Here is a 180,349-nt window from a genome sequence, read left to right as displayed (position 1 = left end):
TTGTGTTTACTTGGCTTTCAAACTATTATTTTTTCTAGGTTCGGTGCGCTTCGGTGTCGCTTCACTTTCGCTTGCTCTCCCGACCGCTTTATTAATGTAGCAACCACGAACCGTTTCTGTCAACTGTTTTGAAAAACTTTTTTGGAAAACTCTCAAAAGCTCCAAGGGCGCAGCTTTTGGGCTAAGTTGGTTGGGCAAGCTTTTAGAAAAATTAGGGGAAAACTGAAGTGGTGAGTCCCAGGGCTGTTCTACCTCCCTCGATCGTATTAGACCCACTCCTGCACTCCTGGTTGTTGGAAGATGTCGGTCGCGGCGATCGCTCGAGTCAAGGTTTGTTAGGCAACAAGGTACGTGTGGGGCAAGCTGAGTGGACTGCTAAGGAGGCAGGAGTCATTACCGGATTGCCGATAGCTAGTCGGATATTCCAACTGTTGAACGATAGAGTCAGTTTTGTTGCTGTTGTCGCTGAGGGGGAACAGTGCCAGCGAGGACAGTTGGTTGCTCGCGTTGATGGCTCGCTAGAGGCGCTGCTGCTCGGAGAACGAGTTGCTTTAAACCTAGCTATGCGTTTGAGTGGGATTGCTACACTCACCCGTAAGTATGTTGAGCAAATTGCGGATTTGCCAGCTCAATTGGTGGATACTCGCAAAACGACTCCGGGGCTGAGAATTTTAGAAAAGTACGCGACACAGGTGGGGGGAGCGATGAACCACCGAATGGGGTTAGATGATGCTGTGATGATTAAGGATAATCACATTGCTGTGGCTGGAGGGATTGGCAAGGCGATCGCTCGTATCCGCTCCCAAATGCCCTATCCATTGACTATAGAAGTAGAAACCGAAACCCTGGCTCAAGTGAAAGAAGCCTTACAGCACGGTGCTGATATCATCATGCTGGACAATATGCCGCTGGAGATGATGCGGCAGGCAGTGCAGATAATTCGCCATAGCAATAACCGGATCAAAATTGAAGCATCGGGCAACGTTACTCTAGAAACTATTCGTGCTGTGGCTGAAACTGGCGTAGACTACATCTCCAGTAGCGCCCCGATTACGCGCTCAACATGGCTCGATTTGAGTATGAACATAGACGTTAGTACGATAAAGGAAAGAAGTACGCTTCCTAAAGTTTCGGCAAAACCCAATGAACTCTACCCTTGAACAACTTAAAAATAGATTCGAGCAGGCTTTAGTTGCCGCTTTTGGCAGTGACTATGCTGGGGTAGACCCAATGCTAGTGCCTGCTAGCAATCCCAAATTTGGTGATTATCAGTCCAATGGGGCAATGTCCTTAACTAAAAAGTTGGGTCAGCCGCCACGAGCGATCGCCCAAAAAATCGTTGAGTATATAGATGTCACCGATTTCTGTCGTCCGCCAGAAATTGCGGGTCCTGGTTTTATCAATTTCACCCTGAAACCAGAATATTTGGAAGCGCAGCTAAGTGCTATTCAGGCAGACTCCCGATTGGGTACCAGCAAGGCAAAACATCCCCAGCGGGTAGTGGTGGATTTTTCTAGCCCTAATATTGCTAAAGAGATGCACGTTGGGCACTTGCGTTCAACGATCATTGGAGATTGCATTGCCCGAACTTTGGAATTTCAAAATCACGATGTTTTGCGCCTGAATCATGTAGGCGACTGGGGAACCCAGTTTGGAATGCTAATTGCCTACTTGAGAGAAGTTTGTCCAGAAGCTTTGACAACTGCTAATGCGATAGATTTGGGCGACTTAGTGGCTTTCTACCGCAAAGCAAAACAGCGGTTTGATGAGGATGAGAAGTTTCAAGAAACTGCCCGACAACAAGTCGTCAAGTTACAAGCGGGTGACGAAGAATCCCGCCGGGCATGGCAGCTGCTGTGCGAACAGTCTCGGCAGGAGTTCCAGATTATCTACGATCGGCTTGATGTCCATCTGACAGAACGAGGGGAATCTTTCTATAACCCCTTGCTAGCCGGAGTAGTGGAAGACCTCGCTCAGTTGGGCTTGCTCGTGGAAGACAATGGGGCTAAATGCGTATTTCTGGAAGGGTTTACCAACAAAGAAGGTGAACCTTTGCCCATGATTGTCCAAAAGTCTGATGGAGGCTATAACTACGCCACTACTGATTTGGCAGCCTTACGCTACCGGATTGAACAAGATCGAGCCGATCGGATTATCTACGTTACGGATGCTGGACAAGCCAATCACTTTACTCAAGTGTTTCAGGTAGCGCAACGGGCTGGCTGGATTCCAGATAATTTAGAGTTGGTACATATCCCCTTTGGTTTGGTGCTGGGGGAAGATGGAAAGAAGCTGAAAACTCGCTCCGGAGAAACGGTGCGGTTAAGAGATTTGCTGGATGAAGCGATCGCGCGTGCCCGTGCTGATTTAGAAACCAGACTGAAAGAAGAAGGTCGCGAGGAAACAGAAGAGTTCATCACCCATGTTGCTAAAGTGATTGGCATGAGTGCGGTTAAGTACGCCGACCTCAGCCAAAACCGCACTAGCAACTACGTCTTTAGCTATGACAAGATGTTGTCTCTCCAAGGCAATACCGCACCTTACCTGCTTTATGCCTATGTACGAGTACAGGGAATTAGCCGCAAAGGCGATATTGACTTTGAGCAGTTGGGAATGAATGCCAAAATTCTGTTGCAGGAAGAAACCGAATTAGTGTTAGCAAAGCATCTACTACAACTCAGCGAAGTTCTCAGTGACGTTGAGCAAGATTTACTACCCAATCGCCTTTGTCAATATCTATTTGAACTGAGCCAAAAGTTTAATCAGTTCTATGACCAGTGTCAGGTGCTTAAAGCTGAGGAACCCGTGCGGACATCTCGGTTGGTTTTGTGCAATCTAACAGCGCGAACTTTGAAGTTAGGATTATCCCTACTTGGCATTTCCGTGCTAGAGCGTATGTAGGTAGGGTGGAAGCGATCGCTCACGCTTCTAATTAGTCAAACCAAACAATCGTCAACAATCTAGGATATCAGTGCTGCTGTTGAACAATTCGTTGCTGATATTCCTGTTCGGTCATCATCTCTTGCGTGCTTTGTAAACGATCTACAAACACGATGCCATCCAGGTGATCGGATTCGTGTTGAAAAATTCGGGCGACAAAATCTGTGAACTGTTGACGATGCAATTTACCATCCCGACTGGTGTATTCCACATCAATCGCCTGATATCTGGGAACCAACCCTCGAATTCCTGGAATGCTGAGGCACCCTTCCCAGCCTTTCACCACCTCATCAGAGTGGGCAATGATGCGAGGATTTATTATGGCGGTTGGTTCCATCTCAGGAGCGGTGGGATACCGAGGATTCGGACGAGATGCGACGATGAACAAGCGATAAGATTGAGCTACCTGGGGTGCTGCAATGCCAACACCGCTTGCTTGAGCAACGGTTGTAATTAGGTCATCAATCAGCTTTTGGATTTGTCCAAAGTGGACATTTTCGATAATTTGAGCTGGTTGGCGCAGGATGGGATTTCCCAGTTGAGTAATTGGCAGGATTTCAGCCATAGTTGAGACTGGTTTAAAAGAGCGATCGCTCTTCACAAGAATGGATAATACTATTCTGCACAAAGCCGTAGAGGTGAGGCGTGGATATTTCTCTTGAACAGCTCTGGAGCCAAGTGCTAGAGCGTCTACAGCTACAACTGAGCCGTCCTACCTTTGAAACGTGGATCAAAACTGCCAGCGCTCAAGAGCTGGAAAATAACTGCTTGGTGATTTGCACGCCTAACCCGTTTGCCCGGAATTGGTTGCAGAAATATTACATCAAAACAATTGCTGATGTCGTACAAGATATTCTGGGACAGCCGGTGGAAATTCACATCACGGTTGCCAAAGGAAATGAAATCTCTAGCGCTGATGATGCCGAAATTTCCTGGTCGCTGCCTATAGAAACCAGTGTCCCCGAAATTTCTCCTAACCAGCGACCCAGACCGACCGAATTAAATCCTAAATACGTTTTTTCACGCTTTGTTGTCGGCTCTAATAATCGGATGGCTCATGCAGCTTCTTTAGCTGTGGCAGAATCTCCAGGACGTGAGTTTAATCCATTATTTTTGTGTGGGGGTGTTGGGCTAGGAAAAACTCACTTAATGCAAGCAATTGGGCATTACCGTTTGGAAATTCACCCAGATTCAAAAATATTTTATGTTTCTACTGAGCAGTTTACAAACGACTTGATTGCAGCAATTCGTAAAGATAGTATGCAACGGTTTCGAGAACATTATCGAGCTGCCGATGTACTGTTGGTGGATGATATTCAATTTTTAGAAGGAAAGGAATATACTCAAGAAGAATTCTTTCATACTTTTAATACTTTACATGAAGCTGGAAAGCAAGTAGTAATCGCTTCTGACCGCCCTCCTAATCAGATTCCTCGCCTGCAAGAACGTCTTTGCTCCCGCTTTTCTATGGGATTAATTGCCGATATTCAGCGCCCAGACTTAGAAACACGGATGGCAATTTTACAAAAAAAGGCAGAATATGAAAATATGCGATTACCGCGAGATGTTATTGAATATATAGCGACTAACTATACTTCAAATATTCGGGAATTGGAGGGCGCTTTAATTCGGGCTGTGGCTTATATTTCAATTTCCGGTTTGTCGATGACTGTCGAAAATATTGCTCCAGTTTTGAATCCACCTGCGGAAAAAGTAGCGGTTTCTCCAGAAGCGGTAATGATAGCGATCGCAGAAACTTTTGATCTTCGTATTGAAGATTTAAAAAGTAATTCTCGCCGTCGAGAAATTAGCTGGGCGCGACAAATTGGTATGTATTTAATGCGTCAGCACACAGATTTGAGTTTACCCAGGATTGGTGAGGAATTTGGGGGTAAAGATCACACCACAGTAATGTATAGCTGCGAGAAAATTACTCAATTAAAGGATAGCGATCCTGATGTAGCTAGAACGCTACGCCAACTTAGCGATCGCATCAATTTTGCTAGCAGAAGCCAAAATAAATCCTGATACTCCTCTCACAGCTAGTCAGCAGCCGTTGATTTAAGTTTTTGGAAACTACTTATAAAGAATGATTCACCTCCAGAAGGGTTGTGGAAAACTCCTAGTTTTCTGTGGAAAAGCTTGTGGTAAAGCCGTGAAAAACTTTGTGTCATTAGTGAAAAACAATGACAAGTATAAATACCTTGTGGAAAAAAGAGTCACTTTTCCACAAGGTTCCCACAATTCATTAGAGCTGCTAAAACATTCACGGGAAATTCATTTGACAACATTTTCCACATTTTCCACAGCTTCAGCAGTTTTGCCTAAAGCAGGTAAGCAGGGTAATCTGGATTGCTGAGGACAAGGGTGCTACGATCTCCTTCTGTGCCAAAAGTACCGCGCTATGAGCGTCGTTTGGCTGAACAACTCCAAGGTTGAACATCTATGAAACTGGTTTGCACCCAAAACGATCTCAGTACCAACCTTTCTCTCGTCAGCCGAGCAGTGCCATCGCGCCCGACACATCCTGTCCTCGCAAATGTCAAGCTGGAAGCTAACAAAAAAACTCAGCTCGTCAGTTTGACGGCATTCGATCTCAGCCTTGGCATTCAGACCAGCTTTCCCGCACAAGTGGAAGAGGAAGGTTATCTCACTTTACCCGCTAAGCTGTTAAACGATATTGTTTCCCGTCTAGCAGAGGGAGAAATTACTTTAGAGGATAAAGGGGAGGAAGGGACAAGTGAAGGGATTATTGCCACACTGACTTCTGCCTCTGGGCGTTATAAAGTCCGGGGTATGACCGCAGAAGAATTTCCAGAACTGCCAGTAATAGAAAATGGCGAAGCTGCTCAATTGCCTGCCGCTGCATTAATTGATGGCTTGCGGGGTTCCTTATTTGCCACCAGTCCAGACGAAACGAAGCAGGTTCTCACGGGCATCCATTTAACAGTCAAATCAGAGTATCTTGAATTTGCCGCGACAGATGGTCATCGTTTATCGGTTGTTGAAACGACTAACCAAGGTCAAACGGATGAAGAAGCCTCTGAGACGATTAGTCAGACAGCTCCGTTAGAAGTCACAATTCCAGCACGGGCACTGCGAGAACTGGAACGAATTTTAGGAATGCGCCAGTCAGCGGAAGCTATCGCTCTCCATCTGGACCAAGGGCAGGTCGTATTTGAGTTAGCCGATCAACGTTTGACTAGCCGCACCCTAGAAGGTCAATATCCCGCCTATCGTCAGTTGATTCCGCAACAATTTGAGCGGCAGGTGACAATCGATCGGCGTCAGTTGCTCAATGCATTAGAACGAATTGCTGTACTAGCCGACCAAAAAAATAATATTGTCAAATTCACGATAGATAGTACCAACCAGCAGATTGCCTTATCAGTGGAAGCACAAGATGTTGGTAGCGGGTGTGAATCTCTACCTGCACAGATATCGGGAAAGGATCTAGAGATTGCCTTCAACATCACCTATCTCAGAGATGGACTGAAGGCGCTACAATCCTCCGAGATTCAAATGCAGATGAATACAGGGAATAGTCCGGTGATTCTGACACCGCTTGGAGGTCTAAAAATGACTTACTTAGTGATGCCGGTGCAGATTCGTGCTTAACGAATTGTCAAGAGATAGCGACCTCGACCGCGCGGATTTGAGGCGGTGGCGATCGCTCGATAAACGCCTGTTCGGGGTAAAGTCACACTCATCTGAGAATTGGGATTGCTGCGGCTGATGTTATCATTCTCAGCAATCTTCCGGCCATTCTGATCGACCAAAATCAGATAGGTATCAAAATCAGGACTGGCAAGTGCGATCGTCAGAGGCTGCCCGGCACGACCTTGAAAGGAATATTCCTGAAACAAACTGCCATCAGAAAGCACCTTGGCACCCCGACCCAGAATACCCGCTTGCCGCATCAGCAAACGACTTTGGGAAGTTTGATAGCGATCGCCTCCGGCAGCCGCCATTGCTCGAAGACGGTAAGCACCTACTTGTCTTCCCTCAGAGGAATTGGCAATGATTAGATAAGTGCCACTTGCAGGCAGTGTCGCCACAAGGCTAGCGTTTCCCCTACCGCCCCTATCATCGTCTTGTGCAACTTCATTGCCATTGGGGCCAAGCAGAATTAAGTAGGAATCAATCTGCTGACTCGCCATATCAATTCTGACTTGCTGACCGGCTCTCCCCTGAAAGGTGTAAAGGTCAAAATAGCTATTATCCGCTCGGAGAACATTATCACCACTGCTAAGAGTGGCATTAATCACCGTACCATTCAAAGCAATGGGCTGAGGCGGTTGTCTTCCAGAAGCGGGTTGTTGCCGTTGAGCAGTGGTAGGGGCGCGTCCTTGGCGCACAGCGGTCAAGAACGGCTGTACTCTGTCTACAGAAATCGCAAATCCAATGCCAATGTTTCCCGCAGTCTGACCGCTGGTAAAAATAGCAGTATTGACGCCAATCAATTCTCCTTGGCTATTGAGAAGAGGACCACCGGAATTGCCTGGGTTGATGGCTGCATCGGTTTGGATTAAACCGCGCTGTTGGTCAATCCGGCTAACAATACCAACGGTGAAGGTTCCTTGAAATCGACCAAAAGGATTCCCAATCGCAAACGCCCGCTGACCGACTTGTACAGAGTTTGGAGGAGCGATCGCAACAGTGGGCAAATTGTTCTGTCCGCGAATTTTAAGGACAGCTAAATCTAGACTGTTGTTAGCAAAAGCAATAATATCAGCTGGGAGTTTTCTGCCATCTGAGAGAATAACAGTGACAGTTTGGCGACCGTTTGCCACAACGTGAGCGTTGGTCAATACTAGACCGTCTTGGCTAATGATGCTACCGCTGCCGCTACCGTCACCAGCCTGGATGGATACCACTCCTGGACTAGCGCGTCTATAAACCTGAATATTTGTTTGTTCTTCAGCATCTTGGGCAACAGCGATATTTGACTGTTGCCAGTTAAAGGGAACGATTGCGTCGATTGCATTAGCACCAATGGCAGCGGCGGCTGCGATGATGCCAGAAGTGGCAATACGCAGAACTTTGGTACTCATTATGTTAACTTTTTAAGCTTTTTTGACTGTTCTAGCATATTTAGCAGCGATCGCTTTTAGCGAAGCTCTTTCTATAGAAGAAGCGCATACCGTAACAATGCGGTATCTCGCTCATTTCATTTATCTTCTACTCTTGTAAAGAGCCAGAACTTGTCGCTGAAGTTCCTCTTTCTACAGTTGCAATATGCCATTGCCCTAGCTGGCTAGTTTCAAACGCGACGTAGCGACCATCACCGGAAATAGTGGGATGGCGTACCGAGCCTCGGATGCTGCTAGTGAGCAATTCGGAGCGTTGAGTTTGACGGTCGTAGACAAAGATATCCGTCTTGCCTCGTTCGCTAGAAACATAAGCAATAAATCGACCATCAGCATTCAAAGCGGGTTGATCCTGTCTGGAGTCGCGACGATTGATATTGGGAAGATCGACGAGACGGCGTTGCTGCAAGTCGTAAAGGAAAATGTCTCGATTATTATTGCGGTCAGAAGCAAAGGCGAGATAGCGACCGTCACTGCTGTAGGCGGGATATTCGTCAGGGGTCTGGCTGTTGATACCGCCAGTCAATATTTGCGGCGGGTTGAAGAGCTGGGTATCAAGACAACCAGTTATCCCCATTGTGAATAAAATCGTTAGCCAGCGCCAGTTAATTAGCCATTTCATATCACTTGCGCCTAAATACCTGATGACTGTAGCTGTGAAGTGCGACTACACGAATCAAGCCTGCCTTTATAGGCTAAAAAAATCCCCTGATTCGCTAAAGCTGTGTATTCAGATAAGCGGGTATTTACTTTTTCCAACCATTCCTTCCCAAATACTCAGCACTTTTATCCTCAAGGAGGTGCTGGAAGATTCAGCGTTTGTCCATAGCGATCGCTAACTACAATATCCCACTGACCATTTTCACTAGATTCAAAGGCAATCGTACTGCCATCAGCGCTAATCGTTGGATTTCGCACTTCTGCTTGCACGTTTTCCGCGAGATTCCTTAACTGGCGAGTTTCCCGGTCATAGAGGTAGATTCCCGACCGACCCTGACGACTTGCAGCAAAGACAATGTAACGACCATCAGCGGAAACAGCAGGGTTAGATGCGATCGCATCCAGGGAATTTAATCCAGGCAAATCAATCAAACGCCGATCCACCGTGTCGAAAAGGTAAACATCCTGACTGCTGCGCCGGTCAGAAATTAGCACAATGTACCGACTGGCGATTTGAGGATTAATGTCAGAAGCTGGGCTATTTAAACTTCGCCCTGCTGAATCAAAGGGAAAACTCATAAGACGACCTGAGCCAGTACAACTACTCAATAAACTGGCTAAGGTAACAAATACTGATAGAAAAAGGTTACGTTTCACGCTCAGGGAGAGGCAGACGGGCTGCCATCAGGGATATCTAACTCAATATTAGGCCCCCGGTCTAGCACCTCTATATCCCACTGACCGCGACTGCTGCTTTCAAAGGCAATATAGCGACCATCTGGACTAATGCTAGGATTTCGCACCCAACCGCGATAGCCCATCGTGAGAATTTGTGAGGATTTGGTGCTGCGATCGTAAAGTTCAACTTCCGGACGTCCTTGGTCGCTGGCAATGTAGACAATGTAACGACCATTCTGGCTGAGACTGGGATTTTCTGCGATCGCGTCTTGTCGGTTCAAGCGCGGTACATCTACAAACTGCCGCTGCTGCAAGTCGTACAGCCAAATCTGTCGGCTGCCATTGCGGTTAGAAACAAAGGCGAGCAACCGACCATTGCCGCTCAAAGCCGGTTGCTCATCTGTATAACGACTGTTAAGAGCAACTGGCCCTGTTGAGCGATTGACTGGGGTACAGGCGACGACTAACCCAGCCATACTAAACCAGATTCCCCATTTGACCCAGGTATGGATTCCCAGACCGCACGCCAATCTTTTCACGTCAAAGCTGCATTGTTGCTTGCAAAAATAACCTGACCCAATGAACCAGCCGCGTCTCATAAAACGTCGGACGGACACGAAGGAACCGCCCTTTCCTGACTCATTCTTGGTCAAAATTGCTTGAGTTGTCCCCTTCTTCCGGGTAGTCTATCGGTTTGTAGTCCACATAGTCGGTTGGGGTTGCTTCTACGTCCTCCCGACTCTCCCGATTGGGCGATCGCTCTGACGATTCTCCTCTAGGTGGACGACTTCTTCTTGGCTTGGCAGCAGTCTCTGGATCTCGGCTGGGTGGACGAGTCGAGCTGGGACGGCTACTGCGAGACGGTTTTTCCTCCCATGTGTCTGAGACTTCCCAATCGTCCGGTTGTTCGGTTGGGCGAGTTTCTGTTGGACGGGGACGACGCTTGCGAGGACGGTCTCCTTGTCCCAGCCTTTCAGAACTACTATTGCTATTACTCCGACTGGATGGACGGCGGCGCGGTTCATCCTCGTAAGTTTCTACCGTCCGGCTATTGCGAGATTCTTGCGTTCCCCGAATCCGCCGTCTCGGTGGTTCCTCATCCATCGGTTCGAGTTGATCCAACTCGGCTCGATACACGCGGCTTACGGGGCGATCGTCATCCACAATTTGCGTATTTCGCTTTGCAACCTCCGTCGCCACTCCACGCATCCGAATACTTTCAAATGCAAAAAAGATAGCAGAGCCGGTCAACAGAAATTGACCGAATTGCAAAATCGGATCGAGTCGCCATCCTTGAAATAAAAGAATAAAGCCGCACAAGAGACCAACTGCGGCAAAAAAGATATCGTGATCTCGCGCTAGCTCTGGACGCACGGTACGCAGAAAGTACAGTGCTGCCCCTGCCACTGCCAGAAAAATACCCAGAAGACTGGCTGAGTTAAGCCCGAAGTTTACCATTGCTGTTTTCCCAAGACAAATCTATGTTAACGAGTTAACCGCAGAAATTGGTACGCAGGTTGGGAATTTTAATTCTAAGTATCCTGGGTCAGCAGGAGAACGAGCGGGCAGAAACTGGCTTGCTGCATCGCATCAGCTCTTCTCCCTTTAACATATAAAACCTCAGTTTTTTTAGAGGGAGCAACTAATTTAATAATTACTCTCTCGACAAACTGAGGTTTCCGGCTATTCCGACAATCTAGGAACGTTGGATTTTATCCTTCTGACTAATAAAAATCAGCGCCACCGTGGCTGGGATGACAACAATTACAGCACCCCAGAGCAGACTATAGAGAAAATTCGCTAATGAAGGCGTCATTTTTTTTCGCTCGCTTTGACAACGATTTCTTTTGATCAATTTTAACGATATGTTATGAACTTGAGAAGCCTATTTGTCGCTTCATTTTGTTTTTACGTCTCTTATACCCCTGTACCAGTCTGGCTGAATAGGATTGAGTGCCACGCTGCGTTAGAATAATGAGAGATTTGGTTACAAAACTTTAACTATAATGCCTTGCCGCGTCAGTTGCATGACAAATACGCGACACGGCTAAAGTTTTGACACCCGGAAATATTCTTGATTAAGAACCAATGGACGCTGTTTCGCTGGCTAGCTGGATTCTTGGCCCGCTTGTGGGCTTGATGACTTTGCTGTTTATCTTTCGGATCGTCCTTACCTGGTATCCCCAGATAGACTTAAATCGGCTTCCCTTTAACTTGATTGCTTGGCCTACAGAACCTTTTTTAGTGCCATTGCGGAAAATTGTGCCCCCTATCGGTGGTGTGGACATTACCCCGATCGTTTGGGTGGGGATCTTTAGCCTAGTGCGAGAGATTCTCTTGGGTCAGCAAGGACTGCTGACGATGTTTGCTCATACTCATTAAGGCGCTTCGGAGGTTAGTAAAAGTGGGTAACGGAAAAATTACCGATTACCCACTCCTTACTTACTGCTGGGACTGCATTAACTTCTCAACAAAATTGGTATAAACCTCGCCTTGTAAAAACTCCGGTGTCTCCATAATTTTTTGATGGAAGCCAATGGTTGTGGGCAAACCCGTGATGGCACACTCCCGCAATGCCCGTTTCATCCGCTTAATTGCAGTAGGGCGATCGCTACCCCAAACAATTAACTTACCAATCAGGGAGTCATAGTAAGCAGGGATTTCGTAGTCCGTGTAGACATGAGAATCCATCCGAACACCAAAGCCACCAGGAGGCAGATAGCCGCTGATCCGCCCCGGATGAGGACGGAAGTTGTGCTCGGGGTCTTCCGCATTGATTCGACATTCAATGGCATGGCCTCGGAGAACGATTCGATCTTGAGTCAGCGACAATTTCTCCCCTTGAGCAATGCGGATTTGCTCGGCAATCAAGTCCAACCCAGTGATCATTTCTGTCACCGGGTGTTCGACTTGAATCCGAGTATTCATTTCCATAAAATAAAATTCCCCAGAGGGTGCAAGCAGAAACTCCACAGTCCCGGCACCCGTGTAGTTGATAGACTTAGCAGCCATAACAGCGGCAGTGCCCATTTTTTGGCGCAGTTCTGAACTGAGAACTGGACTAGGGGCTTCTTCTAGTAACTTTTGATGACGCCGTTGGATAGAGCAATCGCGTTCACCCAGGTGAATTACGTTGCCGTAGCTATCGGCTAAGATTTGAAATTCGATGTGACGGGGACGTTCAATAAATTTTTCCAGATAGACGCCTGGATTGCCAAATGCAGCTTCTGCTTCTCCCTGTGCAGCTTGGAAGAGCTTGACGAGTTCGCTTTCTTCCCGCACCAAACGCATTCCTCGCCCTCCACCTCCGGCGGTGGCTTTGATCATGACAGGATAGCCGATTTCATCCGCGATCGCTAATGCTTCCCGATCGGACATTAATATCCCATCACTTCCCGGCACTGTAGGCACACCCGCCCGTTGCATCGTTTCTTTCGCAGTGGATTTGTCTCCCATTGCCCGAATCGCTTCCGGCGTTGGGCCAATGAAAGAAATCTGGTGATCCGCGCAGATTTCCGCAAATCGGGCATTTTCTGCTAAAAAACCATAGCCCGGATGAATAGCGATCGCATTGCGCGTCAAAGCTGCCGCAATAATATTGGGAATATTCAGATAACTTTTGATACTGGGGGGTTCACCAATGCAAACGGCTTCGTCAGCCAGTTGCACATGAAGGGCGTGTCGATCGATCGTCGAGTGAACTGCAACAGTCGCAATCCCCATTTCTTCGCAGGTACGGAGAATGCGGAGAGCAATTTCCCCTCGGTTAGCAATTAAAATCTTTGAAAAACGCATCTTCTAGTTTTTAGAGAAATGGGGTAGCGCAAGGAACAATCATTATTATTTCAGGATGTTGCCTTCAGCATCAGTACAATATATAGATCGCATCACCTCGCATTAGAACAGTTATTGATACTGATTGAAAGTCTTGTTTCTTCCAAAGAGAACGAAATTGCCTCAAAGATGATACAATTGGTATATATGCAAGCGGATGTGGCGGAATTGGTATACGCGCACGTTTGAGGGGCGTGTGGCTTTGCCTTGCGAGTTCGAGTCTCGCCATCCGCATTACTTTTTCAGTTCTCAGTGCTGCAAGCGCATCAACGCATAGTATGCACTGAGAACTGAAATTGCAAAAGAACTAAACTCACCACTCAATTTTTTTTGCGGGAATAGGTTTCCGGCAAGAAATTGTTTATGATTTTATATAAGAAAATGAAGTTTTGTAAAGAGCTTTGACTTCAACTGTTATACCCACAAACAGCATTAGCTTACCAAGAGATTGGTATGCTCTCAGTCCGCTTTGGCAGGGAGGCGAAGAAGTGGTGCAGCAAGGACTGCCTCACACACAGCTAGCACCAGCATGGCAGATGCTTTTACTGGGAGATGGCTCCCCGACCCGTCACCTGCAACTTTTGACGGGTGAACCAACGGAAGTAGATGTCATTGATATGTCGCCTGTTGGCATGGATGCTGATGCGGCACCCAATCAAATCCAGGCTGTACCAGGACCTAGGTTGCGAAGACAGGTATGGCTGCGTACCACCTCCGGTCAGCGGCTCGCTTACGCGACTTCCTGGTGGGAAGCCAGCCATGTAGATGAGTATTTACAAAACCGTTCCTTGCCAATTTGGGCAAGTTTGGCTCGCCTGCGTACCGAGTTATATCGGGATGTCCAGGGAATTTACTACGGTCAGTCTGATGCTTTAGAATCTGCCTTTGGACAAACAGGACCATTCTGGGGGCGTCACTACCTATTTTGGCATCATGGGCGTCCGCTGACGCTGATTTATGAAGTTTTTTCACCCTATTTGACAAACTACTTGGGGCCAATGCAGCCGGTGAAGCCAGGGGATTAATTAGAGAGACTTCATTAATTTGTAGGATGGGTAGAGCAGGATCGAAACCATCGAACCTTTGTCAATGTTGGTTTGACAATGTTGGGTGGACAATCGCCCAAACTTCAAAATGACAGAGTTTTATTCAGTTCTCCCATCTTCTTGACACTCTCCGGCATAAATACGCGAAACAAACATAAAGTGAAAAACTTACACGGGAATGAAGTTTTGACCTCTTTCCTGTGTAAGTTTTTCAAACTTATTTAACCACTGACAAAAAGCTAACAGCTAGCTGCTTTTTCCAACATCAGCTTAGAACGCTTAACTTGCTCTGGAATTGAGATGGGATAGTCACCCGTAAAACAAGCAGAACAAAAATTGTTGGGATCTTCGCCGGTAGTTTTCAACATTCCCTCGCGGCTGAGATACGCTAGCGAGTCTACACCTATTTGTTCGGCAATTTCTTCGACTGACTTTGTTGCCGCAATCAACTGATCTTGGCTATCCGTGTCAATGCCATAAAAGCAGGGATGAGTTACGGGTGGAGAGGAAATTCGCATATGAACCTCGGTGGCACCAGCATCTCTGAGGGCTTTGACAAGTTTGCGGCTAGTCGTTCCTCGCACGATAGAGTCGTCAACAATAACGACTCGTTTCCCACTCAGCACATCTTTAAGAGGATTGAGTTTCATCTTGATGCCACACTCTCGCATTGCCTGAGTCGGCTGGATGAAAGTGCGACCAACATAGCGATTTTTAATCAATCCCTCGGCGTAAGGAATACCGGATGCTTGGGAAAACCCAATCGCGGCGGGAATGCCGGAATCGGGTACGCCAATAATGATATCGGTATCCGCTGGAGATTCCTGAGCGAGTTGCCGTCCTAAGCGCAGCCGGTAGCTATAGAGACTCTCGTCATGCATGACGCTATCCGGACGAGCAAAGTAAATCATTTCAAAGATGCATAGTTTCCGCTTGGGTTGTTCTGCCCAGAAGAAGGAAGCCATACCTTCTTCGGTAATCCAAACTAACTCGCCCGGTTCAACATCCCGCAGGTACTCAGCCCCAATAATATCTAAGCCACAAGTTTCTGATGCGAGGACATAGCGCTGAGGATTCGTGTTTAAAATGCCAATCACTAAGGGACGAATACCGTTGGAGTCGCGGGCACCCATCAAGCCGTCTGGCGTTCCGATTGCCAGACTAAAGGCTCCTTCGCATTGCCGAAAGGCTCGGATCGCTCCTTCTAACCAGTCTTTGCCTGCGTTAATTTCTTCTGCGATCGCAAAGGCAATCATCTCAGAATCCGTCGTCGTGACTAAGTTACAGTCGCGTCGCAACAACTCTTCCCGCAGTTTCCCAGTATTGACTAAATTCCCATTATGTGTTAACGCAAGGGTTCCTAACCGAGTCTCTACAACTGCTGGCTGAGCATTAACAACGCGGCTGGAACCCGTCGTGGAGTAACGGGTATGACCAACTGCCAAGTTCCCTGGTAGCTGGTTCAAAATGGATTCGTTAAAGACTTGGGAAACCAAGCCCATCTCTTTGTGTAAATGAACCTGCTTACCGTCAAAAGCGGCAATACCAGCAGATTCCTGACCCCGGTGCTGTAACGCATACAAACCAAAATAGGTCAGTTTGGCGACATCTTCACTTGGTGCATAAACCCCAAAAACGCCACAGGCTTCCTCTGGCTTATCAGGTCGCTGATCGTTCAAGTGGTTAGACTCAGCTGGAGACTCATCACTTGCAAAGGGATGGTTGGGAATCATTTGAGAACTTGGCTCCTACTTGTTGAGGCAGAGAAAAACTAACCAGGCTTAGTAATTCTTAATAATCTCATAACAAAGCGTTAATGTCGCTAGCCGAAGACATAGACCAGGAATTTAGCTCTGTCTGGGTCAGCGATTTCTGGAAGTAAATTGGGGAAGGTTGGCTAAACGGTTAAACGGCGTTGGATAGCATTGTGATAAGCATCGCCCATTTTCTTAATGCTAACGTCTATCAAAGTTTGGCTTTGAGTCGTAAAAACCCGTAACTCGCTGTCCGGTTTTCCGACACGACCCATTTGTTCCCAGCAATCTTCCAGTTGCTCCTTTAAATAGGATTCCCAAATTTCTTGATGTTCTTGCACGACAGAAACTAAAATTCGCGCTCCCCCTTCACCAAAAAGGATAGAATCCCAGCGTACAGAGGGTTCTGGAGGAAGTTTCCAGTGAATTTCGGCTCCCAAATTGCTAGCGATGCAAGCTTCCGAGAGAGCGATCGCAACTCCTCCCTCAGCACAATCGTGAGCTGAGCGAATCCAACCTTGACGAATTCCCTCGCGGCAAGCAGCTTGTACCCGGCGTTCCAAATCAAAATCTACGGTGGGCGGTTTACCAGCGACAATGTCATGAATGGCTGACAAATACTCGGAAGCACCTAACGTGACTCCCTCTGGTGAATCCAAACGTTTTCCCAGTAAATAAATTAAATCTCCCTCGGCTTGCCAAGCTTGGCTGCAAACTCGTGTAATGTCAGGAATTAACCCCACCATCCCCACCACGGGCGTCGGATAAATTGGCTGGGGATTCCCATCAGCGTCCAGGGTTTCATTGTAGAGAGACACGTTGCCGCCAGTCACTGGCGTTCCCAATTCCCGACAAGCTTCCGCGATTCCCCGACAAGCATTTGCCAGTTGCCAATAACCTATCGGCTTTTCTGGACTCCCAAAATTTAGGTTATCCGTGACTGCTAAAGGTTCGGCTCCTACACAACTAAGATTACGAGCCGCTTCTGCGACGACTGCCTTGGCTCCTTCATAGGGGTCAAGATAGACGTAACGAGCATTGCAATCGACAGTGGCAGCCACCCCTTTATTGTCCCCCTGGTTAATCGAGTAATTTGGGGAAGGTTCTAGCGGACGCACCCGCACCACGGCTGCATCTGCACCACCTGGAACAATCACAGTATTGTTTTGCACCTGATGGTCGTACTGACGATAAACCCAACGCTTAGAGGCAATTGTCGGAGTATCTAACAAAGTCAAGAGAATCTCATTCCAGGTGAGAGAACGACCTTGAATTTCAATGCCTGCGCTGGTACAAGTCGGAAGGCGATCGCTTGTCCACTCCCAAGCTAGACGAGCATACTCAGGAGGTTCTGCTAACAATTCTCGGTGATAGATTGGCGTATTATCTGCTAAAGCCGTTGCTGGAATTTCTGCCGCCACGCCGCCTTGGAACAAAATTCGCACAATCGGCTGCTCAATCACAGTGCCTGCAACGACAGCTTGTAGACCCCAGCGGTGGAAAATATCAATTAACTCCTGTTCGCGCCCCTTGTAAGCAACAAACAGCATCCGTTCCTGAGATTCAGAGAGTAAATATTCATAAGGCACCATTCCCGTTTCCCGCACGGGAATTTTGTCTAGATCCAGTTCAATCCCAACGCCACCTTTAGCTGCCATTTCTGACGTGGAACAGGTAATGCCTGCTGCACCCATATCCTGCGCGGCGGCAACAGCACCCGTTTTAAAGGCTTCTAAGCAAGCTTCAATGAGGGATTTTTCTAGGAAAGGGTCGCCCACTTGTACCGCTGGACGGTCATCCATCGACTCATCACTGAGTTCTGCACTAGCAAAACTCGCCCCGCCCATGCCATCTCGCCCAGTCGTAGAACCCACATACAGCACTGGATTTCCAATCCCTACGGCTCCAGAGGTAACAATTTCCGGAGTTTCCATCAATCCCAGGGCCATGACATTCACAAGTGGATTGCCAGAATAAGCTGGATCAAAATAAACTTCACCGCCCACCGTGGGGACTCCCACACAATTGCCATAATGGGAGATTCCCGACACCACACCATTGAACAGTCGCCGTGTCTTGGCATCTTCCAGAGAACCAAAGCGGAGGGAGTTTAACAAGGCAATGGGACGCGCACCCATTGTAAAAATATCCCGGAGAATCCCGCCGACTCCCGTCGCCGCCCCTTGAAACGGTTCAACTGCTGAGGGGTGATTGTGAGATTCAATTTTAAATGCGAGTTGCAGTCCGTCGCCCAAGTCTACAACACCAGCATTTTCTCCTGGCCCGACAAGAATGCGATCGCCCTCAGTCGGAAACTGCTTCAGTAGCGGTCGCGAGTTCTTGTAGCAGCAATGCTCCGACCACATGACGCCGAACATCCCTAACTCAGCTTTATTCGGATGACGCCCTAGCCGTTGGACAATGTCTTCGTATTCTTCTGGTTTTATACCTTCTGCGGCAATTTCTTCGGGGGTAAACGGAGCGGATGAGATTGTAGACATGGAACCCTTGCACGAACGGCACAGGGTTATTGTATCGATATTTCCCCGCTACTTATGCGGTAAATGTGCTTGTAACTTTAACGGATATAAAATTGTGTCAATTTTAAGGAGTTTTAAAGCGCATCTAAAAAAATAGAGTAGGCATTGCCTACCCTATATTTGACTACCGTTATTAACGCTAACTGTTAATCATCCCCGGCAAAAATATAACGGTACAGTTCGCTAGGATCGGGTTCTGGGCTTTCCTCGGCAAACTGCACCGCATCGTCGATGACGGCTTGGATTTTCCGGTCAATTTCCTTGAGTTCTTCTTGGTCTACCAGATTGTGTTCTACAAGATGAGCAGCCAACTTTTTGATTGGATCGCGGGCGAACCAATATTCCTTCTCATTTTTAGAACGAAGTTCGTCAGGGTCAGCGAGAGAGTGACCTCGGAAGCGATAGGTTAGGGCTTCAATCAAGGTTGGCCCTTCACCCGCACGGGCACGCGCGATCGCTTCCTGGGCGACTGCACGAACTGCTAACACGTCCATCCCATCAACCTCAACACCTGCCATACCAAAGGCATGGGCTTTCTTGAAAATTTCTGGTACAGAAGTTGCCCGTTCGTGCGCCATACCAATTGCCCACTTGTTGTTTTCCACAACATACAAAATTGGCAGTTTCCACAGCGCCGCCATATTCAAGCATTCAAAAAATTGACCGTTATTCGCTGCACCGTCGCCAAAAAAGCAGGCGGTTACTTGATCGGAACCGGCATCTCCCAAGGCTTCGCGGCGGTACTTACTGGCAAAAGCCGCACCCGTAGCAACAGGAATCCCTTCAGCCACAAAAGCATAACCTCCCAGCAGTTTATGCTCCGAGGAAAACATATGCATCGAGCCGCCGCGCCCTTTACTACAGCCGGTTGCCTTACCAAACAACTCAGCCATTACCTCTTTTGCAGGCACCCCAGCACTCAGAGCATGAACGTGGTCGCGGTAGGTGCTGGAAACATAATCCTCATCTTGGCGCATTGCCTTGATGACGCCAGTTGACACAGCCTCTTGACCGTTATATAGGTGGACAAAACCAAACATTTTGCCCCGGTAGTACATCTCGGCGCACTTATCTTCAAAAAACCGCCCCAAGACCATGTCCTCGTAAAGGATCAATCCTTCTTCTTTGGTGATTTGGGTTTGATCGGCGTGAAAGACGGGTAAAATGCGTTCCTGAACCATTGATTTAAGGGATAAACTTGACGTGATTGGTTGAACGGCGGTTTTTATCTACCAAGATAAGCTTCTACTATAGAAGCTAGGGGGTATAATTATCGCACCTATTCTATCGTTTATGTTCGCTCGTACAGATACAGATTAATTTAGTTGCCTGGGGCTGAGGAAGTAGACTGTGAGAATTCCGCTCGATTACTACCGGATTCTGGGCCTGCCGATTCAGGCTACGGCTGAGCAGTTGCAGCAAGCGTATCGCGATCGCGCTCTGCAACTTCCTCGACGAGAGTATTCAGAAATCACGATCGCCGCCCGAAAACAACTGCTAGACGAAGCTTACGCGATTCTGTGCGATCCAGAACAGCGTTCCGCTTACGACGCTACATTTCTGACAAAAACATACGATCTGGATTCAGAATCAGGAACAGCAACTCGTCAGGAAGGAAACGGTACAGCAGACGCCGACCTTGACCCTTATACGCCCAGCATCGAAATTCAAGATGAGCAATTCGTTGGGGCATTGCTGATCTTACAGGAGCTAGGAGAATACGAACTGGTGCTGAAGCTGGGACGTCCCTTCCTCAGCCGTGCTAGCACCAGTATCGAAAAGGGTCGTTTGGGCAACCCTCAGCTAGTGCAACCAGATATTGTGTTGACGCTGGCATTGGCGTGTCTGGAACTAGGCCGAGAGCAATGGCAGCAAGGTCAATATGAAAACGCCGCCACCTCCCTAGAGACGGGTCAAGAATTACTATTGCGAGAAGGGATATTTGCCAGCCTGCGGGGTGAAATTCAGGCGGATCTTTACAAGCTTCGCCCGTACCGAATTTTGGAATTACTCGCAAGTAGTGAAGACAAAGTAACCGAACGCCGTAAAGGATTGCAGCATTTGCAAGAAATGTTGCAAGAACGCGGCGGCATCGATGGCACCGGAGACGATCAATCGGGACTGAACATTGATGACTTTCTCCGCTTCATTCAGCAGCTGCGGAGCTACTTGACCTCCGCCGAACAGCAGAATCTCTTTGAAGCAGAAGCGCGTCGTCCCTCGGCAGTGGCTACCTATTTAGCGGTTTATGCTTTACTAGGTCGGGGGTTTGCCCAACGACAGCCGGGTCTAATTAGACAAGCTAAGCAGATGCTGATGCGCTTAGGCAAGCGTCAGGATGTGCATTTGGAACAGGCGGTGTGCGCCCTTCTTCTCGGTCAGACGGAAGAAGCCAGTCGCGCCTTGGAACTCAGCCAAGAGTACGAACCCCTCGCCTTCATTCGAGAACATTCTCAGGGTGCCCCAGACTTGTTACCTGGGTTGTGTTTGTACGGGGAGCGTTGGTTGCAAGCAGAAGTGTTTCCCCACTTCCGAGATTTGGCATCGGTGCGAGCTTCTTTAAAAGATTACTTTGCCGATGACCAGGTTCAGGGGTACTTAGAAGAATTGCCAGTAGAGGAAGATACAACCAATGAGTGGGCGGTATTGCCAACTCAGCAAGTATCTTATGCTGCGACTCCCGTCTCGCGAGGGACAAGTGACTCCCCAGGATTTCGCAGGCCGGAGAGTGTGGTATCTCGCTCCAGTGGGCGGAACGGCAGTGGAGAGAATGGGGGCAGGATGAGCGATGCGGCATCAAGCAATGCGCCCTTGCGTCCCAATGCTGAAGACAGTTCCTCGCGCGATCGCCTTCAACAATTGGTGGAACAGCAATCTGGTGCGGCTCATCGAACGGCGACAATGACCGCTACAATCGATCGCCCGCAAACAGGGGGAGGATCGAATTTACCGGCGGCAGAACGAGTTTCTCGGTCTCCAGAACCAGAAGGAAACGATCCGGGCTTGGCTGGGGATGCTGCCTCGAAGCGTCAGCGCCGCCGAGGGAATTCACCGGAACAAAATGAACAACCACGGGCAACAATCGCGAGTCGGTTGCGGAGACCAGATTCTGTGTCCAAGGCATCCCCCACAGGAGGAGATGTATCAGCTCGTCGTTCAGGCGGTCGTCTTCAACGTTCTACAGCTTCCTTGCGCTCGGCAAAAACCGGACGGCTTCTTTTACTGGGACTTGCCGGGATTCTCAGTTTGGGAGTCTTGCTGATGCTAGCGACCGCTGCTTTCAGTTGGCTCCAGAGAAGTTTCTCAGGCCCGCTCTTAGAAGGAGAGCAACCAATGGTACAGCTAGCTGCTCCTCCAGTACCCATTCCCGAACCAGGCAGTAAACTACTGAGTCCATCTGGCCCTCTAACCCAGGAGACGGCTCGACAATTGGTTCAGATTTGGCTTGCTAGTAAAGCCGATGCCTTGGGTGAAGAGCATACCGTCGAAAAATTACAGCAAATCCTTGCCGATCCCGCTTTATCTCGTTGGCAAAAACGTTCTCAAAGCACAAAGAACAGTAACTCGTACTGGAAGTACAGGCACAAGGTCGAGGTAAAATCTGTTGAAATGAGCGATCGCAATCCCGATCGCGCCAAAGTGGATGCACAGGTGAATGAAGCCGCAGATTTCTATAAAGCAGGTAAGCTCAATCAAGCTTCTTCCTATGATGAAAGCCTGCGCGTGCGTTATGACCTGGTACGCAAAGATGGTCAGTGGCTGATCCAGGACATGAAGGTTCTGAGGTAGTCATTGGGGATTAGTCATGAGTCGGCTCGTCATTAGGCGACCGATTGTTAACGCTTGACCGTGGCTGATAACCAGTGGCTAATAACGAATGACCGAAACCTTATTTCATGCCTATACCCCCATCATCCTGTGGACGGTACTCGGTTTCATACTCTTTAGGTTTATCCCCAGTTCCTTACCCAGGTTGCTGGGTCGCGGTCTTTATTGGGTTGGGGTGCCGCTACAAATTCTGACGCTGGCTCGTCAGGCAAACTTATCGGAAAATGCTGGAGTGGTGCCGCTAATCGCCATAGGAGCTTTGGCGGTCGGTTTTACTTTTGCATGGCTAAGTTTGCAGGTCTGGAAACGCTTCAGCCGTGAAAATGGCGAAAGTAAAAAGTCTTCTTTTCTGCCTTTTTTAGACCGCCCTCGCTACGGAAGTTTCATCCTGTCTGCCATGCTGGGCAATACAGGTTTTGTGGGGTTAGCGATCGCTCCTTCTTTGATTAGCGCTCAAGCTGTGGGTCTAGCCGTCTTCTACAGCGTCACGAATAACATCATTGGTACCTATGGAATTGGTGTCTTTATCGCCAGCTACTTTGGGCGACCCGCAAAGCGAAATCATTGGTGGATTCAACTTCGAGATATCTTGACCGTTCCTGCCTTGTGGACATTTAGTTTCGGATACCTCACTCGCTCGGTTGAACTGCCGACTCTACTAGAATCAGGACTGCAAGCTTCTGTAGGGTTTGTCATTGCTAGCTCCTTTGTGCTAATGGGGATACGGCTCGCTCAGCTGCAAGGATGGAAGAGTTTTCGGGTTGCCTTACTCCCTGCCCTGGTGAAAGTTGTGGTGATGCCAGGACTGGTGGGTATTGCAGCCACCCTAATTGGTTTATCGGGCGATGCCCGCTTGGCAATGGTTCTCATGGCAGGTGTGCCCACTGCCTTTGCAAGTTTGATCCTGGCGGAGGAGTACGATCTCGACCCAGATTTAGCCGCCAGCAGTATTGTCCTAAGTATCGGACTGCTACTGTTGATGATTCCGGTTTGGCTGCTTGTATATGGTTAATCCGAAAACGCCAATACAGGAGTTCTCGTTTCTGCCTCATTAATCTAGCTTTCTTGCCGATTACCAAAAGTTGAGCCTCTGAAGAAAACGTTCCCAAGGCAGGGGAGCTTAAGAATGAGACCAATCTCTCTTTGCCTCTAATGATTGGGGAAGGATTGGGGCAAGGACAGATTTCAACGATTGCCCCAAAAACGATTGCCCCAAAAAAGTGACTGGGTTTCGCTTCTTTTGTCATAATTCTCTGACATTGTAGATTTGCATGGGAACGTTTCCGACAAATTGACAAGTTACGGCGATCCCAATCCATTTGTAATGTCAAAATATCATGACAATTCGATCCCCAAGTCCCTTATAACTTCGTAGATATACCTATAATTGGCTGAAACACCTCTTGACCTAACCCGGTATTTTTCTGCAACATGAAATTAACAAAGCGATCCCGCGATCCCAAAGAAATGCTCTAATCAGCAAATTTCTAAAATCCTGGGCGCTCAGTTAGATTCTCAATCCAGCCAAGAAAGCCAGTCAGTCTTCTTGGCGTCACAAAAGCAGCCCCTATTCAAGACTGACACCGGCTCATTCAAGACCGCAGCTAACCATTGAGACGTTACGGATTTCAGAAAAGGGATAACATGGCACAACTTTCCGAAGTTGAAGAGATGCGAAATAGCATTTTGTGCTGCTTTGCTAGTCAGTCTCTAGAGAAGTAACCTAACTGCCGCCCAAACTACCGGAGACTATTTGTTATGGCAAAAGAACGCCCACCATTGGAAGAGATGACATTAAGGCAACTCCGTAAAGTTGCTAGCGAATGCAGCATCTCTCGATACAGCAGAATGCGTAAAGAGCAACTGCTAACAGCAATTAAAGAAGTTCAACGCACCAAGATTTCTCTCGGTTCAACTCGTATAGTGGAGGCGCAAGAAGAAGTGGAAGCAGCAAAATTTGAACTGGGTCAGGAAGATCGCACAGGTGGAACCCTGGCATCCGTAGATGAAGGTCTAGGGGATCTTCCGGGTGGCTACGGTGAAAGCCGGGTTGTCCTGATGCCTCGCGACCCCCAATGGGCATACACCTACTGGGATATCCCCAACGATCATAAAGAAGATTTGCGCCGTCAGGGAGGACAACAACTCGCGCTGCGACTCTATGATGTCACCGACGTGAATCTGGAATATCAAAGCCCTCACAGCATTCAGGAATATCCTTGCGATGAGCTAGCGCGGGAATGGTATTTGCCAATGCCCGTGAGCGATCGCGACTATGCTGTAGACATCGGCTACCGTTGTGCTGATGGTCGCTGGCTCGTCTTAGCTCGTTCCGCTCCCGTCCGCGTTCCTCCCGTTTATCCCTCAGATTGGATTGAAGACCAATTCATCACCGTTTCTTGGGAAGAAGACCTGCGCGGCAAGACTTTCCTCGAACTGGTTCCCCCTGCCAAGAAAATGGCAATGGCTGGCTACGGTAGTGTAGCCACAGGTGGCAATCCTATTTACGACGAAATCTTCGGCATGGCTCAGACCGTCGAAGCTCAACGGGTAGCCGGTTCGTTGTTTGGCTCCATGCAGCAAGTACCTGGTTCGATGCAGTCAGTGTCCCTTGCCGAACAAGCTCTCAGTTCCTACGTCTTCCCCTCTGGCGTTGGGATGTGGGCAGTTCCTACCGTATCTGGTCTTACCATGTCTGGTGTAGGAATGTCCGGCGCTGGCTTCTCAGGTTCCGGCATCCCGATGCGTCCTCGCCAGTTCTGGTTGGTTGCCGATGCTGAACTCATTGTTTACGGTGCTACCGAGCCAGATGCTACAGTCACAATTGGCGGTCGTCCCATCAAGCTGAATCCAGATGGCACCTTCCGCTTCCAGATGTCCTTCCAAGATGGTCTGATTGACTACCCGATTATGGCAGTGGCGGCTGATGGCGAGCAAACTCGCTCGATTCACATGAAGTTTAACCGCGAAACGCCATCGCGCAATACCAACACCAAAGAAGACGCTGTTGAGGAATGGCTCTCTTGAAAAGATGAAGGATAAGGAATAAATTCCTCCTTCTGTCCTCAATCTTCTGTCTTTTGAAGTTTCCCCCGGCTAAGGCTGGGGGTTTATTATTTGGAAATTATGAAACCTGAAGACATTACCAAAACCCTTACAGAACTATTTGATGCCGCAGCGATTGAAGCAACTGCCCCCGGCTTGTGGCAAGTAGAAACGACTCAGATGCGTCTGTTGGCGCTGCTTTCCGATGACAGTTCTTGGCTGCGAGTTCTCTTACCGATTGCACCCGCTCAAGAAGCGCAACCGTTTGTAGAACAGCTGCTGGAAGCCAACTTTGATGACACTCAGGAGACTCGTTACGCCCTGAATCAGGGAGTGCTATGGGGTGTATTTCAGCACAATCTTGAGACTTTAAATGTAGAGGATTTTTCAGGAGCGATCGCGCGACTCATTTCTCTGCATCAGACAGGTTTATCTGACTGCTTTAATCAGCTCGTTGAAAGTCGAATTAGTCAAATTATCCTTGCTGCCAAGCAGCAAGGACAATCCCTCGAAGCCACACTCCAAACCCTCGATCGATTCTACGAAGAAGGTCTCATGGGCGATTTGGATCTGCCTCCAGAGGCTCGTGAAGAAGTGCTGGCAGCATGGCGGCGTCAGTTAGAACGCCTCTGGACTGAAATCGAACCGTAGCTTCTTGTCACCCTCTAAGTCTTATGGACATCATTCAAATCCTCAAAGACGACTACCAAAGATTTCCAGAAAACCAAACCTACAGCATCTATGCAGAAGACGTTTTTTTCAAAGATCCGCTGAACAAATTTAATGGTCTTGAGCGTTACAAACTCATGATTGGCTTTATCAAAACCTGGTTTATGAACGTCAAGATGGATTTACATGACATTCGCAAATCCGGAGATACAATCCAACTTGAGTGGACTTTGAGCTGGAATACCCCTCTGCCGTGGAAACCTCGTATCACCATCCCAGGCTGGAGTGAGTTGAAACTCAACACTGATGGAATGATTGCTTCCCATATCGACTACTGGAAATGTTCGCGTTTTGATGTGTTGAAACAACATTTGTTACCCTTAAAACAGGGAAAAAATAATAAGTAACGTAAACAATTCTCAGATAGGAAAAAAGCATTCATGCGCGTAATTTTGATGACCGGCAAGGGTGGCGTTGGCAAAACTTCTGTAGCCGCCGCTACTGGCTTGCGTTGTGCCGAACTCGGTTACAAAACCCTTGTTTTAAGTACCGATCCCGCTCACTCTCTCGCCGACAGTTTTGATTTGGAACTAGGGCACGATCCGCGACAGGTTCGCCCAAACTTGTGGGGGGCTGAATTAGATGCTCTGATGGAATTAGAAGGCAACTGGGGCGCAGTTAAGCGTTATATTACCCAAGTTTTGCAGGCAAGAGGCTTGGAAGGCGTACAAGCGGAAGAATTAGCAATTCTTCCCGGCATGGATGAAATTTTCGGTTTGGTACGCATGAAGCGCCACTACGATGAAGGCGAGTTTGACGTTTTAATTATTGACTCAGCTCCTACTGGTACGGCTCTAAGATTGCTCAGTCTACCGGAAGTCGGCGGCTGGTATATGAGACGTTTTTACAAGCCGTTACAGGGGATATCAGTAGCGCTCAGACCTCTAGTTGAACCGATCTTCAGACCAATTGCCGGTTTTTCCTTGCCCGATAAAGAGGTAATGGACGCTCCCTTTGAATTCTACGAGCAGATTGAAGCTTTAGAAAAAGTATTGAGTGACAATACTCAGACTTCGGTGCGCCTCGTCACCAATCCCGAAAAAATGGTGATTAAAGAGTCTCTCCGAGCCCATGCTTATTTAAGTTTATACAATGTTGCTACGGATTTAGTGGTGGCAAATCGGATTATCCCCGATCAAGTGACCGACCCTTTCTTTCAACGTTGGAAAGAAAGCCAGCAGCAATATCGGCAGGAAATTCACGAAAACTTCCATCCCTTACCAGTCAAGGAAGTTCCGCTTTACTCAGAAGAAATGTGTGGGTTAGAGGCTTTAGAACGGTTAAAGGAAACGCTCTATAAAGATGAAGATCCCACTCAGGTGTATTACAAGGAAACCACTCTGAGGGTTGTGCAAGACCAAAATAACTACAGCTTAGAACTTTACTTGCCCGGTATTGCCAAAGATAATATCCAACTAAGTAAAACCGGCGATGAATTAAACATTACGATAGGCAATCACCGCCGCAATTTGGTGTTACCGCAAGCCTTGGCAGCCCTGCAACCGGCTGGAGCAAAGATGGAGGATGATTATCTTAAAATCCGGTTTAGCACTCCGGTTCAGGTGTAGCCAGTTAATTTGGGTAGATATTAAGGCAGAATCTAGATGCGTAGGGGCGTGTTTATACCATGCCCCTACGGATGGAATTAGCAACTCACAAATCCACGCCCCTACGGATGGAATTGGCGGTTAACCAATCCATGTCTTTAAGTGCGGATTAGCGCAAACCCAGCCAGGTAAAAAAATCCTGATGGGTGAAAAATTCCAGCACCAATAAAGCAACAAACCCTACCATTGCGAATCGTCCGTTGATTTGCTCGGAGTAGAGCGTCCAGCCGAAAGCAGGCTCTGGTTGGTTGTAATTTTCTGCGGGTGTTTCTATGGGTGATTGTTCTGGGGAAGTTGTTTCAGGATTCATTGTTTTTACTTCAATCGTGATTCAATATGATTAAGACTCAAGGCTTTGGACAGATTCAATGAGCGATCGCACTACCTCAGCCCCAGCAGACGGCTCAAACCCCAAAGGAAACTTACCGCGAGCCAGCATTCTTAATCCGAGTGGCCCCAGGCTAATCATCCCCTTGATGTCTCTAAAAGAATTTCCCACGACTTGTAAACCAAACCGACGTTCATCAATCCAACCACCTTCCTTCACTAGATCAATTAATACTTTCCGGTGACGGATTGAACGACTGGCTTGATCGTCCTTGCGGTCGAGAATTTGCTGTTTAATTTTGCCGATTTGATCCATTGGTGCCACATCCATCGGACAAACCGTATTACACATAAAACAGCGGGTACAACCCCAGACGCCTTTGGTGCCTTCGTTGTAATTTTCCAAACGGGATTCTATTTCGGCGTCACGAGAATCCGCTACCATTCGATAAGCCTTTGCAAGGGCGTGAGGTCCTACAAAATCCGAATTGACCTCACGGGCGTTGCATTCAGAATAGCAGGCACCACACAATATACAATTGCCTGTTTGATTAAGGCGATCGCGTTCTTCGGGTGTTTGTAAAAACTCTCGTTCCGGTATAGGATTTGCCCCCGTACTCACATAGGGTTCAACTACTTCAAGATGATCCCAAAAACTACGCATATCCACCACCAAATCTTTAATGACCGGCATATTGCCCATTGGTGCAATAGTAATTTCTGGGATGGCATCTAAAGGTTTTTGCGGGGCATCTGAAAGGGTAGCACTCGCTGCTATCTGTTGCAGCCTTTGCACTTCACTGCCAATATTTTCCTTACACGCCAAAGCGGAACGACCGTTGATTCGCATTCCACAACTGCCGCAAATTGTGTTGCGACAATTCTTGCGAAAAGCTAAACTTCCATCCTGCTCCCACTTAATAAGATTTAGGCAGTCCAGAATTGTGTTACCAGGATCGACATCCAACGTATAAGTCTGTACTACAGGAGAGGAATTTTGCTCCTGCCGGATGACCTTAAAAAGGACTTGCATGCTTCAAAGCTCTTCATTGCTCTTAACTTCTAGTCTAAAGCTGAATTTACGATCTGTAGACAAATAGGAGCTTTGTTTGGCATGACTTGACTTGGGGGTGTAGCTGATTTTTAGATGCTGAAGGCTTGAAGGATAAAACAGACAGCTCTCCTGTCTTCCCTTCCAAAAGATAGATTTTCAGAAGTAAATACTTTACACTTTATACTTTAAACTTTACAAAATCTCTAGTCTCTAGTCTCTAGTCTGTCCTTTAACGATCTGCTATCTGGTAGTAAGAACCTCAACTTTTACCCAATTACGCAATTTTGCTGCAATCTAAGAATTTGGAGGATGCTCTTGTAAATATCCTTGTGAAAGTTGAGTGATTTAACGATATATTTTTTTAGTCAGCCAAATATTGGCATTAGACACTCTTTACTATACTGTAGATTGAAGTGTATTTTGCATATAGCGATGAGTGAAACCGCAACAGCTCCATTGACAGGGAAAGCACTGCTTCAAAAAGTAAAAGAGCTTTCACACTTACCACGGCGAGAAACAGCAAAACGCTGTGGCTATTACACCGTAACAAAGAACAACCAGACTCGCGTCAACTTAACAGACTTTTATGACGCAGTTTTAGGCGCGAAAGGTGTTCCCCTCGATCCAGAAGGAACAAAAGATGGTCGGGGTCGCGAACCAACCTATCGTGTAAGCGTACACAAAAATGGTCAAATTGTTATTGGTGCAACTTACACTGAGGCAATGGGATTAAAGCCTGGTGATGAGTTTGAAATTAAGCTGGGTTACAAGCATATTCACCTAATTCAGGTGGATGGCGGAAGTAAGACTGGAGACGATACCAGTGATGAAAGCGAAAGTGAGGAGGCGACTGCATGATCAGCGGTAATGCTTTCTGATATGGCGTTGCTTCTAACAAATTTATCGGGAAATTTGAAAGAACCAACTGCCTCTCCTTTCAAGGGAGCATCTTAGGGAAAGCAAATACATCTTTTGTGGACTAGACATAAAAGCTGCGGGGGTTCATGCTTACCCCCAGCGGTAAATAAGGCAGTTTTTTCCCAAACTTGAGGTGTTACGCTTGAGCCAATGAAAGCTGTCTTTAACAATGCCTATTTTTGAACGAGCCGATTGGTGGCTGGTATCACTTCCACAAACTCCTGCTGTGTTGAAGGCGATCGCTTTCTTCATTGTCTGGCTAGTTCTTTGGTTGCCAGTTGCGATTCCTTTGGCAGCAGTGCTAAAATGGCGACCCTTTCACCCCTTGGCTGTAGAGCAAAAGCTCCCTTTATTAGCTTCGCTCTATTTAATTGCCCCTGCGATCGTCTGGGGTGCCGCTTGGGTGGAGGGGGCTTTTTTTGCGGATTATGGGTTGGGCTGGAAAGCTTCAATATTCATTTCACTAGGACAAGGCTTTGCTTTAGGGGTGCTAAGTCTGGTAGTGGTGTTTGGCATCCAAAAAGCGTTGGGCTGGGTCGAGTGGCGATCTCAAGAGAATCCTCTCTATGAAGATACACAGAACCCCCCGCAAAATCTGTGGTCGGTAGTCGGATCTGTCTTACTACCAACATTGTTATTAGGATTATTGATTAGTGGAATTGAAGAGTTAATTTTTCGGGGATTTCTGCTTACGGAACTCCAGCAAGATTATTCAACTTGGGTAGCGGCGGCAGTTTCTAGCTTAATTTTTGCGCTGCTTCATTTGGTTTGGGAACAGCAGGAAACATTGCCTCAGCTACCGGGATTATGGCTGATGGGAATGGTATTAGTGCTGGCTCGTGTCTGTGATGATGGGAATTTAGGCTTGGCGTGGGGACTTCACGCCGGATGGATTTGGGCGATCGCAAGTTTGGATACGACGAGAGTGATTCGCTACACTGGCATGGTTCCGGCTTGGGTAACTGGTTTGGGAGAAAAGCCTCTGGCGGGTGGTGCGGGAATTTTTTGTCTGCTGGGAACTGGGATTTTAATCTGGCAAATTTATCTTTAAAATGAGCATCTTTAAAATGAGCGATTTGCTGCCAGAATCGTGACCGGATTCAGCGGGGAAAACCGAGTCAGCGATCCCACGGGCACAGAACGCGATAGCTGTACTTGCAACAAGTGATAATCCCATTGCTGACGCGATAACCAACTCAAAGCCTCATTCAGGTGTTCCAGCGTGGCGAGTGCCAGTACCAAGCGCCCTGAAGCCGTTAAATGCGAATTGCAGGTATCGAGAATTTCAGTTAAATTGCCGCCGCTACCGCCAATAAAGATGCGGTTAGGTGCCGGGAGGCTGTACAAAGCTTCTGGGGCGCTGCCATGAATAGAAATCACATTTTCTACTTGGAAGCGATCGCAGTTCTGCTGAATTAACATCGTGCCAGCAGCCGTTTTCTCAATCGCATACACGCGAGAAGTGGGGAATAAACGGGCAATCTCAATCGAAACTGAGCCAGTACCTGCCCCAATATCCCAAATAATTTGTCCCGGCTGTAGCGCCAGTTCTCCCAGTACAAGAACCCGCACTTCCCGCTTCGTCATCAAGCCAGGGCGATCGCTAAAACTCAAGAAACTCCCATCCGGGACTCCCAGCATCGGCAGGGCATCCAGATTCGGTAGGAATGCGTCCCCACTCTTACTCGCTGAATCAGACGGACGTAGCAAGACAACGACATTCAAAGAAGCAAAATCTTGCTCTTGTAGAGACGCCATTAATTGTCTTCCGACACAGGGAAAAGACCGAACTCGCTCATCGGCACCGCCTAAATTTTCACAAACCCAGAACTGATAAGTGCTGGGTAAATCTAAAGCGAGTAACAGACGAGCGATCGCTTCCGGCGTATTTTGAGTATCGGTTAATACAGCAATCTTCTCAATGCCCTGTTGCAGCGCTTGGGTTAACTCATCCAGCGATCGCCCGTGGGCGCTGATGACACGCGCATCCTGCCAGGGAACCTTAATCCGGTTAAAAGCCAGTTGAACCGAACTCAGATGCGGATGAAACGTTAATTCTGCTGAGGGTAGTTGTGCCACCAACAGCCGTCCTAGTCCAAAAAAGAGGGGATCGCCACTCACCAATACGACAATGCCGCCAGAACCCGCAGACAGGCGATCGCGAATTTCCTCAACTACCTTTGTCAAGTCACCCAGAATCAGACGTTGGGCTGAGGAATTGGGAAAGTAAGAGAGATGGCGATCGCTCCCAATTAACAGCATCGCTTGCTCTACAATCTCCCGCACACTATGACTCAGCCCATCTGCACCATCCAAGCCAATTCCAACAACGTGTACCAGTGTCATGAATAGCGGCTGAATGCACGGGACGACGGGAAGTCGCTGCGATACCGACTCAACGCAAATCGATTTTTCGTGACCCTAAATAGGCAGCGAATCCCTAACATTCCTCTGCCTCCCAAGCCAATAGGAGTAAAGCATTCACAATCGCAGCGGTAATCGGTGAACCGCCCTTGCGCCCCTCAATCCGAATTTGGGGTACGGGCGTCTTTTCTAGTACCGCTTTAGACTCTACGACGGAGATAAATCCAACGGGTGCGCCAATCACTAAAGCCGGTTGAATGGGTGCCGAGGGTAACTCTGCACACAAAGCCAGCAGAGCAGTGGGAGCATTACCAATCGCATAAATTGCCTCTGGAAATTCTTGCCAACATTTTAGTAAGCCGGTTTCCGTGCGCGTCTTGCCAGGGAGAGCAACGCTTGCTTGTTCCACAGCGGCAACCAGGGGATTGTTAAAGGTTTGCGCCACCATTCCCGCCACTCCCTGTTTGACCATGCCAACGTCTGTAACAATCGGCACGCGACGCCGCAAGGCAGCGATCGCGCTTTCAATCGCCCCCTCACTAAATCGAATTAATTGGGCAAATTCAAAATCAGCGGTGCTGTGGATGGCTCGACGTACAATTGCGTACTCGGAGGGGCTAAAGCGGTGTTCGCCAATTTCTCGATCGATGAGAGCAAAACTTTGCTGGAGGATGGGATGAATGGGTAAGCTCATAAATCAGGAGTCAGCTAATAGCGATTTGTAAGCCGCTATTAGCCGATTGTTTTTAAAAAGTTAAAACGGGCCAATCAGGTTCCCGATAATACCGGGTCATATCGTCGAATTTTCGCAATTGCGCTTGGTGTGTCCAAATTTCTGGAGAATTTTCCAACCATTGGTTGTTAATTTGAGAAAGTTTTTCACACAAGCGAGTGCGGTTCAAATCTGGTGAAATATCGCCAAAATAGCCCAGCGTCACATGGGCAGTAAAACGATATTGCTGTTCAATCCCCAACTCTATCAAACTCCGACTTTGATAGATAAACCGGCGAAACTTCAACATTCGCTCGTAAGTGCCTTCGTCCTTGGGGACTAAACAAACCGCGACTGCACGGGGCATTACCATCAACCCCAGCAACTGCCAAAGCATCGGATTGCCGCCAGTGAGAGATGGCTGGGACTGCTCGAAAATTTGAGCAATGCGATCGCGCAGTTGTTCTTCAAACTCCGGATTCTCACTCGTGGTGTGCCGATAAGCACTGTCCCAAATCAAATCTGCTAAGGTCACATGAAAACTCTCAGCAGGGACTGGCACAATAAAACCAGGATCTAGCTGCTGTAGGAGTTGCTCTTGGCACGCTTTCAAGCTTTCGTAAAACGTCGCATTCTCGGATTCTTCTCCCGCAGGTGGCGTGATCGCCGAATAGCCAGGGAAAGGCACGGCTTGTCTTGTCCCTGACGGGGAGGGCTTAAACTTCGGAGACTCCTGTATATGCTGTACTTGGGACTCGTAGGTTGCAGGTAGTGTTAGCCGTGCTACCCGATTTAAATAAGTGTGATAAGTCTCGTCCAATCTTAATAGCCTCGTACTTTTCAGAGATGCTTTAATGCCAATTTACCTCTACTGGGGTGAGGATGATTTTGCCCTGGAAAAAGCTGTTGACTCCCTGCGCGATCGCATTCTCGACCCCCAATGGGCTAACTTTAACTATGACAAAATTTCTCAAGCGCTACCCGATGCGGTCATCACTGCTTTAAACCAAGCAATGACACCACCCTTTGGCAGCGCCTACCGTTTGGTATGGTTGGTTGATACTACTATATGCCTGCACTGTTCGGAAGATCTGCTGGCTGAACTGGAGCGTACGATACCGGCGATTCCTGAGTCTTCAGTATTTTTGCTGACGACTCGCTCTAAACCCGATGGGCGTCTCCGGTCTACAAAGCTGCTGCAAAACCATGCTGATATTCGAGAATTTTCGCTCATCCCGCCCTGGAAAACTGAAGAACTGCTAAAAAAGGTGCGTCAGGTTGCCCAGCAAGTCGGTGTAAAACTAACCCCCGCAGCTGCCGAACTGTTAGCCCAATCTGTGGGAAATGATACCAGACAACTTTGGAACGAACTGGAAAAGTTGCAGGTTTACGCCGGTATCCCGAAGCCTCTTCCCACCGCTTCTGACCAAGCAGGCGTATCCCAAGACGCGATCGCCCTTGAAGTCGTTGCTGCCCTAGTAACCTCTAACACCCAAAACAGCTTGCAGCTCGCATCGGCAATCGCCAAGGGGAATACCGCCCACGCCTGTTCGCTGGTTGCCGACTTAATCGGTCATAACGAACCCGCTTTGCGGATTGTCGCCACCCTCATCGGTCAATTTCGTACCTGGTTGTGGGTGAAACTGATGGTAGAGAGCGGTGAGCGAGATGAACGGGCGATCGCCACTGCGGCAGAAATCGGCAACCCCAAACGAATTTACTTTCTGCGCCAAGAAGTCAAAGACTTCTCTGTGCGTCAACTCACCTTAACCTTACCCTTACTCCTGGAATTGGAAGTCGCCCTCAAGCGAGGAGCTGACCCCATTTCAACGTTACAAATGAAAGTTATCGAACTGTGTCAATTGTATCAATGAAGGCATAAACACGTAGGAAGACTTCTTTCCTCCCTGCCTTTACACCTAGAGGTAGGGAGGAAAGCGCTACCTATACCACCCAATCGTTACAGCTTTGGTAACACCCCGCTTTTTATGCGAAAGTGTGGTAAAATCCTCACACTCATAATATCCGTAGTTACTTGTAGATTACTACTCGATCCTTACTCCGTAGGGAGAAGGCTTCTGTTTTCTGAGGTACCAACACGAGATGTAAATCTACGAATGCCCATCTCTAGCTGGAACTTCTCACCCTTAAAACAGTTCAGAAAAAGTAATCCGTGTGTGTTTTGATTTTCTATTTGTTGGTCGCACTAGATCATGATGACTTTATACAGTTCACGTCGCTCTCTGAATCGAGTCTTATCTCAATGCCTGAGTGTTGGTACTCTCACTGCTCTAAGTCTGTTGTTAGGTTTTGCACCCGGTCTATCCGAGCGCTCTCATAGCATTGACTTTAGTTCTCAGGCATACGCTCAATCACCCTTCAGCTCTAAGGACTTAAGCAACTTCGCCAGGGCTGTTTTGGCAATGGAACCGGGTCGCCAAGCTGCCTATAACGAGATCAAAAGAATCGTGGGCAGTCCTCCAAATATTGCTTGCAGCCAGCCGAATAGCCTGCGATCGCTTCCAGGAAATGCACAGGCCATTGCCATCAATTACTGCAAACAGTCTCAAAAGATTGTTGAGAGCAACGGTTTGTCCATTGGATTATTTAATCAAATTACGGTGGAGGCGCAAAAAAATTCGGAGGTAGCAGCACAGATAAAAAATGAAATGATCCGTCTGCAAGCTCAGTAAAAAATAAACTTTTGCTGACCCTGCTTGACTCGGATATTGATGTCATCTGTGCTGATGTTAGTAGCATCACCATAACTTGCTGACTAAAGATTCCAGTGATGCTAACGATAACGCAACGCTTTCCCGCCAATTTGGATGCATCGGTCAACTTTACTCTTTTTCTGACTGCCGAGGAGCGCACGCGCAGCCGCTATCGCTTTGAAACTGCTGAGGGGCAAGCTTTGTATCTGCGCTTACCCAGAGGAACCGTGTTGCGCGATCGCGATCTCCTTCAATCTGAAATCGGTGATATCGTCGTGAGAATCGTGGCTAAACCGGAACCCGTTCTCACTGCGACTGCCCAGAAACCCCTCGATTTGCTGCGGGCGGCTTATCATCTAGGCAATCGCCATGTACCGATAGAAATTGCTGCCACTCATTTGCGGTTGTCTCCCGACCCCGTTTTAAAGTCAATGCTAGAACATCTGGGGATGGAGGTACGAGAGGAAATCTCGCCTTTTTATCCAGAAATGGGTGCCTATGGACACCATCATCACGCTTAGTTAATTGGGTAATCGGTAATGGGGGAGTTTTGAGTTTTGAGTTTTGATTTCTAGAAACGCGATAATCGCGTCTGAGTTTTAACGAGAACCGATACAAAACTCTAGGCTTCATCCTAAAACTCTTCCCCACTCCCTACGTACCAACAATGACCAACGAGCAATTACCGATTCCCCATTCTCCAGTTAACCTGCTGTGTCTTATGCAACTGGTGAGTCCCGCGTTGCCGGTAGGTGCTTATAGCTATTCCGAAGGGCTGGAAACCCTCGTCGATGCTGGTGTAATTGAGAACCTGCAACATCTGGGACACTGGCTCAAACAGGAACTGGGTTATGGGGCAATTCGGTTGGAAGCAGCGGTGATGATTCGGGGATATCGGGGGGCAATTGCCGGGGATTTAGAGGCTTTAAATTACTGGAATGTCTGGTTATCTGCTGCTAAGGAAACACAGGAGTTGCAAGCACAAAGTTGGCAGATGGGGCGATCGCTAATTCGATTGCTTTTGGAATTACAGCCGCAGGTTCGGTCAATGGTGGATGCAATTGGGAGTCCTTGTAATTATGCGATCGCTTTCGGCATTGCCGCCGCCCATTGGCAAATCGACGCTGCATCTACCCTCTTGGGCTACTTACACAGCTGGGCAACCAATTTGATCGCTGCCGGAGTCAAATTGATTCCCCTCGGACAAACGGCTGGGCAACAGCTACTCCTAGAACTACAACCCATCTTGATTCAGGCTGCCAAGGAAATTTTAGGGTTAGAAGATGACGCCCTGAGTAGTTGCGGCTGGGGATTAGCATTGGCGAGTATCGCTCACGAAACACAGTACACGCGCTTATTTCGGAGTTAAAAGAAATCGGCACAAAAACATATCGCTGGTAAAACCTGGGAATAGATTATCGTTAATTGCCTTGCTACGATGAGCAATTAGCCATTCGCTTTCAGAAAATTTTATGAATGCTTTTCGGGTTGGAGTTGCTGGCCCAGTGGGTTCGGGAAAAACTGCCTTGGTTGAAGCCTTATGTAAGGCGATGCGGCAAAAATATCAAATTGCTGTGGTCACGAATGATATTTATACCCAGGAAGATGCCCAGTTTTTAGTGCGGAGTCACGCCTTGGAAAGCGATCGCATCCTGGGTGTCGAAACTGGCGGCTGTCCCCATACCGCCATCCGTGAAGACGCTTCCATGAACATCGCCGCCATTGAACAAATGGAACAGCGATTTCCCGATTTAGACTTAGTGTTTTTAGAAAGTGGCGGCGATAACTTAGCGGCTACCTTCAGCCCAGAACTGGTAGACTTGACAATTTACGTCATTGATGTTGCAGCCGGTGACAAAATTCCGCGCAAAGGTGGTCCCGGAATTACTAAATCCGATCTTTTAGCAATCAACAAAATTGATCTTGCTCCTCAAGTCGGAGCAGATTTAGGGGTTATGGAACGCGATGCGCGGAGCATGCGTGGAGAAAAACCCTTTATCTTTACGAATTTGAAGACTCAGCAAGGATTAACCGCTGTGGTGGACTTTATCCGCCTAAATCTGGGCGAAATTTCAAAAACAGCAAGCTGAGCTTTCCTAGATAAAGATACAAAAATTCGATTCTTTGTATCTTTGATAACAATTTTTTCCCAGAACATCGCTCTAATATCACTGCTTAACTGTGTATGTTCTCTACCATTAGGCTGATTCAGCCAGGAGTACGGTGACGGTATGGCAAGGCGATTAGGGCGACGTAAATTTCTTCTATACGGTTCTGCTACTCTGGGAACCAGTATTCTTCTCAAAGCTTGTAGCAGCACTCCCACTTCTACCTCTGAGACTGCCAGCCCAACAGCGGCGTCTCCCTCTCCCAGCGCAACAACCGTTGCGGCTGCCGGTGCAGGAAACACCATCAAAGTCGGGATTCTGCACTCTCGCAGCGGCACGATGGCGATTAGCGAAAACAGCGTTGTAGATGCTGAACTGTTGGCAATTGAGGAGATTAATAAAGCCGGTGGCGTCCTCGGCAAGCAAATTCAAGCAATTGAGGAAGATGGTCAATCCGACTGGCCTACTTTTGCAGAGAAAGCGAGAAAGCTAATCGATCAGGATAAAGTTGTCACCGTTTTCGGCTGCTGGACTTCCGCCAGCCGCAAAGCAGTGCTGCCAGTATTTGAAGAAAAAGGTCATATGCTCTGGTATCCCGTGCAATACGAGGGTCAAGAGTGTTCCAAAAATATTTTCTATACGGGTGCTGCCCCCAACCAACAAATCGAGCCAGCAGTCGATTGGCTGTTGCAGAATAAAGGTAAAAAATTCTTCCTAGTTGGCTCAGATTACGTTTTTCCGCGTACCGCGAATACGATTATTAAAGAGCAGTTAAAGGCAAAAGGCGGCGAAACCGTCGGGGAAGATTACTTACCCCTAGGCAATACAGAAGTTACGCCCATCATCACTAAAATTAAAGCGGCTCTGCCTGATGGAGGCGTCATTTTTAATACCCTGAATGGGGATAGTAATGTGGCTTTCTTCAAGCAGATGCAAGGTGCAGGGTTGGGACCAGATAAATATCCCGTAATGTCTGTCAGTATTGCCGAAGAAGAAGTCAAAGCAATTGGCACAGAATATCTCAAAGGTCAATATGCCGCATGGAATTACTTCCAAACGGTGGATACTCCAACAAATAAAAAATTTGTCGAAGCTTTTAAGGCAAAATACGGTCAAGATCGGGTAACAAACGACCCGATGGAAGCAGCTTACATTGCCGTTTATCTTTGGAAACAAGCTGTCGAGAAAGCAAAAACCGCTGACGATTTAGAGGCAGTCCGAAAGGCTGCGGTTGGTCAGAAGTTTGAGGCTCCAGAAGGCACTGTAACGATGGAAAGTAACCATCACATTTCTAAGTTTGTACGGCTAGGTGAAGTCGCAGATGATGGTCTCTTTAAGATTGTCTATGAGACGAAATCAGCAGTGAAGCCAGTTCCTTGGAACCAATTCGTTGCTGCAACTAAGGGTTTGGGATGCGACTGGTCAGATTCCAAAAAAGGTGGTCAGTACAAAATTTAAGCGGTTAAAAATTAGTCCTTAGTTATTAGTCGTCAATCTTGAGAAGATTGGTTGGGTTTCGTTACCTGATGGTGTTGGCTAATTAAGAACCTAACCCCCATCCCCCTTCCCTATGAGGGAAGGGGGAGTCTGGAAGCCTCTACCCTTGTAGGGAAGGGTTTGGGGAGAGGTCAAAAATTAATGCCAACAGCATCCGTTACCTCAACCCAACCTAGGGGATTTGAAAGCTAATAACTAATGACTCACGATCCATGACTAATGACCCATGATTAATGGCTGAGGAAGCGGTGTGATAGCAGGATTGCTGGATGGGATTTTTAATGGAATTAGCATCGGCGCGGTTTTGTTAATTTCAGCGCTGGGACTAGCCATTGTCTTTGGACTCATGGGTGTCATTAACTTAGCTCACGGTGAGTTGATGATGCTAGGAGCCTACACAACGTTTGTTGTACAAAATGGCTTCAAAATATTGGGTAAGCCTTGGTCTGAAACCTATATTGTTTTTGCGCTAATTTTGGCTTTCCTGGTGACAGCAGGTGTGGGATTAGTTCTGGAACGGGGAGTGATTCGTTATCTTTACGGACGCCCGCTAGAAACACTGCTCGCAACTTGGGGCGTTAGTCTGATTTTGCAGCAATTCGCTCGCAGTGTTAGCTGGGTGTTAGTCATTGGCATTGGGATATTTTGCCTTTTGTTTTTTGGCGCTTTTTGGATTCTGTCCCGCCGCTCAGATTTTGAGCGTATTCGTAACTGGGTAATTGCAATCATGTTGCCGATATCTCTAGGCGTTGCAAGTGCCACAAGTGCAGTTTTGGGACAAACTTATAAACTGGCTGTCACCAAGCCTTGGTTTGGCGCTCAAAATGTAGACGTGACGGCACCCAACTGGTTACGAGGAGGATTGCGGCTGGGTACGTTGCAGATGCCCTATACGCGGCTATTTATTATTGCGCTAACCATTGTTTGTGTTGCTGGAATTTATGTATTTTTGCAACGGTCTTCATGGGGCTTAAGAATTCGCTCGGTCATGCAGAATCGTAGTATGAGTGCTTGTTTAGGAATTCCTACTGCCAAAGTTGATGCCATTACATTTGCTTTGGGTTCTGGATTGGCTGGAATTGCCGGTTGTGCGATTAGTTTGCTGGGTTCTGTGGGACCCAATACAGGCCAGAACTACATCGTTGATACATTTATGGTGGTTGTTGTCGGTGGCGTCGGTAAGCTGGTGGGCAGTATTGTGGCAGCGATGGGAATTGGCACGATTAACTACTTAATCAGTTCTAAAGTCTTGGTTCCGATGGTGGCACCAATAAAGCCTTTAGTGGATTTCTTTGAGTTTTTCGGCACAACCAGTATGGCGAAGGTGATGGTATTCGCCTTAATTATTGCGTTCCTTCAGGTGCGTCCAGGAGGGATTTTTCCACAGAAGGGACGTAGCGTTGATGCTTAAACAAAGACAATCGAGTAGAGGCTCAAGGCGATGATTTTGGATGCGGTTCTTGAAGTTAAGGGCATGAAGCAGCAACGCAGACGAGCGGTGCTGATGGAAGTGGGGATAACGATTGCGATCGCTTTGCTGCTCATTTTCGTAATGCCAGCAGTTCTCACAGGCTTTCGTCTCAACTTGCTAGCGCGATTCTTGGCATTAGCGATCGCTGCCCTCGGCATTGATTTAATTTGGGGCTATACGGGTATGCTCAGTTTGGGGCATGGTGTATTTTTTGCGCTCGGTGGCTATGCCTTGGCAATGCACTTGCAATTAGCTCCTCTCAAGAACGGTTTACCAGAATTTATGAGCCTCTTCGGCATCACAGAATTGCCTTGGTTCTGGCAGCCGTTTTATTCATTTGGATTTGCCGCCGCAGCCGTTGTGATAATTCCGGCTGTATTAGCCGCAATATTGGGTTATTTAGTATTTCGCAACCGGATTCGGGGCGTTTACTTCTCAATTTTGACCCAAGCAGCGACGATTGTATTTTTTAATTTCTTCAACGGGCAGCAGGGATTTTTTAACGGTACCAATGGTTTAACCAATTTCAAAACATTATTAGGGGCAACAGTCAGTAATAGTCAGACACAATTTGTTTTCTACGCCCTAACAGTCTTATTTTTGGCAGGTGCTTATGCTTTGTGCCGGTGGCTGACTAGCGATCGCTTTGGACGAGTTCTGGTTGCGATTCGGGATGATGAGAGCCGGATGCGCTTTTCTGGCTATAATCCCACTGGATTTAAAGTTGTGGTGTTTGCGATTTCCGCTGCTTTGGCTGGCATTGGGGGTGCTTTATTCACCCTTCAATCGGGTTTGATTTCACCAAAAGCAATGGATATTGCTTTTTCTATTGAAATGGTAATTTGGGTAGCAGTGGGAGGTCGTGCCAGCTTAATCGGAGCCATATTTGGAGCGCTATTAGTCAACTTTGCCAAAAGTCTTTTGAGCGAACAATTTCCGGGCATTTGGGTATTTTTCCAGGGAGCATTATTCCTAATTGTGGTAACAGTTCTTCCCGATGGTGTAGTCGGCTGGCTGCGCTATCAGGGTTTCCAGCACCTGCTGACACTTCTAGGACGGAAGCAGGTAGCAACCTATCCCAGCCTTGAAGAAGACCCAGAGGTACAGCATGAACGCGAAAATATTAGAAACTGAAAATTTAACGGTTAATTTTGATGGTTTTAAAGCACTGAACCATCTGAATTTCAGCATGGATGTCGGAGAATTACGGGTCGTAATTGGTCCAAACGGTGCCGGGAAAACAACCTTTTTGGATGTCATTACTGGCAAAGTACAACCAACTGAGGGACGGGTATTATTTAAGGGGAGAAACGTGAAAGCACTCTCCGAACATCAAATCGCCCGATTGGGAATTGGGCGAAAGTTCCAAACCCCCCGCATTTACCTCAACCTGACGCCCCGCGAAAACCTAGAACTTAGCTGCAATCGTAATAAAAATGTCTTAGCAACACTGTTTGGGCGTCCTGCTACTGGCGAACGTAGTAAAGTAATGAGTTTGCTAGAAACGATTGGTTTAAGTGCAAAAGCAGATATCCGCGCTGGTTTACTTTCTCACGGGGAGAAACAACGCTTAGAAATTGGAATGTTAGTTGCTCAGTCGCCCGATTTATTGTTGGTTGATGAACCCGTTGCGGGGCTAACTGATGAAGAAACTGACAATATTGGAGAACTCCTAATCGCGTTAGCGCACAGTCATTCTATTTTGGTGATTGAGCATGACATGGAATTTGTGCGCCAAATTGCTCGTAAAGTAACGGTGTTACATGAGGGTTCAGTTCTGTGTGAAGGCACAATTGAGGAAGTGCAGAGCAATCCTCGTGTCATCGAAGTTTATTTGGGGCAGCCAATAGAAAGTAATTCTTTAGGGTAGCTTTAAATCAACCAAGCTTTAAAATAATCGCATCCTTTAATTATCCAATAGCCTTAATAGCATTGCTTTCTTGGAACTTCACCCAGAAAATTAAGCTGTTGACAGAGAAAAAATTACAAAAATACGGTTAGTTTGACAGAAGCATAATGACTCAAGTAAATGATGCGATCGCTCATCCGAGCAGCCAATCCCCAACCCAACTGATGCTGCAAGTCTCCGGATTGAATGTCTACTACGGTGAAAGTCACATTCTCCGCAATGTTGATCTGAGCGTACCAACTGGACAAATGGTGTGCTTGATTGGGCGCAATGGCGTCGGCAAAACTACTCTACTCAAGACAATTATGGGGTTACTGAAACCTCATAACGGCATGATTACATTTGCTGGGGAACCGATAACTAACAAAACGCCAGATAAACGGGCACGAATAGGGATTGGCTACGTTCCTCAAGGACGGGAAATTATCTCGCGATTGACAGTGAAAGAAAATTTGTTGCTGGGTTTGGAGGCGCGACGTGAGGGCAGAAGTGGTAAGGAAGAAATCCCAGAAGAAATATTTTCCCTCTTTCCTGTTTTAAAAACAATGCTGTCTCGGATGGGCGGCGATTTAAGCGGAGGACAACAACAGCAACTCGCGATCGCTCGCGCTTTGATGGGGAAGCCGCAGTTACTTGTACTGGATGAACCCACAGAAGGCATTCAACCCTCGATTATTTTAGAAATAGAAGCAGCAGTGCGCCGCATTATTGAATCTACCGGCATTTCTGTTTTATTGGTCGAGCAACACTTGCATTTTGTCCGACAAGCAGATCGGTACTACGCGATGCAAAAAGGCGGTATCGTCGCGTCTGGCTCGACTAGCGAACTCAGTCAGGATGTAATTCAACGGTTTCTGGCTGTCTGATGCAGATCGCTAACAATCTTTGCGAGGAACCCGTAGAACTTACAGTTCTCAAGATAGGCGCTTTTACGCCTCCGAAAATAGAGCGGTCAGTTTACTCTCACAGCCGCTAAACTGTGGAGAGCCTTGTGACAGATTATCTGTCTGGAGGACGAAACACCGCATCTATATTAACTCAGAGATGTTCAAGCGGCTGCAACAGCTTCAACCCAAGCTGCTAATTTTTACCTTTGGGGCATCTTTGCTACCCGTGATGTTCCTGAGTGCTGTAGCGTGGCGGTTTGTGCAGCAGCCGCTCATCGACTTAGAAAAGACTCGGCTCGACGATCAAGTTTTAGCCTTTCGGGGATACACTGCGGCTACTGAGAAAGGATTGCAAAATTTATCCTCTAGCTATGCAATCTGGACAGATTTATACAACGCAATTGGGAAGCGAGATGAGGCTTGGATAAAAAAGGAAGTCTCCGAGCAACTTGTTCTTTCTACCGATGTCGATCATGTGAAAGTGGTGGATCGTAGGGGAGAGATTTTGGGAGAGCGGGGTGACGCTTTGCGAATTCCGAATGTAGCTGAGCGGATAACAGATGCGATCGCTACCAACAAGCCAACGACGATGTTGATTGATAGCGGCTTGCCTCAGATATTGCTCTTTTCAACAGCGCCTGTTTACAACAGCGATGGTACGGGGAAGTCACCCGGAACTTTGATTTTAGGGCAAAATTTAGATGAAACTTGGTTGCGTAACTTTCTTAATTTCTCTCAACCTACCACTAAACTGCAAGTTATTTCTCTAGATGGCAAATCAATCATTTCTATCAATGCCAAATCCAGCATTGAGCCTTGGGAACAAGTAAATTTAAAGTCGCAGGTGTTACGCAGGATTCAAAAAGGTAAAACAGTTTATCGGATCGAACCAAAATCTGGTTTGAATACGATATATGCTCCGATTACTTCCCGCAATCAGCCTATTGCCATTGCCAAAATTCAAATTGTCTCAAAGTATTTTAATCAAGCTTCCATCAACCTAAACCGTGTGATTTGGCTAGGACTGGGATTGGCTACCTTGTTATCGATTGCGATCGCACATTTGCTAGCCAAACAAATCGGCAACCCGATTATCCAGCTCTCCGAACGCAGTAAAACCTTAGCCGCAGGCGATTTGACTACCCCCATTCCCGGTATCGGCGCGGGTGGTGAAATCGGTCAACTTGCTCATGCTTATCAAGAAATGGCTCAGGCGCTAAAAGCCCTCATCGGAAACCTAGAGCAACGAGTTGCAAGGCGTACTGAGGAACTAGAACAGGCGCGTCAGACTCTTGAAGAACGGGTGCAACAGCGTACTGAAGAGCTTTCGCAAAAAAACCAGCAATTACAGCAAGCCCACGACCAACTACAGCAACTGAATACTGAACTAACTACCAACGCTCAACAGCTCAGTCAAGCATTACGCAATTTGGGAAGGGCGCAGGCGCAACTCATTCAAACTGAAAAAATGTCTAGTTTGGGTCAACTTGTTGCTGGCATTGCCCACGAAATTAACAATCCGATTAATTTTATTTATGGTAATCTTCCCCATATCAGTGACTACACAAAAAATCTACTGAACCTCGTACAACGCTATCAAAAAAGTTATCCTGATGCTGAAATACAGCAATATATTGAGGACATCGATCTCGATTTTTTGACGGGCGATCTGCCTAAAATTATTACTTCAATGAGGGCTGGCAGCGATCGCATTCGTCAAATTATTCTATTACTGCGAAACTTTTCCCGACTCGATGAAGCTGAAAGGAAGCGCGTCAACATTCATGAAGGAATTGATAGCAGTTTGCTAATTGTGCAGCATCGCTTGCAATCAGGCGGAGACTGGAAGGCGGAGGGAAATCCAGAGATTCAGGTAGTTAAGCAGTACGGCGTTCTGCCACCCGTTGAATGCTATCCGGCGCAGCTTAACCAGGTATTTATGAATATTTTCAGCAATGCAATTGATGCTCTGGAAACTTTCAAAGAGCAACCCGAAAAACGGATTTACATTAAAACTGAATTTAGTGCAGCTAAGCAAATAATTATCAAAATTAAAGATAACGGTTCCGGGATTGCAACAGCGATTAAATCAAAAATATTTGACCCTTTTTTTACAACCAAGCCTGTCGGAAAAGGCATAGGTTTAGGACTAACTGTATGTTATCAAATATTAGAACATCATCAAGGACGTATTGCTATTATCTCCGAACCGGGGCAGGGAACAGAAGTTATCATTGAATTACCCATTAAGTTAAACAATCCAATTGGTAATCCCTAAAAGGTTCTGATTGCCTTTTTCTTAGCAATCAACAAGCTAGTAAGTTTTAATTTATCGGATTTTTTGCACTTGATAAGCAATACTTACCAATTAGGAAATTACTATTTTATTGGCTATTTAAAATTAATTTTTATTTCTAGGATCTCCAAAGAGATAGTAACCAGTAACTTTTTTAAAAGCCTCGGAAGTTTTATCACCAAGGCAACCATCTACACTTAAATAAATTCCTGAAAATTGATTTAAAAACTGTTGCAGTTCTTTGCCGTTATCAATCTTAGAATCTGGTGAATAATATACCAAAGGTTGCTTTTCGCCAGGTTGGATATCTACATCTTTTTCTCCAACCTCACTGGTTTCTGGATTATCCCAAGTAATTGTTCCTCGATCGATCATTCGGCGCAGAAGTACGGCGGCACCGTATTGCTGCGATACGGCTGTATTTGACCAGGTGCCATCGTCAACGTATTTTCCTTTAGTATAGTGGTTTGAAGCACTCCACAAATAAGGTGAAAGAACATCAGAATGGTAGAGGCGATAACCCCAACCGTTGTAGCCTTCTAACTTAAAAAGAATGTTTGGAAGGCTCCAATCTTTCCATTGGTCAAATTTATCAAAAGTTAAAGCATCAATGGCACTTTCTTCCCATGTAAAGGGAGGATTGCCATTAGAGGGGCGATTTTTTGGTTCGTGTACGGTTCTTTTTGTCAGCGGATCTCCATTATGCAGGTGAGTATTGAAATTTAAGGAAGATTCCATGTTGTGAATAATGGCTATCACATACCAGGGAATCGCCAGTCTTTTCCCTACCGCATCATATCTAGCCCGATTTGTATCAATGGTATCTAAAATATTATCTACTTGCTCAATTTTATTTTTAGTGATTTTGCAGCTATCAAAGAGTTGCTGGTATTCGTTTTTTAAGCTTTCAAAGCTGATAGCCGCCATAAGAATCTCCAGTATAAAGACTTAAGAATATTCGGTTGAATCGAGTTTAATGGTATTTTTGTTTAAGATGATTTTCCGGAGTAAAAAATTAACAATTTATACACCAAATTTAATGAAAGACCTCGATCCGGCAGTAGCAAATCCCTCATCCTCTGGATGGCACGGCATTCTTAACTTGGAGTTTTCTAAAACCCAAAGCAAAACCCAGGTGATTAGCGATCGCGTAAAAGCACCGCTGAAGGTACAGCGCCCATTTTATCCAGAAGGGTCGGAGATTTGTCATAGTGTAATTTTGCATACAGCGGGGGGTGTTGTGGGGGGCGATCGCTTATCGCTTAATTTCCACCTCCAACCCAACGCCCAAGCCTTAATCACTACCGCTGCCGCCGGTAAGGTTTATCGCAGCAATGGATTGCCAGCGAGTCAAACGATTGAAATCGAGGTGAACGCGGGTGCTACTTTGGAGTGGCTACCGCAGGAAACAATTATTTTTGACGGTGCGATGTATCGACAAGACTTGCGGGTAGAATTAGCTCCAGAAGCAAGTTGGCTGGGTTGGGAAATTACACGCTTTGGACGCAGTGCCAGAGGGGAGAGATTCTTACACGGAGAGTGGCGATCGCATACTGAAATCTGGCAGCAAGGACGCCCTCTGTGGATTGACAGGCAATGGTTACCCGGCGGGACAGAAATCCTCGACAGTCCTCACGGTTTAGCTGGGCAATCCGTTGTAGCGAGTTTAGTCTGGATTGGGCAAGCGGTGTCACCAGAGATTGTAGAAAAAGCACGAAATCTAGGGAATCATTCACCCTTTTTTAAGAAAGGGACAGGGGAAAATCTTCACCAAGCAGGCATTACTCGTCTTCCTGCTGGGCTATTGTGTCGCTATCGCGGTTCTTCTACTTCCCAGGTGCGAAACTGGTTTATAGATATTTGGAATTTGCTGCGATTGCACTTTTTAGAACGCCCTGCTTGTCCACCGAGAGTTTGGCAAATTTGAGCGAATCGTAGTAGACATAGAGAACACGAAAGAATGTAAGAGGTTATCAATGCAACTGACGCCACAGGAAAAAGATAAGCTGTTGATTTTTACGGCGGCACTATTAGCGGAACGCCGCAAGGGAAGAGGTTTAAAACTGAATTACCCAGAAGCGATCGCTTATATTTCCGCTGCTATTCTGGAAGGCGCTAGAGATGGACGTACCGTTGCCGATTTAATGAGTTATGGGACAACCCTACTGTCACGGGAAGAAGTCATGGAAGGTGTGCCAGAGATGGTGCATGAAGTGCAGGTAGAAGCTACATTCCCCGATGGTACAAAACTGGTTACAGTTCACAACCCAATTCGTTAGATAATCCCGTAGCTTGAAGGATTGTTTATGAAAGTTGCATTCATCATTTACACGGGAATGACCGCTTTAGATTTTATTGGAGTTTACGATCCCGTTACTCGTCTCAAGACAATGAATTTTATATCCGATTTGGAATGGGATATTTGTGCCTATTCTCAAGAAGTCAGCGATAACGCTGGACTTCGTTTTACTCCGAACAAAGTAGGTGAATCTCTCCAACCCTACGACATGATTATCGTACCCGGTGGAATTGGCACCCGAAACTTAGTTGACGATCCTGAGTTAATGACATGGCTGAAAACCTCAGCAACTTGCAAGTTCAAAGTTTCTGTGTGTACGGGTTCTTTACTACTCGGCGTAGCGGGATTTTTACAAGGGAAAACAGCAACAACCCATCCCAATGCTTTCCAAGACCTTCAAAAATATTGTAATTCTGTCGTAAACAAAAGAGTTGTCGATGAAGGTGACGTAATTACCGCCAGAGGAGTTACTTCGGCAATTGATTTAGGTTTATATCTTTGTGAAAAGTTCGCCGGATACGAGATTAAAGAGAAAATCCGTCAGCAAATGGATTATCAGACATGATCTTACAAAAATAAGGTAACTATGAGCAATTTACGGAGCGAATTATACTCAGCTTTTTACGACACCGATCCGGTTCCTATGGTTGAATTTATACAGTAGTTAGCCATTTTTATAAAAACCTAAAAGAGGAAGTTGAAATGATTCCTGGAGAAATGATTGTACAAGGAGGGGAAATAGAACTCAATGTGGGTCGTCCTAGTATAAAAGTGCAAGTAGCAAATACAGGCGATCGCCCGATTCAAGTTGGTTCTCATTTCCACTTCTATGAGGTGAACGAATCTTTAGATTTTGATAGAGAACAAGCAAAGGGAATGCGCCTGAATATTCCAGCAGGCACGGCGGTACGTTTTGAACCTGGAGATGAAAAGGAAGTCGAATTAGTGCCTTTTGTTGGTAGCCGTCAAGTGTATGGATTCAATGGCAAAATAAATAGTTCGCTATAGCAATCAATGAGGATAATTAAATGACTTTACCAATACAAGAAATCGTACTAGCGCCAGGAGAAGGCAAGCACCTTACTATTGGTAACAGCGAAGCTACATTTAAAGCGGTTGGTGCCGATACTTACGGAAACTTAGGGCTGTTTGAGTTTAGCCTAGAACCAGATGGGACGGGGGCGCAACCACATATCCATCGTCAGATGGAGGAGATGTTTTATGTCCTAGAAGGAGAAGTGGAAATCCTCGTCGGGGATAGAACAGTACAAGGACAACCAGGGGCATTTGTACTTGTCCCTCGCGGTACACCTCACGGGTTCGCTAACCGCAGCACAAAGCCAGCAAAGCTGTTAATAATGTTTTGTCCGGGAGGGGAACGCGAAAAGTATTTTGAGGGACTGGCTGAACTGATGAAAGACGGGCAAAAACCAGATCGGGAAGCTTTGCTTGAGTTAATGCGGAGATTTGACCAGGAACCAGTGGAAATTTAGAAAAAGATGGCGATGGAATGGTATAACGAACCGCCGATTTGGAACGTCCAAGGCAATACAATTACTATCACATCCGCTGGAAAAACTGATTTTTGGCGAGAGACTCACTACGGCTTCATTCGAGATAACGGTCACTTTTTTTATCAACCAGCGAACAGAGACTTCATGGTTGAGGTGAAAGTTAGCGGTGAGTATCGAGATCTGTACGATCAAGCCGGATTGATGCTGCGTTTGGATGAGGCGAATTGGTTAAAATGTGGCATTGAATTTGTCGAAGGTGTACAACAAGTCAGCGCTGTGGTAACAAGAGATTACTCGGATTGGTCTGTTGTCCCACTGCCAGATAACCCGGCTTCACTTTGGATGCGCGTACATCGACGCGGCACCGCTGTAGAGGTTCAATACTCTCTAGATGGCATTCAGTACACAATGCTTCGCCTTGGCTATCTCACCCCGGCTGAGACAGTAAATGTGGGGGTGATGTGCGCTTCTCCAGAGGGAAATGGCTTCTCAATGAAATTTGAGGGATTCAAAATTAATCGCTTGTAGCCCAAAAAACGCCAAGAATAACCCGAAACTCTGCGTACCTTTGCGCTAATCTTTGCGTACCTTTGCGTTAAAAATACACCACTCTAGAGGAGTCAAGGATGAGTTACAGAATGGATCGTCGCGCTTACGCCGAAACCTATGGCCCGACAGTCGGCGATCGCGTTCGTCTTGCTGACACCGAATTATTCATCGAAGTCGAACAAGACTTCACGACCTACGGCGATGAAGTGAAATTCGGTGGTGGCAAAGTCATCCGGGATGGTATGGGACAATCCCCCATTTCTAATGCCGACGGTGCTGTCGATCTGGTGATTACCAACGCCTTAATCCTCGACTGGTGGGGGATTGTCAAAGCCGATATTGGCATTAAAGATGGCAAAATTTTCAAAATTGGTAAAGCGGGAAATCCCTACATTCAAGACAAGGTAGAGATTATTATTGGCCCTGGAACCGAGGTCGTTGCCGGAGAAGGGATGATTCTCACCGCAGGCGGGATTGACAGCCACATTCACTTTATTTGTCCGCAACAGATAGAAGTCGCGATCGCATCCGGCATCACCACCATGATCGGCGGTGGTACTGGCCCTGCTACGGGTACAAATGCGACCACTTGCACTCCTGGCCCGTGGAATATGTACCGGATGCTGCAAGCCGCTGACGCCTTCCCGGTAAATCTAGGCTTCTTGGGGAAAGGGAATAGCAGCCAACCCCAAGGACTAATCGAACAAGTCTTAGCCGGGGCGATAGGTTTAAAACTGCACGAAGACTGGGGCACCACACCCGCGACGATTGATACTTGCTTGAACGTTGCGGATAATTATGATGTGCAGGTAGCCATTCATACCGATACCTTGAACGAAGCCGGTTTTGTAGAAACTACCATCGCCGCCTTTAAGAATCGCGTTATTCACACTTACCACACCGAGGGAGCCGGTGGAGGTCACGCGCCGGACATTATCAAAGTATGCGGCGAAGCGAACGTCCTGCCCTCTTCCACCAACCCGACGCGCCCTTATACCGTCAATACCCTAGACGAACACCTGGATATGCTGATGGTGTGTCATCACCTCGACCCCAGTATTGCCGAAGATGTCGCCTTTGCCGAGTCGCGAATTCGCCGGGAAACCATTGCCGCTGAAGATATCCTGCACGACTTGGGCGCATTCAGCATGATTTCCTCTGATTCTCAGGCAATGGGGCGGGTAGGCGAGGTAATCATTCGCACCTGGCAAACGGCACACAAAATGAAAGTGCAGCGGGGAAACCTCTCCCCATTGCTACCAGGAGAGGGGCAAGAAAGGGCAGATAATTTCCGGGCAAAGCGCTACGTTGCAAAATATACAATCAATCCAGCCATTACCCACGGTATTTCTCAGTATGTTGGTTCCGTAGAAGTGGGGAAATTGGCAGATTTGTGCCTCTGGCGTCCGGCATTTTTTGGCGTCAAGCCAGAGATAGTCATCAAAGGAGGTGCGATCGCTTACGCTCAAATGGGCGATGCCAACGCTAGTATCCCCACACCGCAACCAGTGCATATGCGCCCAATGTTCGGCAGTTTTGGAGGCGCGATCGCTGCCACTTCTCTAGCTTTTATTTCCCAAGCGGCACTCGAACAAGAGATTCCCAGCCAGCTTAAGCTACAAAAGCCAGCAGTTGCCGTCAGCGGTACGCGGCAGCTCAGTAAGCGAGACATGAAATTAAACGATGCCCTGCCTCACATGGAAGTAAATCCGGAAACTTACGAAGTGCGAGCCGATGGGGAATTGCTGACTTGCGAACCGGCAACCGTTCTCCCATTAGCACAACGCTACTTTTTATTCTGATTAAATTGGTAGTAGAGAAGCGATTAACTTGCTAGAGATGCAACTAATCGCTTCTCTACTTATCTATTTTTCAAAACTAATACCCCTTCCGGATTCACCTCGTATTGTGCCCCCACATAACCAGTGCGGTCATACAGAATTTGGTGAATGTGTTGGTCTAGTTTTGCTTCATCAGAAATTTGAGGTCGATAATATTCTTTGATTTGCTCCTCGATGCCCATCACCTCAAGACGGTCGTGAAGTGCTGCGGGTTCTCCTGCTAAATAAGCATTTCGTGCCGCATCATCGCTCAAGAAGCTCATCAAGATTGGCAACGGAACCCCGCCAATCGTCATCCTGCCACTGCTCAGCAGTAGCACCCCTAGAAAGATAGATAAAAGTATAGAAAAGTAGATGCCCGCGATCAGTTTTACAGGAACTTTAGGCGAAGGACGATAATCAGGGCGTTGTTGTTTGCGAATGGTTCGACTAGATTCAGGTGCTAAGCGACCCATACTTTCCAACTTTGAATCTGCTCTTCATTGATGACTGAAATTGGGGGGGTTGGTCAATCTATCCTGAGGCGTAAAAATTTAAACAGAGGGAAACAACGCAGTCAACATAGAACGCAGACCGCCAAGTAGCGGAGAGTTTAAAGCGATCGCTTCCACGTCCATCCTGTAGATAAAGCTGTCTCATTACCAACCACTCAAATTTCTATCTTGAGCGCGATCGCCCAAAAGACCTCTTTTACCTATCCATCCGCACGAGGAAATTGACTTCGCTACTGCTTATCTTTCCCGTTTTGCTTAATTTATAGATGTAAATAAACTAGATATCTGCGATTTTTTCTTTCCAGCAATGAGCAGCCAGATGTATCAGATGACAGAAAAGTATGACCGTCATCCTAAAGGTTTATAATTAATTTTCTGTTGCTAAGGTCGTTTAGCTAGTCCAGACACTGGATAGAAGCCAAAGAAGCAAAGATTCGGTAAAGATCCCCAACAATCCTTCTGTAGAATGAGGCAAAATGATACCTTAGGCGTAAAGAATGTTACGTGATGCACGATTAATTTACAAAAATTAATTTCAATAAACTTGAGTTGTTAACCTATCGCTTCCATGAAGAATCATTCGAGTCTCAATCAACCTTCTAAAACTGACCGCATTCTCGTTGTGGATGATTCTCCCGATAACTTGTTTTTGGTTCAAACCATTTTAGAAGAAGAGGGATATCAAATTACCTTGGCGGAAAATGGTCGTTCTGCCTTAAACGAGATTGAACAATCTCCACCAGACTTGGTCTTGTTGGATGTGATGATGCCGGGGATGGATGGATATGAAGTCACGAGGCGAGTCCGTGATAATACTAAGTTGCCATTTATCCCGATTTTACTGATCACAGCCCACGATCACGCCAGCGTGGTAGAGGGATTAGATACCGGAGCAGATGATTTTATTCGCAAGCCAGTGCAAGTTGACGAATTGCTGGCGCGGGTGCGATCGCTTCTGCGGCTCAAGCATAGTGTGGACGAACGCGATCAAATTGCCCGTCAGCGAGAAGATTTCGTTTCCTGGCTCACCCACGACTTGCGGACGCCGATCGTCGCCGCAGAGCGGATGCTGGCTTTATTTAGGCAAGGAGCCTTAGGAGAACTCTCGCCAGGAATGCAAGAAGCGATCGCTACAATGGATCGCAGCAACCGCAACTTGCTAGCGATGGTGAATACTTTATTAGAAGTCTATCGCTATGAAGCCGGTCGTAAAACCCTGAGCTTCTCACCAATTGACCTGCGGAAACTACTTCAGGAAGTAGTTCAAGAACTTTCTCCCTTAGCAGAGGAAAAGAATCTCACCCTGAAGCTGGATTTAGGGGACAGCGCCGACAATCATCCGCTTGATTTCAAAGTAGTCGGCGATCGCATGGAAATACATCGGGTTCTAACGAACTTAATCGGAAATGCTATCAAATTTACAGATAACGGTTCAGTTGCTGTCCATGCGTCGGTAGGCTCCCATACAAGTAACTCCGCGAATCCTGCCATCGTTATTGACGTTAACGACACAGGTCCTGGTATCACCCTAGAAGACCAGAAAGTTTTATTTGAGCGATTTCGCCAAGGGAACCACAAGCGTTCTGGCAGCGGTTTAGGGCTGCATCTATCGCGTAGAATTGTGGAAGCTCATCAAGGTGAAATAGAAGTCAAATCCGAGTTGGGTAAAGGTAGTTTATTTAGAGTTCGCTTGCCTGCTCAAATATGAAATTTTACTGTTGGATTTTAAATTTTGGATTTCAAAGGGTATAGAGTCTAAAATTTAAAATCCAACATTGGAGAAAAAATGCTAGTACCACCAAAAGTTAGTAACATCGTATCTCAGCAAAAAACGTTTTTTGCAACCGGAAAAACTAAAGACATATCGTTTAGAATTCAACATTTAAAGCTTTTAAAAAGAGCATTATTAGAGAATGAAGCCGCTATTTTTAAGGCTTTGCAAACCGACCTAAACAAATCAGTGTTTGAAGCTGCTTTATCAGAAATAGGAGTTTGCTTAGAGGAGATTAATTATGCTTTAAAAAATATTAATATTTGGACAAAACCGAAAAAAATAAAGGCACCGATTACCCAATTTTTAGGCTCAGCTCAGCTTTATTCGGAACCATTGGGTGTAGTTCTTATTGTCGGAGCTTGGAACTATCCCTTGCAGCTACTAATTTCGCCTCTCGTGGGTGCGATCGCAGCCGGTAACTGTGCGATTTTAAAACCTTCAGAAATAGCTGCAAATACATCCCATCTGTTAGCTGAGATTATCCCTAAATACTTTAATCCTGAAGTAGTGGCTGTTGTAGAAGGCGGTATTGAAACTAGCCAACAGTTACTCGAAGAAAAGTTTGACTATATCTTTTTTACAGGCGGCAGCGAAGTTGGAAAAATTGTTATGGCGGCAGCAGCCAAACATCTGACGCCCGTTACCCTGGAATTGGGCGGCAAAAGTCCTTGTATTGTAGATGCCGATACTCATCTGGAATACACTGCGAAAAGGATTGTTTGGGGTAAATTCATGAATGCAGGTCAAACTTGTATTGCCCCAGATTATCTTTTAGTAGATAAAAGAATTAAAAGAGATTTGCTCGCACAAATCAAAAATTGTATTCACGATTTTTATGGGGATGAACCGGAAAAAAGCCCTGATTATGGCAGAATTATTAATCAAAAACACTTTAACCGTCTTTGTAAATATCTAGATGGGGATGTTTTGATTGGTGGAGAGACTAATCCATCTGAGCGATACATTGCTCCTACCGTCATCGATCGCGTGGGCTGGGAAGATCCAGTCATGCAAGAAGAAATCTTTGGTCCAATTCTGCCAGTCCTAGAATATACAGAGTTGAACGAAGCGATCGCGCTTGTCAACGCCAAACCGAAACCCTTAGCCCTCTACTTCTTCTCGAAAGACAAACAAAAGCAACAAACCGTCTTGCAACAAACCTCTTCAGGCGGTGTTTGCATCAACGATACCGTTATGCAGGTTGGTGTCCTAGATTTACCCTTCGGTGGCGTCGGAGAGAGCGGCATCGGTCGTTATCACGGCAAGGCAAGTTTTGAGACATTTTCCCATCAAAAAAGCGTACTCAACAAATCTTTTCTCGTTGATATGAAGTTGAGATACGCTCCCTATAAAGACAAGCTCAAGATCCTGAAGTGGCTGATGAAATAATTAGTTAAGAGGAAAAAGTTTTAAATTGTAGAGGCGCGATTTATTGCGTCTGAGTTTTGAATTAAAGAATTCTTTTATAACTCAAAACTCAAAACTCTCTTTTCCTACTCCTTTAATAGCTATATCGCTCTTCTGCCCACGGTTCTCCCCGCCGGTGGTAGCCATTGCGCTCCCAAAAACCCGATTCCTCTTGCGGGAGAAATTCTAAGCCGTTAATCCATTTGGCGCTTTTCCAGGCATAAAGGTGAGGGACAACTAGCCGCATCGGCCCGCCATGTTCCGCTGGTAGGGGTTCCCCAAATAGAGTGTGAGCAAAAAAGTTTTCTTCTCGCAGAAAGTCTTCTAAAGGAATATTCGTGGTGTAGTCGCCGTAGCAGTGTTCCATAACATGAACGGCTTTCGGGTCAACTTCCACCAGCTTCATAAAGTCTGTCACCTTAACGCCAGTCCACTGCACGTCGAGTTTAGACCAGCGGGTGACGCAATGGAAATCGGCAGTAAAGTTATGTTGGGGCAGAGCCATAAAATCTGCCAAGCTGAAAGTCTTTTCGGTTGCCAAACCCCAGACGCGAAATTGCCAGTTGTCAGTATCGATCTGCGGAGTGTTGCCGTAGGTCAGCACCGGGAAGCCTTTCGTCAGATATTGACCGGGAGGAACCCGTTCGCTCTGCTCCGATTCTGGTTTTTTGAAAAATTTTCCTAGCATGAGTCTAGTAGAGATGGCGTTTTGTGTACTCTAATTCTTAATATGCACTTATATCCAAAAAAATAGCGCCCAAAGGCGCTCGGAAATTCTAGGAGGCTGAGACGAAAAGCAACCTCTAGGATAATTATTCTTCTTCGGCTTCTTCTTCCTGGGTTGGATACACAAACTTAGAACGCCCAGTCAGAATCGATTTGCCCAAAGACAGAGCTTTCTGAGCTTGAATTGTCGCCTTGTGCTTCCAGGTGGCTTTGCGCTTATCGCGCTTGGATTTTGATGTTTTCTTCTTAGGAACCGCCATGATCGTAACTCCAGCAATCGTTTACAGCCTTCCTATTCTAAGAGATCCCTTGACCAGTTCAATCTAGTCGGGCGAATTTCTCGACTGTCTCACCCTTGTTCGTTCCCGATGAGGCACTGAGCAGAGAGGTGTGCGCGGTGGTTCACACGCTGATTTGGGCGGTTTTTATCGCCCCTGTCCGGTGGTTCCCGTTCCAGTGGTTGGCGTAGTGGGATTGGGAATGTTCTCTGTTGGATTGGGAATGTTTTCTGTTGGATTGGGAATCGTTTCCGTGGGATTTACATTACCGCCAGGAAATGCTGGTGAAGAGGGAATCGTTGGCGAGGTGGGAGCAGTTGGTGCATTTGGTGCAGTTGGGGCTGCGGTTCCGGGTGCCTGGTTCTGAGGAGTACCGGGGGCTGCGGGAGCGGCTGTTCCCGGTGTCTGGTTCTGAGGAGTCCCTGTAGGCGCTCCGGGCGCGACATCCCTAATGTTACCGGGCACTGCGGTTGGTGGGGGAGGTGTAGCAGGTGCCCCCTGTGCTGGTGCTGGGGGGGGTTCGGCAGTAGCGGGGACGGGCTGATCGGAAGGCATCACGTCATCGACAAAACCGAGTAAAGACTTGGTATTGGGGAAGTAGGTTGCCCAGCGGGGGGTATCGGGGCGGCTTCTCCAGGCTCCGCGAGTTACTTTTAAAGAAAGAATCGGCGCGATCGCTCCCTGATTTTGCCCCAGAATCATCACCGCAACGTCAGTCACTAAAATGTCGCGATCGAAGCTGCGCTGCGCCGCCGCCCTAGCCACTACCTCGGCTCTGCGGACAAAACCTTCGTAAGTTTCTGCTGGCTGACGAACCAAGGCAACTTCAGAGCGAGCAGTGTAAGCTTGGGCAATCTGCGGTATAAAAGCAGCCGTTGCCAGCCAAGTTGCTCCCCCACAACCAAGCAATGTCACTAAACTAATGGGTGCAATTCGCTTGTGAGCAAAAGACTTCATCAAATTAGCAGTCCTCTGACTCCACCCTCTCCCTTGAAACTCGATTGCTGATAAAACCTTCAAACCATCAGAACCCGATTCGTGCATAGTTGCCACCCGGTTTTTGCCCCGCCCTAGAATCACCGATTTTAGCCTTCCTACTTTAAAGATAATGCCCAACAAAAATGTAGTTCATCTACATCATGGCTGAGAATTACCTCCCACTGTAGAGGGATTTTGCCATAGATCACGACAAAATTAAATTCAAAATAGTTCCGAGTAAATGAATCTTTTCTTGTCTTTGGTACTTGGCTATGCGTTCTTTTTTAGTTTTCAGCTCAACCCTAGCGGTAATAGCTAGCATTTGGGGAGTCTTGAGTCCTTCATCTAGGGCGATTCAGCTAGCAGATGGAACTGTTTCCTTTGAAAAACCGCCTCGCTTAATAGATGCTACGGCTACCTTTGACCGGATTAATGTCTGGGGAGCTACCTATTATTTCACCGTCAGTCTGCCAGAAAATGCTGGTGAACCGCTTGGGCAAGTGACGATTACCCAAAACGAGGGATTAGAGATAATTCGATTTAAACTTAACGACAGCGAAGCATTTGTAGGGAAGCCTGGAAACAAAGGCAAGAAGTTAGGGCTGGGAAAAGTCATAAGAGATAGCCAGACAAACACCATTTCAGTCATGTTTGATCCTCCCGTACCTCCAGGTAAAACCGTTACGATTGGTCTCGATCCGGTACGTAACCCCTTCAGTAGCGGCGTATATCTGTTCCGAATCAAAGCTTTTCCAGCCGGAGAGAAAGCTTACGGTTTAGATTTGGGAGTAGGACGCCTGCACTTCTATTCGCCCTTTTAAAAGCTTGTCTTTCTCTTAACCATCATTGCCGAATTTTCCGGATAGGCTCTTATAGGGGATGTAGCCGTCTGAATTGCTTGCATAAAACAAGTAAATTTGCAAGCGATCGCTACTCTGGTTGCAGATTTTTGTTGCCACACCTCCGAATTACTCTGTTTCAATATCACTATGGCTCAAACTTTTTTTATCAATCCAACGACCGGAAATGATAGCGCTGCTGGCAGCCAGTCAGCGCCGTTTAAAACGATTACCAAAGCTCTCCAACAAGCACAATCTAATACGACCATTCAACTGGCAGTCGGGAACTACAATGCAGCCAGCGGTGAAGTCTTTCCCCTCAAGGTGCCGGCTGGGGTCAAGGTTGTGGGGAATGAAGCCAATAAAGGCAGTGGCATCTTGATTGAAGGAAGTGGAACCTACAGTAGCCCCAACTCTTCTGGCGGTCAAAATGTGACGGTCAGTTTAGCCAATAATGCTCAACTCCGGGGCGTAACTGCGACCAACCTGGCTACACGCGGAACTGCTGTCTGGATAGAATCGAATGGCTCCACGGTTGCCAATTGTACCTTTACTAATAGCAAGCGCGAGGGAGTCTTTGTGACGGGTGATGGCAACCCGGTCATCACCAATAATGTATTTACTAAAAATCTGGGCAATGGCATCTCGCTAGCAGGAAATGCCAAAGGCGAAATTCGAGGCAATACTTGCCAAAATACGGGTTATGGCATGAGCATTGCGGATAGTGCCTCTCCATTGGTGGTAGATAACCAAATTTCAGGCAACCGATCTGGGATTGTCATCTCTGGAAATGCACGTCCCAAGCTGCGGAATAATCTGAGCGAACGAAACTCTGATGATGGTGTGACGGTGATTGGAAATGCCTTACCGGATCTGGGCAGTGCCACCGAAGCAGGAAAAAATATCCTGCGCTACAACACTAAATTTGATTTACAAAATAGCAGCTCAAACCAGCTGGTTGTGGCGGGAAATCAAATGAATCCCGACAAAGTAAAGGGAAGCGTAAACTTGCTCGACAATCAGCTTCCTCCTACTGATACGGCTGGCGGTGGCGGTGGTAGTGGCGGTGGTAGTGGCGGTGGTAGTGGCGGTGGTAGTGGCGGTGGTAGTGGCGGTGGCGGTGGCGGTGGTAGTGGCGGTGGCAGTGGCAGTGGCGGTGGCGGTGGCAGTGGTGGTGGCGGTGGCTCTCCAGTCCTTGAGCTAACCGATATTAAAGGTCATTGGGCTGAGACTTTTATTCAGGAATTAGTGAAGCAAGAGATTATCAGCGGTTTTCCTGACAAAACCTTCAGACCCGATGCCAGTCTGACGCGAGCGCAATATGCTGCCTTATTGACAAAAGCCTTTACCCCACCTGCCAAACGAGAAGCGATCGCTTTCAAAGATGTGGCAAACAGTTTCTGGGGTTACGCTGCGATTCAACAAGCCTATCGCGGTGAATTTCTCTCTGGGTTCCCCGATAAAACCTTCAAACCGAACGACAATGTCCAGCGCGTCCAAGTGATTGTCTCCTTGGTGAATGGACTAAAGTTAACCGGGGGCGCTGTCACCGCGTTAAACTTCTTCGATGACCGCACGGGCATTCCTGACTATGCCAAGGACGAGGTCGCAACAGCCGCCCAAAAGCAGCTGGTTGTCAATCATCCAACGCTCAAAAAACTTAACCCCACCCGCGATGCAACGCGGGCGGAAGTAGCGGCAATCGTTTATCAAGCCTTGGTGAATGCTAACCGAGTCTCAGCTATCAACTCACCCTATATCGTGACGGCTTGATCAAGGCTGGAACTGCTTCACCTTGATTAAATGTTTCGACCGCCTTTAGGGGCGAACAGTTGTTCGCCTCTACTTCTCAAATCTACACTGGAGAAACCACGAGATTTACGAGGGTAGACCCGATCTCGTGGAGGGGGAGAACGAAATTTACACTTCCCGTCTCAATGGCGGCGCGAGGCATCTCAAAAAATTCCGATGTACTTTCATCTTGGGCGATCGCTAATCCACCCATCTTATGAATTGCCTGCACCCCGGTTGCACCATCGCTGCCAATTCCAGAGAGAATAACCGCGATCGCCCGTTCTTTAAAACTCGCCGCCAGTGACTGCAATAGCAAGTCAGCAGAGGGGCGTGCAAAGTCCACGAGTACCGCCCCAGACAGGCAAAAAGTTCCCTCCGGGGTGACGAGTAGATGCTGATTTGGAGGAGCCACGTAGACCATCCCCGGTTTTAATAGCTCTCCTTCTTGTGCCTGCTTGAGTGGCAAGGTCGTAGGGCGATTTAAAGCGTCGGTTATCAAACTGGAGGCAGACTGAATGTCGGGTTTTTGCACCACAATAATCGCTGCCGGAAAGTCCGGGGGGAAGGCAGGCAGGATGTGGCTTAAGGCTCTCAGCCCCCCCTCAGATGCCGCCAGCACCACTACTTTGAAAGGGGAGTCCGGATTTCCATTTCCGTCTGCACTCTCGCCTGATTCCTCACTCTCGGCTAGCCGTACTGTCGCAGGCAATTGACCTTGGAAAAGCCCCTGCCGGATGAAATCAGAGCGTTGTTCCGCTTCTTTAGCTTTTGCTTCATAACGCTGTGCTGACAAGGTTTTGTTGCGATCGCGCGAATACTTCGCCATCTTATACATCAGCTCCGCACGCTCTTCTAGAGAACGGATTGCGGCCCACAGCGCCTCCTCCTGAGCCTGAGACTGCCCCGCTACCAGAGTCTCTGCTGAATAAGCGTGCCCCACGCGACAGCGGTACTGGAGCAATCCTCTCTCATTCAGTTGGAACAAACTCCCGCCACAATCTGGACAAGTAAAGCTTGAGTGGGTTCCAGGCTTTCCCCGTTCCCGTAAAGCGGCTCCATCCACTTCCACAATATCGGTATCCGTATCAAATTCGCTTTCGCTAGACACAGTGCTGGCTCCTTCCTCTGCCACAGTTTCATGGGCTAGACGCACTAAAGCAGGGGCGATTGACGACAGCGGCAGGATAAAATCAACATCTGCGTGTTCGATGGCGCTCTTTGGCATCCCTGAGAAAAAAGCGTCCGTTGGGTCTTGAACGACTGCCACGCCCCCTTGCCGCTTTAAATCGATCAGTCCCGCCGTGCCATCGTCGAGGGTACCCGACAATACCACCCCGACTACCCGGCGTTTATACGCCCTCCCTGCGGTGCGAAACAGGGGATCGACTGCCGGACGAGCGTTGTTCTCTTTTGGCCCCTGCACCAAGCGGATATATCCGCGCTTCACCAGCAGGTGATAATCTGGCGGTGCTACATAGATTCGCCCATACTCAATCTTCTCATTGTTTTTAGCATGGTCTGCGTGCAAGGAACCATTCAAAAGCTGCGGCAGAATACTCTTACCCCACGCTGGAAAGTGAACGACGACGAAAATCGCAGCCGGAAGATCCGACGGCAAATCAGCGACCAATTGAGTCAAGGCTTCTACCCCCCCGGCGGAAGCTCCAATAACGATAATGTCGTGACCAGGCATTTGCCTCTCCTGATGGAACACTGCGGAAAAATCCATCCGATTGATGGAATGGGGTGAAAACTCTGCTCAATTAGTGATGATTGTACTTACGGCGGTTTTAGCTGAATTTCTACAAGGAAAATGTGCTTGGCGAGAAGCTCTATCCTTCTCTCGCCAAGCATCTTCTTAAGAGAACCACTATTTTCTGCCTTTCCTGTAAAGCTTGCAAGGCAGTGGAATTTTTAAAGCTTTGGCTTACTTATAACTAATGTAACTACTCGTGTTGCACCCATCTTCTAGCTGGAGAATGAGTCCAGTATGAACTTCATAAGTGACCATAAATACAAAAAGCCTTGATGATTTACAGCACTAGAAGCTTGGTACTAGCGGCTGCTTTTTATTAAATTGCGTCTTGAATCAGCCAGCAGACGTTGCTGCGGATTCAAAATAAATAATTTATAAGTTTTTGCACAAGCGATCGCCTTCTGTTTCTTTCTCTTTGATGAGATCGGGAAAGTTCCATTACCCTAGAAGAGGCTTTCTCATCCAGTCTGAGTCGCAATCAACGCTCTACCCCCGATTTCTGAAATGGTGGAACAACTGAAACCCCGCTATTCTGTTGCTTGGATTAATAAAATCGCTGAAGTGCCCCAAGCCGAGTGGGACGCGATCGCTCTGCCGTTGAAAACGCCTTTCCTAGAATGGGATTGGCTCAACAATATGGAAACTTCTGGTAGCGTCGGCGCTAAAACGGGTTGGCTACCCACTCACCTAACGATATGGCGAGACAGGCAGCTAATTGGGGCTGCACCGCTTTATCTGAAAGGGCATAGTTATGGTGAATTTGTATTTGACCATCAGTGGGCAGATTTAGCTCAACGCTTAGGGGTGCAATACTATCCAAAATTGCTGGGAATGTCTCCGATGACCCCAGCGGAAGGCTATCGCTTCTTAATTGCCCCTGGCGAAGATGAGGATGAGCTAACCGAGCTAATGGTGGAGGCGATTGACCATTTTTGTCAAAAAAATCGGATTAGTGGCTGTCATTTCCTCTATGTAGACCCCGAATGGCGACCGATTCTGGAACGACACGGTTTTACGCCGTGGCTGCACCATAGTTTCATTTGGCAAAATACGGGCTTTAATACGTTTGATGACTACCTGGGCGCGTTTAACGCGAATCAGCGCCGTAACATCAAACGGGAACGCAAGGCGGTAGAAAAAGCCGGTTTGCAAATCAGAACCCTCACGGGTGATGAGATTCCAAAGCCGCTGTTTTCGTTAATGTATGACTTCTACGCCGATACGTGCGACAAGTTTGGCTGGTGGGGAAGTAAGTATTTAACTCGGCGATTTTTTGAACAGTTGTATCCCCAGTATCGTCATCGAGTGTTATTTGTTGCCGCCTACGACGAGGAGAATGACCTGCACCCCATCGGAATGTCTTTTTGCCTTACCAAGGGCGAGCAACTATATGGGCGTTATTGGGGTAGCTACCAGGACATTGACTGTCTGCATTTTAATGCCTGCTACTACGCACCAATTGAGTGGGCGATCGCGCATGGCATCCAAAGCTTCGACCCCGGTGCAGGTGGGCGTCATAAAAAACGTCGCGGTTTCCCAGCTACTTCCAACTACAGTATGCATCGATTCTATAATCCGCGTTTGGGTCAAGTTCTGCGGACTCACATCCATCAAATCAACGAAATGGAGCAACTGGAAATTGATGCAATTAACCAAGAGTTACCTTTTGCCCAGCGCGATGAATAAAACAACCTTAAGAGGCACGAAAGCTCTGGAGAAATAGAGGAACGAACTAAACTTGAGATAGGCTGTAAGCCTGTTTACAGTGTCGATTGTTTAGAAATCTCTTGATTTTTATGCCTCAAACTGCTCAAGATTTAGCTGCCATTGATGACCAGCTTTCCAAACGTTATATTCACCTCGATCCGGCTGGATATTTCATCATTTACCTGGATCGGGAAGCGGGGCTAATTTGCGCTAAACATTTCACGAATATCATTAACGAACGCGGTTTAGCAGTCGATCCCGAAACTGGCAAACCCATCCCGGTGCGAGGCAAGGTAGAACGTACCCACACCGCTGTCTATAGTGGCAGAACAGCTAAAGAGCTTTGCATAAAAATTTTTGAGCAAACTCAGTCCGCCCCACTCACCATGCTGGATCATGCCGCTTATTTGGGGCGCGAATTTGTCAGGGCTGAGTTTGCTCTAATTAACGGGCAGGAGTACGTTCAAGACTAGCCGGAGAAGCCTTGATAGAAAAAGTAAGTCACCATTGGAATGACAGTGGCAGCGAGCAGTAAGCCAACCACCCAGATAGTCGCGTTGCCAGTGTCGGTTTCTTCTGCCTTTTTAAAGGTTCTTTCGACGTTAACCGTATCTTTGACTTCCGGCGGACCTGGGTCTGGCTCACCTGTTAGTACGGCAATTAAGCGATCGCCTGCATCCGAAAAAGCTTGATTGTATTTGTCGCCTTCCCGCAGTGGCACCAGCACGGTTTCTTCGGCAATGCTCTTGGCGATATCATTGCTCAAGATAGACTTTACCTTTTCACCTGTGCGAATCGCAGTGTTGTTCGTAACGCTATCAATCACCAGTAAAATTTGATTCGCTTGCGCTTCTGGCGTGGGAAACCATTTTTCAAACAACTGATTGGTAAAACTTTCCACTGTTTCGCCATAATCGAGGTGGCGGATGGTCACAAATCGGACTTGATTGCCTGTGTCGTTGGCTAATTTATCCAACTCGGTGTTAATTTGACCTTCAGTAAGGCGACTGAGAATTTCAGCTTTATCGAGAATCCAGTTGCGATCGCCTGCTGCTAAATTGGGAATTTGATAAACGCCTGTAGCATTTACTGGCGCTGCGATTAGCTGAGTAGCCAGAACCATCAGGGCAATGGCTACTATCAAGCGCGTCTGGAATTTTATTCGGCGAAAGACTTGAGTGAGGAATTGTCTCATTGGATGAAATGACAAAAATGAATTTTTTCAAAAAATACTACACAAACTCCCCGAAAACTCACTTTCGGTGAAGCGAACGTGTTAGTTTTTAAAAATAGCCTTTTTTCGGTTATATCGAAAGTGAGCGCGATAGGTTAGCAAAATAATCAATAAAATCGCTCTGGGTGGTATCAGCTATGAGTTCACCAGAAATTTACAGGGGTTGGCTAATTGAAGCACGACCAGTATTCTGCGTTCAGGTTTGGAGTGCTGGTGGAGAATGCCTGATTCCCGTCCATAATGCCAAAACCGAGGCAGAAGCACTGGAGTTGGCGAAGCGTTGGATCGACCTGCAAACAGCACCAGAAAATCCTCAGCCCAACTCGTTCGATCCATTTTCCAATGAGATTGACTACGACGATGATATTCCGTTTTGAGCGATCGCATCCTTTGAGTAATCTCATCGCACTGACGCGAGCCTAGAAATAAATTTCGACGAGAAGCTAAAGTAAGCTTTAGCTTACTGGTAAGCGGTTGAACCCGTTTCAACGGATGTTAGCTTTTAGCCCATTTAGTTCGGGGCTGTAGTCCGCGACTTGCTCTTGGCAATGGAAAGAGAGCGATCGCATCTAGAGTGGCAAAACTCGGTTCGCTTCAGTAAAGAGAATTGAGCCACTAACAATGCGATCGCATTGTCTTAATTTTTATGTAAAAAAATTCATAAAATTTAAACTACTTAAATCAAAAAATGATCCAAAAGTTAATGCATTTTTGGCGATATATTTGGGAACTCTAAAAATAGACAAGTTATCTGTAAGCGAATCTGGAGAAACCCTATGGATTCACAAGAACTGAAACAGCGCTATGAAGAAGGACAAAGAGATTTTAGCGGCGAAAATCTTATAGGGATAAACCTGGAAAGAGCCAATCTATCCGGGTCAGACTTTTCAGGAGCCTATCTATCAGCGGCAAACCTTAGTCGCGCAGTCCTAATCGGAGCAAACTTCAGTGGAGCCTGCCTGCATCGAGCCGATTTGAGTTTTGCCAAAGTCAACGAAGCACGATTCATCGAGACAGACTTGACAAAAGCCAACTTAAGAGGAGCTGTCCTCGTTAAGTCGGTGCTGGTCGGAGCAAAACTAAGTGGTGCAATCCTAACATCAGTAAATCTGCGTTTGTCAAACTTGCGCGGAGTTAACCTGTGCGGTTCGGACCTGCGGGGGATAAACTTGCGGTCGGCTAACTTGGTGGATGCTAACCTAAGTTGGGCAAATCTGAGTGGAGCCAGATTGAGCGGCGCATTGCTGCGAGGAACGATACTCAACGGCGTACACCTGAGAGGAGCTTACTTAAATGGCGTCGATCTCAATGGCATAGACTTGGATGGCGTCAACCTCAGCGAGACCAAACTGAATGGAGCGAATCTGAGTGGTGCCAACCTAGCAGCCACAAATCTGTCTGAAGCCCAGATGCGTGTAACGATTCTATCTAGAGCAAATTTGCACGCATCCAATCTAAATCACTCCTCACTTGCCAAAGCAGACTTATGTGAAGCCAACTTAAGTAAGGCAGACTTGAGTCAAGCCAATTTGAGTGAAGCTGACATGACGGGAGCAAACCTAAATATGGCAAGCTTGCGTGAAGCCAACCTAAGTGAAGCAAGTTTGCGGGGAGCCTATTTGTGGGGAGCTAACTTGAATGTGGCAGAAATGCGTGGAGCCGACTTGACTGGTGCTAGCCTACGGGGAGCCTACCTGGAAGACTCTGATTGGCAACAAGCAATCTTAACGGGTGCAATCCTCCCTGATGGCACAGTCCACGAATAAGTTATCTGGCGGGCATCCTGGGCGATACTTCTACCATTTGTATCTGTGGCTACAACATGAACTAAAGGGTAATTGGTAATTGTTTTCTCGTTACAGCTCATGAGCATTTATTTGTAGCAGGCATTTATAGAAAAAATGGTTTTAACACTCGAAGCGATACGCGCTAAGCGTATCGCTGCAATTCTATGTCGGTGCTGTTAATTGTAGGTTCTCGTTTCCAGGCGTAAGAAACGAGAAATTTTTTTGGGAAATTGGAGAGAGTTTTTGCAATTTCTTGGTAAAACTACAGTTACTTGAGCGGATCGTGACCCCAATTCATCAGTGAGTAGCGCCAGCGCGTGTGTTCTATATCGCCTGACGGCTGCTGTGCGCTGTGGCGGTGGACGTAACTAATCACTTTCTTAAGGTGCGATATATCATCTTCGCTGTACTCATCCTTCTTCTTGTGCAACAGCTCGATGATACGCTTACCAGATTTGTGACCTGTTGATTCTTCCTCTCCATCCTTCTGCCCAACAGCTTTAGAATCTTCAGTTTTAAGCCAGGACTCAAGTTCCTGCGGAGTCATGTTAACAACGCTGTGAAACTCGTCGATGGCTGATTTCACATCATTATTCATAATTCAGCATTACTCCTCTTTCTTGAGGGATTCAGGCTTGTGAGCAGCTTCTTTCCCAGTTTTTTCGCTTTCAACTAGATATTCAGGATTATCTTTGGATGCGGCGACGTGGTGTCCTTTGATATCTGTGGGTGAAGTGAGTTTTTTCTTCACAGTGCCGCTGGTTTCACCTTGTGAGGTCTTCCATGTAACCTTGTCGCCTTTCTTCAATTGATCGCTCAAAGTTTGACTCCTGCTTAATATTTCTTTATCTACTAACTGTCACATTATGGTGGCTGATTTCCAGGGAGTAATCAGTCTGGTTGCAGATTAGCCGCCCGAAGTTTGCTACCACAAATATGCCTTTTGTAAGTGGTTGATTACTAGGAAACTGATTAGTTAATTGCAGAGTAAATTGAGCGATCGCAAGTGCGCCTAGAGGCAAGTACAGCTCAATACATTAGTTCGTACTTAAATTTACCTGGTAGCGATCGCGCCCAATTGCTTGATTTTGCTAGCACAATATTAAAAATTTTTCAAGTCGCCCAATCGACTGACACCCAACTGAGTTACCAAAAATAAGCTACTGGCAAGAAACTTTCAGCAAAGGTTATATCTGTAAAGCAAAGAGATTTGGCTGGCAACCTGAAAATTAGTATCGGCTGCGAGCAGTACCATCTTCTTTTACGATTGCCGATTTAAATTGCCGAAATTAATTACTGTCTAATTTTTCACAATCTGCAATTTTAAATCGTCTAACTAGATACCAGTTTCATAAATCCCCTTTTTTTAAATTACTGATAAGTAGGGTAAATTCCAAATTTATTTTGAGGAATCCGAATTTTGCGACCTCTTCCTAAATCGATAATCAGAGCGAGATTTTTCAAAAAACTTAGGCGATTAGAAACACTGAAAATTCAATTTTGTGGAATCTGGACGCAAGAAAAACAGAAATTTCGATCGAGGTAGAGGTCAAAACCAGCGCCACATAAAACGGTAATCAACAAGGAGGAAACATAATGACTAGACACGGACAACTCTATCTAAGAGACCAAGTTCCACCTCGTTCCACTGCTTACGATCAAGGAAAATTTGGTCGGCTATTCCCGTCCTTACCTCCCTTTGCTAGCGACTCCAAATCAGTGCGCCAGAGGCTGATGGAGCTTGGGAAACCAGGCGGTTTGATGGATGCAAAAGACGATTTAAACGCAACAGACCCCGTACCTGGAAGTCCTAGCAACACCGATAACCCCAATATGACCGCAGGGTTCACTTTTTTGGGGCAGTTTCTAGATCATGATATGACCTTCGATTCCACCTCTAGCCTTGAGCGACAAAATGACCCGGAATCTATTGAAAATTTCCGAACGCCTTTCTTAGAGCTAGATAACGTTTATGGTTCGGGTCGTGCAGCCAGTCCTCACTTGTATGACAAAACAACGGGAGGCATCAAGTTCCTGATTGAGAAATTGGGTGGGGAAGGGTCGAAGGACGATCTCCCTCGAAATAGCCAAAATATAGCGCTCATCGGCGACCCAAGGAATGATGAGAACACGATTATTTCTCAGATGCAATTGGCATTTCTGAAATTCCACAATCATGTTGTGGATTACGTCATCGATAGTGGAATCAAAGATCCGAATGATGCATTCACCGAGGCACAGAAGCTAGTTCGCTGGCACTACCAGTGGATTATCGTGCATGAGTTCCTGCCCACAACCGTAGGACAGGATTTGGTGGATGACATTCTGAAAAAAGGTCGGCGGTTCTACAACTGGCGCAACCAGCCATTTATCCCAGTTGAGTTCTCGGTCGCTGCCTATCGCTTCGGTCACAGCCAAGTCAGACCGGGATACATCGCCAATCATGGCACTCAGGATATGCCAGAGTTTAGGGCACCAATTTTCAATTTCAGTTTAGACCCTAATCTTTGTGACCCGGATGACCTGCGCGGTGGGAAACGCGCACCCCGACGATTTGTTGACTGGGATACCTTCTTTGATTTCAAAAACGGAAAAGTCAAGCCCAACAAAAAGATCGATCCTAAACTCTCAAGTGCATTATTCACGCTGCCTTTTCCAGCACCCGGTTTGCCAGGACAAGAAGAGCCAATCCGGTCGCTGGCGCAGCGCAATCTGCTGCGTCACCTCACCTTCAGCTTGCCGTCTGGTCAGGATGTAGCCAGAGCGATGGAAATCGAGCCTCTGAGTCCATCCGATCTGCGCGACCTCAAAGATTTGGGATTCGACAAGCGAACACCCTTGTGGTTCTATATTTTGAAGGAAGCGGAGCTGAGAGCGCAAGGCAAGACACTGGGGCCTGTCGGCGGACGCATTGTTGCGGAGGTGTTCATCGGTCTGCTACAAGGCGATCGCAAATCCTATCTTCGGCAAGACCCCAAGTGGAAGCCAGTTTTAGGGCAAAAGCACGACTTCAAGATGGTTGACTTGTTAAAGTTTGCGGGACTTGCTCCATAAGGAACGACTGAGTGCGGAACGGCTAATTTTTGGGTACGCGATCGCGCTTGTGCGTGCTGCCAATCTCTCACAAGCTACGCACGCAAGCAAAATCTATTCTCCACTAAGAGATAAGCGGTTGGATGAAAATCTGCCCGCTTTTTTCTGTAGCAAGGTTTAGCGATTCGCGTCCGGCTTGTTCCCTAAGTGGGTGTTGTTCAAATGAATCTATCGACTGCTAGATTTTTTTTAGTTGTTTATAGTATTTCTAGGTCATCTTCATCTGCTCAAAGAGATTGAGCCTTCGTTGGGACGGAAACTCAGTCGCTCCCTATTCCCAGCGTTGCCAATTGCACTAGTCAATCGCTCGAAAGAAAAAACAGGCATGAAAGAACCATCAGAAAAAATGGTTAGCGGTGGATTTACTCTGGCGCTGCTTTTGTTGTTTGGCGTCGGTGTCACTTTCTCCTGGAGCGTCCAAAGGCTGTTGAATAACTCTAGATGGGTAGATCACACTTATCAAGTCCGGGAAGAGATCGAGCATACCCTTTCGGGAATCAACAGTGCCGAAAAAGCAAGGCGAGGCTACATCATCACGGGACAAGACACTTACCTGATCAATTACCGGCAGGGCATTCAAGAAAGTAACCGGGGCTTCACAACCCTTCGGACATTAACGGCTGATAACCCTCTCCAACAGCAGAGGCTCGCTCTCCTCGAACCTCTGATTGCCGAAAAACTGAAGGGGCTGCAAGAATCCATTGAGCTGCGACAGCGGAATTTAGGAGAAGACAGGAACGCTCAAATTGCCTTTACAGATAGGAACTCAGCGATATACGAGAAAATTAAAGAGCTACTGGCTGCAATGCAAAAAGAAGAGCAAATGTTATTGCAGCGTCGCGCAGCGGCAACAAATAGAAGCGTTCGTTATACCATTCTGGTTGTTTGTATTGGCGGTTTGTTGAGTTTCAGCCTACTGATTGCGATTTACTTTCTGTTGCGAAAGCAAATTCGCGATCGCATCCTAGCAACCGAAAAACTTGCTCAGACAAACGCTGCTTTAGAAACTGAGATTGCGGAACGGTTAGAAGCAGAGCGGAAATTAGAGCAACTCACAACCAACTTGCAGCGCTCCAATCGAGAACTAGAGCAGTTTGCTTATGTAGCTTCCCATGATTTGCAAGAGCCATTACGGGCAGTGTCAGGTTATACCCAACTGTTAGTGCAGGAGTATCAAAACAGTCTGGATGAGTCTGCACAGGAATATATGGCTTATGTAATAGACGGTGCAACGCGGATGCAGCAGTTGATTCAAGACTTGCTCGCCTATTCCCGCGTCAGCACTCGAACTCAAGCGTTTGTCTCCATTGATGGGGAGAAGGTGTTGCTTCAGGCGATAAACAATTTGCAAGTCGCGATCGCAGAAAGTAACGCCACCATCACCCACGACCCTCTGCCCCAAGTAAACGGTGACAAAACCCAATGGCTCCAGTTATTTCAAAATTTAATCGCCAACGCCATTAAGTTCCGCCGTGAGGAACCGCCCCAAGTTCACATTACAGCGGAGTTAAAAGATCGGGAATGGCTTTTTTCGGTACGTGATAATGGAATTGGTATCAAGCCACAGTATCTCGATCGCATTTTTGAGATATTCAAGCGTCTTCATACCCGTCGAGAGTTTCCTGGTACTGGCATTGGTCTGGCTATGTGCAAAAAAATTGTCGAGCGTCACGGTGGAAGCATCTGGGCCGAATCGCAACCAGGAGTAGGAACGACATTTTACTTTACCATTCCCCTCACGCCTGACCCTTCACTCTTAGAAGCCACGAACTCGCATGAATAGCCGCTATACCTTCCGATCCGTGGAAATTTTGCTGATTGAAGACTCTCCCAGCGATGCGAATTTAACCATCCGAGAATTTAAAAAAGCTAAGATTGCTAACAACCTGCACTGGGTTGAATATGGCGAGGCGGGAATGGAATTTCTGCGACAGGAAGGTGAATATGCCAATGCTCCACGTCCAGACCTGATTTTACTCGATCTCAATTTACCAGGGATGGATGGGCGAGAAGTCCTCATGGAAGTCAAATCAGACCCCGATCTTAAACGTATCCCAGTTGTCGTTCTCACCACCTCAGCCGATGAAGAGGATGTACTTAAGTCTTATAACCTCAGTGCCAACTGCTACGTAACGAAGCCGGTTGATATGCAGCAATTTATTCGGATTGTGCAATTGATCAATGATTTCTGGCTGGCAGCAGTAAGACTCCCACTAGAGTAACCCCAGTTATGTACAAAACGCCGATTCAAGTCCTCCTAGTGGAAGATAGCCCCAGCGATGCCAACTTGCTACGCCAACTGTTCTCGCGCTCAAATCAGGAGGGATGGCAATTAGTACACGTTGAGCGGCTGGGCGACGCAATTGATGCTTGTAGCGCTGATTCCTGGGATGTTGCTTTATTGGATCTTTCTCTTCCTGACTCGGATGGATTGGACACAGTAGCACAATTCCGGATAGCTGCACCAGATATCCCCATTGTGGTGCTGACCGGGTTTGATGATGAGGAACTTGCCCTACAAGCGGTGGCAACAGGGGCACAGGATTATCTCGTCAAAAATCAAATTACAATGCAATTGCTAGTGCGGACGATCCGCTACGCCATTGAACGCGGACAAATTCTCAAGCAGCTGCACGAAAGCGAACGACGCTTCCGAGGGATTTTTGAACAGACATTTCAATTAATGGGGTTGTTGACACCAGAAGGAAAGATCCTGGAAGTTAACCAAACAGTTCTTAACTTCAGCGGTCTTCAATTAGAAGATTATGTTGGTCACTTGATCTGGCAGACAAAATGTTGGAGTTATTGCCAGGAAAGCCAGGATTGGTTGAAAAATGCGATCGCCTACGCCGCGAACGGTCATTTTGTCCGCCATGAGATCCAGGTACAGGGCGAATTGAATGTGATGCTGTGGATTGATTTTTCCTTAAAGCCCTTGACGGACGAAACGGGGAAAGTGGTGTTGCTGATTGTGGAAGGCAGAGATATTAGCGATCGCAAACTCGCAATGACAGAAATCCTCAAAGCCCTGGAACAGGAACGAGAACTCAACCAACTCAAATCAAACTTCGTTTCCATCGTTTCCCATGAGTTCCGCACTCCCATGACGACAATTCGGATGTCTGCGGAGTTACTTCGAGCCTACAATCAGAGCTTAACCGAACAGAAGAGAAATGAATACTTCGAGCGGATTGAAGGTGCCATCGGCAATATGCTCCACCTATTAGATGAGGTATTGATCTTGGGTCAAACTCAGGCAGGTGGACTTCAGTTTAAACCCGCACGACTCGATTTAGAAAAATTTTGCTGGGATCTCACAGCAACTTTACAAGCTTGTGCTACTAGACAGCACAACATTATCTTTACCTGTCAAGGGAAACCCCCCCAAGTTGAAATGGATGAAGTCTTGCTGCGGCATATCTTCACTAATTTACTTTCCAACGCGATTAAGTATTCTCCCCAAGGTGGCAATATCTACTTTGATTTAGTTTTCCAAAATGGAGAAGCTACTTTCCGCTTAAAAGATGAAGGAATTGGTATTCCTTTAAAAGATCAACAACGTCTGTTTGAAACCTTCCATCGCTGTAGCAATGTGGGACCAATTCAAGGAACCGGATTAGGTCTTTCCATTGCCAAAATGTGTGTAGATTTACATCGGGGAGAGATTCAAGTAGAAAGTGAAGTCGGTATTGGAACAACATTTATCGTCACGTTGCCATTCAATCACTCACCGGGACGGGTTCCTCCACAGGAACGCCATTTACATCACCAATCTTAGGGAATTTGAAAAAATTTTGCTTGACATTTCGAGCCTCCACCCGAAGATAAATTGGAGACTAAAAAAGTTGCGCGTAGCGTCTCTTCCGCTTTCGGCTTCGTTTAAGCCTATGTGGTCTTAACAAGATGTACTGGAATTTCAATCGTAAACTCTGCACCCTGTCCGGGGAATGAATGACACGTCAGTTGACCTTTATGCTTTTCTACTATAATCTCATAAGTCGTCAATAACCCTAACCCGCTGCCTTGACCTATAGGCTTTGTCGTAAAAAATGGGTCGAATAAACGCGATCGCATTTCTTCAGCAATGCCAATTCCATTGTCTTTAATTCGGACAATTATCGTTTCCCAAGCACTAAACTCTGTACTAATCCAAATTGTTGGGCTGGAAGATTCAGAAAAGTCTTGCCCAATCCTCAATTCTAGAGCATCTATAGCATTATTCAAAAGATTAAGAAATGCCTGATTAAGCTGGCTAGCATAACAATTAACTAAGGGTAAATCTTCATATTTTTTGAGCACCTGAATCTCCGGGCGTTTCCCTTCTCCTCTAAGTCGATGCTGCAACAATAATAAAGTGCTATTCAACCCTTCATGGATGTCTACAGCTTTAATATCTGATTCATTAAGGCGGGAGAAAATGCGTAAAGCCAGGAGCATTGTGCAGATTCGCTCTACACCCGTTTGCATTGAGCCTACAAGGTTTTGAATATCTGAATTCAGAAAATCTAGATCGATTTCTTGAATCGCTTTCTGAATGGGAAGAGTAGGCTTTGGGTACTCTTGTTGATAGATACGAACCAGATTTAGCAAGTCTTGAATATATTTGCGTGCTGGCTCGAGATTGCCAGAAATAAAGCCAATAGAATTATTGATTTCGTGAGCCATTCCTGCGGCTAATTGACCCAACCCAAGCATTTTTTCTTTTTGAACCAGTTGTGCTTGAGCCTTCTTGAGATCGCCTAAGGCTTGTTGAAGTTGTGAGTTCTGATTTTTCAACTGAGTTTGAAGGCTTTGAATTGTTAGTTGATTTTGAATCCTCGCCAAAACCTCCTCAATTTGAAAAGGCTTAGTAATATAGTCTACGCCCCCAACTTGAAAAGCTTTCACTTTATCTAAAACATCATCCAAAGCACTTAAAAAAATTACAGGTACAGAGGAAGTTTCAGTATCTTCCTTTAACTTTTCGCAAACTTCATAACCATTCATGCCCGACATATTAATATCTAACAAGATTAGATCCGGCTGAAGTGTCTTAACTGCGGTTAAAGCCATTTGACCATTAATCGATTTACGAACGTTATATCCTTTATCTAACAGCAGGGAAGATAAAAATCGAATATTGTCTGGTGTATCATCAACTATCAGAATATCGGCTTTGAAGGTATTTGCTAAATTGGAATCCATTGGGCTTTGAATTAAAAGAGTATCAAAATTGTCAACCTGCTGATTATCGCTGCATCCCAAATAGTTAATCTTTGTAAAAAAATAGGTGCTATTTCAATTTAATTAACTATTTTTATTTAGTTTAAACTTATATCTAGTAACATAGACTACACGTTTAGCTTAAATATTATTGCTGTGTATCCGATACGATTAAGTTTGTTGCTTTTTTTCCCTCTACGGGTTTGGAAAATAGATATCCCTGTCCAAATTCACAATTTAAGTTTCTTAGCTGAGATAGCTGTTCGCCCGTTTCAATTCCTTCTGCAATTACACTCATATTTAGAGTTTGAGCAATCTTCATAATCGCCGGAATCAGTCCTAAACTATCTGTTTTTTCATCTAAATAACTAATAAAAGAACGGTCGATTTTGAGAGTATCAACAGGAAAATTATATAAATAACTCAGAGAAGAATACCCGGTACCAAAGTCATCAATACATAACTGAATTTTACGTTCTCGAAGTTGCTGCATAATCGCTTTTACAGATTGAGTATTATTCATCAGAACACTTTCTGTGATTTCTAATTTTAAGTTTTGAGGATTCAGTTGGGTTTCCGCAAGGATTTGGTCAATTTGCTCAATTAAATCTGGCTGAGCAAATTGCCGCGCTGAAAGATTGACACTCATAAATAGGGAATGATCGAGCAATTTTTCCTGATACCATTGCTGAAGTTGATGGCAAGCTTCCCGCAAAACCCAATTGCCAAGTTGGTTAATCAAACCTGTTTCTTCTGCTACAGGAATAAACAATCCAGGCGATACCATTCCTCGTTGAGAATGATCCCAGCGAACTAATGCTTCAAACCCAACAATTTTGCTGGTATCAAGAGCAATAATTGGCTGATAGTGGACAATGAATTCTTGTCGTTCGATGGCTCTACGCAAGTCATTTTCAAGCTGTAAAACTTGAATCACAGCATCGTGCATCTTTGGGTCAAAAATTTGGTATTGACCTTTTCCTAAGGTTTTGGCACGATACATTGCGATGTCTGCATCTCGCAATATATGTTCTGCTCGCTCGTAATTAGGATTGCTCATAGCAATTCCAACACTAGCGTTGATGAAAATTTCCTGTTTATTTAATTGAAACGGAGAAGCAAAAGATTGAAGGATTTGATCTGCGATAAGGAGTACACTGCTGATATTTCCAACGTCTGTCAAGATAATCGCAAATTCATCACCGCCCAACCGAGCCAAAGTATGATGTTGACTAAGTAATTTTTCTAAGCGGCGAGCTAAATTAATTAACAGTTCGTTCCCAGCAAGATGACCGAGAGAATCATTGACTACTTTAAAGCGATCGCAATCAAGAAACAACACGGCAAACGCCTCTCCTGAATGCTCCTTGGTGCATTTGAGAGCTTGTTCTAGACGCTCCATGAATAAAGCTCGATTGGGCAATCCTGTAAGATCGTCATAAAGTGCCATTTTTATGAGTTGTTCTTGAAGGAGCATCCGTTCGTTGATTTCTCGCCTCAGTTCTTGATTTGCTACTTCTAGCTGAAAAGTCCGCTCTTTAACTCGTTCTTCAAGTTGAGCATTTAGTTGTTGGTTTTGGATTTTCGCGGCTCTTAACTCTAGTTGATTCTGAACACGAGCTAAAACTTCTTCAAATTGAAAAGGTTTGGCAACATAATCTGCTCCGCCAACCGAAAAAGCTTTTACTTTATCAAAAGCCTCGCTGAGAGCGCTTAAGAAAATTACAGGAATTGCAGCAGTTTTGGGATCGGCTTTCAGTTTTTCACAAACTTCATAACCATCCATGCTAGGCATCATAATATCAAGCAAAATTAGATCGGGGATAACAGTTTGTATCGCTGTCAGTGCCATTTGCCCGCTTAATGCCTTGCGAATGGTATAGCCTTGCTTCATTAGCAGACCAGACAGAAAACGCAAGTTTTCTGGGGTGTCATCAACGATGAGAATATCTTCTTTTGCCATAACGAGGGAGAAATTATTTATTTCAATTCTTTCATCATCGATTTTGGAAAATTCGTTAGTTTAGAATATTATTTAAAAGTCATCTTTCTTCTATTTCCTGTTTGCAGTTAATGATAAAGGTTTAAAAAGTTTTGAACTAATTGATTGCAGCGTTAAATATTATTTAACCACTTATCTTAGACATTCTGCAATAATCTTCCACAGGTGTGAGAGTAGAGGAAGGCAATGGGAAAAAACCTATTTGCCATCCTGCAACAAAATTTTTCGATATCCTACTCTTGCTGGGAATGTGATAGAAGAGGCGAAAAATTGAGGGAGGTTTGCTGTGAGTTTTTACCAGTAAGCTGTGTTTCAGTTGATTGAATTAATTCCATAATTTGCTCAAACTGAAAATTTTCGACCAAATTGGTCAAAGCATTTATAACAAACGAATTTTCTGGGGGAATTTCCTGAAGGAGCTGAAGGAGCAAGAAATCGCTGCCTTGGGAAGCTGCATAGTGTAGCTGTTGTATCCATTCAGAGGGCATAGTGGAAATCTGAAGGGGGATGTCAGAATCGGAAGTCTCTGGTAAATTTTCCTTCCTGCTTTCGGTGGGTAATGCTTCCTCCTCATAGAGATACTGCACCCCTAGATATTTATTCATTTTAAAGAGTAGTTCCTCTTCTCGAAAAGGTTTACGCACGAAGTCATCGCATCCCGCTGACAAGATAATTTGTCTGTCTTCTTCAAAAACGCTGGCAGTTAGGGCAATAATTATGGTTGCCTCACCTTTTAAGGAAGCTCTAATTTTTTTGGTAGCTTCATAGCCGTTCATCACAGGCATCCGCATATCCATCCAGATTAGATGGGGTTCCCAACTCTCCCAAATTGCCACAGCTTCTTGACCATTTTCAGCTTCTTGCACCTCAAAGCCCAAGTAAGTAAGAAGCTTAACTAGGAGGAGACGATTTGTGGGCTTATCCTCCACAACTAGAACACGATAGATGGGTTGGTCAGGAGCTAAACCAATAACTTTTTTATAGATAGATTGGGATGTTTCAATCTCCATCTGCTCAACCAAACCTGCCTGAATGTCAAAGGTAAATTTGGCTCCCTGACCTGGATGACTACTGACTGCGATCGCTCCTCCCCCCATCAGTTGGACAAACTTTTGACTGATCGGTAAACCCAAACCCGTGCCTTGACAGGACTTCAGCCCAACTGAGGTTTGTCCAAAAGCTTCAAATAACCGATCGAATTCATTTGGGTCAATACCGGGGCCAGTATCTTCCACTTCAAAGAGCAGGCGGATAAAAGGCACAGGTGAGGAGTCTGCTTGTTCCCCGACACTCCTGCTTTCCGCCTCTCCTTCCTCCCCTGTAACGCGCAGGGTTACGCTCCCTTTGTCAGTAAATTTGATGGCATTACCGAGAAGGTTAATCAAGACCTGACGCAGCTTACTTTCGTCGGTTTTGACGTACTGGGGGACAGCAGCCGTGCATTCAAAGTTAAGCAAGAGTCCCTTGCTTGTGGCTTTGAGTTGTAGCATCTGTTCGAGACTATTGAGCAGACAATACAGGTCAAAGTCATTTTCATGTAGCGTGACTCGCCCTGCCTCGATTTTAGCCATCTCTAAAACATCGTTAATCAATGCCAGCAGATGATCGCCACTGCGACTGATGATCTCCAGGTATTTCTGATGTTCGGCAGATAGGGAGGTATCAAGGCTCATCAATTGGGTAAAACCAAGGATGGCATTGAGGGGTGTCCTTAGTTCGTGGCTCATATTGGCAAGAAATTCGCTTTTAGCACTGTTGGCAGCATCAGCGGCTTCCTTGGCGATCATCAATTCAATTGACTGCTGTTGAGTTCGCGCTAGCAATTCTGCCTGTTGGATCGCAACGCCTAACTGTGCCCCAATTTGAACAACCATCTTGATTTCTGCCTCTTGCCATTGGCGAGAACCGGAATTTTGGTATGTTGCTAGCAAGCCCCACAGTTGATTGCTATGGAAAATCGGAACAATGATATAAGCTCGTGCTTGAAAGCGCTCCAACAGTTCTAGGTAACAAGCGTCAAATCCAGCCTGGTAGATGTCTGGGACACAACGATAACTGGTTCCTTGGCGATAAGTCCCGCCTTGATTTGCTTGCAAATAAGTATCTTGGATTGGCTCCTCTGCACTTCCCAAAGTTTTGCCAGCACAACCCACCTGGTTAACAGCAACCTTGGTTAGCTGAGATTGATGAATTTGTTCGGGTACTAGCAAATTCCAGCCGTCTGCTACCGACTCCGATACAAATTCCCCACTCCAGTCGGGATGGAAACGATAGAGACCAACGCGATCGCAATTAATCGCATGGCGTAATTCTTCAGTCGTAGCGCTAAAAATTTTGTCAATTTCTAAGGTTTGGCGCATTCGCTGAATCACGAAAGCGATCGCTTTTTCCCGTTCTGCACTCTCCCGTAATGCGGCTTGTGCTGCTTGACGTGCCTGAGTCACTGCAATGAATTCGTTGACTAATTTAAGCCAATTAATTTCTTCTTGACTCCAGACTTTGGAAGAGCTTATGGCATCCAAACCCATAAAACCGACAACCGTACCAGCGTAAAGCGTCGGAACGGCAAGCCGGGACTGGATACACTGGAGTTTCGTCAAGGTTGGTTCGGCGGCGACAGGTGGGCGTTCGGCAGGAAATTGAACCGTTTTGCCACTCAAAAGTTGGTTGTGAACCCAGTGATGATTTTCAACAGGTAAACCTTGAAACCGATCCATCGCTGGCTGAATGCCAAAGCCGCACCACTCGTGGGTCATATTCCAGCCGTTTTGGCGATCGGAGTAATCAAACAGGTAAGTGCGATCGCACCCCAAAAACTCGCCAACGGCTTGCAGCGTGAAAGCGATCGCAGTATCTAAGTTTTCGTCAATCAGCATCCCAGAAATCTGGCTCAAGCAACTGTCCATCGCTGCTCGTTTTGTCAGCAATTCCTCCGCTAACTTCCGCTCCAGCTCGGCTCCCGCTCTGGCAACAAAAATTTTCAAAATCATTTCTTTGCCAGGAGCGTGAACCATTGGCTGCACGTCCAACACCACGAAATTGCCAATTGTATTGCCAGCCGAGTCTACTAACGGAATTCCCCAGTAACTTTGTGCCCCTAACTTCTCTAACGTTGGGAAGTCAGGAAAAAGTTCTTGTACCTCGGATGGATAAAAACCGCTCGTTCCTTTCAACACGTTTTCGCAAGGACTACCCGCTAAGTCGTACTCGAAATTTTCGCCAAAATCCTCACCCGTCCAGAATGCCAAAGTCCGCATTCTAGTTTCAGTATTATCTGCAAACTTACAGACTACAGCGTAGCGGACTCCCAAAACTTGGGCGAGATATCGGACACAAGAGCGAAAGAACTCATTGCCAGTTGCAGAAGCTGTTCCCTCAACCATTAAGTGCAGTGCTTCTTCCCTCTGTTTGCGCTCGGTAATATCAGTATGGGAACCTGCCACGCGATAGGCTGTGCCGGTTTCATCCCACAATGCAACTCCACGGGTCAGAATCCAGCGCCAGCTGCCATCTTTATGTAATGCTCGGAACTCTATCTCGTAGTTGGGAATTTTCTTCGCTAAATAGGCAAGCAGCACCGCTAACACTCGCTCTGAATCTTCTGGGTGCAGGATTTGTTTGAAAGAATCGATGCTATTCGAAATTTCTAAGTCTTCATAGCCCAACATACTTTTCCAGCGAGGTGAGAGATAGGCATAACTGGTTTGAATATTCCAATCCCAAATCCCGTCATTGGCTCCTTCTACCGCTAAAACAAATCGTTCTTCACTTTGGCGGAGTGCGGCTTCCGCTTGCTTTTGGTTCGTAATATTGCTGAGGGTACAAACAATTCGCTCTACACTCCCGTCCTCTGCTAGCTGCGGGTCGGCATTGGCTAGCATCCAGCGTTGATTATGGCTCTCAGGATGGTCGATTCTGACGACAATATTATGAATTGGTTGGCGCTGGGCAATGCTGGACTGCACGGGTAGCTCTGGCGTTGGGAAGGGTGTACCATCTTCTTGCTGCAACAGCCAATTTGCACCAAATACCTGATGCGATAAATCCTCTGAGTTGAGATTGAGGAGATTAATCGCAGCTTGATTGTAGGTAAGAATTTCGGCATTAGCATTGAGCAGTAATACTCCTACCTGCATTTCTCGGATCAGCATCCGAAAGCGGTTCTCACTCTCCTGTAACGCTTGCTCTCGAACTAACTGCGCTGTTAAACGCCGATCGAATAGAGAGGTTAATAGGGCTAGGCTCAAAATGAACAAGGTAGCAATCCCGATAGCGATCGCTAACCAAGACTGAGTGATGGGGGGAGACGGCTCTAGTAGAAAGACTTTGTGAGCAGTAAAGTGAGTCGCCCACATTCCCGTGTAGTGCATCCCACTGATGGCAATTCCCATCAGGAGAGCGCTGCCGAATTTCTGCCACAGCAGACCTTTTAAGGATTGCTCTTGTAGCCGAAATGCCAGCCAAAGCGCGGCAAAAGAAGCGATGATGGCGATCGCTACCGATAGGCTCACCAATCTCCAGTCATACTCAATCGTCGCCTGGACTTGCATGGCTGCCATCCCTGTGTAGTGCATCCATGCAATGGCAATTCCCATACAAACCCCGCCGCCGATGACCAGCGGGATTGAAACAGCGCGACTCAGCAGCCACAAAGCAATGCTTGAGGCAAGAATCGCGCACATCAAGGAGAACAGGGTGATCCACACATCATAATTGACAGACTGTGGCAGTTGGAAAGCCAGCATGGCAATGAAGTGCATTGACCAAATTCCAGTTCCCATTGCCCCTGCTCCACCCAGAAGCCAGCGCCATCGTCCCCGTTCCACAGCAGACCGCACTCGTCCGGCTAAGTCTAGGGCTGTATAAGAGGCAATTACCGCGATCGCAAAAGAAAGGATTACTAAACCTAGGTTATAAGTGCCAGCCATTGCGCTATGCATATCTTTTTCAATGTCGCGGATTTCTAAAAATCAATCGATATAAAAAAGTTTTTCAGCGAAAGGAATGCATTTGTGAATGGGTTCCTTAATCTCGCCCCACGAGTTTTTTGGACTTACAAGTCCCGTTTCGATTCCTACCAACCCCCGCATAACGGCACACATCGCTGAGCGTATTCGTGCCGCTATCAAACGGTAGAAAAGAGGGGGAAATATAGTCAAAGCCCATCTTAAAAAAGGAGATTTAGGGGAACCTCCGCGTAAGTCCTATCGGATCAGCCCGCCTAAAGAAAGAACTTCCTCTGTGTTTAGACGAATCAGTAAACGTTCCCCGCATTGGAAATTAATTTTTTTTGGGAATTTGCTTTAAAGTCTATAATTTTGTACTTGATTTTTTTGATTTCATAAGATACTAATTCAACTAAAGCGTTGGATGGAGACAGTATAAAGTTCTGTCAACTACCTAAACTAGCATTTTTTAATTAAATATGCCTTATTAAGAATCACTTACGGATTGCCGCTGAACTTATTGCTTTAAGCGATTCATTTACAAGCCTTGCAAACAAAGGAGTTCAGCAGTTTTCCCAGTTCAAGCAAATAAATTACTAAGTATAATTCCCTACTTTTCCTACTTTTCCTACTTGCTGTTTGGGTCGAATATAATCATCTATCAAAGGTCAAGGGTTGCGATCGCGCTTTTATCATGTATCAATTAGAGGTTATAGATTTTTGACAATTCCATAACCTCCACCTCCTGGTGTTTCGATAACAAATACATCGTCACGCTGCATTTCTACAACCCCTGTACTGCCCAATTCCTCTATCGTTTCATCAGTACGCTGCACATAATTTTTCCCGACTGCACCCGCTTCACCACCATGCAAACCAAAGGGAGAAATGACACGACGACTTGATAAAATTCCAGCAGTCATGGGTTCAAGAAAACGCAGGCGACGGATAACACCATTCCCTCCATGATGATGTCCATTCCCGCCAGTATTGGGACGAATCGCAAAACTTTCTAAAAGGATAGGAAATCGCCATTCCAATACTTCTGGGTCGGTAAGACGGGAGTTTGTCATGTGAGTTTGTACGGCGTCGGTGCCGTCGAAGTCAGCGCCAGCGCCGGAACCGCCACAGATGGTTTCGTAATATTGATAGCGATCGCTTCCAAAGGTGAAATTATTCATCGTTCCTTGGGAAGCTGCCATCACCCCCAGCGCCCCATACAAAGCATCGGTAATGTTTTGCGAAGTCTCTACATTTCCCGCCACCACAGCAGCAGGATAACGCGGATTTAACATACAGCCTTCGGGAATAATAATTTCCAAAGGTTTGAGACAACCCGCATTGAGGGGAATATTGTCATTCACTAAAGTGCGGAAGACATACAATACTGCTGCCTTGCACACGGCTGCTGGTGCGTTTAAATTACTCGGTTGCTGAGGAGAAGTGCCGGTAAAATCTATTTTGGCGCTGCGAGTCGATTTGTTGATGGTGATGGTAACTGCGATCGCGCTGCCATTATCCAGAGGACAAGTAAAACTGCCATCTTTGAGAACTTCGATAACCCGACGTACCGACTCTTCCGCATTGTCTTGTACAAAGCCCATATAAGCTTGCACAGTCTCTAAACCATAATGCTCCATCATCTTGTGGAGTTCTTGCACGCCGCGTTCGTTGGCGGCAATTTGTGCTTGCAAATCTGCAATATTTTTACGGGGATTTCGGGCTGGATAAGCGCTGGATGCCAGCAGTTCCAGCAATTCTTTTTCTCGAAAATGTCCTCCCTCTCCTAGTTGGAAATTATCAAGTAGCACTCCTTCTTGTTCTACCGTGGTGCTGTTTGGAGGCATGGAACCTGGAGTAATCCCACCAATATCTGCATGATGTCCCCGCGAGGCAACGTAGAAGAGGGGAAGCGTAGGAGGGGAGATTGTAACGCGATTTATCGCGTCTGGAGAGGAAGCAAATACAGGGGTAATTACGGTGATATCGGGTAGGTGCGTGCCGCCGTTGTAGGGATTATTTGAGGCAAAGACATCTCCAGGTTGAATCGTGTCGCCACAAGCGTCAATTAAACTTTTGACGCTTTCACTCATAGAACCCAGATGCACGGGAATATGGGGGGCGTTGGCGACTAACTGCCCGTGTTGGTCAAAAATTGCACAGGAGAAATCTAAGCGTTCTTTGATGTTGACTGAGGAACTGGTATTTTGCAGAGTGATACCCATTTGTTCGGCGATCGCGCGAAACAAATTATTGAAAATCTCCAGCATCACCGGATCGGGACGATTGAGGATTCTAGATTCTGGATTTTGGATCGAGAATTGTAAATTTGCCGAACGCTGCAAAATCAGATGATTGCGATCGCTTAGCTGTGCTTGCCAACCGGGTTCAATGACATTCGTACCCGTCGCATCGGCAATAATCGCAGGGCTAGAAATGCAGTCTCCGGGTTGCAAATCCTCTCGCTTATACACTGGCGTCTCGTGCCACCGATCCGCCGCATACATCTGTACAGTTGCCACCGGTGAGGGAAGTTCAGCGCTGCGACGCTGAATGACTGCTTCCTCTACTCTCTCCGTCTTCGCCACCACCTCAACCGAAACCGCCTCTACAATCAGCCTTTTATCTTCCACGACAAAGCCGTAACGCTGCCGGTGCAACTCCTCAAACCGCCCCCTCATCGCCGCCGTATCCCCAAAATCCACAATCAGCGCCGAATCAGTCCCCTCATACCGTAAATGCACCTTCCGAAAAACCTCAATCTCAACATCCTCCCTTCTCTCTTCTTCCTGTCTTTCCTCTGCGTCCTTGGCGTCGTGGCGGTTCGTTTCCTCCTCCCCCTGCCTTGCCAACTGGCTTAACATCCCCTCCAAACTCAGCACTAACTCCTCACTCAGATGCGCCTCCACCGCCCGTTCTCGCAGCACCCGCATATCTGCCAAACCCATACCATAAGCCGATAACACACCAGCGTAAGGATGCAGAAACACCTGCTTCATCCCCAACGCATCGGCAATCAGACAAGCGTGTTGTCCCCCCGCGCCCCCAAAGCAGCACAAAGTATATTCCGAAACGTCATAACCGCGCTGGAGAGAGATTTTTTTAATTGCACTCGCCATTGTTTCAACTGCGATCGCGAGAAATCCAGCCGCCACTTGTTCCGGCGTCCGATTGTCCCCAATTTCTGCCGCCAGTTCATTAAACTTTTGCCGCACTACTTCTGCATCTAGCGGCAAATCTCCGTTCGATCCAAACAATTTCGGGAAAAACTCCGGTTGCAACTTGCCCACCATCACATTGCAATCCGTCACCGTTAGCGAACCGCCTTTCCCATAGGCAGCGGGGCCTGGATTCGCCCCCGCTGATTCCGGTCCCACGCGATACCTCGCCCCATCAAAAAAGAGAATCGAACCGCCACCAGCAGCAACTGTATGAATTGCCATCATCGGCGTCCGCAGCCGCACCCCAGCAACTTCCGTTTCAAAAGTGCGTTCGTATTCGCCGTTATAGTGGGCGACATCCGTAGAAGTGCCGCCCATATCAAAGCTGATAATTTTGTCGAATCCCGCCATCAAGCTTGTCTGTACCGCGCCGACGATGCCCCCAGCAGGGCCAGATAAAATACTGTCTTTCCCTTGAAACTGTTGGGCATCAGTAAGTCCACCGTTGGACTGCATGAACATCAACTGGGGAGAGTTTTGAGTTGAAAATTCCGATTCCAAACTGGCTAGCTGACTAGCAACTCGATCTACATAACGTCGCAAAATAGGCGATAAATAAGCATCAACAACGGTAGTATCGCCGCGACTCACCAACTTCATCAACGGGCTAACTTCGTGCGATACCGAGACTTGGGTAAATCCAATTTTCCGCGCTGCATCTGCTATTTGTTTCTCGTGTTCGGGATAGCGATAGCCGTGCATGAAGACAATGGCACAGGAGCGAATCCCGTCGTTGTACGCTTCTTGTAGAGATGCGATATATCCTGTTTCTACGGGGATTAATTCTTCGCCTTGGGCGCTGTAGCGTTCCTCGACCTCAATCACTCGCTCGTAGAGCATCTCTGGCAATACAATGTGACGGGCGAAGATATCGGGGCGATTTTGGTAGCCGATGCGAAGGGCATCTCGAAATCCCTGAGTAATGACCAGAAGAGTGCGATCGCCCTTGCGTTCCAGAAGCGCATTTGTCGCCACAGTGGTTCCCATCTTGACAACTGCAATCTGTTCCGATGGAATAGGTGCATCTGCCGCAACTCCCAAAATGTCTCGAATTCCCTGTATTGGCGCGTCAGTATACCGTTCGGGATTCTCCGACAGCAGCTTATGAATCACCAGTTGTCCATCCGGACGCCGCGCCACAATATCAGTAAACGTACCACCCCGATCGATCCAGAATTGCCAGCGGTTATTTACGTCGGAAGGTAGATTGGAATGCATAATAAAAAATAATTGCGCGATGTTGATGATAAAATCTTTCTAATTAATTCTTATTATAAATACCGTTGCTAGTTTGTCCGGTTTTAGTTTGAAAACATCCAACCTATTTTAATAAACATATTTTTTGATATAAAAATAGCTTTTGTAGAAGGAATATTTATCAATATTAATTGCTGTAACTTCTAAAAGTAAAATAAATAATCTAACCTTTTATTTAACTTTTATTTACAAAAAGGATGTTTTAGAGAATGCTTTACTTCACAGAAACAGAGAAAGCTAAAGTTCTAATTGATGAATCTTCAAAACGCCAGCTTTTGTACTTAGATACGGAAGTTGCCGATTATAATACTCGCAAGCCTAAACTCTCTTTAATTCAAATATTAGATGACTTTACCGATGTAAGCGGAGATAGCGTTTGCATTTTAGATGTTTTAGATAATCCTGAAATTGCAGAAATCTTTATTAAAGAAATCATGGTTAATCCTGCAATTGAAAAGGTCTTCCACAATTCCAGCTACGATCTGAAGTTATTAGGTAAAACCAAAGCTAAAAATGTAAGTTGCACCTTAGAGATTGCCAAATCAATCCCTTACTATTTATTGCCAGTACCAAATTTACAATTGAGAACTCTGGCAGAAAAACTGTGCTATTTTCCCAATATAGACAAAACCGAACAAAGCAGCGATTGGGGACAGCGACCGCTGACAGAAAGTCAGCTACAGTATGCAAAAATGGACCCGATTTATCTGGCTCACGTGCATCAGCGGCTGTTGGAATTAACTCAATTGAGTAGTCCAGATCCAGAACAGGAAGATGTAACAGCTCTAGCCCAACGCTATCGAGAAATTGAGCAGGAATGGAAGTTGCTAGATACCGAAATTGACCACATCCAAAATAGGCTCAAAGCCGCGATGCAAGCACAAGAACTATCAGAAACGAAATATTTCCAATTATCCAGTTATGAGCGAACTACAAAAAAAATTCCGTTTAACCAGTTGGCAAGAATGGCGGAAATTCATGGAATTGATTTAGAGTTTCCGGTGACACTAACCCAAAATCTTCAGAAAGACTTGGGAGAATTGATCGCGGAACTTCCAGTGGAAGAAGAGAAAACTACTATCTGGCGGTTGAATCCCAAAGAGCAGGAAGATGAAGAGGATGATGGGATTCCATTTTAAGGAATATTCTGTTAATTCAAGTAACTATCTCTTTCTTCCCGTCTTGAGATTCACCTTTTATCTGGAATAACAGTCTGTTCTCGTGTGTAAAAGCTCGTAGCTAACCTTCGTATCCAAGGGGTTTCTGTAATGCTTCCTGATTTATTGCATCGCAAACAGACACATTTCGTTTTGTGGCGTCCAGGAGAGATTCAACCCCCTCCAACCCTTTACATCGGCAACTTCGCTGGAGATAATCCAAGCTCATTTGAAAATTTTCAAGAATTCGACTTAATCCAATCAACAGATTTTCCAGAACTTTGGGAAATACCAGCGGAAAACTGCAATTTAACAGACGGAGAGGTTTATTTTTACTGGTTTAAAGTCCGCGACACTGACGCCTACACCAACACCCATCGAATTCTCTACTGCACCGATCCTACCGCTTACACGGTGGATCGGCGTTTCTCTGCACCGAAAATCCTTTCAGAAGAGGGAATGTCCGACCTAGATCCAGCTAGCGTCATCCTCTACCGAGATAAAATGCTGGTTCCGTGCGATCCGAAGGGGCAAACAGCGGACTGGGAAGGAGATACGATAGAAAACCTACAACCGAATAATCGGCTAGTGATTTACGAGTTGCCCACTCGCTGGACTCGAATTCGTTCAACTGGGGGAATTCAAGAAGGAAACGGGACTTTTCGAGACGTAGTTTCTCTATTTGTGGAAGAAGCGATCGCGCCTACTTTCTCTACAGTCCGCGCTTTACAAAACCGTGCTCATCTAGTGGAATTAGGTGTCAATGCTTTAGAACTTTTACCGCCATCTGATAGCGATCAAACAGATAATTGGGGCTACGGTACGGCTAATTATTTCGCAGCCGATTATGACTTAGGTCGCCCGGACAGCCAAGAAGCGCCCACGGCTTCCACCGATTTAATCAATCTCATCAAAGTTTGCCATCAACACGGCGTGCGCTTTTTTGTTGATGCGGTAATGGCTTTCTCTTACAACAATCCTTACCGCAACGTTAATTATGTAGAATTTTATATCAAGTTTAATAGTGGCGATCCAGAACAAGGAAATCGGGACGGATTTGGCGGTGATTTGTTTAAGTACAACTATTGGGTAGAAGGGTATCATCCGCTTGCAGGTACGCGATCGCGTTTTGTTCCTGCCCGCGAATATATGAAAGCCTACATCGTCCACTGGATGGATTACTATCGGGTAGATGGTTTGCGCCTCGATAGCGTTAACAATATCGGCAATTATGACTTTTTACAGGAATTCAAAGATTATGCGCGATCGCTTTGGCAGGAACGGGAAGGAAGCGGCGATAAATTTCTCGTAGTCGGTGAAGAATTAAGCGTACCGCTAGCTTTAATTTCACAGAATCGTCTCGATGGGTTGTGGAACGAAAAGTTTAAGCATATTATCCGTAGCGTCATTCTAGGACAAAATTCGTCTGATGAGCCTAGCTTTGAATGGAGCGTCCGCAAACTCATTGACTGTCGTAATTTAGGGTTTGCAGATGGTTCTCAAGCAGTTAATTATCTGACTTCCCATGATGTAGGAGGCTTTGGCAACGAACGCTTCTACAGCTACCTAAATAATAATCAAGTTTTTGATACAGAAAAGCGCATCAAGCTAGCATTTGTTTGTTTGCTCACTGCTGTCGGGATTCCGATGATTTTGGCAGGAGATGAATTCGCCGATCAAAATGACTTGCCAACTTCAGATGACCATAAAAAACAGGTTGATCCGGTCAACTACAGCCGTCTGACAGATGATTGGCGACAGCGTATTTTCAATTATGTTTGTAGATTAGTGAAGTTTCGGACTACTTCTGATGCTTTAGCCGTAAATGACACTCATTTTATCCATTCTGACTTCAATGAAGGCAAGCGAGTTATCGTTTGGCAGCGAGGCAAAGACGATCGATTAGTGATTGTGGTGGCGAATTTCTCTGAGTACGGGACTCCTCCAGGTTCTGAGTATAAAATACCTAATTGGCCTGCAACTCCGGCAGGTAAACAGTGGAAAGAGATCGCGCAAGATCGTATGGTTCCTGCTGAATGGGTAGGCAGAGAAGGCATCTTCCCGTGGGAAGCGAAGGTTTACGCGCTGGTTTAAACCTATTCACCCTCAGAGGTAGGGACACGGCACTGCCGTGTCCCTACTCACCCGATAGCACTGGCAAACGCCAATACACCCCATTTTCCCGCTGCATCAGCTTAGAGGCTATCAACTCTCGTCGCAGAGTGGCGCAGTCAGGATGGTGGCGCTTGATGATTTCATTCACCTGAAGTTCTGGGTAATTAATCCCGATTTCAAATTGGTTTGCCAACCACTTGAGAATCACTTGGCGTTTTTTGCGACTGGCAGGAATTTCTTTCAGGCGATTGCCTTCAAAAAAGTTTTTCAATACCTTGCTCTCCCATGCTTCCCCTTCTACATCTTTGACGAGAGAAGCCATGTTATCTGGGGTGAAAATCTCTTTGCTAAAGTTTTGCAGCGCCTCGCTATTGAGTCGATACAAATGAGTATTGCCGTCAGGGCGCATATTCACCAAATTGAGTTCTTTCAGTTTACCCAAATGATGGGAGACAGTCGGCTCCTTCAGTTTCACAATCGCGGCTAATTCTTCGACGCTGCATTCCCGATTCGCCAGAATCCCCAAAATCTTCAATCGGCTTTCGTCAGCGAGAACCTTGAAGAAGCGTAGCAGGGTTTGAAATTCCGCTTTTTCCATCGTTTTACTTCTAATTAGATACATATCTAATTAGAAGTTTATCTAATTAATTGTGCGGTATGCAAGTCATCTTTCACAGATGGCTAATGCCGGAAGCCAAACCGCGACAGACGCCGGTCAGAAAGTTTAAATCCAGGGTTTCTATGGTGTCGCTCGGTTGATGGTAATGGGGATTTCGCATAAATGCTGTATCTGTCACCATCATTGCTTTATAGCCTAAATCCCAGAAGGGCGAATGATCGCTCAGTCGCGTTGAGCTGACGATTAAACCTTTATTCGGCACCGGCAACCATTCGCTTGGAACCCCAACTTTACGAATGTTGCGACTCAGGTGGATTAAATCGGGAATGGTCGGCAAATTGCCAATTAAAGCAATGTAATCACCCCGATTCGGGTAAAAGCGTTCTAATCCAGCGGGATAGCGTTGCGAACCAGGGGCGGAGTTGCAATATCCCAGCATCTCTAAGGAAAGCATTAAGCGAAGGGATTGTCCTTGTTGCTTCAAATCAGCGGCATATTGCTGACTCCCTAGCATCCCGTATTCTTCCATATCAAAAGCAACCAATCGCACCGGGTATTTTATCGGTTCTGCTGCGAAAATTCTCGCCAATTCCAATAGCGCGGCGACACCCGTTGCATTATCATCTGCGCCTGGGTTTCCGGGTGCAGCGTCATAATGTGCGCCAATAAGAATTGGTGGCTTCTGATTATTTGTCGCCGCCGGTAGATTCAGGATAAGATTCTGATGATTTTGACCTCGAATGCTGAACTCATGGGTTTCTACGGTTCCCCATTGTTGCAGTTGTTCGCGGATGTAGTGCTGTACGTAGAAATGCCCCGAACTGGCGAGATAAGGGTCGCGATCGCGTACTATCTGGGTGAGATGCGATCGCAAGTTTTCTTTTAAATCCAATTGTCTATTGCTCCTAAGTTTCTAACCAAGCGCTCAAATCATTTACAGAGGAGAAATCCAACAGCGCCTCGCCCAAATCTTCTTACTGGGGGAATGGATAATTGCTGAATTTTAGTTTGTAGTTCGGGAGCAATCGCGCCAAACCGACGGGTAAGCTGATGCATAATCAATGCTACCCTTTCTCCTTGGTGTCACTTTTAGAAGATATTTTGATAACTTACCGATCCTTGCATAATCTCCTCTCTAAACAGTTAGGTAATCAAATCTTTTTCAAAGCCTGATACTGTTTATAGTATCTACCGCCAATCCTGAGCATGGAGATTCATCTCATGACGACTTCCGCTCACCGCTCATCGAACGCTGTTTGGCTCCCTTTGTCACTCTCAGCTTGGCAAGATACCTATCAAACGCTGCATTTGTGGACACAAATTATTGGTAAAATCCGGTTAGCATTAGCCCCAAAAATAAACCATTGGTGGCACTCGACGCTGTATGTCACCACCCCTGGACTTACCACTGGCCCAATTCCTAACGGAACACGCAGCTTTCAAATCACCTTTGATTTTCTCGCTCACCAACTCAAAATCGAGACAAGCGAAGGTACAACCAAAAGTCTGGCACTTGCTCCTCGCTCGGTGGCTGATTTTTATCAGGAAGTGATGAACACCCTGAAGGATCTCGGCATTGAAGTGCAAATCTGGACAATGCCCCAAGAAATTGCCGATGCGATTCCCTTTGAGCAAGACCATCAACATCATGCTTACAATCCGGAATCTGCTCAACGCTTCTGGCAAATTCTGGTACAAGCCAATCGCATCATGACGGTGTTTCGCTCCCACTATATTGGAAAGTGCAGTCCTGTCCATTTTTTCTGGGGCAGTTTCGATCTGGCTGTGACTCGCTTTTCGGGACGAAGGGCACCCGAACATCCAGGAGGTGTACCCAACATGGCAGATTGGGTAACGCGAGAGGCTTATTCCCATGAAGTCAGCAGTTGTGGTTTTTGGTTTGGGGGTGGTTCAACAGAAGCCTTATTTTATGCCTACGCCTACCCAACACCAAGAGGATTCAAGGATTATCCAATTCAACCACAGTCCGCATTCTATAGCCCGGAGCTGCAAGAATTTGTCCTGCCCTATGAGGCGGTGCGACAAGCAGACGATCCAGATACAGCCGTGCTGCAATTCCTACAAAGCACTTATGAGGCAGGGGCGAATTTGGGAGATTGGGAGCGAGCTGCGTTGGAAGATATTCCAGTAGCAAGTGAATAAAGTGAGTCTGCGATCGCTTCTATTGGTATATGGGATGACACTATCTGTGCTTTTTTCCGCGTCACTTCATAGAGAATTGGTATCACCAGGCGATCTAATTATTGACAAGAGAAGAAATCCAACAGCGCCTCGCCCCAATCTTCTCACTGGAGAGCAGACCGACGTGATTGATAAAAAAAGGGATACGGTAATGCCGTCCCCCTTTTTAAGCCTAAAAAAATTGAATTTCAAACGCCAGAATTGAGAATAAATTACCTCAGCTTAGGGGCAATTTTAAACAGACAAGGCGGAGGAAAAAGCCTTGGACTGAGTGGGGTGGAGTAGATACTCAGAGTCAACTTTTTCAGCAGTCAAGGGCACCAGTTGCACCGCACAAGCTTTCAGTTCCGGTTGCAGTGATTCGGGACAAGATTCGGCATGGGTGAGGGCGTTCGCTTCGGCACCATCTGCCCAAAGAGCGCCCCAGTGCATGGGGACAAAGGTAACACCGGGAGCGATCGCCTTGGTGACTCTGGCAGGGAATCGCGCCGTGCCTCGACGGGTTCGCACTTCCACCCAATCATTCTCCTGAATCTTCAGAGAAGCCGCATCGCGGGGATGAATTTCAATGAATGGCTGCGGGTGCATCTGCCGAATTTTATCAATTCGTCCGGTACGGGTTTGGGTGTGCCAGTGTCCGTAAAGTCTGCCCGTCGTCAGAACAAAAGGATAATTGGGATCGGGCGGTTCTGCCAGCCCCCGCGAATGATAGGCTCCAAACCGCGCCCGTCCATCCGGCGTCGGAAAGCGAAAATCAGTGTAAAGCCGTTTTGAGTTTTGAGTTTTGTTAGCGTAGCGGTGCGTAGCACATTTTGAGTTTTGAGTTGAAGAGTTTAAGGGAGAACTCAAACTTGGGGTATCAAAACTACGATCGGGACAGGGCCACTGAAGCGGACCTTCTTGCGCCAGTCGTTCGTGACTGAGACCGCTCATATCGCAGACGCGATCGCGTGTCAACTTCACATATTCGGCATAGATGGAGGCTGGCGTCTCGTAGGGAAATTTTTCAGCAAAACCTAAGCGCCGTGCGACTTCTGTAAATATTTGCCAATCGGGTTTGGCTTCTCCTGGGGGAGTGCGAAATGCCTGACACAGCGTGACCACTCGCTCGGAGTTAGTCATCGTGCCAGTTTTCTCGCTCCACTGCGCCGCCGGGAGCAAAACGTGAGCAAAGGCGGCAGTTTCAGTGGGGTAGTAGGCGTCTTGATAGACCGTAAAAGGCGATCGCTGCAATGCAGCTTTCGCACGTTCCAAGTCAGGTAAACTGACAGCCGGGTTCGTAGCGGCAATCCAGAGAACGCCCACATCTCCGTTTTCCAAACCCGTAATAATGTCCCACGCCGTGCGACCCGGATAGGGCGAAATTTGTCCGGCGGGGAGTTGCCAAAACGCTTCAAGTTCCGCTCGATGTTGGGGATTTTTGACCACTCGATATCCGGGCAGAATGTGGCAAAGACCGCCGGTTTCCCGACCGCCCATCGCATTCGGTTGACCCGTCAGCGAAAACGGCCCTGCACCGGGTTTGCCAATCTGAGCCGTCATCAGGTGCAGATTCACGATCGTTCGCACCTTGGCAGTGCCTTCAGAAGACTGATTCACGCCCATCGACCACAGAGACAGCACGCGCTTCGACTGTGACCAGTATCGAGCTGCTGTTTCCAGGTCAGAGATGGAAATACCGCATCGTTCGGCGACCACTTCCGGTGGATAGTGCTGGATGACTTCTGCAAAAGCTGGAAAATTCGTCGTGCAGTCCTCTATGAAATAAGTATCAATCGCGCCCCAACGCATCAGCAGGTGAGCGATGCCATTGAGTAGATCCATATCGGTGCCTGAGCGAATCGCTAAGTGCAAATCTGCTGCCTCAGCCGTGTTCGTCCGGCGCGGATCGACCACAATCATTTTGACGTGGGAATTTTTCTTGTGGTGTTTCCGCAGGCGGTTAAAAACGATCGGGTGGCAATCGGCGGTGTTGCTGCCGATGATAAAAGCACAGTCGGTTAAGTCTAAATCTTCGTAGCAGCAAGGGGGGCCATCTGAACCAAAGCTTTGCATATAACCCGCAACGGCGGAGGACATACACAAGCGCGAGTTGGAATCAAAATTATTCGTGCCCAGACACCCTTTGAGCAGTTTCTGAGCAACGTAGTAATCTTCAGTTTGCAGTTGCCCGGAGCCGTACATACACACGGCGTCCGATCCTTGAGTTGCCAGAACGTTTTGAATCTTGCTCGCGACGAGATCCAAGGCTTCCTCCCAGGTGGCGCGGCGGAAAGGTTCATCCAGGGAGTCGCGGATCATCGGATGGAGAAGGCGGTCTTTGGAAAGGGACTCGGCAACGGTAGCACCTTTGACACACACCATCCCGTGACTGGAAGGGTGCGCGCGATCGCCCTGCACTTTCCAGATGGGATTCCCTTGAGCATCCCGATGCGTTGGCTTACCGGCTTGCGCTGGAGGTGTCACCTCCAATCCACAGCCGACGCCGCAGTAAGGGCAAAGGGTTTTTGTACTGTCAGTTGTCATTCGTCAGTCGTCCGTTGCTAATTGCTAATTGCTAATTGCGATTAGCCATACTTTCATCGCTTGTTGGGGATTACCCATTGGATAATACCTAACAAGCGATGACTAATCATCATCATGAGCAAATCGGTTGAACAGGAAGTCGAGGGCGTAGTTTCGCAGGTTGTAATATTCCGGGTCTTCCATAATCCGGGCGCGATTCCGGGGGCGGGCGAAGGGAATTTTCAAAACTTCACCGATGTTTGCCGATGGCCCGTTGGTCATCATCACCAGCCGATCTGCTAGGAAGAGTGCTTCGTCGATGTCGTGGGTAATCATCAAGACAGTAACTTGATGTTCGCGCCAGATGGTCAGCAGTTCCTCTTGTAATTCTTCCTTGGTGATGGCATCTAAAGCGCCGAATGGCTCATCCAGGATTAATACTTTAGGGCGAATTGAGAGGGCACGCGCGATCGCGACTCGCTGTTTCATCCCTCCAGACAGCTGAGATGGTTTTTTATCTGCTGCTTCAGTCAGCCCCACCATTGCGAGGTGATCCCGAACGATGGTGACTTTTTCCGACCGGGGTTTACCGGGATAGACAGAATCCACTGCCAGGTAAACGTTCTCGAAGGCAGTCAGCCAGGGAAGCAGGCAATAGTTCTGGAACACCATCATCCGGTCTGGGCCAGGTTCGCGGATTTTCAGGGTTTCCAGGCGCACTTCACCGTCAGTTGGCTTGTTGAAACCTGACACCATGTTTAACAGGGTGGATTTACCGCAACCAGAGTGACCAATCAGGCAGATAAATTCGCCTTCATAGACGGTGAGATTTACCCCATCCAGAACGGTATACGGCCCGGTAGGAGTGGGATAAACCTTGGAAACATCTTCAATGACCAAAAACGGGTCGCGGTTGACGGTTTCTTGGGTTAGTTGGGTGACGACGCCAGTGTTGTTCAAAGTGTGCATGGGGAGGTGAAGGTTGTTAATAGCTAATCGCGAATTGTTCTTGCCATAGTTCCATTAGCGAATGGCTAATGACTGATTACTAACGACTCGCAACTAAGGGGTCGATGTTAATCTCTTCGATACGAATTGGACGCTTAATTTCCAAGCTATTGAGGTACTTAATGGGATCGTCGGGATTGAAAATGGTGCCATCAAACATTTGCATGGGTGCGCGATCGCGTCCGATATCCATTAAGCCGAGTTCCCGCGCCGCTTCCCTAAATACATCGATGCGCCGCACTCGTTCTTGAATTTCTAGCCAGTTTTTGGGGAACGGAACAATTCCCCATCGTGCTAGCTGAGTCATCACCCACAGTCCTTCCTCCGGTTCTGGAAAGTTCGCTTTATCGACAAAGAACTGGTTATAACGCAACATCTGTTCGGGTGCTGCGCCCGTCCCGCGAATGTAGGGATCGATAAAGCCGGGACGGGTGTATTCTGGGGCGGAGCCGATGTATTGCGGCTGACACAGTAAGTTGACAATTTCTTCCCGATTGCGTCGGTCATCGCAGTATTCGCAAGCTTCCAAAAGCGCTTTTATCAATGCGATATGAGTTTGCGGGTACTTATTTGCCCATTCTTCCTGGCATCCGAGTACCTTCTCCGGATGTCCCGCCCACAACTCCATATCGGTGGCGATGACAAAACCGAGTTTTTCATGAACGGCGCGAGAGTTCCAAGGTTCGCCGACACAGTAGCCATCAATACTTCCAGATTTCAGATTGGCGACCATCTGGGCGGGTGGAATCACCGTCAAACTGACATCTCGGTCGGGATCGATGCCGCCACTTGCCAGCCAGTAGCGCAGCATCATGTTGTGCATAGAGGCAGGATGCACCACGCCTAACGTATGAATTTTGTCCGGAGTTTGCGCGATCGCTTCCTTGAAATCTGCCAAGGTGCGAACGCCGCGATCGTACAAATCCTTACTGAAGGTAATCGCATTGCCATTGCGCGATAAAGTCATCGCCGTACACACAGGCAGTGGCGGGCCATCGGCTCCCAAGGTCATTGCCATCGGCATTCCGGCAACCATCTGGGCAGCGTCTAGGCGTCCCGTCGCCACCCCTTGCGCGATCGCTTTCCAACTGGGTTCGCGATTCAGCGTCACATCTTCTAACCCGTGCTTGGCGAAGAAACCTTTTTCCTTTGCCACCACCAAAGGCGCACAATCAGTTAGGGGAATAAAGCCAATTTCTAGATTGACTTTCTCCAACCCATTCCGGGCAACCACCGCCGGTTGCGTTGCTTTGCGCTGCTTGGCTTTTTTCTGCTGGTTGAGGAAGTAAATCATCTCATTCCGCAAACCGTAGTAGCTAGGATGATTGACAACCTCCATGCGCTTGCGTGGGCGAGGGATGGAGACTTCCAGAATTTGCCCGATATGGGCATCTGGGCCGTTAGTCAGCATCACAATTCGGTCAGATAGTAGCAGCGCTTCGTCCACATCGTGCGTCACCATGATTGCGGTGACTTTGCTTTCCTGACAGATTTGCATCAACTTTTCTTGCAAGCCGCCTCGTGTCAAAGCATCCAGCGCGCCGAACGGTTCATCGAGTAGCAGCAACTTAGGACGAAGGGCGAGGGCACGCGCGATCGCTACCCGCTGTCTCATTCCTCCCGATAGCTGACCGGGTCGTTTATCCGCAGCGTGCCGCAATCCCACCAAATCGATGTGATGCTCCACAATCCCCTTGCGCTCACCTCTGGGCCGGTCCTGTAATACTTCATCTACCCCCAGAGCGATGTTTTCCCGCACGGTGAGCCAGGGAAGCAGCGAATAATTTTGGAACACGACCATTCGGTCTGGTCCCGGCGAAGTCACCTGTCGCCCTTCTAAAATCACACCCCCACTCGTCGGTCTATCTAGACCAGCCACCATATTTAGTAGGGTTGATTTGCCGCATCCAGAATGTCCAATTAAAGAAACAAATTCACCTTGTTTGATTTTCAGGTCAATATTCTTGAGTGCCACATAAGTACCGCCATTGGCAAGCGAGTACACCCGGTCAACATGGTCAATTTCTACAAAGACAGACATAGCAATAGGGCTGAGGTATGAGGACTGAGAGAAGTGAGGACTGAGGTATGAGGGCTGAGGACTGAGAGAAGGAACTAAAAGAGGAGTCAGGGATAAGGATTGAGGATGAGTTGAGAAGTTAAGGGCGAAGAGTTTATTTAATACTTCCTAGTCAGCCCTCAGTCCTGAGTCTTCAGTTCTTACTTCTGTTCCTCTGGTACAACTTTGGAGGCGACGAAGCCTACTAGCCTATCTAGCAGCAAACCAACAACACCGACATACACAAGTGCGAGAATAATTTGGCTCAGTAAAGAGTTGTTGTAAGCGTCCCAGATGAAGAAACCAATTCCCACGCCGCCGACTAGCATTTCAGCCGCAACAATTGCCAGCCAAGACAAACCAATACCAATCCTAAGTCCAGTAAAGATATAAGGAACCGCTGCGGGAAAGAGAATCTTAAAGAAATACTTCTGCTTAGAAAGCCGCAACACTCTGGCAACGTTTCGGTAATCTTGAGGAATCTGCTGCACTCCCACCGTGGTGTTAATAATAATGGGCCATATCGACGTGATAAAAATTACGAAAATAGCTGAAGGATTGCTTTGTTGAAATGCTGCCAGAGAAATCGGTAGCCATGCCAGAGGGGGAATGGTACGCAGAACCTGAAAGAGGGGGTCTAAAGCACGGTAAGTAAACTGATTGGTGCCAATCAAAATCCCCAACCCAATTCCAACTAAGGTAGACAAAGAGAAGCCAATCGCTACCCGCTGTAAACTGGCGAAAATTTGCAACGCCAAGCCTTTATCCGTACCGCCATTATCAAAAAATGGATTAATAATATAGGGGTTCCAAGTTTCTCTTAGTACTTGGATTGGCCCTGGCAAACCTTTAGAACCCGGAGGGCAGAGGATTTGCCAAAGGATCATAAAAGCTGCAAGTGCTAGCAGCGGTGGCACAATATGTTTAAGTTTCTTCTGAAAGAAGGTTCCGATTAATTTCTGGGGATTATTACTTGAAAGGCGATTCTCAGTTCTAGCGGTCATTCTCGCTCCTAATTGTTAATCATATTGATTCGTCATTGGCTAGCGAACAGCGAATAGCCGATTCCTCTTGAACTATTCGCTATTCGTGATTTATGCCTTCTTAATCTTGAGACTCTTCAAGTATTCCTCTGGCTTTTCGGGGTCAAATTTGACACCATCAAAGAATGTTTCAACACCGCGAGAACTGCTAGTCGGAATTTCTGAAGCAGGAACTCCTAGTGCTTTGGCTGCCTCTTTCCAGAGGTCTTCCCGGTTCACTTTGTCAACAAGTTCTTTAATGTTGGTGTCAGCAGGAATATTCCCCCAACGGATGTTTTCAGTTAGGAACCAGGTGTCGTGACTCTTGTAGGGATAAGAAGCGTTATCTGACCAGAACTTCATCAGTAGCGGACTATTTTGCACGACCGGGCGACCATCGCCGTAGTCAATGTTGCCTTTGGAGCGTTCGATAATATCTTTGGCTGGGACTTTAAACCATTTTGCTTGGGAGACAATTTGGCACATCTCTTCTTTGTTTTCTGCCTTGTCGCACCACTGCTGGGCTTCTTGGATTGCCATTAGCAGCGCTTTGGCAGAATTGGGATTTTTATCTACCCAATCAGCCCGCATCGCAAAAGCTTTTTCGGGATGGTCTTTCCACAGTTCTCCCGTTACCAAGGCGGTGTAACCCTGCCCTTGGTTCACCAGCTGGGCGTTCCACGGTTCGCCTACACAGAAGGCTTCCATGTTGCCCGTTTTCATATTCGCCACCATCTGAGGCGGTGGTACGGGGACTGTAGAAATATCCTTGTTTGGATCGATGCCGCCTGCGGCTAACCAGTAGCGCATCCAGAGGTCGTGGGTGCCACCAGGATAGGTAATAGCTGCCTTGAAGTCATTTTTGCCCCCAGCTTTGGTAAAGGCTTCTTTAAGTCCTTTGCTGTCTAAGCCGACTTTGGATTCTTTGTAAGTATTGGCAACAGAAATTGCTTGACCATTGGTATTTAACCGCGCCAGGATGTACATCGGCACTGGCTGCTTGTTCTTGGTTTGTCCCAAGCTCATAAAGTAAGGCATGGGGGATAAAATATGCGCCCCATCAATGCCACCGGCGTTACCGGCTGTGCCTAGCTCCAAGTTATCGCGGGTGACGGGCCAGGAAGCTTGCTTGACAACCTCAACCTCTGTCATGCCGTATTTGGCAAACAACCCTTTTTCCTGGGCTACAACTAGGGGCGCGGAATCCGTTAGAGCAATAAATCCTAGCTTGGCGGTGGTTGTTTCTACTTTCGGCGCGTTGGCTGCCGTGCTGGTGGCAACGGGGGAGGATTTTGAAGCGGACTTGGCGCTATCGGTCGGGCCGGAACTACAGCCATGAGCTAGCAAGCTTCCGGCTGTGGCTGCGCCTGCTGTAATGATAAATTGCCGTCTAGAAACTCTGCTCATATTTCTCTTGGAAGTGGTAACTCGGTGGTACGTAGTCGGGAATTAGTGGTAGGGAGTCGCTAAAAGCTTCTTTGCAACTCCTAGAAGCGAGGAGTCGCCCCAAACTGTTCGATCAATAAATTCCGCAATACAGGTTTGAGGTCTTCGCAGGGAATGCTTTTCTGGACGCAGGTACCCAAATGGGCTTCTTTACCAACTGTGCCTCCCATGTAAAGATCGACACCTTCTAAGGTTTTGCCGTTTTTGCGAACTTTTGTCCCCATCAAACCGATGTCGGCTACTTGAGGCTGACCGCAGGAGTTGGGGCAACCAGTCCAGTGAATCCGCACGGGTTTGGTTAGAGATAATTCTGCTCCCAGTTCTTCAATCGTTGCCAGGGCACGGTTTTTAGTTTCAATTAAGGCAAAGTTGCAGAACTGCGATCCGGTGCAGGAGACTAGCGATCGCGCTAAAGGATCGGGATTGATCGAGAATCGTTCTAGCAGGGGTTCGGCTAAGCAGGCGTCTAAGCGCGAGTCGGGAATATTCGGGATGATGACATTTTGCTCAACGGTGAACCGCATTTCGCCGTTGCCGTAAACTTCAGCCATCCGAGCCAGGTCAAACATATCCTGGGCATAGAGACGCCCCACGGGAACGTGTAAGCCGACGTAGTTTAAGCCGGGTTGCTTTTGGGGGTACACGCCGATGTGGTCGCGCTTTTCCCAGTCAATTTCGTCCTTTTCGGCGGCTGGTTGGAGGGGCTTCTCCAGATATTCTTCTACCAAGGCTCGGAATTGTCCTAACCCCAATTCATCGATCAGCCACATCAGCCGTGCTTTGTGCCGATTCGATCGGGGACCGCGATCGCGAAAAACTTCTAAAACGGCTCGGCATACCTCTACAACATCGTCAGGATGCACCCAAGCATTGAGGGGAATGGCAGCATCACACCGCTTGGCAGAGAACAAACCACCGACGAGGACATTAAACCCAAAGATGCCCTCTTTGTAGGCGGGGACGAAGGCAAGGTCGTTGATTTCGGCGTGAACCGAGTTGTCGCGGCAACCCGCGATCGCAATATTGAATTTCCGGGGCAGATTGCTGAAAGCTTTGTTGCCTTCCCCATGATTCGTAATCATGTCCTGGACTTGCTGCACCAGACTTCGCGTATCAAACAATTCATCCGCATCAATCCCCGCAACTGGCGAACCTGTGATGTTGCGGACGTTATCCATTCCCGACTGAATGCTGGTCATCCCGACTCGCTCTAACCGTCGGAAAATTTCTGGCACATCCTCGATTCGGACTCCCCGCAGTTGGATATTTTGCCGGGTGGTGATATCGCCGCTGCCATCTTCGCCGTAACGCTGCACAATCTCGGCGAGCATTCGCATTTGATCGCTGGTGAGGAGACCGCTGGGCATCCGCATCCGCATCATAAATTTTCCGGGCGTAACGGGTCTGAAGAAAATCCCTACCCACTTGAGTCGGTGGTCGCGGTCTGTTTCGTCCATCGCCTCCCAGCCAACCTGGGCAAAATGTTCAATTTCTGCCTTTACCGCCAGACCATCTTTCTCTGCTTTGAATTTTTCAAATTTATTAAGACTTGCTGTGGGCGTGGCTGTGCTTGTCATGGGTGTGTCCTCATTACGTGGCGCTCGAATGCCCGCAAACGGATAATCTTGTGTTTGTCAATTGCTCGTTGATGATAAGTTATGCAAACTCAACTGTGAAATTCGTATAAGAAATTACAAAATGTTAATACGAATGAAGTTTTTGCATCGATCGGATGCCATTTAGTCATGACATCCCCCTTAAGGAGGATTAATGATTTACATAAGAAATTCTTGTGGCGAGGGGTTTTGGGGAAGCGATCGCTTCCCCAAAACCCCTATCAATGCAATCATTGAGTTTCCCTCAACTCACGCCCATCAAATAACAAAACTCACACAAGTGTGATTTAGCTGCCCTTGAACGTGGAGTTAAGCAATTTTGTGAGAATTTACAATCGTTAAAACCGGATTACAAGGAAATATTCAAACCGTTAGTAGGGAACGCTCTTTTGTACGATAGGCATAGAACGGGTACGAAACTCGGCAAATTACTAAATGATCATCCCGACTTCTGTGCTGGCAGATTTGCTGCAAGTCCTGCCCCAGCTGCGACCTCAAATGTATTTCAAGTCTTCCTTAATCGCCTTATCTCATGCGATGGAAGACCAGGTTCTGGCATCTTTAGACCAGCATCTGGTGATTGCCAGTTTCCAGCGAGAGCGCTTCTATCGTCAGGAAGCTCACCGTTATCGACGGATTGCAGAACGGACAGAGCAGTTATATGTGCTGGCAGCCCCAGAAACCGACTTTAGCAACAGTTCGGAAGCTTACGAAACTGTTGCTTTTGAGCCGACCGATGGTTTAAGTCAAGAGTGGCACTTAGTGGTGATCGGGCAGAATTATGCTACCTGCTTGGTTTGTCGAGAACGAAACCTAACAGAGGATGGGCGATCGCGTCAGGGTGTAAGAGGAAAGACCGCAGCTAGAAAAGGAATCGCACCCGCGTTTTCCCCTAGCCGCCGCACTTCTGACCTTCCTCGAACCACCTCCCGATTGCGGATGTCATCGTTTGAAGGGATAGACCCCGCCCGCCGGTTTGAGGGAATCTGGACGTTCGATCGGCAAGTCAGTTGCATCGTTGCTGAATTATTACTCAATCGGATTTCGCAGTACCGTCCGGAATTGGCTCAAAAGCTCGCTCAAGCACGAAATATTTACGGCATTCCTTCGAGGGGAGAGTTTTTAGAAACTTCCTTTGGAAAAACCGATCGGGAAGTAGCGAATCGGCAGAATTTTTTAGTTCAAAACTCCGTACAGCCACAGGCGGCAAAGGAACCCTCTGCCCAAACTCCAGAGTCTCTAACCGACAATCCCGACCCCTTTGTTCAGTGCCTAGTCACTTACTTGCAAGCGGGGCAGTACAAGCTGCTCAAAGCTTATCGCTCAATTTCCGCCCAAGAACGCAAAGAACGCCTAGTCAACTCGATTACGGCTGCCATCCGGCGGGGTAGCCATACGGGACAGCCGTTACACCCGGATGAAATTCTATCCATTGCCGTACAGGAATTAGGACAGGCATTGTTCGCTTGCCGGTGTCTGATTTATCGTGCCGGGGAAATCGATACTTCTGCCACGATTAACCATGAATTTTTGAAAGTGACCGATAACGGGAATTCTCGACTTGCCTCTGCACTCGGTCAGGATTGGCCTTTACAGGAAAATCCTCTATTTCAGGAAGTTGTGCAGAACCGAGAGCGAGTTTATGTTGCCGATACTCATATCGACCCTCGCATTGTAGAAGTGTCGGCAGGAATATCGGTAGGAGTGTCGGAACTTCCTTCCAATCGCCCACTTCAAACTCTGGCGAGCCGCTTTGCTATTCAGTCTTGGCTGATGATGCCAGTGCTATATCAGGATCGACTACTGGGGATAGTAGAGCTGCATCATTGCGGTGCTACCCCCTACGAGTGGCAGGACGACGAACTAGAACTTGTAGAAGCCATTTCTATTCAAATCGCCGGGGCGTTGATTCAAGCCGAAGCCTACGCGAACCTGGAAGACCTCAACCAACAGCTAGAAGCTCTCGATCGCACTCGCAGCAACTTAGTCGCAATTACGGGTCACGAACTCCGCACCCCCCTCTCTACTATCCAAGTCTGCCTGGAAAGTCTAGCGAGCGAACCTGATATGCCCCCGGAGATGCGGCAAGTGATGCTCAGTACCGCTCTCACCGACGCCGAGCGGATGCGTAAACTGGTTCAAGATTTCCTCACCCTTTCTCGCCTAGAAAGTGGTCGGGTGCAATGGCATCCAGAACCCCTAGCGCTGCCAGAGTGCATCGATCTTGCCCTCAGCAGTATCCGCGCCCGCAATTCCGATGGTCAGCTACCAAAGATTATTACTAAAGTGTCTGATTCGCTGCCTTTAGTACGAGCGGATGGGGAGTGGCTGGTCGAGGTGCTTGCCAAACTGCTGGACAACGCTTGCAAATTTACAACGCCTCAAGGAAAAATTACGATACTCGCTGAGTGTAACGACAGCTCAATGCTTGAAGTTACGGTTGCCGATACAGGTCGTGGCATTGAACCCAACCGGCTGGAGGCTGTCTTCGATCGGTTCTATCAGGAAGAAGGCGCTCTGCGGCGAACTACTGGCGGTACTGGTCTGGGACTTGCGATTTGTCGCCAAGTTGTCACGGGTTGGGGCGGTGAAATTTGGGCTGAATCCGCCGGTAAAGACCAAGGTAGTCAGTTTCACTTTACCGTCCCTATCGCGGCAAGACAGTCAGCAGTCAGTAGTCTTTGATGAAATTAGTCAGCAATTAGTAGTCAGCAGTGCTTGACTAATGACCCATGACTAATGACTAAATGACTCATGACTAAATGGCTAATGACAAACTGTTACAGTTCTTGACAGACTCGCAAGACAGGCCTTGCCTCGGTGATAGGATGCCCTAAAACGTTGGGAGAAAAATCTATGCCAGAAACTCTTACTGGACAAACCCCCATATTTGGCGGCGGTACCGGCGGTTTGCTCACCAAAGCTGAACTAGAAGAAAAGTACGCCATCACTTGGACAAGCCCGAAACAGCAAGTATTTGAATTGCCCACTGGTGGCTCTGCCATCATGAACCAAGGTGATAACGTGCTATACCTAGCACGTAAAGAATACTGCATCATGTTAGGCGGTCAGGTACTCCGAGCCAAGTTCAAAATCAACAACTACAAGATTTACCGTGTCTTCCCGAACGGTGAAATGGAGTATCTGCATCCGAAGGATGGCGTCTTCCCAGAGAAAGTCAATCAAGGTCGTCCTTATGTGAATAAGGTAGAACGGAACATTGGTAGCAACCCGGAACCGCCAACGATTAAGTTTAGCGGTCGTGCGACTTACGACGTTTAGCACCTTTTTAATTATTTAGCATTAGTAGGGTGGGCATCCACCCTACTTTTTCGTTAAAGATGATGCGATAAATGGGCGAAGCAAGGGCAATTCTGTTGGGTTAACAGTTTGAATTCAGATATCGCAATTCTCATTTGGGTGCGATACATCTGTAGGAGCATGACAATCCAAAAGCCCCTATCAAACATTAGAACCGCAAGATATTCCACCCAACTGAGAACTGCTATATTTGCTCCCCACGACTTATCCTCCAAGACTCCCCGATAAGTTGGGGAAATTAGATAAAACAAAAATACGAGAGTCTAAAGGAGAAAGATGAAGGATGAACTAAAGCGTCTGTTTCTTCCCTTTTCCCATTTGCGCCCATTTCTGTTTTAACCTGGATGAATAATGGCGGCGCTAGGGCGAATCGCCTCGATCCAGAACGCAAGAAAATTATGATTTTTCCTGATTTTTCCCAATTTTCCGATCTGGCTAAACAGGGTAATTTTGTGCCGGTGTATCAGGAATGGGTGGCAGACCTAGATACACCCGTGTCTGCTTGGTACAAAGTCTGTGCTGGACAGCCTTATAGCTTTTTACTGGAATCCGTGGAAGGTGGGGAAAAAGTAGGTCGCTACAGTTTTGTCGGCTGCGATCCTTTGTGGGTGTTGGAGGCGAGAGGAAATAAAACGACGCAAACCCACCGTGACGGGAGAGCGATCGCGTTTGAAGGCGATCCGTTTCAGGCATTAGCTTACTGCCTAAAGCCGTTTCACCCGGTAACGTTGCCCCAATTGCCGCCCGGAATCGGCGGATTATTTGGCTTCTGGGGTTATGAACTAATTAACTGGATAGAGCCGCGCGTGCCGATTTATCCCGCCTCAGAGGACGATTTACCGGATGGATTGTGGATGCAGGTAGATAACCTGATTATTTTCGATCAGGTGAAGCGGAAGATTTGGGCGATCGCGTATGCAGATTTGCGCGACCCAGATGTGGATTTGGCTCAGGCATATCAACAAGCGTGCGATCGCGTTACTCAATTGGTGAGCAAACTCCAGCTACCCTTGTCGGGAAAAGATACTTTGTTGCAATGGACGCCCCCTGAAAATCGGGAGAAGCAACTCACCTACACCAGCAACACCGGACGCGAACAATTCTGCGCCAATGTCGAAAAGGCAAAAGATTATATTCGCGCTGGAGATATATTCCAAGTCGTCCTGTCTCAGCAACTCTGTGCCGAATATAGCGGAGAACCCTTTGCCTTATATCGCTCTTTGCGCCTCATTAATCCCTCGCCTTATATGGCTTATTTCAACTTCGGCGATTGGCAGATTATTGGTTCTAGCCCGGAAGTGATGGTGAAGGCGGTGCTGAGTTCCTACGGAGGCGATGCGGCGCTAACAGAGGAGGGGATGAGCGCGACCGTGCGCCCGATTGCCGGAACGCGCCCGCGAGGGAAGACGCCAAAAGAAGATGACGCCTTTGCTGAGGACTTACTTCAAGACCCAAAGGAAATTGCCGAACACGTCATGCTGGTTGACTTAGGCCGCAATGATTTGGGGCGCGTCTGCACCAGCGGCACGGTGAGAGTCGATGAATTGATGCTAATCGAGCGTTACTCTCATGTGATGCACATCGTCAGCAACGTGCTAGGAGAACTCGCGCCCGATAAAACCGCCTGGGATTTACTCAAAGCCTGCTTCCCCGCCGGAACCGTCAGCGGTGCCCCCAAGATTCGGGCGATGGAGATTATTCACGAACTCGAACCCTGCCGTCGCGGCCCCTATTCGGGGGCTTATGGCTGGTATGACTTTGAGGGGCAATTAAATACAGCGATCGCGATTCGCACGATGGTTGTTCGTTCTCAAGCCAGTGGGAAACATCAGGTGTCAGTCCAAGCGGGTGCGGGTCTGGTTGCAGATTCTCGCCCCGAAACTGAGTACCAAGAAACCCTCAACAAAGCTAAGGGATTGCTAGAGGCTATCCGCTGCCTTGAATAGAGGCTAAGCCGTCAGAGGAAAGTAGAAACAAGGGTTAGGAACGTGGATTTATAAACCCTCAATTCTTTGCGTCGGGGTATGGCAGTGCCATGCCCCGAGGGAAGGTGGATGAGTGTAAGCGATTTAATCCACGTTCCTTAGAGCGGTTTCATCACGACGGCTTCATAGGGAATCACGCCCACCTCTTCGCTCTTAAGGCAGCGAGCGGCTCCCCGCGACAAATCCAGCGTTCTCGGCGGAATGTAGGGACCACGGTCAGTCACCCGCACGATGACAGCATCCCCATTTTTCAAGTTTGTTACTTTTAGAAAGGTATTAAAAGGCAGAGAAGGATGAGCCGCCGTCAGTGCATCCTGGTTATAGATTTCGCCGTTTGCCGTTTGGCGTCCGTGAAAATAACCCCCATACCAAGAAGCTAAACCCTCTAGTTTGGTATCTGTCTGGGTTAATCCGTGCATTTGGGCTTGAGCTTCCACCAAGGTTAAAGGCGTTTCTCCCAAGGCGAGGCGGAGATTATTTACCCATTCGATTGCCAAGAGTTGGCGATCGCGATTGAAGTCGGTAGCGATCGCGTCGTCAATTACAAACAACTGGTTGTTGCCTAGCTTACCCCCCGGCTTCCCATCCACCAGCGTTGGTTTCAGTTGCGAAGCGTCTACATTGGAGTTTTGCAGGAGTTGCGCGATTCGCTTGGCAAATCGCTCAGCTTGGGGTTTTTCGGGGATTTGAGCCACCAAATGTCCCTTCACCCAGACTTGAAACTGCTCCGGTTCTCCGCCGGATGTGGTGACGCTCTTGGTTTTGCGCCCAGCCAATGACATCCAAAAACCTTGCCGTTTTCCAATTTTTTCCCCGATGTTTTCATTGATTAAGCGATCGCCCAATGCGCCTTGGTCGCGAATATGAACGACTGCAACCGACGAAGGCTTTGTATCGCGAGATTCAGCCCAAGCAGGCAATTTCAATAAATTCTGCATCACCTGCATAATTCTGTCTGGAAAACTCGGCTTTGACGCTCGACTGGCGGGAACTTCAACCCATGAAGCCGACTGAGATAGGATAGTTGGTGCTACTGGCGCTTCCTTCATGGGTGCCGAGCCGGGGCGGCAAAGCACATTATCCACCGTCGCTAGCTTCCGCCTAGATTGTTCAGGCGTTTTGGCTTTGTTTGATGAAGATTGGCTCTGATTTCCTCCTATCTGGAAATCCCAGGAAGGCAAGAACGCACTGAATTTTTGAGAATGTAAACCGCTTAAATACGAGTAGGGTTTCCCCGTTCCTACAGCCTGAACAAACAGAGGTTTATCGCTATCCAGGGGATTATTGACAGATGAAAAAACCTTGGCTGGAAGTGTTATCGAGAGGTAATCAGGTATACTCGACAACGCCTGGTTAGAGAAAAAACAGCTGACCCAAGAAGTTACCCAAACAAGTCCGAAAAATGGCATTGGCAAAAAAATCTTTAGTTACAATGCACTCTGGATTTGCAAACGTTCTCTAGTATACCAACCTCCTTATTTGGTATATCTGCCCTCTGGCTGAGTTGTGCATTTAGACGCGATCCCAGCCTCTTGCTAATAAACCATATAGCAGCGATTTTGACAAGTATGAAGCGACTTCACTTTTACATTGTTGATGTATTTGCCGTAGAAAAATACACGGGTAATCAACTAGCAGTCTTTACGGATGCCGGTGAGCTTTCTGATGTTCAAATGCAAAGAATTGCTAAAGAAACGAACTACTCGGAAACCACTTTTATAACTTCTCCAGAGGTTCGAGATGGAGGTTATGATGTGCGGATTTTTACGCCTGAGCAAGAGTTACCGTTTGCAGGTCATCCTACTTTAGGGACTGCTTATATTTTGCAACAAGAAATTATTAATCAGCCGGTTGAAAACTTAATTTTAAATCTAAAAGTTGGACAGATTCCTGTATCGCTGCATTACGGAGAGCAAGCAGTAGAATGGGTGTGGATGCAGCAAAAACCACCTATTTTTACCCAAACCTTCGAGGGAGAGGCACTCGCCCAAGTTTTGAATTTAGAACCCAGCGAGATAGATCCTCGATTCCCGATTCAAGAAGTTTCTACGGGAGTTCCCTTTATTATCGTTCCCTTGAAAACGCACCAATCCTTAAAGCGAATCAAGGTAAATAAGGATAAATATTTTGATTTAGTTAGTCATACTCAAGGCAAATGTATATTGGTTTTCTGCCCTGAAACTTATCATCCAGAGAATAACTTGAGCGTGCGCGTGTTTGCCGAGTATGCAGGAATTCCCGAAGATCCTGCTACAGGAAGTGCGAATGGTTGTTTAGCTGGTTATTTGGTTCAGCATTCCTATTTTGGAGCAGAGACAGTTGATGTCAGAGTTGAGCAAGGGTATGAAATTGGCAGACCTTCTTTGTTGTTGTTAAAAGCTCACAAAAAGGCTGATTTCATTGAATTATCGGTGGGTGGCAAAGTAATTTTAGTTGCCAAAGGAGAATTCGTCTAACGGGTAAGATTTGCTTTGACTCAATCCGGTTTGGTCAAGCATAATTATAGATTGGGTTCGGGTTAGCCAAACCCATCAAATGCTTTTGCATGCGTGGTTTCAGGCATCAAGGCAATCTACACAGGGAAGGTTTTTAGTCTTAAGCCGACCGGATTTTGCCTCTATTTGTGCAAGTAAAGAAGACCCTATCTCTTACCAATTGAACTGTAAAATTAACAATTTTTGCGAAATTTTATGAGTATTATTTTGCACATCACGCAGCGCGAACAGTGGGAAGAAGCAAAATCAACTAAAAAATATTGTGGCGATACGCTGGAATCGGAGGGTTTTATCCACTGCTCAACGCCAGAGCAAGTTATTAATGTAGCGAATAGCTTTTTTCATTCCCAAAGTGGCTTAGTCCTGCTGTGCCTTGATTCGGAGGCAGTTGAGGCAGAAATCCGATACGAGGGATTCGACGAAGGAGAACGGTTTCCTCATATCTATGGACCTTTAAATATCAATGCTGTGGTGCAAGTGCTGGATTTTTCTCCGGGGGAAGATGGCTGCTTTGAATTGCCGCCAGAGATTGCTGGGAGTGCTAATAAGGCTTGAAGAACGAGAGCGATCGCATCCTCATCTAGCCGCATCCGTTGCCCGTTAGAGGTAACCTGAGCCGCATTCCTGGTTGATTTCGAGCTATCAAAGGATTGAATAGGAGCAAGTCCGCTTATCGATTGCTCAATAAACGGACTTGAAATCGGGAATGGCTAATCCCAAAAAACATAGGGTTTACAGACGTGAGTTGATTTTCCTCTGGTTGTCGCCAGCGCCACAAGTCGCCAGCGCCACAAGCCGCCAGCTCCACAGAGTTATAGCACCTGCGCCCTCAACCAAGCCGCTGGCAAACTCAGCAGCTTCCGGGAAGTCGGGACGTAAGCTCTGGTGCTAAATACATCGTATTGATTGCGTTCAATCCGATCGAGAATTTGGCTATAGAGCATTAAAGCCGCCGCAACGGGCCAACGAGCATCGGGGCTAAGGGCACCAATTCCCTGTTCGGCTTCAACGTAGAATTTGCGTGCCCGTTGAATTTGGAAACGCATCAATTCGCGCCATCGCTCATCGACTACCCCATTCATCAGATCCTGTTCGGTGTAGTTAAATAACGCTAATTCTTCGAGGGGCAGGTAAATGCGACCCCGACGGGCGTCTTCTCCGACATCTCGCAGGATGTTAGTGAGTTGGTTAGCAATGCCAAGTGCGATCGCTTCCGAGGTCGGAATATAAATCTCTTGATTGCGTTTCCAGGGTGCTGTATACGGTTCCGTATCGACACCCATCACCGCAGTAGACATCAACCCCACCGTACCGGCAACCCGATAGCAGTAAAGATTAAGTTCTTCAAAGGTCTTGTATCGGCTCCGGTAGAGATCCATCCGCTGACCCGCAATCATATCCCGAAATGGTTCAATATCCATCGGGAAGCGTTTCAGCGTATCTACCAAAGCCACATCCGGGTCGTCTAGGGGTTCGCCAGCAAAAACAGATTCTAGCTGTTTTTCCCATCGATCCAAAGTTTCAGGAGTCGTAATCGCAGCTGAGGCACCGTCTACCAGTTCATCGGTGCGACGACACCAAGCATAAATTGCCCAGATGGCACGGCGCTTGGCTGCTGGCATCAGCAGCGTACCCAGATAAAACGTCTTTGCGTACTTAGCCGTAATCTGGCGACAGAGTTGGTAAGCGTCCTCTATTGAAGCCAGCGTTCTCATGCGCGGGAAATTAGACAGTTGCAGCATTCAGTACAGGCACCAGAGATTGTCAGTTTTCCGTTGTCAATTGTCAATTGTCCTGAGTCTGTTGTTCTTTGGTAGCAGGTAATAGATAGTCAGATATTCGGGAGTAGACTCTTTCCCCCTAACCATTACCCACTAACGACTAACGCCTGATCGGTGACCGTTGACGATTGATCGGTGACTACTGACGACTGACTGCTCACAATTGCCTGCGCTGTCAGCTTACCAGAAAGTACGGCACCTTCCATACTCGCTAGGTAACGCTGCATGGTGTAATCACCCGTCAAATAGAAATTCGCAATCGGTGTTTCTTGGGAAGGACGATATTGCTGACGCCCTGGAGTTGCCTTGTAGACTGAACGAGGGGTTTTGACAACGTGATATTTCAGCAACTTGGCTGGGTTCTCACCCCCAAAATGATCGGGAAAAAGTTTTTCCAATTCTGCAACGGTGGCGTCTACAATTTCCCCATCCGATTTGCTAATCCAATCTTTTGCTGGTGCCAGCACCAATTCCAACATTGAGCGGTCGGGGTTCGCATATTCACGACAGGTGTTGCTCATGTCCGCGTAGACACTAAGCAAGGGCGATCGCGAAAACAGCAGATGGTCAATTTGAGTTAATTTTCGGTCAAACCACAGATGCACGTTGATGACCGGGACACCCTCTAAGCCGTTTAGCTTTTGGAAATACTCCATCTGACGCCAAGGTTGAGGCAACATCACCTTCAGGGGGTCAACCGGCATTGCAGATACATAAGCATCCGCCGTAATAATTTCATCCGCAGCACCATTCAACCCGCGAATCAAGAATCCCCGCACCGTGCCATCGGCATTGAGCAAAAATTCCTTGATCGGCATATTCAACAGCACTTCCCCACCGCGCTCGGTGATGTAATCTACCATTGGCTGACACAACCGCTCGGTCGGGGAACCATCCAAAAATGCCATTTTTGAGCCATTTTTTTCCTGAAGGAAGCGATTGAGAGCGGTCAGCAATATCGTGGCAGAAATTTCATCTGGGTTAATGAAGTTCAGTGCTTTGGACATGGCAATGAAAACTTCTTTTTCTACCCGTGGGGGGATGTTTTGCTTTTTCATCCATTCCGACCACGAGTATTTATCCATCTCCTCAACGTATTTTTGCCCCTGAACCATCGCCGGAATTAAACCAATCCCGAAGCGAATTTTTTCAGGCCAAGTCAACATATCGTTGTTGCCCAAAATCGCTGTGACGCCATTAAATGGTGCCGGAATGTCCGGAAAGTCAAAGCGAGAATAAGTACCGGGGGCATCGGGCTGGTTGAAGATCATTGTGTGTTCTTTCCACTGCAATCGATCTTCAATACCGAGTTCCTTAAATAGCTGCAACATATTGGGATAAGCCCCAAAAAAGATGTGCAGTCCGGTTTCGTACCAGTCGCCGTCTTCGTCTTTCCATGCTGCCACCTTACCGCCTAGAACGTCCTGACGTTCTAGAACGATGGGAGTGTGACCGGCATCTGTCAAATATTTGGCGCAGGAAAGCCCTGCTAAACCCGCCCCAGCGATCGCAACTCGCATCTGATGGTCTACCCTTATAGCTGCTTGCGTGTTTGGTCGCTCTCATTATACGTTGCATTTCGTTACAGAAGATAGCGCTACCCCACTGCAAATCTCTGTAAAGTTGTCACCCTCTCCCGATCGATGAATATTAGCTGCGATCGCATCGGGGCAATAATGAGAAATTATCATCCGAGCTGAACCCGCAGGAAAGACCGATGAGTCAAGACAATCCCGATGCACCTCAACCACTCAGCGAACGAGATAGGGCACTGGCAAAGGAGCTTGCAGCAGTACGCGCTCAAAGACAACGTCTGTATGAAAAGCTAAATGGTTCCCTAAAAGCGTTGTTTAGCCATTGTGAGTGGAGAATCACTCATCACGACACTGGAATGACAGAATTAGTTGTCATCTGCCCTAGCTTGGTCATTTATCAACGGCTATTAAAAAAAGTAATTTCCATTCAAACTCGGCTCGAAGATACTGTTGAAATTAAACAGACTAGATTTATTCTCTGTTATCCTCCAAATCCTCAAGCTTTTTATGAGCATGAAGTGACAATACAACAAGATTTCAATCCTAATCCTTATTTAGATTTAGATGAGAACGAGGAGTTTTAGGAGATTAGGGAGAGAAAACTTAAACCGCAAGGGTGCAATCGTACCAAATCGTCGCAATGACAATAAGGAAAAAATAGATGCTAATTGTCCGCATTGCGAGCTTTGTTTAGCTCTAGCATTCAATGGTGCGGACAATATTTTATCTAGCGAGGCCAGGGAATTCTAGTATCAGCAGCAATTTGGCGACCGATGACAGCCGCACCATAGCGATTTAGATGGCTGGGATCGGCAAAATAGCCATTTTGGTTTGTCCACTGTCTGGATAAGTCGAGAAAGATGAATCCTTTAGCACTAGATTGGCGAACCATATAAGGTCTAAATTGTTGCTCAGCTCTAAGGCGAGTTCGGTCTAAATAATCCCTACTTAAAGGCAGGTTGATGAAGAATACTGGAATCCGACGCTGCTTGGCAAATACCATTAAATTATTCAACGCCACCTCCTGCTTACCTCCGAGTTGGAAGGCACTGTAATCACTGTCATAAGCGCCTGCAACTCGCGGCTTTTGTCGATAGTAAATAGCAGGATTAAATCGGATATTTACGGGAAGGAATCCATTGGCGTCGATTGCCCCTGCCGAGTAGTCGGGAGTCAATCCTCCTAGAGTATTTTGAGCCAGTATTGTCTCGCTGGACGGCTGAGAATTCAAAAGGGTGATATTAAACTGGCTTTCGTTCTGGGGAATTTCGTCTAGGTTGGTATCAGCAACTGAGTTGAGGTTTGGAGGTGGGGTCGCCGTTAAGAGTGTATCCGGGCGGTTAGAGGGTGTAATACCACTTAAGGGGCGATTGCCCGTTAATAAGCGCTTGTAGCCTGGAGAAGCCAAAATCAAGTTATAAGTCCGATCTACACGCCCACTGTTAAAGGCTCTCACTCCATCCGCCCACACAATGAGTTTCGGCAACTGCTCTTCGGTTAAAATTTTCCGCAACAACAAATCAATCACTTGGACAGTCGCACCATTCACCCCGAAGTTAAAGATTTTCAATCCCCCAAAACCTTTACCCGCTAAAGCTTGCTGCATCTGTTTGGGATCGACTCCCTGCAAAGAGCGGGAACTGCCTACAATTAAAATATCGGGTGGGCCAAGGGCAGCGATGTAGGACAGATAAAGAACTAGCTGATTATCAAGCAATTGGTTGTTAAAGGTGGGGTATTTTAACTGAAAGCTGGTTGCAGCGGCTCTTTGTTGGGCTACCTGCAAAAAAGCCATATACTCGATAATTTTCTTCTGGGCATAGACTCGTTGGGGACTGTCGGGTGGTATGGCTTGCAGGGATGCGATCGCGCTTAGCCATGTTTGGGCAACTTCATCCCAGTCCGCCGCCGATCTAGCCGTTTGAGCCAGGGTAGCAGCCCTGTTAGCGTAGTTAATTGCCTCCGACAAGGAATCGCTCTTAGTCGCTGCTGTTGTGGCAGCTAAGGGCTGAACCAGCAGGTTCCTATGGGTAATTTGGGGTACTAGCGTTGTCGAACAGCCAATCGCCAGCAAACATCCTGCCACGACGGCAGTAAAGCGGGACAAGAAGCGATGATTCGCAGCAAAAATAATAAAGAGTCGATATATCATTGAGTTTCTCTCTTGCCTGATACTGCTCATTCCTGACAGCAAGATAGAATAAATCCAGCAAATTGTTCTCAGTATATTAAGTTAGGTAAGGAGAACACGAATCGCATGGGCAAGGTAGTCGGCATTGACCTCGGAACAACCAACTCAGTCGTAGCTGTCATGGAAGGCGGCAAGCCCGTTGTCATTGCCAATGCGGAAGGCATGAGGACTACTCCCTCCGTGGTAGGCTTCAGCAAAGACGGGGAACGCCTAGTTGGACAAATGGCACGGCGGCAAGCCGTTCTAAACCCGCAGAATACGTTTTATGCGGTAAAACGGTACATCGGACGCAAGTATGCGGAACTCAGCCCCACCTCGAAGCAAGTTCCCTACACGATTCGGCGGGATGACGAGGGCAATATTAAAGTCAAATGCCCCAGACTGAAGCGGGAATTTGCTCCAGAAGAAATCTCGGCAATGGTGCTGCAAAAGTTGGCAGATGAGGCGAGTCGTTATCTGGGACAACCGGTGACGGGCGCGGTGATTACAGTTCCGGCTTATTTCAATGATTCCCAACGGCAAGCGACGCGAGATGCTGGGCGAATCGCCGGGTTGGATGTATTGCGGATTCTTAACGAGCCAACGGCTGCATCTTTGGCTTATGGTTTGGATCGCAAGGATACTCAGACGATTCTGGTGTTTGACTTGGGCGGCGGTACATTTGACGTTTCCATCCTGGAAGTGGGGGATGGAGTGTTTGAGGTAAAAGCCACCAGTGGCGACACCCAATTGGGCGGGAACGATTTTGACCGAAAAATTGTGGATTGGCTGGCAGAGCAGTTTCTGGAAAAAGAAGGGGTAGATCTCAGACGCGATCGCCAAGCCTTACAACGCCTCACGGAAGCCGCCGAAAAAGCCAAAATTGAGCTGTCTGGCGTTACAGTCACGGATATTAACTTACCTTTTCTCACTGCCACGGAAGAAGGTCCCGTACACTTAGAAACCAGGTTGACGAGGGCGCAATTTGAAGGATTGTGTGGGGATTTGGTGAGCCGATTGAAGGCACCCGTCAAACGCGCTTTAGTGGATTCTGGTCTGAACCCCTCCAAGATTGATGAAGTGGTGTTAGTGGGCGGTTCTACTCGCATTCCCTTGGTGAAACAGCTGGTTCGTAGCTTAATTGACAAGGAACCAAACGAGAACGTTAACCCAGATGAAGTCGTGGCAGTGGGTGCCGCAATTCAAGCAGGAATCCTCGCCGGTGAAGTCAAAGACGTGCTGTTGCTGGATGTCACGCCTTTGTCCCTAGGATTGGAAACGATAGGCGGCGTGATGAAGAAACTCATCCCCCGAAACACGACGATACCCGTGCGGCGTTCGGATATCTTCTCGACCGCTGAAAATAACCAAACTTTGGTGGAAGTTCACGTCCTGCAAGGGGAACGGGAAATGGCGGCTGATAACAAGTCGCTAGGGCGGTTTAAGCTCACTGGCATTCCCCCAGCACCGCGAGGAGTGCCCCAAGTTCAGGTATCTTTTGATATTGATGCCAACGGCATTTTACAGGTGACGGCGTTAGACCGGACGACAGGGCGAGAGCAGAGCATCACCGTTCAAGGGGCTTCCACTTTAAGCGAATCGGAAGTTAACCGGATGATTCAGGAAGCCGAGCAATATGCCTCAACAGATCGGGAACGGCGCGAACGGGTGGAGAAGCGCAACCGCGCCGAAGCACTGGCTTTCAGTGCGGAACGGCAACTGAAAGAAGTGGCGCTGACCTATGGAATGCAGTTTGCTGCCGGTCAGCGGCGTCGCATTGAGAACATGGTGCAGGAACTGCGCCAGAGCATTGCCCGCGATGACGATCGGTCTGTGGATCGGGCACAAAGCGATCTCCAGGATGCTCTCTACGAGCTGAACCGAGAGGTGCGGATGGAATCAATGGAGGACGAGGACGACTTTTTCGGATCGATCCGTCGCACGTTTTCCGGCGAAGGCGATTCCTTGTTTGGCAACTCGACACAAGACCGCTATGAGAGTAGCCGCTATCAAGATCGTTATGAAAGTAGCCGCTATCAAGATCGCTCGGAGGGTAGCCGCTATCAAGATCGCTCGGAGGGTAGCCGTTCGCGCGATCGCTATGACGATGACCGTCGCAATAGCGGCTCTACAGGCGGTCAGCGGTATAGTCGGGATAGTGACGCGGCTCCCCGCCGGACTTCGAGAATTGTTCAACCTGAGGATGATTGGGATGATGATGATGATTGGCTGTAAATTAGCTATAGCTGTTAGCGATTAGCTGTTAGCTATTGAAGCGGTCTGGCACAAATAGTAGAGGATTAGTCTGCCAAAACTGTGAATATCCAACGCTCAATCAGCTAATCGGTAACAGCTAATCGGTAACAGCTAATCGTTAATTAACTATGCAAAATTTTCGGGACTACTACCAGATGCTGGGCGTTGCTCGTGATGCCTCCGGCGACGAAATTAAGAAAGTTTATCGGCGGCTAGCTCGGCAGTATCACCCCGATCTAAATCCTGGCGACAAAACAGCAGAAGAAAAGTTCAAGGATATCGGTGAGGCTTACGAAGTTCTTTCCGATCCGGGTAAGCGATCGCAATACGATCAGTTCAGCCGTTTCTGGAACCGGAGCGGTTTCAAGGGCGCTAAAGGGACGAAGGGGACTAAAGCCTGGGGGACTCGCTCCAACGGTCGCAACGGCACGCAAGAATTAAAATATGACGATTACCCGGACTTTAACAGCTTTGTCGATACGCTGCTAGGACGTCGGGAAACCCGTGTAGCTACTCAGGCACCTAGTTCCAACAACCGAGTTGCCTCAGCCGATACCTTCCGTCCTGGTAACACGAAAACATCCTACACCGTGAATTCGCGCCCTAGTCGGCGCGATGTTGAAGCCAGACTGACGATGCCCCTCGAAAAAGCTTATCAGGGAGGACGAGAGCGGATTCGGCTGGAAGATGGGCGATCGCTGGAAGTGGATATGCCACCCGGAATGGTCAACGAGCAACGCATCCGGCTGAAGGGTCAGGGCATTGAAGGTGGGGACTTGTACCTCAAAATTACCGTATCGCCCCACGCCTTCTTTCAAGTAGAAGGCTCGGATATTTTCTGCCAATTGCCAGTCACTCCCAGCGAGGCAGTCTTGGGGGGAGCCGTGGAAGTTCCTACCTTGGATGGTTTGGTGAAAATGACGCTTCCTAGCGGTGTCGGGCACGGGAAGCGCCTGCGCCTTGCCGGAAAAGGCTACCCGACAGGTAGAGGCGATCGCGGCGATCAGTTAGTTGAAATTCAGGTTGTGGTTCCTAAAACGGTCACTTCCCAAGAACGAGAACTCTACGAAAAGCTGCGGCAAATCGAAACCTTTAAACCGCGTCTCGATCTGCCAGTTCAACGCTAAAAAATTAGCCCTGCCTGCGCGGGCTAATTTTTTGTCTAGCCGCAGACTTCAGTCTGACGGTTTAGATGAGCTTCAATTGAAATACTGGCGTTTAAGCGCGATCGCGATAGCACAAACCCAACAGCGTACCGCTAGCAATCAACTTCAACGCTTCTAATGTCCAGTAGCCCCCGTGCATTTGATTCATCCCGGCAGGAATCTCAGCAACGGGTTCAAAAAGATTGAGCTGTAGCCCCAGCGCGCTCATTTGTGGGGTTAAAAAATATGTATCAATAATGGCAATTGTCAGCAAGAACAGGGATAAGAAAATTACTTTGCGCCCTCCCAGCTTAGAAGCAGCCTGAGTGCGGTGAAGAACCAACAGCCCCGTTAACACTAAGGCTGCACATAATAATTCAATCCGATTAAAAATCCAGAAAATTGAATAACCTGCTGTTGCAAATCCAGGTTGAGTCATCATCCCGGTTGCAAACAAACTGGGCATAATTACCCAGTCCAAAAGCAAGCTTCCGCTAAGCCAGAAAGCCAACGTAAAGGTGACGGTTGTTTGCCATGCTGGTTGCTTTAATCCAGCGCTAGAAAAAGCGGTCATATAATTTCCTCAACTTTCTGTCTTCTTTCAGCTTATCGAATTGTTTTTAGAAACGATATGAAGTATCTTTTCGATTTTTGGCAGTTTTGCTGTTAGGAATTTACATTTAGTTAAATTCTCCAAATCATTAAGAATTTCAGTAAATTCCTAAGCTAGTTAATTGAGTCAGGAGGGCACCATCGGCTTGGTAAAGCGCGATCGCTTGCAAAGAAAACAGGTGCGAGTCGCTGCATCGCCGCCTACCAAGAAGGCGATCGCGCTCTAGACCCGTTTAAGATGTGTAAAACCCTGAAACGGAGATTTCCATCTAGACGTTTTTTGAGTCGAAATTAGGTCGCAGCCGAGTTCGATGACGCGGCTCTAAAAGTTTTTTGGACTCTATCTCGCAAAAAGGCTTAACATTTGCCTCATTCTGCCGATATTGTTCAACTTGTGCTTACGAATAAAATCAAGAGAAAACATCTGTCTAAAGAATGAACTTTATTAGGCAAATATACCTTTAAGACAAGGATGGAATCAGATTTACAAAATCTTTTCTCGATGCCCTTGCCCAAGTAAAATCCTCATCAAGAGAACACTATAGGCTTTTCATCGCTATCCGAAAAATGCAATCAAGCTTCGCTTTCTAAGTCTGGAAGCTGCTACTGGTTATCGTTCACCCTCAACCTTAGTTCACCGAAACACGCCATGATGAAAGCGATTCTGCCTAAAAATGAAGCTGATCTAGTGTATGCACCCACTGAGGGCAGCTCAACGAAGCACTTGCATCGGAAATTCTTCTACAAGGTTGCGGGAGGTCTGGGAGTAGCAACTGTCCTACTGGTTAGCATTGGTGGGATTTCGTACCGGAGTATCACGCAACTTGTGCAAGCGAATAACTCAGTAGACGATACCTTTACCTTCATTAATCAGCTTGATGATGTATTTTCCGGAATCAAGGACGCAGAAACTGGGCAGCGTGGCTACATAATCACTGGAGACGAGGCTTATTTACAACCCTACTACACAGCAACAGCTAAGGTTAATCAACAAGTTGAGTTTCTCAAGGGATTAGCGGGAAATAACCTCAATCAACAGCAGAAGCTCGGCACTCTGGAATCTCTGACTGCAAGTAAATTTTCTGAATTGAAACGGTCAATCGAATTACGAAAAAACAAGGGATTTGAAGCCGCGCAGCAATTAGTTAAGACGAATGAAGGCAAGGTAGTGATGGATAACATCCGCCTGCTTGTCAATGATTTGGAAAATGACCAAAAGCATTTGTTGAAGGAGCGGTACCAACAAGCGAAAGACCAGGCTCGTGACTCTCTAATTACATTTTTAAGCGGTGTATTCCTAAATTTTATTATTGCTTTATGGGTTTACAGGCTTATTTATGGGGAGATGAGCGATCGCTATCGGACAGAAAATGAACTTCAGAAAGAACGCGACTATACATCATTTATTGTTCAGACTACACCAGCACTGGTCGTTGGGCTAAAGCTTGATGGGGTGATTACATTTGTCAATCCTGCTGTTGAGCAGGTAACAGGCTACTGTGCAGAAGAATTAATTGGACGCAACTGGTGGGAAATCTTTTATGCTGACGACGAATACAGAGGCATCGAGCAGTTGTTATCCACCCTGAAGCATGGAGGTGTCCGCGACTATGAAACAGTTTTGACCATCCAGAATCGAGAAAAACGGATTATCAATTGGAATGTTCTGAAGCGGTTTGACGAGCGAGGCAAATTGGTTGATGTGATTCAATTTGGCAATGATATCACCGATCGCAAAGCGGCTGAGGACATTCGCAAAGGCGCAGAACTGCTGCAACTGATTTTGGATAATATTCCCCAATATATCTTCTGGAAGGATAGAAACTCTGTCTATTTAGGCTGTAATAAGGTTTCATGTCAAATCACTGGGATTAGCAATCCAGAAAACATTATTGGCAAGACGGATTATGACTTGTGGTCGCAAGAAATAGCAGAAAAATACCGCAAAGACGACCGTCGCGTGATGGCAACGGATACCCCGGAACTGCATATTATCGAACGCTTGATTCAGCCAAACAATGAAGAACTCTGGGTAGACATCAACAAAGTTCCCATTCACGATGCGATGGGCAAAGTAATCGGTATCCTCAGCACCATAGAAGACGTTACCGAACGCAAGCAGGCGGAGAAAGCCTTGCGGCAGAATATGGAGATGCTTGACTTAGCCACGGACGCAATTATCATTCGGGATTTGAATGACAAGATTAGCTATTGGAATCAGGGCGCTGAACGGCTATATGGTTGGACAAAAGCAGAAACACTCGGTCAGTACATCCACACCTTCTTGGAAACTGTCTTTCCCCAACCAAAAGAGGAAGTTCTAGAGATATGCCTGCGTGAAGGGAATTGGGAAGGCGAATTGATTCACACCAAGCGTGATGGCACTCAAATCACGGTAGCCAGCCGATGGACGCTGCAATTAGATGAATTTGGTCAGGTTTCCGCCAGACTAGAAATTAACAATGATATTAGCGATCGCAAGCAAGCTCTTGATGCCTTGCGCCAGTCGGAAGCGAAGGAACGAGAAAAAGCCCAGCAGTTGCAGCAAACTTTGCACGAACTCAAAAAGACCCAATCTCAACTGATTCAGACTGAAAAAATGTCCAGTTTGGGTCAACTGGTTGCTGGAGTGGCGCATGAAATTAATAATCCCGTTAACTTTATCTACGGCAATCTCATCCACACCGAGCAATATACACAAGACTTGCTCAATCTAATGAAAGTATACCAACGATACTATCCCAATCCCGCGCCAGAGATTCAAGAAGAAGTTGAGGCTTTAGACATTGAGTTTGTTCTTGAAGACCTGCCCAAAATGGTCGCTTCAATGAAGTTAGGCGCTGACCGCATCCGCCAGATTGTCCTCTCTTTGCGAACCTTCTCCCGCCTGGATGAAGCAGAAATGAAGCCGGTTGATATTCACGAGGGTATTGATAGCACCCTCTTAATCTTGCAGAATCGGCTGAAAGCTAAACCAGATTCTCCAGGAATTACAGTTATTAAGAAATATGGCACGCTGCCAGAAGTAGAGTGTTATGCAGGACAACTGAATCAAGTATTTATGAATATCTTGAGCAATGCCATAGATGCTTTAGAAGGGTTGCCCTCTAATCGTCAAAAGCTCATCGATTCTGGAGAAACAAGTTCTAATAGCGAGTTCCCCATTCCTAATTCTCAATTACCGACCATCCAAATTTGCACTGAAGTTTTGAACGCGAACAAAATTGTTGTGCGAATTGCAGATAACGGTCCCGGCATCCGTGAGAATGTCAAGGCGCGACTTTTTGACCCATTTTTCACGACCAAGCCAATCGGTCAGGGCACCGGGCTAGGATTGGCAATCAGCTATCAGATTGTCACAGAAAAACATGGAGGGTCGATCAGTTGTGTATCAGCAGTGGGAGAGGGAACCGAGTTCGTTGTAGAGATTCCAGTAACACAAAGTCCAAGGCAAGGGAATTAATACATTTTCCGCGATTTCAAACGACAGAAGGGATTTCAAAGGTAATCCTTTTTAGTTAATGCTGTAATCCTGGGAGAACCTCTCAATCCCTTGGAGCGCCAGACTTTGGAGTAATTTTCCCTGTTACTAAGTTAATCCCCCCTTGAGGAGCATCTGTGGGTGGATAGATGAGCGGCTTAAAACTAGATTTTTGGGCTTAAGAAAGAAAATCTTAAAAACCCGTAAAAACACAGTGTTTATTTTCTCCAATCCTCCTGAGAATGAGGATTGAGTGAAAGCATGAATCTAAAATTAGCGGACTCAAAAGTTAAGTAGTAATCTCTTATATTACCACTTAACTTAAGATGTGAAAAAATAACATTTTTTGAAGTGTTACTTTCATAATTTTGGAAAGCGGTATTATTCTCCAGACACGGTAAAAAGTTAAAAGGTAAACATAGCCTTAAACAGAATGCAAAAACATCTATCTTGGACACGAAATCGCTCTTACAAACGAGCAGTGACTTGCTTCATCCTAGCCTTGTCCGTTACGTACAGTTGTGTAGCCTGTACTCAGCCAAGTGAAAATACCACAACGCCAATAAGCCCCAGCTCTCAGCCACTGAGCGATAGTTATAGGAATACAGGAGACGAACTAAAAACCATAAATATGGCGGTGATTCCGTGGCAGGTTTCAGCAGAACAGGAAAAGCAACTTCAGCCACTAGCGGACTATCTAAGCAAGACATTAGGAAAACCTGTTAAATTTCAGATTACAAAAGACTACGACACATCGATAGATTTACTGGTAACAGGGGGCCTAGAAATGGCTTTTCTAGGCCCCCTGTCGTATGTGAAGGCACATCTTCGAGATCCCCAACTTAAGCCAATTGTTGCGCCCATTGAAAGAACAACTGGACGACCTTGGTATACAAGCGCGATCGTTGTTAATAATGCCAGCGGTATCAAAACTATTAAAGAGTTAAAAGGTAAGAGGTTTGCCTTCGTCAGTAAATCCTCAGCTTCGAGTTACTTAGTGCCTTTATCTCACTTTCAAGACATTGGTATTAACCCCGAACGCGACTTTGCTACAGTCAAGTATGCGGGTAGTCACGACAAGGTGAAAGCGGATTTACTAGCAGGAAAGGTGGATGCGATCGCGGATGATAAACGCTCGTATCTTCAGCAACAGAAAGAGGGAAATATCGACCCTTTAAAATACAAAATTATTTGGGAATCTGACCCAATTCCTCTTTCGCCCATTGTCGTCTCTAGTAAGCTTCCATCCCAACTGGTAATCGACCTCAAGAAAGCATTTGTCAACTCTCCAGAGGGACTGCTAGATCCCAGTGGTTCTGAGTCGGCTGGATATACTCTGGTAGAAGATCGAGACTATACACCGATTAGAAAACTCCAAGAGCGCCTTAAGTTGAAATAAAGCCGAATGCAATGAAAATATTAACTAAGTTTATTGGATCTTCTATTGCCGTACTAGGGCTAATTTTATGCCTTACAGTTGGCAGTGAAGACTGGCTCAAAGAAGTAGAAAAATCTACCGAAACGAGCCGAGAAAGAGCCGCTCAAGCTGACAGTATAGTCTTGAATCTAAAAGTTTCTTTAAGAGACCAGATCGCAGCACTGAGGAACTATCTCATCCTCAACCGCGACCCCTCAGATATGGCAAAATATCACAAGGCAATGTCTGACTTTATCCTTAGCTTGGATGACTTAGAAAGTCTGATGCCAGAAAATTCAGGCCTGACAGTTGTTCGCCGTCGCCATAGTTTTCTCGTCCGCTTAGCAACAGAGCTTCGCGATACACCTTCTACTCTTAAACAGACTCAGCAGGATTTCAGAACCATCAATTCTTTCAAAGAAGATATTGATTTCTCTTTAAACTCTCTAGTTAGTAATATTCAGCAACAGTATGCTCTAGCAAGGCAAGAATCAAATAAATTTAAAGAGACCACCCATATTATTAGATATGCCACTACAGGTTTAATTCTTATAATTCTCACTGGGCAGATGATATTAATATTAATCCCAGTCATTTTATCTATAAAAAAACTCCAGTTAGGAGCGACAAAAATTGGTGCAGGTAATTTAGATTATCGCCTAAATATTCAAACAGGAGATGAAATTGAAAAATTGTCTTGCGAGTTCAACCAAATGGCAAAAAAACTTGCAGAATCTTACTATTTTTTAGAGCAAAAAATAATTGAACGGACTGCCGAACTGATTGAGTTAAACCAAAACTTAGAAATTGAAATTTCCGAACGCAAGCAGGCAGAAACAGAACTTCAGCAAGTTTTGCAAAACTTGCAACAAACCCAAGCTCAGCTCATTCAAACCGAAAAGATGTCTAGCCTTGGTCAAATGGTTGCTGGGGTAGCTCATGAAATTAATAACCCCGTTAATTTTATCCACGGCAACCTTGTGTATGTGGGTGAATATACACAAGATTTGTTGAGACTGGTGCAGCTTTACCAAAAACACTATCCTAACCCAATTACCGAGATCGAAGAGCAAGCAGAAACTGTCGAACTTGACTTTATTATTGCAGATTTAGACAAAATCCTATCTTCGATGAAAATTGGCACTGAACGTATCCGTCAAATTGTTCTTTCTTTGCGGAATTTCTCTCGCCTTGACGAGGCAGACATGAAGCCAGTTGATATTCACGAGGGATTAGATAGCACTCTTTTAATCTTGCAAAATCGATTAAAAGCTAAGCCGGAGCATCCCGCTATTGAGGTGGTTAAAGAATACGGAAATTTGCCTTTAGTTGAGTGTTATGCGGGTCAGATGAATCAGGTATTTATGAATATTATTAGCAATGCTATTGATGCCCTAGAAGCCTTTGATGGCTTATCGTTCATTGCTCGTAACAATGAACAATCGACAAGTAATCTTGAACCATCCCCAACGATTCGGATTAGCACTCAAGTTTTGCACCCCGACCGTGTTGCTGTGCGAATTGCTGATAATGGACTAGGCATGACGGAAGAGGTAAGAAAACGGCTATTCGATCCGTTTTTTACGACCAAGCCAGTTGGGCAAGGAACGGGGCTGGGGCTATCAATTAGCTATCAAATTGTAGTAGAGAAGCATTCAGGAATGCTTCGCTGCATTTCCGAAGCGGGACAGGGAGCAGAGTTTTGGATTGAAATCCCGATGCGTCAAAGCCAGAGAGGCTCTACTGCAACTGTTCGAGAGAGGTCAAATCGGTCAAAACCTATGGCAATTTCTTAAGCGTTGTCCTCTTATTGTTGAAGGGATGCATTAGGGAAGCTTAAGGAGGCGATCGCTCTTTGCTTTTGGCCTTCCTCTAGGCGACGCCGCAGCGATTGGATATTAAGTTTCTCTATCTCCTTCTTGACGTTGATTTTGTAGAGACTCCATATCCCGCGTCTCTACAAACGATGAATGCTACCTCTAGGTTTCTGGCTTTTCATAAAAGTTTTATGTCTAAAATTTAACTTTAGTATCTTTTTTATTAATCTTTTATAAAAAAATCATATATTTTTGGAAGTCTTTTTAAGGTTTTCCAGTTCTATGCCAGAGAGATGACTTCTCTAAACTGGCATTACCTTGCCTATTCCAGCATTCACGAATAGGTAATTGTTACTAAGCATTTATTATTGAAATACTATTTCAAGTAGCAAGACGGTTTAGCATCAGGAACCCATTTAGATGAAAATCAGCCACAAATTGATGACAGGTTACTTAGCCGTTGCTCTACTTGTTGAAGTGGTTGGATATGTCGGAATTAAAGGAACGAATAACGTTGAAAAAAAGTACAACGAAGTTATTAGAACGATTTCCTCTCACCATGAGTTAGCGCGGTTGCAATATGCTTCGGATACAGTAGTTTTGTCTACTAAACAATTAGAATTCCAAAAAGTAGAAAAAAATCCATCTGCAAAAGATATTGTATCAACGCAAAAATATCAAAATGTGGAGACTAGCCAGGAAAATTATCGCAAGGCTCTGAATGCTTATAAAGAATTAGCGAACTATTTTTTCCCATCTGAGCAAGGATTGTCAGAAGAAATCCAAACTTCAAGTGAGAGATTTTTAAAATTATCCAACGAGGTAATTGGCTTAAAAAAGCAGGGAAAGGTAACTCCAGAGTTACTGGCAAAAGAAAACGAACTGGAAAAAACTAGCCAACAATTTATAGGAACTATTAACCAAAAAATTCAGGCTCAATCGCAAGACTTGGAAGCCGAAAGAAAGAAGATTCATGAAACTCTGCTCTTGACCGACAGAATGATATTTGGCGTCGGTTTATCTACCGTCTTAATCGCTATATTTCTTGGTTTTTCTATCTCGCGGTCTATATTGAGTCGGCTAAACAAACTCAAAGCGGCTGCGGTAGAGATAGGCAAGGGCAAGCTAGAGACAAAAATAGACGCTTCCACCAAAGATGAGCTGAGCGCCTTAGCTGATGCTTTCAATAAAATGGCTGAGGATTTGCGGCAGAAAACAGCGGATGTAATCAATGTTTGTGAAAGCATGGTGGAATCTCTGATCGTGGTAACGCCCGATACCATGATTCAGTCAGTTAATAAAGCAACCTGCGAACTTTTGGGGTATCACAAAGAGGAGTTAATTGGGCAACCGATAGGAGTTATTTTTGCCGATGAAAAATTTCCTTTCACAGCGTCGGAGTTGGATGATTTAACTCAAAAAAGGGTTGTCCGAGATGCGGAAAAAATTTACCTGTCCAAAGACGGGAGAAGAATCTCGGTGCTGTTTTCCTGTGCAGCGATCGCAAGCGTATCGGATAGAATTCAGGGAATCGTTTGTGTAGCCCAAGATATCACGGAACGGCAGCGAGCGGAGTTGGCGATCAAACAAGCGAAAGAAGAACTAGAAATTAGAGTTGAGGAGCGCACAACTGAGTTAAAGCGTGCAATTGGGCAATTTCAGGGCGAGATTGTCGAGCGTCAGCGGGTAGAGGAAGCACTGCGCGAAAGCGAGGAGCGGTTTCGGACGCTGATACAGGAGCTTCACGTCGGCGTTTTACTGCAAGGAGCCAACGCAGAAATCCTGCTGAGCAATCAAGCGGCTATCGACCTTCTCGGTATCACTGACAGCCAACTGCTGGGGAAAACTTCCTTCGATCTGAATTGGAATGTCATTCATGAAGATGGTACACCGTTCCCCGGAGAAACCCATCCGGTGTCGCAAGCGATCGCAACTCGTCAAGCTGTGCGGAATGTCGTGATGGGCGTTTATCGTCCTAGTGTAGGCGATCGCATCTGGCTATTAGTCAATGCCGAACCTCAGTTGGCAGCGGATGGTCGCCTTGAACAAGTAATCTGCACTTTCAGCGATATCACCAAGCGCAAGCAAGCAGAGGAAAGACTCGCGCAGCGCGAACGCTACTTATCAGCATTGGTTGAAGTTGAGCGCCGGTTGCTGACTTTTGATGGCAGCACGAATTGCTACACGGAAATATTGGTACAACTCGGACAAGCAGCAGGCGCAAGTCGCGTTTACGTATTCGAGAACCATCGTTCCCAAACCGGCAACTTGCTAATGAGTCAGCGTGCGGAGTGGTGTGCCGAGGGCGTTCGCCCAGAAATCGACAATCCGGCGCTGCAAAACCTTTCTTATGACGACTTCTTCCCCCGCTGGGCATATTTGCTAGAAAAAGGTGACATTGTTGCCGGAATTGTCGCTGAATTACCCGAATCAGAGCGTTTTATCTTAGAACCTCAGGGAATTCTTTCCATCCTAATTTTGCCCATCATGGTTAAGGGCGAATTCTTCGGGTTTATCGGCTTTGACAACTGCATAGAAGCGCGTGCTTGGGAACCTTTGGAAATCAACCTGCTGCGTGCAGCGGCAGCCGCCATCTCTCTTACTCAAGAACGCAAGCAAGCAGAGGCAGCAGTAACACGCCTTGCCGGGATTTTAGAAGCAACGAGTGATTTCGTAGGCAGTGCGGACAATCGAGGACGCACATTTTACATTAACCAGGCAGGTCGTCGCTTGGTCGGAATTCCTGTCAAAGAGGATATCTCAAACCTCAGCGTTGCCAGTTGCCACCCGAAATGGGCGAGTCAAATCATCTTGGAGGAGGGAATTCCTAGTGCGATTCGCGATGGCGTCTGGTGTGGCGAAACTGCACTTTTGACCCGCGATAAACGGGAGATTCCAGTTTTGCAGCTGATTATTGCCCACAAGAAGCCGGATGGAACCGTTGACTTTCTTTCTACCATTGCCCGCGATATTAGCGATCGCAAGCAAGCAGAAAATGCTCTCAAGCAGCTCAACGCAGACTTAGAAAGACGAGTCCTTGAGCGTACCGCAGAATTAAACAATGCGATCGCGCAATTGGAGGGCGAGATCGCCGAGCGCAAGTGGGCAGAGGAGGAATTGGAAAAATCCCTGTCCCTGCTAAAGGCAACGCTCGAATCAACTGCTGATGGGATTCTCGTAGTTGACAAAGTCGGAAAAATAGCCAGTTTCAATCAAAAATTTGTCCAAATGTGGCGCATTCCCGATTCCATTGTCGCGGCACGGAATAGCGATCAAGCCTTAGCATTTGTCCTAGAGCAGCTAAAAAACCCGGAGAGCTTCATCACCAAAGTTCAGGAACTCTATGGCGAACCCGACGCAGAAAGCTACGACCTCCTTGAATTTAAAGATAGAAGAATCTTCGAGCGCTATTCCCAGCCTCAACGGATTGCGGGAAAAGTCGTCGGTAGAGTGTGGAGCTTCCGCGATGTCACCGAGCGCCAACAGGCAGAAGAAACCATCCGCTATCAAGCGTTACACGACCTGCTGACTGGCTTGCCGAACCGGATGCTATTCAATGAGCGGCTGTCTGTGTCCTTGGCGTATGCACGTCAAAGCCAAAGTACGCTTGCCGTAATGTTTTTGGATTTGGATCGTTTTAAGACGATTAACGATACATTGGGGCACGCTTTTGGCGATCGCTTGTTGCAAAGCGTCACTGAACGAATGATCGGCTGTCTGGGGGAGGATGACACCGTTGCTCGTTGGGGAGGGGATGAATTTACCCTACTTATCCCCCAAATTCGTTGTAAAGAGGACGCTGCTAAGATTGCCCAGAAAATCTTGGAAGCTTTAAAGCCAGAATTTTATTTAGAAGGGCACTCCCTGCATATCAGTAGCAGTATTGGGATTGCACTTTATCCCAGTGATGGCACAGATGCTGAAACGCTTTTGAGAAACGCCGATGCTGCCTTGTATCGTGCCAAAGAACAAGGTCGGAATAACTATCAATTTTATAATCCAGCAATGAATTCTCAGAATTCTGAGTTATTGGTACTCGAAAACGATTTGCACCATGCTCTAGAACGGGGAGAATTTGTCGTTTACTACCAACCTCAAGTCAATACAACGACTGGAGAAATTACCCATGTTGAAGCCCTGTTGCGCTGGCAACATCCAAAATTTGGGCTAGTTTCTCCAGGAATATTTATTCCCCTAGCGGAAGAAACCGGACTCATCGTACCAATTGGGGAATGGGTGTTAAAGACTGCCTGCGCTCAAAATAAAGCTTGGCACGATGCAGGAATTGCCGACTTACAAGTGGCGGTTAACCTTTCTGCCCGACAGTTTCAGGAACCCGATTTAGTCAAAATGGTGACGCGAGTTCTGGAAGAAACTGGACTCGAAGCGCAATTTCTGGAGTTAGAAATTACTGAAACAATCACGATGCAAAATGTAGAATTTACCCGGAAAACTTTGAGTGAGTTGCATCGGCTAGGAGTCTACATTTCTCTAGATGATTTTGGGACGGGATATTCTTCTCTGACTTATTTGAAAAAGTTTCCCTTCCATACCTTAAAAATTGACAAATCCTTTGTTCGGGACTTGACAAACGACCCCAATGATGCAGCTATCATTACAGCGATCGCAGCGTTAGGAAAGGTACTCAATCTGAGACTGGTTGCGGAAGGCGTGGAAACAGAAGCGCAAAAAGATTTCTTGCAAAATCTCCAATGCGAACAGATGCAAGGGTACTTTTTCTGGCGACCTCAAGCCGCTGAGGAGATTAGTAAAATACTCGAAAAATCTTTCTCAAAGATAGCCAAACATTCAAGTTGTGTATCCGTTGCTAACTGTTCCTGTAGCTTTAGACTTTCAGCGGAAGCGATGCGATGATGGCTTAGGATGGATACGGAAGCGATCGCACAAAACTTATATTTTCGTCTTACTCATAACGGATTAGGCAACTCAAACAGTAGTTTTAACCAAGCAACAAAGATGAGTGCGATCGCGTAAATTCTTCAGCCGTGCAGCGCTTGTTATCTCCCATATTAGAGGGCAGTGGTAGATTCGATGACGGCTTCAGCTTGGTGAACTAAGCTTCTTAACTTATCCACCATCTCTCGATCGACGTTTTGCCACAATCCCCGCTGATTCGCTTCTAGCAACCGTTCTGCCATATCTCGCAATGCCCAAGGATTCTTATGATGGATGAAATCCTGCACAGATTGGTCGAATAAGTACGCTTCTGCAACTCCTTGATACATAAAATCTTCCACACAATTTGCTGTGGCATCATAAGCGAAGAGATAATCAACGGTTGCTGCCATTTCAAAAGCACCTTTGTAACCGTGGCGCATGACTCCAGCAATCCATTTTGGATTCACGACACGAGAACGATATACTCGCGCAATTTCTTCTCGCAGTTGCCGCACTTTCGGGTTTTCAGGAAGGGAATTATCCCCAAAGTAAGTTTGGGGATTTTTGCCACTCATCGCCCTTACTGCTGCTGTTAAACCGCCTTGAAATTGATAGTAATCATCTGAATCTAATAAATCGTGTTCCCGGTTATCTTGATTGTGCAATACGATTTGCATCTGGCGTAGACGCTGCTCAAAGGCTTCTGGGGCTGCGATTCCCCCTAAACCTTTTTTGCTTAGGGAAGGAGAAGAAACGGCTCCTGGAACTCCTTTTGACAAGGGAGGCGAGGAATCTGCGGTGCTAGTGTAGGCATAACTACTCCAGTTGATGTAGGCACGGGCTAAATCTTCGTCATCTGTCCAGTTTTGGGCTTCAATTAAGCCTTGCAATCCCGCACCGTAGGCACCGGGTTTAGAACCAAAAATGCGATAACGCGATCGCATTTCTGCTTGTTCCTGATTTAACCCCGCCGCTTCCCATAACTTGGTTTCTTGTTTAACTTGCGCGGCTAAGGGGTTTTGCTCTAGTGGTTCATCCAACGCAGCTACCGCTGCCACCGCTTGATCGAATAGATCGATTAAGTTTGGGAAAGCATCGCGGAAAAAACCAGAGATTCGCAGCGTGACATCGACGCGGGGACGATTTAAAACGGAAATTGGCAAAATTTCAAAATTTACCACCCGCCGCGATGGACTATCCCACACAGGTTGCACTCCCAACAATGCCAGCGCTTCTGCCAAATCATCACCGCCAGTTCGCATGGTTGAAGTTCCCCATACGGATAATCCAAGTGTTTTAGGATACTCACCATTTTCTTGCGTATATCGCTCTATTAAGGCTTCTGCTGCTTTGCGTCCTACCAGCCAAGCGGTTTCTGTAGGAATTGCCCGAATATCAACTGAGTAAAAATTGCGACCCGTAGGCAGAACGTCTGGGCGTCCTCGTGTTGGTGCGCCAGATGCCCCGCTGGGGACAAAACGCCCATCTAAACCTCGCAATAGGTTGGCGATTTCTTGGGTGGTTTGTTGCAGGGATGGCAGAAGGTACCTGCATATCCACTCCAATTCTCTTTGCGTGGCATCACCGTCTACCCCACCCCAAGCCTCTCCGTTAACGGGGAGAGGGTAAGAGGGAGTGGAAAGGGAGGGGGCGATGAGTAGATATTCCACCAAGTTAGCTGCTTGTTGTTCTAATGCTTCAACTGCGTCACCGACAGTTCGATAGGCTGCAATTGTATGCTCGTTGCCCCCCCTACCGTTCACAGGGGGGGGTTCCGCGCTGCTAGGAAGCGGTTGAGCGGGATCGGCTGTCAAGGGGTCGAAATCTAAACCCCAATCTTGGGCGATCGCGCGAGTTAAACCGAGACGATGAGTACCGGGATGACGAGCGATCGCTACTATCAAATCTCTGAGTTGTCGCCCCTGCGGACATTGCCCAAAAATGTGCAAACCATCTCGAATTTGAGCCTCTTTCAATTCGCACAGATACCCATCAGCGCGAGTAAGGAAATTTTGGATTTCCTCACCCCTGTTGTTAAGAGTTTCTAACCCTAAATCCTGATGGAGGTTTTCTTCAAGGATTAGCTGAGTGATGCGATCGCTTATCACTGGCAGGCGCGACGGATCTAAACTCTGGGCTTCATAATACTCGTCAATTAATCCTTCCAATTGCTGCAAAGAACCATAAAGTTCAGCGCGAGTCATCGGCGGCGTTAAATGGTCAATAATTACCGCTTGGGCGCGACGTTTAGCTTGCGAACCTTCGCCAGGGTCATTGACAATAAAAGGATAAAGATGAGGTAATGCGCCGAAAGCAACCTCTGGATAACAATTTTCAGAGAGTGCCACACTTTTACCCGGCAACCATTCTAAATTCCCATGTTTCCCCACATGAACGATTGCATCAGCCCCAAAATGTTGTCGCACCCAATAGTAGAAAGCGAGATAACTATGAGGCGGTTCCAAATCCGGAGCGTGATAATTTAAACTAGGGTCAATATCGTAACCCCGCGCTGGTTGAATCCCCACAAACACATTACCTAGATAAATACCAGGAATTGGGAATTGGGAAACGGAACCCGTTAGATCGATAAATCTCTCTTCCCTCTCTTCCTTTGCGCCCTTCGCGTCTAAAGCGCTAACGCGCATGGCTTTGCTAGTGCGGTTCATCTCCAAAACAGAACTCCAGCGATCGCATATTCGCTTCTGCACGCCCACTGGCAACGTCGCAAAATACTCCTGATACTCTTCCCCACAGACAAATTGCCCGACTGGGCGCAATTCCCCCTCCGGATCGTTCGTCACCCCAGCCGTTAAACGCCCAATCAATTCATCTCCATTTGCCGGGATATTTTCAACCTGATACCCAGCCAACTGCAACGCCTTGAGGATTTCCACACAACTTTCTGGCGTATCTAATCCAACACCATTGGCAAGACGCCCATCTCGGTTGGGATAATTAGCCAAAATCAAGGCAATTCGGCGCTCAGATGGTGGCGTTTGGCGTAGTTTTGCCCAATTAGAGGCTAAGTCAGCAACGAACTCAATGCGATCGCGTACTGGCTCATAAACCACCACATCCGTTTCCAACTGAGGATTCCGGGTTTGCACCGCCTTAAACGAAACCGCACGGCTAATAATCCGCCCATCCACTTCTGGCAACGCTACATTCATCGCCATATCCCGCGGTGATAGCCCCTGAAACCCCGATTCCCACTGTTCCACAGTGCCACCGCTGAGAATTACCTGCAACACTGGTACATCTAAGGTGCTGAGTGCTAATGGCTCATCGCTCATCGCTAATTTTTGACCATTCGCGCTTGGCAATGAGCTAATCGCAAAGCTGGTGGTACTCAGCAAAACCTGTATGGGTTCTGCATCTTTAGGTTGGAGTTGTTGCAACACTTCTTCCTGCACATCCGGATCTCGCAGGGAAGAGACAAAAACGGGGACGGGTTCTAATTTTCGGGCGGCTAATGCTTGGCAAAGAGCATCAATGACTGCTGTATTTCCAGCTAAATAATGAGCGCGATAGAACAAAATTCCAACTTTTGGCTTTAACTTCTCCTTCAACCCCTCTCCAGCAAGGAGAGAGGCGTCATTTTCCCCCTGCCCTGGTAGGGAAGGGGGCTGGGGGGTTAGGTTTTTCTGATTGTCTTCCTCATCCCCCATTTCCCATTGATAAAGCCCCACGCGAGGAACTTCTTGGGGTGGGAGTGGATTGTAACGACCTTCTAGACAAACATCAGCAATAAATTTTAGGGCGTTGGCGAAATTTTCCCCGCCCCCTTCAATGAGGTAGCGCCACAACTGGTTTACAACTGATAGAGAAACAGTAGAATGACTGATTAAATCAGGATCTGGGCGATCGTCTCCTGGCAAGACAATCAATGCTGCACCCGTTCGCTGCACTGTCTCGCGTACTACTTCTAACCCGTAAGACCAGTAAGAACGTCCTCCCAGTAGCCGTAGAATAATTACCTGTGCCTGCTCTAGCACTTCCTCAGCGTAAGTATCAATACTGAGCTGTTGCTGCAACTGCAAGAGATTGACGACTCGTAGCGCTGGAAATCCCTCTGGCAATTTGGATACTGCTGCGGCGAGAGTTTGAATATCGGTGTCAGCTGCGGTGAGAAGGACGATCGGGGCAGGGGTTTGTTCGATAAAAATGACGCCTTCAGCGTCAGGATTCCATCCCCCAGGAGTAGCGGCTAGACGATGCATAATAGCGATTTTAGATTTTAGATTGGCTCTTGAGATTCGCTCTTGCCAAGGTATGACTTTCTCATACTTGGCTGAAAGTGGATTGCTCAAAGCTCATGGTTCGTTGTTCAATGTTCATGGCATTTGACGATAAACCATGAACCAAAATTCCCAAGGATTAAACGCGCTGAGTCAAGGTCTGATTGTATCTTGTCAGGCTCCGGTTGACTCGCCTTTACATGAGCCATCGGTAATTGCCGCGATCGCGCAAGCCGCTATCCTTAACGGAGCAGTCGGTGTCAGAATTGATACGCCCGCTCATGTGAAGGCAGTCCGGGAACGGGTAAAATCACCGATTATCGGGCTGTGGAAACAACAGATACCGGGTTACGAAGTTTATATTACGCCGCAGTTTGAACACGCGGAAGCGATCGCTCAAGCCGGTGCGGACATTATTGCCATTGACGCTACTTTACGCGATCACCCAGGCGCGGAAACAGTAGAAAAACTCATTACCCGGATTCACGATGAATTAGGCAAGCCGGTGATGGCTGATGTGGATACGATAGAGAGCGCGATCGCTGCTGCTGCGGCTGGTGCAGACATTGTCGGTACCACGCTCTATGGTTACACTGCCCAAACGAAAAATCTGGCTCCTCCCGGCTTCGATCTTCTCGCCCAAATAGTCGAACAGCTAAGCGTTCCAGCAATTTGTGAAGGCGGCATTGCCTCACCGCAGCAAGCTAAACACGCCTTGGAATTAGGAGCTTATGCTGTTGTCGTCGGTACCGCAATTACAGGTATAGATTACAACGTAAAGGTGTACCGTGCTGCTTTCCCAAGTTCCCAAAAATCATAATTTTTAGCTAAAAATGATTGTAATAATTAAAACTTTGGCTACTTAATTATCAGTATTTCTCGTGAAATAGCAGTTTCTCTCTAGATTTAGTCTCAGCACGTAGGTAATTATTGGGATATACTTCTTTAGGTAGAGGCATACAAAGATTGCTCTAGTTATCTTTGTGGTCTAAAAAATTGTGAATGTGCCAGGGCGCTACCTAGGGTAATTTTTATGCACGCTTTACCACGAGTTATCAGGAAAACCGGCTTTTTATGGGCGTTGGTTGCAGTAGGTGCATTTCAGGGATTGCTGATTACCTGGATGCTGCCAACCCAAAGTTTGAACTTTAACAATCCGCCCCAATCGGTGCGTGGGGGAAATCGGTAGTTAAGTGCAAAAACAAAAATACCCTCGATGCCTCGAAGGTATAACCAGAAAAAGTATTTTAGGTAGATTTGGCGGCACCCGCGCAACAACTAACCCGCCGCCAGTTGACGCCGCTTCACAATCACCATCGTGTTTCCCACGACTGGACTACGCGCTAGCACGTCGCCTTGAGAATCGGCGATTTGTAGCTTGCTGAAGTCGAGTTCCCTAGCACGTTGCAACATTTCAGCAGCTAATTTGTCCTGCTTAGAGACAGAGAGATTGTACCAAGCATCTCCTACCTTCACGATTAGCAAACTGCCTGGAAAGTTAGCTTCAATCGACTGAATCAGCCCATTTTCATATTGGCTGGTAATTTCAGTGACTCGATTTTGGATAGAGGCAATCAGGTTTTGCTCTGGAGTCAGCACTGGGGGAGGCGGCGTCACCGTTTCCACGGGTTCCGGTGCTTCAGGCGCTTTTAATTCCGGTGGAGTGGTAATTTGTGAAGTCGGAAGATTCGCCACGTCAGTCGGAGGCTTCCCAGGTATCAGGGCGGCTGTTGTCCAGAGTACTACGAGAAGAACGCCTGCGATCGCGCCCGACAAAGCCGTATTCGACAGCTTTTGACTGATTGATTCCGGCAGAATTGAGCGGATTCTCGCCAGCGTCGCATTCCACAACATCACAAAGCGCATCCAACTCTGACGGAACCTCTCTAGAGGACTCGGCGTCGGTGGCAAAGGCACCACCTCAGCAGGAGGTGTCTCTGGTGCTGGCGTGTCCGCAGAGGTTTCCAGGGCTGACGTCTCTGTAGCCAATGCTGGTGCTTCTGGCGTCACTTCTGGCGTCACTTCTGGCGTCAGCTCTGTCACCCCCTCAGTAGGTTGAAATACCACCTTTTCCGGAGGAGAAGGAGTCCTTGAGGGTAACTGTTCGGTAGGTTCTGCCTCCAGTTTTTCGACAACCCCTTCCAGTAGCTGAATTGTGCCACGCAGAGTTTTAAGGCTTTGCACTTTCAGAACGGGTTGGAATCTAGCCCAAATTTGCTGGAGGGCTTTTCCCGATTGGCTTTTTGCCCCCGTGGGCGTCGGCGTTTGGGGTGCCGGTTTAGCTGAAGAAGTTGGCTGTTTCGGTTGATCTTCTGGCATCGAATTTCCCCTGAGGGCAGTGCAAATAGGTGCAATTACGGTAAATTTTTACCGAATGCTGCCTTCACAGCCCTAATCTACCACTTTGCTATTCTGCTTTAATCGACTTGCGCCCAACTTACGTAACTCTTAATCAAGTAATCTATGCCCCTTAAACGCCGTGACTTTCTAATTTTAAGTAGCCTCAGTGGCTTCGGCTTAGCTTTTTTGGTCAGAAAATTCCGCAGCCAAATCGCTCAGAGTCAAGATATCAACCCAGGAGAGACGTCAAAAACCTCCCCTTCCTCCAACTTAGGCTCCAAATTGACAACCGTTAGTTCATCACAATCCCCTCTCCTGCGGTTTGTCTCCGTCGCTGACACCGGCACTGGTTCGGCAAGCCAGTATGCTGTAGCAGCGTCAATGGCTCGTTACCACGCGCTAAAGCCCTTTGATTTAGCAATTCTTGCGGGTGACAATATTTACAACAACGGTGAAATCGAGAAAATTGTCGATGTCTTTGAGCGCCCCTATCAAGCTTTATTGCGGCGCGGAGTAAAATTTCAGGCGGTTCTTGGCAATCACGACATCCGCACCGATAACGGAGAACCCCAAGTGCGCTATCCAGGCTTTAATATGCAGGGACGACGCTACTACACATTCCGCCGCAACCCCGTACAATTTTTTGCTTTAGATACTAATGAGAATGCTGACTGGGAAACTCAACTAAAATGGTTAGAAAAAGAACTCACTCGCAGTAATGCCCCTTGGAAAGTAGTTGTTGGTCATCACCAGATTTATTCATCGGGTGCATACGGGGTTAATCAACCCTTTATACAAACCTTGACGCCACTATTTAAAAAGTACGGAGTGCAACTTTACATCAACGGTCACGACCACCATTATGAGCGCACTCAGCCCATCAATGGTACTACCTACCTCATCTGTGGGGCAGGGGCAGGACTCCGCCCGGTGGAACGTTCAGAATGGACGGCGCATTCTACTAGTCAATTGAGTTTTGCGGCACTTAATGTATATGCAGACAGAATAATCATTAGCGGTATCGGCACCGATAACCGCATTTTCGACCAAGGCATCATTCCTCTGCACTCAGCCTGATTCAAACTATGAAAGTCAAGCGCTTGAAAGTAAAATACCTGTTGTGTACTACTTTCCCAATCTTGTCATATATGAGCAGCTAGATGTCGATGGGCAACAGAGCCTTTATTGTGATGCGATCGCTTATATCTTTAAGGCATACTATCCTTAATATTGAGCTAGATTAATGGATAGGAGGAAATACGCGATCGCATCTAGTTCATCCACCTATTTCACTGCGAGCCACTAATTTTTTTGCCTCCGAATAAGACGAAATATTTTATTTTCTTAAAAAAGATGAAAAGGAACAACAATCATGAAATTGCAGAATCCCAAAATTAGATTATTCCTTCTCGTCTTGGCTTGTGCAATTGTTTTCAGTATTCAATCCTTATCTTTAGCACAAAAAGACCCTCAACTAGCCACCCAACCGACTATCTTACCAGCTTCCCAATTACTCGCTCAACAAAACGGCAAGTTAATTATTACTCAATTAAATCGTGAGTTTCAGATAAATTTAAACGAAACCGCTATTTTATCTGATGAAAATATTTGGGTTAAATTTACTGACATCACAGAAGATTCGCGCTGTCCTATTAATGTTCAGTGTATTTGGGCAGGACGAGCAAAAATAGTGGTAAATATTTGGAAAGACAGTCAAAATACAGGAGATTTTGTTTTGACCACTGGTGGCGGAAATTCAGCATTAGCAGTTCAAAACTTTGACAGCAACTATAATATTAAGTTTGTAGACCTTCAGCCAGCTCCCATTAGTGGATCAGAAACTCAAAAATCAGCTTATACTGCTGCTCTCGTGATTTCTAAAACAACAGACAAGATTTAGTCTTGTAACTTGCGTAGGCAGGTTTCATTTGTGTAGGTGCGGTTTCAACCATCCCTGCAAGAGGTGAGGGATTCTGACCCGCTGGCATATCGCAATTCAAATACGATTGCTATAGCATTTTTTTAACTATAACCATATCAAATTAGAAGCAAATAACTAAAAGATGAAGCACATAAACATTCTTATTTCTAGCATTCTTCTAACTACGAGCCTGACGGCTACAGCGGCCTACAGTCAAAGCGTTTCCCCACGCCCAACTCTACTTCCCACCTCCAGCCCTATTCCAAATTCAAATCAAATTAAACCCAACAACTGGGAGATAAATGTAAAAGAAATTTTAGAAACTCCTAATTTGGCTGACTGCAAATTTTGGATGATGCTTGGGGTAATCCTCGCTGCTGGAAGCCTGGGTGGGTTAGTCTACGAACTGCTCAATCTCCAGGGAAATATTGAGTTACCTCATAAGCCGACCGATGATGATTTAGCAGTAAAGTTTGCCTATGCTCATTCTACAAATGTGATTGATTTAGGGGTAGTGGCACGGTTACTCATTGGTGCCCTTGCTGCACCTCCAGCTATCGCGATTGTCCGACCAGAAACGGCTTTTATCCTGTTAGCAACCTCCGCAGTTGCTGGTTCCGCAGGTACTTTGATCTTTCGCGCTCTACAGGATCGGTTATTGGTCGCGGTACTTCAAACTGGGATAAACGAGGTCACTGCAAGAAGTATTAAACCGCAACAACCAATCGATGAAGCAATTAAAGATTTTGACAAGCTAGTACAAGAAGTGAGAAAGCATTCAGAAAGTCCCAGAGGATTGACTGAGCTAAAGTTTACCAGAGACGCGACTTTAGACCCCAGCGACTTCGAGGAAGTCAGCAAACATTTGAATCAAATTCAAGGAGTAAATCCTAAAGTTGACGAGGCGATTGAGATTTTTAAAGAGCTGGTGGAGGAAGTGCGAAAGCACTCCGAAAGTCCTAGCGGGACTACTAAACTAAAGATTACGAAGGGTACCGTTTTACCATTTGAGCATTTACAGAAGATAAAAACACTTTTGTGGCAAGCTAAAAAAGACACGGAAACGACTACATCCGCAAATGATAGCACTGCTGAATTAGCATCTAAGCCGACGCCACCCGCAGAAGGCAGTACTTCTTCTCACAACTGAAATAAATTCAAGCACACGGATAAGCTAATCCTGCCAGATGCAGTTGCCTTGAAAAAACAGAATTAACACTAGTTGCAATAAAAGTTTACAGTCAAATCTTGTCGTGCGATATCTTGAGTTTTGTTAGTTAACCAGTAGGGGTATTGTAGTCTAATAGAAATAGAATTATTAGGTTGTTAATATATTAAGTTTAAACGTATGCAGGCTGGATGATATTTGTTCAATCTATCGGAAGAGTGAATTATTTGAACAATTTGTGATAAGCGAACATCTGTCTAGAGAGCGGTTTAGCTGATAAGCCAAATGAAGTAAATATAGGATTGCTAAACCTAATGAGATTGTGTTCTATGCAACCAAATTATTTTACGAAAGGGCTTTCAACTGTAGGACGTTGGCTGGCTACAACGCTGTTTTGCGTGTCAGCGATCGCGTTTGTTTGGCAGGGTGCCTTTTTCTCGACCAGCGCAGCAATGGCTGCTCCTAGTGCAAACCTAATCGCATCTGTAGATACGAGCGACCAGGTTAAAGGAAAAGCCAATGAAGATTTGAACCGAAGCAAGAATTTCATTGACGATGTCAAAGACAAGGTAAAAGCAACTGCCAATAAGAATGCCGACCGAGTCGAGGAAGGAACGGATGGGCATGGGAATCTCATTGAGCGTAAAGCCAACAGAGATGCAGCGCGAATTGAGAAAAGAGCAGATGAAGATGCGGCTCGGACTAAGGAAGCAGTAGACAACACAAAAGGTCTTGTTGAACAGGCTGTTGATAGCATCAAAGATGCCTTTGGTAACTAGAGAATAGTTATTAGGTCAATGTACATTATTCCGTTCATTTAAACCTGAAGGATGGATGTACATTGATTGGCTGTTTGCAATTCTACTTCGGCAAGAGAAATAAAAATAAAGAAACGAAACACAAGCTTACTCGCCGCTATCCCTGTCTTGTCACTCTCTGAAAACAAAAATTTAAGACGATTTTTTAACTCTGACTGGAATTGGGTTTATCGCTTTATTTTCTAATATTCTAGATATAGTTATTGCGTAAAACTAAAATGCTTGTGTGGGAAGGGTTACATCTTTTCATCTGAGAATAATGATGGAAGAACGATAGAGTTTTAAGCCGTGTTCTTCAACTTTTTCGGGGTCGTCAGCGTTTCGTGGAAGTTTCGCAAAATTGGCGATCGCAACTGCATCATCAATCGCTCTGTTTACGGTTGTGTCGTTCGTTCTTGAGGGTTTAGTTTGCTTGACAATGTGGACATTGCATCGTGCTTCAATTGTGCAATGCCCAAATCAATTATCCAGTCAGAACTTCACAAGGGCGAAAAGTCGTCTCGATCGCCCCAGCCATTTGTACAAATACTTGTCCTACAGTGGAATCTGGGTGAGTCAGCGTCAAAGGCGTTCCCGTATCTCCGCCCATGCAAATACTAGGGTCAATCGGAACCTGTCCTAGTAAAGGGGCATGGAGTTCTGCCGATAGCTGCTGCCCTCCACCACTCCCAAAAATCGGAGTGCGATCGCCACAATGACCACAGATTAAATAGCTCATATTTTCGATAATGCCAAGCACGGGAATGCCGACACGACGAAACATATGGACACTGCGACGCACATCCGAAACCGCAACTTGTTGGGGAGTCGTCACCAAAATTACGCCACAAATCGGACTTTCTTGCACAATCGTAATTTGAGCATCGCCTGTACCAGGGGGCAAATCAATCAGCAGGTAATCCAATTCTCCCCATTCCACCTCCTGAATAAACTGAGTCACAATTTTGTGCAGGACGGGGCCGCGCCAAGCTAGGGGATGATCGGGTTCTGCCAGCAGTCCTACTGACATGACTTTGATACCGTGGGCTTCTAGGGGTAGAAACTTTTGACCGTTAGGTGTATCAATCACCTTGACATCTGCCTGTCCCAATCCCAACATCTGGGGGACGTTGGGGCCATAGACATCTGCATCGAGTAGGCCCACCTTCGCCCCCTGTAAACTCAAAGCGGCGGCTAAATTAACCGATGTTGTGGATTTGCCTACACCCCCCTTGCCACTGGAAATTGCCAACGTCGTTCTGACACCAGGAATGGTACAAATTTGGATATAGATTTTCTTGCACCAAGTTACAGGCGAAAGTGCCGATTGAATTTCGGCTTGTAGGTGATGCTGATGTTTCCCCACATACAGGCGTAGATAAATATAGTCATCCACAACCCGCAGATTCCGCACCATCCCTAAGCTAACGATGTCGTTTTTGAGGATGGGTTCAATCACCTGTTTGAGATACTGGATAACTTCTCGTTGCCGAGATTCCGTTACTGGATCGGGAGGAGTGGCAATTTCCTCTGTATGAGTTTGGCGGAAGGGAGATTGATGGCTAGGCATTAGATGTCTCTGGCGTGGACTCTTGGATTTTCTGAATTGCTCGTTGTGCGTAAATACACACATCTTTGTCTGGATCGTCCAGAGATTGCTGGAGTGCATTCAGGGCGGTTGGGTTTTCTAGGATACCGAGTGCGATCGCTGCATCTCGACGCACATCCGAGTATTCATCTGCCAACGCTTTCACTAAAGCAGGTAGGGTTTGGTCAGTTGGTGTTTTCTGCAAAGCCTGAAGTGTAAACTTCCGCACCTGCCAATGCTCATCTGCCAAAGCCGTTTCTAAAGCCGGAACTGCCGCAAAATCAGCGTGGAGTGCCAACGATTTTGCCGCATTGCGTCGCACCTGCCAATCCGTATCCTCAGTGAGTGCTTGACACAGACTGGGAACTACTTCTGCATCTGCTAAATGTCCTAAGGTTAGGGCAGCAGAACGCCGCACGTTCTCATCGGGGTCGGACATTAAGGCGATCGCTTCTTGACAGCGTTCCACCTGATTGAGATAGCGTAGCGTTGTCACTGCCGCTTCCCGTAACTCAGCATTTTCCGACTCAAAGAACGGCAGCACGTAGGGCAAAGACTGAGCATCGTGAATCTTCCGCAACAGAATTAACACATTCAGTTGCATATTCACGTCATCTCGATGCAGGGCATCTAGCAGCAGCAACAGGTGATCGGGGATAACTAATTCACCCAAGGCAGATAGCGCTTCTTCCCGAATCTCCTCATCAGTTGAAGCCAGACATTCCACTAAAGCCGGAACCGCCTTGGGGTTTGCTAGCTCCCACAGTGCCGTCACCGCAAGCTTTTGCACAGCCATGCTCTCATCTTGCAATGCTGTAATCAAGGGTTCCAGAGCATCCTCATCGCCCAAATGTTGCAACATTTTGACGGCAACTAGGCGATCGCTGCCGTCGGGCGATCGCAGCATTTCCAACCATTGGTTCAATTCAGTATCCACAGACATCTTCACTCCTCTATCGCAACAAAAAGGGAATTTGTACTGTAATCGCGTTGGTGGGACATTCCTTCTCGCAAGGCAAGCAAAACCAGCACTCGTCGTACTTCATATAGGCTTTGCCTGTTTCTGGGTTCTTCGCTAACACATCCAGCGGACATACTTCAATGCAAGCTGTACACTTTTCTAAGCATTTCGATTCATCGACGATTACGGGTACATCAACCCGTTGCGTTGTTAAAGCCATAACTCTCACTCTGGTTGCTAAATGAACTTACCGCAGCGTGGCGGAAATAACTATCCAGTTGAAAAACAGCTAAAAAGCTTACTCGACAGTCTTTCTTTCCTTCTGCCTTCTGCCTCCTACCTCCTACCTTCTGCCTCCTGCCTTCTGCCTCTTGCCTTCTTCCACTTACCGCACCGCCACATCATAAACTTCTCGTTCAATATCAACGTCCACAACATAAGGCTCAACTGGACGCTTGAACAAAACCATCTCGCCTGACTCTTCTTTCTTAAGATTGACGTGGCAGAACCATTCTTCATTGTTCTTTTCGGGATAATCCACTCGGTAATGGTACAGTCCCCAACGGCTTTCCCGACGATACAGTGAGGCGCGTGCTGCCATCTCAGCACAATCGCGAATAAAGTGAACCTCCATGCAGCGCATCAGTTCATGGGGGTCGCGTGCGCCCATCATCTCTAGGGTTTCGTGATAGCGCACAAAGTTCCTCAGCCCAATTTCCATCTTGTGGTCTACTTTGGGAGGCTGGAGATAGTCATTGACCAACCGCCGTAATTTGTACTCCACCTGCGTATGTGGCACGCCATTCGGGTTGTTCAACGGAGCATAAATTCGTTGTTTTTCCGCCTCTAAAACATCAGGATCGGGTTCAATATGCTCCAAACCTTCGATATAATCCACAGCATTCGTACCTGCCAACCGACCAAATACAAACGCTCCAATCATGTAGTTGTGGGGGACACTTGCCATGTCGCCTGCGGCATACAACCCCGGCACCGTCGTCTCTGCCTTCTCGTTGACCCAGACTCCAGAAGCACTGTGACCGCTACACAAGCCAATCTCAGAGATATTCATCTCCACGCCATGCGTGCGGTAATTTTCGCCTCTCCCTTCATGGAACCGTCCTCGGCTGGGGCGTTCATTCGACCACAGAATCGACTCAATTTCGGAAATAGTGTCTTCATCTAAATGGGTCATCTTCAGTTGAACCGGACCTTTACCAGAGTTCAACTCCTTCCAGATTTCTAGCATCATCTGACCGCTCCAGTAGTCGCAACTGATAAAGCGGTGCCCTTCTGCATTGGCGGTGTAAGCTCCAAACGGACTAGCGACATAGGCGCAGGCGGGGCCGTTATAGTCTTTCATCAGAGGGTTGATTTGAAAACACTCGATATTCGTGAGTTCTGCGCCTGCGTGATACGCCATTGAATAGCCGTCACCAGCATTGGTGGGGTTTTCGTAGGTGCCGTAGAGATAGCCAGAGGCAGGTAAACCTAATCGTCCACAAGCTCCTGTACACAAAACGACTGCTTTTGCCTGAATTACGACAAAATCGCCGTTTCGCACGTCAAACCCTACTGCTCCAATAGCGCGTCCGTCTTTGACTAGAACACGAGTTGCCATCACCCGATTCGTGACTTTGGCTTTGTGGCGCTTTACCTGTCGGGTCAAAATTTGTTTCAGGTCTTTTCCTTCTGGCATCGGGAGCACATATTTACCGACGCGATGCACTTGCTTCAGGTCGTAATTGCCGTGAATGTCTTTTTGGAACTTGACACCCCAGCTTTCCAGTTCTTGAATGACTTCAAAGCCAAGTTTCCCGGTTTGGTAGACGGCTTTTTGGTTCACAATGCCATCGTTGGAAATCGTAATTTCGCGAACATATTGCTCTGGGGTAGAATTACCAGGAATGACGGCTGTATTGACCCCATCCATACCCATTGCGATCGCCCCACTGCGACGGATATTCGCTTTTTCTAAAATCAGCACTTCTCCGTCAGGATTTGCCTGTTTTGCTTTGATGGCTGCCATCGTTCCCGCAGTACCACCACCGATGACAAGAACATCGGTCTTCATCCATTGAGTATCCACTCTTAACTCCTCTTCAGTTAGCAAAAACTTTTATAACTTTGTACGAATAAATTCACTAAGTCCGCTTTTTTACCTTTTTTTATATTAGAGAAGAGAATTAAAAGTTACAAGCTTTTTTGTGACCAAAAATACCATCTATTCATTCGCGTTTTTTATGATCTTATAAATTAGCTTTATTCATTCATTAAGCTGTAAAATAAAAATTTCAATTTGGGGGGTTAGAGAACGTGGAGGTTTATCAAGTTAAAGTATTTCTGGAGGTGGCTAGGCACCTCAGTTTTACTGAAGCTGCTGATGCTCTAAATCTGACTCAGCCTGCGGTCAGCGCCAAAATAAAATCCCTGGAAACTGAACTAGGAACTGACCTGTTTTATCGTCTTGGTCGTAAGATTCAGCTAACCGAGGTGGGACAGTTTTTATTGGAGGAAGGGCCAAGACTGATTGAGGTTGAAAATCAATTGTTTGCCAAAGTCGAAGAAATCAAAAAAGGCAAATTTGGCAATCTCAAAATCGGCTGCACAGCCGCGATCGCTAATGGATGGCTACCTGAAATTCTCTTCCAGTACCGTCACCAGTATCCTGGGATTCAAACTCAGTGTGTCGTATTTGATTCGGCTGAATTTCTCTATCGAGCTATTACCAGCAGTCAGATTGATATAGGATTTTCAGATATTAGTTTTGCAGAATTTTCTGAAATTTCAGCAACCCCAATTGCTCCCATTCACTATTCTTTAGTGGTTGCGGCGAACCATCCTTTAGCGAATCAAAGCTGGTTGAGCTTAAAAGAACTGCAAAAAGAGCGATGGGTCATGCTAAATACTGGCTCCCCTAGCCGTTTAGTGTTTGAATCTCGGCTAACTGAATTAGGGATAAATTTTTCGGATTTCGCTCAAGTTGAAACTGTTGATACTCTCAGTTTGATGCGAACCTATATGATGCAGGGTGATTATTTAGGATTTGCTTCTAACTTTGAATTTAAGTCTGAATGTCAATCGGGAATGCTTGTTGCAATTCCCCTGCAAGAATTTGCCTTATCCGGTAATGTTTTCCTAGTGTTACCCAAACGATTAAGCCAATCTGCGATCGCCTCCGGTAGCACGCAAAGCGCGATCGCAGACTCATCCTCGCAAAATCGGCGATCGCGCAACTCAAACCCGATGCAAAAATTCATGGCTCTGGTTGAGAATTGTCAAGAGCAACAGCAAACGTCTGTTTGTCCTCATTCAACCCCAGTACGTTTGCGATCGCCTAACCTAATCATTCGTTCCAACTCCCTGCAACATCCTGAGACAATTGATTTAGCGATCGGGATTCAAAACAGCACGATTCCAACAGTAACGGCGGGCTTAGTGATTCAGCGCTTAGGCTTGCTAGAACACTTCTTACCCAAAGAAGGGCGATACAGTTCCACGCAGTATCGCATTCATTGGTGCGATTTTTCCACAGGAGCGCCGATTATTCAAGGATTGCACGCCGGGAAACTAGATATTGGTGTTCTAGGGGATTATCCCTTGTTACTGAGTGCTATCCAGCAAAATAATTCCGGTAGTGAAACTCGACAGACGCGCCTGGTTAGCTTTGTTTCAACGAATCCCGATGGTTCCTGTAATGCCGTAATTGTTCCCAATAAGTCCAAACTGCAAAGTATCGAAGACTTACGAGGAGGTGTGATTGCGGTTCCTTTCAGTTCTTCGGCACATGGGATGGTGATGCGATCGCTCAATTCTGCGAACTTACTTAACGAGGTTAGGCTTGCTTCCCTAGAGAACTCCAACATTACTCAGCCCTTTGGTTATTCCATTCAAGCAGATGGGTATGCCCACTTTGCTCCCTTTCACGATATTGCCTATCGTCAAGGCAAGTTTCGTTATTTACCAGGTGACAATTTGAATATGTTACCGGCTTTTCATGGTGTGGTAGTGAGTGCAGAGTTAGCAGAACAGTATCCGGAAGTTGTAATCGCTTACTTAAAAGCCTTAAGCGCCGCCCAATATTGGTATACTATTACGCCCTCAGCGCTTTCTCTGATCAGCCAGTGGACAAACCTGGATGCCGAAATCGTCTCCCAAATTCTCAGCAATGTCTATCACCAGAATCAACCTGGGCGTTTTTTCTGCGAGATGATGATTCGTCCGGACTGGATTGCCCAACACATTGCTCAACTCCGTGTGGTTCCCGGAAATGAAGAACTAGAGACAATTAACCTCGATCGCTGGATTCAAACCGAATTTCTCCATCAATCTCAGAACTTAAGTAGTTGGTAAAAGGGACAACAAAGGACACGCCAAGCCGCTATCGAAAGCCACACACTTGGGCTGTACGAGCAGTACAAATATGGTTTGCTTCAATCAACCCAACTCCATACTCTTGAGAGTTTCTTCGCGAATCAATTCAAAGACTTGCCGATTGAGATTTACAAAATCTGGTGAAAGCATCGTATCTATATGGCGGGGTCGATCGAGATTCACCACAACTGTTTCTTTGATATGCCCTGGACGAACGCCCATAACCAGAATGCGATCGCTCAAAAAGATGGCTTCTTCAATATCGTGGGTGACAAAAATAACCGTGGATTTCAAATCGCTCCAAATGTTCAGCAGCAACTCCTGCATCATGTGCCGAGTCTGAGCATCCAAGGCTGCAAACGGTTCATCCATCAACAATACTGAGGGTGAATTTACAAGTGCCCGCACAATGCTTGCACGTTGTTGCATTCCTCCTGATAGCTGATGAGGATAAGAATGACGATGCTTATACAAGCCGACTCGGTCTAAGTAATCATTTACCAATTCAGTCCGTTCTGCTCTGGAAATACCCTGAATTTTTAAACCAAATTCCACGTTCTCAAAGGTGGTCTTCCAGGGTAGGAGCGAGTATTGCTGAAAGACAAATCCGCGATCTGCCCCGGGTTTTTCGACGAGTTGTTCATCCACCAATACCTGTCCCCTTGTTGGTTTTAGAAAACCAGCAATCAAGTTTAGAATCGTTGACTTGCCGCAGCCCGATGGTCCCAACAAACAGACAAATTCACCAGGATTAATTTTGAAGTTTGTCGATTCTAGAACCAGCAAAGGCCCGTACTGGTCTCGTCGCTTAAAGGCAACGGATAAATCTTTAACTTCAACTGACCCTTTCGCCAAGGCGCTAACCTGCTTTTTTGCTAGGGTTGCCACAGCCTCTAAACCTCCAAAAATAGGCAACTTGAATATTCATTTTCAGGGAACTACACACCCTGCTTTTTCATTACTCGCCAAGGCATCAGCAACTTCGTTAAGAGATCGACAATCAGCGTGCTTATCAAACCCATCAAACCAATCAGCAGCATTCCCATCACGATTGGTGGATAATTCGATGTAACATAAGACTCCCAGGTCAGATAACCCACTCCAAACCGACCTGCCAAAATTTCAGCTGTTACCAAACAAAACCAGGCATTTCCCATACCAATAACCAAACCGCTGGCAATGTTGGGCATCGCTCCGGGCACCACAATATCTTTAAAAATGTGCCACTGTTTAGCTCCTAAACACTGCCCTACTCGCAGCAGCACTATATCTGTGCTTTCTACTCCCCGAATTGTGCTGATCAAAATTGGGAAGAATGCGCCTAAAAATGTGATGTACACCATCCCTGACTCTGCATTGGGAAACATGAGAATTGCCAGCGGTATCCAGGCGACGGCGGGAATTGGTCTGAGCAACTCCAATGGAATAAAAACTAAATCTTCAATCTGCCGAAACCAGCCAATCAAAATGCCCAAGCTAACGCCCAGAATAGCCGCAATTCCAAATCCCAGCAAAACTCGTTGAAGACTGGCAGTAATATGCACAGCCGCATTGCCAGAAAAGAATTCAACCGTCGCATTCCAAACTTCAACTGGAGAGGGTAAAAAGGTAAAATTGATGAAGAAATTGAACTGAGTGACGCACAAAAGCTGCCAGATCCCAAAGAATAAAACAATGGAAATTGCTCGCTTTAAATTGCGACTTTTGAGCAGTGCCAGACTTATAAGCGCTAATTTTGGCAAGGAACGCTGCTTCAAAAATTTGCTCCTCAGTAAACTGTACTTCTCTCCTTTCGTCTTTCGTGCTGATTTTGGAGATACAGCCATTACAAACCTCTCATTTGACTCAATATAGTTCTACCGTTGCGATCGCTCCCCTTCATTCATCGCGCAACCGCTAAATCCTTTGACTGCGTATTTTTGGCATAAAGCTGCTGCAACTCTTGGAAGCTTGCCACCTTTGCTCCAGCTTTCCCGGCAAATGCTTGTGCATCTTTTTCTAGTAAGAATGCAGATACCTGGTCGCCATTCCGAACATAGAACGAATTTTGAGCGAATAACTTCCAACCTTTGTCGCGATCGTGTACGAAGGCTACAGCCGCTGTCTTGCCCTCAGACTTGAGCTGTTGCAGCTTTGTCAGCATATTCTTGATTGAGGTAAAACTGAGAACTTTATCTTCTCCTTCTACCCAAATCTGAGCTGCTAGTTTTGGATCTTGAATCGATTCTTGAGTGAGTGCATCATTGCCACGAATCAAATTATCCGCCGACTTAGCCACATCCTGTTCGCTAATGTTGCTCTCTTTGAGCGCTTGTTTCAGGTAACTATCGTCCGTCCAACTTGCAACATCATCTGGGTTCACGCTGGCATCTAATTTTCCAATCTGCTTCAACGTCGTTACGCTATTTTTGAGCGCAGTGATTTGGTAGGGCTGAATTCTCGGATCGAGCTTTTGAATACCCGATGGGCCAAGGAACATATAAAAGATTTCTTTCTCAACCCCTGTCCATTTCTCTAACTTCGCACTAAGGGCTTCTGGTTGTTCCCGGAAACGCTGATTCGCCTCCAACATTGCCCTTAGATAAGCCACCACAATTTCGGGATTTTCCTTTGCAAAGTCCGATCGCACTACAACTCCATGAAAGGTTGGAGTTGCCGTTTGTGCACCATCGTAAATCTTGCGAGCAAAGCCTCTAAAGGGAAACAACTCACCATAGGGCACAAAATCCGCATGAGCATCGATCTGACGGCTTCTCAGGCTCGTGCCACCTACTTCTGGTGATTGACTCACTAACGTCACTTCTTTCTGTGCATCAATGCCCTCATTCTTCAGCGCCCGCAGCAGCATCCCATGCGCCGAGGTTCCAAAGGGAACTGAAATGGTTTTCCCCTTCAAGTCTGCTAGTTTTTTATAAGGTGTGTCGGTTGGAACAACAACCGCATTTCCGGCTCCATTAGGGCTGTAGGCAAGGGATGAGATCAAAACAGTCTTAACGCCATTGCCTTTTTTCTGAAACGTGGTCAGGTTGATCGTTGCCGGAAAGTCTGCCATGCTGCCGATATCAATTTGATTCGCCAACATTTTGTTGGTAATTGGTGGGGCTGATGTGGAGCTAGACCACTCAATTTTGTACTCAACATTTTGATATTTCCCTGTTTTTGGCAGGTACTTCTCCAGCAGCTTTTCTTCTCGGATGACTGCACCACCTGTCACGGTGTTAATGGTTTGGTCTTGGGTACCAATCGCAATCCGAATCACCTTTTTGCCAGAGGAACTACCTGAAGTATTTGCAGAAGTATTTGCTGAAGTATTTGCTGAAGTGTTACTACAAGCGCTGGTAAAGGTTAAGGAAACAACTAGCAGAGAAAAAAGAACACTCTTTAAAGACAATAGTTTGATATGCATACGGCTCCATTCCCGCATTGAATCTACTGCCCCACTTGTTTCACGCAAATCATGTTGGAGCAGTAGCTAGTTTAATCTCCGGTTTATCGGTCGGAATACGACTGTTTTAACAGAATGCCATAGTCAAACACCGAAGACAAGATGTAATCCCCGGTTTATCGATAGACTTTTCGTATTTATAGATAGATTTTTTGAATTGAAGCTGCCAGATTTGGAAACTCGCGCTGGAGGGAAGCACCTTTTAAGATGCTGGCTATGGCTCGCGACGCCTATTCAATCTGCTTTTTATCAATTCCCGCGATCAGCTATAACGCTCAACGTCATTGAATCAATACGGCTGGTCAAGCGGATCGAGTTTCCGGAGGAAATCCCAGCCCAGGAGACTCCCTCGCGACGACAGTGCAATTTGTAGGGGGAGCAGAATGAGGTGTCCTCCTGCATCAGGTTGCCCTTGTCCAACAGAACAACGCCCCAATTTCCAACCGACGATAAGCCGACTATAAATAAAGGGATAAGCCGGACAGGATATTAACTCTTTCGTTTCTCTGCGGCGGTGTCGAGGGGAAGACGAATACTGAAAGTTGCGCCTTGACCTGGAGTGCTAGTAGCCGTAATCGTGCCGCCGTGTGCTTCCACAATCCGTCGCGCGATCGCTAACCCCAAACCCGTTCCGCTGCCTTTGCGCGAGGGATCTGCTGTATAAAATTGTTCAAAAATGCGGGGCAAATCGCTCTCTGTGATTCCGGTTCCCCGATCGCGAATTTTTACTGAAACCTGGGCACCTTCTATATTGCTTGAGACAGAAACTTTAGACTCTGGTACTGAGAACTTAATCGCGTTGTCCAATATATTTAGAAAAGCTTGCAATAGTCGTTCTGGATCGCCTTGGATTTGAACATCCGCAACCTCCACGCTGATGCCAACTTCCTTGGCTATCATGCGAGACTCCATAGCTCGCACCGCCCGTTCGATCAAGTCTCGCAACTTTAGCGGTTGCTGTTCTAGTGGCGTTACGCCTGCTTCGAGTCGTCCCAAATCCAGCAGATCCTTAATTAGCCTGGACAGGCGCAGGGTTTCATCCTGTGCAGTCTGGATGAAGCGATCGCGTAACTCCGGCTCCTCAGCCGCTCCATTGGCGAGTGCTTCTAGGGTGACATAGACGTTGCTAACAGGAGTCCGCAGTTCGTGGGACACATTTGCGAGGAATGCCCGCCGCTCTTTATCTAAGGAAGCCAGCCGTTCGCTCATGCGATTCAATTCACTGGCTAATTGACCCACTTCATCATCTTGATGAATGTTCAGCTTCTCACCTAAATGACCCCCACCCACCTCAATTGCAAAGTGGCACATCGCCTGAATCGGTCTGGCAATATTACGGGCAAGGCTTTCGCTAATCAGCGCACAAAGCAAGAGCGTCAAGAAGAGCGTTCCAAGAACGGTGAAAATGACGCGGCGAAACTGACGCTGAAACTGTTCTAAAGTGATCGACATCCGCAGCGCACCGAGCAGACGACCCTTCCGAAATATCGGTCGCACTGCATACACTCGGTCATCGTTGGATAGAATCCCTTTTGCTACCCCTTGCGTCGGCTGATTTTGTAGCGCTTCGCTCACGCCAGCAACAGCTAACCAGTTAGGGACTTGCCGATCTAGCTGGGGGGCGGAGGTGAATAGCAGGCGACCATCAGGTGCAAAGACGCGCAGGGTGACTGCTTCCGGTGAACCGTAGCGTTGCACTAGCACTCTTACCCGCTCAAGATTATTTTCCTCTAAAGCGTCAGCGACGCTCTCGCTGAGGGCTGTTGTCCAGGAATCTAAATCAGCCTGTCTCGTCCTCATGAAATAGGCATGGAAAGAGAACAGAATATAGCTTGCCAGAATAGAAGTTCCTAATGCGGTGAGTGCTAAATAGGTAACTAACAGTTTTCGGTAAATTGAATTCCATCTGATATGAATTGCTAACCAGCTCCTTGAATTTTTCAAAGGTGCAACTTCAATTTTTTTAATCTCCCTGTAGAGACTGTTGACCCACAGCGCGACCCCGGAGAACAGCTTTTATGCGTGCGAGAAGTTCGCGAGTGTTGAAGGGTTTGGTGATATAGTCATCTGCACCCGCTTCTAATCCCCAAACTTTGTCAATATCTTGGTCTTTAGCTGTCAGCATCAAAATCGGGATATTAGAAAATGCTCGGATGCGCCAGCAGAGTTCCATCCCATCAATGCCTGGTAGCATCAAGTCCAAAATAATCACGTCCGGCACTTGCTTGTGGAACAACTTGAGTGCAGTCTGTCCATCCCCTGCGGTTGTCACTTGATAGCCTTCTTTAATTAAGGCGTAGCTGAGACTGGCACGTAATGCCTCTTCATCATCGATCAGTAAGACGTGTGGCATGCTGAGTTGACCTTTTCGTTCAAGTGTACCAGGTTGAGTTATTCCCTTTTGAATTTTAGATTTGTAATTTGAGATTTTCAAATCTGCCAATAGATAGTTTCTCAAATTAATCTTTTGTCCATTTAAAGCTAAAGGGGATGAGTTTAAACGGAAAATGAAAATAGCGATCGCGTGCAGTCAGAACAACACCTTTACCGAGCAACTGCTATAGAATCTTACTTAATGATTCGGGAAGCTCAGCTCCCCAACTTTCTAGAGCAGTCAGGTATCTGAAGGGCTGGCTCACAACTTCAATAAGATTGCTAGATTTTCTAGTTAGGTTCAACCGTCGTCTATTTCGACTTGCTTATTTCTTGACGATAAACCCGATTTGATAAAAATTCTTGATTTTGATATGTTAAATTTTTTAGAGAGTATTTGAATTAACTCTTCATTTGCCTTACCATCTACAGGTGGCGACTTTAAATGAACCGTAAGGCTACCGTCCTCAGCTTCCTCAATTCTTTGGTTTTTTGAATTGGGTTTAACCTTTACTTGCTTCTTCATCTGGCTGGGGTGATGGTAATCTGGTTGTAGCTATCATGCGGGTTAACGATAAATTTCATAACCATAGCGATCGCTCAACACAGGTTTTCGTGTAGTGTAGTATACAAATATCGTTCGTATTAACTTCTGCCTGGAGATAGAAGTTTAGTTGGATTAGTCTCTAATATCTTTTATTTGAAAGGGCAAAGCTAAATCTACGAATTTAATCCATTGTCAATAAGTTTTGACGAAAAAAATTTGTCCAGAAAAATTGATCTAAAATTGCTGGATGAGTAGATAGTACGACGATATTCTAAATTTTAAATGCTCGTGTGGCAACCGCGTAGCGGTTGCCACACGAGCGCTCGATTTTTGGCATCCCCTGAACCAACTTCACTTTTTTACAACACCACACCAGCATCTTCATCAACTGGATTCCTAACATGACAAAATATAACGTTAGCAATAGGAAGTGGCAAAAACTATCTTGCTGTAAAATTCATCAAGATGATTTATCTTTAGCTGAGTCTGGACAGCAAGATTCTGAAATATATCAGCCAAATATAATAACTAAAACAGATTATCTGCTCAGCAAATCATCTAGGCTGATCGGCGAAAGTCAGGATCTAATCGCCACAAGTGAAGCGCTAATCGCTACAAGTGAAGCGCTAATCGCCACAAGGAAAAAGCTGCTCGTACAATCCAAGCAACTAATATATAGATAAGTAGATACTAAAACCCGTCCAAAAATTCGAGCGATCGCGTAGCACCTGCTACGCAGGTGCTACGCGATCGCTTTCACCTTTAAAATCTACTAGTAAGTTCAAATTTTGTCTTTTACAATACCTGCTAACATCTCCGTTAACTGGATTCAGAGCATGACAAAACACAAACTGAGCAACAGGAAGTGGCAAAAATCAACTTGTTTTGAAGTTCCCCCATATCCTTTAGATTTGGCAGAATCTAAACAGCAAGATTCTGAGATATCTCAGCAAAATATAACAACCAGAACAGACGATCTGCTGAGCAGATCGTCTGAGCTTATCTGCGAAAGTCAGGAGCTAATCGCCACGAGCCAAGAGCTGATATTACTATCCGAACAGCTAATTACCCTAAGCTTGATGCTGAAAGAAAACAGCTTGATGCTGAAAAGCTGGCGAGAAAGATCAAAAGTTAAATCAAGGTAGGGGCATCCCGTTCGGGTTAATTCAGTTACCTCTGATTAGCCATCAAACACAGGCTAAAAACTACTGAAAATTCTCCCTCATCTAATCATCCTATCTATTTATCCGAGCGAATCGGGGTTTTATCTTTGTAACCTCTAACAATTTGCTGTAACCATAGCCACCCGATGATGCAACCGAGCAGATAATGGGGGAAATCCCACCAAGAAAAGGTGGTTCCAAGCAACAGTTTGCCCAGAAAAGTCGAGCGAATCGAGTCTAAAACAGGTTGGTGCCACAGTTGCAGAAATTCGATCGTGCAGGTGATACCGAATACCCAAATTGGAATTTGGTTCATTGCTTTGCGACTCGGAAACAGGAAAAACCCGAACAAACACCAAAATATTTCGTATAAGATATCACCTGAGAAATCGTTGACCCAGCCGCGACCGAACCCAGTGTATTTCTTGGAGAGCAATCCCAGGGGCACAATAATCAGCAGCGAGAGGATAATCCGCTTGATATATTTGGCGTCTCGAAGCATTGGCTACACTTCCAAGCAGTTCTCAGTTCTGTATTCTATACATTTAGACTAAAGCCGCGCCAACGAGCAGGCTTCTGCATCCAACTGAGCTTCATAGCACACAGAAGAGTTCAATATTTCCTTCTTAAGTAGGAGATTAATTTATATCCTAGTTGTTATTAATTACGCAATCTTATATAAATTTTTTATACTTAGACGATCTAATACTCAAGGTAGAGTATAAAGGTATACCAAAAATTATATTCTTAGTTTCTAAAGCTGAATATTGTTGGGAGAATAATAGTCATGAATAATCAAACAGATAACGTAGACAGCAGTCAACGAGTTGGTGAAGATAACTACGATCGGGGGATTGTACCTGCTGAAACCGCAGCACGTAGAGAAAGAGAGGGGAATGCATTTAAAACAACTCCCGGAAAAGATGATGAGGAAAAATCCCCTACTAACGATCAAACAAATGATGGAAGTATCGATACTACAGATGGCTACACGGTAGACAAAGAAGGTCTTTTAAATAACTATGCCATCGAACCCGAAATGTATGTGAACGAACCTGGAGACTTGAAAGCCAAAGAAGAAGCCGAGGCTGCCGAACGCGCTGAAACTGTCTCAGAATTACAGGACGATGAAGAAGGGAAGCTGACGATGGAAGGTGACAAGCGTCATCAAGGGCCAGGATTGATATAACGCAGAAAAATTTAGCTTTTGCGGCTTCTACCTTTTAGCGATGCTAAACAAGTGTAGAGGAAATTTTTAAATTAATTGGCAGGCGACGTGGATGTCGCCTGCTTATTTTTTCTATCTATTTGAATCCCCGTAGCCGATCACAGCAACTTTATGCCGATAGACTAGCTCGGCTCCGTACCAACCCGACAAACCGAGAAGGGTTGCCACAATAATTGAGATTGTAAGCCCTGTAGGCAATATGGCTCCTGAGGTATTGCCCCAACGGAGTGCAAAGTTGGCAATTGTCAGCCCTAGGGCGGCGACATTCAGTACCATGTGTGCCCAGCCAGCACTGCGCTTGCGAACTCGTTCAATTCTCAGAAAGTCCATCATGCCGCTTAGGGCTGCAAGCACCCCGCTTGCCAAGCCAATGCCGATTAGCCAAAAGGAGGCTTGTGCCCAGAAGAGATCTTTTGTCCACCAGTAGGCGAGATCCGCTGCTGCTGGTGTAGTCAAAAAAGCAATGGGAAAGGTGACGATCAGTGGATGCAGGGGATGTCCTGCGATCGCGACTGTGCTTGTCACCCCGCTATCTTGATAATCGGTCTCATCACTTTCAATCAGCGGCGGGATATTGGGAGTTTGTGTCATGTTCTTCTCTATGGATTCTAGGAGTTAGACGAGTGAAAGCAAGCGATCGCTGTTGGCTATTAGCTTTGGGTTGCCGATCTTAACCCCCTCGATTAACGGCAAACAGCGAACCGCAAACAGTTCATCACTAGCCTGAAGGAATTTGCTCCACGCGCGCTTCCGCCAAAAGCGTCATTTTTCCCGATTCTAGATTTAATTGTTTGATGCAAAGCGACATTCCTTGTAGATCGAAGTTACTTAGGTTCAACAGTTCGCTCGATTTTTCTAATAGCGCCGCCGTCAGTTCTGGGGAGAGTTCCTTGCCTTCGGTATACTCAACGTCTTCCAGATTGACCTTCTGCCCATTTGCACCAACTCGGGGCACTGCTGTAAAGGCAATTTGCGTGGTTTCTCCAGATTCGCGCAGCAGCACGTCGGCACTCAATGCAATTTTGTTCTCACCAGGTAGGCGAAAATCTACCTTTTTAGTGTCAATGGTCATCGGTTGTCCATTGACTGATACCTGCATACTTTGCAGCTTACTACCGACAAATTCCGAGTTAAATGCCCGGTTGATGTCTGCTTCCGTCAAGACAACGTGGGTCGTTGCATCAGTGGGTTTGGTTAATTCAATTTTGCCAAAAGCAGCGCTGAGGGGATTGATGGAGATGCCACGCATTTCCATTTTCATTTCCTCCATCCGGAGGTCTTTGTTCATCACCAAACCTTCACCTTCAACGGTGACTGAATCCACCTGTCCCTGAACCATTTTCAGTGGATCGCTCTGGATATCTACGGCTAATTCTTCTACTTCATCGAGTTGGCTAGATAATCCTATTTCTGCTGCTTTGTTAAGTGCCTGCTGCCCCAGAGAAGCATCCTTATTCGTCGTCACGCCCTGTCTCCTGCCCTTGTCTTAATTGAGTCTGTTATTGAGTCAATCTAGCGACCCGTATTAAGAAGTGTATCTGCCTGATGGTGGAATGGTGACAAAGTGATCGGCTATACACAAATTTAAACTCAATATTTCATTCTTAAGATAGTGGCACAAAACTGTTTTTATAATAACTAGCTTGTCAAATCTCCGTCATCAAAGTTCAGGCTATTTTAACTTTTCAAATATGATTTACGATAGATGCCGAATAACCAAAATAAGAATATACTAATCCAACTAAAAAAGAGAAAAGTCCTAAGGTTTTGAATCTTTTCTATCTTTGGATAGAGCCAATAAAAATTGGACGTTATAAAAAGGATAAATAAGGGGGATCTCTCAAAAGAGAGATGAATCTACTCGACAGAGATGACTATCTTCGAGATAGATTCCGATCCTATGATTATTGAGTGGAGAACAAAAGAATGGTAACGACACTAGATGATACCAAGCGCATAGCGATTGGCATGAAGTTGGCAGATATGAAAGCGCTGCAAAACTTGCTAATTGCTAACGAGCAAAAGTTCATCTCTGCGCTCGCCGATGATGATCTTCGCAAGCGCATACAAGATATGCTTGATGACGATCAGAAAAACCTCGGTGTTCTCGATACTGTAATTATTCAGTACGGTGTCAAAGCCGAACCCAAGGAATCCACAACCAAGATAATTGGTGAAGCTCAGAAGCTAATGGAAAGTTCTGAACTGACTTTGTTTGAAAAAGTATCTCAGCATGAATTGCTTAAGCATAAGCAAACCATGACGGGTTTACTGATTCACAAAGCTGCTCAAGTAGTTGGTGCTGATGTTGAAGCTGCCATTACTCCCTTGAATACCGTTAACTTTGAGAACCGCGCTCACCAAGAGCAACTGAAAGGTATTCTGGAAATTCTGGGTGTTCGCGAACTAACCGGACAAGAAGCCGATCAAGGACTGTGGGGACGGGTTCAAGACGCCGTTGCCGCATTATCAGGGGTATTTGGTAGTGCTGTCACCCAAACCTCCGACCGTTCTGATATGACCATCGGCGAAATTCTTCGCATGGATCATAGCAAGGCGAAGACCTTGTTTATGGAAATTGAGAATTCCAACGACGCTCAAAAGATCCAAGAATACTTCGGTCAGCTTTACAAAGACTTGATGGCTCACGCTAAAGCCGAAGAGCAAGTTGTTTATCCAGCAGTGCGCTCCTATTATCAGGACACGCAGGATCTGTATAACGAGCAAGCTGAGCAAGCTCGTATGCTGGATGAAATTAAGGCGATGAGTCCTTCTTCTTCTGAGTTCAAAGCGAAAGTTCGTCAGCTAAGCGACGCTACCAACCATCACATTAATCAAGAAGAGAACGAGATGTTCGCTAAGCTGCGCGATAATTTCAGCAGCGAGCAGCAACAACAAATGGCAACCGAGTTCAAATCTGTTAAGAGCAAGCTACAAGACCAGATGGCAGCTTCTAGCAAGTAGTAGTGCGCGCGAACAGAATTAACTCTGTAGGGAGCTTTGGAACGTAGTTTCCCTATAGTTAATAAGTGCGATCGCTAACTGCCATCGCTGGAATAAAGCAATTAAATCTAGGAGGGTCTATAAGCTATCCTCCTAGATTTATTTTATTGACGAGTTAATTTTTATTGAGCGCGTAACTTTACGTTTTCTATTGAAGGAATATTGAAGGAATAAAGTATATCTATCCTCTTTTAGGTGTGAGATACCATTGGTTCAGCTCTCCAGCTTTTTAGAGAAGCCGGAGAACTCCCGTTCACAAATCATTTACAGCGATATATTCTTGAAACTTATTTAGATGAATCATCACTATACTCAAGAACCCTAATTTTGTAAACTATCAAAAGTAGAAGTTTTAATAATTTTAATTCCAAATAAAAATCTATAAGTTAAAAGTATTTATCTCCTCTATAAACCATACTTTTGGATTCAGTCGCGGGAAAGATGAATTACCTTAAGAGATTGTGAGATTATTCATAAAGATTCAAAAATCATAATATTTCAAAGTAAGGAACAAAAATGGTATCAACACTGGACGATACAAAGCGCATTGCGATCGCTCAAAAATTGGCAGACATGAAAGCGACGCAAAATTTAATCATCTCTAACGAGCAAACACTGCTCGGTGCCACTCCCGATCAAGATGTGCGCGATCGCTTGCAGAATATGCTCCAGGACGACCAGAAAAACCTGGGCGTTCTAGAAACGGTAATTGTTCAGTACGGCGTTCCCTCTGAACCCCACGAGACAGTTCAGGAATTTGTTCAGAAGACCCAAGAATTAATGTCTGGTGATAAGCTGTCTCTCTACCAGAAATTAGTTCAACACGAACTCCTGAAGCACGCTCAGGCGATGAGCGGTATCGTAGTTCACAAAGCTGCTCAAGTCGTGGGTGCTGATATTGAACTGGCGATTGGACCTTTAAATGCTGTTAACTTTGAGAACCGCGCTCACCAGGAACAACTCAAAGGACTGCTAGAACTCGTGGGTGTCCGCGAACTGACTGGAAAAGACGCAGATCAGGGACTGTGGGCACGAGTTCAAGACGCTGTTGCAGCCTTGTCTGGTGTGTTTGGTAGCGCCGTCACCCAAAACACCGATAAGCAAGATATGAACATCCAGACGCTCATCCGCCTGGATCACAATAAGACCAACACCATCTTTACAGAAATTGGGGCTACTGACGATCCTCAAAAACTCCAAGAGTATTTTGGGCAGCTCTACAAAGATTTATTGGCACACGCTCAAGCCGAAGAAGAAATTGTTTACCCCAGAGTTCGGTCTTTCTACGGTGACGACAATACTCAAGAGCTGTACGATGAGCAAGCCGAAATGAAGCGGATGTTGGATGAAATTAAAGCGATCAACCCTGCTTCTTCCAAAGACGAATTCAAATCAAAAATTAAGCAGTTGATGGATGCGGTTGGCGATCATATTCGTCAAGAAGAAAGCACGATGTTTGCAGCCATTGACAACAATTGCAGCACCGAGCAAAAAGAGCAAATGTCTAGCGAATTCAAAGCTGCCAAGAGCAAAATTCAGCAAGAAATGGCAGCTTCGATGAAGTAATCGGAAGCACGTTCAACCTCTAAAGCCATACCTCTCTAAACTTAACTGACGTTTGCACTCCCACTACTTACGTGGTGGGAGTTTTTTTGTTTCACTAGGTAAATACACGCCCCCGCACTAGAAGCGTAGGTATACATAAACAAAGCCTGCCTACGCAGACTCAACTAAAAATTCTTCGGCCTACGGGGAGCAGCTTTTGTACGCACAAGACCCACCTTTCAAGGTATAGGCGTATACCCTAGGATGCATCCCATCGCTAACTCCTAACATCTATCAAAAAACCCGTTTTCTAGTTAGAAAACGGGTTTCTATTCTTTCAAGAAAAATCGGTAGTCATCTCAGCGTTAAGCATTGACAACATCGCCACCGTTGGGATGCAAAATCTGACCGGACATATAAGAAGAGTCGTCTGACGCCAAAAAGACGTAACTAGGCGCAACTTCTTCTGGCTGTCCAGCCCGTTGCATCGGCACTTGTTTACCAAAAGAGGCAACTTTTTCCTCTGGGAAAGTTGAAGGAATGAGTGGCGTCCAAATGGGGCCTGGTGCGACGCCATTCACGCGAATTCCCTTTTCCACCAGAGATTTTGAGAGCGATCGCGTAAAGGCAACAATGGCCCCTTTAGTAGACGAATAATCGAGCAGCTGCTGATTCCCTTTATAAGCTGTCACCGAAGTGGTGTTGATAATCGCGCTGCCTTCTTTGAGGTGCTTGAGTGCAGCTTTCGTCAAGAAAAACATTGAGAAAATGTTAGTCCGGAACGTGCGCTCAAGCTGTTCGGCAGTGATGTCTTCGATGCTTTCTTGAGGATGCTGTTCGGCAGCGTTGTTAACAAGAATATCGAGTTTCCCAAGCTCCGCAACCGTATTTTCTACAGCCTGCTGACAGAATTTTTCGTCACCAATGTCGCCAGGAATCGTAATACATTTGCGCCCTTGTTCTTCTACCAGCCGTTTCGTTTCTTGGGCATCATCGTGTTCGTTCAGATACATGATTGCCACGTCAGCGCCTTCTTTGGCAAAAAAGATAGAAACTGCGCGACCAATGCCACTATCACCGCCAGTAATCAACGCCACTTTATCGCGTAATTTGTTACTACCTTGATATTTACTATCGTCTGCCTTGGGGCTAGGCGTCATTTCTGATTCGGTACCCGGTCGATGGTCTTGATGTTGGGGTGGTTGTAGCTGTTGTTCTGCTGGCATTAGTGTGTCCTTAAACTGTGTCTAAAAAAATGAAATCCAGAGAAGATTTCTTGTTTCTATTCACCCAACACGCTAGCAACCCTCCAGATTGACTTAATCAATCTGGAGAGGGAAAAGAAAAGTGAATGTAGTTAACTTTTCGTTGTAAATTGACTGGGCAATTCTTTTTGATCGAGATCCGTAATCGGCGGGCCATTGAGTACCTCACCCGTAGGGCTGAAACGTCCACCGTGGCAAGGGCAATCCCAAGTTTTTTCGGCGTTATTCCAGTCAACAATGCATCCAGCGTGAGTACACACTGGAGAAAGCGAACAGAGATAATCCGTCTCGTCGCGGTAGACGGCATATTTCTTTCCGTTGATGTCAAGAATCTTGCCTTCGCCTGGTGCTACGTCCGAGGGTTCATTGCCCTCCGACTTGAAAAGCCGATCCGCTACAAAGTGCTTGGCGACGCCCAGATTCTCCGTCACAAACCGCTGGGCGCTGGCGAGGATATTCGCGCGATTGGGGTCGTAAAGGTCGCTCCAGGGATTCGTCCGTCCCAGAATCAAGTCGCTTGTTAGCATCCCGCCAACGGTGCCGAAGGTCATGCCGTTGCCAGAATAGCCGGTAGCAACGTAGATATTAGAATTCGCTGCGGTTTTCCCGATATAGGGTAGACCATCGACCGGCTCGTACAATTGAGCTGACCAGCGATAATCGATAGAGGCGACATCATAGAGCGATCGCGCATACACTTCCAAGCGCTCGAAACACGCCTCATTATCCACATCCTCACCCGTCTTGTGGTCTTCACCGCCAATAATCAGCAGGTCTTTGTAGCTGCGTGTATAGTGATACGGCTCCTCGGTATCCCAAAACAGTCCTGGCGGTAATGGCGATCGCAATCTCACTCCGATAACGTAAGAACGATACGGGGCAATTTTTGTGGACATTACATACAAGTCCGGGAGACTGTTCAGATTGTGAATCGGCGTATGAGTAGCAATAATCACATCTAGTGCCGTTACCGTCCCCTGTTCGGTAGAAACTCGACTCGGCTTGTCTCCGGTGATATCGACAACAGATGACTGCTCAAAAATAAAACTGCCACCACCGTCAATCGCCTTCGCAAGCCCTTGGAGATAGGGAATCGGGTTAAACTGCGCTTGATTGGGGAACATCACCGCCGCTTCTACCGGAAATGGCAGTGGCACATCCTTGGTCAAAGCAGCCGGAATCACTAACTTGCTAACCGCTTCCGCCTCTGACTCAATTTCAGACACATCCTGGGATTTTTCAGTGTAAAGATATCCCGGCACTCGCTGAAAATCACAATCAATCTTCTCTTCTGCCACAAACTTAGCAATGCGTTCAATCGCCGCACGACTGGATTCTGCTACCAGCTTCGCATCCGTGTCGCCCAAGGAGGAAATCAGGTCTTGGTAGCGTTCGTCAGCAGCTTCGGTGAGGTGGGCAGTCGTATAGCCGGTGACACCACTGCCAATTTGCGATCCCTCGATTACTGCAACCCTTAATCCAGCGCGTTTCAATAGCAACGCAGCGGTTAAGCCAGTAATGCCGCCGCCTACAATGGCAACATCTACGGTAATATCACTGGTCAATTGCGGGTATTTTGTCCCTTCTGTAGTGTCGAGCCAAACAGAGACGGAGGTTCCTGGTAAATTCATTCAGCGTTCTCCTGAGACAGTATAAATTTTTATATCTAGCGCTTTACCTATTACTGGGATAACGTCTGAAGGCGGAACCTGGTATCTGTAATTAGAAGTAAGTAAACTTTGATACTTTTCCCAGCAGCAATCAACACATAGCTAGTTGATTTTCATTACAATAAGATATAAAAGTTTCTTTTTCAGCAGACTTCAAGTTACCTTTTTGCAAGTTAAGTGGAAAGAATTAAAATGTCTAAATTTTTTAAGACTCTACTTTTATATAGTCCAGCCGTTTTGGGAATGGCCTTGCTGTTAGCAAACAGTGCAGTTGCACAAGAAGCGATTCCCAATAATCCAAATTCTCAAATGCCACTTCTAACAGAGCGTTATGGGTGTCTCAGTGGAAATGGCGATGGAACTTTTCAAGGCAATCGGCCTGTAACTCGGTATGAATTTGCTGCCGGTTTAAATGCCTGCTTAAATCAAGTTGAACAACTCATTGATAATCCTGCTGGAAATCGAGTTAATCAAGAAGGGTTAACGGTTCCAAGAAGCCAATTAGAAACCTATCGATTAGAGTTGGAGCGTTTGCGTAATCGAGTAGATAAGCTGGATACCCAGACAAGAGAACAGTCGAGCCAGTAGTTTTTTAAAAACAGAAAAAAAGAACGGTTGTGATTGAGGAACTGGATTTCTAATCCAATACTTCTCGATTAGTGATGTTACATCCAAAGAAAGCCCCCAAACCCTCTTTTAAAGCTACCGTATACGCGCAAGACTTCTTTAACTTGCAAGTCCCGTTTTGATCCCCCAACCCCCCTTAAAAAAGGTGGCGAATTAAGTCAAAGTTCCCCTTAAAAAGGGAGATTTAGGGGATCAATCAACTTTTTGCCCCTTAACCCAAGATGTGCGTACACCGTAGCCTTAAAAGGGGAGCTAAGACCGAATCGCAAGTGTAGGTAGCGCTAAGACAAGTAAATTATCTAACTTCGATAGGATTGAGACCGTTAAACCGCAACCATTTCTTGATGCTCAATCTTCGTTCCCAAAAGTTTCAAGAATTCTGCCAACCAGTTAGGATGAGCAGGCCATGCAGGTGCTGTTACTAAGTTACCGTCAACCATTGCCTCATCTGGTGGAATATGCACGTAAAGCCCACCTGCCCGGTTAACATCCGGGCCGCAAGCGGGGTAAGCGGTGCAACTTCTGCCTTCTAGCACTCCCGCTGCCACCAAAACTTGTAACCCGTGACAAATTGCAGCAATCGGTTTATTTGCTTCGGCAAAGTGGCGGGTGATTTCTAATACTTTCTGGTTCAAACGGATATATTCTGGCGCACGTCCACCAGGAACGACTAAGGCGTCGTATTCTGTCGCTTCCACTTCATCAAAAGTGGCATTTAAGGTGAAGTTGTGACCGGGTTTTTCACTATAAGTTTGGTCGCCTTCAAAGTCATGGATTGCGGTTCGCACCTTATCTCCAGCTTTCTTATCGGGACAAATTGCATGGACAGTATGCCCAACCATTTGTAATGCCTGGAAAGGCACCATTACTTCGTAGTCTTCAACAAAGTCACCGACGAGCATCAAGATTTTTTTTCCCGCCATTTTCCTAACTCCTGTTTGATTGCTTGGATGTTGCAGTCTGTGGCTCCATAATAGAACCCATAAACAGCAAACTTCCAGTATCATCATCCCGAATCGCGCAGAAAAACGGGCGGTCAACCACCATGCTAAAGGGAGGGTCGGGGGGACCGAATGAGGCTTCTATACCAGTTGCGGCGGCGGCTTCGGTTCCTTCTTCGTTGACTTCGAGAAAGGTTTTATGGATGACGCTGGCAATGGCAATGTCTTGGGCAGACATCTGCTGGAAACCTCCTTCAAAAGCCATTCCCATCCCCAAGGCAATCAGGGCATCATTGAGTGCTACTTCATACTCTAGCTGAAAGCGGGGTAAAACAAGTGTTCCTTCCTCTCGCCAGAATTGGTAAATCCATTGATTCCAGTTTTCAGCGTTCAGATTTTTGTGGAATGCTTGCAAGTTTGAGTCTTGATCTGGAAGGAAGATGTACATACTCACCTGTTCACTACCGTAGGGTAAATTAACCGCCTGAAAGTTCTTACCTTGGTAGTAGCGGTAGGTTCTGTGCTGAGACATCATCGGGTACTGTTTCTGCGTCCCATCAAGTAATGTAAAGGCTCTATCGTGTGTATTTTCTTTATCGAAAGGGCTTGCCCAAATACCTTTAAAATAGATAGCGTTAATTAGGATTAAAACGGTTTGAGGGTCAAGCTTTTGGAGAATTGTCTCGATTTTGCCGTGGGTGTTTTCGCTTACCCAGTTGTTAATAGTTGCCAAAGCATCGGAACTGCTAAAGTCCAGGTTGGTTACTTTTGCACCGTAGAACTCTTGGGTTCGCTTCAAAAAATCCCGTTTAAATTCCACATTCTGATTCGCCCAAAGCGAATTAGCGATCGCTAACTCCACCTCGTTATCCAGATTTTCTAGCGATTGTTTCAACTGTAAGTTAGCTTCGTTGACTTGTTGCAAGCTCATTTCTTGCAATTCCAGCGCGATCGCCATTGCCGCCTGTGTCTGCCCCACACTGCCGTTATAGGTCATTGAGAGCGCGATCGCTATGCTTGCTGGAGAAACAAAAATGTTTTTGTCAGGCTCCTGCTTTGTAAGTTCCCTAAATAGTTTGAAGGCAAATCGAGTATTCGCTGCGACAAGCTTGTTATTAACCATTGCATCGTTTCCAATAATTACAGCGAACCGGGAAATGAGCAGTTATCAAAAAACTTAAGGTAACTTGTAGCTAGAGACTCGCACGACTAACTCGCCATCGCGGGGATTGCGGCTAAAGATAAATGCGCCTTCTTCCTTTTCGCCGCCGGAGAGAAAGTCAATTTGTTGTTCGCCAGTTTCTTCAACTTTCCCATTAACCCGCAACTCGGCAATAATCTGGACTGATTCAGCAGTTTCTCCACCAGTATTCGTCACTTCAAAAGGGATGTAGAATTGCTCTTGAGTTTGACGAAGTTCTCTTTCCTTCGCGGTGACTGATAGAGTCGGGGGTTCATTTTTCTGGGTTGCCCAGTCATACAGCACCAGTCCTACGAGTAGCGCCACAATAGATGTCGCGATCGCAAAGGAAACCCATTCCGCAAGCGATCGCGGCGGTCGTTGCTGTTGGGATGAATCGCTATCTTGATTCGTTTGGCTCATGCTAGCAACCTTCCTGCTGCGCCACCTACAGTGGCTGGGAGTCCTAGTAACAATGTATAGCTCAACCACATTTGCCACGGATCGTCAAAGCTCAGCTGGTGGAAGAACCACAACATAAATGTGGCTGCCAGAAGCGACACTAAATAGGAGCAAACAGTTTCGCTTAAGGGACGCTGAAAAAGTCCTTGCTGTTGTTTCCGTTGTTGTTGATTAGTAAAGCCAGCCTGAAAGACAATCCCATAAGAAATTAACAGCGAGGCAACAATAATCGCAATCAGCCACGGAGGGGAAGAAGCAGCGACTAGCATGGGAATTTCGTCAGTAGGCGCAATGTTAAAGGCAATAATCGTGGCACCAATCAAAGTACCCCCAATATCTGCCAAGGTCGCATTGAGACGGGTTTTGTCTGGTTGTGGGGGATTTTCATCGCTGTTAGGAGATTGATAGCGATCGCCACTTAAAAAAGAACGCGCTAGCGCCACACCCAAAGCAAACGGTACACTCTCGAAGATTATTTTTCCTAATGCTTCACCCAAAGAGGTATCGAAGGTGATTTCGCGCAATAAAATTAGGATACTTGTCGCGCAGACGACGCCGATAGCGATCGCTTCAAGGGTATCTATCACCGCTTCACCCGGTCGAATATCCTTATATTTGCGAAAGCCTTCGGTGCGATTGAGCAGGAAAACGACGATAAACGTGGCAGCGATCGCAGCTAGCATCACCGGCGGTTCCGTGAACGACCCAATCCACCAGACTTCCATCGTGTACAGTAGCGGAATTCCGAATAAAAACCCACCCGCGGCACCCCGCAGTAGATCATCCCATTCTTTCGACCAAATGTTTTCGGGTTTATGTTTTGGAGCGCGTTTAATCTTCATTAGGGGGGCATCGACTTTTCATCCGCTTATGCCAAGCCAAAAGTCATTCTCAAGCAACCAAGCCAGAGGCAATAATAGATGAAGCTAGCGGTAAGCCGTTCGTCAACTTATTCCTTAAATGTTATCAAACCCTGACTCTCGAATAATGTAAATCATCCAATAGCCGTCTTATTTGATTTCGGAAGAAATGAACTGCTCCAAGTCCCACAGGGCGATCCAACAAGACAATAGAGAATTTAATAACTACTGCAAGGATTGCTGTCGAAGCAGATAAAAGCCAGGAGGAAGAGAAAATTCTGAATCGTTTGTTTTCCTAACCCCTGACTTTATCTCACTCATTTTTAAGTTGTCTTACGCCATCTTTTCCCAAACTCATCGAGGGTTGCTTTCGGAATCTGCGTCTGAAGCCACTCCAGCGCATCATCTTGATGAGGCAATCCTTGGTAGTATTTGCACATATTCACCAGATTAACTGGAGGCACTTGCGTGGGGTTGGTGAGCGCATTCCAGGTAGTTGTTCCTACCACTCCATCCGCCTTTAACCCTTGGGATTTCTGAAAAGCAATCACAGCCGTTTCTGTGCCCGTACCAAAACTACCATCAATGGGACCCGGATTAAAACCTTTGTCCTTCAAAAACTGCTGCAATTGTTTGACTTTTTCTCCTCGCGATCCAACTCTTAAGGAACCATCGTCTGTCGGAACACCGATTGCACTCAACTTTTGACGAACGGCTTGACGCAAACGGGGTAGTTGAGCGTATAACCAATCACCAGGGCAATCAGTGGCAGAAAAATCTCGATGCCCTTTGATATTATCAGGAGAAATCTTGCAGGAACTGCAAATTGAAACGCATAAATCGACTAAACTATTCCATTGTTTTTCACCCATCTGATGGGTCATGAATCTGCCTTCATTTTCAATTCCCGGCGATTCATTGCCTAGAGCACTGCCAGCATGAGACGAGCGAATACACAAACCTCGTTTAATTTTTGCTAAAGTGCCATTTCTTCCTTCTAGGAGAACGCCGTCCGTTGTATTCAAAAAATTATGACCGGAATCCCACCAGCCGAAAACATCCATGTGGGTATTCTGAACACTTTTGGCAAATTTTTTCCCTCCATCCACAGTTCCTTTCGATATATGGCTGGGGGGATTGGGCGTATCGGTATGGTGAACGATCACGTATTTAGGTGTGGTTTCCTCTGACCACTGTTTGGGGGGTCTGGCCCCCCACTCCTGACATGAAATAACGCTAGCGGTAAAAGGCATGTTGAAGATGTCCTGTAAAGTTGACGGCAGATGAATAATGAGCGTGATGGGACAAACCACAAACGCTTTCTCTAGCACTGCCAGCATCGTTTGTAACCTAATAACTATGCCGCAGCAAGGTAAGTAGCAATTTTTTTCACATTTCTTGATAGCTCAGATTAAGTGAAATTCTTGGAGTGCGGGTAAAAAGTTTTGGTTTTCGTGACTGGGGCGGCTGAGTTTGATGAGGGCAAAGCGTTGGGCGGGAGTGAGTTCTGCCCAGTGTTGGGGTGTCAGTATTGCTCCAAATTCTGCTGCCTTTTCCTGAATGTTAGCCGGTATTTTTGTAGCATCCATCCAATCTGGATGAGGTTCTATCGGCAGGTCGCTGGGAGAGACGCCTGTGTGTTCTACAACGAATTGGTGCAGTAATTTCCGGTAGGCTTGAGCTTCATCTGTTGTGGTACAGGGCATCTCTACCAGGGTTTGTCGTTCCGCTTGACTAAATTGGTGCCAGTGAGGCAATTTTAGTTTGACGCCGCAAGTGTCTAATTTCATCCGCACCTGCATCGGAATGCAACGCAAGGACTCTACAAAATCGGCTTCAAATTGAAAGAAATTATTTGTAGATTTGTCAGTCTTCATTCATTTTCTGGGTAATTAATTCATTAAAAATAACAAAAATTTTGATGAATAACTTCTCCAAAGAAAAAGCTCCTAAAGGCATAAACTGCGACTAATAGGAGCATTACCACAATCGTGAAAAGCTTTCAATATCGGCAGGATTCAAGGGCTGGTTTGTGGAAAGTCACTAGCAGCAGTATATAGGGGCAGCGAGGTGGGGTTTTGCAACCCGGTCGGCGTGCGCGATCGCTGCGTTTGAATCAACGAGACTTGGGTAGTCAACAGGAAACTGACAAAACTGGCAATCACCAGAACCGGCACCATTGCGGTGTCTGAAAGCACGCTGAGAATTACAGTGGAACTAATCGGTGTTTTTGTCACCGCCACGTTGACTGCCGCCATCATGCAAATCATACCGATTGTCGGGTGGATTTGTGGAAAAGCTAGAGAAATTGCCAAGCCAACTGCTGCACCAATGTAAAACAGCGGAAAGATGAATCCTCCCCGGAAACCGGAGTGGAGGGTGAAACTAACTGCTAGCATCTTCGCGAATGCGATCGCGAGCAACATCGTCACTCCAAACGTCGAACCTGTTTCGACAATCGTATGAATTTCCTTTTCGCCAAAAAATAGGGTCTGGGGAAACACTAAAGCAATCAGCCCAATTGCGAACCCTCCCAAAGTAGCCAGCGCAATCGTGTGGTGTTCGATGTATTGAGTCAAGTACCCAATACTCCGGAACAGAACAATAAAGATGATCGCAATCAGCGCCCCTAGCGCCCCCAGCAGTGCGCCTTGACCTAAATTCACCAGGGAAAGCTTAGGAGGTGCGACAAAGTGATACATCCCCCCAATCGTCAACCCCGTGTTAAATCGAAACACAAAAAAGCTTAAGATTGCCGAAAGCACGGCAGGAATGAGCGCTTCGTAGTATTCCAATCCCCGACGATGGGGAATTTCTAGGGCGAAGAGTGCGCCACCCAAGGGCGCACCGAAGAAGGCACCTAGTGCCGCACTCATGCCGCAGAAAGTCAGCACGCGGGTTGTCGTCAGGCTCAGATTGAGCTTTTGACCCAGCCAGCCGCCAAAACTGCCATTGATTTGTACTAGCGGGGCTTCAGGGCCAGCACTGCCACCAGCTGCAATCGAAAATAGTGAGGCAACAATCATTGCCGGAGTTTGGCGTAGAGAAATTCGTCCTGGATCGTGTACCTTATCAACGACTAGAGAAACTTCACCGGGAAGTCCCATGAAGTGCAGTGTGAGACCGACAAAAAATCCCCCAATTGTGGTAGCAATCCACACGTAATTCCAGGCGGGAAATCCGCTAGGGAAGTAAGGATTCAAAACACCAGGCAGCGTGTGCCAAACAAAATGCAGGCTTAATTCCAGTGCGTAATAATAAACCGTTGCAACTAATCCTCCAGCAATTCCAATGACTGCCGAACAGAGAATAATTTGCTGATAAGTTAGTTCGCCTGCACTGTTGGAATCGTTAGGTAATGTATCAGCATATACGTTATGCTCGTTGCTGGCAGTTGTTCGATCGGGAGACGACATAAAATCTCCTCAAAGTCACTAGCAGTGTGAGTAAGAAAGCAAAGTTAACTTAATCCCAAATCACCCGTTTAGGTGTATTAAAAACAACTTTATCCCGAAAGAATGTTAATAATCTATCTAAATTGGTAAGGAAGCATGAGTAGCCAAGCATATCTCTAAACCCGCTCAACACGCCATAAAAATATAGGGGTGACTTTCAATCTCACCCCTACTCGGTTGGTTTTAGAAAAAGACAGTTATTAAACCTAAGTTGGGATAACTTTTAACACCTCATTTATTCCCAATTAGGACTTCTACCAAAATTAATTTTGTTCGCGTTCGTGCGAGAAAACGGGCGTTTTTGAGGATGTTATTCCGACTTCTTCACCTTCATGAGAGCCTTCCGGTTCTTTGAGAAGAAACGCACAAAGACTAGCCGAAATTAAGCCAACAATTCCTAGCATCTGGAAAAATATGCGATCGCCCGCAGCATCCTGAGGTAAAAAGCTATAGACGGTGAGGTAAATTACCGCTCCTACGTTGCCATAAGCACCCACGTTACCAGCAATCTGACCCGTTACGCGCCGCTTAATTAGAGGAACAATTGCAAAGGTCGCACCTTCCGCTGCCATGACAAAGAAGGAAGCAATCATGGTCACAATAACTACCCCGAACAGGGGTATATTTGCACCCAAACCGCTAAACACTAGATAGCCAATTCCTGTGCCAGCAAGCGTTGCTGCCAGCGTCCACTTCCGGCTGCCAATCTTGTCAGAAATTAAGCCACCTCCTGGACGAGCCGCCAAGTTCATAAAGGCATAAGTTCCGGCAACTCCCGCTGCTAGCGCCTCTGTCAATCCAAAGCCTCTTTGAAAAAACGTTGGGAGCATGGAAACAACAGCTAGCTCTGAGCCAAAACAGGCAAGATAAGCAATTTCTAAATTGACGACTTGACCAAATTGATAGCGCTCTTCAGCAGAGTAGCGCTTTTTACCAGTCATCAAGCTGTGATTTGCTTTCCAACAGTTATAAGCTTGGAATACATACAAGCACAGCAGCAGAAACCAGGTGACATACAGTTGAGTGATATTAAGAAATTTAACTTGATTTAAGCGCCAAGCAATGACGCCCAAAACGCCGACTAAGGGAATGTTGCTAAGTAATAGAAACCAGAAGTCTCTCTGGGTAGTCACTTCTATTCCGGCGCTGCTTTGGGGACGCTGGTAAACCTTACCTGGAGGGGTATCTTGGACGTTTAAGTAATAAACAATTCCGTAGATAGCGGCAACAATTCCGGTGAGCGCGATCGCAAACCGCCAGTTAACTTGACCTGCCCCTAAAAAGGCAGCTGCTGTGGCAATTGTCGGGAGGGTAAACGCTGCACCTGCCGATCCAAAGTTACCCCAGCCGCCATAAATGCCTTCTGCTAAGCCAATTTCTTTCGGGGGAAACCATTCCGCCACCATCCGAATGCCAATCACAAATCCACACCCAACGATGCTCAGCGCTAAGCGGCTTAATACTAATTGGGAAAAATTCTGTGCAAATGCAAACATCAGGCAAGGAATCGCCGCATAAATTAAAAGGCATGAATAGGTGATCCGAGGACCGTAGCGATCCAGAATCATGCCGACAATAATTCGAGCCGGAACGGTGAGCGCAACGTTACAAATAGCGAGAGTTCTGAGTTGGGCTTCATTTAAACCTAAATCTGCTTTCACCGCTGTGGCAAAAGGGGCGAAGTTGAACCAAACGACAAAGGTTAAAAAGAATGCAAACCAGGTCAGGTGTAAGATGCGGTATCGACCGCTAAATGACCATAATCCGGACATTTCAGAACCTCTTCTTTTCAAGTAAAGTATGCATCAAAGCGGGAACTGTTCTTGGGTTAGCGTAAATTTTATAGATTCAATCGGGGATATAAATCCTAGGTAAAAAATTTACGTAATTAGGCGCTTGCCACGGGGTTCGGTCTATTTTTTGCTTGAAAGTTTTCAAACATAAAATCTCACCTTATCGAGTCGAGCTGCCGAACGTTAGTTTTTTTAGCAATAAGCGCTTCTGTTAGAGTAATGAACTGAATAATCTGAGTTCGTAGAATTTGTTACAAAAGACAGATTTCTTTTGAAATCTCTATCTTGTTAGGTATTGTATCTGTATTGTGAAGTATTCTTTCTTCTCCATTGCACATTTTGCATTCAACTCATGCAAAATGTGTAATAGAGGGATTATTTTTGAGTATTTCCTGAGCGATAACCGTTTGATTTTTTCAAGCAAATAACTTCCCTTTGATCAAAGGGAAGGTATGAGAAGTTTTTACTAAAGCTGCTTTCCTCAGCTTGGATTTTTAGACCGATTTCTCTGCTGCTATTTTCTAGTTAGGCGTTCTAGAAGCTGTCTGTATACATCTGTCACATCTTACTAAGTCAGCATTTATTAATAGGTTTTGCGGATAGTCTTGGAGCCATTAGATTGTAAGGGCTTCAAAAAATTAAATGATATTGATAAGTCTCTATATTTTCAGAATGCGATCGCGTTATTTGGTCGGAGAGCCAGAATCTCTCGCAAAATTAGATTAATCCTATGTGAGCATTTCCTGACATTGACTCCTCTCTAGACACGGATGGTGGTTGCATCCCTCAGCGGGTTCTGCAAACTTGCTAAATCTGATTTCCTCCTTTTGATAGGTGCAGTATTCGCTGAAATTCATCACTACCGAGAAAATCGAGTTCAGGCTATTTTAAACTTTTGTAAAAGAAGATTTTTGTATATTCAGCTACAGAATTTTTGCTAGATTTAAATAGACGCACAATTTTTAGAAATTAATCAAAAGGTTTTAGTAATGAAAACGCAAGAACGCCCCCAAGTATTGATAGCGGAGGAAGAACCCTCTAATCCATTGATGGTGGTGCTTTTGGTTACGGTGGTATCGATGATTTTCGGGTTGATTCCGGTTGTTTATAGTTCAACGTTTGCAAAACTCCAATCCCAGACACCAATCGCCCTGGGAGAGGCAGGCTTGTGGAGCGCTTTTGGAGAAAAAGCAGATAGCGTTCGGGTTAACCCAGAACAGTAAACTTTTGGTAGAAATTTAGGCGTGAAAGCGGATAGAAAACCAAAGCTTTTGCGATCGCTTCAAACACGCAGCGGTGAGGACAAAGCTTTCGGTTGAGTCTCTGTCTCTGGAGTCTCTGGAAGCATATACCCCTCAGAGATTAGATGGGCAGCAATCGGCACCAGTTGCACGGCGCAAGCTTTTAGTTCGGGTTGCAGAGAGTCGGGACAGGATACAGGATGAGTCAGGGCATTCGCTTCGGCACCATCCGCCCAAAGATCGCCCCAGTGGATAGGGACAAAGACGGTACCGGGAGAAATCGTCTGAGTGACTTTGGCTGGGAATCGAGAAGTCCCGCGACGACTTCGCACTTCCACCCAGTCATTCTCCTGAATCGCTAAATTCGCAGCATCGCGGGGATGAATCTCAATGAACGGTTGCGGATGCATTTGGCTGATTTTGGCAATCCGTCCGGTACGAGTTTGCGTGTGCCAGTGCCCGTACAGCCTGCCCGTCGTCAGTACAAAGGGGAAGTTTGAATCGGGGGGTTCTGCAAGTCCCCGCGAATGCTTGGCAACAAAACGCGCCCGTCCATCCGGTGTCGAGAAGCGCAAGTCGGTGTAAAGCCTTTTAGGAGTGCCGAGGGAAGATTTTCTCGGTTCATTTTTAATTTTTAATTTGGCATTTTTAATCGGTTCGGGCCATTGAATCGGGCCTTCTTTTTTCAGACGTTCGTGACTGATGCCCGTTTGGTCGCAGAGGCGATCGCCTGTTAGCTGTACAAATTCATCATAAATTTCCGATGAGTGAGTATAAGCAAACTGTTCGGCATATCCTAAGCGACGACCCACTTCTGCAAAGATTTCCCAATCTGCCCGCGCCTCCCCTGGGGGTTTGCGGAAAGCTGGACATAAGGTGACGACTCTTTCCGAATTGGTCATCGTTCCAGTTTTTTCACCCCACTGCGCCGCCGGGAGTAGAACGTGAGCAAAAGCAGCGGTTTCGGTGGGATAGTAGGCGTCTTGATAGACCGTAAAAGGCGATCGCTTCAGCGCTGCTTTCGTTCGTTCCAGATCCGGCATACTTACCGCCGGGTTAGTCGCCGCAATCCAGAGAAACTCTACCTCTCCCGTTTCTAGTCCGGTGATAATTTCCCAAGCACTGCGACCAGGAACCGGCGAAATTTTCCCGGTGGGAAGCTTCCAAAACTGCTCAACTTCAGTTCGCTGCTGGTCATTCTTCACTAAACGATATCCAGGCAACAAATGAGCCAGACCCCCGACTTCCCGTCCCCCCATCGCATTAGGTTGACCCGTCAGGGAAAAAGGGCCGCTTCCGGGTTTGCCAATTTGACCCGTCATCAGATGCAAGTTGATCAAGCTGGAGACTTTCGCAGTCCCTTCGGAAGATTGGTTCAAACCCATCGTCCACATAGAGAGGACTCGGTTAGAATCAGCCCACATTTTGGCAACGGTTATCAACTCATCTACGGAAATGCCGCAGCGTTCGGCTACCGCTTCCGGTGGATAGTGTTGAATCACCTCAGCGTAGGTGGAAAAGCCTGCGGTGCAATCCTCAATGAATTCAACATTCATCTTGCCCCATCGTAGAAGCAAATGAGCGATGCCATTGAGTAAATCGATATCCGTACCGGGTCGAATGGCTAGATGCAAATCAGCTGCTTCGGCGGTGGTGGTGCGACGCGGATCGACCACAATCATTTTGACGTGATGGTTCTGTTTATGGTGTTTCCGCAGCCGATTGAAGATAATCGGGTGACACTCAGCTGTGTTGCTACCGATGATAAAAGCACAGTCGGTTAGTTCTAAATCTTCGTAGCAACAAGGCGGACCATCCGAACCCAGGCTGTAAAAATACCCTGCCGTGGCGGAAGACATACACAGGCGCGAGTTGGTATCGAAGTTATTCGTGCCCAAGATTCCTTTAAAAAGCTTTTGGGCAAGGTAGTAGTCTTCCGTGAGGAACTGACCGGAACCATAGAGACAGAGGGCATCTGGGCCAGTGGAGTTCAGGACGGAACCAATGCGACTGACGATTGCATTTAAGGCTTCCTCCCAGGAAGCGCGACGGAAGGGTGCATCCAGAGAGTCGCGCATCATCGGGTGGAGGAGACGGTTTTTATCAATCGATTCCGAAACCGTCGCTCCTTTGACACATACCATACCTTGACTGGAGGGATGAGAGCGATCGCCCCGCACTTTCCAGATCGGATTTCCTTGGCTATCTCGATTTGTCTCCCGATTTGCAGATGCTGGCGGCGAAACTTCTAAGCCACAGCCAACGCCACAGTAAGGGCAGAGGGTTTTTGTTGAGTCACTCATGGCATTCGTCATGGGTCATGGGTCATGGATCATGGGTCATTAGTCAGGGGTCATGGGTCATTCGTAATTAGCAAGTGACTAATGACGCATGACTAACGACTAACGGCAATCTCTGCTTCTAGCTTTTCTTGTGGCTGCTTGGGAATTGCCCCAAAGTGTTCGATCAGCAAGTCTTTCACCACTGACTTGAGATCCTCGCAAGGAACCTTTTTCATGATTTCTTTGCCTAGGTGTGCATCTTTCCCGACCTTGCCACCCATCCAAATATCGACCGCTTCTACGGTTTGACCATCTTTGCGCGTCTTCGTACCGATGAAGCCAATATCTGCAACTTGCGGTTGACCGCAGGAATTTGGGCAACCTGTCCAGTGAATGCGAACCGGATGCGGTTGAATTAACTCTTCCTCCAGTTCCTGAATCAAGGCAAGCGCCCGGTTTTTCGTTTCAATCAGCGCAAAGCCGCAAAACTCGCTACCTGTGCAAGAAACTAGCCCCCGATTCAAGATGGCTGGATCGATAGACAACCGTTCTTGAAGCAGTGGTTCTTCTAAGAAGGGACTTAAGCGCGTGTCCGGGATATTCGGGATAATCAAATTTTGTTCGACAGTCAAACGAATCTCCCCGCTGCCATAAACTTCCGCCATTCGCGCAAGTTCAAACATTTCATGGGCATACAAGCGACCGACAGGGACGTGCAAACCGACGTAGTTCAGTCCGGGTTGCTTTTGGGGATAAACGCCAATATGGTCGCGCTTGTCCCAGTCAATTTCATCTTTTTCAGCCGCCGATTCCAGCGAATGCCCTAGTTGTTTTTCCACTTCCGCCCGAAACTTTTCAACGCCCCAGCCCTCAATCAGGTACATAATCCGGGACTTTAGCCGATTCTCGCGGGGACCATTATCCCGGAAAACCTCCAGCATTGCCTTACTCAAAGGCACAGCTTCTTCAGGAGGAATCCAAACATCGAGAGGAATGGCTTCTACATACTGATTCGGCGCAAAGTAGCCGCCGACGATGACGTTAAATCCAATGGTGTGGTTTTTGTATGCGGGGATAAAGGCAAGGTCGTTGATTTCGGCATGAACGGAGTTATCCCGACCCCCGGCAACGGCAATGTTAAATTTTCGGGGTAGGTTGCTGAGTTCGGGATTGCCCTCACCGTTATTGGTAATCATGTCCTGAAGGCTGCGGACAATGCCCCGTGTATCAATCAATTCAGCCGCATCAATGCCTGCAACTGGCGAACCCGTGATGTTCCGAACGTTGTCCATTCCCGATTGAATGCAAGTCAGACCCGCTTTTAACAAACGGTTGAATATCTCTGGGATATCCTCAATCCGAATCCCCCGCAATTGGAAATTTTGTCGGGTGGTAATGTCGGCGTTTCCCTGGTTTTGAAATCCCGAACCCGTGCAGTAGCGTTGCACGATTTCAGCCAGTACTCGCATCTGAGTGCTGGTCAAAATGCCGTTGGGTATCCGCATTCGCATCATAAACTTGCCGGGTGTCACCGTGCGATGGAAAAAACCCAACCACTTTAGCCCTTGGTTCCGCTCAAACTCGTCCATCGCCTCCCAGCCAATTTGTGCAAAATGCTCCAGTTCTTGCTTCAGCAATAAGGGATGTTTTGCAGCTTTGGCTTTTTCAATCTTATTTAGTTTTTCTGTAGGCTTGGTTGCCTTTATTGCTTCTGTAGGCGTGGTTACGTTAGTCACGGTTCCTCCTTGCGTACCTGTATCTGGCGCAATTGCACGTGTAACCGTACAGCTATTGCTCTCGCTGTTAAATACTGCTTTTTATGCTAAGTTAGGCGCTTTTAAAAATCGAAACGGTAGACTTTGTTACAGAAGCTGCTTATTGCTAATGAAACCTTTCTTTTGAAATATTTTTAATTTTAAAAGTCTATCTTTATGGTTACTTGCCAAATAGGATCTTAGTAGGTTGCTGAAGATTAAATTTCAAGCCACACCTGCTTGTAACCTCTATTTTCCAGAGTTTTGTTTTCTCTCCCGGTATTATTCAAAATAGCTGTAAGCTTTAACGGGCAAAACTTATGAAGGGATTAATCTGAAAGCAAACCCGTTTAAATAGGCATCATTTGGAACCTTCAACCAGTCACTTTCCTTCAGATACAGAGGGGCGCAAGAGAAGGGGTGAGGTTCTCCTAGAATACTGAGTAATTAGTAAGATTTATATGAGTAAATTATTCACCCTTCTGTAAAAAAAAACTGGCGCATTTGATACATTTTTAAAATTTTTAATCAGTTTGTCTGGTTGAAGCTTCTTGAGCGCTGCCTTATCGGGTCAAAATCCTCAAAATCCTTGAAGCGGAGACATTAAGAATTTTTAAAATTTCAGCCATTCTTGGAATATATAGCGGTTCTCACATGAGAGGAATACACTCTGAGGTATCAGGAGCAACGTAGTAACAGCAATGAGTGAACCAGCCAATCATGTCTTTAATGGTGACTGAATTGAATGCTTCTGTA

Annotated in this window: 143 protein-coding genes and 1 tRNA gene; 74 read left to right on the top strand and 70 right to left on the bottom strand. The window is 46.7% G+C overall.

All coding sequences use genetic code 11. The features are described 5' to 3' along the window. The first annotated feature begins 230 nt into the window (after window positions 1-230). On the top strand, window positions 231-1,160 hold the full coding sequence (nadC, locus tag NC994_RS10255; RefSeq protein ID WP_190440320.1) for a carboxylating nicotinate-nucleotide diphosphorylase: 930 nt from the start codon (window positions 231-233) through the stop codon (window positions 1,158-1,160). Then, window positions 1,144-2,901: an arginine--tRNA ligase gene (gene argS, locus NC994_RS10250; RefSeq protein ID WP_190440293.1), complete on the top strand. Its 1,758-nt coding sequence runs from the start codon at window positions 1,144-1,146 to the stop codon at window positions 2,899-2,901. Before nadC ends, argS begins: the two co-directional genes overlap by 17 nt. 67 nt (window positions 2,902-2,968) lie before the next feature. Here argS and def read toward each other — a convergent pair whose 3' ends face one another. After that, entirely contained in the window at window positions 2,969-3,505 is a 537-nt protein-coding gene (gene def, locus NC994_RS10245; RefSeq protein WP_190410183.1) for a peptide deformylase, read from the bottom strand. 80 nt (window positions 3,506-3,585) lie between these two features. Between def and dnaA the strand changes: the two genes are divergently transcribed. Next, entirely contained in the window at window positions 3,586-4,968 is a 1,383-nt protein-coding gene (gene dnaA, locus NC994_RS10240) for a chromosomal replication initiator protein DnaA (RefSeq protein WP_190440292.1), read from the top strand. Between the two features lie 417 nt (window positions 4,969-5,385). Continuing rightward, the gene (gene dnaN, locus NC994_RS10235) at window positions 5,386-6,558 is read left to right on the top strand and encodes a DNA polymerase III subunit beta (protein WP_190440290.1); all 1,173 of its coding nucleotides are present in this window, start codon (window positions 5,386-5,388) and stop codon (window positions 6,556-6,558) included. Here dnaN and NC994_RS10230 read toward each other — a convergent pair. The 6 genes from NC994_RS10230 to NC994_RS10205 form a co-directional block, all read right to left on the bottom strand. Continuing rightward, window positions 6,555-7,994 (bottom strand): trypsin-like peptidase domain-containing protein, encoded by a 1,440-nt coding sequence (locus NC994_RS10230; RefSeq protein WP_190440288.1) that lies wholly within the window; start codon window positions 7,992-7,994, stop codon window positions 6,555-6,557. The genes dnaN and NC994_RS10230 overlap by 4 nt on opposite strands. A gap of 127 nt (window positions 7,995-8,121) precedes the next feature. Then, on the bottom strand, window positions 8,122-8,607 hold the full coding sequence (locus NC994_RS10225; protein WP_190429606.1) for a PD40 domain-containing protein: 486 nt from the start codon (window positions 8,605-8,607) through the stop codon (window positions 8,122-8,124). A 215-nt stretch (window positions 8,608-8,822) separates the two neighbouring features. Then, complete coding sequence (locus NC994_RS10220; protein ID WP_347276528.1) at window positions 8,823-9,347, bottom strand: Tol biopolymer transporter periplasmic protein; 525 nt, start codon at window positions 9,345-9,347, stop codon at window positions 8,823-8,825. Window positions 9,348-9,349: 2 nt separating this feature from the next. Beyond that, entirely contained in the window at window positions 9,350-9,844 is a 495-nt protein-coding gene (locus NC994_RS10215; RefSeq protein WP_199299791.1) for a PD40 domain-containing protein, read from the bottom strand. Between the two features lie 163 nt (window positions 9,845-10,007). Continuing rightward, on the bottom strand, window positions 10,008-10,826 hold the full coding sequence (locus tag NC994_RS10210; protein ID WP_190410188.1) for a Ycf66 family protein: 819 nt from the start codon (window positions 10,824-10,826) through the stop codon (window positions 10,008-10,010). 238 nt (window positions 10,827-11,064) lie between these two features. Beyond that, window positions 11,065-11,184, bottom strand: coding sequence for a photosystem II reaction center X protein (locus NC994_RS10205; RefSeq protein ID WP_190410189.1), 120 nt, complete (start codon window positions 11,182-11,184; stop codon window positions 11,065-11,067). A gap of 272 nt (window positions 11,185-11,456) precedes the next feature. On the opposite strand from NC994_RS10205, the gene NC994_RS10200 reads away from it, so the two are divergent. Further along, window positions 11,457-11,750 carry a YggT family protein gene (locus NC994_RS10200; RefSeq protein ID WP_190410190.1) on the top strand — a complete coding sequence of 98 codons (294 nt, stop codon included), beginning with the start codon at window positions 11,457-11,459 and terminating at the stop codon, window positions 11,748-11,750. Window positions 11,751-11,810: 60 nt separating this feature from the next. Here the strand turns inward: NC994_RS10200 and accC are convergent, their stop codons facing one another. Further along, on the bottom strand, window positions 11,811-13,163 hold the full coding sequence (gene accC, locus NC994_RS10195; protein ID WP_190440283.1) for an acetyl-CoA carboxylase biotin carboxylase subunit: 1,353 nt from the start codon (window positions 13,161-13,163) through the stop codon (window positions 11,811-11,813). A 192-nt stretch (window positions 13,164-13,355) separates the two neighbouring features. On the opposite strand from accC, the gene NC994_RS10190 reads away from it, so the two are divergent. Both NC994_RS10190 and NC994_RS10185 read left to right on the top strand, forming a co-directional pair. Next, a tRNA-Leu gene (locus NC994_RS10190) sits at window positions 13,356-13,436 on the top strand. 167 nt (window positions 13,437-13,603) lie between these two features. After that, window positions 13,604-14,227 (top strand): chorismate lyase, encoded by a 624-nt coding sequence (locus NC994_RS10185; RefSeq protein ID WP_190410192.1) that lies wholly within the window; start codon window positions 13,604-13,606, stop codon window positions 14,225-14,227. Window positions 14,228-14,487: 260 nt separating this feature from the next. Here NC994_RS10185 and purF read toward each other — a convergent pair whose 3' ends face one another. From purF to pdhA, 3 genes are all read right to left on the bottom strand, one after another. Continuing rightward, window positions 14,488-15,981 carry an amidophosphoribosyltransferase gene (gene purF / locus NC994_RS10180; protein ID WP_190440280.1) on the bottom strand — a complete coding sequence of 498 codons (1,494 nt, stop codon included), beginning with the start codon at window positions 15,979-15,981 and terminating at the stop codon, window positions 14,488-14,490. 164 nt (window positions 15,982-16,145) lie between these two features. Further along, window positions 16,146-18,503, bottom strand: coding sequence for a phosphoribosylformylglycinamidine synthase subunit PurL (purL, locus tag NC994_RS10175; RefSeq protein ID WP_190440277.1), 2,358 nt, complete (start codon window positions 18,501-18,503; stop codon window positions 16,146-16,148). 185 nt (window positions 18,504-18,688) lie between these two features. After that, window positions 18,689-19,723: a pyruvate dehydrogenase (acetyl-transferring) E1 component subunit alpha gene (gene pdhA / locus NC994_RS10170; protein ID WP_190426886.1), complete on the bottom strand. Its 1,035-nt coding sequence runs from the start codon at window positions 19,721-19,723 to the stop codon at window positions 18,689-18,691. A 169-nt stretch (window positions 19,724-19,892) separates the two neighbouring features. On the opposite strand from pdhA, the gene NC994_RS10165 reads away from it, so the two are divergent. The 6 genes from NC994_RS10165 (at window position 19,893) to NC994_RS10140 (ending at window position 27,712) form a co-directional block, all read left to right on the top strand. Next, entirely contained in the window at window positions 19,893-22,331 is a 2,439-nt protein-coding gene (locus NC994_RS10165) for an IMS domain-containing protein (RefSeq protein WP_190440274.1), read from the top strand. Between the two features lie 88 nt (window positions 22,332-22,419). Continuing rightward, on the top strand, window positions 22,420-23,382 hold the full coding sequence (locus tag NC994_RS10160; RefSeq protein WP_190440271.1) for an AEC family transporter: 963 nt from the start codon (window positions 22,420-22,422) through the stop codon (window positions 23,380-23,382). Between the two features lie 746 nt (window positions 23,383-24,128). After that, entirely contained in the window at window positions 24,129-25,397 is a 1,269-nt protein-coding gene (locus NC994_RS10155) for a DUF4912 domain-containing protein (protein ID WP_190410198.1), read from the top strand. A gap of 99 nt (window positions 25,398-25,496) precedes the next feature. Further along, window positions 25,497-26,066 carry a hypothetical protein gene (locus NC994_RS10150; RefSeq protein ID WP_190440270.1) on the top strand — a complete coding sequence of 190 codons (570 nt, stop codon included), beginning with the start codon at window positions 25,497-25,499 and terminating at the stop codon, window positions 26,064-26,066. 23 nt (window positions 26,067-26,089) lie between these two features. Next, on the top strand, window positions 26,090-26,491 hold the full coding sequence (locus tag NC994_RS10145) for a DUF2358 domain-containing protein (RefSeq protein WP_190426893.1): 402 nt from the start codon (window positions 26,090-26,092) through the stop codon (window positions 26,489-26,491). A gap of 33 nt (window positions 26,492-26,524) precedes the next feature. Continuing rightward, window positions 26,525-27,712, top strand: coding sequence for a TRC40/GET3/ArsA family transport-energizing ATPase (locus NC994_RS10140; RefSeq protein WP_190426895.1), 1,188 nt, complete (start codon window positions 26,525-26,527; stop codon window positions 27,710-27,712). Between the two features lie 148 nt (window positions 27,713-27,860). Here NC994_RS10140 and NC994_RS10135 read toward each other — a convergent pair whose 3' ends face one another. Both NC994_RS10135 and NC994_RS10130 read right to left on the bottom strand, forming a co-directional pair. Beyond that, entirely contained in the window at window positions 27,861-28,061 is a 201-nt protein-coding gene (locus NC994_RS10135; protein WP_190426897.1) for a chlorophyll a/b-binding protein, read from the bottom strand. Window positions 28,062-28,091: 30 nt separating this feature from the next. Continuing rightward, window positions 28,092-29,111: a succinate dehydrogenase/fumarate reductase iron-sulfur subunit gene (locus NC994_RS10130; protein ID WP_190410203.1), complete on the bottom strand. Its 1,020-nt coding sequence runs from the start codon at window positions 29,109-29,111 to the stop codon at window positions 28,092-28,094. Window positions 29,112-29,564: 453 nt separating this feature from the next. On the opposite strand from NC994_RS10130, the gene NC994_RS10125 reads away from it, so the two are divergent. After that, window positions 29,565-29,990, top strand: a complete 426-nt coding sequence (locus NC994_RS10125; protein ID WP_190410204.1) for an AbrB family transcriptional regulator — start codon at window positions 29,565-29,567, stop codon at window positions 29,988-29,990. Between the two features lie 229 nt (window positions 29,991-30,219). After that, on the top strand, window positions 30,220-31,101 hold the full coding sequence (locus tag NC994_RS10120) for a type II CAAX endopeptidase family protein (protein ID WP_190440267.1): 882 nt from the start codon (window positions 30,220-30,222) through the stop codon (window positions 31,099-31,101). Window positions 31,102-31,112: 11 nt separating this feature from the next. Here NC994_RS10120 and cbiE read toward each other — a convergent pair whose 3' ends face one another. The 3 genes from cbiE to NC994_RS10105 form a co-directional block, all read right to left on the bottom strand. Continuing rightward, entirely contained in the window at window positions 31,113-32,396 is a 1,284-nt protein-coding gene (cbiE, locus tag NC994_RS10115; RefSeq protein WP_190440264.1) for a precorrin-6y C5,15-methyltransferase (decarboxylating) subunit CbiE, read from the bottom strand. Between the two features lie 94 nt (window positions 32,397-32,490). After that, the gene (locus NC994_RS10110; RefSeq protein ID WP_190426908.1) at window positions 32,491-33,108 is read right to left on the bottom strand and encodes a cobalt-precorrin-8X methylmutase; all 618 of its coding nucleotides are present in this window, start codon (window positions 33,106-33,108) and stop codon (window positions 32,491-32,493) included. Window positions 33,109-33,160: 52 nt separating this feature from the next. Beyond that, window positions 33,161-33,946 carry a DUF1868 domain-containing protein gene (locus tag NC994_RS10105; RefSeq protein ID WP_190440261.1) on the bottom strand — a complete coding sequence of 262 codons (786 nt, stop codon included), beginning with the start codon at window positions 33,944-33,946 and terminating at the stop codon, window positions 33,161-33,163. Window positions 33,947-33,980: 34 nt separating this feature from the next. Between NC994_RS10105 and holA the strand changes: the two genes are divergently transcribed. The 11 genes from holA (at window position 33,981) to NC994_RS10050 (ending at window position 45,990) form a co-directional block, all read left to right on the top strand. Beyond that, window positions 33,981-35,000 carry a DNA polymerase III subunit delta gene (holA, locus tag NC994_RS10100; protein ID WP_190440258.1) on the top strand — a complete coding sequence of 340 codons (1,020 nt, stop codon included), beginning with the start codon at window positions 33,981-33,983 and terminating at the stop codon, window positions 34,998-35,000. A 339-nt stretch (window positions 35,001-35,339) separates the two neighbouring features. Continuing rightward, window positions 35,340-35,819, top strand: coding sequence for a DUF4168 domain-containing protein (locus NC994_RS10095; RefSeq protein ID WP_190440255.1), 480 nt, complete (start codon window positions 35,340-35,342; stop codon window positions 35,817-35,819). 98 nt (window positions 35,820-35,917) lie between these two features. Continuing rightward, complete coding sequence (ureE, locus tag NC994_RS10090) at window positions 35,918-36,361, top strand: urease accessory protein UreE (RefSeq protein ID WP_190410211.1); 444 nt, start codon at window positions 35,918-35,920, stop codon at window positions 36,359-36,361. Between the two features lie 146 nt (window positions 36,362-36,507). After that, on the top strand, window positions 36,508-37,209 hold the full coding sequence (locus tag NC994_RS10085; RefSeq protein ID WP_190440252.1) for an urease accessory protein UreF: 702 nt from the start codon (window positions 36,508-36,510) through the stop codon (window positions 37,207-37,209). Between the two features lie 103 nt (window positions 37,210-37,312). After that, window positions 37,313-37,930: an urease accessory protein UreG gene (gene ureG / locus NC994_RS10080; protein ID WP_190440250.1), complete on the top strand. Its 618-nt coding sequence runs from the start codon at window positions 37,313-37,315 to the stop codon at window positions 37,928-37,930. 141 nt (window positions 37,931-38,071) lie between these two features. Then, complete coding sequence (urtA, locus tag NC994_RS10075; RefSeq protein WP_190440247.1) at window positions 38,072-39,406, top strand: urea ABC transporter substrate-binding protein; 1,335 nt, start codon at window positions 38,072-38,074, stop codon at window positions 39,404-39,406. Between the two features lie 289 nt (window positions 39,407-39,695). Then, entirely contained in the window at window positions 39,696-40,856 is a 1,161-nt protein-coding gene (gene urtB, locus NC994_RS10070; protein WP_190440244.1) for an urea ABC transporter permease subunit UrtB, read from the top strand. A 63-nt stretch (window positions 40,857-40,919) separates the two neighbouring features. After that, the gene (gene urtC, locus NC994_RS10065; RefSeq protein ID WP_190440316.1) at window positions 40,920-42,050 is read left to right on the top strand and encodes an urea ABC transporter permease subunit UrtC; all 1,131 of its coding nucleotides are present in this window, start codon (window positions 40,920-40,922) and stop codon (window positions 42,048-42,050) included. Then, window positions 42,025-42,786 carry an urea ABC transporter ATP-binding protein UrtD gene (gene urtD / locus NC994_RS10060; RefSeq protein ID WP_190440242.1) on the top strand — a complete coding sequence of 254 codons (762 nt, stop codon included), beginning with the start codon at window positions 42,025-42,027 and terminating at the stop codon, window positions 42,784-42,786. The genes urtC and urtD overlap by 26 nt, the downstream gene beginning before the upstream one ends. Window positions 42,787-42,989: 203 nt before the next feature. After that, window positions 42,990-43,691, top strand: coding sequence for an urea ABC transporter ATP-binding subunit UrtE (gene urtE, locus NC994_RS10055; protein WP_190440313.1), 702 nt, complete (start codon window positions 42,990-42,992; stop codon window positions 43,689-43,691). Between the two features lie 178 nt (window positions 43,692-43,869). Continuing rightward, window positions 43,870-45,990, top strand: coding sequence for an ATP-binding protein (locus tag NC994_RS10050; RefSeq protein WP_190440239.1), 2,121 nt, complete (start codon window positions 43,870-43,872; stop codon window positions 45,988-45,990). A 123-nt stretch (window positions 45,991-46,113) separates the two neighbouring features. On the opposite strand, the gene NC994_RS10045 is transcribed toward NC994_RS10050, so the two are convergent. Further along, window positions 46,114-46,935, bottom strand: a complete 822-nt coding sequence (locus NC994_RS10045; protein WP_190440236.1) for a hypothetical protein — start codon at window positions 46,933-46,935, stop codon at window positions 46,114-46,116. Between the two features lie 112 nt (window positions 46,936-47,047). On the opposite strand from NC994_RS10045, the gene NC994_RS10040 reads away from it, so the two are divergent. From NC994_RS10040 to ureC, 7 genes are all read left to right on the top strand, one after another. Next, on the top strand, window positions 47,048-47,935 hold the full coding sequence (locus NC994_RS10040) for an urease accessory protein UreD (protein WP_190440233.1): 888 nt from the start codon (window positions 47,048-47,050) through the stop codon (window positions 47,933-47,935). A gap of 49 nt (window positions 47,936-47,984) precedes the next feature. Next, the gene (ureA, locus tag NC994_RS10035; RefSeq protein WP_190440229.1) at window positions 47,985-48,287 is read left to right on the top strand and encodes an urease subunit gamma; all 303 of its coding nucleotides are present in this window, start codon (window positions 47,985-47,987) and stop codon (window positions 48,285-48,287) included. Window positions 48,288-48,314: 27 nt separating this feature from the next. Further along, the gene (locus tag NC994_RS10030) at window positions 48,315-48,872 is read left to right on the top strand and encodes a DJ-1/PfpI family protein (protein WP_190440227.1); all 558 of its coding nucleotides are present in this window, start codon (window positions 48,315-48,317) and stop codon (window positions 48,870-48,872) included. 137 nt (window positions 48,873-49,009) lie between these two features. Continuing rightward, window positions 49,010-49,315, top strand: coding sequence for an urease subunit beta (locus NC994_RS10025; protein WP_190440225.1), 306 nt, complete (start codon window positions 49,010-49,012; stop codon window positions 49,313-49,315). Between the two features lie 20 nt (window positions 49,316-49,335). Then, entirely contained in the window at window positions 49,336-49,800 is a 465-nt protein-coding gene (locus NC994_RS10020) for a cupin domain-containing protein (RefSeq protein WP_190440207.1), read from the top strand. Between the two features lie 12 nt (window positions 49,801-49,812). Next, window positions 49,813-50,349, top strand: a complete 537-nt coding sequence (locus NC994_RS10015; protein ID WP_190440310.1) for a DUF1349 domain-containing protein — start codon at window positions 49,813-49,815, stop codon at window positions 50,347-50,349. Between the two features lie 98 nt (window positions 50,350-50,447). Further along, entirely contained in the window at window positions 50,448-52,172 is a 1,725-nt protein-coding gene (gene ureC / locus NC994_RS10010; protein WP_190440205.1) for an urease subunit alpha, read from the top strand. Between the two features lie 59 nt (window positions 52,173-52,231). Here the strand turns inward: ureC and NC994_RS10005 are convergent, their stop codons facing one another. Continuing rightward, window positions 52,232-52,666 (bottom strand): hypothetical protein, encoded by a 435-nt coding sequence (locus NC994_RS10005; RefSeq protein WP_190426776.1) that lies wholly within the window; start codon window positions 52,664-52,666, stop codon window positions 52,232-52,234. Window positions 52,667-53,273: 607 nt separating this feature from the next. Between NC994_RS10005 and NC994_RS10000 the strand changes: the two genes are divergently transcribed. Together NC994_RS10000 and NC994_RS09995 are read left to right on the top strand one after the other, a co-directional pair. Then, complete coding sequence (locus tag NC994_RS10000) at window positions 53,274-54,413, top strand: hybrid sensor histidine kinase/response regulator (RefSeq protein ID WP_190410228.1); 1,140 nt, start codon at window positions 53,274-53,276, stop codon at window positions 54,411-54,413. Between the two features lie 78 nt (window positions 54,414-54,491). Further along, window positions 54,492-55,868 carry an aldehyde dehydrogenase gene (locus tag NC994_RS09995; RefSeq protein ID WP_190440203.1) on the top strand — a complete coding sequence of 459 codons (1,377 nt, stop codon included), beginning with the start codon at window positions 54,492-54,494 and terminating at the stop codon, window positions 55,866-55,868. 112 nt (window positions 55,869-55,980) lie between these two features. Here the strand turns inward: NC994_RS09995 and NC994_RS09990 are convergent, their stop codons facing one another. The 3 genes from NC994_RS09990 to NC994_RS09980 form a co-directional block, all read right to left on the bottom strand. Continuing rightward, window positions 55,981-56,574 carry a sulfite oxidase-like oxidoreductase gene (locus tag NC994_RS09990; RefSeq protein WP_190440199.1) on the bottom strand — a complete coding sequence of 198 codons (594 nt, stop codon included), beginning with the start codon at window positions 56,572-56,574 and terminating at the stop codon, window positions 55,981-55,983. Between the two features lie 124 nt (window positions 56,575-56,698). Then, the gene (gene rpmF, locus NC994_RS09985; RefSeq protein WP_190410231.1) at window positions 56,699-56,872 is read right to left on the bottom strand and encodes a 50S ribosomal protein L32; all 174 of its coding nucleotides are present in this window, start codon (window positions 56,870-56,872) and stop codon (window positions 56,699-56,701) included. Between the two features lie 165 nt (window positions 56,873-57,037). Further along, window positions 57,038-57,970 carry a hypothetical protein gene (locus NC994_RS09980; protein ID WP_190440198.1) on the bottom strand — a complete coding sequence of 311 codons (933 nt, stop codon included), beginning with the start codon at window positions 57,968-57,970 and terminating at the stop codon, window positions 57,038-57,040. Between the two features lie 170 nt (window positions 57,971-58,140). On the opposite strand from NC994_RS09980, the gene NC994_RS09975 reads away from it, so the two are divergent. Both NC994_RS09975 and NC994_RS09970 read left to right on the top strand, forming a co-directional pair. After that, window positions 58,141-58,689 carry a DUF2808 domain-containing protein gene (locus NC994_RS09975; protein WP_190440196.1) on the top strand — a complete coding sequence of 183 codons (549 nt, stop codon included), beginning with the start codon at window positions 58,141-58,143 and terminating at the stop codon, window positions 58,687-58,689. A 168-nt stretch (window positions 58,690-58,857) separates the two neighbouring features. Further along, entirely contained in the window at window positions 58,858-60,480 is a 1,623-nt protein-coding gene (locus NC994_RS09970) for a DUF1565 domain-containing protein (RefSeq protein ID WP_190440193.1), read from the top strand. A gap of 82 nt (window positions 60,481-60,562) precedes the next feature. Here the strand turns inward: NC994_RS09970 and NC994_RS09965 are convergent, their stop codons facing one another. Continuing rightward, the gene (locus NC994_RS09965) at window positions 60,563-62,194 is read right to left on the bottom strand and encodes a chemotaxis protein CheB (RefSeq protein ID WP_190440190.1); all 1,632 of its coding nucleotides are present in this window, start codon (window positions 62,192-62,194) and stop codon (window positions 60,563-60,565) included. A gap of 567 nt (window positions 62,195-62,761) precedes the next feature. On the opposite strand from NC994_RS09965, the gene NC994_RS09960 reads away from it, so the two are divergent. Beyond that, the gene (locus NC994_RS09960) at window positions 62,762-63,943 is read left to right on the top strand and encodes a GNAT family N-acetyltransferase (protein ID WP_190426850.1); all 1,182 of its coding nucleotides are present in this window, start codon (window positions 62,762-62,764) and stop codon (window positions 63,941-63,943) included. Window positions 63,944-64,053: 110 nt separating this feature from the next. Further along, window positions 64,054-64,437, top strand: a complete 384-nt coding sequence (locus NC994_RS09955) for a DUF4346 domain-containing protein (RefSeq protein WP_190410237.1) — start codon at window positions 64,054-64,056, stop codon at window positions 64,435-64,437. Here NC994_RS09955 and NC994_RS09950 read toward each other — a convergent pair. Next, window positions 64,434-65,159, bottom strand: coding sequence for a TPM domain-containing protein (locus NC994_RS09950; protein ID WP_190440189.1), 726 nt, complete (start codon window positions 65,157-65,159; stop codon window positions 64,434-64,436). The two genes, NC994_RS09955 and NC994_RS09950, sit on opposite strands and share 4 nt — an antisense overlap. A gap of 176 nt (window positions 65,160-65,335) precedes the next feature. Here NC994_RS09950 and NC994_RS09945 point away from each other — a divergent pair, with 176 nt between their 5' ends. Both NC994_RS09945 and NC994_RS09940 read left to right on the top strand, forming a co-directional pair. Next, complete coding sequence (locus tag NC994_RS09945; RefSeq protein WP_190410239.1) at window positions 65,336-65,575, top strand: hypothetical protein; 240 nt, start codon at window positions 65,336-65,338, stop codon at window positions 65,573-65,575. Between the two features lie 399 nt (window positions 65,576-65,974). Further along, complete coding sequence (locus NC994_RS09940) at window positions 65,975-66,964, top strand: pentapeptide repeat-containing protein (protein WP_190410240.1); 990 nt, start codon at window positions 65,975-65,977, stop codon at window positions 66,962-66,964. A 289-nt stretch (window positions 66,965-67,253) separates the two neighbouring features. Here NC994_RS09940 and NC994_RS09935 read toward each other — a convergent pair whose 3' ends face one another. After that, window positions 67,254-67,583: a DUF3140 domain-containing protein gene (locus tag NC994_RS09935; protein WP_190410241.1), complete on the bottom strand. Its 330-nt coding sequence runs from the start codon at window positions 67,581-67,583 to the stop codon at window positions 67,254-67,256. A gap of 9 nt (window positions 67,584-67,592) precedes the next feature. After that, on the bottom strand, window positions 67,593-67,805 hold the full coding sequence (locus NC994_RS09930) for a DUF2945 domain-containing protein (protein WP_190410242.1): 213 nt from the start codon (window positions 67,803-67,805) through the stop codon (window positions 67,593-67,595). Window positions 67,806-68,581: 776 nt separating this feature from the next. Here NC994_RS09930 and NC994_RS09925 point away from each other — a divergent pair. The 4 genes from NC994_RS09925 to NC994_RS09910 all read left to right on the top strand — a co-directional run bounded on the left by NC994_RS09925 (window position 68,582) and on the right by NC994_RS09910 (window position 73,856). Then, window positions 68,582-70,039, top strand: a complete 1,458-nt coding sequence (locus NC994_RS09925) for a heme peroxidase family protein (protein WP_190440186.1) — start codon at window positions 68,582-68,584, stop codon at window positions 70,037-70,039. Between the two features lie 364 nt (window positions 70,040-70,403). Continuing rightward, on the top strand, window positions 70,404-71,861 hold the full coding sequence (locus tag NC994_RS09920; protein ID WP_190430038.1) for a sensor histidine kinase: 1,458 nt from the start codon (window positions 70,404-70,406) through the stop codon (window positions 71,859-71,861). Then, window positions 71,854-72,300: a response regulator gene (locus NC994_RS09915; RefSeq protein ID WP_190410245.1), complete on the top strand. Its 447-nt coding sequence runs from the start codon at window positions 71,854-71,856 to the stop codon at window positions 72,298-72,300. Before NC994_RS09920 ends, NC994_RS09915 begins: the two co-directional genes overlap by 8 nt. Window positions 72,301-72,308: 8 nt before the next feature. Next, window positions 72,309-73,856 (top strand): ATP-binding protein, encoded by a 1,548-nt coding sequence (locus NC994_RS09910; RefSeq protein ID WP_190440183.1) that lies wholly within the window; start codon window positions 72,309-72,311, stop codon window positions 73,854-73,856. A gap of 107 nt (window positions 73,857-73,963) precedes the next feature. Here the strand turns inward: NC994_RS09910 and NC994_RS09905 are convergent, their stop codons facing one another. The 4 genes from NC994_RS09905 to NC994_RS09890 all read right to left on the bottom strand — a co-directional run bounded on the left by NC994_RS09905 (window position 73,964) and on the right by NC994_RS09890 (window position 86,667). Next, on the bottom strand, window positions 73,964-75,262 hold the full coding sequence (locus tag NC994_RS09905) for a response regulator (protein ID WP_190440180.1): 1,299 nt from the start codon (window positions 75,260-75,262) through the stop codon (window positions 73,964-73,966). A 166-nt stretch (window positions 75,263-75,428) separates the two neighbouring features. Next, window positions 75,429-77,243: a GGDEF domain-containing response regulator gene (locus NC994_RS09900; RefSeq protein WP_190440177.1), complete on the bottom strand. Its 1,815-nt coding sequence runs from the start codon at window positions 77,241-77,243 to the stop codon at window positions 75,429-75,431. Between the two features lie 272 nt (window positions 77,244-77,515). Continuing rightward, window positions 77,516-82,210 (bottom strand): MHYT domain-containing protein, encoded by a 4,695-nt coding sequence (locus NC994_RS09895; RefSeq protein ID WP_348225581.1) that lies wholly within the window; start codon window positions 82,208-82,210, stop codon window positions 77,516-77,518. Window positions 82,211-82,938: 728 nt separating this feature from the next. Next, complete coding sequence (locus NC994_RS09890; protein ID WP_190440164.1) at window positions 82,939-86,667, bottom strand: hydantoinase B/oxoprolinase family protein; 3,729 nt, start codon at window positions 86,665-86,667, stop codon at window positions 82,939-82,941. A gap of 248 nt (window positions 86,668-86,915) precedes the next feature. Between NC994_RS09890 and NC994_RS09885 the strand changes: the two genes are divergently transcribed. Next, the gene (locus NC994_RS09885) at window positions 86,916-87,845 is read left to right on the top strand and encodes a ribonuclease D (RefSeq protein WP_190440161.1); all 930 of its coding nucleotides are present in this window, start codon (window positions 86,916-86,918) and stop codon (window positions 87,843-87,845) included. Between the two features lie 129 nt (window positions 87,846-87,974). Beyond that, window positions 87,975-89,957, top strand: a complete 1,983-nt coding sequence (locus tag NC994_RS09880; protein WP_190440159.1) for an alpha-amylase family glycosyl hydrolase — start codon at window positions 87,975-87,977, stop codon at window positions 89,955-89,957. 43 nt (window positions 89,958-90,000) lie between these two features. Here NC994_RS09880 and NC994_RS09875 read toward each other — a convergent pair whose 3' ends face one another. The 3 genes from NC994_RS09875 to NC994_RS09865 form a co-directional block, all read right to left on the bottom strand. After that, a complete protein-coding gene (locus tag NC994_RS09875) occupies window positions 90,001-90,576 on the bottom strand; it encodes a metalloregulator ArsR/SmtB family transcription factor (protein ID WP_190440156.1) in 576 nt (191 codons plus the stop codon). A gap of 73 nt (window positions 90,577-90,649) precedes the next feature. Further along, window positions 90,650-91,489 (bottom strand): M20/M25/M40 family metallo-hydrolase, encoded by an 840-nt coding sequence (locus NC994_RS09870; RefSeq protein WP_190440153.1) that lies wholly within the window; start codon window positions 91,487-91,489, stop codon window positions 90,650-90,652. Between the two features lie 13 nt (window positions 91,490-91,502). Beyond that, a complete protein-coding gene (locus NC994_RS09865; protein WP_277879632.1) occupies window positions 91,503-91,550 on the bottom strand; it encodes a hypothetical protein in 48 nt (15 codons plus the stop codon). A 268-nt stretch (window positions 91,551-91,818) separates the two neighbouring features. On the opposite strand from NC994_RS09865, the gene NC994_RS09860 reads away from it, so the two are divergent. Then, window positions 91,819-92,760, top strand: a complete 942-nt coding sequence (locus tag NC994_RS09860; RefSeq protein WP_190440150.1) for a DUF5996 family protein — start codon at window positions 91,819-91,821, stop codon at window positions 92,758-92,760. Window positions 92,761-93,033: 273 nt separating this feature from the next. Here NC994_RS09860 and NC994_RS09855 read toward each other — a convergent pair whose 3' ends face one another. The 6 genes from NC994_RS09855 to NC994_RS09830 form a co-directional block, all read right to left on the bottom strand. Next, entirely contained in the window at window positions 93,034-95,325 is a 2,292-nt protein-coding gene (locus NC994_RS09855) for a nitrate reductase (protein WP_190440146.1), read from the bottom strand. A gap of 102 nt (window positions 95,326-95,427) precedes the next feature. Next, entirely contained in the window at window positions 95,428-96,273 is an 846-nt protein-coding gene (locus tag NC994_RS09850; protein WP_190430024.1) for a nitrate ABC transporter ATP-binding protein, read from the bottom strand. 79 nt (window positions 96,274-96,352) lie between these two features. Continuing rightward, complete coding sequence (locus NC994_RS09845; RefSeq protein WP_190440143.1) at window positions 96,353-98,353, bottom strand: nitrate ABC transporter ATP-binding protein; 2,001 nt, start codon at window positions 98,351-98,353, stop codon at window positions 96,353-96,355. Between the two features lie 179 nt (window positions 98,354-98,532). Then, on the bottom strand, window positions 98,533-99,375 hold the full coding sequence (gene ntrB, locus NC994_RS09840) for a nitrate ABC transporter permease (RefSeq protein WP_190440140.1): 843 nt from the start codon (window positions 99,373-99,375) through the stop codon (window positions 98,533-98,535). A gap of 90 nt (window positions 99,376-99,465) precedes the next feature. Continuing rightward, window positions 99,466-100,800 carry a CmpA/NrtA family ABC transporter substrate-binding protein gene (locus NC994_RS09835; protein WP_190440138.1) on the bottom strand — a complete coding sequence of 445 codons (1,335 nt, stop codon included), beginning with the start codon at window positions 100,798-100,800 and terminating at the stop codon, window positions 99,466-99,468. An 80-nt stretch (window positions 100,801-100,880) separates the two neighbouring features. Then, a complete protein-coding gene (locus NC994_RS09830; protein WP_190440135.1) occupies window positions 100,881-102,416 on the bottom strand; it encodes a ferredoxin--nitrite reductase in 1,536 nt (511 codons plus the stop codon). Between the two features lie 474 nt (window positions 102,417-102,890). On the opposite strand from NC994_RS09830, the gene NC994_RS09825 reads away from it, so the two are divergent. The 3 genes from NC994_RS09825 to NC994_RS09815 all read left to right on the top strand — a co-directional run bounded on the left by NC994_RS09825 (window position 102,891) and on the right by NC994_RS09815 (window position 107,722). Beyond that, window positions 102,891-105,140, top strand: coding sequence for a DICT sensory domain-containing protein (locus NC994_RS09825; RefSeq protein ID WP_190440133.1), 2,250 nt, complete (start codon window positions 102,891-102,893; stop codon window positions 105,138-105,140). 171 nt (window positions 105,141-105,311) lie between these two features. Beyond that, the gene (locus NC994_RS09820; RefSeq protein ID WP_190425504.1) at window positions 105,312-105,737 is read left to right on the top strand and encodes a photosystem I reaction center subunit II PsaD; all 426 of its coding nucleotides are present in this window, start codon (window positions 105,312-105,314) and stop codon (window positions 105,735-105,737) included. A gap of 437 nt (window positions 105,738-106,174) precedes the next feature. Continuing rightward, on the top strand, window positions 106,175-107,722 hold the full coding sequence (locus tag NC994_RS09815; protein WP_190440307.1) for an anthranilate synthase component I family protein: 1,548 nt from the start codon (window positions 106,175-106,177) through the stop codon (window positions 107,720-107,722). A 137-nt stretch (window positions 107,723-107,859) separates the two neighbouring features. Here NC994_RS09815 and NC994_RS09810 read toward each other — a convergent pair whose 3' ends face one another. Beyond that, the gene (locus NC994_RS09810; RefSeq protein ID WP_242030310.1) at window positions 107,860-109,107 is read right to left on the bottom strand and encodes a septal ring lytic transglycosylase RlpA family protein; all 1,248 of its coding nucleotides are present in this window, start codon (window positions 109,105-109,107) and stop codon (window positions 107,860-107,862) included. Between the two features lie 222 nt (window positions 109,108-109,329). On the opposite strand from NC994_RS09810, the gene NC994_RS09805 reads away from it, so the two are divergent. Both NC994_RS09805 and NC994_RS09800 read left to right on the top strand, forming a co-directional pair. After that, the gene (locus NC994_RS09805; RefSeq protein ID WP_190440122.1) at window positions 109,330-110,217 is read left to right on the top strand and encodes a PhzF family phenazine biosynthesis protein; all 888 of its coding nucleotides are present in this window, start codon (window positions 109,330-109,332) and stop codon (window positions 110,215-110,217) included. Between the two features lie 234 nt (window positions 110,218-110,451). Further along, window positions 110,452-110,811, top strand: coding sequence for a DUF952 domain-containing protein (locus tag NC994_RS09800; RefSeq protein WP_190440118.1), 360 nt, complete (start codon window positions 110,452-110,454; stop codon window positions 110,809-110,811). A 257-nt stretch (window positions 110,812-111,068) separates the two neighbouring features. Here NC994_RS09800 and crtB read toward each other — a convergent pair whose 3' ends face one another. Further along, entirely contained in the window at window positions 111,069-111,998 is a 930-nt protein-coding gene (gene crtB, locus NC994_RS09795; RefSeq protein ID WP_190410266.1) for a 15-cis-phytoene synthase CrtB, read from the bottom strand. Between the two features lie 125 nt (window positions 111,999-112,123). Then, window positions 112,124-113,557 carry a 15-cis-phytoene desaturase gene (gene pds, locus NC994_RS09790; RefSeq protein ID WP_190440115.1) on the bottom strand — a complete coding sequence of 478 codons (1,434 nt, stop codon included), beginning with the start codon at window positions 113,555-113,557 and terminating at the stop codon, window positions 112,124-112,126. 197 nt (window positions 113,558-113,754) lie between these two features. On the opposite strand from pds, the gene NC994_RS09785 reads away from it, so the two are divergent. Then, the gene (locus tag NC994_RS09785; RefSeq protein ID WP_190440113.1) at window positions 113,755-114,156 is read left to right on the top strand and encodes a hypothetical protein; all 402 of its coding nucleotides are present in this window, start codon (window positions 113,755-113,757) and stop codon (window positions 114,154-114,156) included. A 143-nt stretch (window positions 114,157-114,299) separates the two neighbouring features. Here the strand turns inward: NC994_RS09785 and NC994_RS09780 are convergent, their stop codons facing one another. Then, complete coding sequence (locus tag NC994_RS09780; RefSeq protein ID WP_190440111.1) at window positions 114,300-115,724, bottom strand: hypothetical protein; 1,425 nt, start codon at window positions 115,722-115,724, stop codon at window positions 114,300-114,302. Between the two features lie 105 nt (window positions 115,725-115,829). Between NC994_RS09780 and dnaK the strand changes: the two genes are divergently transcribed. Together dnaK and NC994_RS09770 are read left to right on the top strand one after the other, a co-directional pair. After that, window positions 115,830-117,977: a molecular chaperone DnaK gene (gene dnaK / locus NC994_RS09775; protein ID WP_190440109.1), complete on the top strand. Its 2,148-nt coding sequence runs from the start codon at window positions 115,830-115,832 to the stop codon at window positions 117,975-117,977. 149 nt (window positions 117,978-118,126) lie between these two features. Beyond that, complete coding sequence (locus NC994_RS09770; RefSeq protein ID WP_190415078.1) at window positions 118,127-119,125, top strand: J domain-containing protein; 999 nt, start codon at window positions 118,127-118,129, stop codon at window positions 119,123-119,125. A 91-nt stretch (window positions 119,126-119,216) separates the two neighbouring features. Here the strand turns inward: NC994_RS09770 and NC994_RS09765 are convergent, their stop codons facing one another. Further along, window positions 119,217-119,717, bottom strand: coding sequence for a hypothetical protein (locus NC994_RS09765; RefSeq protein WP_190415077.1), 501 nt, complete (start codon window positions 119,715-119,717; stop codon window positions 119,217-119,219). A 687-nt stretch (window positions 119,718-120,404) separates the two neighbouring features. Between NC994_RS09765 and NC994_RS09760 the strand changes: the two genes are divergently transcribed. From NC994_RS09760 to NC994_RS09745, 4 genes are all read left to right on the top strand, one after another. Next, entirely contained in the window at window positions 120,405-123,218 is a 2,814-nt protein-coding gene (locus NC994_RS09760; protein ID WP_190440100.1) for a PAS domain S-box protein, read from the top strand. Window positions 123,219-123,669: 451 nt separating this feature from the next. Then, complete coding sequence (locus tag NC994_RS09755) at window positions 123,670-124,635, top strand: phosphate/phosphite/phosphonate ABC transporter substrate-binding protein (protein ID WP_190440097.1); 966 nt, start codon at window positions 123,670-123,672, stop codon at window positions 124,633-124,635. A gap of 11 nt (window positions 124,636-124,646) precedes the next feature. Continuing rightward, window positions 124,647-126,449 (top strand): ATP-binding protein, encoded by a 1,803-nt coding sequence (locus NC994_RS09750; protein WP_190440094.1) that lies wholly within the window; start codon window positions 124,647-124,649, stop codon window positions 126,447-126,449. A gap of 441 nt (window positions 126,450-126,890) precedes the next feature. Further along, a complete protein-coding gene (locus NC994_RS09745; protein WP_190440092.1) occupies window positions 126,891-131,345 on the top strand; it encodes an EAL domain-containing protein in 4,455 nt (1,484 codons plus the stop codon). 155 nt (window positions 131,346-131,500) lie between these two features. Here the strand turns inward: NC994_RS09745 and cobN are convergent, their stop codons facing one another. Next, window positions 131,501-135,592 carry a cobaltochelatase subunit CobN gene (gene cobN, locus NC994_RS09740; RefSeq protein ID WP_190440089.1) on the bottom strand — a complete coding sequence of 1,364 codons (4,092 nt, stop codon included), beginning with the start codon at window positions 135,590-135,592 and terminating at the stop codon, window positions 131,501-131,503. Window positions 135,593-135,728: 136 nt separating this feature from the next. Here cobN and NC994_RS09735 point away from each other — a divergent pair, with 136 nt between their 5' ends. Together NC994_RS09735 and NC994_RS09730 are read left to right on the top strand one after the other, a co-directional pair. After that, on the top strand, window positions 135,729-136,430 hold the full coding sequence (locus tag NC994_RS09735; protein WP_190440086.1) for an N-acetylmannosamine-6-phosphate 2-epimerase: 702 nt from the start codon (window positions 135,729-135,731) through the stop codon (window positions 136,428-136,430). Between the two features lie 213 nt (window positions 136,431-136,643). After that, a complete protein-coding gene (locus NC994_RS09730; RefSeq protein ID WP_190440084.1) occupies window positions 136,644-136,799 on the top strand; it encodes a hypothetical protein in 156 nt (51 codons plus the stop codon). A gap of 89 nt (window positions 136,800-136,888) precedes the next feature. Here NC994_RS09730 and NC994_RS09725 read toward each other — a convergent pair whose 3' ends face one another. Continuing rightward, complete coding sequence (locus NC994_RS09725; RefSeq protein ID WP_190440080.1) at window positions 136,889-137,929, bottom strand: hypothetical protein; 1,041 nt, start codon at window positions 137,927-137,929, stop codon at window positions 136,889-136,891. Between the two features lie 144 nt (window positions 137,930-138,073). Between NC994_RS09725 and NC994_RS09720 the strand changes: the two genes are divergently transcribed. The 4 genes from NC994_RS09720 to NC994_RS09705 all read left to right on the top strand — a co-directional run bounded on the left by NC994_RS09720 (window position 138,074) and on the right by NC994_RS09705 (window position 141,818). Then, window positions 138,074-139,027, top strand: a complete 954-nt coding sequence (locus NC994_RS09720) for a metallophosphoesterase (protein ID WP_190440077.1) — start codon at window positions 138,074-138,076, stop codon at window positions 139,025-139,027. Window positions 139,028-139,322: 295 nt separating this feature from the next. Then, on the top strand, window positions 139,323-139,850 hold the full coding sequence (locus NC994_RS09715; protein WP_190440075.1) for a hypothetical protein: 528 nt from the start codon (window positions 139,323-139,325) through the stop codon (window positions 139,848-139,850). A gap of 352 nt (window positions 139,851-140,202) precedes the next feature. Further along, window positions 140,203-141,021: a hypothetical protein gene (locus NC994_RS09710; protein WP_190440073.1), complete on the top strand. Its 819-nt coding sequence runs from the start codon at window positions 140,203-140,205 to the stop codon at window positions 141,019-141,021. A 347-nt stretch (window positions 141,022-141,368) separates the two neighbouring features. Further along, entirely contained in the window at window positions 141,369-141,818 is a 450-nt protein-coding gene (locus tag NC994_RS09705; RefSeq protein ID WP_190440057.1) for a hypothetical protein, read from the top strand. 502 nt (window positions 141,819-142,320) lie between these two features. Here the strand turns inward: NC994_RS09705 and NC994_RS09700 are convergent. The 4 genes from NC994_RS09700 to NC994_RS09685 all read right to left on the bottom strand — a co-directional run bounded on the left by NC994_RS09700 (window position 142,321) and on the right by NC994_RS09685 (window position 146,474). Beyond that, the gene (locus NC994_RS09700) at window positions 142,321-143,406 is read right to left on the bottom strand and encodes an Mrp/NBP35 family ATP-binding protein (RefSeq protein WP_190440053.1); all 1,086 of its coding nucleotides are present in this window, start codon (window positions 143,404-143,406) and stop codon (window positions 142,321-142,323) included. Further along, window positions 143,399-144,367 carry a HEAT repeat domain-containing protein gene (locus NC994_RS09695; RefSeq protein ID WP_190440049.1) on the bottom strand — a complete coding sequence of 323 codons (969 nt, stop codon included), beginning with the start codon at window positions 144,365-144,367 and terminating at the stop codon, window positions 143,399-143,401. The genes NC994_RS09700 and NC994_RS09695 overlap by 8 nt, the downstream gene beginning before the upstream one ends. 10 nt (window positions 144,368-144,377) lie before the next feature. Further along, a complete protein-coding gene (locus tag NC994_RS09690) occupies window positions 144,378-144,605 on the bottom strand; it encodes a ferredoxin family protein (protein WP_009630490.1) in 228 nt (75 codons plus the stop codon). A gap of 165 nt (window positions 144,606-144,770) precedes the next feature. Beyond that, window positions 144,771-146,474, bottom strand: a complete 1,704-nt coding sequence (locus NC994_RS09685) for a fumarate reductase/succinate dehydrogenase flavoprotein subunit (RefSeq protein ID WP_199299786.1) — start codon at window positions 146,472-146,474, stop codon at window positions 144,771-144,773. Window positions 146,475-146,701: 227 nt separating this feature from the next. On the opposite strand from NC994_RS09685, the gene NC994_RS09680 reads away from it, so the two are divergent. Further along, window positions 146,702-148,738, top strand: a complete 2,037-nt coding sequence (locus NC994_RS09680) for a LysR substrate-binding domain-containing protein (protein ID WP_190440045.1) — start codon at window positions 146,702-146,704, stop codon at window positions 148,736-148,738. Between the two features lie 84 nt (window positions 148,739-148,822). Here NC994_RS09680 and NC994_RS09675 read toward each other — a convergent pair whose 3' ends face one another. From NC994_RS09675 to NC994_RS09650, 6 genes are all read right to left on the bottom strand, one after another. Further along, complete coding sequence (locus NC994_RS09675) at window positions 148,823-149,647, bottom strand: ATP-binding cassette domain-containing protein (RefSeq protein WP_190440042.1); 825 nt, start codon at window positions 149,645-149,647, stop codon at window positions 148,823-148,825. Between the two features lie 50 nt (window positions 149,648-149,697). After that, window positions 149,698-150,585: an ABC transporter permease gene (locus tag NC994_RS09670; RefSeq protein WP_190440039.1), complete on the bottom strand. Its 888-nt coding sequence runs from the start codon at window positions 150,583-150,585 to the stop codon at window positions 149,698-149,700. 56 nt (window positions 150,586-150,641) lie between these two features. Then, entirely contained in the window at window positions 150,642-152,165 is a 1,524-nt protein-coding gene (locus NC994_RS09665; RefSeq protein WP_190440036.1) for an ABC transporter substrate-binding protein, read from the bottom strand. A 528-nt stretch (window positions 152,166-152,693) separates the two neighbouring features. Further along, window positions 152,694-154,004: a HAMP domain-containing sensor histidine kinase gene (locus NC994_RS09660; RefSeq protein ID WP_242032596.1), complete on the bottom strand. Its 1,311-nt coding sequence runs from the start codon at window positions 154,002-154,004 to the stop codon at window positions 152,694-152,696. Between the two features lie 163 nt (window positions 154,005-154,167). Beyond that, window positions 154,168-154,557, bottom strand: a complete 390-nt coding sequence (locus tag NC994_RS09655) for a response regulator (RefSeq protein WP_190415056.1) — start codon at window positions 154,555-154,557, stop codon at window positions 154,168-154,170. Between the two features lie 321 nt (window positions 154,558-154,878). Beyond that, entirely contained in the window at window positions 154,879-155,103 is a 225-nt protein-coding gene (locus NC994_RS09650; RefSeq protein WP_190440034.1) for a DUF167 domain-containing protein, read from the bottom strand. 422 nt (window positions 155,104-155,525) lie between these two features. Between NC994_RS09650 and NC994_RS09645 the strand changes: the two genes are divergently transcribed. Together NC994_RS09645 and NC994_RS09640 are read left to right on the top strand one after the other, a co-directional pair. Next, the gene (locus tag NC994_RS09645; protein WP_190440030.1) at window positions 155,526-155,807 is read left to right on the top strand and encodes a hypothetical protein; all 282 of its coding nucleotides are present in this window, start codon (window positions 155,526-155,528) and stop codon (window positions 155,805-155,807) included. 153 nt (window positions 155,808-155,960) lie between these two features. Beyond that, complete coding sequence (locus NC994_RS09640; RefSeq protein WP_190440029.1) at window positions 155,961-156,269, top strand: hypothetical protein; 309 nt, start codon at window positions 155,961-155,963, stop codon at window positions 156,267-156,269. A 94-nt stretch (window positions 156,270-156,363) separates the two neighbouring features. Here the strand turns inward: NC994_RS09640 and NC994_RS09635 are convergent, their stop codons facing one another. After that, a complete protein-coding gene (locus NC994_RS09635) occupies window positions 156,364-156,789 on the bottom strand; it encodes a DUF2809 domain-containing protein (RefSeq protein WP_190440026.1) in 426 nt (141 codons plus the stop codon). A 285-nt stretch (window positions 156,790-157,074) separates the two neighbouring features. Between NC994_RS09635 and NC994_RS09630 the strand changes: the two genes are divergently transcribed. Then, on the top strand, window positions 157,075-157,476 hold the full coding sequence (locus NC994_RS09630; RefSeq protein WP_190415053.1) for a hypothetical protein: 402 nt from the start codon (window positions 157,075-157,077) through the stop codon (window positions 157,474-157,476). Window positions 157,477-157,587: 111 nt separating this feature from the next. Here NC994_RS09630 and NC994_RS09625 read toward each other — a convergent pair whose 3' ends face one another. Both NC994_RS09625 and NC994_RS09620 read right to left on the bottom strand, forming a co-directional pair. After that, window positions 157,588-158,106: a DUF2231 domain-containing protein gene (locus NC994_RS09625; protein ID WP_190415052.1), complete on the bottom strand. Its 519-nt coding sequence runs from the start codon at window positions 158,104-158,106 to the stop codon at window positions 157,588-157,590. 127 nt (window positions 158,107-158,233) lie between these two features. Next, window positions 158,234-158,980 (bottom strand): DUF2993 domain-containing protein, encoded by a 747-nt coding sequence (locus NC994_RS09620; RefSeq protein WP_347276955.1) that lies wholly within the window; start codon window positions 158,978-158,980, stop codon window positions 158,234-158,236. 461 nt (window positions 158,981-159,441) lie between these two features. Here NC994_RS09620 and NC994_RS09615 point away from each other — a divergent pair, with 461 nt between their 5' ends. Then, on the top strand, window positions 159,442-160,479 hold the full coding sequence (locus NC994_RS09615; protein WP_190415051.1) for a hemerythrin domain-containing protein: 1,038 nt from the start codon (window positions 159,442-159,444) through the stop codon (window positions 160,477-160,479). Window positions 160,480-161,034: 555 nt separating this feature from the next. Next, window positions 161,035-162,084 carry a hemerythrin domain-containing protein gene (locus NC994_RS09610; RefSeq protein WP_190429985.1) on the top strand — a complete coding sequence of 350 codons (1,050 nt, stop codon included), beginning with the start codon at window positions 161,035-161,037 and terminating at the stop codon, window positions 162,082-162,084. 344 nt (window positions 162,085-162,428) lie between these two features. Here NC994_RS09610 and NC994_RS09605 read toward each other — a convergent pair whose 3' ends face one another. Next, entirely contained in the window at window positions 162,429-163,289 is an 861-nt protein-coding gene (locus NC994_RS09605) for an SDR family oxidoreductase (RefSeq protein WP_190429986.1), read from the bottom strand. A 131-nt stretch (window positions 163,290-163,420) separates the two neighbouring features. After that, entirely contained in the window at window positions 163,421-164,959 is a 1,539-nt protein-coding gene (locus tag NC994_RS09600) for an FAD-dependent oxidoreductase (RefSeq protein WP_190429987.1), read from the bottom strand. Window positions 164,960-165,190: 231 nt separating this feature from the next. Between NC994_RS09600 and NC994_RS09595 the strand changes: the two genes are divergently transcribed. Further along, on the top strand, window positions 165,191-165,586 hold the full coding sequence (locus tag NC994_RS09595) for an S-layer homology domain-containing protein (RefSeq protein ID WP_190429988.1): 396 nt from the start codon (window positions 165,191-165,193) through the stop codon (window positions 165,584-165,586). 362 nt (window positions 165,587-165,948) lie between these two features. Here the strand turns inward: NC994_RS09595 and NC994_RS09590 are convergent, their stop codons facing one another. From NC994_RS09590 to NC994_RS09555, 8 genes are all read right to left on the bottom strand, one after another. Continuing rightward, window positions 165,949-166,548, bottom strand: coding sequence for a DJ-1/PfpI family protein (locus NC994_RS09590; protein WP_190440024.1), 600 nt, complete (start codon window positions 166,546-166,548; stop codon window positions 165,949-165,951). A gap of 4 nt (window positions 166,549-166,552) precedes the next feature. Then, the gene (locus tag NC994_RS09585) at window positions 166,553-167,689 is read right to left on the bottom strand and encodes a serpin family protein (protein WP_190440022.1); all 1,137 of its coding nucleotides are present in this window, start codon (window positions 167,687-167,689) and stop codon (window positions 166,553-166,555) included. Window positions 167,690-167,743: 54 nt separating this feature from the next. Continuing rightward, window positions 167,744-168,169, bottom strand: coding sequence for a TIGR02588 family protein (locus NC994_RS09580; protein WP_190440019.1), 426 nt, complete (start codon window positions 168,167-168,169; stop codon window positions 167,744-167,746). After that, window positions 168,166-169,050, bottom strand: a complete 885-nt coding sequence (locus NC994_RS09575) for a TIGR02587 family membrane protein (RefSeq protein WP_190429991.1) — start codon at window positions 169,048-169,050, stop codon at window positions 168,166-168,168. The genes NC994_RS09580 and NC994_RS09575 overlap by 4 nt, the downstream gene beginning before the upstream one ends. Before the next feature lie 341 nt (window positions 169,051-169,391). Beyond that, the gene (locus tag NC994_RS09570) at window positions 169,392-170,408 is read right to left on the bottom strand and encodes a peptidoglycan-binding protein (protein WP_242030308.1); all 1,017 of its coding nucleotides are present in this window, start codon (window positions 170,406-170,408) and stop codon (window positions 169,392-169,394) included. A 66-nt stretch (window positions 170,409-170,474) separates the two neighbouring features. Continuing rightward, window positions 170,475-170,945 (bottom strand): nitrate reductase associated protein, encoded by a 471-nt coding sequence (locus NC994_RS09565; protein ID WP_190440017.1) that lies wholly within the window; start codon window positions 170,943-170,945, stop codon window positions 170,475-170,477. A 141-nt stretch (window positions 170,946-171,086) separates the two neighbouring features. Then, window positions 171,087-172,484 (bottom strand): chloride channel protein, encoded by a 1,398-nt coding sequence (locus NC994_RS09560; protein ID WP_190415880.1) that lies wholly within the window; start codon window positions 172,482-172,484, stop codon window positions 171,087-171,089. Window positions 172,485-172,786: 302 nt separating this feature from the next. Continuing rightward, the gene (locus tag NC994_RS09555; RefSeq protein WP_190440015.1) at window positions 172,787-174,295 is read right to left on the bottom strand and encodes a NarK family nitrate/nitrite MFS transporter; all 1,509 of its coding nucleotides are present in this window, start codon (window positions 174,293-174,295) and stop codon (window positions 172,787-172,789) included. Between the two features lie 1,010 nt (window positions 174,296-175,305). Here NC994_RS09555 and NC994_RS09550 point away from each other — a divergent pair. Continuing rightward, on the top strand, window positions 175,306-175,539 hold the full coding sequence (locus NC994_RS09550) for a hypothetical protein (RefSeq protein ID WP_190415875.1): 234 nt from the start codon (window positions 175,306-175,308) through the stop codon (window positions 175,537-175,539). 59 nt (window positions 175,540-175,598) lie between these two features. Here the strand turns inward: NC994_RS09550 and NC994_RS09545 are convergent, their stop codons facing one another. Further along, window positions 175,599-177,860 (bottom strand): nitrate reductase, encoded by a 2,262-nt coding sequence (locus NC994_RS09545; RefSeq protein WP_190440013.1) that lies wholly within the window; start codon window positions 177,858-177,860, stop codon window positions 175,599-175,601. Between the two features lie 92 nt (window positions 177,861-177,952). Further along, on the bottom strand, window positions 177,953-179,575 hold the full coding sequence (locus tag NC994_RS09540; RefSeq protein WP_347276527.1) for a ferredoxin--nitrite reductase: 1,623 nt from the start codon (window positions 179,573-179,575) through the stop codon (window positions 177,953-177,955). Window positions 179,576-180,349: the final 774 nt, after the last annotated feature.

Source organism: Trichocoleus sp. AS-A1, assembly GCF_039962015.1.
Classification (GTDB): domain Bacteria; phylum Cyanobacteriota; class Cyanobacteriia; order Cyanobacteriales; family FACHB-T130; genus FACHB-T130.
The sequence above is the reverse complement of the archived record's forward strand: the minus strand, read 5'-3'. Positions and strand labels throughout refer to the sequence as shown.

Excerpts from the sequence above, each read along its gene's own strand:
- argS (WP_190440293.1), top strand. The coding sequence starts at position 1,144 with ATGAACTCTACCCTTGAACAACTTAAAAATAGATTCGAGCAGGCTTTA.
- def (WP_190410183.1), bottom strand. The coding sequence starts at position 3,505 with ATGGCTGAAATCCTGCCAATTACTCAACTGGGAAATCCCATCCTGCGC.
- dnaN (WP_190440290.1), top strand. The coding sequence starts at position 5,386 with ATGAAACTGGTTTGCACCCAAAACGATCTCAGTACCAACCTTTCTCTC.
- NC994_RS10230 (WP_190440288.1), bottom strand. The coding sequence starts at position 7,994 with ATGAGTACCAAAGTTCTGCGTATTGCCACTTCTGGCATCATCGCAGCC.
- NC994_RS10225 (WP_190429606.1), bottom strand. The coding sequence starts at position 8,607 with ATGGGGATAACTGGTTGTCTTGATACCCAGCTCTTCAACCCGCCGCAA.
- NC994_RS10215 (WP_199299791.1), bottom strand. The coding sequence starts at position 9,844 with ATGGCTGGGTTAGTCGTCGCCTGTACCCCAGTCAATCGCTCAACAGGG.
- NC994_RS10210 (WP_190410188.1), bottom strand. The coding sequence starts at position 10,826 with ATGGTAAACTTCGGGCTTAACTCAGCCAGTCTTCTGGGTATTTTTCTG.
- NC994_RS10205 (WP_190410189.1), bottom strand. The coding sequence starts at position 11,184 with ATGACGCCTTCATTAGCGAATTTTCTCTATAGTCTGCTCTGGGGTGCT.
- NC994_RS10200 (WP_190410190.1), top strand. The coding sequence starts at position 11,457 with ATGGACGCTGTTTCGCTGGCTAGCTGGATTCTTGGCCCGCTTGTGGGC.
- accC (WP_190440283.1), bottom strand. The coding sequence starts at position 13,163 with ATGCGTTTTTCAAAGATTTTAATTGCTAACCGAGGGGAAATTGCTCTC.
- purF (WP_190440280.1), bottom strand. The coding sequence starts at position 15,981 with ATGATTCCCAACCATCCCTTTGCAAGTGATGAGTCTCCAGCTGAGTCT.
- purL (WP_190440277.1), bottom strand. The coding sequence starts at position 18,503 with ATGTCTACAATCTCATCCGCTCCGTTTACCCCCGAAGAAATTGCCGCA.
- pdhA (WP_190426886.1), bottom strand. The coding sequence starts at position 19,723 with ATGGTTCAGGAACGCATTTTACCCGTCTTTCACGCCGATCAAACCCAA.
- NC994_RS10160 (WP_190440271.1), top strand. The coding sequence starts at position 22,420 with ATGACCGAAACCTTATTTCATGCCTATACCCCCATCATCCTGTGGACG.
- NC994_RS10155 (WP_190410198.1), top strand. The coding sequence starts at position 24,129 with ATGGCAAAAGAACGCCCACCATTGGAAGAGATGACATTAAGGCAACTC.
- NC994_RS10150 (WP_190440270.1), top strand. The coding sequence starts at position 25,497 with ATGAAACCTGAAGACATTACCAAAACCCTTACAGAACTATTTGATGCC.
- NC994_RS10145 (WP_190426893.1), top strand. The coding sequence starts at position 26,090 with ATGGACATCATTCAAATCCTCAAAGACGACTACCAAAGATTTCCAGAA.
- NC994_RS10140 (WP_190426895.1), top strand. The coding sequence starts at position 26,525 with ATGCGCGTAATTTTGATGACCGGCAAGGGTGGCGTTGGCAAAACTTCT.
- NC994_RS10135 (WP_190426897.1), bottom strand. The coding sequence starts at position 28,061 with ATGAATCCTGAAACAACTTCCCCAGAACAATCACCCATAGAAACACCC.
- NC994_RS10130 (WP_190410203.1), bottom strand. The coding sequence starts at position 29,111 with ATGCAAGTCCTTTTTAAGGTCATCCGGCAGGAGCAAAATTCCTCTCCT.
- NC994_RS10125 (WP_190410204.1), top strand. The coding sequence starts at position 29,565 with ATGAGTGAAACCGCAACAGCTCCATTGACAGGGAAAGCACTGCTTCAA.
- NC994_RS10120 (WP_190440267.1), top strand. The coding sequence starts at position 30,220 with ATGCCTATTTTTGAACGAGCCGATTGGTGGCTGGTATCACTTCCACAA.
- cbiE (WP_190440264.1), bottom strand. The coding sequence starts at position 32,396 with ATGACACTGGTACACGTTGTTGGAATTGGCTTGGATGGTGCAGATGGG.
- NC994_RS10110 (WP_190426908.1), bottom strand. The coding sequence starts at position 33,108 with ATGAGCTTACCCATTCATCCCATCCTCCAGCAAAGTTTTGCTCTCATC.
- holA (WP_190440258.1), top strand. The coding sequence starts at position 33,981 with ATGCCAATTTACCTCTACTGGGGTGAGGATGATTTTGCCCTGGAAAAA.
- NC994_RS10095 (WP_190440255.1), top strand. The coding sequence starts at position 35,340 with ATGATGACTTTATACAGTTCACGTCGCTCTCTGAATCGAGTCTTATCT.
- ureE (WP_190410211.1), top strand. The coding sequence starts at position 35,918 with ATGCTAACGATAACGCAACGCTTTCCCGCCAATTTGGATGCATCGGTC.
- NC994_RS10085 (WP_190440252.1), top strand. The coding sequence starts at position 36,508 with ATGACCAACGAGCAATTACCGATTCCCCATTCTCCAGTTAACCTGCTG.
- ureG (WP_190440250.1), top strand. The coding sequence starts at position 37,313 with ATGAATGCTTTTCGGGTTGGAGTTGCTGGCCCAGTGGGTTCGGGAAAA.
- urtA (WP_190440247.1), top strand. The coding sequence starts at position 38,072 with ATGGCAAGGCGATTAGGGCGACGTAAATTTCTTCTATACGGTTCTGCT.
- urtC (WP_190440316.1), top strand. The coding sequence starts at position 40,920 with ATGAAGCAGCAACGCAGACGAGCGGTGCTGATGGAAGTGGGGATAACG.
- urtD (WP_190440242.1), top strand. The coding sequence starts at position 42,025 with ATGAACGCGAAAATATTAGAAACTGAAAATTTAACGGTTAATTTTGAT.
- urtE (WP_190440313.1), top strand. The coding sequence starts at position 42,990 with ATGCTGCAAGTCTCCGGATTGAATGTCTACTACGGTGAAAGTCACATT.
- NC994_RS10050 (WP_190440239.1), top strand. The coding sequence starts at position 43,870 with ATGTTCAAGCGGCTGCAACAGCTTCAACCCAAGCTGCTAATTTTTACC.
- NC994_RS10045 (WP_190440236.1), bottom strand. The coding sequence starts at position 46,935 with ATGGCGGCTATCAGCTTTGAAAGCTTAAAAAACGAATACCAGCAACTC.
- NC994_RS10040 (WP_190440233.1), top strand. The coding sequence starts at position 47,048 with ATGAAAGACCTCGATCCGGCAGTAGCAAATCCCTCATCCTCTGGATGG.
- ureA (WP_190440229.1), top strand. The coding sequence starts at position 47,985 with ATGCAACTGACGCCACAGGAAAAAGATAAGCTGTTGATTTTTACGGCG.
- NC994_RS10030 (WP_190440227.1), top strand. The coding sequence starts at position 48,315 with ATGAAAGTTGCATTCATCATTTACACGGGAATGACCGCTTTAGATTTT.
- NC994_RS10025 (WP_190440225.1), top strand. The coding sequence starts at position 49,010 with ATGATTCCTGGAGAAATGATTGTACAAGGAGGGGAAATAGAACTCAAT.
- NC994_RS10020 (WP_190440207.1), top strand. The coding sequence starts at position 49,336 with ATGACTTTACCAATACAAGAAATCGTACTAGCGCCAGGAGAAGGCAAG.
- NC994_RS10015 (WP_190440310.1), top strand. The coding sequence starts at position 49,813 with ATGGAATGGTATAACGAACCGCCGATTTGGAACGTCCAAGGCAATACA.
- ureC (WP_190440205.1), top strand. The coding sequence starts at position 50,448 with ATGAGTTACAGAATGGATCGTCGCGCTTACGCCGAAACCTATGGCCCG.
- NC994_RS10005 (WP_190426776.1), bottom strand. The coding sequence starts at position 52,666 with ATGGGTCGCTTAGCACCTGAATCTAGTCGAACCATTCGCAAACAACAA.
- NC994_RS10000 (WP_190410228.1), top strand. The coding sequence starts at position 53,274 with ATGAAGAATCATTCGAGTCTCAATCAACCTTCTAAAACTGACCGCATT.
- NC994_RS09995 (WP_190440203.1), top strand. The coding sequence starts at position 54,492 with ATGCTAGTACCACCAAAAGTTAGTAACATCGTATCTCAGCAAAAAACG.
- NC994_RS09990 (WP_190440199.1), bottom strand. The coding sequence starts at position 56,574 with ATGCTAGGAAAATTTTTCAAAAAACCAGAATCGGAGCAGAGCGAACGG.
- rpmF (WP_190410231.1), bottom strand. The coding sequence starts at position 56,872 with ATGGCGGTTCCTAAGAAGAAAACATCAAAATCCAAGCGCGATAAGCGC.
- NC994_RS09975 (WP_190440196.1), top strand. The coding sequence starts at position 58,141 with ATGCGTTCTTTTTTAGTTTTCAGCTCAACCCTAGCGGTAATAGCTAGC.
- NC994_RS09970 (WP_190440193.1), top strand. The coding sequence starts at position 58,858 with ATGGCTCAAACTTTTTTTATCAATCCAACGACCGGAAATGATAGCGCT.
- NC994_RS09965 (WP_190440190.1), bottom strand. The coding sequence starts at position 62,194 with ATGCCTGGTCACGACATTATCGTTATTGGAGCTTCCGCCGGGGGGGTA.
- NC994_RS09960 (WP_190426850.1), top strand. The coding sequence starts at position 62,762 with ATGGTGGAACAACTGAAACCCCGCTATTCTGTTGCTTGGATTAATAAA.
- NC994_RS09955 (WP_190410237.1), top strand. The coding sequence starts at position 64,054 with ATGCCTCAAACTGCTCAAGATTTAGCTGCCATTGATGACCAGCTTTCC.
- NC994_RS09950 (WP_190440189.1), bottom strand. The coding sequence starts at position 65,159 with ATGAGACAATTCCTCACTCAAGTCTTTCGCCGAATAAAATTCCAGACG.
- NC994_RS09945 (WP_190410239.1), top strand. The coding sequence starts at position 65,336 with ATGAGTTCACCAGAAATTTACAGGGGTTGGCTAATTGAAGCACGACCA.
- NC994_RS09940 (WP_190410240.1), top strand. The coding sequence starts at position 65,975 with ATGGATTCACAAGAACTGAAACAGCGCTATGAAGAAGGACAAAGAGAT.
- NC994_RS09935 (WP_190410241.1), bottom strand. The coding sequence starts at position 67,583 with ATGAATAATGATGTGAAATCAGCCATCGACGAGTTTCACAGCGTTGTT.
- NC994_RS09925 (WP_190440186.1), top strand. The coding sequence starts at position 68,582 with ATGACTAGACACGGACAACTCTATCTAAGAGACCAAGTTCCACCTCGT.
- NC994_RS09920 (WP_190430038.1), top strand. The coding sequence starts at position 70,404 with ATGAAAGAACCATCAGAAAAAATGGTTAGCGGTGGATTTACTCTGGCG.
- NC994_RS09915 (WP_190410245.1), top strand. The coding sequence starts at position 71,854 with ATGAATAGCCGCTATACCTTCCGATCCGTGGAAATTTTGCTGATTGAA.
- NC994_RS09910 (WP_190440183.1), top strand. The coding sequence starts at position 72,309 with ATGTACAAAACGCCGATTCAAGTCCTCCTAGTGGAAGATAGCCCCAGC.
- NC994_RS09905 (WP_190440180.1), bottom strand. The coding sequence starts at position 75,262 with ATGGATTCCAATTTAGCAAATACCTTCAAAGCCGATATTCTGATAGTT.
- NC994_RS09900 (WP_190440177.1), bottom strand. The coding sequence starts at position 77,243 with ATGGCAAAAGAAGATATTCTCATCGTTGATGACACCCCAGAAAACTTG.
- NC994_RS09895 (WP_348225581.1), bottom strand. The coding sequence starts at position 82,210 with ATGGCTGGCACTTATAACCTAGGTTTAGTAATCCTTTCTTTTGCGATC.
- NC994_RS09890 (WP_190440164.1), bottom strand. The coding sequence starts at position 86,667 with ATGCATTCCAATCTACCTTCCGACGTAAATAACCGCTGGCAATTCTGG.
- NC994_RS09885 (WP_190440161.1), top strand. The coding sequence starts at position 86,916 with ATGCTTTACTTCACAGAAACAGAGAAAGCTAAAGTTCTAATTGATGAA.
- NC994_RS09880 (WP_190440159.1), top strand. The coding sequence starts at position 87,975 with ATGCTTCCTGATTTATTGCATCGCAAACAGACACATTTCGTTTTGTGG.
- NC994_RS09875 (WP_190440156.1), bottom strand. The coding sequence starts at position 90,576 with ATGGAAAAAGCGGAATTTCAAACCCTGCTACGCTTCTTCAAGGTTCTC.
- NC994_RS09860 (WP_190440150.1), top strand. The coding sequence starts at position 91,819 with ATGACGACTTCCGCTCACCGCTCATCGAACGCTGTTTGGCTCCCTTTG.
- NC994_RS09855 (WP_190440146.1), bottom strand. The coding sequence starts at position 95,325 with ATGACAACTGACAGTACAAAAACCCTTTGCCCTTACTGCGGCGTCGGC.
- NC994_RS09850 (WP_190430024.1), bottom strand. The coding sequence starts at position 96,273 with ATGCACACTTTGAACAACACTGGCGTCGTCACCCAACTAACCCAAGAA.
- NC994_RS09845 (WP_190440143.1), bottom strand. The coding sequence starts at position 98,353 with ATGTCTGTCTTTGTAGAAATTGACCATGTTGACCGGGTGTACTCGCTT.
- ntrB (WP_190440140.1), bottom strand. The coding sequence starts at position 99,375 with ATGACCGCTAGAACTGAGAATCGCCTTTCAAGTAATAATCCCCAGAAA.
- NC994_RS09835 (WP_190440138.1), bottom strand. The coding sequence starts at position 100,800 with ATGAGCAGAGTTTCTAGACGGCAATTTATCATTACAGCAGGCGCAGCC.
- NC994_RS09830 (WP_190440135.1), bottom strand. The coding sequence starts at position 102,416 with ATGACAAGCACAGCCACGCCCACAGCAAGTCTTAATAAATTTGAAAAA.
- NC994_RS09825 (WP_190440133.1), top strand. The coding sequence starts at position 102,891 with ATGATCATCCCGACTTCTGTGCTGGCAGATTTGCTGCAAGTCCTGCCC.
- NC994_RS09820 (WP_190425504.1), top strand. The coding sequence starts at position 105,312 with ATGCCAGAAACTCTTACTGGACAAACCCCCATATTTGGCGGCGGTACC.
- NC994_RS09815 (WP_190440307.1), top strand. The coding sequence starts at position 106,175 with ATGATTTTTCCTGATTTTTCCCAATTTTCCGATCTGGCTAAACAGGGT.
- NC994_RS09805 (WP_190440122.1), top strand. The coding sequence starts at position 109,330 with ATGAAGCGACTTCACTTTTACATTGTTGATGTATTTGCCGTAGAAAAA.
- NC994_RS09800 (WP_190440118.1), top strand. The coding sequence starts at position 110,452 with ATGAGTATTATTTTGCACATCACGCAGCGCGAACAGTGGGAAGAAGCA.
- crtB (WP_190410266.1), bottom strand. The coding sequence starts at position 111,998 with ATGCTGCAACTGTCTAATTTCCCGCGCATGAGAACGCTGGCTTCAATA.
- pds (WP_190440115.1), bottom strand. The coding sequence starts at position 113,557 with ATGCGAGTTGCGATCGCTGGGGCGGGTTTAGCAGGGCTTTCCTGCGCC.
- NC994_RS09785 (WP_190440113.1), top strand. The coding sequence starts at position 113,755 with ATGAGTCAAGACAATCCCGATGCACCTCAACCACTCAGCGAACGAGAT.
- NC994_RS09780 (WP_190440111.1), bottom strand. The coding sequence starts at position 115,724 with ATGATATATCGACTCTTTATTATTTTTGCTGCGAATCATCGCTTCTTG.
- dnaK (WP_190440109.1), top strand. The coding sequence starts at position 115,830 with ATGGGCAAGGTAGTCGGCATTGACCTCGGAACAACCAACTCAGTCGTA.
- NC994_RS09770 (WP_190415078.1), top strand. The coding sequence starts at position 118,127 with ATGCAAAATTTTCGGGACTACTACCAGATGCTGGGCGTTGCTCGTGAT.
- NC994_RS09765 (WP_190415077.1), bottom strand. The coding sequence starts at position 119,717 with ATGACCGCTTTTTCTAGCGCTGGATTAAAGCAACCAGCATGGCAAACA.
- NC994_RS09760 (WP_190440100.1), top strand. The coding sequence starts at position 120,405 with ATGATGAAAGCGATTCTGCCTAAAAATGAAGCTGATCTAGTGTATGCA.
- NC994_RS09755 (WP_190440097.1), top strand. The coding sequence starts at position 123,670 with ATGCAAAAACATCTATCTTGGACACGAAATCGCTCTTACAAACGAGCA.
- NC994_RS09750 (WP_190440094.1), top strand. The coding sequence starts at position 124,647 with ATGAAAATATTAACTAAGTTTATTGGATCTTCTATTGCCGTACTAGGG.
- NC994_RS09745 (WP_190440092.1), top strand. The coding sequence starts at position 126,891 with ATGAAAATCAGCCACAAATTGATGACAGGTTACTTAGCCGTTGCTCTA.
- cobN (WP_190440089.1), bottom strand. The coding sequence starts at position 135,592 with ATGCATCGTCTAGCCGCTACTCCTGGGGGATGGAATCCTGACGCTGAA.
- NC994_RS09735 (WP_190440086.1), top strand. The coding sequence starts at position 135,729 with ATGAACCAAAATTCCCAAGGATTAAACGCGCTGAGTCAAGGTCTGATT.
- NC994_RS09730 (WP_190440084.1), top strand. The coding sequence starts at position 136,644 with ATGCACGCTTTACCACGAGTTATCAGGAAAACCGGCTTTTTATGGGCG.
- NC994_RS09725 (WP_190440080.1), bottom strand. The coding sequence starts at position 137,929 with ATGCCAGAAGATCAACCGAAACAGCCAACTTCTTCAGCTAAACCGGCA.
- NC994_RS09720 (WP_190440077.1), top strand. The coding sequence starts at position 138,074 with ATGCCCCTTAAACGCCGTGACTTTCTAATTTTAAGTAGCCTCAGTGGC.
- NC994_RS09715 (WP_190440075.1), top strand. The coding sequence starts at position 139,323 with ATGAAATTGCAGAATCCCAAAATTAGATTATTCCTTCTCGTCTTGGCT.
- NC994_RS09705 (WP_190440057.1), top strand. The coding sequence starts at position 141,369 with ATGCAACCAAATTATTTTACGAAAGGGCTTTCAACTGTAGGACGTTGG.
- NC994_RS09700 (WP_190440053.1), bottom strand. The coding sequence starts at position 143,406 with ATGCCTAGCCATCAATCTCCCTTCCGCCAAACTCATACAGAGGAAATT.
- NC994_RS09695 (WP_190440049.1), bottom strand. The coding sequence starts at position 144,367 with ATGTCTGTGGATACTGAATTGAACCAATGGTTGGAAATGCTGCGATCG.
- NC994_RS09690 (WP_009630490.1), bottom strand. The coding sequence starts at position 144,605 with ATGGCTTTAACAACGCAACGGGTTGATGTACCCGTAATCGTCGATGAA.
- NC994_RS09670 (WP_190440039.1), bottom strand. The coding sequence starts at position 150,585 with ATGGCTGTATCTCCAAAATCAGCACGAAAGACGAAAGGAGAGAAGTAC.
- NC994_RS09665 (WP_190440036.1), bottom strand. The coding sequence starts at position 152,165 with ATGCATATCAAACTATTGTCTTTAAAGAGTGTTCTTTTTTCTCTGCTA.
- NC994_RS09660 (WP_242032596.1), bottom strand. The coding sequence starts at position 154,004 with ATGAGGACGAGACAGGCTGATTTAGATTCCTGGACAACAGCCCTCAGC.
- NC994_RS09655 (WP_190415056.1), bottom strand. The coding sequence starts at position 154,557 with ATGCCACACGTCTTACTGATCGATGATGAAGAGGCATTACGTGCCAGT.
- NC994_RS09650 (WP_190440034.1), bottom strand. The coding sequence starts at position 155,103 with ATGAAGAAGCAAGTAAAGGTTAAACCCAATTCAAAAAACCAAAGAATT.
- NC994_RS09645 (WP_190440030.1), top strand. The coding sequence starts at position 155,526 with ATGACAAAATATAACGTTAGCAATAGGAAGTGGCAAAAACTATCTTGC.
- NC994_RS09640 (WP_190440029.1), top strand. The coding sequence starts at position 155,961 with ATGACAAAACACAAACTGAGCAACAGGAAGTGGCAAAAATCAACTTGT.
- NC994_RS09635 (WP_190440026.1), bottom strand. The coding sequence starts at position 156,789 with ATGCTTCGAGACGCCAAATATATCAAGCGGATTATCCTCTCGCTGCTG.
- NC994_RS09630 (WP_190415053.1), top strand. The coding sequence starts at position 157,075 with ATGAATAATCAAACAGATAACGTAGACAGCAGTCAACGAGTTGGTGAA.
- NC994_RS09625 (WP_190415052.1), bottom strand. The coding sequence starts at position 158,106 with ATGACACAAACTCCCAATATCCCGCCGCTGATTGAAAGTGATGAGACC.
- NC994_RS09615 (WP_190415051.1), top strand. The coding sequence starts at position 159,442 with ATGGTAACGACACTAGATGATACCAAGCGCATAGCGATTGGCATGAAG.
- NC994_RS09610 (WP_190429985.1), top strand. The coding sequence starts at position 161,035 with ATGGTATCAACACTGGACGATACAAAGCGCATTGCGATCGCTCAAAAA.
- NC994_RS09605 (WP_190429986.1), bottom strand. The coding sequence starts at position 163,289 with ATGCCAGCAGAACAACAGCTACAACCACCCCAACATCAAGACCATCGA.
- NC994_RS09600 (WP_190429987.1), bottom strand. The coding sequence starts at position 164,959 with ATGAATTTACCAGGAACCTCCGTCTCTGTTTGGCTCGACACTACAGAA.
- NC994_RS09595 (WP_190429988.1), top strand. The coding sequence starts at position 165,191 with ATGTCTAAATTTTTTAAGACTCTACTTTTATATAGTCCAGCCGTTTTG.
- NC994_RS09590 (WP_190440024.1), bottom strand. The coding sequence starts at position 166,548 with ATGGCGGGAAAAAAAATCTTGATGCTCGTCGGTGACTTTGTTGAAGAC.
- NC994_RS09585 (WP_190440022.1), bottom strand. The coding sequence starts at position 167,689 with ATGGTTAATAACAAGCTTGTCGCAGCGAATACTCGATTTGCCTTCAAA.
- NC994_RS09580 (WP_190440019.1), bottom strand. The coding sequence starts at position 168,169 with ATGAGCCAAACGAATCAAGATAGCGATTCATCCCAACAGCAACGACCG.
- NC994_RS09575 (WP_190429991.1), bottom strand. The coding sequence starts at position 169,050 with ATGAAGATTAAACGCGCTCCAAAACATAAACCCGAAAACATTTGGTCG.
- NC994_RS09570 (WP_242030308.1), bottom strand. The coding sequence starts at position 170,408 with ATGCTGGCAGTGCTAGAGAAAGCGTTTGTGGTTTGTCCCATCACGCTC.
- NC994_RS09565 (WP_190440017.1), bottom strand. The coding sequence starts at position 170,945 with ATGAAGACTGACAAATCTACAAATAATTTCTTTCAATTTGAAGCCGAT.
- NC994_RS09560 (WP_190415880.1), bottom strand. The coding sequence starts at position 172,484 with ATGTCGTCTCCCGATCGAACAACTGCCAGCAACGAGCATAACGTATAT.
- NC994_RS09555 (WP_190440015.1), bottom strand. The coding sequence starts at position 174,295 with ATGTCCGGATTATGGTCATTTAGCGGTCGATACCGCATCTTACACCTG.
- NC994_RS09550 (WP_190415875.1), top strand. The coding sequence starts at position 175,306 with ATGAAAACGCAAGAACGCCCCCAAGTATTGATAGCGGAGGAAGAACCC.
- NC994_RS09545 (WP_190440013.1), bottom strand. The coding sequence starts at position 177,860 with ATGAGTGACTCAACAAAAACCCTCTGCCCTTACTGTGGCGTTGGCTGT.